This window comes from Paraburkholderia sp. SOS3 (assembly GCF_001922345.1).
Lineage (GTDB): Bacteria > Pseudomonadota > Gammaproteobacteria > Burkholderiales > Burkholderiaceae > Paraburkholderia.
Genome location: NZ_CP018811.1, coordinates 1657514 through 1888199 on the forward strand (window position 1 = coordinate 1657514; position 230686 = coordinate 1888199).

The following is a 230686-nucleotide window of genomic DNA, read 5'->3' on the forward strand; positions in this document are numbered from 1 at the left end:
CCGCATATGCTGCGGCTCGCATTCGGCAACGACCAGCGCATGCTGCTGCCCGCGGCCGCGCTCGGCGGCGGCGCCGCGGTGATGGGCGCGGACCTCGTCGCACGCACGGCGATCGCGCCCGCGCAATTGCCGGTCGGCGTGATCACCGCGCTCGCGGGCGTGCCAGTGTTCCTCTGGATGCTGTTGCACAGGCGGCGATGATGAAGACCGATTCGAACGCAGCGTTCGCCGCCTCGCTCCGCGCGCAGCATCTGACCTTGCGCACGGGCACGCGCACGCTCGTCGACGACTTCACGCATGTGTTTCATCCGGGCGAGATCTGGTGCATTGCCGGGCCGAACGGCGCGGGCAAGACGACCTTGATCGCGACGCTCGCGGGCCTCGTGCGCCCGGCTGCCGGCCATGTCGAAATCGACGGCACGCGCGTGGCCGACTGGCCATCCGCGCGTCTCGCGCAACGTCGCGCGTTGATGCCGCAAAGCGTGCACGACGCGTTTAGCGCGAGTGTGCTCGACATCGTGTTGCTGAACCGTTTTCCGCATCTGATCGGCTGGGGCTGGGAGCGCGCCGACGATCGCGCGGCCGCCCAGGCGGCGCTCGCGCTATTGGGCCTCGCGGACTTCGCGCGGCGCGACGTGCTGTCGCTGTCGGGCGGCGAGCGCCAGCGTGTGGCGCTGGCGGCCGTGCTGTGCCAGGATGCGCCGCTGCTGTTGCTCGACGAGCCGCTTGCGCATCTCGATCTGCATCATCAGATCGACTGTCTCGAAGCGCTCACCGCATGGACGCACGCGACGGGCGACGTGAAGCGTGAGGAGAAGCGCGAAGGGCAGCACGAAGATCAGCACGAATGGCAGCGCGCCGACCACGGCAACGACCACCGCGCGGCGCGCACGATCCTCTTCTCATGCCACGACCTCAATCTCGCCCGCCGCTTCGCGACGCACGCACTGCTGCTCGACGGCCGCGGCAGAATCGACGCCGGCCCCGCGCGCGACGTGCTGACGCCGGAACTCGCGAGTCGCGCGTTCGGCTATCCGCTCGCGCTGATCCGCGACGGGGACCACGAAGCGCTGGTTCCCGCGCTGCGGCCCTACACTGGAGCCCGCGCGATGCCGCCCATCACGCGCGCCGGCAACACACCGACTTCCCATTGACGATCCTCACCCGATTCCATCCATGAAACACGCGTATTTCCCGCCGTCCGTCGAAGCGCTCGATCAAACGATGCGTGCCGAACTGCAGCACATCATCGATACGAAGACGAAGCCGCCCGGCAGCCTCGGCCAGCTCGAAGCGCTCGCGCTGCAAATGGGCCTGATCCAGCGCACGGCGCGTCCGCGCATCGAACGTCCGGTGATGATCGTGTTCGCTGCCGATCACGGTGTCGCGGCAGAGGGCGTGAGCCCATATCCGCAGGAAGTCACCGCGCAGATGGTGCTGAATTTCCTTGCGGGCGGCGCGGCGATCAATGCGCTCGCCGCAGTCGCGGGCGTGACGCTCGAAGTCGTCAACGCGGGCGTGGCGACGCCGCTTCCGCCGGCGGCGCAATTCGTCGATATTCCGGTCGCACGCGGCACGCGCAATTTCGCCAACGAGCCGGCAATGACGCGTGACGAAGCACTGACCGCGCTGCAGGCCGGCGCGGCGCGCGTGCGGCATCACGCGTCGCTCGGCACGAACGTGATCGGCTTTGGCGAAATGGGGATCGCGAACACGTCGGCGGCTGCCTGCGTGATGAGCCGGCTCTGCGCGCTGCCGATCGATGCATGCGTCGGGCGCGGCACCGGTCTCGACGACGCGGGACTCGCGAAAAAGCGCGACGTGCTCGCCGCCGCGCTCGAACGTCATACGAACGCGCGCGAACCGCTCGATGTGCTCGCGACCTTCGGCGGCTTCGAGATCGCGATGATGGCGGGCGCTTACGTCGCGGCGGCGCAGGCGCGCATGACGATTCTCGTCGATGGCTTTATCGCCAGTGCTGCATTGCTCGTTGCGCTCGCGCTGGCGCCGGCCGTGCGCGACTACTGTGTGTTCGCGCACGCGTCGAACGAAACCGGGCATCGGCGCATGCTCGACCATCTGGGCGCGAAGCCGTTGCTCGCGCTCGACCTGCGCTTAGGCGAAGGGACCGGTGCGGCGCTTGCCGTGCCGCTCCTGCGCGCGGCCGCCGCCTTCATCAACGAGATGGCGAGTTTCGAATCGGCGGGTGTGGCGAATCGCGATGCGTGACCAGCCATACACCGGCGGCTCGCAAGAACGGTCGCAGGAGCGACGGCACGAACGGTCGCACGAATGCGTGCATGAGCGAACCCGCGAGCGGACCCGTCGATGCTCGCCCGGCATGCGCACGCGCACCGAATCGTACGAAGGCGAAAGTGCACGACGATGAATCCGCTCGCTGAACTGCGTTACTTTTTTACCGCGCTCGGTTACTTCACGCGCGTGCCGGTGCCGCGCTGGGTCGGCTACGAGCCGCACTATCTGAACGGCGCGGCGCGTTATTTCCCGCTGGTCGGCGTGATCGTCGGTGCGCTCGGCGCGCTCGTGTATCTCGCGGCGCTGCGTTTTTTTCCGCCGGGCATCGCCGTGCTGCTGTCGATGGCCGCGACGCTTTTCGTGACCGGCGCATTTCACGAGGACGGCCTTGCGGATTGCATCGATGCGTTCGGTGGTGCCTATTCGCGCGAAGATGTATTACGCATCATGCAAGACTCGCGCATCGGTGCTTTCGGCGCGATCGCACTGGTGGTTTCGCTCGCGCTGAAATGGCAGACGCTTGCGGTATTGCCGCCGTTGCGCGCAGCGTGGCTGATGCTTGCCGCGCATGCGGCAAGTCGCGCGTGTGCGATCAGCTACCTCGTCACGCTCGATTACGTGCGCGCCGAAGGCAAGGCAAAACCGGTCGCGCGGCCGATGACGCATGGCGCGTTTGCGTGTGCGCTGGCGTTAGGCGTGCCATGGATTTTCTGGCCCGACTGGCGCGAAGGTTGCTTGGTCGCCGCGGTGCTGTGCGCGCTGCGTATCGCGCTCGGCCGCTATTTCGTGCGGCGCATCGGCGGTTATACCGGCGATTGCCTCGGCTTCGCGCAGCAGGTCTTCGAACTGGCTATTTATCTGACGGGGGTCGCATGGATGTGGTCCTGATTCGTCACCCGGCTGTCAATGTCGATGCGGGTATCTGTTACGGAAACAGCGACGTGCCGCTCGCGGACGGCCCCGAGACGTCGGCCGAAGCGATCGCGGTGCGCCTCGCCACCTTGCAGGTGCCTGCGCCGCGCGTCGTGCTGACGAGTCCGCTCACGCGCTGCGCGACGGTTGCCGCGGCGCTGGCGGGCAACTTCGGCTGTACCGCGAGCAGCGACGACAGTCTGAAGGAGATGGACTTCGGTACGTGGGAGTTGCAGCGCTGGGACGATATCGATCGCGCGCTGATCGATGCGTGGGCTGCCGATTTCGAAGGCGCGCGCGTGCATGGCGGCGAGAGCGTCGCGCAGTTCGTCACGCGTGTGCGCAGCTGGTTCGACGTGTACGAGCAGACGCGCGAGCTGAGTCCCGCGTATGTGGTCACGCATGCGGGCGTGATGCGCGTGATCGCGGCGCTGACGTTGAGGCTGACGGTGGACGTGTGTCTGCAATGGGCGCTCGATGCGAGCGCCGTCGTGTGGTTGAGGCGTAACGACGAGACGATGAAGTGGGCGATCGTGCGGTGGAATGCGTGATCGACTATCGAGGTCTGCGCGAGCGCGCGATGTCGAGGTCTTCGCACAGTTGCGCCGCGCCTTGCGCAAGACGCGGCGTGGGGCGGTTGATCAGATCGCCGTCGATGGCAAAGAGGTTGTCGCGCGCCACCGCTGTGATCGCGGGCCATTGACGCCAGCTGTCGAGTTGCGGCAAGGCCGTATTCGATGCGGTTGCGCCCGGCGCCGCGGTGACGATCGCTTCGGGATTCGCGGCGAGCACGGCTTCGGTCGATACGGTCGGCACCAGCGGTTCGAGCTGCGCGAACACATTGCGTCCGCCGCATAGCGCGATCACGTCGCTGAGCAGGTGCGTGCCGTTCAGGGTCATGAGCGGGCGCTCCCACACTTCATAGAACACGCTGACCGGCGGCTTGCCCGCGTAGCGGGCGCGCAAGCGCGCGATGTTCTTCCGGTAATCGTTTGCGGCCTCGTTCGCCGCGGACGATGTGCCCAGCAGCTCGCCGAGCTTCGTCAACGTGGTTGCGACATCGTCGAGATGGCGCGGCTCGCTGAAAAAGAGCGGCACATGCAGCTCGCGCAGCTGTTCGATCTGCCGTTGCGCATTGCCGTGCCGCCACACGACGATCAGGTCGGGCCGCAGCGCGACGATGCGTTCGAGATCGAGCGCCGTGTTGTCGCCGACGCGCGGCAACTGCTTCGCTTCGGGCGGGTAATCGCTGTAGCTGACCGCGCCGACGATCGTTGCTGCGCCGCCTGCCGCGTAGAGAAGTTCGGTCGTGTGCGGGGCGAGGCTGATGACGCGTCGGGCGGGCGTCGTCAGCGTGACGGTGGCGCCGGTGTCGTCGGTAACGGTGATGGGCGCTGCGGCGGCGATCGCGGTGTGCGCGACCGCGACCGCGATAGACGCGATAGACGCGATGCGCGCGGCGCAGGTGGCGCGCGCCGCCAGCACGGCGCGAGAGCAAACGCTCGTGAACGCTGACCCGCGCGATGGCCGCACGCGCATGACTTTATCGCGACGCATGCGTATCGATCTCGCGCACACTTTGCGCTAGCGCGAGTTCGAGCCGCGTCCATCCGTCTTCCGTCGCGGGCAGCCCGACGCGTACGCTCGCCTGCTGCGCGAAGTAACGCGTCCAGATGCCGCGTTGCGCGAGCGCGCGATGCAACGCGTGCGCGCGAGTATCGGCGCTCCAGGCGAAAAGCGGCGTCGCATGCACGCTCAGACCTTGCGCATGCAACAGCGCGGCGAGTCGCGCGCCGTCCTCGGCGAGCCGCGCGCGCATTTCGCATTGCCACGCGGTATCCGCAAGCGCCGCCGCTACCGCATGACGCGCAGGCCCGTTCACGGTCCATGCACCGAGCGTTGCGCGCAGCGCGTCGAGCAGCGCGGGCGCCGCCAGCACGAATCCCGCGCGCGCACCGGCGAGGCCGAAGAACTTGCCCGGCGAGCGCAGCACGACGAGTCCCGGCCGCGCAGTGAACGAGGCGAGCGACGCCGACGGCGCGGGCATCGCATCGGCGAACGCTTCGTCGACGAGCAAGGTGCCGCCGCGTGCCGACAATTGCGCGTGCCACTCGAGCAGCGTGTTCGCGCTCGCGTAATCGGCGGTCGGATTATTCGGGTTCACGATCACCGCATGCGTGATTGCGTCGGGCGGCGCGGCGCGCGTCGCATCGAGCGGCGCGATTTCGTGTCCCGCGCGCGAGAAAGCCGGCGCGTACTCGCTGTAGGTCAGCGGCGCGATGCCGGCCGTCGCGCGCGGCAGCAACGCGGGCAGCGCGCGAATCGCCGCCTGGCTGCCTGCTACGGGCAGTACATGCGATGCGTCAGGCGCGCCATAGTAGCGCGCGGCCAGTGCGGCGAAGCCGTCGCCGTCGTCGGGCAGGCGGCGCCACGCGTCGGCCGGAACCGGCGGCACCGGATAGCCGTGCGGATTGATGCCCGTCGACAGATCGAGCCACGCCTCGTACGGAATGCCGTAGAGGCCCGCGGCTTCGTGCAGGTTGCCGCCATGGGTGATCGGGGAAGCGGGGGTGTCGGTCATGGAGTCGGTCAACATGTGCGGCGCGCTGGTGAGCATGTACGGCATGTACGGCATGGACGTATCGCTATGCCTGGAACGGCACGCTCGTCAGCGCGAGCACGATCAGCACGGCGAGCCACAGGATTTCCGTGCGCTCGACAAGCGCAAGCGCGGCATGCACGTGCGTGGCGCCCGGCGGTTCGCCCGCGCCCAACGTCGGCCGCCGCTCGACTTCGCCGTTATAGACGGCCGGCCCGCCGATCAGCACGTTGAGGCTCCCCGCGCCGGAGGCCATCACCGGGCCCGCGTTCGGGCTGTCCCAGCGCGGCGCCTGCTCGCGCCAGCAACGCCAGGCGGTGCGCGTATCGCCGAGCAGCGCGTAGCTCGCGGCAGTCAGACGCGCGGGCGCCCAGTTCAGCACATCGTCGATGCGTGCGGCGGCCCAGCCGAAGCGCAGATAACGCGGCGTGCGGTAGCCCCACATCGCATCGAGCGTATTCGCGAGACGAAACGCGAGCGCACCGGGGCCGCCGAACACCGCGAACCAGAAGAGCGCGCCGAACACGGCGTCGTTGCCGTTTTCGAGCGCCGATTCGACGGCGGCGCGCGCCAGCGCCGGTTCGTCCGCGTGTGCGGTGTCGCGCGACACGATCCGCGACGTCAGTTCGCGCGCCTCGTCGAGATCGCGCCGCCCGAGTGCCAGCGCGATCGGTGCGATATGCTCGCGCAGGCTGCGCGCGCCGAGCGCGAACCACAACAGCGCGACGTGCAGCACGCAGGCGAGCGTCAGCGGCAGAATCTCGACGAGCAGCCACGAGACCGCGACGGGCGGCACCACGGCCAGCATCCAGGCGGCGAGCCCCGCGGGGCGGCCGCGGCGGCCCGTGTTGTAGTGGGCTTCGAGCCGCATCGCGAGGCGGCCGAATGCTTCGAGTGGATGATGGCGGCGCGGCTCGCCCAACCAGCGGTCGACGATCATTGCGGCGGTCGCGCACGCGGCGATCAGAGGCATCGACAGCATCGTTCAACGGCCCTTTGCGTGCGGCGACGCTTCGTTCGGAACGGCGCCCTTCAGCGCCAACGGCAAACCCGCGACCATCAGCGTAACAGTCGACGCGCGTGCGGCGATGCGCTGATTGAGCCGGCCGAGTTCGTCTACATAGAGCCGTGTCGCCGCGCCAAGCGGTACGACGCCAAGCCCGATCTCGTTGCTGACGACGATCACTTTCGCTTGCGCGGCGGCCAACGCCGCATCGAGTGCGTCAAAACGCTGTGGATAGTCCGCGGCAGGCGCTGCGCCATCGGCGGGGCACAGAAGGTTGGCGAGCCACAGCGTCAGACAGTCGACGAGGATGCAGTGACCGGGCGCATCGGCGGCGCCGAGCGCGGCCGCAAGGTCGAGCGGCGCTTCGACGATGCGCCAGTGCGCGGGCCGCCGTGCGCGGTGCAGTTCGACGCGCGCGGCGAATTCGGCGTCGGCAACGCGTGCGGTGGCGATATAGGTGACGGGGCACGCGCTGTCGCTCGCGAGCCGTTCGGCGTGCGCGCTCTTGCCCGAGCGCGCGCCGCCGACGATAAAGGTGACGTCCGGTGAAATCATGCGCGTGATTGTACCGGCGCGATGCAATAATGCGGCCTTCGCCCTGTTTGTTTTCAGTGCGCGACGCGTCGCCGTCGCGCGCACTGCCTCCTGACCTTGTCGACCACCGCCACCACGCCATCCTGTTCATCCGGTCAGCCCGATCGGCCTGTCACGAAGCCGCCGCGCGGCACGCTGATGATTCAGGGCACCACCTCCGATGCGGGCAAGAGCACGCTCGTCGCGGGCCTGTGCCGGCTCGCGCGGCGCGCGGGCGTGCGCGTCGCGCCGTTCAAGCCGCAGAACATGGCGCTCAATAGCGCGGTGACGGTCGACGGCGGCGAGATCGGCCGCGCCCAGGCGCTGCAGGCGGTGGCGGCCGGCATCGACGCGCATACGGATCTGAATCCGGTGCTGCTGAAGCCGACGAGCGATCGCGGCGCGCAGGTCATCGTTCACGGCAAGGCGCGCATGAATCTCGATGCGCGCGCGTACCACGACTACAAGCCGGTTGCGTTCGAAGCGGTGCTCGAGTCGTACCGGCGCTTGCAGGCCGCGTACGACACGATCTTCGTCGAAGGCGCGGGCAGTCCGGCCGAAGTGAACCTGCGCGAGCGCGATATCGCGAACATGGGGTTTGCGCAGGCGGTCGATTGCCCGGTCGTGCTCGTCGCCGATATCGACCGCGGCGGCGTCTTCGCGCATCTGACCGGCACGCTCGCCTGCCTGTCCGCGAGCGAGCAGGCGCGCGTGCGCGGCTTCGTCATCAACCGGTTTCGCGGCGATCCGGGCTTGCTGAAGCCGGGCCTCGACTGGCTCGAGGCGCGTACCGGCAAGCCGGTGCTCGGCGTCGTGCCGTATCTGCATGGGCTCACGCTCGACGCGGAAGATATGCTGCCGCGCGAACTGCGCGCCGCAGCCGGCGCGGCCACCGGCAGTGCGGGCGACGCGGCGGCGGGCGACGTGCTGCGCGTCGTCGTGCCGGCGTTGCCGCATATCAGCAACCACACCGATTTCGACGCGCTGCGTGCGCACCCGCGCGTCGATTTCCATTACGTCAAAGCGGGCGTGCAGCCGCCTGCCGCGGATCTGATCATTCTGCCCGGCTCCAAGAACGTGCAGGGCGACCTCGCATTTCTGCGCGCGCACGGATGGGACGCGGTGCTGCAACGGCATCTGCGTTACGGCGGGCGCGTGATCGGCGTATGCGGCGGCATGCAGATGCTCGGGCGCGAGGTCGCGGACCCGCATGGCGTCGAAGGGCCGCCTGGCAGCGTGCCGGGCCTCGGCTGGCTCGACTTCTCGACGACGCTCACGCAGGAGAAGACGCTGAAGAACGTGACAGGCCGGCTCGCGCTGCCCGGCGCGCCGGAGCTGGCCGGCTACGAGATCCATATGGGCGAGACCGAGGGGCCGGCATTGGCGTCGCCGGCCGTATGGCTTGCGTCGGCGTCCGGCGGCGAGGGAATCGACGGCGGCAGCAGCGAACGGCCCGATGGCGCGTTGTCGGCGGACGGGCAGATTTTCGCGACTTACGTGCATGGGCTTTTCGACACGCCGGCGGCGTGCGCGGCGCTGCTCGGCTGGGCCGGTCTTGCCGATGCGCCGCCGCTCGACTATCCGGCGCTGCGCGAGGCGTCGCTCGATCGGCTCGCCGATACGCTCGCGGCCCATCTCGATCTGGAGCGGCTGTTCGGCGCGATCGGCTGACGGCGCCCGATTCGTTCCTGACAGGAAATAAACTAAGCGTCTATCGCCATTTTTCGCGCTCACAGGTTCGAATAAAGTCGGTTCCTTGCGATGACGCAGCGTGCGTTGTCGATCGTCCACACTTCGGAACAGGAACTGCCATGAACCGTCCAGCCGTCGCCGCACGCACCGCCAACCCCGAACTCGCCGCCTTGCTGCTACGCGTTGCGCTAGGCGTGCTTTACCTCGCGCACAGCCTGCAGAAAATTTTCATATTCACGCTGCCGGGCGCCGCGCAGTTTTTCGTATCGGTCGGCTTTCCGGGCTGGCTCGCTTACGTCACGACGTTCGTCGAACTGTTCGGCGGCATCGCGCTGCTGCTTGGCGTGCAGGTGCGCTGGGTCGCGCTCGTGCTGTTGCCGTTCATGCTCGGCGCACTGTCGGTGCACTTTCATAACGGCTGGGGCTTTGCGTCGCCGAACGGCGGATGGGAGTACCCGGCGTTCTGGGCCGTGGCGCTCGTCGTGCAGTCGCTGCTCGGCAATGGCCTGTTCGCGCTCGGCCAGGCACGCGCGGCGCACCTCGCGGGGCGCGCCGGAGCCTGATCCGATTGCGTCAGTACAGCACCATCTGCGTACACCGGAAAAGCGCGATCGTCTTGCCGTCGGGCCCATGGACGGTCGCGTCCCACACCTGCGTGGTGCGGCCCAGATGCACGGCTTGCGCGACCGTGCGGATCGTCCCTTCGGTCGCGGTGCCGAGGAAGTTGCTCTTGAGTTCGACCGTCGTGAAGCTTCGCGCGTCGGCCGGCAGATGCGCGAGGCAGGCGAGACCGCACGCCGTATCGGCCAGACCGATCACCGTCGCCGCATGCAGAAAGCCGTTCGGTGCGAGCAACTGCGGGCGCACCGTCAATTCCGCGCTGAGCCTGCCTTCTTCGATCGCGGTCGCCTGAAAGCCGATCAGCTCCGGCAGCGTGCCGGCCTGCAGTGCGCGCATCCATTCGAGGTCGCGCTCGGAGCGCATAGCCATCGTGATCTCCCGCAAAAAGGGAAGGCGATTGTCCAAATCGGCCGCCCGGGGCTTTCGAGCCTGGCGGATTTGCCGATATTATCAACGCCTGTGCCGGCCAGGTGGGCGCCCGTTCGGGCCGCCGCGCCACGCCGGCGAGGCCGTTTGAGATAATTCGACAATGACAGGGCCTTCTTCCCGGGAGTATTCATGACGGTAATCGTGGTGGCGAATCCTAAGGGTGGCGTCGGCAAAAGCACGCTCTCCACCAATCTGGCAGGCTATTTCGCGGCCGAGGGCGAGTGGGTCGCGCTCGCCGATCTCGACCGGCAGCAGTCCGCGCATGCGTGGCTCGACCTGCGGCCAGGCGGCCTGCCCGCGATCGAGACATGGCATGTCGATCCCGATTTGCCTGTGAAGCCGCCTAAGGGACTCGAGCGCGCCGTCATCGATACGCCGGCCGGCCTGCATGGCAACCGGCTCAACGTTGCGCTGAATCTTGCCGACAAGGTCATCGTGCCGTTGCAGCCGTCGATCTTCGATATTCTCGCGACACAGGAATTTCTCGAGCGTCTGGCAAAAGAAAAGGCTGTGCGCAAGGGGGCGATCGAAATCGGCGTGGTCGGCATGCGTGTCGATGCGCGGACCAAGTCGGCCGATCAGCTGCATCGATTCGTCGAGGGTTTGAATCTTCCGGTGCTCGGCTATCTGCGCGATACGCAGAACTATGTGCAGCTTGCGGCACACGGGCTCACGCTGTGGGATGTCGCGAAGAGCCGCGTCGAGAAGGATCTCGACCAGTGGGAGCCGATCCTCAAGTGGACCAACGGCAAGGCCTGAATCTGAACGTGAACGTGGACCTGACGCGCGGCCGCTTCAGGTCCAGCTTTGCGTCGGCACATGATCGCGGTTGCCCTTGATGCGGTTCTGCTCGTCGACGAACACGAGGTCTGGTTTCCACCCCGCCTGCAACTCCGCCTCGTCGATCATCGCGAATGCCGCGATGATGACGAGGTCGCCAAGCTGCGCGCGCCGCGCCGCCGAACCGTTCAGCGAAATCATGCCGCTGCCGCGCTCGCCCTTGATCGCATAGGTCGAAAAGCGCTCGCCGTTGTTGATGTTCCAGATGTCGATCCGCTCGTTCTCGACGATATTCGCGGCTTCGAGCAGGTTCTCGTCGATCGCGCACGAACCTTCGTAGTGCAGTTCGCAGTGCGTGACCGCGGCGCGATGGATCTTCGATTTGAGCATATGGCGTTGCATGGCGATTCCCTTGTTGCGCGAGCGCGACCGCAAACGGCGGCGCGCGTCAGATTTCGAGGTTATCGATCAGGCGCGTCGCGCCGAGCTTCGCGGCCGCGAGCACGACGAGCGGCGCTTCGCCTTCGTGCGCGGCGGGCGGCAGCAGGTTCGCGCGCTTGCGGATGGCGATGTAGTCGGGCTTCCAGCCACGCGCGGCAAGCGCGGCCGCCGCTTCGCGCTCGAGTGCGTCGAAGTCGCGCCGGCCGGCCGCGATCGCGTCGCGAATTCCGTTCAGCGTAGCTGCAAGGCGCGGCGCCTCGGCGCGCTCGGCCTGTTGCAGATAGCGGTTGCGCGAGCTCAGCGCGAGGCCGTCGGCGTCGCGCACGGTTTCCGCGGCGACGATATCGGTCGGCAGCGCGAATTGCTCGGTCATCGCGCGCACGATCATCAGTTGCTGGTAGTCCTTCTTGCCGAACACGGCGACGCGCGGCTGCACGCACGACATCAGCTTCATCACGACCGTGCAGACACCGGTGAAGAAGCCCGGCCGGAACTCGCCTTCGAGAATGTCGCCGAGATCGTGCGGCGGGTGGACGCGATATTCCTGCGGCTGCGGGTACATGTCCTGTTCGGTCGGCGCGAACAGCACGTAGACGTTTTCCTTCTGCAGCTTCTCGATGTCGTCCTGGAGCGTGCGCGGGTATTTGTCGAAGTCTTCATTCGGTCCGAACTGCAGACGGTTCACGAAGATGCTCGCGACGACCGGATCGCCGTGCTGGCGCGCAAGCCGCATCAGCGACAGATGACCTTCGTGCAGATTGCCCATGGTCGGCACGAACGCGGTGCGGTTCTGGCCGCGCAACTGGTCGCGCAATTCCTGGATCGAGCTGATGACTTTCATGGTCGGATAGCGGTTCTCACGCGGGGCGCGCGCTGCGCCGTGCCTGGCCGCAGTGTCTCCCATCGCGCATCGGCTGTGCCCGCGCCTGTTTCGAAGCAGAGGCGGCAGGGCTTGAAGCGCCGGATTGTAGAGGATTTGCAGGCGCGGCGCACCAACTGGAGGCGCGTGCGGGCAAGTGAACGATGCGCGGCGAAAGACAAGGATCAGGCGGGCAGGTATGCAAGCCGCACGTAAATCGGTGCGAACGGTTCGGCCTGCGTGATTTCGATCAGCGACTCGCGCGACAGCTCGAGCATCGCAATGAAGTTCACGACGACGACCGGCACGCCGCGCGACACGTCGAACAGCTCCGCGAACTCCATGAAGCGCGCATTCTGCAGCTTGCGCAGGATCACGCTCATATGTTCGCGCACCGACAGTTCTTCGCGCGAAATGCGGTGATGCTGGACGAGCTTCGCGCGCTTGATCACATCGGCCCACGCGGCGCGCAGATCGTCGGTGTTGACGTCCGGAAAGCGCGGCGTAATGCTCTGCTCGATGTAGACCTCGGCGCGCAGGAAGTCGCGGCCCAGTTGCGGCAGATGATCGAGCCGCTGGGCGGCGAGCTTCATCTGCTCGTACTCGAGCAGGCGCCGCACGAGTTCCGCACGCGGGTCTTCCGCTTCTTCGCCGGTATCGGCCTTCTTCACCGGCAGCAGCATCCGCGATTTGATCTCGATCAGCATCGCGGCCATCAGCAGATATTCGGAGGCGAGCTCGAGGTTCGACTTGCGCAACTGTTCGACGTAGCCGAGATACTGCGCGGTCACGTCGGCCATCGGAATGTCGAGCACGTTGAAGTTCTGCTTGCGGATCAGATACAGCAGCAGGTCGAGCGGGCCTTCGAAAGTCTCGAGAAAGACTTCGAGCGCGTCCGGCGGGATGTAGAGATCCTGCGGCAGCTTGAAGAGCGGTTCGCCGTACAGGCGTGCGAATGCGATGCCGTCCACGGTGTCGGGCGTCGAATCGGTCGCGGGCGCGGTCAGGGCGGCGTTGCCCGGTGCAATGGGACCGTGCATGGCAGCGGCATGCGCATGCGCCGCGGCGGGCTGTACAGCGGGCTGTGCAGCTGGCTGCAAAGCGGGCTGTGAAGCGACCGAAGCAGGCAACTGAGCCGACGGCTGATCGGGCAATTGTTCTGGCAAACGTTCTGGCAACTGAGCGCCGCCGGCCTCGTCGGCAGAAGACACGTTAGAAGTTCTGGTAGTAGACGTACGGCGTTTGCTTCACGCGTGCGGCTTGCTGCTCCGAGCGCTCGTCGAGGTCGATCGGCTGCTTGTCCCACAGCAGCGCGCGGCCGCGGCGCTGTTCGTCTTCGAGTTGCGGCTTCTGCTCTTTCAGCTGATTCAGGAATTGCGTGATGTCCGACTGATACATGGCTCGAAATCCATTGGAGAAAGGGACGCCGCGTGGGCGGCCGTTCGGGTAGGACGTAATTTTAACGCATGCGCGCGGGCTGTCGGCGATTCCGACAGTAAAGGCGCGTGCGCCGGTTCCGCTCGGGCGAAGCCGGCGCCGCATTCGTGGAACACGCTGGCGCCGATATTCGCGATACGCCGGCGGGAACATCGACGGAATATCGACGGAAACATCAACGGAACACCGGCCGGCGCAAGCGCGTCCAAGGCGGGCGCCCGTTGCCGGATCGTTGCCTGCGCCGGGCGTGCTCCGCGGTCGCCGCCCGCCCATTGCCGTGCGACCCTGAATTCGGGATGCGCGGCTGCGCCGATGTGGTCAAATAACGAGCTTCAGTCCCGCCGCGGACTGGCCCAAGCCAGAAACTGTCGAAATCAACAATTGCCGGAGGTCGTGTTTGGCGGGGTGGTCAATCGAACCGTCGCAATCGCGGCGCCGCGCCTCGCGGCCGCCGCCCGCCGCGCGGCCTTCGCGCGCATGGCTCGTTGTCGCGATCGTGGCCGTCCTGTTTCTGATGGCGGCCGGCGCGCCGGCCGCGCACGCGGCGAAAAAACGCGCGTCCTACGACGTCGACGTCGATGCGACGCCGCGCTCGCTGCGCAAGCTTCTCGAAGAGCACCTCGATCTGGCGCGCTTTGCAAAGCACGACGACATCAGCAGCGAGCAGTTCGATTTTCTCGTGACCGCCGCGCCGCAGCAGGTGCGCGATCTCGCGGCCACGCAAGGCTACTTCACGCCGGTCGTGCGCACGGACGTGCGTACCGTCGACGGCAGGCGCACGGTCGCCGTGCATGTCGATCCGGGTCCGCTCACGACCATTTCGTCGATCACGCTGTCGTTTCGCGGCCCGGTCGAAACCGAAGACCCTGCGCAGGAGAACGCGACCCGTTTTGCATTCTCGCTGCACGACGGCGACCCGTTCACGCAGTCGGGCTGGGACGGCGCGAAGAACGCGGCGTTGAAGGCGCTGCAGGCGCGCCGCTATCTCGGCGCGAAAATCTACCAGTCGCAAGCGCGCATCGATCCGCAGACCCACGACGCGAAACTGTCCGTGACCTTCGACAGCGGCCCGACCTTCACGCTCGGCAAGCTCGACGTCTCGGGCACACGCCGTTATCCGGAAAGCATCGTCGACAACGTGAATCCGATTTCGCCGGGCGAAATCTACGACGTGCAGCGCGTCACCGAACTGCAGCGCCAGCTGCAGAACACGCCGTACTACGCGAGCGTCGCGATCGACGTCGACAACGATCCCGCGAAGCCGCTCGACACGCCGATGCACGTGAAAGTGAGCGAATACCCGTACAACAGCGTGCGCGGCGGCGTCGGCTATGCGACCGACACGGGCGCGCACGTGCAGGGCTCGTACACGTATCTCGACACGTTCGGCGCCGCGTGGCCGTTCACGGTGTCGGGCCGGCTCGACCAGATCCAGCAGTACGGGCAGGTCCAGCTGTCGATGCAGCCGGGCAAGCGCGGCTGGACCAACAGCGCGCTCGCCTCCTATACGACAACCGACGTTTCCGACACGCGCATCTACAGCCTGCGTGCGGGTGTGCAGCGCGCGCGCACGTCGCAGTACATCGACTACAACTACTCGATCCTCTATTACCAGGACCGGCTGGACCAGAACGCGGCCGCGCCGACCACGGCGCGCGCGCTCGTGCCCGCGTGGTCGTGGACGCGCCGCAATACCGACGACCCGCTGTTTCCGCGCTCGGGCAATCTGATTCATGCGGAAGCGGGCTTCGCGGTGAAAGGCGTGCTTACCGATCAGACCTTTATCCGCGGCTATGCGCGCGGCCAGCAATACATTCCCGTCGGTCAGCGCGATCTCGTGCTGTTTCGCGCCGAACTCGGCGGCGTGTTCACGAGCGGGCCGTCGAGCGGCGTGCCGGCGTCGCTGCTGTTTCGCGCGGGCGGCTCGAACTCGGTGCGCGGTTATGGCTTTCAGAGTATCGGCAACAACGTCGGCGGCTCGGTGCTGCCGACCAAATACCTGATCACGGCCAGCTCCGAATACCAGCACTGGTTCAGCCACGACTGGGGCGCGGCCGTGTTCTTCGACATCGGCACGGCGACCGACAACTGGCACGAGAAGGAGTTTTTCCCCGGCGTCGGCTTCGGCGCGCGCTGGCGCAGCCCGGTCGGGCCGGTCAACGTCGACCTCGCCTATGGCATTCGCAATCACGACGTGCGTCCGTATCTGACGCTCGGCATTGCGTTCTGATCAACCTTGAATCCGACTGCACCCGACGCATGACCATGGACCGTATCGCTCACCTGTCATCGGATCGCCCGGGCGACGTGCCGCCCGGCGGGGCGGGTGGCGCGGGCGGGTACCGCGCTGCCGGCGGGCTCGGCGATGGGCCGGCAGGCGGTGCGCGCGGTCGTGACGGGGCAGGCGGTGCCGATGGGTCCGGCGGCTCCGGCGGTTCCAGCGGCGCCGATGGTTCCGGCGGTTCCGGCGGCGGCCCTGGCGGCGGCGCGGCCACGCCGCCGCCGAGGCGCCGCAGGCGCCTGTGGCGCGCGCTTCTGTGGGCGACGCTGGTACCGGCGCTGATCATCGCGCTGCTCGCCGGTGCGCTGTATGGCGTCGTCGTCACGGAGCGCGGCACGGCCTACGCGTGGCAGGCGGCGGTCAAGCTGCTCGGCGGCCGGCTCGCGGGCACGCTCGAGGGCGGCACGCTCGCAACGGGCGTGCGCCTTGCCCATGTGCAATGGCGCAGTCTCGATGGCAGCGGCACGGAGATCCGGGTCGACCGTGCGTCGGGCAAGTGGACGCTATCGGACCGTCCGTGGAAGTTCACCGTCGACTATCTGCATGTCGGCACGATCGACGCGCGCATCGCGCCGTCGACCGAGCCGTCGAAGCCGCTGACGCTGCCCGAAGACCTGCGCTTGCCGATGCGGCTCGAGGTGCGCGACCTCAGCGTCGACGAGCTGCTGCTGCACGACGGCGCGTCGACGAGCGAATACTCGGGTCTGCTGTTCCATGGGCGCAGCGACGGGCGGCACCACGAGGCGGTGGTCGAGCGCCTCGATACGCCGTTCGGCGCGGTGACCGCGCGGGCGAAACTCGATGGCGTGCGGCCGTTTGCGCTGACCGGCGAGGCCAGCTATGCGGGCAAGGTCAACGACGAAGCGGTGCAGGTGCAGGGGCATGTGTCGGGCACGCTCGAGACGCTCGTCGCCGAGCTCGATGCGAGCGGGATGAAGCTGAACGGTCACGCGCGCATCGAGGCGACGCCGTTCGCCGACGTGCCGCTGCGGCGCGCCACGCTGACCTTCGATCATGTGAACCCGCAGGCGTTTTCGCCGGGCGCGCCCGCGGCCGATCTCGCGGTGCGCGCGGATTTGCGGCCGGCCGGGGAGCAGGCGCCCGCAGGGTTCGACGGGCCGCAAGCGCCGGGCGGCGCGAGCGCAGCGGCGGCCAGCGAAACGGCCGCAACGGCCGGCGGCACGATTGCGCCCGCCAGTTCCGCACATGCGGCGAGCGCCGCGAACATGGCCAGCGCCGCGCCGCCCGCCAGCCCCGCGACGCGCCCGCGCGGCTTCGCGGTCACCGGCTCGGTGTCGATCGTCAATGCGAAACCGGGCTCGATCGACGCGCACCTGCTGCCGCTGATCGACGCAAACGCCGACGTGCGGCTCGACGCGCAGACGCAGCGCATCTCGAATCTGAACGTGCGGCTCGTCAGGAACGCGACGGTCACGGGCGACGGCTCGCTCGCCGGCAAGCGCGGCCGGCTCGATCTGAAGGTTGCGAAACTCGACCTGAACGCGCTCGTCGCGAGCGTGCGGCCGACACAGTTCGCCGGCCCGATCGCGATTCGTCTGAACGACGATATCCGCACCGTGACGCTCGATCTCGCCGATCCGCACGCGGCGCTGCGCGTGCAGGGCAAGGTCACGCTCGACCCCGCGCGCACGAGCTTCAACGACGTGCGGCTGACGTCGGGCAAAGGGCGCATCGATGTGTCCGGCGCGATCAAGAACGATGCGAGTTCGACGTACAACCTGAAGGCGGCGCTGACCGACTTCGATCCGCTTTCGCTGACGTCGCTGATGACGCCGAAGCCGGCGGCCAGGGCGCCGGCTTCGGGTAGAAGAGGCGCCGCTAACGCCGCTAATGCCGCTAACGCCGCCGCGCCCGGCAAACCCGCTACGGCGACCCAACCCGCTGCCTCGGCCCAACCCGCGTCCGCGCGAAAAATCGAAGCGCGCATCAACGGCACGATCGCGGCGACCGGCCTGCTCGCGCCGGCCTTCACGACCAAGGCCGAATTCAAGCTCGGCGACAGCATGTACGACAACCTGCCGATGACGGGCGGCGGCACGATCCAGCTGGCCGGCTCGCGCATTCTGCCGAGCCACGCGAGCTTGTCGGTGGCCGGCAATCAGGTCGACCTGCAAGGCAGTTTCGGCGGCCGCGGCGACCGGCTGCGCTTTCGCGTCGATGCGCCGCAGCTCGACCGGCTCGGCTTCGGCGTCGCGGGTCTCGTGCATGCCGACGGCGATCTGACGGGCACCTTCGCGCATCCGAACGTGACGCTCGATTACAAGGCCGACAGCGTGGTATTCGGCTCGAACCGCGTCGGCCACGCGCAAGGCCATGCCGAGTTGCGCGACGGCGCGAATGGCGCAATGGTATTCACGACCGACGCGCGCAATCTGAGCACCGCGGGAATCGAGCTGAAGACGCTCACGGCGCGCCTGAACGGCACGCGCGCCAACCATACGTTCGAGGCCGCGGCTGCCGGCACGTTGCGCGACCGGCCGCTCGATCTGACGCTTGCCGCAAACGGGCATCTGAGCGACGCGCGCGACGGCACGCACTGGGACGGTACGATCACGCGGCTGCAAAACCGCGGCACGCCCGCGCTGAATATGGAGTCGCCGCTCGCGGTCAGCACGGGCCCGCAGCGTCTTACGCTCGGCGCGACGCGCCTCACGCTCGAAGGCGCGCTGCTCGACCTGAAATCGCTGTCGTACGACCACGGGCGCGTACGCTCGGCCGGCACGCTGACCGGCATTTCGGTCGCGCGCCTGCAGCAGCTGCGCCAGGAGTTCACGGGCGCGGCGCCGCTTGCGAAAACCGACCTCGTCTTCGATGGCGACTGGGACTTCGCGCTCGGCGACACCTCGAGCGGCCATATTCAGCTGAAGCGCCGCAGCGGCGACGTGACGGTCGAAGTGGGGCGCGGCCTCGCGTCGCTCGGCGTCACCGATATTTCGTCGCGCGTCGATTTCGCGGCCGGCAACCGCGTGAACCTGACCGCGCACGCGCAGGCGAGCCGCCTCGGCGTGATCGACGCCGAGGCGCACACGGCGCTTGCGATGCGCGACGGCGCGCTGGCGCTCGACGAAAACGCGCCGCTGACCGGCAAGATCGACGCGAACGTGCCGTCGCTGAAAACGACGGGCGGCCTGTTCGGCCCGAGCTATCTGCTCGACGGCCATCTCGCGTTGCGCCTCGCGCTCGGCGGTACGGTAGCGAAGCCGAATCTGTCCGGCTCGCTGGTCGGCGACGGCCTGTCCGTGACTGCCGTGGACCTCGGCGTGCAGTTGAAGAACGGCGTCGTGCGCATCGGGCTGTCGGAGAATCTCGTCGAATTCCAGCAGGTCGAGTTTCACGGCGGCGACGGCACGCTGCGCGCGACGGGCCGCGTACGGCTCGATAACGCGGAGCCGGACCTGACCGCGAGCATCGTCGCCGATCATCTCGAACTGTTCGCGTCGCCGGAACGGCAACTGGTGCTGTCCGGCAGCGCGAGCGTCGCGAACGCGGGGCAGCAGGGCGGGCTGGCGATCAACGGCAAGTTCAATGTCGAGCATGCGCTGTTCGACATGCCGGAGCAGGGCGCGCCGAGCCTCGGCGACGACGTCGTGATCGTGCGGCCGGACGGCTCGGTGATCGGCGGCAAACCGCCCGAGGTCGGCACCGCGACGAGGCCGGTCGGCCCGTTCGCGCCGCGCGCGAATATCGACATCAATCTCGGCAACGACTTCCGCTTCCGCGGACAGGGCGCCGATGTCGGGCTGCGCGGCACGATCACCGCGCTGTCCGCGCCGAACATGCCGCTACGCGCGGTCGGCAACGTCCGCGTGACCGAAGGGTCGAGCTATACCGCGTTCGGCCGCAAGCTCACGATCGAGAACGGCTTTTTCACGTTCAACGGGCCGGTCGCGAACCCGGGCATCAATATTCTCGCGATGCGCCGCAATCAGGAGGTCGAGGCGGGCGTGCAGGTGACGGGCACGATCCAGTCGCCGGTCGCAAAGCTCGTCTCGGAGCCGAACGTGCCCGACAATGAGAAGCTTTCGTGGCTGCTGTTCGGTCACGGCACCGATCAGGGCAACAACCTCGGTCAGCAGAGCACGATGACCACCGCGCTCGCGCTGCTCGGCAGCGCGAGCGGCAAGCGCATCGCGCAGACTTTCGGACTCGACGAGTTTTCGATCGGACGCAGCGAAGTGGGTCTGACCGATCCGCAGGTCGTGATGGTATCGAAGGCGATCAACGAGCGTTTCGTGGTCGGTTACGAGCAGGGGCTGCAGTCGGCGAGCAACGCGATCAAGGCGACGCTGAACCTCACGCGCTACTGGTCGGTGGCCGCTTACGGCGGCACGTTCCAGGGCATGGATCTGCTTTATACGCGGCGGTTCGACCGCTGGCCCTGGTGAGCATGCCGCGCGGCCGTGCCGCATCGCAATGCGACCGCAACGCCGCCGAGCGTCAGCATCATCGCCACGGCTTCGCTCGCGCCGAACGGTTCTCCGAGCGCGCAAGCGGCCGCGACGATGCCCATGATCGGCACGAGCAGCATGCCGGTCGCGGCGACGTCCGCAGGCAGCCTGCGCAACGTGGCAAACCACGTCAGGTAGCACACGCCCATGGGCACGAGCGTCATGTAGACCATGACGGCCATGCCGTCCGGTTTCAGACTCGCGAAGCTCGGGTGTTCCAGCACGATGCCCGCCAGCACCAGCGGCACGCATCCCAATCCGACCTGCCACGCGACGAGCGCAATGGGCGGCACAGGCAACGGGTCGCGTGAATTGACGGTGCCCAACGCAAACAGCACGGCGGCGCCGAGCGCGCACGCAATGCCTTCGAGCTTGCCCGCATCGAAGGCGAGTCCGCGGCCGCCGAGCAGCACCACGAGGCCCGACATGCCCAGCACGATCGCGAGCAGCGACATGCGCGACGGCCGCCTGCCGAGCACCGGCCATGCCAGCAGCATCGACCAGATCGGCATCGTGTAGACGAGCAGCGCGCCTTCGCTGACGCTGAGCCATTTCATCGACAACGTCGACAGACCCATCCACGCGAGCACGTTCGTGCACGAAGCGAGCATGATGCGCGGCATCAGGGACCAGGGCACCCGCAGGCGCTCGCCGCACAGCGCGGCGACGATCGCGAGAATGACCGATGCCGTCACGCCGGCGACGCCGCGCGAAAAGAGCGGAGGCCATTCCCGCAGCAGGATTTTCATGGCGGGCCAGTTCAGCGCCCAGCCCAGTGCCGTGACGAACAGGAAGAAAGCGCCTGCGCCGAGCGTCGACAGGCGCTGGTGGGCCGCGTGATGCGCGGCATAGCCGTGACTCATCTAGAAACCCGCGATCGCCTTGAGTTCGAGGTAATCGCCGAGACCGAACTCCGCGTGTTCGCGGCCGTTACCCGACTGCTTGTAGCCGCCGAACGGCGCGTTCGCATCCCACGGTGCTTCGTTGATGTAGACGTTGCCCACGCGCAGCTTCGCGGCGACGCGCCGTGCCTTGTCCTGGTCGTTCGTCTGCACGTAGCCGGCGAGGCCATACGGACTGTCGTTGGCGATGGCGAGCGCGTGCGCTTCGTCGTCGAATGCCATGATCGACAGCACGGGCCCGAAGATTTCCTCGCGCGCGATGCGCATGTCGGGCGTGACGTCCGCGAACACGGTGGGACGCACGAAATAGCCTTTGTCGACGCCTTCGGGTCGGCCCGGGCCGCCGGCCGCGAGCGTCGCGCCCTGCGCGACGCCGCTTTCGATCAGCGCCTGGATATGCGCGTATTGCTTCGCGTTGACGACCGGTCCGAGTTCCGAATGCTCGTTTTCCGGCGGGCCGACGCGGATCGCATTGGCGGTTTGCGCGGCAATGCGCGCGGCGCGCGACATCAGCGCGCGAGGCACGAGCATGCGGGTAGGGGCGCTGCACGACTGCCCGCAGTTGAGATAGCTCGCGCGCACACCGAACGCGACGGCGCGATCGAAATCGGCATCGTCGAAAATAATGTTGGCCGATTTGCCGCCCAGTTCCTGATGCACGCGCTTGACGGTCTGCGCCGCGGCTTTCGCGACGGCGATTCCCGCGCGCGTCGAACCCGTGATCGACACCATATCGACGCGAGCATCGCGCGACAAGGCTTCGCCGACGATCGCGCCGTCGCCGTTGACGAGGTTGAACACGCCCGGGGGAAAGCCTGCGTCATCGATCATCTGCGCGAAGCGCAGCGCGCTGTACGGCGAAAATTCGCTGGGCTTGACGACCATCGTGCAGCCGGCGGCCAGGGCGGGCGCGACCTTGACGACGAGCTGGTTCATCGGCCAGTTCCACGGCGTGATCAGCGCGCACACGCCGATCGGCTCTTTCGCGAGCACGGTCGCGCCGCGCGTTTCGCTGAAGCTGAATTCGCGCAGCACGCGGATCGCGGTTTCGAGATGCGCGCGACCGAGCGCGATCTGCGCGCCGCGCGAGAACCCGCTCGCCACGCCCATCTCGGCGGTCATCAGTTCCGCCATCTCCTGCGCGCCGGCGTTGTATCGCTCGAGCAGGCGCGTGAGCAGGGCAAGGCGCGTCTCGCGCGAAGTGGCCGACCACGCGTCGAATGCGCGCTGCGCGGCATCGACGGCCGCGGCCGCGTCATCGGCGTTGCCCATCGCGAGCTGGCCGGTGACGGCCTCCGTCGCAGGGTTGACGATCGCGAAGGTATCCGTGCCGCGCGGCGCGACCCATCGGCCATCGATATAAAAGCGGTCAGTCCTTACCATCGGTTGTCTCCGTTCAATGGAAGTAGATGCCGCCGCAGACGTTGAGCGCCTGCCCGGTCACGAAAGCCGACTGCTCCGAAGCGAAGAAGAGCGCGGGTCCGACGATGTCTTCCGGCTTGCCGAGCCGCTTGAGCGCGGCGACGTCTTCCCAGTGCCGCACGGCCGCTTCGCTGCCGAGATTGTTGCGGCCCATTTCGGTGAGGATGATGCCGGGACAGATCGCATTGACGGTCACGCCGTCCATGCCCACTTCCTGCGCGAGCACGCGCGTGAGCGTGATGACGGCCGACTTGGTCGCGGCGTAGTGGCCCTGCGTCGCCACGCCCTGACGGCCGGCGATGGACGCGATGTTGATGACGCGCCCCGTCTTGCGCTCGCGCATGTGCGGCACGACGGCCTGGCACATCATGAGCACGCCCTTCACGTTGACGTCGAAGTGCGTGTCCCAGGTCTTTTCGTCGAGATCCTGCAGCAGCGAGGGCTTGAGCACGCCGGCATTGTTGATGAGCACGTCGATGCGGCCGGCCGCCGCGAGCGCGCGCTGCGTCACGTCGTCGATCTGCTTACGGTCGCTGACGTCGAGCGCGAACAGATGGGCCTTGCGTTCGCGCCGGCCGATCAGGTCGGCGGTCTTGCGCAGTTCGGCTTCGGTTTGCGGCAGATCGGTGACGACGATGTCGTAGCCGGCGTCGGCGAAGCCGAGCGCAAGCGCCTGTCCGATGCCGCGGCTCGCGCCGGTTACCAGTGCGACGGGGCGGGTCGAGTCCGTGTTTTGCATGTCGATGTTCTCCGCGATCAGAATTGGGCTGCAGTGAGAGGCGTGGGCTGTCTGGCCGGCAGCGTGCGCAGCGCCTCGACGGTGTCGTCGAACGATTTGAGCTTGCCTTGCGAGCCGAGTCCCATCGCAACCTTCGCCGCGACCGCCGACGCGAAGCGCGCGCATTCGCGCAAGTCCCAGCCCTTGGTCAGCCCGACGATGATGCCCGCCGTGAAGCTGTCGCCGCAGCCGGTCGTATCCGATACGGCGATGTCGAACGCAGGCAGCGTGAACGGCTCGCCATGCTCGGGCGCGACGTAGACGCCGTGCGCGCCCAGCGTCAGGATGCAGTTCTTCACGCCGCGCGCGCGGAAGAAGCGCGCAACCTCGGCGACATCGCCCGTGCCCGCCATTTCCGACGCTTCGTCGATGCTCGGCACGAAGTAGTCGAGATACGGCAGGCACGGCTCGACGAGTGCGATCGTCTCGGGCGTCGCCTGGATCAGATCGAAGGTCGTGATGCGGCCCAGCTCTCTCGCACGGCGCAGCAGCGCGACGGTCGGCTCGCCGTCGAACGCTTTCATGAGGCCGGTCCCGCCCACATGCACGATGCGCGCATCGAGCGCCGCGTCGAACTGCTCGGCGCGCACGGTGAAGGCGTTGGCGCTGCCCGGCACATGCAGCGCCGGGCGCTCGCCGTTCGGACGCACAGGCAGAATCGTCGCGGACGTTTGCACGTCGCTCGTGCGCGACACGAGTGCGCAGTCGACGCCATAGCCCTGCATCTTCGCGACGAGGAAATCGCCCATGTCGTCGGTGCCCACGGTCGTCACCGAACGCGTGCGGATACCGAGCATCGCGCAGGCGACCGATGTCGCGCCGGCCGTGCCCGCGACCGTCATGCAGATTTCCTCGATGTAGGCCGCGCGCCCGCCGGGCGGAATCGCCGTTACCGGACGTCCGAGCACGTCGAGCACGTGAAAGCCGATGCAGCTAACGTCGAATGTAGTCACGTGTGTTTTCCTTCATCAGTGAGAGCGGCCGCGCAGCGCGAAGCTGGCCGCGAGAACGACGAACACCAGCACGCCGATGCCGACCTGCTGCCAGTAGAAATTCCAGCCGACGAGCAGCAGCCCGTTTTTCATGGCCGCGAGCATCAGCACGCCGATCAGCGTGCCGGGAACGCTCGGGCGCCGCTCGGTGCTCAGCGTCGTGCCGATGAACGTCGCGCCGATCGCATCGAGCAGAAACGCGTTGCCCGACAGCGGCACATACGACTTCACCGTTGCCGAGAGCAGAATGCCGGCGATGCCCGCGAGCAGCGCGCCCGCGATATACACCCACGAAAGCTGCCTTGCGACGCGAATGCCCGAGTAGCGCGCGACGCCGGGCTGCACGCCGAGCGCGACGATCTGCCGGCCGAACACGGAGCGGTGCAGCAGCAGATAGACGGCGAGGGCGCACGCGAACAGCACGATGACCGGCGTCGGCACATGGAACAGCGCGGAGCGCGCGATGCTGTCGAACGCCGCGGCCGGCTGGCCTGTGATCAGATAGATCGGCTGGCCGCCGCCGGTGGCGAGCTGCTGCGTGCTCTGTCCGATGAAGAGCACGCCGAGGGTGGCGAGAAACGGGCTGATCCTGAGCCGCGTGATGAGGATCGCATTGAGCACGCCGACCAGCACGGCGACGCCGAGGCCCGCGGCGAGACTTGCCGCCACGCCGTGTCCCGCGCCGAGCAGCATGACGAAGATCATGCTGGCGAGGTCGACGGCCACGCCGACCGACAGATCGATACCGCCCGACGAGACGACGAGCGTGAGCCCGAGCGCGACGATCGCGAGCAGCACGACGTTGTTGACGAGCACGTTGAAAAGATTGGCCGGGCTCAGGAACGTGTCGGTGACGAGCGAGAAGACGAAGCAGATCAGCGCGAACACGACGATCAGGCTGTAGGTCGCGGCGAGCCTGCCGATCTGCGAGAAGTGGCGCGACGCGGCGCCGGTCTGTGCGGGCGTGGTGCTCATTGGGCGCTCTCCGGTTTGCGGGCGAACGACGTGGTCGCGACGACGAGCAGGATCAGCGTGCCTTGCACGCCGTTCACCCAGTAGCTCGATACGTTGAGCAGCTGGAAGCCGTTCGCGAGGCAGCCGATGAAAAGCACGGAGAGCAGCGTGCCGCCGATGGTCGGCACGAAGCGCCGCGAGAAGACCGTGCCGAGCAGTGCGGCGGCGAGCACCGAGAGCAGCATGTCGCCGGAGCCCGGCGTGCTCGAACTGAGGCGCGCGACCGTCAGGACCGCCGCGAGCGCCGCGCACAGGCCGCTGAACAGATACGTGAACGTCAGATAGCGGCCGACCGCGATGCCGGTCGAGCGCGCCGCTTCCGGATGTCCGCCCACGGCGTACAGGCGCAGGCCGAAGCCCGTGTGATGCACGAGCAGGATCATGGCGGCCGAGGCGAGCGCGAGCGTCCACGCGAGCGCCGAGATGCCGAGGAACGACGCCGAGCTGATGAACGTCATGAGCGGCGACGACACGCTGATCACGGTGTTCTGCGTGATCGTCAGTTCGGCGCCGGCCGCGATGTTCATCACGGCGAGCGTGGCGAGCAACGGCAGAATGCCCAGGCGCACGACCGCGACCGCGTTGAGCAGGCCGATCGCGATGCCGGTCGCGGCGACGGCCGGCAGGGCGAGCGCGTCCGAAACGCCGAGCGTGAGCAGCTTCGCGTAGACGGCGGCGCACACGCCCATGTTGGCCGCGATCGACAGGTCGATGCCGCCGTCGGTGACGTTCGAGCCGCCGCCGATGATGACGACGGACATGCCGAACGCCATCACGCCGAGGATGGCGGACTGCTCGACGATATTGACGAGATTGCCCGGGCTCGTGAAACCGGGCGCGCCGAACGCGAAATACAGCAGGATCGCGACGAAAGCGCCGACGGCGGCCAGGCGGATCGCCAGCGAGCCGATCGCCTTGCGCCGCCCACGCGCGGGCAGCGGCTGCTGCCCGGCGGCGACGTTTTCGAGCAAGGCGCGTTGGATGGCTGTCATACGGTGACTCCTTCGGCAAGTGATGCGCCCGACGAGGCGGCAAGCAACTGGTCGCTGTTCAGGCGCGCGCCGCTGAATTCGCCGACGAGCTCGCCGCGATAGATCACCAGCACGCGATCGCAGAAATCGGACAGCTCGAGCAGATCGGAAGACAGCATGAGGATCGCCGCGCCTTCGCTCGCGAGACGGTTCAGCAGCGTGTAGATCTCGACCTTGGCGGCGACGTCCACGGCCACCGTGGGCTCGTCGAGCACATAGACCTTGGACTGGCAACTGAGCCACTTCGCGATCGCAACCTTTTGCTGGTTGCCGCCCGACAGATGACGCACGAGCGTGTCGCCGCCCGGTGTCTTGATCGACAGCTCGCGGATGAAATCGCCGACCGCCGAGCGTTCGTCGCCGCCGCGCATGAAGCCGATGCGGCTGTAGCGCGCGAGGCTCGCGAGGCTCACGTTCTCGCGCACCGACAGGCCGAGCGCGACGCCATGCGCGCGCCGGTCCTCGGGCAGCATCGCGATGCCGTTGCTGACCGCGTCCATCGGCGAGCGAAGCGACACGCGTTTGCCGTCGACGCTGACGTTGCCGTGGTCGGCCTGACGCAGCCCGAACAGGCATTGCACGAGCTCCTTCGCGCCCGAGCCGAGCAGTCCGGTCAGCCCGACGATCTCGCCGCGACGCACGGCGAGGCTCACGTCGTGGAAGGCGCCGGCACGCGAGAGGCCGGCGACTTCGAGCACGGGCGGCCCTGGCGTGACCTCGCGCGCCGGGAACATGTCGCCGACGTCGCGCGCGATCATCATCGAGATGATGTCGTCCATCGGTGTGGTTTTCGGCGACACGACGCCGACGTCGGTGCCGTTGCGCATGACCGTGACGGCATCGCACAGCGACTCGATTTCCTGCATGTAGTGCGAGATGAAGATCACGGCGATGCCGTCGTCGCGCAGGCGGCGCAGCACGGCGAAGAGGCTGTCCACTTCCCTTCTGACGAGCGCGGCGGTCGGTTCGTCGAGCACGAGCACCTGCGCGCGCTGCGCGAGCGCGCGTGTGATCTGCACGATCTTCTGCTGGGCGGTGGTCAGGTCCTGGATCAGCAGGTTGCGCGGCAATTCGAGGTCGAAGTATTTTTTCAGCAGCGCGGCCGCTTCGCGTTCCATGCGCCGCTTGTCGACGAACGGTCCGATACGCGGTTCGTGCCGCAGGAACACCGCTTCGCCGACGGTCGCGGTCGGCACGAGCAGCCGGTCCTGGTGGATGAAGTGCACGCCGAGCGCTTCGACGCGCGCGGGCGTCAGGTGGTCGACGCGCTCGCCCATGATGCGGATCTCGCCGCTGTCGGGCACATTGATGCCGGCCAGCACCTTGATGATGGTCGACTTGCCCGCGCCGTTCTGCCCGACGAGCCCATGGATCGTGCCGCACGCCACCTCGAGGTTCGCGTCCGCGAGCGCCTGGACCGCGCCGAAGCGTTTGCTGATGCCCTTCATCGAGATCGCGATGCGCCGTTCATCGTTGCGCATGTTGCCTCCGTTGAAACGCGCCACTTCCGAAGCCGGGCGGGCAACGAACCCGCACCGGCCGCAAAGCGTCGCTGCGAAACACACTGATGGCAATGCCCGGGAGGGCCCGGGGCGTTACTTGCCGCTGACCTTTTCGGCCTGTTGCAGAATCGGGCCGGCGGTGGTCCCGGCGTTCTTCTTCGTCACGAGCACGGATGGCACGAACGTGAACGGCGGCACCTTCTCGCCGGACAGATAGGCCGCGACGTTCGCCGCCGACGTCTTGCCGATTTCATAAGGCTGCTGTGCGCCGACCGCGCCCGCCGGCGACTTCGGATCGGCAACCATCTTCACGACGTCGGGACTGCCGTCGATCGCATAGGTCTTGATCTCCGGGCGCTTCGCCGCCTGCACGGCTTGCGTCGCGCCGATCTGCGGCACGTCCCAGCACGACCAGATCGCGTTGATCGAGCCCGGCTTCGGGTATTTGGTCAGCATGTCGGAGACATTCGAATACGCGCTTTGCACCGTGTTCGGAATCACGTCGCGCAGTTCCGGCTCGACGATCTTGACGTCGGGGAAAGCGCTCAGCACGTACTTCATCTGGTCGTAGCGGATCTTGCATACCGGCACGCTATAGAAGCCGTTGAAGACGAGCACGTTGCCTTTGCCTCCCATGTCGGACACCATCTGCAGCGCGATGTCGGCGCCGAGGTCGTAGTTGTTTGACGTCGTGACGTTGAGCGAGTAGGGCGTTGCCGTGTCGATCGTGAAAAGCGGAATCTTTGCATCCCTGATTTTTCGCAGCCACGGGTCGAGCACCTTGATGTTGCCGAGAATCTCGATAATGGCGTCGGGTTTCTGCGCGATCAGCGTCTGCAGCTGGGAAACCTGCGTCTGGTCCTTGCGGCCCGCGTCGAGCGCGATCGGCGTGCCGCCGAGCCGCTTGATCTCGTCCTGCGCGCCGCGAAAAGCCATCAGATCCCAGTAGTGGTCCGTGCCGGTAATCGATACGCCGATCCGCTTGCCCTTGAGCGACGGCTCCGCGTGCACGGTTGGTGCGGCACACGCGAGTGCGGCGACAAGCGCCGCCGCTACCGGAAGAAGGCGCATCGCGCGAGGCATGGCGCGAGCGGGCGTCTGATTGTGCATGGTTGTCTCCTGAATGTTGGTTATTTCCGGCGTCCTGCATCGAGCTAGTCGCGGTGGCCGTAATGGCCCATGCGGGCGATCACGTTGTCGATTTCCGCGACCGACAGGAGCGGCGGCTCTTCTACCTGAAGGCACGTCAGATATTGACGCGCCAGCGTCTCGACTTCGACGGTGAGCCACATCGCCTTGTCGAGCGTCGTGCCCGTCGCGATCATTCCGTGATGCGCGAGCAGGCATGCCTTGCGGCCTTCGAGCGCGACGAGCGCATTGGCCGAGAGTTCTTCGGTGCCGAACGTTGCGTAGGGCGCGCAGCGGATGTCGCTGCCGCCGGCAACCGCAACCATGTAGTGGATCGGCGGAATCGGGCGTTCGAGAATCGACAGCGACGTGCAGTACGGCGGGTGCGTGTGCACCACGGCGTTGACGTCGGCGCGCGCGCGCAGGATGTCGAGGTGAAAGCGCCATTCGCTCGATGGCTGACGCTTGCCGTGCGCTTCGCCGTCCATGGTCATATAGACGATGTCGTCGGGCCGCATCGCGTCGTAAGGCATGCTCGTCGGCGTGACGAGCATGCCGTGTTCGTGACGCACGCTGATGTTGCCCGATGTGCCCTGGTTCACGCCGAGCGCATTCATGCGCCGGCACGCGTCGATGATCGATTGGCGCTGCTTGAGTTCGTGTTCGTTCATGTGCCGTTTCTCGCCGATTACCAGGACGTGTAGCCGCCATCGATCGGGACGATCGAGCCGGTCATGTAGGACGATGCGCTCGAGGCGAGAAACACCACCGCCGAGGCGATTTCGGCGGGCTCGCCGCAGCGGCCCATTGGCGTCATGTCCATCCATACGTCGAACAGTTCGGGCCGCGCGCGCATGGCAAGCGTCATTTCCGTGCCGATATAGCCGGGCGCAAGCGCGTTGACGCGGACGTGGTCTTTGGCCCATTCGGTCGCGAGCGCCTTCGTCAGCATGTGCACGGCCCCCTTGCTCGTCATGTACGACGCGGCGCTTTGCGGACGGTTGACGATAACGCCCGACATCGAGCCGAGATTGACGATGCTTCCCGCGCGCTGCGCGACCATGTGGCGCCCGAACGCGCGCGATACCCAGAAGGTGCCGTTCACGTTGATGTCCATGACCTGCCGCCATTCGTCGTCGGGCGTCTCGAACACGCTGTTCAGGCGCGCGATGCCGGCGCTGTTCACGAGCGTGTCGATGCGGCCTTCGCGTTCGACGATGTCGTCCGCGATGCGCCGCACCGCGTCGGCGTCGGTGACGTCGATGCGGTAGGTCGCGGCATCGATGCCTTCGTTGCGCAGCGTTTGCTGCGCACGTTCGAGCGCGGCGCTGTCGCGATCGAGCAGGATCGGCCGCGCGCCGCACTGCGCGAGCGCGCGCGCCGATTCATAGCCGATGCCGCTCGCGCCGCCGGTGACGACCGCCCGCGTGCCGGCAAGACCGAAGCGTTCAGGATAAGCAGGTGCCGTGGAAGCCATGCCTCTTCTCTATCTGTTGCACAACGTTAGTAACCCTTACTGACACGGTGCGGCCGGGCGCCGATAGAATGCCGCAGCCGGCGTGGCGTGCAGTGGAAGGGATCGGGGATGACGGCACCCGGTACTGGCAGGGCGCCGGCAGGACGTCTTAGCGCGCAGTAACGAAGCGCGACGAAAAACGGCGATACGGCGGGCAGTACGACGGGTAGCAGGACGAGAGGGCGCTGATACGCATGTTGTCTCCATGTCCGTCTTCGCCTTCAAAGGGCTTGACGTGGTAATTACCAGTTGGTTATAACCACAATCATCGTCAACGTCGGCTGCACTGTCAAGCTGAATTTCAGCGGACGCCGCAGTGCCGATGTGACATCGCCCGACTTCGCCGATAATCGGAACGCACGCCGACTCGACTCCTATGACAGACATCGCAGAGATAATCGACCTTCACGACCTGCTCGGGGGACCGGAGCAGTTCGACCGTTCCGGACCGCTACCGCTTTGGGTGCAGGTCAAGAACGTTCTTGAGACGGCCATCCGCAATCCGGGCGTGAGCCCTCGCGCACGCGTGCCGTCGGAGCAGAATCTTTGCGACCTTCTCGGCGTGTCGCGGCCCATCGTGCGGCTCGCGCTCGATTCGCTGGTCAAGGCCGGGCTCATCACCAAAGTGCCGAGGCAAGGCATATACGTTGCGCCGCGCAAGACGGACGTCGATTTCGCGTCGATGAACGAGAGCCTGTTCGCCGAGATCAGCCGGGGCCACCGGGTCACGACACGCATCCTGCATATGTCGCGCGAACGTCCGTCGCAGCGCGAGCGCGACATGCTCGCTTTGCCGCCTGGCGCCGATGTGCTACGGCTGTACCGGCTGTACTCGGTCGACGAAGTGCCGACCGCTTTGTCCTGGCTCACGCTCGCGGGTCACCGGGTACCTGGGCTCGAGTCGCTGATGGCGGACAATGTATCGGCTTACGGCGTGATGCGGGAGCGCTACGATCTGCAGATCGAATTTTCCGAGCGCTGGTTCGAAGCCGCGGTGCCCAGCGAGGAGCAAGCCGCATTGCTGCAGTTGTCGGCCGGCCAGCCCGTCCTGTCGATCGAGTCGGTCGGACGCACGCGCGATCACCAGCCGCTCGAATACTATCGCTGCCTCTATAGCACGGCCTTCAGCCGTATCCATGTGACTGCGCATGCGCGAGCGGAACCGCCGGGCGGAACCGCGTGACCGTGTAAAACGGCTCGCCGTCACGGCTCGCCGTCTGGCGAGCCGTTTCGTGTCTTGCTTCGTCTGCTTGCGTGCCTGCCTGCGGGCGCGTTATTTCACCCGCATGCCCGGCTTCGCGCCGCTATCGGGTTCGAGCACGTAGATACCGGGCTCGGCCTTTTCATCGGCCGCCGATGCCGCGAGCACCATCCCTTCCGAGAGCCCGAACTTCATCTTGCGCGGCGCGAGGTTCGCGACCATCACCGTGAGCTTGCCGACCAGCTGCTCCGGCTGATACGCGGACTTGATGCCCGAAAACACGTTGCGCGTCTTTTCCTCGCCGACGTCGAGCGTCAGCTGCAGCAGCTTGTCCGATCCCTCGACGGCCTTGCACTCGACGATCTTCGCGATGCGCAGATCGATCTTCGCGAAATCGTCGATCGAGATGATCGACGACTCGTCTTCCTTGCCGTTCGCGTCCACGCCGTTGGTGGTGCCCTTGGCGCCTTTGGCTTTTGCCGCCGCCGCTGCGCTATTCGGGTTGGCCGCTGCCGGCGCAGATGTGGTCGCCTGCAGCGACGAGCGGTTCGCTTCGAGCAGCGCGTCGACCTGCTTCGGATCGACACGCGTCATCAGATGCTTGTACGCATTGATCGGACGGTCCGACGACAGCGGCCGTTGCGCATCGGCCCACACGAGCGGCTCGATGCCGAGGAACGCCTCGGCCGCTTGCGCGACCTTCGGCAGCACGGGCTTCAACGCAAGCGACAGCAAACGGAACGCCTCGATGCTGACGGTACAGGTTTCGTGCAACGCGACCGCGTTGGCCGGGTCTTTCGCCTGATCCCACGGCTTCGCGGTATCGACGTAGCCGTTCACCGCGTCGGCGAGCTCCATCGTCTGGCGCAGCGCGCGGCCGTAATCGCGCGCCTCGTAATGCGCGGCGATTTGCGGCAGCGCGGCGCGCAGCGTGCCGAGCAGCGGATGATGCATCGCGCTGTCCTGCACGCGGCCATCGAAGCGCTTGAGCAGAAAGCCCGCCGCGCGGCTCGCGATATTCACGTACTTGCCGACGAGGTCGCTATTCACGCGCGCCTGGAAATCTTCGAGGTTCAGGTCGATGTCTTCCATCGTGCCGTTCAGCTTCGCGGCGAAGTAGTAGCGCAGCCATTCGGGGTTCATGCCCGCTTCGATATAGCTGTTCGCGGTAATGAACGTGCCGCGCGACTTCGACATCTTCGCGCCGTCGACGGTCAGAAAGCCGTGCGCGAATACGTTGGTCGGCGTGCGATGGCCGGAGAACTCGAGCATCGCGGGCCAGAACAGCGTATGGAAGTACAGGATGTCCTTGCCGATGAAGTGATACTGCTCGGCGCTCGAACCTTTGCGGATCCACGCGTCGAAGTCGATGCCGCGCTTGTCGCACAGGTTCTTGAAGCTCGCGTAATAGCCGACCGGCGCATCGAGCCACACATAGAAGTACTTGCCCGGCGCGTCGGGAATTTCGAAGCCGAAATACGGCGCGTCGCGTGAAATGTCCCAATCGGCGAGTTTCGCGTCGCCGGCCGCACCGAGCCATTCGCGCATCTTGTTCGTCGCTTCGGGCTGCGCGAGGCCGCCGACCCAGCCGCGCAGGAATTCCTCGCAGCGCGGGTCCGACAGGCGGAAGAAGTAGTGCGTCGACTTCCTGCGCACGGGCGTCGCACCCGAGACGACCGAGTACGGGTTGATCAGATCGGTCGGCGAATAGGTCGAGCCGCATACCTCGCAGCTGTCGCCGTACTGGTCCTTCGAGCCGCACTTCGGGCATTCGCCTTTGATGAAGCGGTCCGGCAGGAACATCTGCTTGACCGGGTCGTAGGCCTGCTCGATTTCGCGTGCGTCGATGAGCCCCGCGTCGCGCAGCGCCAGATAGACCGATTCCGACAGCACGCGGTTCTCTTCGGAGTCGGTCGTGTAGTAGTGGTCGAACGAAATGCCGAAGTGGTTGAAGTCGCGCGTGTGCTCGTTCCACACGCGCTCGATCAGCTGCCTGGGCGTGATGCCTTCCTGCTCGGCCTTCAGCATGATCGGCGTGCCGTGCGTGTCGTCGGCGCCGACGTAGTAGACCTCGTGCCCGTGCATGCGCAGCGCGCGGACCCAGATATCCGTCTGGATGTATTCGACCAGATGGCCGATGTGGATCTGGCCGTTTGCATACGGCAGCGCGGACGTGACGAGGATCTGGCGGCGGCCCGGCGGCGTGCCGGTGGGTTGGAGCCCGGCGGCGAGGTCGGTGGCGCTGCGGTCCACGGAGTGGCGATCGGTAGAGGCTGACATACGGAATTTACACGCGGATTGATAGGCAGAATTTTCTGGCCTGCGGCGAGGCAGGGCTGCCGAAGGAAGACGGACCAGCTTCGATTCAACCGATTTTACCAGCGTGTCGACACTCGACCGTGGTCGAGCATGGCCATTGCGATCGGAAAGCGTTGCCGAACAGCGTGCGCGAGACCGCGGTATGCCACGCGACACGGCTTTTGTTCCTGCCGCTGCGTTGGCAAGCGCACGGTGCAGCCCCGTACGCGACCGTACTGTTCTTATGCAATCTGCTTCTTTACGCGATTCGGTTCGCCGAAATCATCGATAACAAGCGAACCGGCATCGTGAGCGTCGGGCCGGTCGCGGGCGTCGCGCGCGCTGCGGGAGCGTGCATGACGCGCATAGAGGAGAGAGGAATGATGGCCAATGAGGCGCTCGATCACGAGCTGCTGGCGTCCGTCGACATGACGGACGTCGAGAACCTGTTCGCGTCGATCAATCGGCAGGGGTTCGGCGTCCTTCACAATGTCGTGCCCGATGTGGTGCTCGCACCGATGCGCGAATACATCACGGCCGAGCTCGCGAGGCGCGGCGGCCAGTATTTCGGCATGCGCGGTCACGACTGGATCGAGGAGAGCCCGCTCAACGCAGTCTTCAGCGCGCGCGGCTTCCGGACCGTGCTCGAGGGTCTTTATCATCGCGCGATGCACGAGGAGCCGCTAAGCAAGCGGATCCTGCCGGTGCTGCGCGTGCTGGCCGGAACGCACGGGCTGCGTCACGCCAACCTTTTTCACTACGACTCGTATGTGGTCACGGCGCTGGTGCCGGTGCTGATTCCGAACCGGCCTGACGAACCGCACGGCGACCTCGTGATGTATCCGAATATGCGCAACGTGCGCGGACCGGTCATGCTGAACATTCTCGAGAAGGCAATCGTGGAGAGCCCGCCTGCCTGCCGCTTCTGGCGCTCGCCCGCGGTGCAGCGCCGGCTTGGCGCGAAGCCGGTGCCGCTCGAGCCGGGCAACATCTATTTCTTCTGGGGAATGCGCTCGCTGCACGCGAACGAGGCCTGCCTGCCGACCAGCATCCGCAGCACCGCGCTTTTTCACTATGGCGACCCGCACGAGAACAGCATCCTGAAGCGGCTAAGCCAGGCGCGCGCACGCGCGAACCTCAGACGGCTCGCGAAATAGCGCCGCAAAGGAAGCTTTCATTGTGCTGAATGTGTTGCTTGTGCGGCCGTCCCGATAATTGGGCGGCGCGTCGCCGGCACTATGGGCCGATCCTCATGTTGGCGCCTCGCGCCTACGCGTTCGGAACGCGTTTTCCGGGTGCTCGGCGAGGCCCTGGCGGCGGGCCGCAGAGCGGCCATGGCACAGGCTCCCGGCGCACCGCACGCACCAAAAAAAACCGGGGCTAATGGGGCCCCGGAGCAACAACGACAAGAGGAGAATGGTGACGCGGCGGACGAACCGCACACGTACCGTTAATAAAGACAGCGGTCGAGCAGAAGAGTTCGAAAAATTTTCGTTCGCCTTAGACGAACCCTTCAGTCCCGCTTTTTCGGGTGGCGAAAACGCCTGCAGCCAAGGCTTCGCGGCGTTTCCGGCGGCGCAGTCTTTGCGACCGTCCCGGCCGCGGCCGCCTCGCCGCCCATCGTTCTCCGTCGTTGCTGCGCTGATTACTGCGGACGCGCCTGACCCGGCTGCGCCGTTGCGCGCAGATAGATCTCGACGCGGCGATTGGCCGCGCGGCCCGCTTCGGTGTTGTTGTCCGCGATCGGCTGGCTCGCGCCCATGCCCGTTGCCGACAGACGTTGCGGCGCGACGCCTTGCGAGGCGAGGTAGCTCGTCACGCTCTCCGCGCGGTTGACCGACAGCGTCTGGTTGTAAGCCGCCTGACCCGTGCTGTCCGTATGGCCGACCACCTGCGCGATCACTTCCGGGTTCTGGTTCAGCGTTTGCGCGACCTGCGCGAGCACCGGCTGGAACGACGGCTTGATCGCGTAGCTGTTCGTATCGAACGTGACCGAGCTCGGGATGTTCAGCTTGAGCGAACCGTCGGGCTGCTCGGTGATCTGCGTACCCGTGCCCTTCGTCGCACCGGAGAGCTTGTTGTGAATCTTTTCCCAGTTGTAGCCCGTGATGCCGCCGACCGCCGCGCCGACGCCGGCGCCGATCGCCGCGCCCTTGCCGCCGCCGAAGATCGCGCCGAGCGCGGCGCCCGTGCCCGCGCCGACGCCGGTGCCGACCGCCGTGTTGGTGCCTTGCTGCGTGGCACAGCCGGTGACGAGCGCGCCTGCGATGGCGATTACCGAGAGGCGGGTCATGATTTTCGCATTCATTTTCAGGTCCTTTCTTTGAGTCAAACAAGCCGGCTACAAGAGACGGCTGGCATACGGCAGCGGCGGAGCGCCTGTCGCGCGAGGCGGGAGGCAGGACTCGAAGTCCGCATCGCGACCCCTCATGCGCGCACCGACAACCAAAAAGGGTCTTCAGGCATGTGCCGACACCAGCCACTACAATGACGTTTGAAGCACCAGCGATTCGGCCCTTTTGCTGGTTGCGCGGCAAGCGTGCCTGCGAGACCGGTTTTACGCAATCCTGGATAACAATTTCTTTCAATTCCGGCCGCTGGCGAAATTTCGATTCCGCCGCGCGCCCAGCGTTCCCACGGAGACTCAATGAGTATCGATCGGGCCCAGGTGGATGCCGCCCTCGCGGTCGTCGCCGACCCCAACACGGGCCGGCCGTTCGCCGCCGCGAAGAATTTCAGGAACATCAAGGTCGATGGTGCCACGGTCAGTGTCGACGTGGTGCTCGGCTATCCGGCAAAGCGTCAGTTCGACGCGATCCGCGCGCTCGTCGCCGGCGCGCTCGCCGCGGTGTCGGGCGTCGCGCAGGCACACGTGCAGGTGTCGCAGGAGATTGCGGCGCATACCGTGCAGCGCGGCGTGAAGCTGTTGCCGAACGTGAAGAATATCGTGGCCGTCGCGTCGGGCAAGGGCGGCGTCGGCAAGAGCACGACCGCCGTCAATCTGGCGCTCGCGCTCGCAAGCGAAGGCGCTTCGGTCGGCATTCTGGACGCGGACATCTACGGCCCTTCGCTGCCGATGATGCTCGGCATCACGGGCCGGCCCGAATCGCCCGACGGCCAGTCGATGCACCCGCTGACCGGCTACGGCATGCAGGCGAACTCGATCGGCTTTCTGATCGAGCAGGACAACCCGATGGTGTGGCGCGGCCCGATGGCCACCTCGGCGCTCGAGCAACTGCTGCGTCAGACGAACTGGCGCGAACTCGATTACCTGATCGTCGACATGCCGCCGGGCACCGGCGACATCCAGCTCACGCTCTCGCAGCGCGTGCCGGTGACGGGCGCGGTGATCGTCACGACCCCGCAGGACATCGCGCTGCTCGACGCGAAGAAGGGCCTCAAGATGTTCGAGAAAGTGGGCATTCCGATTCTCGGCATCGTCGAAAACATGGCCGTGCATATCTGCTCGAACTGCGGCCACGAAGAACATGTCTTCGGCGCGGGCGGCGGCGAGCGCATGGCGAAGGAGTACGGCGTCGACGTGCTCGGCAGCCTGCCGCTCGATATCGCGATTCGCGAGCAGTCCGACTCGGGCAAGCCGCCCGTCGTGGCCGATCCGGACGGGCGCGTCGCGGAGATCTATCGCAGCATCGCGCGCAAGGTCGCCATCCATATCGCCGAGCGCGCGCGCGACATGTCGTCGAAGTTCCCGACGATCGTCGTGCAGAACACCTGAGCTTGCATCGGCGTCAGCGCGATGGCGTTTCCCGTTCATGCGCGGCGCGCGCGCATCGCGTGCCGCGCATGAACGGCCCGGATGCCTTGCAAGGCGTTTTGCAAGGCCGCTCGCGGTATCATGTCGACTTCATCAGGTCCGGCAAGACGGCTGCAGGGGCGGCCGGCGCTCGACAAGAGGATCGCATGAGAAAACGAATCGACGGCCGTGCGATGCAAGCCTTCATAGCGCTCATCGTCATGGCTGCCAGCGGCGTGCTGCTCGCCGGCTGCACGTCCTTCCTGCAACCGCAGGAGAAGCGGGCCGTTGCGCAACTGCTGCCGACGCTCGGCAACCAGGCGCGCGGCACCGTGACATTCATCGAGCGTTCGGACGGCGTCCAGGTCACGTACAACCTGGTCGGCCTGCCGCCTGGCAGCGACCACGCGCTGCAGGTGCACGAGCGCGGCGATTGCAACGCCGCCGACGGCTCGAGCGCGGGCGCCGTCTTCTCGCCGGCCGCCGAGCGCCTGAAGAGCGGCGCGCGCGTCGAGGGCGACCTCGGCAACATCCACGCCGACAGCACCGGCGTCGCAACGGGCTTCATCGTCGCGCCCGACGTCTCGCTCGACGGCGTGCGCTCGGTGCTGCAGCGCTCGGTGCTGCTGCACCACGATCCGACCGATCCGTACGCGTATCCGCAGCGCGGCCCCGGCCCCGCCATCGCCTGCGGATTGATCCGCACGCAGTAAGCGCGGCAGCCCGCTCCCTTCGCGTAAAATAAGCGCCTTTCGTCCGACCGCGGCCGCCGGCGCAGGCCTGTGCAGTCCGGCATCGAGCCGGGCGCGGGGCTTGCGGATGCCGGCACCGGCGCGGCGTTCATCCCGAGTCATACCCACCGTCACGTCAGCGTTCACCTTATGAGCATCAAGTCCGACAAGTGGATCCGGCGCATGGCCGCCGCACACAAGATGATCGAGCCGTTCGAGCCGTCGCAGATCCGTACGTCCGAAGATGGCCGCAAGATCGTCAGCTACGGCACGTCGAGCTACGGCTACGATATTCGCTGCGCAGACGAATTCAAGATTTTCACGAACATCAATTCGACGATCGTCGACCCGAAGAACTTCGACGAGAAGTCGTTTGTCGATTTCAAGGGCGACGTCTGCATCATCCCGCCGAACTCGTTCGCGCTCGCGCGCACGGTCGAGTACTTCCGCATTCCGCGCAGCGTGCTGACCGTGTGCCTCGGCAAGTCCACGTATGCGCGCTGCGGCATCATCGTCAACGTGACGCCGTTCGAGCCGGAGTGGGAAGGGCACGTGACGCTCGAGTTCTCGAATACGACACCTTTGCCTGCGAAAATCTACGCGAACGAAGGCGTCGCGCAGGTGCTGTTTTTCGAAAGCGACGAGGTTTGTGACGTGTCGTACGCGGATCGCGGCGGCAAATACCAGGGTCAGCACGGCGTCACGCTGCCGAAGACGTGACGCCGGCCGCCCGCCGAGGCGTTTGACTCAATTGCCATACGGGGACCGCTACCCGCCGAGCGTCAGGTAGCGGTCGTTCTTTTTGGAGAATCGCCCCATGAAGTTTCGTTTTCCCGTCGTCATCATCGACGAAGATTTCCGCTCCGAGAACATCTCGGGTTCCGGCATCCGGGCGCTTGCCGAAGCGATCGAGAAAGAAGGCGCGGAAGTGCTCGGGCTGACGAGCTATGGCGATCTGACGTCGTTTGCGCAGCAGTCGAGCCGCGCCTCGTGTTTCATCCTGTCGATCGACGACGACGAGCTGTTGCCGTACGTCGAAAACGCGGCCGACAGCGACGCGCCGGAACTCGCGCCCGCCATCATCGACCTGCGCGCGTTCGTCGCCGCGGTACGGCGCCGCAATGCCGATATCCCGATCTTCCTGTACGGCGAGACGCGCACCTCGCGCCACCTGCCGAACGACATCCTGCGCGAACTGCACGGCTTCATCCACATGTTCGAGGACACGCCGGAGTTCGTCGCGCGGCACATCATCCGCGAGGCGAAGGTCTATCTCGATTCGCTCGCGCCGCCGTTCTTCAAGGAGCTCGTGCAGTACGCCGAGGAAGGTTCGTATTCATGGCACTGCCCGGGCCACTCGGGCGGCGTGGCGTTCCTGAAGAATCCGCTTGGCCAGATGTTTCACCAGTTCTTCGGCGAGAACATGCTGCGCGCCGACGTCTGCAACGCGGTCGACGAACTCGGCCAGCTGCTCGACCACACGGGTCCGGTTGCCGCGTCGGAGCGCAACGCGGCGCGCATTTTCAGCGCGGACCATCTGTTCTTCGTGACCAATGGCACGTCGACGTCGAACAAGATCGTCTGGCACGCGACGGTCGCGCCGGGCGACATCGTGCTCGTCGACCGCAACTGCCACAAGTCGATCCTGCACGCGATCACGATGACGCACGCGATTCCGGTGTTTCTCACGCCGACGCGCAATCATTTCGGCATCATCGGGCCGATTCCGCGCGACGAGTTCAAGCCGGAGAACATTCGCAAGAAGATCGAAGCGAATCCGTTCGCGCGCGAGGCGCTCGCGAAGAACCCGAATCTCAAGCCGCGCATTCTGACCATCACGCAAAGCACGTACGACGGCGTGATCTATAACGTCGAGATGATCAAGGATCTGCTGGGCGACCTGCTCGACACGCTGCACTTCGACGAAGCGTGGCTGCCGCACGCCGAGTTCCACGCGTTCTATCAGGATATGCACGCGATCGGCGCGGGCCGGCCGCGCACGGGCGCGCTCGTGTTCGCGACGCACTCCACGCACAAGCTGCTCGCGGGCATTTCGCAGGCGTCGCAGATTCTCGTGCAGGACTCGGAGAACAGCACGTTCGACCGCCATCGCTTCAACGAGGCGTATCTGATGCATACGTCGACGAGCCCGCAGTACGCCATCATCGCGTCGTGCGACGTCGCCGCGGCGATGATGGAGCCGCCGGGCGGTCCGGCGCTCGTCGAGGAATCGATCGCCGAGGCGCTCGACTTCCGCCGCGCGATGCGCAAGGTCGACGACGAATTCGGCGCCGACTGGTTCTTCAAGGTCTGGGGTCCCGACGAACTCGCCGAAGAAGGCATCGGCTCGCGCGAAGACTGGATGCTGCGCCCGAACGATCATTGGCATGGCTTCGGCGCGCTCGCCGAAAACTTCAACATGCTCGATCCGATCAAGGCGACGATCATCACGCCGGGCCTGACGGTGGACGGCGAGTTCGGCGAAACCGGCATTCCGGCCGCGATCGTCACGAAGTATCTGGCCGAGCACGGGATCATCGTCGAGAAGACGGGGCTTTACTCGTTTTTCATCATGTTCACGATCGGCATCACGAAGGGCCGCTGGAACTCGATGGTCACCGAACTGCAGCAGTTCAAGGACGACTACGACAACAATCAGCCGCTGTGGCGCGTGCTGCCCGAATTCGTCGCGCAGCATCCGGCTTACGAGCGCATCGGCCTGCGCGATCTCTGCGAGCAGATCCACAGCGTCTACCGGGCGAACGACATCGCGCGCCTGACGACCGAGATGTACCTGTCGAACATGGAGCCGGCCATGAAGCCGTCCGACGCGTTCGCGAAGCTCGCGCATCGCGAGGTCGACCGGGTGCCGATCGACGAACTCGAAGGCCGCGTCACGTCGATCCTGCTCACGCCGTATCCGCCGGGTATTCCGCTGCTGATTCCGGGCGAGCGCTTCAATCGCACGATCGTCAGCTACCTGCAGTTCGCGCGCGAGTTCAACGAGCGTTTTCCGGGTTTCCATACCGATATCCACGGGCTCGTCGGCGAAGTGATCAACGGTCGCGTCGAATACTTTGTCGACTGCGTGCGCAACTGACGGCGGCAAGCGGATGGTGAAGGGTTCAACAGGTTGGGCGGGTCTGCAGGTCGTGCCGGCGGCCGTTCGCGCGCGGGTGGCGGGATCGGCGCGGGCGTCGGCGGCTGTGCTATGGGTGGCGGTGGTATGGGTGGCCGTGGTATCCATGGGCCTCGTTGCATGGCCATCGGCTGCGCGCGCCGAAGTGGCCGCGGCCGATCCGATCGATGCGGCGATGCGCACCTGCCTCGCGCGCGCGGATATGTCGTCGACGGCGGGGCAGTTGCAGTGCATGGATACGGCGCGGCTCGCGTGGCAGGCGTCGATCGAACAGTCGTTCCAGAAGCTGCTCGCGAAAGTGCCGCCCGCGCAGCGCAAGCGCTGGCAAGCGAGCGAAGACAGCTGGAAAGCGTGGCGCGAAGCGGAGATGCAAATGATCGCCGCCGTCACGGCGACGACGCGCGGGACGCGCTACCAGCTGTCCGAAGGCGATTTGCGTCTGCAGCCCGTGCGCGATCGCGCGCTTGCGTTGCGCAGCGTGGTGGCGAAGGCGGGGGCGCTCGACACGCCGCCGCGGCTGCGAGGCTGTCTCGGCGATCCGCAGTGCGTCCATGCGAGCGCCGACGTGAACCAGTACTACCGGCGCCTCGTGAACAAGATGCCGCGGCGCGCGTGGCCGGTGCTGTGGCGGGCGCAGCAGGCGTGGCTCGCTTATCGCGACGCGACCGCGCCGCTCGGCGATGCACGCCAGCGCATCGATCTGATCGGCGCGCGCGTGGCGACGCTGAAGAAGCTCGCGGAGACGGCGGGCAACGATTAAGTTACTTCAACGAGGTTATTTCGACGCCGCGCGTGCCGCCTTGGCTGCGGCGCGCACCTGGTCGGGCGCCGTGCCGCCCGGATGATTGCGGCTCGCGACCGACCCTTCGAGTGTCAGATACTCGAATACGTCGTCGCCGATCAGATGCGCGACGTTGGGCAGTTCGCGCTTCATTTCATCGAGCGTGAGATCCGCAAGATCGCAATTGCGATCGACGCAGATACGCACCGCATGCGCGACCGCTTCGTGCGCGTCGCGGAATGGCAGACCGCGCTTCACGAGGTAATCGGCGAGATCCGTCGCCGTCGAAAAGCCTTGCAGCGCGGCGGCGCGCATCGCCTGCGGCTTGACCGTGATGCCGGCCACCATCTCCGCGAAGATGCGCAGCGTGTCCGCCACCGTGTCGACGGTGTCGAACAGCGGTTCCTTGTCTTCCTGGTTGTCCTTGTTGTACGCGAGCGGCTGGCCTTTCATCAGCGTGAGCAACGCCATCAGATGGCCGTTCACGCGGCCCGTCTTGCCGCGCGCAAGTTCGGGTACATCGGGGTTCTTCTTCTGCGGCATGATCGACGAGCCGGTGCAGAAGCGGTCGGCGAGATCGATAAAGCCGACGCGCGGGCTCATCCACAGTACGAGTTCTTCGGAGAAGCGCGACACGTGCGTCATGACGAGCGCCGCGGCGGCCGTGAATTCGATCGCGAAGTCGCGGTCGGACACGGCGTCGAGCGAGTTCGCGCAGATGCCGTCGAAGCCGAGCGTCTTCGCGACCGCGTGGCGATCGATCGGATAGCTGGTGCCGGCGAGCGCCGCCGCGCCGAGCGGCAGGCGGTTCAGGCGCTTGCGCGCATCGAGCATGCGCTCGGCGTCGCGCGAAAACATTTCGACGTAAGCGAGCAGGTGATGCCCGAACGTGACGGGCTGCGCGACCTGCAGATGCGTGAAGCCCGGCATGATCGTTCCGGCGTTCTGTTCCGCGAGATCGACGAGCGCGCCGCGCAGGTCTTTCAGCAGGCCGCCGATGCGGTCGATTTCGCCGCGCAGCCACAGGCGGATATCCGTCGCGACCTGGTCGTTGCGCGAGCGGCCCGTATGCAGGCGCTTGCCCGCATCGCCGATCAGCGCCGTGAGGCGCGCCTCGATATTCAGATGCACGTCTTCGAGGTCGAGCTGCCATGCGAATTCGCCGCGCTCGATTTCACCCTTGATCTGCGCCATGCCGCGCTCGATCGCGGCGAGGTCGTCGGCGGAGATGATTTTCTGCGCGGCGAGCATCGATGCGTGCGCGAGCGACCCTTCGATATCGACCCACGCAAGGCGCTTGTCGAAGAAAACCGACGACGTGTAGCGTTTGACGAGCTCCGACATCGGCTCCGAGAAGCGAGCCGACCAGGCTTCGCCTTTTTTATGCAGTTGGGACGTCATGATGTGAGGACGCGAATGGCGATCAATGCGAGTGGAAGAACACGGACGGCGGCGCGCGTGAGGCTCGTGAGCGCCCGGGGTTTTCTGCTTGTGACGCAGAGTGGCGCCGGACCCGTTGCGGAAAACGCAGATTTTAGCATCGCGCGAGCAATGCCGGCCTCGTGCGGCGACGGCATGCATGGCCTGCCTCGCCGCGCCGCCATGCTCCAGCGGCTGGCCCAAACGATCAGCCTTCGCGCACGAGCACGACCAGCTTCAGATCTTCGCGATGCGCGGGCTTGAATGTGATCTGATCGTAGGCGACACGCCCATCGCGCGGATGCTCGAATTCGCGGCGGCCGCCTTCGCGCTCGCCGACGTCCTGCGACGCCCAGAAATGCGCGAACGCATCGCTTTTGCCGACCAGCGCATCGATCAGCGCGCGCGTCGGCGCGTCGTTCAGATGCCGGATCGAGTCCGCGCGGAACTCGGCGGCGAGGCGCCGCGCGCGCGACTCCCAATCGACGATCAGCGCATGTCCGACCGGCGACAGAAACGTGTAGCGCAGCAGGTTGCGGTCGTGAGCGTCGTCGAGCCAGCCGACGAACAGGTCCGCGGCCGGCGCATTCCACGCGATCGCATTCCACTGACGGTCGAGCACATACGCCGGCGATTGCACGAGCTGAACGGTCTTGAGCAGCATCGCCGGCACATCGGCGCCGCCCGTCTCGGGTTCGGCCGGGTCGCGCTGCGCGGCGAGCTCGAACAGATACGCGCGTTCGGCGCGCGAGAGCTGCAGCGCGACGGCGATACGCGCGAGCGCGTCGGCCGACGCCGATACGGGCCTGCCTTGCTCGATCCACGTGTACCAGGTCGGACTCACGCCGCACAGCTGCGCGACTTCCTCGCGGCGCAGCCCGGGCGTGCGGCGGCGCGGGCCCGGCGGCAAGCCGACCGCGAGCGGCGACAGCCGTTCGCGGTGCGCGCGAATGAAGTCGCCGAGCGCGCGGGCGGGGGTCGCGTCGAGCGGAGGCGCCGCGTCGCGCGTGGCGTCGTGCTCGGGGGCGTGTTTGGGTTCGTGCTCGGTGTCGGGTGCAGGGTCGTCGGACGGCAAAGTCATGGCGGGGAAGGCAGGTGTTGTCAATACCAGAATAGCCGCTTGCCTTGTACCGGTACAGGCGGCGCTCTATTGTAGCGATTCAGACCACGCGTGCACATGCACGAAGCACCCGGCGCGAAAAGCGCGGGACAAGGGAGCCCACATGAAACATCGAGACCAGGTCGCCGACGCGTTCGGTTCGACCGCCGCCGACTATCTGACGAGCACCGTTCATGCGACGGGCAAGGATCTGCAGACGCTCTCGAGACTCGTCGCGAAGCGGCCGGGCGGGGCCGTGCTCGACATGGGTTGCGGCGCGGGCCACGCGAGCTTTGCGGTGGCGCCGCACGCGGAGTCGGTGGTTGCCTATGACCTTGCGCGCCCGATGCTCGCGACCGTCGAGACGGCTGCGCTCGATCGTGGTCTGGCCAATATCCGGACGAAGCAGGGCGCCGCGGAAAACCTGCCGTTCGACGACGCTTCGTTCGACTGGGTGGTGAGCCGCTTCAGCGCGCATCACTGGCACGACGTGCGGCAGGCGCTCGCCGAAGTGCGCCGCGTGCTGAAGCCGGGCGGCGAGGCGCTCTTCATCGATATCGCGGGCGCCGATCATCCGCTCGTCGATACGCACTTGCAGGCGGTCGAGGTGTTGCGCGATGCGTCGCATATCCGCGATTACCGCGCCGACGAGTGGCTTGCCTTTTTCGAGCAAGCCGGGTTTGCGGCCAGGATAACGGAGCGCTGGCGGCTGCCGATCGAATTCGACGCATGGGTGTCGCGCATGCGCACGCCGCCGCAGCGCGTGAGTGCGATCCGCTCGCTGTGGGAGAGCGCGCCGGAAGAAGTCAGGGACTACTTCGCGGTGCAGGCCGATGGATCGTTCGAACTCGATACGCTCATGATCGAGGCGCATCGATGACGTGTAGCGGCGTGTAGCGACTTCTGGCGTTCATTCGCCCCTTGACGTGTCGCTTCGCAGTGCGGGGCGGGGGAGCGGCCGTACGCGTCTCATAGTACGCCTTCACCGGTTACTTGATCCGCTTCGTATCGGCCCGGTGGCCGAGCAGTGTCCTCTTCTCCTGCCGCACCTTTCCCGTAGGGAACGCGTAAATGAGTGAAAGCTCCTTGAAGCCGTCGTCGCAACGCTCGCCCGCGGCGCTCGATGCGAATACCGAGCGCATGATGCAAATGATCTATGGATTTGCGGTCAGTCAGCTCGTGCGCACGTTTGCCGAATTCGGTATTGCGGACCATCTCGCGAGCGGTCCGCTCAAAGCCGCCGATCTCGCGCGGCACATCGACGCCGACGAAGACACCACGCGCCGTTTGATGGAGGCAGCGGTGCCGCTCGAGCTCGTCACCGTCGATGCGGACTTCCGATATGCATCGACACCGCTGCTTCGCACGCTCGAAGAGGGCGCGCCGGGCTCGGTGCGCGGTCTTGCGCGACTGCTCGGCGGACACGCGGCCTGGCAGATCTGGGGGCGGCTCCCCGCGGCGATCCGGAGCGGCACCGCGCAGGACACCGCTGCGCTTGGCGAGAACTATTGGGAGCACGTCGGCCGGGCGCCTGCCGAACTTGCCGTGCTGATTCGTGCGATGACCGACATCTCGGAGTCGGTGGGCGAACAGATCGCGCAGACCATCGATACGTCGTCGATGGCGACCGTCGCCGATATCGGCGGCGGCTCGGGCGAACTGATCAGGCCGATGCTCAAGAAGAATCCGCATCTGAGCGGCATCGTGCTCGATACGCCGAGGTCGGTCGAGCAGTCGTCGCGGGACCCGGTCAATACCGCGTTGGCCTCGCGCCTGTCGTTTACCGGCGGGGACTTCTTCGAGGCCGTGCCTGCTGGATTCGACCTATACATGCTGAAGCACGTCCTGCACGACTGGGATGACGACCGATGCGTGGAGATCCTCGCCAATTGCGCGCGGGCGATGCGGCCGGACAGCCGGGTCGTGGTGATCGAGATGGTAGTCAAGCCGGACGGCAACGAGCCGCGCGTGATGCTGCAGGATCTGAATATGCTCGTCCATTTCGGCTCGCGCGAGCGAACCATGCACGATTTCGAGCGGTTGCTCGGCCGCGTGGGTCTCGTTGCGTCGGGGACCGCCGAGGTGGTTTCGCCGCTCGGCACCACTACGGTGATCGAAGCGAGAAAGCGGTAAGCCATTGTGCCGTCACGCCCGCCGCGTCCAATTCGCATACCGATGGAAAACAGAAGGGCACGCGGTGCATCCATGCCACCGCGTGCCCTCGCGACGCTAACCGCGCAAGCGCTACTTAACCGGTATTGCGCAAACCGGCCGCGATACCGTTGATCGTCAAATGAATCCCGCGCCGCAAGCGCGTGTTATCGTCGCCGGCGCGATGGCGCTTCAGCAACTCGACCTGCAGATGGTTCAGCGGATCGAGATACGGAAAGCGGTTCTTGATCGAACGCGCGAGCAGCGGGTTGTCGGCAAGGCGCTCCTTTCTGCCCGTGATTTCCGACAGTACGTTCGACGTGCGCTCCCATTCCGCGACGATGCGTTCGAACACGAGCTTGCGCAGCTTCTTGTCTTCGACGAGCTGCGCATAGCGCGACGCGACCGCGAGGTCGGTTTTCGCCAGCACCATGTCCATGTTCGACAGCAGGTTCGAAAAGAACGGCCAGGTCTTGTGCATCTGGCGCAGCAGCTGCACGCGGCGCGTGCGTTCGCTGTCGTTGGCCGATGCGTCGAGCCAGCCCGCGATCGCGCTGCCGAAGCCGTACCAGCCCGTCAGCAGCAGGCGGCATTGGCCCCACGAAAAGCCCCACGGAATCGCGCGCAGGTCTTCGATCTTGCGGTTCTTCGGATCCTGCAGCTTGCGCGACGCGGGACGGCTGCCGATATTGAGCTCGGCGATTTCGGTGATCGGCGTCGAGGCGAAGAAGTAGTCGACAAAGCCCGGCGTTTCGTAGACGAGCGCGCGGTACGCCTGCATCGCCGCATCGGAGAAGCTTTGCATCGTGTCCTCGAAGACGGACAGTTGCGCGGGCAACTGGGCCGGCGCATGGCCATGCGGTGCGAGCGATGCTTCGAGCGTGGCCGCGATCACGGTTTCGAGATTGCGCCGGCCGATTTCCGGATTGCCGAACTTGCTGGCGATCACTTCGCCCTGCTCGGTCAGGCGGATCTGGCCGTCGACGGTGCCGGGCGGCTGCGAGAGAATTGCCTGATAGGTCGGGCCGCCGCCGCGGCCGACCGTGCCGCCGCGGCCGTGGAACAGCCGCAGCGTGATGCCGCGTTCGTTGAAGAGCGACACGAGCGCGAGTTCCGCACGGTACAGCTCCCAGTTCGACGTGAGAAAGCCGCCGTCCTTGTTGCTGTCCGAGTAGCCGAGCATCACTTCCTGCTCGTTGCCCTGATGCTCGATGATCGCCTCGATGCCGGGCAGCGCCATCAGGTCGCGCATGATGTGCGGCGCGTTGCGCAGGTCGGGAATCGTTTCGAAGAGCGGAACCACCATCAGCCCTGCGCGCGCCGGCGCATGCGCGGCGCCCAACAGGCCTTGCAGCAGGCCGGTTTCTTTCTGCAGCAGCATCACTTCGACGAGGTCGCTGACCGTCTCGGTGTGCGAGATGATGTAGTTGCGCACCGCGCGGATGCCGAATTTTTCGCGCGTCACGCGCGCTTCCTCGAGCACGCCGAGTTCGCTTGCGACGAGGTCCGAATACTTGATATAGGGCGAGCGCAGCAGGCGCGGCTGCGCCAGTTCGGCGAGCAGCACCTCGAGCTTTTCCGCTTCGGACAGCGCCGCATAGTCTTCGACCACGCCTGCGCGCTGCAGCAGTTCGGCGATCACCGCCTCGTGCACGTCGGAACTCTGGCGCAGGTCGATCGACGCGAGATGGAAGCCGAACACTTCGGCCGCCCGCACGAGCGGCGACAGCCGCGGCGTCGCGAGCGATTCGCCGTGATGCTGCGCGAGCGATTCGATCAGCACGTCGAGGTCGCGCACGAATTCGTCGGCATCCGCGTACGGTTTTGCGTCGCGGCTGGCCTGGCGCATCGCGACGACGCCTTCGCCGAGACGTTCGCGCGCGGTGGCCGCCATCCGCGCGTAGACGCCGATCAGCGCGCGGCGGTACGGCTCGTCGACGCGGTGCGGCGAGCGGTCCGGCGACGCGTCGGCCAGGGCCTTCAACGCGTCGCTGCTGCCGGCGAGCAGATACGACACCGCGAGTTCGGCGCCGAGCTGGTGAATCTGCTCGAGGTAATGCTCGAAGATCACGGTTGCCTGGCGCGACATCGCGAGCGCGAGCGTTTCGGCCGTCACATTCGGATTGCCGTCGCGGTCGCCGCCGATCCAGCTGCCCATCTGGAAGAACGGCGGCAGACGCGACGCGAGCCCGTGCTCGGCGAGCGCCGCCTCGATGTCCGCATAGAGCGCGGGAATCTCGGCAAGGAACGTCGCGCGGTAATACGACAGCGCGTTCTCGATTTCGTCGGCGACGGTGAGGCGCGAGTCGCGCAGCATCCGCGTTTGCCACAGCGAGGTGACGCGCGCGCGCAGCAGGGCGTCGTTTTGCGCGTGCTCGCGCGCGGTCAGCGGCTGATCGCGCTCGGCAAGCAGGCGTGCGATGTCGTGCTGCGCGTCGAGAATGCTCTTGCGCTGCACTTCGGTCGGGTGCGCGGTCAGCACCGGCACGATCAGCGCGTCGTCGAAGAACTGCTGCACGACCGGCGTCGGCGCGGCGCCGGCCTTCTCGAGCCGCTCGAGCGCGTGCGCGACCGTGCCCGGCTGCGCCGACGAACCCGCCAGCTCGTGAATCCGGCGCCGCCGGTTGTGATGGCGGTCTTCCGCGATATTCGCGAGGTGCGAGAAAAAGCTGAAGGCGCGCACGACGCTGACGGTCTGCGCCGGATTCAGCGCGCGCAGCTTCTTGTCGAGCGTCTGCGCCGCGACGCTGTCGTCCTCGCGGCGAAAGCGCACGGCCGTCTGGCGGATCGTTTCGACGACGTCGAATACCGCATCGCCTTCCTGCTCGCGCACGACGTCGCCGAGCAGGCGGCCCAGATAGCGGATGTCTTCGAAAAGCGGCTGGTCTTTGTCTTCGCGCGTACGGCCGTCTTTTGGCGCGGCTGCGGCGAGCGCGGCGATGCCGCTGGCCGACGCGTTGGCGCGCGCTGTTTGCCGCGGCTTCGCCGCGCTTTTATCGACAGGCATGGCCGCCGGGCCGGCCGCGCCGTTGGCGGCCGGTTTGGCGTGCTTGCCTTTGCGCGCTTTGACGGCGAGGTTTTTCTGTACGGGCGCGGAGCGGGCGGCTTTCACGACCTTGGCGACCTTGGCGGTTTGAGCGGCCTTAGGGGCTTTAGGGGCTTTAGGGGCCTCAGCGGCCTTAGCGGCCTTCGGCGGCTTGACCGGCTTGACGGCTTTGTCCGCCTTCTCGATGCGCGCTGCCTGAGCGATGCGTTGGGTGCGGCTGGCGCTTACGCCGTCGGCGTTGCCATCGCCGTTGCCGTTGCCGGCGGCTTCTGCGGCCATGGTCGATTGCGCGAAGGCGCGAGCGGACGGTTCGAGGCCGCTTTCGAGCGATGCAGTATTGCGGCGCGCGCGGCGCGCCGATCCGGAAGACGTCACGATGGGTTTCCTTCGAAAGCCAGGGTCTAAAGGTCTAAAGAGAGGAACTGCCACTGCGGGTGCTGCATGGGCGCACTGCATGGTGTTGCCGCATCCGGTGACCGTCTGCGGCAATGCATCGCATCATCGCGCAGGCGGCTGATGGGCGCGCGAACGACCGTGCACGTGGATGGCCCGATTGCGTTGTCTCATTCTGATCGATGTGCGGGCCTCGCGCGATGCACCGGCGCGCCGTCTCCCGCTGTCTCCTTTTTCGTGTCTGCGTTGCCGCACAAGGCTGCGCGGCCCGGTGACCGCTCGCGGGAGAACCGCGGAGCCTGCGCTAAGCGCGTGCTAACATTGTTTTTTATCGATCCCGTCATTCACTTTGACTCAGCAATGAATCCCGAGACGCTCTCAGCGACTCCACCCAGCACGCTCGTGATCGCCTCGCGTGAAAGCCGCCTCGCGATGTGGCAGGCCGAGCATGTGCGGTGTGCGCTGCACAAATTATATCCATCCTGCGACGTCAAAATTCTCGGGCTTACTACACGCGGCGATCAGATCCTCGATCGCACGCTCTCGAAGGTCGGCGGCAAGGGCCTGTTCGTCAAGGAACTCGAGAACGCGCTCGCCGACGGACGCGCGGATCTCGCCGTGCATTCGCTCAAGGATGTACCGATGGAATTGCCGCCGGGCTTCGCGTTGAGCGCGATTCTCGAGCGCGAGGACGCGCGCGACGCGTTCGTATCGAACAGCCACGAAGCGCTTTCGACGTTGCCGCCGGGCAGCGTGGTCGGCACATCGAGCTTGCGGCGCGAGGCGAATCTGCGCGCGCGCTTTCCCGCACTCATTGTCAAGCCGTTGCGCGGCAACCTCGATACGCGACTCGCGAAGCTCGATCGCGGCGACTACGCAGCGATCATTCTCGCGGCGGCAGGCCTGAAACGTCTAGGCCTGTCGAACCGCATCCGCGCGCTGCTCGATCCGCTCGACAGTCTGCCGGCGGCGGGCCAGGGCGCGCTCGGCATCGAGATTCGCGCCGATCGGGCGGACCTCGCTGCATGGCTCGCACCGCTTCATCACGAACATACGGCGGCGGCGGTCGAAGCGGAGCGCATGGTGTCGCGCGCGCTGGGCGGCAGTTGCCAGGTGCCGCTCGCCGCGCATGCGACATGGCATGACGGCGCGTTGCATCTGCACGCGCTCGTCGCGACGCCGGACGGCCAGCGCGTGCTGCGCGCGCACGGCTCGTCGCCGGCGTCGACGCTCGAGCGTGCGATCGAACTGGGCCGCGAAGTCGCGAGCGAACTCGAAAGCCAGGGCGCGCTCGAGATCGTGCGCTCGCTCGGCAGCGCGGACGATTCCGCGTCCGGCGCGTGATGGCACGCGCGACAGGGCGCCTGACCGTCGTCCTCACACGGCCCGCGGGCCAGTCCGGCGCATTGGCCGCGCGGCTTGCCGCCGAAGGCGTCGAAACGGTCGATTTCCCGCTGATCGATATCGCGCCCGTCGCGGATACCGCGCCGCTCGACGCCGCGTTTGCCGCGCTTTCGAATTACGCGCTCGTGGTGTTCGTCTCCCCGAACGCGATCGACTGCGCCTTCGCGCGCTTCAACGCGATCTGGCCGCATGCATTGCCGATCGGCGTCGTCGGGCCGGGCAGCGTCGCGGCGCTCGCGCGGCACGGCGTCGTAGCGCCCGCGTATCGCGTGATCAGCCCGGCCGCAACCGGCGGCAGCGGCGGCAATCAAAATGGCGAAAGCGGCGCCGACAGCAGTGGCAACGCCAGCAGCAAAACCAGCGGCAAAAGCAGCGCGGACGGCAACGGCCGCGACGTCGACGGCGCGCGCTTCGATTCCGAAGGCCTCTATGCCGCGCTCGAATCGACGCTCGGCGCGAACGCGTTCGAGGGCAAGCGCGTCCTGATCGTGCGGGGCGACGGCGGCCGCGAATGGCTCGCGGACCGCTTGCGCGAGGCGGGCGCCGAAGTCGAGGCCGTGGCGGCCTACCGGCGCATCGTGCCCGAGCCGTCGGTGCGCACCTGGGAGCGCATTCATGCGCTGCTCGCAGGCGAGCCGCACGTATGGCTCGTCACGAGTTCCGAAGGCGTGCGCAATCTGGGCGAACTCGCGCGCGACCATCTGACCGTCGACGAAATCGCCCAACTGAAGCGCGCGCCGTTCGTCGCGCCCCATCCGCGCATTGCCGAAACCGCGCGGGCATTGGGTTTTGATAGCATTACGGTGTCCGGCGCCGGCGATGAACGTATCGCCCGCGCGTTGCTCGCCGCCGTCGCGCTTCCTGAAGTTCAACCGGTTCAGACCAACCCGGCTCAAGCACGCATGACTGATTCGACTTCATCCACGAACCCATCTTCGCCGTCGGCGGGCACGAAGTCCCTGCCGCCGAACGCGCCGTTTACGCCCTACGAGGCGCAACCGCCGCGCCGTCGCAGCGGCACCGGGCTGCTGTGGTTCGTCATTATCGTCGTGGTGCTCGCCGCGGCCGCGGGCGGCGTCGTGTTGAACCGCAAGCTGATCCGCCTCGATCAGGAATTGACGAAGCGCCAGCAGATCAACGACGCGCAAACGTCCGAACTGCGCGTGAAGACCGAACAGGCGCTTGCCACGGTGCGCGGCGTCGATACGCAGATGTCGCAGCTCGAAGGCAAGCTTGCCGATGCGCAGAACGCGCAGCAGGCGCTGCAGCAGCAATATGCGGATCTCGCGCGCAATCGCGACGACTGGACGATGGCCGAGGTCGGCCAGATGCTGTCGAGCGCGAGCGAGCAGCTGCAACTGACCGGCAACACGCAGCTCGCGCTGTTCGCGCTGCAAAGCGCCGACACGCGCCTCGCCGCATCGGACAATCCGCAGGCGCTCGCGGTGCGCAAGGCGATCGGTCAGGACATCGACAAGCTGAAGGCCGCGCCGTCCACCGATCTGACGGGGCTGGCGATCAAGCTCGATAACGCGATCGAAATGGTCGACAGCCTGCCGCTCGCCGGCGAAGCGCCGATCGCCCATGCGACGCCGCACGCATCCGCGCCTGCCGACACCGACAAGGTCGCCGCGGCAACCGGCGAGCCGCGCTGGAAAGTGTGGTGGCAAAGCGTCGTATCGGGTATCGGCCAGCAACTGGCGAGCCTCGTGCAGGTGCGCCGCATCGACAACGCCGACGCGCTGATGGTCGCGCCGGACCAGGGCTACTTCCTGCGCGAGAACCTGAAGCTGCGCCTGCTGTCGGCGCGCCTCGCGCTGCTCGCGCGCAACGAGACCACGCTGCGCTCGGATCTGCACGCGGCCGACGCGACGCTTGCCCATTACTTCGATGCGTCGTCGAAGAACACGCAGACCGTGCGCGGCCTCGTGAAGGACGTCGACGATGCGGCGGGCGCGGTCGAGGTGCCGAACCTCGACACGAGCCTGCAAGCCGTTCATCAATACCGCAGCCGGAGTTGACGATGGCGCTTCGAGGACTCCTGTGGCTCGCTTTCCTGTTCGCGATCGCGGTCGTGCTCGCGTTGGCCGGGCGTTTCGATACGGGGCAGGTGCTGATCGTCTACCCGCCGTACCGTGTCGACATCTCGCTGAACCTGTTCGTCGTCGCGCTCGTCGTCATGTTTATCGTGCTGTATGCGGCGACGCGCATTGTCCGCAATATCTGGCGCATGCCGCAGCGCGTGGCCGCGTATCGCGCGCGCTCGCGGATCGCAAAGGCGCATGCGGCGCTGCGCGATGCGATCGGCAATCTGTATGCGGGGCGTTTTTCGCGCGCGGAGAAGGCGGCGCGCGATTCGCTCGCGCATGACGAGAACACGGGCGCGGCCGGCCTGATCGCCGCCAACGCCGCGCACCGCATGCACGAGTACGCGCGCCGCGACGAGTGGCTCGCGAGGATCGATGCGCCCGACTGGCAGGACGCGCGCCTGATGGCCACCGCCGACATGCGCGCCGACGGCCGCGACGCGGACGGCGCGCTGGCCGCGCTGCTCGAGATGCAATCGCAGGGCGGGCGGCGCATCCACGCGCAGCAGATCGCGCTGCGCGCACAGCAGCAGTTGAAGAACTGGAGCGAAGTGCTGAAGCTCGTGAAGACGCTCGAAAAGCGCGAGGCGATTCACCCGGCCGTCGCGGTGCGGCTGCGGCAGCTCGCGGCCGAGAATCTGTTGCGCGACCGTCGCCACAATGCCGATGCGCTGCTCGAACTGTGGAGTGCGTTGTCGGCCACGGAACGGCATTCGCCGCGCCTCGCCGATCTGGCCGCCGAACTGCTGGTCGCGCTGAACCGTCCGCAGGAAGCGCGCAAGATCGTCGAAGAAGCGCTCGCGCAGAACTGGGACGCGCGGCTGTTGCGCCGCTATCCCGATACCGCGGGCGGCGACGCGCTGCCGCTCATTCAGAAAGCCGAAGCATGGCAGAAGGAACGTCCCGACGACGCCGATCTGTTGTTCGCGCTAGGCCGGCTGTGTCTGCATCAGCAGCTGTGGGGCAAGGCGCAGTCGTTCCTCGAAGCGGCGCTGAAGATGGCCGACAACGAGACATTGAAAATCCGCTCGCATCGCGCGCTTGCGCGGCTGCATGAACAACTCGGCGATTCGGCGAAGGCCAGCGAACACTATCGCGAAAGCGCGCTGGCGATGAACGTAACCTGAGCGAAAGAAGTGAGCGGGGCGGCAGCGAAGTCGCCGCTCGTATTGCGCCGAGTCGACGGAGTCGACGGTTGGCTGTCGACCGGACAGGAACCCGGTGGTCCGTCGCGACGGGCACCGGTTTTTTGCTATCGGTTCACGAGCCGCTTCGGCACGCCCACCGCGAGCAGCCCGCCAAGCAGCATGAACGCGGCAAGCAGATACATGCCCGTGGCATTCGAGGCCGTCGCCTCTTTGAGCCAGCCCACCGCATAAGGGCCGAGAAAGCCGGCGAGATTGCCGATCGAGTTGATCATCGCGATGCCGGCAGCGGCGCCCGTGCCGGCCAGAAACGCGGTCGGCAGGCTCCAGAACAGCGGCAGCGTGGTCAGAATGCCCATCGTCGCGAGCGTCAGCGAGATCATCGCGAGCAGCGTGTTTTGCGCCCAGAGAATCGACAGGACGAGTCCGAGCGCGCCGGCGAACGCCGGAATCGCGACGTGCCAGCGCCGCTCGCGCGTGCGGTCCGCGCTGCGCGACACGAGCACCATCGCGACGACCGCGGCCGCGAACGGAATGGCCGAGAGCAGGCCGATCGCGAACGGGTCGGTGACGCCGGTCGCCTTGATGATCGTCGGTAGCCAGAAGCTCACGCCATAGAGGCCGATCACGAACGAAAAATAGATGAGGCTCATCAGCCAGACGCGCGGGCTCGCGAGCACGGTGCCGATGGACGGGTCTTCCTTGGTCGCGTCCTCGGCGGCGATGTTGCGTTCGAGCAACTGACGTTCTTCGGCGCTCAGCCATTGCGCTTTACCGATGCGATCGTCGAGCATCACGAACACGACGATGCCGACCACGATCGACGGCAGTCCTTCGAGCAGGAACAGCCACTGCCAGCCATGCCAGCCGTTCAGCCCGTCGCACGCCTTCAGGATGAAGCCCGAGAGCGGGCCGCCGACCACGCCCGACAGCGCGATGGCGGTCATGAACCATGTCGTCATCCGGCCACGCCGATGCGCGGGGTACCAGTACGTCAGATAGAGGATGATGCCGGGGAAAAAGCCCGCTTCGGCGAGGCCGAGCAGAAAGCGCATCACATAAAACATCGTCGGCGTGGTGACGAACATCGTGAGCGCCGAAATGATGCCCCACGACACCATGATCCGCGCGATCCAGACGCGTGCGCCGACGCGGTGAAGAATGATGTTGCTCGGAATCTCGAAGACGAAATAGCCGAGAAAGAAAATGCCCGCGCCGAACCCATACACGGCGTCGCTCAGATTCAGGTCGGCCTGCATCTGCAGCTTCGCGAAGCCGACGTTGACGCGGTCGAGATAGGCGACCACATAGCAGAGCATCAGCAGCGGCGTGAGGCGCCACGCCACCTTCCGGTACGTCGCCTCCTCGAAGGTGGAGGGCGGCGTCCCCGCGCCCGACGGATGAAGCGGATTCGCTGGACTGGCCATCGTCGTCTCCTCGTGTCGTATCCCGGTTTTGCGTCCTTTCCTCGTGTCGCGTTCTCGTGTCGCCTCTACACGCAGCGCCCGCCGTCCACCTCGAGACACACGCCGGTGACGAATGCGGCCTCGTCCGACGCAAGGAAAACGCACGCGTTCGCGATGTCCTGCGGTGTCGAAAAGCGGCCAAGCGGAATCGTCGCGAGAAACTTGCGACGGTTTTCGGGCGTGTCTTCCATGCCCATGAAGTCGGGCAACAGCGCGGTTTCGCCGATCACCGGGTTCACGCAATTGACGCGAATGCGGTCCGCTCCGAGCTCGACCGCGAGCGACTTGCTCGCGACGATGACTGCGCCCTTGCTGCCGTTGTACCAGACAAGCCCGGGCCGCGGCCGCACGCCCGCGGTCGACGCGATATTGACGAACACGCCGCCGCCGCGCTCGCGGAAGTACGGCACGAATTCGCGCACGCTCCAGTAGATGCCTTTGACGTTGACCGCATAGACGCGGTCGAACTCCGCTTCGCTGACGTCGAGCACGGGCTTGTTGCGATGCGTGGTGCCCGCATTGTTGACGACGATCCCGACGCTGCCGAAGTCTTCGAGCGCGGCGTTGCGCAACCGATGCCAGTCCTCGCCGCGCGTGATGTCGCCGGTCACGGCGATGGCCTTGCCGCCCGCGAGCGCGATCTCGCTCGCGACGCGCTCGGCCGCGGCGCCGTTGATGTCGTTGACGACGACGTTCGCGCCTTCGCGCGCATAGGTCTTCGCGATGCCTTCGCCGAAGCCCGAGCCGCCGCCCGTGACGACGGCCGTTTTGCCTGTCAGTCGCATGATGTCTCCAATGTTGTTCGTTGTGCTGCGGGTTGCTGCGGGGTGCTGCTTCCGTGTTGTCTCCAGTGTCCCGGCGGGCGCATGCCAACGCGCGCGTGCTTATCCGTGCCGTATCGCGACCGTCTTCAGCACCGTGAATCCGTAAAGCGCCTCGAAGCCTTTCTCCCGTCCATGCCCCGAGTGCTTGACGCCGCCAAACGGCAACTCGACGCCGCCGCCTGCGCCGTAGTTGTTGATAAATACCTGCCCCGAGCGCACGCGCCGCGCGACGCGCAATTGCCGCGCGCCGTCGCGCGTCCAGATGCCGGCGACGAGCCCGTACCGCGTGCCGTTCGCGAGCGCGAGCGCCTCGTCTTCGTCGGCGAACGGCAGCACCGCGAGCACGGGGCCGAACACTTCCTCGCGCGCGAGCCGATGCCGGGGCGGCACGTCGCGCAGCAGGGTCGGCGCCTGATAGAAGCCGCTTTCGGGCGCCTCGGCGATCACATGGCCCTGCGCGGCCATCGGGATGCCGTCGTGCTGCGCATCGGACAGGTAATCCCAGACGCGCTGCTGCTGCTTCGCGCTGATCAGCGGCCCGCAGTCGAGATCCGCATGCGACGGCCCGACGCGCAGCGCATGGAACGCGGTCGCGAGCCGCTCGAGCAGCGGCTCGTAGGCGGCGCGCTCGATCAGCACGCGGCTGCCTGCCGAACAGGTTTGCCCGGCGTTCTGCACGATCGCGGACACGAGCACCGGCAGCGCGGCGTCGAAGTCCGCATCGGCGAACACGATTTGCGGCGATTTGCCGCCCAGTTCGAGCGTGACCGGCACATGGTTCCCGGCGGCCATCTGCGTGACGAGCTTGCCGGTTTCCGGCGAACCGGTGAACGAGATATGGTCGATGCCCGCGTGCAGGGCGAGCGCCGCGCCCGCTTCGTGGCCGTAGCCCGTCACGATATTGAGCGCACCCGCCGGCAGACCCGCTTCGGCGGCGAGCTCGGCGACGCGCAGCACCGACAGGCATGCGTCTTCGGCCGGCTTCACGACGCACGCGTTGCCCGCGGCGAGCGCCGCGCCGGCACTGCGGCCGAAAATCTGCATCGGGTAGTTCCACGGCACGATATGGCCTGTCACGCCGTGCGGCTCGCGGATCGTGAACACCGTGTAGCCGGCCTGGTACGGCAGCGTCTCGCCGTGCAGCTTGTCGGCGGCGCCCGCGTAGAACTCGAAGTAGCGGGCGAGCGCCGCGGCGTCGGCGCGCGCCTGGCGCAGCGGCTTGCCGGTGTCGCGCGCTTCGAGCTGCGCGAGCTCCTCGTGGCAGGTGCCGACGAGCATTGCGAGCCGATAGAGCAGGCGCCCGCGCTCGGCGGCGCTCAATGCGCCCCAGGCGCCCTCGAAGGCGCGCCGCGCGGCCGCGACGGCGGCGTCGATATCGGCTGCGTTGCCGCGCGCCAGACGCGCGAACGGCTGGCCGTCGGACGGATCGATGACGGCGATCGTGTCGCCGCCTGCTGCCGCGGTCCATTCGTTGCCGATGAAGTGTTTCGCTTCTTCCATGCATGCTCCTTGTTCGAAAGGGATGACTGGAGGGCCCGCGACGGTGCGTCGGAACGCGTTCCGGACAGCTTGCGTGCGGGCGCTCGAAGCGGCTGGCCGATGCAGGATGCGCATGCATTGCGCGCGGATGCGATGCAGACGCGATGCGAGAACGCGCAGCAGGCGCGTTGCAAACGCACCCGCAGGCACCAGGCACCAGCAGGCACATGCAGGCACCAGCAGGCCAGACGATACGGCGATTATCGCGCCGAATGCGCGCGGGCGGCACCGGGCGATTGGCTATAATGGCGCATTCCCGCAGCGATACGGGGCGGCAGCGGCTGCCGTTGTTTCCGGCCGCCGCAAGCGTCGTCGCATGGTCCGTGTCAATGTCCCCGTTTCATCATCATCAGAGAGCGCCATGAGCTTCAACACTGTCCCGCCCGGCAAGGATCTGCCGCAAGATTTCAACGTCATCATCGAAATTCCCGCGCAAAGCGAGCCGGTGAAGTACGAGGCCGACAAGGAACTGGGTCTGCTCGTCGTCGACCGCTTTATCGGCACCGGCATGCGCTATCCGGCCAATTACGGCTTCATTCCGCAGACGCTGTCGGGCGACGGCGACCCGGTCGACGTGCTCGTCGTCACGCCGTATCCGCTGCTGGCCGGCTCGGTCGTGCGCTGCCGCGCGCTCGGCATGCTGCAGATGACCGACGAATCGGGCGTCGACGCGAAGCTCGTCGCCGTGGCGCAAGACAAGATCTGCCCGATGACCGCGCATATGAAATCGATCGACGACGTGCCCGGCTATCTGAAAGATCAGATCAAGCACTTCTTCGAGAACTACAAGGCGCTCGAGAAGGGCAAGTGGGTCAAGGTCGAAGGGTGGGCGGGCATCGACGCCGCGCACAAGGAAATCACCGACGGCGTCGCGAACTACAAGAAGTCATAGCAAAAATGTCTGCGTGACCGTTTCCGGTCCGGTCAAAAAGCCGCGCGTGCTCGCCAGGGGCCGCGCGGTTTTTTTTTGCGACTGCGACGTGGCGCATCGCACGCCATCCGCCTCTTGAAATCGTCGCTGCCGCTTCTATCTTGAAATCGCTCAGGCAAGCCGCCCGCCTCCCGCGGGCAATCCGTTTCTACTTTGTTTGTCAGCGGCTTCGGCAAACGAACTGAGGCGCATGCCGGTTCGTCTCCTTGCCGCGAGAGGAGAAAGCGATCATGAGTGACCTTTACTTTGCCAGCGACCTGTTCGGAGAACTGGACCGTCTGCAGCGGCAGATGTCGAGCCTCTTCGGCGGTTTCCCTTCCAGTATCCGCAGCAGCCGTTCCGGTGCATTTCCGGGCATCAATATCGGCACGACCGACGATTCGATCGAGATCGTCGCGTTCGCGCCCGGCATCGATCCGGCCACGCTCGACATATCGATCGACAAGGGGCTTTTGACGATCTCGGGCGTGCGGGCGTCGCCCCAGCCGGACGCCGGCGACAACGTGCGGCGCTATGCGCAGGAGCGCTTTAGCGGCAACTTCCGGCGCGCCGTCGAATTGCCGCAGTATGCGGATCCGGACAAGGTGCAGGCGCGCTACGTCGACGGCTGCCTGCTGATCTCGGTCGGCAAGCGCGAAGCGTCGAAGCCGCGTGCGATTACCGTTCAATAACCAGCGAGGTGAAATCATGAGCGACACGAATCTGATTGCGCCGGGGCAAGGCGCTGAACAGGCTGCAGGCGGCGACGGTGCGGTGACCGGTGCGGTCGCGTCGGGGCGCGAGGACAAGGAGGCGCGCCGCATGACGATCACGCCGGCGGTCGATATCGTCGAAGACAACCGTGCAGTGACGCTGTGGGCGGACTTGCCGGGCGTATCGAAGGACAGGCTCGATATCCGCGTACACGACGGCAACCTCGTGATCGAGGCCGAGTCCTCGGTGCCGACGCCCGCGAACCTTCGTCTCACGCATGCGGAAGTGCGCGCGCCGTATTTCGCACGGCGCTTCACGGTCAGCGACGACTTCGATACGTCGAAGATCGAAGCGAACCTGAAGGACGGTGTGCTGAAGCTGACGATTCCGCGGCGCGACGAGGCGAAGCCGCGGCGTATCGAGGTGAGCGTCGGCTAGCCGATTGCGCAGCGCCGGCTTCGTGCGCTGCCGGTCGGGGCCGGTCAGGGCCGGTCGGCGCGAGCTATGCGTCCGCTTGCGCGTCGGCGTCCTCGGCGGACCGCGCGGGCAACACCGAGTCGAGTGTGCGCGCGCCGGCCGCCAAAGCGCGCTTGCCTGTCGGCGTCAAGCGTTTGACCCAGTATTCGGCACGCGATGCGCTAGCGCGGTCCGCGAGTTCGAACGACGCGAGTACACGCACGGGCTTGCGCGAACGCGTATAGCGCGCGCCCGTGCCGTTGCAGTGCTTGTCGAAGCGCGCGGCGACGTCGGTTGCAATGCCCGTGTAGACGCTGCCGTCGTCGCATTCGATCAGATAGAGAAACCACGGCGTCGTGCGCGTCATGCTGGCGTGCTAGCTCCTGAACGGATTGTGCTCGCGCAGTTCGTCGACGTACGCGTGAATGTGATTGGTCTCGTTGTCGAGAAAATGCGCGACCGCATCGGAAAATGCAGGGTGCGCGAGCCAATGTGCCGAGCGCGTGACGGTCGGCATGAAGCCGCGCGCCATCTTGTGCTCGCCCTGCGCGCCGCCTTCGAACACCGCGAGCTTCTGCTCGATGCAGAATTCGAGCGGCTGATAGTACGCCGTCTCGAAGTGCAGGCACGGCACGTGTTCGACCGCGCCCCAGTAGCGGCCGTAGAGCGTGCCGCCCGTGCCGTTCGCCGTCGCGTCGCGCTGGAACACGACGAGCGAACTCGCGATCGGCTTGCCGTCCGCTTCGGCGATCACCATCATCAGATTCTCGGGCATCGATTCGCCGATCGTGCGAAAGAAGTCGAGGTTCAGATAAGGGCTCGAGAAGTGCTCGCGGTACGTTTGCCGATAGCACTTGCTGAAGAAGCGCCAGTCCGCGTCCGAAATATCCTTGCCGACCCGGCGCCGCATCGTCACGCCCGCTTCGCGCACCTTGCGCCGCTCGGCGCGGATGTTTTTCCGCTTCTTCTGCTCGAGCGTCGACAGGAATTCGTCGAAGTCGCGGTAGCCGTCGTTGAGCCAGTGGAATTGCACGCCCTCACGCTGCATCATGCCGAGTTCGGTCAGCGCCTGCGCTTCGGCCCCGGTCGGAAACAGCACATGCAGCGACGACACGTCGGCCTGCTCGGCGAACGCGACGAGCGTGGCCGCGAGATGGCGCAGCGCGCGTGCGTCGGTGGCCATGAGGCGCGTGCCTTGCACCGGCGTGAACGGCACCGCGCACAACAGCTTCGGGTAGTACGCGAGGCCGTTGCGCTTGTAGGCGTCGGCCCATGCCCAGTCGAACACGTACTCGCCGTACGAGTGGCCTTTCAGGTAGACCGGCGCCGCGGCCGCGAGCCGGCCCGTGCGCGGGTCGGTCAGCGTCACGAATTGCGGCGCCCAGCCGGTGTCGGGCACCGCGCAGCGAGTGGCGTGGAGCGCGCTCAGAAACTCGTGACGCAAGAACGGCGTCGGCTGAGCCTGGCTTGCGAGCAGCGCATTCCATTCGGCGGCGTCCACTTCGGACGGCGACGCCAGAATGCCCGTGAGATAATCAAAACGTTCCTGATTCAATCTGAATGACCGTTCCCGATCCGATCTGGCGCGCCGCACACGCGCCGCGCCGTGTGTTTATCAAATGACGACTCGCATCGCTCTAGCCCAACTCAATGTCACCGTCGGCGATTTCGCCGGCAACGTCGCGAAGATCGTGGCCGCGGCCCGCGCCGCGCACAGCGATGGTGCGAAGCTGCTGATCGCACCCGAACTCGCGTTGTCCGGTTATCCGCCCGAAGACCTGCTGCTGCGGCCCGCGTTCTATGCGGCCAGCGCCGCGGCGCTCGCCGATCTTGCGCGCGAACTGCAACCTTTGGCGGGCCTCCACGTGGTGGTCGGCCATCCGTATCGCGATGTAGCGAACGGTCATGGTAATGCAAACGCGCCGATCGAGCGCGGGCTGCCGCCGGTCGATACCTACAATGCGGCGTCGCTGATCGTCGACGGCGCGGTGGTCGGCACCTATCTGAAGCAGGATCTGCCGAACACCGAAGTGTTCGACGAGAAGCGCTATTTCGCGTCCGATCCGCAGCCGTTCGTGTTCGAGCTCGACGGCGTGAAGTACGGCGTCGTGATCTGCGAGGACGTCTGGCACGCGTCGGCGGCGCAGCTCGCTAAAGCGGCCGGCGCGCAGGTGCTGCTCGTGCCGAACGGGTCGCCGTATCACATGAACAAGGAAGCGGTGCGCATCGATATCCTGCGCGCGCGGATTCGCGAGACCGGGCTGCCGATGGTCTATGTGAACATGGTCGGCGGGCAGGATGAACTCGTGTTCGACGGCGGCTCGTTCGTGCTCGATGCGCGTGGCGAAGTCGTCGCGAAGATGCCGCAATTCACCGAAGGCCATGCGATCGTCGAGTTCGACGGCGCGCAGCCGGTCGCGACGACGGTCGCGCCGGAGACTTCGATCGAAGCGCAGGTTTATGCGGCGCTCGTGCTCGGCGTGCGCGACTACATCAACAAGAACGGGTTTCCGGGGGCGATCATCGGCCTGTCGGGCGGCGTGGATTCCGCGCTCGTGCTGGCCGTCGCATGCGATGCGCTGGGACCCGAGCGCGTGCGCGCAGTGATGATGCCGTCGCGCTACACCGCCGACATTTCGACGACGGACGCGGCCGATATGGCGCGGCGCGTCGGCGTGCGCTACGACGAAATCGCGATCGCGCCGATGTTCGATGCCTTCCGCGCATCGCTTGCCGGCGAATTCGCGGGCCGCGCGGAAGACGCGACCGAGGAAAACATCCAGGCGCGTATTCGCGGCACGCTGCTGATGGCGCTGTCGAACAAGTTCGGCTCGCTCGTGCTCACTACCGGCAACAAGAGCGAGATGGCGGTCGGCTACTGCACGCTGTACGGCGATATGGCGGGCGGCTTCGCCGTGATCAAGGACATCGCGAAAACGCTGGTCTACCGGCTGTGCCACTACCGCAATGCCGCGCCGGCGTACGCGAAGCGGGACATCATTCCCGAGCGCATCCTGACGCGCGCGCCTTCTGCCGAGCTGCGCGACAACCAGACCGACCAGGACAGCCTGCCGCCGTACGACACGCTCGACGCGATCATGCGGATGTTCATGGAAGAAGACCGGTCGCTCGCGGAAATCGTCGCAGCGGGCTTTTCACCCGAAGACGTGAAGCGCGTGACGCGTTTGATCAAGATCAACGAATACAAGCGGCGTCAGGCGCCGATCGGCATTCGTGTCACGCATCGTGCGTTTGGCCGCGACTGGCGCTATCCGATCACATCGCGTTATACGGAGCCGCTCGCGTAAGACTGTTTCCTGCTTGTTCGAGCTTGTTCGCGCGAGCGGGAATGCGCGCCACCGCGCTGGCAATGTGTCCGGCGCGGCGTAGAATCAAAAGACAATCCGGCATCCTGTTATCTTCGAACCCACACGAGGCTCGCTATGAAACGCATCACCGCAATCATCAAACCGTTCAAACTCGACGAAGTGCGTGAGGCGCTCGCGGAAGTAGGGTTGACGGGGCTTACCGTCACGGAAGTAAAGGGTTTCGGACGCCAGAAAGGGCATACCGAGCTCTATCGTGGTGCCGAATATGTCGTCGACTTCCTGCCGAAGGTGAAAATCGAAGTGGTGGTCGCAAACGATCAGACCGATCAGGTTATCGATGCGATCATCGGCGCGGCGCGCACGGGCAAGATCGGCGACGGCAAGATCTTTGTCGCCGATGTCGAGCGCGTGATCCGCATTCGCACGGGCGAAGAGAACGAAGCGGCGGTTTAGGCCGGCTGGTCCGGCTGTGCCAGAACGGTGCACGCGCAATGCGTGTGCCGCGCAGTGCCCCGCGCAGTGCCCCGCGTAGTTTTCCGCGCAGTTCTTCGCGCAGTTCGTCGCACCCCAGATGTGAAACCAAAGAAAAAACGGTGCGATCCCCTTTCGGACATCGCACCGATACGCGCCTCTCGCAGCAGCGTGAAAACTGTTCTCTAGCTACATCTGTTGTACTCGCAACGTTCGATTAGAACGAGTGCTGGATACCTGCGTACACGCCCGACTGGCTGTGGCCGACGAGCGGGTTGTCCGTCGAAGTCGCGTTGCCGAAGTTGTTCGCGTTCAGGCCATAGTTGGCCGTCGAGCTGTTCTGGACGGTAGCGACCTGGATATCGAGCAGCGTGCGCTTCGACAGGTTGTACGAACCGCCAACCGTGTAGATCGTCGCATTGCCCGCGCCGTTGTTGCCGTTCACGTGGTACACCGCGGCGATCAGAGCAGCCGCCGGCGTGGCTTGCCACGTCACGCCACCCCATTCGTGGTCGAGCGTGGTCGGCTGGCCCGGCAGCACGTTCGTCATGCCCGACGAGCGGATGGCCTGATACGCGGCCTGGATCTTGAACTGGCCGAGGAACACGTTTACAGCGGCCGTGTACTCGCGCGAGTAGCCGTACACACCGTTGCCGTTGCCGTTGCCGCCAAGGTTGGTGCTGCCGTCGAGCGGGTCATACGCACCGCCGAGCATGCCGTTCGACGGGTTGCGGATTTCATCGTACATGCCGCGGACCTGGAACAGCGAAGACGTATAGGTGATCTGCGCGCCACCTTCACGGCCTTGCGCCGTCGTGCCATTACCGTTCCAGTTCGTCGCGTTCGACAGCGCGTATTGACCGTAGAAGTCAAAGCCCGCGATCTTCGGCGACTGGTACGAAATGTTGTTGCTCGATTGCGGCCAGTTGCGGCCACGCACCAGCGACGCCGACGACCAGTTCGACTGACCGAACGGGTCGAAGTCCCACACGCCGTTGGCGATGAAGAGTTCGCGGCCGAGGAGGAAGGTACCGAACTGGTTGCTTGCGACACCGACGGTTGCCCAGCGATTGAAGAGACCGCCGCCGCCAGGGCCTTGGCCCGTCATCGTGTTGAAGGAGCCTTCCAACTGGAACACGGCCTTGTAGCCGGCACCCAGGTCTTCAGCGCCCTTCAAACCCCAGAGGCTGGTACCCCAGTCGCCGCTTTCCGCGCGAAAGCGGTGCGTGCTGTTGGTTGCCTGGCCGGCGGCATTGGAGCCGGTCGGCACGCCCCACATGGCTTCGAGACCAGCGTCCAGACGCCCGTACAGCGTCACGCTGCTCTGTGCATGCGCAGCAACGCCGATGGACAGCAGCGATGCGGCGAGCAAAGCTTTCTTCATCTTCTCCTCCATACCCTGTCAAAAAGTAAAACCAGTACTGCGAGTGGTATCCGGACGCCAGCAGCGCCGGACAGGAAACCTTTATGCAGTAAGACATGGGCCTGAGTGGGGAAGCGATCGGTGTCTCCTGACGCGCAGCCTTGTTGCGGCTGTTCAAGCGCCGTTTCCGAGCTTCGCCGGCCGATGTCTCCTGTGTTTTGTCCTGTTCGTTTTTGAAGTGAAACTACTTTTAATGAACTTTGTTTTGCTACTTTGGTTACTAATTTAGCAAAAATACCCGGACGTGGGGAATAAATTCGAGGCTCGCGGTAGAGATGTCGCCAAATTGCAATACGAGTGTGACGGGGCGACGTCGAATCGAGCCCAAAAACGCGCTTAAATCCTTATCGATAAAGGGAATCACGGATTCGTAAGGGTGAGGTCAAGGATTGCCACTATTGACGTTGAAAATCGTCGGGAGTAAGCGGCTGCAGCGCATAAAACGTGCATATGTTGGGATGACGAAGCTTTGTGAGCCCCTCGCAGCGCGGCTTTCGGGCAATAAAAAAGGCGCGTAAGCGCCTTGTAATACTACTTCGACTACATGTGGGATCGCATGCAATCAGGATTTTATTTAAGGCTGCCTGCGAGAAACTGTTTAAGGCGCTCGCTCCTGGTATTCCCAAATACTTCGGACGGGTGGCCTTCTTCCTCGACGCGCCCCTGGTGCAGGAACATCACGTGATTCGACACGTTGCGCGCGAATGCCATTTCATGTGTGACGACGATCATCGTGCGGCCTTCTTCGGCGAGCGTCTGCATGACCTTCAGCACTTCGCCGACGAGCTCGGGATCGAGCGCCGAAGTCGGCTCGTCGAACAGCATGACGTCCGGGTGCATCGTCAGCGCGCGGGCGATCGCGACGCGCTGTTGCTGGCCGCCCGACAGGTGCGACGGATATTGCTTCTCGACGCGCGGCGCGAGGCCGACTTTCTCGAGGTACGTGCGTGCGCGGTCTTCGGCTTCCTTGCGCGACAGCCCGAGCACATGCAGCGGCGCTTCGACGATGTTCTCGAGCACCGTCATGTGAGTCCACAGGTTGAAGTGCTGGAACACCATGGAGAGGCGCGTGCGCATGCGCTGCAACTGCTTGTGGTCGACGACGCGCAACGCGCCCGCTTTGTCTTGCGCGGTACGGACCTCTTCGCCGTCGACGAAAATGCGGCCCGCGTTCGGCTGTTCGAGAAAATTGATGCAGCGGAGCATCGTGCTTTTGCCCGAACCGGACGAGCCGATCACGCTGATGACGTCGCCGCGTTTCGCCTTCAGCGTCACGCCCTTGAGCACTTCGTTATCGCCGTACTTCTTATGCAGGTTGTCGACGAAAAGCATGGGAGACAGGGTGTTCATCGGAATCCTTGGGGTCGGCTGCAGTGCGGTTGCAGCGCGGCCGTTATTTGCCCTGCGGGCGCAGATAGGCGAGCCAGCGTCGCTCGGCACGGCGGAACAGCCAGACGAGCGTGAACGAGATGCACAGGTAAAGAAGCGCCGCAATACCGAACGCATCGAACGAGCGGTACGTCGCCGAATTCACATCGCGTGCGATCTTCAGGATGTCGGGCACGGTCGCGGTGAAGGCGACGGTGGTCGCATGCAGCATCAGGATCACTTCGTTGCTGTAGTAGGGCAGCGCGCGGCGCAACGCCGACGGCAGGATCACGCGGCGATAGAGCGTGAATTGCGACATCCCGTAGGCACGCGCGGCTTCGATTTCGCCGTAGGGCGTCGCCTTGATCGCGCCGGCGAAAATCTCGGTGGTGTAGGCGCAGGTGTTCAGCGTGAAGGCGAGCAGGGTGCAGTTCATGCCCTCGCGGAAGAACGCGTTGGTGAGTTCGTTCGCGCGGATCACTTCGAGGCTGTAGAGGCCCGTGTAGCAAAGCAGCAGTTGCACATACAACGGCGTGCCGCGGAACACATACGTATAGAGCCACACCGCGCCCGCGAGCCACTTCTTCTTCGATACGCGCGCGACCGCGAGCGGCACAGACAGGCAGAAGCCGAGTCCGATCGACACGACGAGCAGCCACAGCGTGATCGCGACACCGGTAAAACGGTAGCCGTCGGTGTACAGATAGTTGCGCCAGTACTCCTGGATCAGCTCGATCATAGTTCCGCCTTTCGCACGCCGGTCGAGTAGCGTTTTTCGAGGTACATCAGCACGAAGTTCGAGACGGTGGTGATCACCAGATAGATCGCGCCGGCCAGCAGCGTGAAGAAGAAGAACCGCAGCGTACCCTTGCCGGCGTCCTGCGAGGCCTTGACGACGTCCGCGAGACCGATAATCGAGACAAGTGCCGTCGCCTTCACCATGACCTGCCAGTTGTTGCCGATGCCGGGCAATGCGAAGCGCATCATCTGCGGGAACATGACGCGCGTAAACACCTGCCAGCCGGTCATGCCGTACGCCGCGCCGGCCTCGAGCTGGCCGCGCGGCACCGCGAGGAACGCGCCGCGGAACGTCTCGGTGAAGTACGCGCCGTAGATGAAGCCAAGCACCGCGACGCCGGCGGCGAACGGATCGATGTCGATCTGATCCCAGCCGAGCGCGTCGGTCAGATTGTTGAGCCAGATCTGGATGCTGTAGAACAGCAGCAGCATCAGCACGAGGTCGGGCACGCCGCGAATCAGTGTCGTGTAGACCGTGCCGATGCCGTGCGACAGCCGGTTTCTCGACAGCTTCGCGGCCGCGCCGAGAAGCCCCAGCACGAATGCCAGCACGAGCGACAGCACGGCAAGCTTGACGGTCTGGAACGTGCCCGAAAGGATCAGCGGGCCGTAACCTTGCAGAAACATAGTGTGTCCTTAAGGGCCCTTGAGGGCGTTTGGTCGGGCGCTCATTTCGACGCTTCCCCGACTGTATTACCAAGCCCTTTGTCTGGCCCATTCGGGCCTGCCCCGAGCGAATGTGCGGCAGCCGACGCTCGCCTGTTCCCTTGCGGGGTTCTTCGTTTATCGGGTCGGCCGCAGATCGGTGTCGAAATACGGCCTGGCCGGGCGTGTCGACGCGTCTTCCTTGCGCGAGGCCGATACCGCGTGTTCGACCATCGTTTTCAGCGCTGCGTCGTTATGGTGCGGGTTTGCCGCAACGTCTTCGCCGAGCGTGCTGCGTTCGTTCGCCGTTGCGCCCGTCGCGAGGGCGGCGAATGCCGCGCACAATGCGAGCTTCTTCATGTTTCTCCTGTCGCCGATCGTCGATGATGGGCCTGTCCTTCATTGCCGTGCCGGCCGCCGCGGCATTCTTCTGCCCGTGAACGTCGCAGCGAACCTCGCAGCAAGCGTCGAATCAGCAGCGGTCCCGCAAGCGTCGGCGACGCTATTCTAGGCTGTCAAAAATGGCACGCCTCACGAGGTATCCGCGGTGTATCCACCGTGTTGCCCGCGCCGCCGCACTCGAAGTCTCGGCCCGGGAGGTCGCGCAAAAGGGCGGTATTTTACCCGAAGCGGCGCGTCGCGCCAGCCGGTCAAACGCTTAAGGACAAACAGGCGGTTTGCACGGTGCAATAGACGCGCAATGAAGTGCAATGGGAAGCGCTGCTGGAAGGAACAGGCAGAGGTCTCGCCCGACCGATCGGACAACGAAAAACGCGTCACGGCAAGGCAATGCCGTGACGCGTTTTCGATGCCGCGGCAGCGGCAACCGCCGCGGTACCGCGACTGCCACTTCGCCTTAAGACCTGGCGGCCGACGCAGGCGCGTCGCCGTGATGCTGCTGCCAGCGCTCGCGCATCTTTTCGTGGCGCTGTTCCATCTTCGCGAAGTGCTGCTTGAGCGCGGTGCTGACCGTGGTTTTCTGCTGGTCGTCGAGGCTGTTGTAGAAGTTCAGCCATGCAGCCGAAGTCTGCTCGCGCAGTTGCGCGTCCTGCTGCGCGATTTTTTCATGCGCGGCGTGCATCGCGTTCAGATCGAGAATCGGTTGTTGCTGCATCGACTTGAACTGATCGCGCATCTGCTTGTGGTTCGCGCGCATCGCTTCACGATTCTGTTTCATCGTGTCGAGCGCGCTTTGCCAGAGCTTTTGCTGGTCCGCGTTCAGGTTCAGTTGACCATGCAGCTTGTTGATCTCCTGCATGAAGTGGTTATGCCAGCCGCCGGGGCCGCCGTGGCCCATGCCGCCCATGCCCGAAGGCTGGGCCGCATACGCGGCGCCGATGCCGATCGAAAGCGAAGCAGCTGCGATAGCGAGAAAGCGAGAAGTGTTTTTGGACATTAAAGTGCTCCCAGGTGACATCCGACGAGCGGCCTTCACGACGTGTCGGGTCCGCATTCGGTAATGCACAGCGTAGAGGCGCCGCGCTCACGCCGTGTTACGCAGACGATTCGCGCTGTTACGCGACATTACTCGCGCCTTTCGTCGTAACACCCCGTAACCCTTTTCGGGGTCAGTAACAGCGGCCTGGCTCCGGGTGCGCGTTAAACTTCGATCCATGGCTACTCAAATCCTTGTCGTCGACGACGACGTCGAACTCCGCGATCTCCTGCGCGACTATCTGGCGCGCCAGGGCATCGAAGTCTCGGTGCTTCACGATGCCGGATCGCTGGAACGCCGGCTCGAACGCGAGCGTCCCGATCTGATCGTGCTCGACCTGATGATGCCGGGCGTCGACGGGCTCACGGCGCTGCGCAAGCTGCGCGCGTCGGGCGACGACATCCCGGTCATCATGCTCACTGCGCGCGCGGACGACGTGGACCGCATCGTCGGCCTCGAACTCGGCGCGGACGACTATCTCGGCAAGCCGTTCAATCCGCGCGAACTGCTCGCGCGCGTGCAGGCGGTGTTAAGGCGGCGGCGCACGATGCCGTCGGCGGCGGCGCCCGAACAGCGCGAGCCGTTTTCGTTCGGCCGCTTCACGCTCGATTTCCAGTCGCGCACGCTGAGTCTCGAGGGCAAGCCGCTCACGCTGTCGGGCAGCGAGTTCGCGCTACTGAAGATCTTCGTCAATCATCCAATGCGTACGCTCACGCGCGAACGCCTGCTCGAACTGCTGCATGGTCCCGAATACGATGGCACCGACCGCGGCATCGACGTTCAGGTGTGGCGCCTGCGCCGTATCCTCGAGACGGACCCGTCGGTGCCCCGTTTCATTCAGACGGTGCGCGGCCGCGGTTACGTTTTCGTGCCGGACGGCGAGCAACATGCGGCGTCCCATTGATTCGCTGTTCGGCAGGCTTGCGGTACTCGTCGTCGGGGTGCTGCTGCTGTCGCATTTCGCGTGGTACGCGTTGATCCGTCTCGAGCGCAGCAATCTGCAAACGCGCTATGCGGTCGAAGAAGCCGCGTTCCTCGTCGACGCCGTGCGTCAGCACGTCGCGCGCACGCCGGACCAGCCGCTGCCGTCGCGCGTGCGCCTCGTCGATCCGTCGAGCCCCGATGTGCCGCCCGACAACAAGTCGTTGCCGGTGCCGCTCGACCGCTTTGTCGAAGATGTGCGCGACCGCATGCCCGATTCGACGCAGGTGCGCATCGGCTTGCCGGGCAAGCCTCCTACGCTTTGGGTCAAGTCCGCGGCGGATCGCAGCTGGATCGTCGTTCCGGTACAGCCGTTGCGTCCGCCGAGGTCGCTCGACCGCATGGTGCTGTGGCTCACCGTGATCTTCTCGGCCGGCGTGATGGCCGCGCTGTTTGCCGCGTGGCAACTGCAGCAGCCGCTGCGTTCGCTTGCCCAGGCGGTCGCACGCTTCGGCCGCGGCCTGCCGGTGCCGCCCGTGCGCGAACGCGGGCCGCGCGAGTTGCGGCAGCTCACGCATGGCTTCAATCAGATGGTGCAGGAGGTCGCGCGCACCGAGAACGACCGCGCGGTCATGCTCGCCGGTGTCGCGCACGATCTGAAGACGCCGCTCGCGCGACTGCGCCTGCGCGCCGAGATGATGGAAGAGCCGAAGATGCGCGACGGAGTCGTGCGCGATGTCGACTCGATGACGCATATCGTCGATCAGTTCCTCGTGTTCGCGCACGATGGCGCGGACCGCAGCGAGCCTGTCGAAGTGGACGAGCAATGCGAACGCGTCGTGCGCAGTTATCGCGCGGTCGCGCCGGGTTCGAGCGCCGTGCAGACGGATCTGCGCGCGGGGCCGGGCTTTACGCTGCCGGCCGCGACGCTCGATCGTATCCTGTCCAACCTGCTCGACAACGCGCATGCGTATGGCGCGCCGCCGGTGCTCGTCGCGACGTCGCGCACGGCGGCCGGCTATGCGCTGTCGATCAGCGACAACGGCACCGGCATCGCCGCGCAAGACCTGATCAACGCCGCACGGCCATTCGTGCGGCTCGATCCGGCGCGCGGCGGCAACGGCCACAGCGGTCTGGGCCTCGCAATCGTCGAGCGGCTCGTGCGGCGCGCGGGCGGCACATGGGAAATCGGCAATCACGACGGACGCGGTTTGCGCGTGCTGATGACGTTCCCGCTCGAAGCCGTGTCGCGCGCAACGTCGGCGTCGGAAAGCGTCTGGTAGTGCGGGTAGGGTGGTGGATCGCGTCGCGAGCCGCGCTACCATTGCGGCGGCCGCGATGCGTGGCGTCTTATTCGGTGAAAAGCGTATTGAGCGCGGCGGCCGCTTCGCTATCGACGGTGTTCCACGTTACCGTCTCCGCTTCGAAAATGTAGTGCGTCGTGTATTTGCCGAGGCGCGCGAGAATTTCCTCCTGCAGGGTTTCAGGCGTGGCATCGAGCTTCAGATACCAGGCGGTCGACGACAGCCGCGTCTGAAATGCGCCATATTCGGCGAGTAGATGGTCGAACGCGTCAGCATCCTGATCGCGGCAGACGATCACCAGATTTCCCTTCATGCGAGCCTCCCGGGTAAGCGGCGGTAACTATTCGGTGACGACAGGCGAAGTAGCCAGCCGATAGCAGGCGGATGTCAGCAACGGCGGCGGTCGCCGCGTGCGCTCGCTATCTTCGGATGTAAGCCTTGGGCTGATGATACCGCGTCGCTTCCGCGCCGATAGCGGTTAGCGTACGTTGGCGCGTGGCGGCGCCCCGCGGCGTTTCCGCACGGGGCGGTAGAAGCACACGGCTTAAAGGGCGGTCGCCGGTGTGCGCGCGGGCGGCGCCGTATCGTCGGGCGGCACTGCTTCACTGCGATCGCGCCCGCCCGACTTCGCCGCATAGAGCGCGAGATCGGCGCGGCTCACGATGCGCTCCGGCGCATCTTCCGGCGACAGCTCGGTAATGCCGATGCTCACGCTCAAACCCGCGGTGGCCGGCAGCTTCGCGCATGGCGTGGCCTTCAGGCCGATGCGCAGCCGCTCGACGACGGCAAGCCCCGCGCTCAACGTGGTGGACGGCAGCAGAATGCCGAACTCCTCGCCGCCCAGACGCCCGATCGCATCGCTGCCGCGCAACGCAGTGCGGCAGGTGTCGACGAAATGTTCGAGTGCACGGTCGCCGGTCGCGTGACCGAAGCGGTCGTTGATCTGCTTGAAGTGATCGAGATCGGCGATCGCCATGCATAGCGGTTCGCCTGTCGCACGCGCGCGATCGATTTCGTGGCGCAGCAGGTCGAGGAAGTAGCGGCGCGACAGCGCGCCGGTCAGCGCGTCGTGGCGCGCTTCGGCCGACAGCAGCGTATTGGCCGCCTGCAGCTGCTCGGCGAGATCGCGCGTCGCGCGATGGTGGCGGCGCTCGCGCAGATACGACACGGTGATCACCCAGGCGAGCGATACGGTGCCCGCCAGCGTCAGGAACACGAGCATGTGGTCGCGCTTGTGATTGCGCAGCAGTTCGCTCCAGGCGCCGAGCGGATCGACCAGATGCGCGGAGAGCCCGGAGTTCAGCCCGCTGCGCGACTGATAGAGCGTCGGGGTGGCGTGACCCGGCATATCGAACAGCTGCGCGGCGACGTCGTCGGGCACCCAGGGCGCCGCGCGCCGCACCTGGCGCGCGACCGGCTGGATCTGCACGGCCCGAAACGTTTCTCGACGATACGTGCTGATCCGTTCGGCGGCCGACATCTGCGTGACGCGCGAATTCGGCATCGCTTCGCCTTCGAGTGTCGCGTTATGCGCCATGATGATCACACCATTTTCGTCGGTGACGAACGTGCCCGCGTGCGCGACCCAGTGGCGCAAGCGCGCGATGCCGACCTTCGCGACGATCGCGCCGACCAGCAGCCCGTCGTCGTAGACCGGCGCCGAGATGAAGATGCCCGGCTCGCCGCTCAGGCGCCCGACGCCATATGCTTCGCCGAACGCGCCGAGCAGCGCGTTCGTCAGGTAGCTGCGCGAACGCATGTCGAGTCCGATGAACGATTGCGGGCTTTGCGCATTGCTCGCCGCGACGCAAAGCCCGTTCGCATTGACGAGCCAGATGACGTCGAGTCCGGAAAAGCCCTGCGCGTCATGCAGAAAATTGTTGACTGCGGCAAGTTCGCGCGCGGCGAGCAGTTCGTTGCGATGCGCGGGTTGCGCGTCGATACCGGGCGCGGTGTAATTGCCCGCATGCGAGAGCGCCTGCTGGATCACGCCGAGTTCGGCCATGGTCGCGGGAATCGCGCGAGACATCGCGAGGTCGCTCGCGATCACCTCCGCCATGTTGTAGACGATCGACGACGACATCTGGCGCTGCTGACGCAACGCCGCGTCCAGTTCCTGCTGGACCATGCGATCGGCGACGAGGCCGGACAGAAACCAGCAAACGAGCGCGACCAGTACGAAACTGGCCGGCCCGACCGCCTGGCGCAAGGTTGTCCGTTTCATCGACCCTCTGATCCGTCTGAGTGTTTCATGCGGCAAGGTCATTCGCTGCGACGCGCCGGCACCGGGCCGCTTCCCTCGTCGTGTGCCGTGCGGCTCGCCGGATCCGGCCAGATCCGCGGGGCCGTGCGCCACCGGGCCGCTTCCCGATTTTAACCGCCACGCGGCGGCGTGCGAGTCCGTTATTTGTCGTCACGGCCCTCGCGCTTCGCCTTGCATGATCCTTATCGGCTTGCAGCCTTAGTTTCTGAATAGAGGATGCGCGCATGGTTGCACGCCGCTGTGGCTTGCGCGCGACGGTTTCGCGAAGTGCCGCGCGCCGCGTGCAGGCTAAGCCATGGCCATGGTTGTGCCGGTCATGCTGGTTGTAGTACTGTCGTGCCGTCCAAAATAGGGAAAGCTCGCGAGCCCTCGCCAGTCCGGGGCCGCGCCCGACGCCAACGACCACCGCGCTCACGCGTTTTGCCATGCCTGATTTCAGCTTTCCGGACCGATTCGCGCGCCGCTGTGCCGCGCCCGACTGCATGCCGCGAGGCACGACCCGAGGCATCACCCAAACCGCAATCCGCGCCGAGAGCGGCAAGGGGGCCTGATGGATCTCTTCAGCTTCAACCTCAATCGCACCGCCAACGCATCGGCGTGGCGCGTGTTGCCGAACCGCTGGGACTTCGTCGCGTTTCCGCTCATCATCTGCGCGATCGCGATGGCCGCGATCGGCTTTCACGAGACGATGGCGCCGATCTCGACGCTGAAGACGCAGGCCATCTCGCTCAATCCGGCACACCTTCCCGAATATGCGATGCGCACCACGCTACGCATGCTCGCCGCGATGGCCGCCTCGCTCGTGTTCACGCTCGTGTACGGCACGCTTGCCGCGAAAAGCCGGCGGGCGGGGCAGGTGCTCGTGCCGATCCTCGACATCCTGCAGTCGGTGCCGGTGCTCGGCTATATCTCGTTTACGGTGACGTTCTTCCTCGCGCTCGTGCCGTCGCGCGTGCTCGGCGCGGAACTGGCGGCGATCTTCGCGATCTTCACGAGCCAGGCGTGGAACATGACGTTCAGCTTCTACCAGTCGCTGCGCACGGTGCCGCGCGATCTGGACGAAGTCTCGCGCGGCTTTCACCTCACGTCATGGCAGCGCTTCTGGAAGCTCGAGGTGCCGTTCTCGATGCCGGGCCTCATCTGGAACATGATGATGTCGATGTCGGGCGGCTGGTTCTTCGTGGTCGCCTCGGAAGCGATTACGGTCGGCAACCATACGATTACCTTGCCGGGCATCGGCGCCTATCTCGCACAGGCGATCGCCGAGCAGAACCTGCACGCGATCGGCTGGGTGATCCTGACGATGACCATCGTCATCCTGCTTTACGACCAGCTGCTGTTCCGCCCGCTCGTCGCGTGGGCGGACAAATTCCGCATGGAGAACACGAGCTCGGGCAATGCGCCCGAGTCGTGGCTGCTCGACCTGATTCGCCGCACGCGCCTCATCCATCGGCTGCTCGTGCCGCTCGGCTGGTGTTTCGCACGCGCGGCGCGCATTCCGCTGCGGCTGTCGTCGGTCGGGCCGGTGCGTTTTCCGGCCGTGCAAAGCGGCACGACGCGGCGTATCGGCGATCTCGTCTGGTCGATCGTCGTGCTGCTGGTTACCGTGTACGTGCTGTATCGCGTGATCGCGTACGTGCGCACCGGCGTGACGCTCGACGAGATCGGCCATGTGCTCGTGCTCGGGCTCATTACGCTGTTGCGCGTGATCGTTTTGATCGCGATCGCGTCGGTGATCTGGGTGCCGCTTGGTGTGCTGATCGGCCTGCGTCCGAGGCTTGCGGAAAAAATCCAGCCGCTTGCGCAGTTTCTCGCCGCGTTTCCGGCGAACCTGCTGTTCCCGGTGTTCGTGATCGCGATCGTGCGCTGGCATCTGAACCCGGATATCTGGCTCTCGCCGCTGATCGTGCTCGGTACGCAGTGGTATATCCTGTTCAACGTGATCGCGGGGGCGAGCGCCTATCCGAACGACTACCGCGAGGCGGCGAAGAATTTCCGCATTCGCGGCTGGCAGTGGTGGCGCCAGGCAATGCTGCCGGGCGTGTTCCCGTACTACATCACGGGTGCGATCACGGCATCGGGCGGCGCGTGGAATGCGAGCATCGTCGCCGAGTTCGTCGAGTGGGGCCATACGCGCGTCGCGGCGCACGGCCTCGGCGCATACATTGCGCAGAACACCGAAGCTGGCGACTATCCGAAAATCATCCTGGGCATCGCGGTGATGTCCCTGTTCGTGACCCTGTTCAATCGACTGCTGTGGCGTCCGCTGTATGCGCACGCCGAATCGCGACTGCGGCTCGATTGATTGCAACTGAAGGCAAAACACGATGCAAAATCCTAAAGCCGCCGCCACGCCGATTCAGACGCCGCCGATGCCACCGCGCCTCGGCGACGAGATTCTGCGCGTCAAGGATGTCTGCCGCGGGTTCAACAAGACGCAGGGCGAGCTGCTCGTGCTCGACGACGCCAATTTGTCGCTGCGCGAAGGCGAGATCGTCGGTCTGCTGGGCCGCTCGGGTTCGGGCAAGTCGACGCTGTTGCGCATCATCGCGGGGCTCATCGAGCCGACCGACGGCGAAGTCACGTATATGGGCAAGCCGCTCGAGGGGCCGGCCGAGGGCGTCGCGATGGTGTTCCAGACGTTCGCGCTGTTTCCGTGGCTGACCGTGCTGCAGAACGTCGAGGCGGGGCTCGAGGCGCAGGGCGTGCCGGCGCGCGAACGGCGCGAGCGCGCGCTCGCGGCGATCGACCTGATCGGTCTGGACGGCTTCGAGAATGCGTATCCGCGCGAGCTGTCGGGCGGCATGCGCCAGCGCGTGGGGTTCGCGCGCGCGCTGGTGGTGGACCCGACGCTGCTGCTGATGGACGAGCCGTTCTCGGCGCTCGACGTGCTGACGGCCGAGACGCTGCGCACCGATCTGCTCGATCTGTGGACGCAGGGCCGCATGCCGATCAAGTCGGTGCTGATCGTCACGCACAACATCGAGGAAGCGGTGTTCATGTGCGACCGCATTCTGGTGCTGTCGTCGAACCCGGGGCGCGTGATTGCCGAGATCAAGGTGCCGTTCAAGCATCCGCGCAACCGTCTGGACCCGGCGTTCCGCAAGCTGGTGGACGACATCTACGCGAAGATGACCGCGCGCCAGACCGGCGAGACGACGCGCAAGGGGCTCGAGCTGCATAGCTGGCTGCCGCACGTATCGACGAACCTGATGGCGGGTCTGATCGAAACGCTGGCGGCCGCGCCGTATCACGGGCGCGCGGACATGCCGGAAATCGCGCGCTCGCTGCATCTCGAGGTGGACGACCTGTTTCCGATCGCCGAAGTGCTGCAGAACCTCGGTTTTGCCGACGTGCGCGAGGGCGACATCTTCCTCACGCCGCCGGCGCGCGTGTTCGCCGAGTTCGGCACGCAGGAGCGCAAGCTGATGTTCGCCGATCACCTGCTCAAGCACGTGCCGCTCGCGGCGCGGATCAAGAAGGTGCTCAACGAGCGGCCCGGTCACCGCGCGCCGCGCGTGCGCTTCGAGCAGGAGCTCGAAGATTTCCTCTCCGACAGCGCGGCCGAAGAGACGCTCGACGCGGTGATCAACTGGGGACGTTATGGCGAGATTTTTTCGTATAACGACCAGTCGGAGATTTTCAGCCTCGAAGACGTCGAGTCCTGACCGGCGCGGGAACCGCTACTGCAGGTTCCCCCACCGATCGACCGCGGGCTCGGCTGACGCCCATTTCCACCAGCGCTTGTCCTGCTGCATCTGACACGCGGCAGCCGTGTACCAGTGCTCGGGCGAATTCGCTTCGTCGCCGTCGGCGACCGAGAACGCGAACTCCTTGCAGTCCGCGAGCGCCGATGAGAACGCGCGCGTCACGCGGATTTGCCCGTGGCCGTTCTCGATCGGCAGCGTGTGCTTGACGTTCCACGGCCGTGTGTCACCGACCTTCATCGTGCCGACGAGTGCCGCGATCACGTTTTGCTGATCGCTGTGCATGACGCGGTAATAGCGATTGATCGATTCGGTAGTGACCGCCTGCACCGCGATGCCGACGCCGATGCCGATCGCCGGATTCGCGGTCACGATGCCGGTTGCCGTGCCCGCCGCCGCACCGCCTGCCGCGCCGAGCGACGTCGAACTGCAGCCGCTCACGAGCGCCCCGACGCTTGCGCATAGCGCGACGACCCACGCGGCGCGCAGCAGGTGCCTCGCCTTGCGCGCTTCATGCGTGACGCCGAGGGCTTGCGGACTGCCTGCGGCCGCGCTCATTGCAGCGCGCCCCAACGTTCGGTCGCGGGTTCGGCCGATGCCCACTGCCACGTGTTGCCGTCGCGGCAGATCGAAGCGACATAGAACGCGCTCGACGCGGGTTTGTCCTGCGTCGCCGCCTTGTCGACCGAAAAGACAATTTCCTTGCAATCGAGCGGACCGCTGCTGATGATGCGGCTCACGGTCACGCGCCCGTGTTCGTCCTCTTCGAGCGGCACCGAATGCGTGACGCTCCACGGCGCGACGCCGCCGACGTCGAGTGGCCCGGCAACCTGGGCAATGCCGTTCTGCGTATTGCGATGGATCACGCGCTCCGAATACTGGACGCCAGCGCGCGCCGCGGCGACGGCGCCGAGGCCGATGCCGGTTGCGACCGCCGCATTGTTGGTGACGGACCCGGCGATCGCCGCGCCGGCGATGCCGGCGCCCGCCGTTGCGCTTTCGGAGTAGAGAGACGAGCAGCCGCTCAGTGCGGTAATGGCCGCAACGACGACGAGCGCGGCCAGCAGCGCGCCCGGACGCGGCACACTCAAGGCGCCGGACATGGTGTTTTGCATTGCTTCTTTTTGCTCCTGCTCACCCGTCGCGCCTTGTGGAGGGGCGGCCGCTACGGGTCAGACCTCATGACTTGTTTGCAAAAAGGATTGTGCAGGATGCCTTTTGTAATTGGCATAGAAAAAATGCAAGTAATTGCAAAACCTGATGCGCGCGCCAAACGTTTCTGTTTAAGGCGCTCGCGCATTGTGGTTGCGCCGACCGACATGCTTGCCGGTTGGGCATGCGGTCGTGTCGTTTAGCCGCTAGCTGCTGTTGCTTTCCGGGCTTGCGTCTTCTTCGTCGCCGTACATGCTGAGGCGGTTATAGAGCGTCTTGAGACTGACGCCCAGCGCTTTTGCAGCGCGCCGCTTGTCGCCGCCGCAATACTTGAGCGTGCCGAGGATGATCTGCTTCTGCGCGTCCGCGAGCGGCGTGCCGATCCACACGCTCATCGAGTCGCCGAGCGTAACGGGCTTTTTCACGCGCGACATCAGATGCGGATGGGGTAGTTCGACCGACTTCTCCGCGAGAATGAACGCGCGATACACGGCGTTTTTGAGCTCGCGCACGTTGCCGGGCCACGACCAGGTACGCAGCGTTTCCATCGAGCGCTTGCTGAATACCTTGTTCGTGCCTTCCTGCTGGTTCAAGGCGGCGAGAAAGTGCTGCGCGAGCAGTTCGCGGTCGCCCTCGCGTTCGCGCAATGGCGGCGCGCGCAACGGAAAAACCGCGAGCCGGTACATCAGATCTTCGCGCAGTCCGTTTTCCTTGACGGCGACGGCCGGGTCGCGGTTGGTCGCGGCGATCACGCGCACGTCGCCGCGAATCAGCTCCGAGCCGCCGACCCGAAAGAACGTGCCGGTTTCGAGTGCGCGCAGCAGCTTGACCTGGCGCACGGGCGACATCTCGGTTACTTCGTCGAGAAACAGCGTGCCGCCGTTCGCGTGCTCGAAGTAGCCGATGCGGCCTTGCACGGCGCCTGTGAAGCTGCCTTTCTCGTGGCCGAACAGTTCGGCTTCGATAAGCTCGTCGGGAATCGCGCCGCAATTGACGGCGACGAATGCGGCGCCCTTGCGCGCGCTGTGTTCGTGAATCGTGCGGGCGATCAGCTCCTTGCCGGTGCCCGATTCGCCGATGATCAGCGCGGTCGCGTCGGTCGCGGCCACGCGTTCGATCTGCTCGTAAAGATCGAGCATGACGGGAGACGAGCCGTACAGCGTTCCATACGACTTCAGTCCCGCGACGCTTTCCGCGCCGCGCGGTTTCGCCTGTGACCTTGCGCTGCCGCCGGCCGTGTCGGCGGCGGGCGAGTCCAGATCGGTTGACGCCATAACCAGGGTGTCCTGTGCAAATGTTCGAGGATGTGATGGCGCGGGGGCGTGAGATGGCCGGGTCATCCGGGGACGTCGTCAGGAACTGCGCGCTGAATCGCGCGCTTTCGGATGCGACGTGCGCCGGATGCGATCCGCTATCTCGCAAAAGCCAATTTAACCACTGGCACGGCATACCCGGCAAGGCGCTTGCATTCGTCGCGCAGGCCCGCGTCGGGCGGAAAAAAGTTCGCGGCGGCCGATTGCAGGCGCGGCAGTCGGCAACATTGCCCGAAGTTCGCGAGCGCTTGGCGAGGGACGCCGTGTTGTGCTCGCCGATCGACACGCTTGTCGGGTATGACCGTTGCAAGCGTCCGTTCAACGACACAACGATCGACGCAAAGATCGGCAAGACATGACAAACGGAGAAACACGATGACAGCCACCACCGAACAGTTCGCGCTCGGCAAGCAGAAGATCGTCGAGGACCTGAACGTGTTGTTGACGGACTCGGAGGAAATGCTGCGGCTCGTGGCCCAATTGCCGGGCGAAGGCGTCGGCGCTTTGCGCGAACGGTTGCGCACGCATGTCGATACGCTGCAGGCGGCGCTCGCCGATGCGCAGGTCGCCGCGCAGCGCGGCTATCGAAGCGCGACGGTACAGACCGAGCGATATGTGCGTCAAAACCCCTGGCAGTCGCTTGGCATTGCCGCGGGGGTAGGCTTCGTGCTCGGCCTGCTGGTGGCGCGCTGAGGCGGCAGCGGTTTCGTTCATGGTTCATTTGCCCACGGTTCTCACAAGCAAGGAGGTCAACATGGCTCGACCCAGAATCGGCATCTTCAGCGCGCTCTTCGCGATCGGCGGCATGCTCGCCTGGCGTTGGGCGCAGAACCGCCGCGCCGCTCAAGCGGCGAGCGTGCGCGATCTGACGCGCTGGGAGGGCGAGGGCGGCTCGGTCTCGGCCGACCGTGACGCGTTACAGCCGGCGACCTTGCCGGGCGGCACGCACCCGCGTGTCGGTAACGGCGCCGATCACGGTGCGAGCGGTGGCGCCTGGCCGTTCCCGCGCAGTTGAGCTTCGCAGTTCAGCTTTGCAGTTGACCTTGCAGTGCGACCTGCGCGGCTGAGACGCGCAGTCGAGCCGTCCTGCCGATGCATTACCGGCCGCTCCGGCAAACCGGAGCGGCCGGTATCGTTTTATTGGGATATCGCCGTATAATAGGTAAATGAACAACAATGAACCGTTTTGATAGACCGGCGGACGGCAATTGTTGCAAGATTGCGCAAAGTTGGTAAATTTTTCATATGCGGCCGCCCGGAGCGGCCGTTTCACACCTAGCATGGCTATAGGCTCGCGACCTTGCGCGTTCGAGCTGACTACCACTCGTACTTTTAAGTTTCGGAAACGCGATGCCACACGCACTGATTGTCGATGACGATCCGGGTACCCGCGAGGCGCTAGCCGCGATCATCGCCGAAGACGGCCTGACGACCGCGACTGCCGGCGATTTGCGCGAGGCCCGTATTCAACTCGTCCGGCAGATGCCGGACGTCGTATTCACGGACTTGAAGCTGCCGGACGGCACGGGCGTCGACCTGTTCGAGGATCTCGATCCGCGTTCGGGCGTCGAGTTCATCGTGATCACGGGGCACGCGACCGTCGAGTCCGCCGTGAGCGCATTGAAGATGGGCGCGGCCGACTATCTGGTCAAGCCGATCAACATGCAGCGCGTGAAGGCGATTTTGAATCGCCTGCCGCGCGCGGGCGATCTCAAGGCCGAAATCGGCACGCTGCGCGGCGAGTTGCGCCGCATGGGCCGTTTCGGTCTGATGCTCGGCAATTCGCCGGTCATGCAGCAGGTGTACGACCAGATCAGCCGCGTGGCGCCGACGGCCGCGTCGGTCATGCTGGTCGGCGAATCGGGCACCGGCAAGGAAGTTGCCGCGCAGACGTTGCATCAGTTGAGCCTGCGCCGCAAGCATGCGTTTCTCGCCGTGAATTGCGGCGCGATTTCGCCGAACCTGATCGAGTCGGAAATGTTCGGTCACGAGCGCGGCTCGTTTACGGGCGCCGACCGTCAGCACAAAGGCTATTTCGAGCGCGCCAACGGCGGCACGCTGTTCCTCGATGAAATCACCGAAATGCCGATCGAGCTGCAGGTGAAGCTGCTGCGCGTGCTCGAAACCGGCATGTTCATGCGCGTGGGCACGACGAAGGAAATCGAGACGGACGTGCGGCTCATCGCCGCGACCAATCGCGACCCGGAGCAGGCGGTGCTCGAGGGCAAGCTGCGTCTCGATCTGTATCACCGCCTCAACGTGTTCCCGATCAGCCTGCCGCCGCTGCGCGAGCGCGGCAAGGACGTCGAACTGCTCGCCCAGTCGTTCCTCGACGAGCTCAACGAGCAGCACGGCACGCGCAAGCACTTTCCACCGGCGGTCAAGGAAATGCTGCTGTCGTATCCGTGGCCCGGCAACGTGCGCGAACTGAAGAACTACGTGCAACGGGCCCACATCATGTCGGGCACCGATTCCGACAGCACGGCGACGGTGCCGTTGCAGATCACGCTGTCGAAGTCGACGGCGGGCACGGCGATCACGATTCCGTTCGGCACGTCGCTCGCCGAAGCGGACCGTCAACTGATTCTCGCCACGCTCGACCAGTGCGGGGGCGTGAAGACGCGCGCCGCGGAAATTCTCGGCATCAGCCTGAAGACGCTTTACAACCGGCTTGTCGAATATGGCAACGATGCGGGCCGCGCTGACGATGGCGACGGCGCCGAAGAGCCGCAGGCGTTCGGCAAGGCTGGTGCTTGATCATCCGCATGCGCAGGTGCCTGCCGATATCCGCACGTATCGGCAGACATCGTGCAACCTCGACGGCACAGCCTTTGCAACGCCCCCGAAGCGACAAACGAAGACGCTAACGAGGAGGCCCCATGTCCGATCCGGAGCGCGACACCGTCGCTCTATCTGTTGCATCGGCATTGCGCGTGCGGCGAGCGTCGCAGGTGACGGACCGGCTGCATCGTCCCGAGCCGATCGAACCGCCCGCCCCCGACGAGCCCGATGAGGGCGACGAGGTGCCGCCCGACCCTGACCGCCTGCCCGGCGAGCCGCTTCCTCCGCCGATCGGCGATCCTCCGCCAAATTACGCGCCGCCGTAAGTTCATGAAGCGTCGGGTGCGCGCTGCGCAGCCCGCTATGAACGGCCGGATCGTCCTTGCACCGCGGCCTCGATCGTATTGATCCGACTTCTGGAATCGGCGAGGCGCCCAGCGTTGCATTTGCGCGACTTGATGTACTCGTTACAAAACCAACGAACTTTTTACCGGCAATTTACGTTACCGGGTTCTAGACTGTGGTGATGCCACCGCTCGGCGGCAAGCCTTCCCCTGGAGGCAATCGATCATGAGACACCCCGCATTGCGGCGCTCCGCGCGCCACTCGAAGCGCGAACCGCGCCCTGGCAGTGTTCCGGCCAGCCCGTCCGATGCACCGGATCCGGCTGCGCAGAATCGCGCCGCGCCCGATGCCCCGCCAGACGGGGATCACAACCAGGGCGGCACGCGTAAGGAAGGACTCGATTACCAGCGCGATCTCGGTTCCGAGCAGGACGCCTGAGCGCTCCGGTCGGTTAGCGAGCGAAGAAAAAAGCTTGCGGGCGCATGCGGCGCGCAGGATGTTTTTCGTTCGTCTGTCACATTTGCATACATTTTTTTGTTCGCGTTTGTCGCAATGCGGCATAATTTTTGCGTGCACTATTTCGGCGCACAGTCGCACGGAACGTCAACTGAATGAGGGGGAGCTGTATGAGCAGATTGATCGTAGTGTCGAACCGCGTCGCGCCGACGCAGGAAGGCCGGCCCGCAGCGGGCGGTCTTGCGATCGGCGTGCTGGATGCGCTGAAGGAAACGGGCGGTGTCTGGTTCGGCTGGAGCGGAGAGATCGCGGGCGAGCCGTCGCAGCCGGTGATCGAGAAGCAGGGCAACGTGACCTACGCGACCGTGGCCCTCACGAAGCGCGACTACGACCAGTACTACCGCGGTTTTTCCAACGCGACGCTGTGGCCGACCTTCCACTACCGCAACGACCTGTCGCGCTACGACCGGCAGGAATACGCGGGCTACCTGCGTGTGAACGCGTCGCTCGCGAAGCAGTTGAAGGAGATGCTGCGGCCCGACGACATCATCTGGGTGCACGACTATCACCTGCTGCCGTTCGCACGCTGCCTGCGCGAGATCGGGGTGAGGAACCCGATCGGTTTCTTCCTGCATATCCCGTTTCCGGTTCCGCAAGTGATGCTGACCGTGCCGCCGCACGAAGAGCTCGTGCGGGACATGTGCAGCTACGACGTGGTGGGTTTCCAGACCGAGGCCGACCGTCAGTCGTTCGTCGACTATATCGAACGCGGCCGCCACGGCAGCGCGAGCGAGGACGGCATCGTCCACGCGTATAACCGTTTCCTGAAGGTGGGTGCCTACCCGATCGGCATCTATCCGGACGCGATCGCGAAAGCGGCCGAGCAGTTCGGCGATCGCAAGGCGGTGAAGAGCCTGCGCGACGCGATGCGCAACCGCAAGCTGATCATGAGCGTCGACCGGCTCGACTATTCGAAGGGCCTCGTCGAGCGCTTCCAGGCGTTCGAGCGGCTGCTGCTCAACGCGCCCGGCTGGCATGGCCGCGTGTCGCTCGTGCAGATCGCCCCGCCGACGCGTTCGGACGTGCAGACCTATCAACGCATCCGTCAGAACCTCGAAGGCGAGGCGGGCCGCATCAACGGCCGGTTTGCGCAGCTCGACTGGACGCCGATCCAGTACCTGAACCGCAAGTACGAACGCAACCTGCTCATGGCGTTGTTCCGCCAGTCGCAGGTCGGCTACGTGACGCCGCTGCGCGATGGCATGAACCTCGTTGCCAAGGAATATGTCGCGTCGCAGGATCCGGCCGATCCGGGCGTGCTCGTGCTGTCGCAATTCGCAGGTGCCGCCGAGCAGTTGCCCGGTGCGCTCGTCGTCAATCCGTTCGATCTGTCGCAAATGGCCGAGGCGCTCGAGCGCGCGTTGTCGATGCCGCTCGCAGAACGGCAGGCGCGGCACGCGGACATGATGGCGCCGCTGCGCGAGAACAATCTCTCCGTCTGGCGCGATACATTCCTCGCGGATCTGCGGCACGTCGCGACCGCATCGTCGGTGACCGAAAAAGCGGTAAAGCGCGCTGACGTGACGGCTTGATGATGTTCTGACGTGGCGGCTGTCACGTCGACGCGTAGATCGGAACCTGAATCGCGCATCCGAACGGTGCGCGGGTAATCGACGGCAGCTGCGGCTGCCGTTTTTTATTGCGATCGCGTCAAACCACGCGCTTCGCGTTGCGCGTCATGGGGACGCGGCCGCGCCCGTTTGCGTCACGCGCAGCGAGCTGACGACGGCCGCGACCGCGGCAAAGCAGGCGGCGACATACAGCGCGACGACCGGCCCATGGTGCTGCACCACGCCGAAGATGAGCGCGACGAGCGCGGCGCCGAGGGTCTGCCCGGTCAGGCGCGCGGTGCCGAGCATGCCGCTTGCGCCGCCGCTGCGCGCGCGCGGCGCGGAGGAGAGGATCGTCCGGTTGTTCGGCGACTGGAAGATACCGAAGCCCGCGCCGCACAGCGCCATCCGCCACGCGATATCGAACGGCTGCGGGTGCGTGCCGATCGTCGCCGCGAGCAGCAGCAGGCCGCAGGTCAGCAACGCGAGCCCAATGCCGCCGAGCAGTCCCGCCGACATGCGATCGGACAGCATGCCCGAGACCGGCGCGGCGACGATGATGACGAGCGGCCACGGCGTCATCAGCAGGCCGGTCTGCACTTGCGACATGCCGAGCGCGTTCTGCATCAGGAACGGCAGCGAGACGAACGCCAGCATTTGCGCGGTGAACGAGCAGACCGACGTGCCGATCGACAGGGCGAACACCGGATTGCGCATCAGATCGACGGGTAAAAGCGGTGCGGACTGCGTCAATTGGCGCCGCACGAAGAAGTAGCCGATCACGAGCGCCGCGGCCAGTTCGGCCGCGACATACACGTAGGATTGCCCATGCCCGAGCCCGTCGACGGCGAAAATCAGCAGGCCGAATACGAACGCGTTCATGACGGCGCTCACGTAGTCGTACGGCGAGTCGTGACGCACGTTGCCGGGCAGCGCCTTGATGCCCATCACGAATGCGGCAATGCCGATCGGCACGTTGATCGCAAAGAGCCACTGCCACGATGCGACCGACAGAATGCCTGCCGCGACAGTCGGTCCGACCGCCGACGATACCGCAACGACCATCGCGTTGATCGAAATGCCGCGGCCGAGCGACGTCGGCGGATAGATCATCCGCACGAGCGCCGTGTTCACGCTCATGATGCCCGCGGCGCCGAAACCCTGAATCACGCGCGCGAGCGCGAGCGTCGGCAGCGAATCGGCCAGCGCACAGCCGAGCGACGCGATGGTGAACAGCACGAGCCCGCCCAGATAGACGCGCCGGTAGCCGATCCGGTCGCCGAGCGACGACAGCGGCAGCAGCGAAATCGTGACGGCGAGCTGATACGCATTGACGACCCAGATCGAACTGGCCGCGCTCGCATGCAGATAGCGCGCGATGGTCGGCAGCGCGACATTCGCGATCGCGCTGTCGATGACGGAGACCGAGATGCCGAACGCGACGACGAGGATCGCCCAATATCGTTGCGGCAAGGGCAAGCCCAGTTCGTTGTCTTGCGCTGCGGCTGCGCCGCGGGCGGCGGGATGGGACGAGGAAGTCGAAGAAGAGCTGCGGGAAGGTTGTGCGCGCATCGGCGGTGGTGGTGTAGCGATGGTTGTTTTTGCTTGATGGCCTCGCGGCCGCTCAAATCGTTGTCGATGGAATGGCAAGGCCGGCATGCGAGCCGGCCTTGCCGGTCGATGCAATGTGCCGGCGTTTTACGATGCCCTCCGCGAGTCCGGCGTGCGTCTTCGCAGAGGAGATGCTCCGGCTACTTCAATTCATACAGCCCCGTGTACGTCGTCGAGTCGAGCTCGTTCTGATGGATCAGCAGGCGCGCGACAGCGTTCGTCGTTTCCGGCGCGAGCGGCAACGGCGCCTTCAGCGCATATAGCCTGAAGATGAAGCGATGCGTCTTCTCGCCGCGCGGCGGCGCGACGCCGCCAAAACCGTGTGTGCCGTAGTCGTTGCGCAGTTGCACCGCGCCTTGCGGCAGCAGCGTGCCGTCCGCCTTGCCCGCGTTGCGCGGCAGGCCGCGCGCATCGATCGGAATATTGACGACCACCCAGTGCCAGAATCCGCTGCCCGTATGCGCGTCGGCATCGTAGACCGTCAGCGCGAGGCTTTGCGCGTCTTCGGGCGGGGCCTCCCACTGCAACGCGGGCGAGATGTTTTCGCCGTCGACGCCGAACGATTTGTCGTTGTACTCGGCCGCTTTCGGCAGAAAACCGTTCGCGGGAAAGTCGTCCGACCAGATTCGGAAATCAGCCATCGTATGCCTCTTTCATGTGAGTTCCGGGAGGGACGGGCTTGGCGGACAAGCTCCGGCTTGGCCAATCAGTTTAGCACCGCGCGCTTACACGCTTTGAGCGTGCGGCGTGGCCTCGCGCGGGTGCTCAGGCGCGTTCGTCGAGCGTTGCCGCGTCGCTTTGCAGCCAGTCGACGAGGCGTCGCAACACGCCGTCGAGATCCCGGTTCGCACCGCGCAATGCGCATTCCCAGACCGTTGCGACGCGCCAGCCGCGCTCGCGCAGTGCGGCCGTGACCTTCGCGTCGTTACTGCGGTTGCGGCCGATCTTCTCGCGCCAGAACTCGACGCGCGTTTGCGGCCATTTGAACAGATGGCAGTCGTGGCCGTGCCAGAAACATCCATGTACGAATACAACGGCGTGATAGCGCGGCAACACGATGTCGGGCCGGCCCGGCAGGTCGCGCGCATCGAGGCGAAAGCGAAAGCCGCGGCGGTGCAGGAGGCTGCGGATCAGAATCTCGGGTTTCGTGTTGCGGCCGCGTATGCCGGACATCATCCGGCTGCGCGTCGCCGCATCGACGATATCGACCATTCATGCCACCTGGGCGTGAACCCGCGAGCGGGGCGGCACGAGCGGCGCGGCGTTGTCGAGCGCGCCCGCCGTCGACGATACGGCGGGCGATGCGGCAGGCGATGCGACACCCTCAGCGGCGGGCGCCGCCGCGTGCAGGTGCGGCAGCATGATGCGCGCGACTTCGCGCATCACCGGCATCACGACGCTATTGCCGAACTGGCGGTACGCCTGCGTGTCGCTGACCGGAATGCGGAACGTGTCGGGAAAGCCCATCAGGCGCGCGCATTCGCGCGGCGTGAGCCGGCGGGGCCGGAGGCCGTGACCCTGATGCACGAGGATTTCGGAGCCGTCCTTGTGATAGCGCGCCGACAAGGTGCGCGTGACGCTGTCCGCGAATGCGAGGCCGAAGCCGAAACCATTGCCGGCCGCGCGGTGTTTTTCGGCGTAGCTTTGCAGATAGGACCAGAGTTTCGGGCTCAATGTGTACTTGGGTTGCACGGCACGCGCGCGCGCGTCGAAGAAGCGTTCGCCGTCCCACGGCAGCACCGGCTCGCTGCCGTCGGTGCGGTGCAGGATCGACGCGAGCCGCGGGCCTTCTTCGGGCAGGCGCAGGGCGTCCCACGAAAAAGACGTGGCGTCCCGAAAGCCGACGATGATGATCCGCTCGCGATGCTGCGGCGTGAAATGCTGGCCGTCGATCACGCGGTAGTGCACTTCGTAGCCGAGTTCGTCGCGCAGCGTCTGCACGATCACGTCGAAGGTGCGGCCCTTGTCGTGCGACAGCAGGTTCTTTACGTTTTCGAGCAGAAACGCGGCCGGGCGGCGCGCCGCGATGATGCGCGCGACGTCGAAAAAGAGCGTGCCCTGCGTCGTGCATTCGAAGCCGTGCGGACGGCCGAGCGCGTTTTTCTTGCTGACGCCCGCGATCGAGAACGGCTGGCACGGGAAGCCCGCGAGCAGCACGTCGTGCTCGGGCACCGCGTGTTCGGGGAACGATACGATGTCGCCGATCAGCGTGTGATCGGGCGCGCGCTTCGAGGCGGCCGCCGCGATGCGTTCGTCGAACTGCTCGAAGTTCTCGCGATAGGTCTTCTGCGAAAACGTATTCCACTCGCTCGTGAACACGCATGCGCCGCCGTGCGCCTCGAAGCCCATGCGGATGCCGCCGATGCCTGCGAAGAGATCGACAAAGCGAAAGCTCGACGCGCCGTCGCGCGCATGCCGATGAAGCGCGCCGGCCGTCGCCGGCGCCTGCAGCAGCGCCTGCAAGGTCGGCGCCATGCGCGCGGGGCAGGGCGTCTCGCCCTTTTCCCAGCGCCGCACCGTCTTGATGTCCTTGCCGACGTGCGCGGCGATTTCTCGTTGTGTAAAGCGGATGCGCGCCTGTTTCAACAGGTCAAGCGGTGAGGCCTGGGTCACAGGATGTCCTTGCTGGGTATTTTTGCGGACATTATGACCTATTGCGCGCCCCTATTTCGCCGGTGGCGCGTGCGCGCGACAGCGGTCATACGATTGCGTGCAGAGGCGAGCGCGGCTGTGCTAGCGAAACGTCTGCGCAATGCAAGTACGGGGTCGCGAAAAATTTCCGCTGGAGAACGAAATCAGGCGTGTCAGGTGAGTACGAGCGCAAGACTGCAAGACAACACCATCAGCATGAGGCCTGCGGCGAGGGCGATGTTGTAGGGGTAGGGCATGGCAGTCGGGCGGACCTAACGAGGGCGGTGAGGCAATGATAAAAGGTTGAAATACGTCTGGCGTAACCGACCTGTGCGCAAAGGTGGTCTTGCGCACACAGGCCGGCGGCGTTGCGTCGAGACGGTGCGATCGCGATGTGCGGCAAGCCGGGAAACGAAGATGTTTCATGCTTCGAAACATCGGCGCGCATTGCCTAGAATGGTGGATGGGGTGGACGTCGTCGGGATGGAGGATGCGATGAGCGAGTCGACATTGGCCTATCTGTTGGGGCCATCGGTGATGGTGATCGTCTGTGCCGCGCTGTGGATCGCCGCGCATCAGCATCACAAATCGTCGCATGGCGAGTCGCGCGCGCGGCGGTTGCGCTGGCTCGACACCTATCACGGGGATTGGCGTCATCGTCATTGATGCGCTCTCGCCGCTGTGGCTGGCGCTGCGGTGCGCCCGCCGGGCGGCCGGCCCGCACACAGGCGGGTGGCGTTCGCCCGCTGCCTGGCCGTGCGCGGGCGTGCGCTTCATGCGCTTCTTACGCTTCGAGCGCGTCGTTCAACGCCCGCATTTCTGCTTTCGCGTTTTAATCCCTTCGATTTGTCCTGTCCCGCGAAATAATGAATTGGCCTTTTAGGCGTTTACCCTAAAGCCCCGCGCTCCTAGACTGTTTTCAACGGTTGCACGCAACGACGCGCAACTCGAATGAAACCAATCTCGGAGGTGTGATCATGAAATCGCTCATCAAAGCTGTGGCGCTTGCCGCTGTCCTCGCCGTTCCCGCCGTGTCGTTTGCTCAATCGAATCAGCCGCTCACGCGCGCCGAAGTGCGCGGCCAACTGACGCAGCTGGAAAAGGTCGGCTACAACCCGTTCGATTCGAGCGACGCGCACTATCCGGCAGCGATCCAGCAGGCGGAATCGCGCGTCAGCGCGGCCAATCAAGCGGCCGACAACAGCGGCTACGGTTCCTCTACCGGCGGTACGTCCGAATCGGGCATGACGCGTTCCGAAGGCGCGCTGAGCAGCTACTCGCCGCCGATCTACATCTACCAGCATCACTAAGCCGGTTGCACTTCGGACGATGGACGCCGATTTTTTTCTCCGGGCGCATCGTCCGATCTGGCAAGCAGGACGTGCAACGGATCGGCCAGCGAGGTTTGGCCGATCCGTCGCGTCGAAATAGACGATAGAACCTCCATCGCCGGCTCCAACCGGCGATTTCGCCCAGCCCGCACCGCTGGGCATTTTTTCATCTGTTTTTCGTTGCATGCCTGGCGCGTCGAACATCGCGTGCTACGATTTCGTGCGCCCTGTCGCGGGCGTGCCGCCGTGTGCTTCGAGTCGGCCCACGCTCCGGCCCCGGTTCTGGTTCCGCCAGGCCGATTGACCGGCTGCTCATTTTTCGGCCTGACAGCATGCCCATCAACTATCTGCGCGGCTTGACCGCACCCGAACGAACCGACGCAACCAATCGGCGTCTCGGGCGCTCGCTCGCGTTCGTCGCGGGTGCGGCCAATGCCGGCGGATTTCTCGCAGTCGGGCAATACACGTCGCACATGTCGGGCATCGTTTCGTCGCTGGCCGATAACCTTGCGCTCGGCGATATTGCGCTTGTCGTGGCGGGGTTGAGCTCGCTCCTGTCGTTTATGGTCGGCGCGGCGACGTCAGCGGTGCTGATCAACTGGGGACGGCGGCGCCGGCTGCGCAGCGTCTACGCGACGCCGCTCGCCATCGAAGCGGCGTTACTGCTGTGCTTCGGCTTGCTTGGCTCGAACCTCGAGCATCATCGGCTGTTTTTCCTGCCGGTCACTGTGTGCCTGCTGTGCTTCGTGATGGGCCTGCAGAACGCCATGATCACGAAAATCTCGCGCGCCGAAATCCGGACCACGCATATGACGGGGCTCGTCACCGACATCGGCATCGAGCTGGGCAAGCTGTTTTACTGGAATGGCCGGCGTCCTGAAGCGGATGACGGCGTGGAGGGCGTAGTGCGTGCGGACCGGCAGAAGCTTGCCTTGCTAGGGTCGCTGCTCGCGTTCTTTCTGGCCGGCGGATTGGCGGGCGCGGCCGGTTTCAAGCATCTGGGGTTCGTGTCGACCTTGCCGCTCGCGGTCGTATTGCTCGCGCTCGCGGTTGTGCCCCTTATCGACGACATGCGCAGCGGCGCGCGCAAGATGCGTTTCTAGCGCGCGGATGTCGCTGCGAGGCGAGCCGATTACTCGCCTTCGTGCAGGTCGTTACCGGAAGCCCACAGCAAATCGATCAGAAAGCTTTCGATCACGGCATGCCATTCGGGCGTGCCTTCGGCAAAGTCTTCCGGATTGTGCTTGCCGCGCGCGCGACGAATCACTCTCACGGAGTTTTCGAGCGCGATCGCCTCGTCGTACCGGGACGTGCCTCGCTTGAGGGGGAGATGTTTTTCGGATTCCATGCTCCGGTTGTCGGCAGTGCGCGGCCCGAACTTTAGGGGCGTTTAGCGGTGTTTGGAGGCGCGCGCATGGCGGAAATGGGCCATCCCGCACCCGATTGTCACGTGAGCCGAAACAATGATTTCCTCCGATTAGGGTTTCCCCTAGCCTGCCGAATGCCTAGACTGGTTTCACACGGCGCTGATTCAAAACGCCGCTGCAAATGAAACCAATCTGGAGGTAATGAACATGAAATCGCTCATCAAGGCTGTTGCTATTGCTGCTGTGCTCGCCGTGCCGGCTGTGTCGTTTGCTCAATCGAACCAACCGGTGACGCGCGCGCAGGTTCGTGCAGACCTCGTGCAACTGGAAAAGGCCGGCTATAGCCCGTTCGACTCGAGCGACGCGCACTATCCGGCGGCCGTTCAGCGCGCTGAAGCGCGCGTGACGGCGGATGGTACCGGTTATGGTCCTGCCACGGCAGGCACGGCCGAATCGGGCGCACGCGGCCCCGTGTATAACCAGTTTCTGGGTTCGCCGTACGATCATTCGTAAGCAGTTGAGCGAGCAGTGAAGGCAGTGAAGGGGTAGTAGGGGTGTAAAGCTGTAAAGCGGTAAAGCGGTAAAGCGTTGATGCGGTAAAGCGCAGTACGCAGTAATCGCAATTGCAGTGAAAGTTCGCACTGGGGTAAGTCGCCCGTCATGCGAACGCGAACGAAGCCCGCACCGTGCAGACGGCGCGGGCTTTTTCGCATGTCGTGATGCTGTATCTAGGCAAGTACGGCGCGCAACGCAGGTATCGAAGTGCGCGTAATATCTGAGCCGTCTCTCCAAACAGGCTCAGGCCATCGACCATCGCATACCCGGGATGCCGCGATGAGAACACTCACTCTCGCCTTCGCATTGCTGATCTTGTTCGCATCGACTGCCGCGCGCGCCGACGTCGTCAAGGACAATCTGAACTACAGCATGACTGCCGCGACGCCGCGCAATGCCGCCGATGCCGATTGCGGCGCATGGACCGCGGCGCCGATCCGTTTCGGCGATGGGGAAACTACTTTCGATGTGGGCAGGCTTGCGCTTCTAATGGTCGCGAACGCGGCGGCGGTGCACTCGGGCGCGCATGCGTATGGTCCGAATCCTCATGCGTGTAACCGGCGGGCGCCGCAGGAAGGGCCATAGGCGTCGGCCGTTCATTCGCCGCATACGGCGGCCGGTGCCGAAGAGCCGGCTTGTGGCAAGGCGGCAAGGCAAGACACGGCACGAAGCCGCGTGATGGAGGCGACTTGTGCCGCTAACTGGTCCCCCTGACAGGAATCGAACCTGTATCTAGCGCTTAGGAGGCACTTGTTCTATCCATTGAACTACAGGGAGAGGACCGAGGATCGCCGAAAGTCCAACCTACAGACCTAACCGCGGACCTAACCGCGGACCCAACAACGCAACGGCAGGGGCCAGAGTATAACAAAGCTGTCCTGGCCTACGAATGACGCGCCACCACGAGCAGCACAAACGATGGCATAACGCGCCGCTCAGAACTCCACAACAGCGAATTCCGACTTGCTCACATCGCACAACGGGCAGCGCCAGTCTTCGGGAATATCGGCGAAGCGCGTGCCCGCCGCGATGCCGTCTTCCGGCAGTCCTTCTTCTTCGTTGTAGATCCAGCCGCAGATCAAACAAACCCAGCTTTTGTATTCGACAACTTCACTCACGACGCACTCACCCATCCGTTCGAAACGCTCGATTCGCGCGTTGTTCCTTTCCTCGACCGGAAACGCGCGGCGATCCACAATTTTACCGGAAATCGTCAGGACACTTCGTCGGCAAAGCGTCGCAATCGCGGATACGTCGCGACGCTGCGCGCGATCGCCAGAGTGCACCGGCGTATGCTTTGGCGCGCGGTCCTTACGCCAGCGTCCCGTCACGGACCGTCATTTCAAGGAGAAGACGATGTTCAGGAACAGATGGATGGGTACCGCGCTGTGCGTCGGTCTGCTGGTTGCATCGGGTGTTGCGCGGGCCAACGGCGTGTCGTTCGTCGAACCCAAAGACGGCGCGACGGTGAGCAACCCCGTGCACGTGAAATTCGCCGTCGACGGCATGAAAGTCGCGCCGGCAGGCACGATGACCGATGGCACCGGTCATCATCATTTGCTGATCGACGGGCAGCCCGTGCCGAAGGGCGCCGTGATTCCGGCCAACGACACATCGCTGCATTTCGGCAAAGGGCAGTCCGAAACCGAGATCACGCTGCCGCCGGGCGATCACACACTCACGCTGCAATTCGGCGATGGCGCGCATCGCTCGTACGGACCCGATTGGAGCCAGACCATTACGGTGCATGTGAAGTAGCGCGACCGGAACCGCGCAAGTGAAGTGACGCGAATGGCGACGCAAGGCGCCGACACCCTGGCGTCGCCTTGCGCCACCACGCGCGGTATCGCAACGCATTCGTCCCGCGTTCGGTCGCGCATCGAGGTGCGCATCCGATTGCGCATTTTGTCGCACGTTTGGCCGCATATCGACTCCCGCATCGGGTCGCGCATTTCGCCACACAGTTCACCACGCATTTCGCCACGCGGGTCAGCCTCGCACGCGGCTTCCCGGTCGGTCACGCGGCCACCGCGCAAGCCGCCCGGTACAATGAGCGTTTCGCCTCATCGCTGCCCGATCCTTTTCCCATGTCGCTTTACACCATCACCGGCGCGCAACTCGCGTTCGGTCACGTCGCGTTGCTCGATCACGCGGACTTTTCGCTCGAAGCCGGCGAGCGTGTCGGCCTGATCGGCCGCAATGGCGCGGGCAAGTCGTCATTGCTGAAAATCGTCGCGGACCTCGCGAAGCCCGACGACGGACTCGTCACGCGTCAACAGAACCTCGTCACGGTCTACGTGCCGCAGGAGCCTGAATTCGAAGCGGGCACGTCGGTGTTCGACGCGGTCGCGGGCGGGCTCGCGCATGCGCGCGAACTGCTCGACGAATACGACCGCGTCGCGCATGCGCTGGCGGAGGCGCCGGAAGGCGGCGAGCACGATGCCTTGCTCGCGCGCATGAACACCTTGCAATCGTCGCTCGACGCGGCCGATGCCTGGAACTGGCGCACGCGTGTGTCCACGACGCTCGCGCAGATCGGCCTCGACGGCGACGCGCAGGTCGACGCGCTGTCGGGCGGCATGCAAAAACGCGTCGCGCTTGCGCGCGCGCTCGTGCTGCAGCCGGACGTGCTGCTGCTCGACGAGCCGACGAACCACCTCGACTTCGACGGCATCCGCTGGCTCGAAGAGCTGTTGCTCTCGCAACGCGCGGGTCTGCTGTTCATCACGCACGACCGCGCGTTTCTCGACCGCATCGCGACGCGCATCGTCGAACTCGATCGCGGCCGGCTGCTGTCGTACCCGGGCAATTTCTCCGCGTATCAGACGCGTAAGGCGCAGCAGCTCGAAGTCGAGCGCGTCGAAAACGAGAAATTCGACAAGCTGCTCGCTCAGGAAGAAGTGTGGATCCGCAAGGGCGTCGAAGCGCGCCGCACGCGCAGCGTCGGCCGCATTGCGCGGCTCGTGCAGATGCGCAACGAGCGCGCCGAACGTCGCAACGTGCAGGGCAACGTGAAGCTCGACGTCGCGCAGGGCGAGAAGTCCGGCAAGATCGTCGCGGAGCTGACGGACGTGACGAAGCGCTTCGGCGCACGCACCGTGGTCGAGCGCTTTTCGGCCACGCTGATGCGCGGCGACAAGATCGGCCTCGTCGGTCCGAACGGGGCGGGCAAGACGACGCTGCTCAAGCTGATTCTCGGCGAGTTGCAGCCCGACGAGGGGCGTGTGCGCGTCGGCACGAATCTGCAGGTCGCGTACTTCGACCAGATGCGCGCGCAACTGGATCAGGAGAAAAGTCTTGCCGATACGATCAGCCCCGGCAGCGACTGGGTCGAGATCAACGGCGCGAAGAAGCATGTGATGAGCTACCTCGGCGATTTCCTGTTTGCGCCGGAGCGGGCGCGCTCGCCGGTGAAGTCGCTGTCGGGCGGCGAGCGCAACCGGCTGCTGCTCGCGCGGCTGTTCGCGCGTCCGGCGAACGTGCTGGTGCTCGACGAACCGACGAACGATCTCGACATTCCGACGCTCGAACTGCTCGAAGAACTGCTGACCGACTACGACGGCACCGTGCTGCTCGTGAGCCACGACCGGGCGTTTCTGGACAACGTGGTGACTTCGGTGATCGCGGCGGAGGGCGAAGGCAAGTGGCGCGAATATGTCGGGGGCTTCACCGACTGGCAGACGCAGCGCGAGCGCGCCGAACAGCTCGCGCAGCGCGACGCACCGAAGGAAGCGGCCAGGCAGACTGCGCCGAAAGAAAGCGCGGCGGGCCGCAATGCTCAACGGTCGGTGAAGCTGTCGTACAAGGAACAGCGCGAACTCGAGGCGCTGCCGGAACGGATCGCGGCGCTCGAGGGCGAGCAGAAAGCCATTGCCGCGCAACTCGAAGACGGGTCGATCTTCGCGAAAGACGCCCAGGAAGGCACGCGTCTCACGCAGCGTTACGCGGAAATCGATGAGGAACTGATGGTGGCGCTCGAGCGGTGGGATGAGCTGGAGAACAAGGGGAAGTAAAACGCTTCCCGGGGCGATCCGATTCGAGTCGTATAGCGCTGGATGCGTTCTATCGCTTGGCGCATAGGGTCAAGATAGTCGGCGAGCCGCAGATCGCTCTTTCTCTTCGCACAGGCACCGCTTCGCTGACCGATGAGCAAGTCGAGGTCGCCGTTTTCGTCGTCGTCGCCGGTGATGTCGGAACCGAATATGCGTGCGTTGGCCGCGTGGTGATCGGCAACGATCTTCCTGATTTCGGCGCGAGGGGCGCCCAACGCTTCGGACGGTCTCACGGCTGTGCTCCGGTATGAAACACGGGGAAGGAACTTCGTTATATTTCCCCCAAACGGCCAATCCTGCCCGATCCAAATTGCCGCGCGCATCGAAATCAGTACAATACCCGCGAATCCGCTGCCGGGCGCGGCGCGCCGCAGACGCCGCCCCGTCGGCGTTAGCGGGCGGTGCGGGCGCGCAGGCGCGTGGGCGGTCACACTGCCCGTGTATCGTGCAAACGTTCCATTCCGTTGTTTCGTTTCGCTTTTTTTGAAAATTCAACGCATTGTCCACGCAGATGTCCACAGGACTTGTGGACAACGATGAACCGACGGACCCGAGCAAGCCATGTCTACGAAGAAGTCAAACGCAAACGCTGCGTATAGCGAAGCGTCGATCAAGGTGCTGAAGGGGCTCGAGCCGGTCAAGCAGCGGCCCGGCATGTACACGCGCACCGAGAACCCGCTGCACATCATCCAGGAAGTCATCGACAATGCGTCCGACGAGGCGCTCGGCGGCTTCGGCAAGCAGATCACGGTCACGCTGCACGCCGACCAGTCGGTGTCGGTCGACGACGACGGCCGCGGCATTCCGTTCGGCCTGCACCCCGACGAACGCGTGCCCGTCGTCGAGATCGTCTTCACGCGCCTGCACGCGGGCGGCAAGTTCGACAAGGCCGCGGGCGGCGCCTATACGTTCTCGGGCGGTCTGCACGGCGTCGGCGTGTCGGTCACGAACGCGCTGTCCACGCGTCTGGACGTCACGGTCTGGCGCGACGGCAAGGTCGCCGAGCTCGGTTTTTCGAACGGCGACGTGGTCAAGCCGCTCAAAGTGCGCGCGGCCGAGCGCGGCGAAAAGAAGTCCGGCACGCGCGTCACGGTCACGCCGAACGCGAAGTACTTCGATTCGCCGAATCTGCCGGTCGGTGAACTGCAGCGGCTGCTGCGCTCGAAAGCGGTGCTGCTGCCGGGCGTCGAAGTCGTGCTCGTCAACGAAAAGACCGGCGAGCGGCAAAGCTGGAAGTACGAAGACGGCCTGCGCGGCTATCTGCTCGAAGGCATGGCCGGCAGCGATCTGCTGATTCCGCTGTTCGAAGGCGAACGCTACGCGGAAAGCTCGCGCTCGAACGAGGAGACGTTTGCCGAGGGCGAAGGCGCCGCGTGGGTCGTCGCGTGGAGCGAGGAAGGGCCGCTCACGCGCGAGTCGTACGTGAACCTGATCCCGACGCCGGCCGGCGGCACGCACGAGGCGGGTCTGCGCGACGGCCTGTTCCAGGCCGTGAAGAGCTTCGTCGAGTTGCACGGCCTGCAGCCGAAGGGCGTGAAGCTGCTCGCCGAAGACGTATTCGCGCGCGTATCGTTCGTGCTGTCGGCGAAAGTGCTCGATCCGCAGTTCCAAGGCCAGATCAAGGAACGCCTCAATAGCCGCGATGCGGTGAAGCTCGTGTCCTCGTTCGCGCGCCCGGCACTCGAACTGTGGCTGAACCAGCATGTCGAGCACGGCAGGAAGCTTGCCGATCTCGTCATCAAGCAGGCGCAAGCGCGTACGCGCGCGGGGCAGAAGGTCGAAAAGCGCAAGAGCTCGGGCGTCGCCGTGCTGCCCGGCAAGCTTACCGATTGCGAATCGACCGAAATCGAGCGCAACGAACTGTTCCTCGTCGAAGGCGATTCCGCCGGCGGCTCCGCGAAGATGGGCCGCGACAAGGAATTCCAGGCGATCCTGCCTTTGCGCGGCAAGGTGCTGAACACATGGGAAACCGAGCGCGATCGCCTGTTCGCGAACAACGAGGTGCACGACATCTCGGTCGCGATCGGCGTCGATCCGCACAACCCGGACGACACCGTCGACCTGTCGAATCTGCGCTACGGCAAGATCTGCATCCTGTCGGACGCGGACGTCGACGGCGCGCATATCCAGGTGCTGCTGCTCACGCTGTTCTTCAAGCACTTCCCGCAGCTGATCGAGCGCGGCAACGTGTTCGTCGCGCGGCCGCCGCTGTTTCGCGTCGATGCGCCGGCCCGCGGCAAGAAGCCCGCGCAGAAGCTCTACGCGCTCGACGACGGCGAGCTCGAAGCGATTCTCGACAAGCTGCGCAAGGACGGCGTGCGCGAATCGCAATGGACGATCAGCCGCTTCAAGGGCCTCGGCGAAATGAGCGCCGAGCAGCTGTGGGACACGACGATGAACCCGGACACGCGGCGCCTGTCGCCGATCGCGCTCGGCGAACTCGACTTCGAGAAGACCGTTGCGCGCATGACGATGCTGATGGGCAAGGGCGAAGCGGCGTCGCGGCGCAGCTGGCTCGAAGAGAAGGGCAACGAGGTCGAAGCGGATATCTAGGCCGAAACGCGGGCCGACACCCAGGCCGAATGAAAAGCAAGCCGCACCTCGAGCCGCAACACGGACACGGAACGTAGATGGAAGACAACACTCCCGATCTTTTCGAAGAGGCGCCGCCGCCCGGCGACCTGCTGACACTCGGCCATTACGCGGAGCAGGCGTACCTCGAATACGCGGTCAGCGTCGTCAAGGGCCGCGCGCTGCCCGACGTCAGCGACGGTCAGAAGCCCGTGCAGCGTCGCATCCTGTACGCCATGAGCGAGATGGGCCTCGCCGACAACGCCAAGCCCGTGAAATCGGCGCGCGTAGTCGGCGACGTGCTCGGCAAGTATCACCCGCACGGCGACCAGTCCGCCTACGACGCACTCGTGCGCCTCGCGCAGGATTTCTCGATGCGCTATCCGCTCATCGATGGCCAGGGCAACTTCGGCTCGCGCGATGGCGACGGTGCTGCGGCCATGCGCTACACCGAAGCGCGCCTGACGCCGATCGCGAAGCTGCTGCTCGACGAAATCGATCAGGGCACGGTCGATTTCATGCCGAACTACGATGGCTCGTTCGAAGAGCCGAAGCTGCTGCCCGCGCGTCTGCCGTTCGTGTTGCTGAACGGCGCATCGGGTATCGCGGTGGGCCTCGCGACCGAAATTCCGTCGCATAACCTGCGCGAGGTGGCGGCGGCCGCGGTCGCGATGATCCGTCATCCGAAGATCACGCAGGCGGAGCTCATGCAGCATCTGCCGGGGCCGGACTTCCCGGGCGGCGGCCAGATCATTTCGAGCGAAGCCGAGATCGCGGCGGCCTACGAAACGGGCCGCGGCAGCCTGAAGGTGCGTGCGCGCTGGAAGATCGAAGAGCTCGCGCGCGGCCAGTGGCAGCTCGTCATCAACGAATTGCCGCCGAACACGTCGTGCCAGAAGGTGCTCGAGGAAATCGAGGAGCAGACGAACCCGAAGATCAAGCTCGGCAAGAAGTCGCTGACGCCCGAGCAGCTGCAGACGAAGCAGACGTTGCTCGCGCTGCTCGACGCGGTGCGCGACGAATCGGGCAAGGACGCGCCGGTGCGCCTCGTGTTCGAGCCGAAGTCGAGCCGCATCGAGCAGACCGAGTTCGTCAATACGCTGCTTGCGCATACGAGCCTCGAATCGAACGCGCCGCTCAATCTCGTGATGGTCGGCGCCGACGGCCGGCCGCGCCAGAAGGGCATCGGCGAAATCCTCGGCGAGTGGGTCGGCTTTCGCTTCGCGACGGTTACGCGCCGCACGCAGTTCCGGCTCGCGAAGGTCGACGATCGCATCCATATTCTCGAAGGCCGGATGATCGTCTTCCTGAATCTGGACGAAGTGATCCGGATCATCCGCGAATCGGACGAGCCGAAGGCCGCGCTGATCTCGGCGTTCGAGCTGTCCGAACGCCAGGCCGACGACATTCTCGATATCCGGCTGCGTCAGTTGGCGCGCCTCGAAAAGATCAAGATCGAGAAGGAGCTCGAAGAACTGCGCGACGAGAAAGCGAAGCTCGAAGAGCTGCTCGGCAGCGAGAGCGCGATGAAGCGGCTGATCGTCAAGGAAATCGAAGCCGATGCGAAGCAGTACGGCGACGAGCGCCGCACGCTGATCCAGCAGGACAAGCGCGCGACGTTCGAAGCGCGCGTGGTCGACGAGCCGGTCACGGTCGTCGTGTCGCAGAAGGGCTGGGTGCGCGCGCTGAAGGGCCATGGGCTCGATCCGGCCGGCTTCACGTTCAAGGCCGGCGACAGTCTTTACGCGGCGTTCCAGTGCCGCACGCCCGACACGTTGATCGCGTGGGGCAGCAACGGCCGCGTCTACTCGGTCGCGGTCAGCCAGTTGCCGGGCGGCCGCGGCGACGGCGTGCCGGTCACGACGATGATCGAGCTCGAATCGGGCACGCACCTCATGCATTACTACGCGGCGACGGCCGACCAGGCGCTGCTGCTCGCGTCGAGCAACGGTTTCGGCTTTATCGCGAAGCTCGGCGATATGGTGAGCCGCGTGAAGGCTGGCAAGTCGTTCATGACGATCGACGAAGGCGCGGCGCCGCTCGTGCCGATGCCGATGGTGCCCGACGCGACGCAGGTCGCGTGTCTGTCGAGCACGGGGCGTATGCTCGTATTCGGTCTCGACGAGATGAAGACATTGTCGGGCGGCGGACGCGGCGTCACGCTGATGGGGCTCGACGCCAACGAAACGCTCGCGCAGGCACTCGCGATCGGCAAGGCGGGCGTCGTGCTGATGGGCACGGGCCGCGGCGGCAAGCCGGGCGAGGAAACGCTGTCCGGCAAGGCGCTCGCCGCGCATGTCGGCAAACGCGCACGCAAGGGGCACAAGCCCGATACGAAGCTCAAGGTGACGGGGTTGCGGCCCGCGCTCGAAGAAGGGCAGGGCTAGCGGCGCATCGCCATGCCTTAGCATCCTCGCAGCCAGCCAGAACATGCGGCGTGCAGCGCATTCCCCGGAGTGCGCTGCACGCCGCAGTTTTATTTAGCGTTATTTCGTGGCCCATGTCGTCCGATAAAAAGCCTCGTACGTTATTGAGCCAGTAAAGATGGACTGAACTGCGCGGCGCGTGGGCGGTCGAACGCGCAGTCCGGCCGCGACCCTTATCGACTCATCTGCGTCGACTCATCTGTGTCGACTCATCTGCGTCGACTCATCTGCGTCGATACCACTGCATCGATACCACACCGATACGACAGAGGAAAACGAATGACCAAAGCGATCGAAATCGCACTCTTTCTCCACCTGCTGGGCGTTGCCGTCTGGGTCGGCGGCATGGTGTTCGCGCATTTCTGCCTGCGGCCGGCCTTGGGCGACCTGTCGCCGCAATTGCGGCTGCCGCTGTGGGAGTCGGTATTCGGACGGTTCTTCAACTGGGTCGGCGTATCGGTGCTCGTTATTCTGGTCTCCGGCGGCTTTCTGCTGTCGCAGTACGGCGGCGCGCACGCGATGTGGCAACTGCATGCGATGGCGGGGCTCGGCATCGTGATGATGCTGATCTTCGGCCATATCCGTTTCGCCGTCTTTCCGCGCATCCGTCGCGCGGTGCAGGCGCAGAAGTGGCCCGACGGCGCGAATGCGGTCGCGACCGTGCGGCGGCTCGTCGTCGTGAATCTCGTGCTTGGTGTCGTGACGATCGGCTTTGCGGTGATGTCGCGCGGATTTTGAGGTGTTGGCCGCGGCGGGTAGCAGACCGGTGTCGCGCGTCGTGCGGTCCGGCCGTTACGACGGACGGACCGACGCGGCCGCTGCCTAGCCTAGCTGCGCGAGCAACAGACGCTTGGCGCTGCCGAGCAGCGAAGGCACGGGCTCCGCGCTGACGTTGGTCATGCAAAGCAGGCCATCGACGGTCGCTACCGAGATGTGTTGCGTCTGCGGCGCGCCGTGTACCGCGGCAGGCGTCACCCACTTGATGCGCAGGCGCCCCTCGCCGTACCGCGTCGGAATCGCAAGCCGCCCATAGTTGTCGATGCGCAGCGTCGGGGCGCGTTGGCGGTTGCCCATCACGAGCCGGTCCGGGTCGGCGCCGGCTGCGATCATCTCCAGCACCGGCGTCGAAAAGCCGCCCGCCGCTTCGACGGCCGTGCGCCGTATCGCGAGGCTTTGTTTGACGGCGCGTGCAAGATCCCAGAACGAAAGCGTCGTGGACGGTTCCAGCTCCGCGCTGCGCTGCGTCGGAAAAATCCCGAGATGCTCGCTTGCGCCGAGTAACGCGCGCGTGTCGAGCGAACTCGCACAGCGGATCGTATGGTCGCGCCATGAGCGCGACAGGGCCCGTCCGGCCAGCATCGCGGCGGCGCACAGCGCCGCATGCACGGACGCCTGTTCTTCGCGCGCGCGCCGTGTCATCAGCGATGTGACCGACGGTTCGAGCCAGATCTGCTGAAGCAACGGCTGCTCGTCGCTCGCGGCAAGCAACGGGGCGGACAGGGAACGACGGTCATCACGCGTATGACTATCCGTTTCGTCGTGTGATGAACCCGGCGGCGGGCCAAACGGCGCAGACTGCTCGCTCGTCGACAAACCCAGCAGTTCATCATGCGACGGCGCCATCGCGCGCGGACTGCCGAGCGCCTCGCCGGCCAGTGCGCGCATCAGATCGCGGATCAGCAAAATCAGCGAGCTACCGTCCAGTGCCGCATGATGGGCGCCCAGCACCAGCGTCGTGCGGTTGCGGCCGTAGAGGATCGACGCGCGCAGCAACGCATCGTCGGAACCGAAACGCGTGGCGAGTTCCGCCGATACGAGTTCAAAAAGACGGATGCCCGATTCGCTCGGCACCACCTGCAGCGCGAGCGGCGCATCGGGCATCAGCTCGAAACACGGGCGATAGCCGGGCCTTTGACGGATGCGCGAGGAGAGCACGGTGTGGCGCGCCTGGACCGTAGCGAGCGCCGCCGCCCATTGTTCGACCGTCGTGCGTCCTTCTACTTCCGCGGCGACGACAGTCGTGCGCGGCACGCGTTGCTGCAGCAGCCAGAAATACTCTTCGAATACGCCGAGCGTGCGCAGCGTTTTGCCGGGTCGGATCGACGCATGGTGGCGGGTGAGCGAATCGGTCATGAGCGGCCCTCGAACGTTCAGGCAAGTCCTTATTAGAACGTTCCTGGGCGCAACCTATTCCCGTCCGACTAATAGCGCGCTAATACGGCATCCCGCGCGCACCACCATAGGATGGTATCGCTTGGAATGCATGGCAACTCAGAAGTGAGCGATCGGCACGGATACGAGGCCTGTTCCCCGATCTGCCGCCGGCCCAGCTGTCAGACTGGCTGACCGCTCGTGCTCGGCGCGTCGCTCGTGTCGCCGTCGCTGCGCTCGCGCGGCAGCGCACGCGTGCGCAAGCCGCACACGCCGAACTTGTCGAGCAGCGCCGGAATGCCGTCGCTCGGCACGGGGCGCGAGAACAGGAAGCCTTGCGCTTCGATCTGCCCGAGCGCCGCGAGCCACGCGACCTGTTCCTCGGTCTCGGTGCCTTCGACGACGACGGTCAGCCCGAGCGAGCGCGCCAGATTGACGATCGCGGTCACCATCACGCAGACGCTGCGGTCGCCCGGAACGGCCTGGACGAACGAGCGGTCCACCTTCAGCGTATCGACCGAGAAGCGGTTCAGATACGACAGCGACGAATAGCCGGTGCCGAAATCGTCGAGCGCGATGCGCACGCCGAGCCGCTTCAGCGCGAAGATTTTCTCCGAGACGAGATCCGGAAATTCCATCATCGCGGTCTCGGTGATCTCGAGTTCGAGGCGTCGCGCGGGAATGCCGCTGTCTTCGATCGCGCGCGCAATCGTATCGAACAGATCGCCGCGCCAGAACTGCACGGCCGAAATATTGACCGCGAGCGACAGCGATTCGTAGCCTTGCGCCTGCCACTGCGCGAGCTGGCGGCAGGCCGTCTGGATGACGAAGTCGCCGATCGGCACGATCAGGCCCGTCGACTCCGCAACGGGAATGAACTCGTTCGCCGGAATCAGGCCATGTTGCGGATGGTTCCAGCGCACGAGCGCCTCGAAGCCCGTAATGCAGCGGCGCGTCAGGTCGATCTTGGGCTGGTACGCGAGAAACAGCTGCCCGTCGGCGAGCGCAATGCGCAGTTGCTGCTCCCACTTCATCAAATGGTCGGCGCGGTGCGAGAGCTGCGGCGAATAGAACTGATAGCAGTTCTTGCCCGCGTCCTTCGCGCTGTACATCGCGAGATCGGCTTTCTTCAACAGATCGATCTCGCTTTCGTTCGCAATCGAGTAGAGCGCGATGCCGATGCTCGCATGCAGCACGAAGCTGCTGCCGCGCACCTCGAACGGCGTCGCGAACACGTCCGACGCCGCCTCGGCGGCCGCGACCGCGCGTTCTTCGACATCGTCGCCTTTGACGATCACGACGAACTCGTCGCCGCCGATGCGCGACAGCGTGCCCACGCCGGCCACGGCATCGGCGAGGCGCGCCGCCGTCATTTGCAGGACGATGTCGCCGGCGTTGTGGCCGAGCGTGTCGTTGACGGTCTTGAAGTTGTCGAGGTCGATAAACAGAATGGCGAGCCGCCCGACGTTCGATGTCTGCGCAACTTCATGGTGAAGAATCTGCAGCGTGGAATAGCGGTTGCGCAAGCCGGTCAGCAGATCGTATTCGACGAGGTGCGTCATCTCGCGTTCGCGGCCAAGCAGCTTGCCGATCAGCCCTGTCGCGACCGCGAAGAAGCCGAGCATCGCGAGCGAGATGAAGCTCGCCATCAGCAGATAGACGTTGCGCGTGTGGTTGTAGTCGGCGAATTCTTCGGCCTGCGACAGACCGACGAGCACGCCTAACGGATAGCCGTCGATATGCCGGTACGACACGACGCGCGTGACGTTATCGATCGGGTCCACATAGGTGCCCGACACATGCTCGGAGGTCGGATAGGTGCCGCTCGCGGTGAACACGCCCGAGGCGCGGTCGTCGTTGCCGGTGCGGCGCGCGAGCACGGTGCCGTCGTCCGAGATCACCGCGATCACGCCGTCGCGGCCGATCGCCGCGTTGTTATAGAAGTCGGTGGTGAAGTAGCTCGGGTCTTCGGAGACCACGACCACGCCTGCGAACGAGCCGTCGGGATGGTTCAGACGCCGCGTCATCTGCAGCGTCCAGTGGCCGGAGACGCGGCCGAGCACCGGCTTGCTGATGTAAAGCTGGTCGTCGTTCTCGTGCTCGTGCACCTTGAAATGTTCGCGGTCCGACAGATCGATCGGGCGCGGGTTCGCTTCTGCGGTGTTGGCGATCAGTTTGCCGTGCTCGTCGATCAGCGACACCTGCACGAGCGTCTCGCTCTGCACGACGCCTTTCTCGACGGTGCTCGCGAGATCGAAGCGGGCCGGGGATTTTTCGAGTTCGAATTTGACGAAGCGCGTGATCTGGTCGACCTGGTGAATCGCCTTCACCGTATGCTGTTCGAGCGCAGCGGAAAGAATGCCTGCCGACGCCATCGCTTCCCGATAGGTCGATTCTTTCTCGACCGACAGCCGCGCGAAGATGACAGTCCATAGCAGCACGAGCACCAGCACGCCGAGCGCCGGGATCGCGAGCAGCGCGCGGCGGCGCGAGGCGGCCGGGTCAAGCCGGTGCCTGGCTTCGCGTACGCTGGAGTGATGGAGCTGATTCATCGAGAGTGGACCGCGACCCTATGGCTTATGACTGCGCTGCTTGCGACGCTTCAGGCAGTGTTTGTGTTCGTTCGACGACTGCGCTAACGGTAACCCGGCTGCATGGTAAGCGAAGTACCGGCATTTGATGCGCAATGCGGTCTGGCGTCGTGCGGAACCATCCGGTCGATCCGCGCCCGAGGTCATCGGTTAGGTTTTGATATTACTGAATGCCTCAGGATTAAGAAAGCGTTCACGCATCGGGTATACGCGTGCTTTTCAAAGGCCTTGTGGTGCGCTGCCGGTGCCGCGGCACGCCGCCCGAAGAGCCGCGCGCAGCGGGCGTTTCAGCAGGACCGGAGCAGACGCTCCGGTCGCGGTTCGCCGCATTTGCCAAGGGCTGGCCTTGCTTGAATAGGCACGGCCATTTCCACTAATCCGCTTTATGGTGCAACAAGCGCGATGCACGTTGCATGAAAAGAAAGGAAGCGCCATGTTTGCATAGCGATGCTATGCGAATTCGTTGTATTTGCAGCACTTCAATTTAAATTGATTTTTGCGGCGACTTCTTGCAAGTCGCGCCGCGTTGCGGTGTTCCCAGATGTTCTCGCGTATCAGCCGAGCCTGAACGTGCCATCGACGATGGTGACGGACGCGCCGCCGATCCATGTCTTGCCCGCTGCATCGTCGTAATGAACGGCGACGTCGCCGGCGCGGCCGAGCACCGTACCCTGGCGCACGGTGTAGCGCTCGCCCGGACGGCGCTGTTGTGTGGTTAGCAGGCATGCAAGCGCGGCGTTCGCGCTGCCCGTCACCGGGTCTTCGCCGAGGCCGAATGCGTCGCCGGTCATCAGGCAACGCACCTCGAACGTCGCGGGTCCGCCTGGCGGATGCGGACCATAAGCTGCAAGCCCATGCGCGCCGACCGAGTGCGCGATCCCGGCGAGTGCGTGCGCATCGGGTTCGAGCGCGAGACAGTCGCTTGCCGATGCGAGCCGCACGACGAGCCACGGCGCGCCGTTGTCGACGCCGCACGGCGCCGCGCCGAAGTCGATCGCGTCGCTGTGCAAGGCGGCCGAAAGCGCCGCGTACTGCGCGTCGGGCAACGGCGCGATGCGTGCCGGCGGCGCCGCAAAGGCCCATGCGCCGCCGCGATGCGATGGTGTCGATGGGTCCGCCGCAGCCGTTGCATCGGCTGCGCCAAGCGCCACGAGTTCGACGAGACCGACGCCGCATTGCTGAACCAGCCGTCCCGCCTGCTTCGGCCGATAACCGCTTTCGAGCAGTGCATGCGCGGTGCCGAGCGTCGGATGGCCCGCGAACGGCAACTCGCGGCCGGGCGTGAAGATGCGCACGCGATAGTCGGCGGCCGGGTCCGTCGGTTTGCACAGAAAGGTGGTTTCGGACAGATTCGTCCAGCGCGCGATGGCCTGCATCTGGTCGCTGCCGAGTTCGTCCGCATCGAATACGACCGCAAGCGGATTGCCTTTGAACGGTACCGAAGTGAAAACGTCGACTTGCTTGAAGCGGGCAGTGCGCGCGGTCATCGTGCTTCCTGGTGGCGGATGTCGAACAGCGGCGGGAGCCGATCGCGAGCGGCCGGCAGCATGCATGGCCGCGTCGCGCGTCGCTCGCGAAAGCGTGGATGCTCAGGCGAAGTTCACGCCACTTCGGCGATCAGTTCGATTTCGACGCATGCGCCGAGCGGAATCTGCGCGACGCCGAACGCCGAGCGCGCATGTTTGCCACGCTCGCCAAACACGTCGACGAAGAACTCGGAGGCGCCGTTCGTGACGAGATGCTGTTCGGTGAACGACAGCGTGGAGTTGACGAGGCTCATCACCTTGACGATGCGCGTGACGCGGTTGAGGTCGCCGACGTGCGCGTGGAGCGTCGCGAGCAGATCGATTGCGATCGAGCGGGCCGCTGCTTTGCCTTCTTCGGTGGAGAGGTTCTCGCCGAGCTTGCCGACCCACGGCTTGCCGTCCTTCTTCGCGATATGGCCCGACAGGTAGACGGTGTTGCCGCTTTGCGCGCTCATCACGTAGGCGGCGGCCGGGGCGCCGGCGGTCGGCAGTTCGATGCCGAGTTCCTTCAGTTTGTCGTAGACGTTTGCTTGAGCCATGGTCAGTCCTTTCGGCGAGTGTAAAACCTCAATGGTAGCGCCGTTGCGATCAGATGCGCGCGCGCACGAGCGTCGCAAGCCGCGCGATGCCGGCGTCGATCTTCTCGGGCGGCACGGTGACGAACGACAGGCGCAGCGTGTTGTGCTGTGCTTCATTCGCATAGAACGGCGCGCCGGGCACGAACGCGACGTTTTGCGCGATTGCTTCTTCGAGTAGTTTCATCGTGTCGATCGCGGGCGGCAGTTGCGCCCACACGAACATGCCGCCCTCGGGCCGGGTCCAGGTCACGCCTTCCGGCATGTAGCGCTCGAGCGCCGCGAGCATCGCCGCGCACTGATCGCGGTACAGCGCGCGGATGGTCGGCACGTGCGTATCGAGAAAGCCGTCCTTGACCACTTCATGCACGATGCGCTGCGTGAAGCTCGGCGTGTGCAGGTCGGTGGCCTGCTTCGCCTGCACGAGTTTGAAGTGCAATTCTTCGGGCGCGACGATGTAGCCGACGCGCAGGCCCGGTGCCAGCACCTTCGAGAACGAGCCGAGATGCACGATATGCTCGGGCGCCATCGACAGCATCGTCGGCAACGGCTCGCCGCGGTAGTCGAGCGCGCCGTACGGGTCGTCTTCGATCACCGGAAACGGCGCGCGCTGCGCGAACGCGGCGAGTTCGCGCCGGCGCTCGACGGCCATGCGCCGGCCCGTCGGGTTCTGGAAATTCGGCTGCGCGTAAAGCAGGCGCGCGCCCGCGGTCAGTTCCGCTGTGAGCGCGGCGGGGATCAGGCCGGACTCGTCGGTCGGCACCTGCACGTAGCGCGGCTCGTACAGCGAGAACGATTGCAGCGCGCCGAGATAGGTCGGCGTTTCGACGAGCACCGGGCTTTGCGGGCAGACCAGCACTTTGCCGAGCAGATCGAGCGCCTGTTGCGAGCCGGTCGTGATCAGCACCTGCGTCGGACGGATCTGCACGCTACCGTTTGCGCCGTGCGCCGAATGGCGCGCGGCGATCCATTCGCGCAGCGGCAGATACCCCTCGGTCGCGCTGTACTGAAGCGCGGCGCCCGGCGTATCGCGCAGAATGCGGTCCGAGGCCGCGCGCATCCGTTCCGCGGGAAAGGTGGAGGGGGCCGGCAGGCCGCCCGCGAACGAAATGACGTCGGGCCGTTCGGTTACCTTGAGAATTTCGCGGATGGCGGAACTCGTGAGCTTGCGCGCCCGTTCGGACAATTGCCACGAGCGGGTGCTCACGTTGGTCAGATCGCTTGGGTCCACGTTGGGGGTCCTCGTCTGCTTGTGGTGACGTCTTGCGTTGATGTCATGCTTGCTCGACTGCCGTTCAGCTTGTGCGAACCGCGCGCGGCGCCGTCTGCACCGTCGCACGGCGGCCGAGCATCACGGTGGCGATGACTGCTGCGGCAAAAATCCACGTCGACGGCGCGACGCTTTCGCCGAAAAACAGCGCCGAAAACGCCATCGTGAAGAAAATCTGCAGCAGTTGCACCTGGCCGACGCGCGCGATGCCGCCCATCGCGAGCCCCGCGTACCACGCGAAAAAGCCGAGGAACTGCGAAAAGAACGCCACATAGGCGAACGCGAGCCACGTCTTGAGCGCAACCGGCCCCGGGTGCAGCAGATGCTGCTGCCACGCGAGCCAGCCGACCGGCAGCGCAAGAAACGGCGCGGATACGACGAGCGCCCAGCAGATGACTTGCCAGCCGCCGATCTGTTTCGCGAGCCGCGCGCCTTCCGCGTAACCGAGCGCGCCGATGCCGACCGCGACGAGCATGAGCAGGTCGCCTGCCTGCGGTGCGCCGCCGCCCGCCTCGAACGCGAATGCGACGACGATCGCGCTGCCCGCGAGCGCGCACGACCAGAAGAGCTTCGACGGCCGTTCGTGCGAGAGCCACGCCGCGTAGATCGCGACGCACAACGGCTGCAAGCCGTTGACGACCGCACCGTGCGAGGCGGGCACGTACTTCATCGACCATGCGGAGAACACCGGAAACGCGATCACCACGCCGAGCGAGACGACGCAGAGGCTTTTCAGCTGGGCCCAGTTCGGCAGCCGTTCGCGGCGCCAGAGGAGCAGCGCGCCGGCAGGCACGGCGGCGACGAGCGCGCGGCCGAGCCCGTTCAGCAGCGGGTGCCATTCGGCCACGACGATGCGCGTCATCGGCAGCGTGAGGCTGAACACCACCACGCCGATCAGGCCGAGCAGCATGCCTTGGGATTCGCGCGAATTCATGGCTTCGACGGCTCCGTTATTTGAGTGTGCGCAGACCGCCCGGCGTCTCGAACTCGGCGACGAGCGCGGGTGCGCCGTCGGTTGCGGCGAGTTTGATCAGATGCGCGGCGCCGAGCCAGTCGAGGTGAGCCGCAATCAGATCGGCTTGCGGATGCACGGCGCTAAGCGTTCTCAATGCAATACCCGATTCGGGCAGGCGCTGCGTCGGATGTAATGCCGTGCTCCATTGGATCAGCGTCGGCACGATGCCGTCGCCGGCGTGCTGCCAGCTCGGGAATGCGCCGTCGTCGGGCACCGACAGGCCCCACGTGAAATCGCCGCGCGTCATCGGCACGACAGGCGCAATCCGCTCGGGGTATTGCGCCTGCCAGCGCGCGAGATCTTTCGGCCGCTCGACGCGCGCCACCCAGTGCGACAGATACGGGCCGCTGTCGAGCCGCGCGGCGAGCGCGGGGTCGTCGAGCGCGAAGAGGCGCGGGCGGGCCGCGCCGTCGGTGGGTTCGGGCGCGTCGGGATCGACCGCGATCACCTCGAGATAGACGCCGCCCCACAGGTTCAGCAGCCGGTTGCTCGTGCGCATCAGCGGATGCGAGCCGCCGCCGGACGGCGCGACGCCGAGCGTGTCGGCGACATATTGCGAACCTTCGTCGAGCGTGCGGGCCGAGACGACGAGATGATCGAGGCGAAGCGGGTGGACGGTCATGGCGGATCGAAAAAACAGTTGTGCAGCGGCGGGGCGGACGCAATGCGGCGCGAAGCTTCGCGCTGCCGCGGTAAAGGCTTCAAGCATACCCGCTCCGGCGTAGCGGCCCGGTGCTGCGCAGCCCGCAGATGCGACGTGCCGCACGCCCGCCTGCTGCCCGATGGCATGGCGCACGCGCGGCAGCAAGGTGTACGGTTACCCCGAAGTCTGTCGAATGTATCGTCTGCGACCTGCACAGTAACGGTACAATCGCACAGGTAGTCCTCGGTACAGTTGGAGTCAGCCATGTCCGTCCCGCTCGAACAGATTCCCGCTCCGCACGACGCGTCCGCGCTGACGCTCGTCGATCAGCTCGTCCAGTGGGCGCGCCGCCGTGTCGACGAACGCGTGTTCCGTCCCGGCATGCGCATGCCGTCCATTCGCAAGCTTGCGCTCGATAAGGGCGTGTCGCGCTTTACCGTCGTCGAGGCGTACGAGCGGCTCGTCGCGCAAGGCTATCTGGACTCGCGGCGCGGTTCGGGCTTTTACGTGCGCGAGCGCCTCGCCTCGCCGATGCCGGGCGAGCGGCGTCCGGCCAACGAGGCCGCGCCGGCGCCGAGCACGATCGACGTGGTCTGGCTGCTGCGCAATATGCTGCATACGTCGACGCAGCCCGAACGCGGGCCCGGGCTCGGCTATCTGCCGTCGCGCTGGCTCGACGGCGAGCTGATCGCGGGCGCGCTGCGCACGCTCGGCCGCCAGAGCGGCGCGCAGATGCTCGGCTTCGGCACGCCGCAAGGCTTCCTGCCGCTGCGTCAGCAATTGCAGACGCGCCTCGAGGAACTCGAAATCGGCGCGTCGCCGCAGAGCATCGTGCTCGTGTCCGGCATCACGCAAGGCGTCGATCTGCTGTCGCGACTCTATCTGCAGGCCGGCGACGCAGTCATCGTCGGCGATCCGGCCTGGTTCCAGATGTTCGGACGCATCGCTTCGCAAGGCGCGCATCTGGTCGGCATGCCGTACACGCCGGACGGCCCCGATCTCGATGCGCTCGAAACGCTCGTGCAGACGTGGCGCCCGAAAATGCTCGTGATCAACTCGGTGCTGCAGAACCCGACCGGCACGTCGCTGACGGCCGCGCAGGCGTTCCGCATCCTGAGGCTTGCCGAAGAGTACGACTTCATCGTCGTCGAAGACGACATCTACGGCGATCTGTGCCCGCCCGGCTATCCGGCCACACGCCTCGCGAGCCTCGATCAGTTGAAGCGCGTGATCTACATGGGCAGCTTTTCGAAGACGCTCGCCGCGAACCTGCGCGTCGGATTTATCGCGTGCGCGCCGGAAATCGCGCAGGCCGTCGCGGACCAGAAGATGCTCGTCAATATGACGACGCCCGAACTCAACGAGCGCGTGCTGTACAAAATCCTCACGGAAGGGCATTACCGGCGCCATGTCGAGCGGCTGCGCGCGCGGCTCGACACGGTGCGCGACAAGGCGTGCCGCATGCTCGAGAAGACCGGCATGCGGCACTTCCTGACGCCCGGCGCGGGCATGTTCGTGTGGACCGATACCGGCGTCGACGCCGATGCGCTCGCGGCCGCCGGCCACGAAGCCGGTTTTCTGCTGACGCCGGGCAGTCTTTTTTCGCCGCAGCAGTCGCCAACCACCTGGATGCGCTTTAATGTGGCGAACTGCGGCGACCCGGCGCTGCCCGCATTCCTCGGCGAGTATCTGGACAGCGTGATCCGGCGCGCGTCCTGACCCCCTTGAAATCATGCGCTGCGCCCCCAATTGGGCGGGCGAATTGGGCGGGCGATCAGCGCGATCCGGTTCCGCGCTTATCATGCACGGCGCGCTAGCAAGCGTGGGGCCGTGCGGCGCCACGCATCGCCGCCCCCTGATTTCGAATCCACCTGCAATAGAGAGGACGTCCGACCATGGCACAAGAGACCATGAGCTTTCAGGCGGAAGTGAAGCAACTTCTGCATCTGATGATCCATTCGCTGTACAGCAACAAGGAAATCTTTCTGCGCGAACTGATCTCGAATGCGTCCGACGCGGCCGACAAGCTGCGCTTCGAGGCCATCGCGGACAACGCGCTGTACGAAAACGACCCGAACCTGCGCATTCGCGTGTCTTACGACAAGGCCGCGCGCACCGTGACGATCGACGACAACGGCATCGGCATGAGCCGCGACGAAGCGATCGCGAATCTCGGCACGATCGCGCGCTCGGGCACGAAGGAATTCTTCGGTAAGCTGTCCGGCGACCAGCAGAAAGATGCGGCGCTGATCGGCCAGTTCGGCGTGGGCTTTTATTCGGGCTTTATCGTCGCGGACAGGATCACGGTCGAAACGCGTCGCGCCGGCCTGCCGGCGTCTGAAGGCGTGCGCTGGGAAAGCGCGGGCGAAGGCGACTTCGCGGTCGACACGATCGAGCGCGCACAGCGCGGCACGACCATTACGCTGCACCTGCGCGCCGATGAAGACGATCTGCTGTCGTCGTACCGCCTGAAGTCGATCATCCAGAAGTATTCGGACCACGTCGCACTGCCGATCCTGATGCGCAAAGAGGAATGGGACGCGGAAAAAAGCGAGATGGTCACGAAGGACGAAGACGAGACCGTCAATCAGGCGAGCGCATTGTGGACGCGCGCGAAGAACGACATTACCGACGAGCAGTACAAGCAGTTCTATCAGCATCTGTCGCACGACCATCAGGATCCGCTGACGTGGACGCATAACCGTGTGGAGGGCCGCAGCGAATACACGCAGCTGCTCTACGTGCCCGCGCATGCGCCGTTCGACCTGTGGAACCGCGAGCACCGCGGCGGTCTGAAGCTGTACGTGAAGCGCGTGTTCATCATGGACGACGCCGAGCAGTTGCTGCCCGCTTATCTTCGCTTCGTGAAGGGCGTGATCGATTCGAGCGATCTGCCGCTCAACGTATCGCGCGAACTGCTGCAGGAAAGCCGCGATGTAAAGGCGATCCGCGAGGGCGTGACCAAGCGCGCGCTGTCGATGCTCGAAGAACTGGCCAACCTCGAAACCGAAGCGGAAACCGACGCCGACAAGCAAAAATACGCGTCGTTCTGGAAGGAATTCGGGCAGGTGCTGAAGGAAGGCATCGGCGAAGACTTCACGAACAAGGACCGCATCGCGAAACTGCTGCGTTTCGCCTCGACGCAAAACGATACGGACGAGCAGAACGTGTCGCTGGCCGCCTATGTCGCGCGGATGAAGCCCGAGCAGTCGAAGATTTACTACGTGACCGCCGATACGTGGCAGGCCGCGAAGAACAGCCCGCATCTCGAGGTGTTCCGCAAGAAGGGCGTCGAAGTGCTGTTGCTGACGGACCGTGTCGACGAATGGATGCTGTCGTTCCTCAACGAATTCGACGGCAAGCCGCTCGCCAGCGTCGCGCGTGGCGACCTCGACCTCGGTGAACTCAACGACGAGGAAAAGCAGGCCCAGGAGAAGGTCGGCGAAGAACTGAAGCCGCTTGTCGAACGCATGAAGGAAGCGCTGAAGGACAAGGCAAAGGACGTACGCCTGACGTTCCGCCTCACCGATTCGCCGTCGTGCCTCGTGGCCGACGAAGGCGATATGAGCGGCTACCTGCAGCGTATGCTGAAGGCGGCGGGTCAGAAGGCGCCGACGATGCAGCCGATTCTCGAAGTGAACCCCGAGCACCCGCTTGTAAAGGGCTTGCATACCGATAGCGCGAACTTCGACGATTGGGCGCATCTGCTGTTCGACCAGGCGTTGCTGGCGGAAGGCGGCTCGCTCGACGATCCGGCGAGCTTCGTGAAGCGGACCAATGCGCTGCTGCTGACGCGCGCGGGGTAACATGCGGGCGATACAGTTGCGACGGATCGTGTCGCGCTGTTGATGACCGCCGCGGTTGATGACCGCGGTTCACGCTGTTGGTCTGATATTGAATGCGCTGCCGTGAAAGAACGGCAGCGCATTTTTTTCGCCTGTTGTCCTGTTTCGTTTCTTTTCGTTTCGCTGCCGCCTCCCAGCGAGTGCCTCGGGTTCTAACGTTCCGGCGCGCGCTCATGCATATTGCGAACCTGCGCGAGCACCGACCCCGCCAGTTCTTTCGCATGCTCGCATGCATGTGGATCGGCCAGCACCTTGCCCGCTATTTTTCCGATTGCCGCGCTTGTGTGCTTGAACGTGTGATGCTGTGAGAGGGCGGAACCCGCGAGTTCTTTCTCGATCGGCGATGCATTCAGTTTTGCGAGTACGACCGCGGCGAGATGCGCGATTCTCTCGGATGTTTCTTTCGAATTCTTAAGCAATTTATACTCCTTTGAGATTATTCTTGATCTAAAACGAGTGCATTCAATTGGCCGGAATGAAAGCCGATTAAGTATGGTTTACTAACTAAAAATTTTCAACGAAACTGTGTCGCTCGATGTTGATTGCCATGGCTATCTGGCTGGCGTCATTGCGCTGTAAATCGAGGTAAATCGTAAAGCGAAGTAAATCGAAGTGAGCTGAAGCAAGGGGTGTTGGATGTTGCAATCGGTATCGGTGCTCGCGGGCGGGCCTTTGCAGGCGATCTGGGCGGTGTTGCGCGAGCGGGGTTTCGATGCGGCCGAAGCGTTCGCGAACGGGTTGGTCGCAAACGGCGCATCGCCGCAGATCTACGCTGATCTATGCGCAAGCGCGGGGCAGTTCGAGCGCGCCTATCACAGCGCATCGGCTGCGCATCGGGACGCAGACCCGGGCGAGCGTTTCCTGCGGCTTGCGCTATTCGCCGATGCGATCGGCAATCGGGCCGCGGTGGCGGCGGCGTGCGAACAGGCAATCGGGATATTCGCGCCGGACCGGGCAATCGCATGGATCGCGTGGATAATCGACGAATGCGGCGCACCGCCAGCGGCCATTCATCTGTTGCGTGCTTACGAAAAGCGCGTGCCGAACGATGCGCGCGCGCCGTGGTGGCTCGCGCAGTTGCTGGCGGCGCATGACGAAAGCGCCGTCGAAGAACGCCGTGAAGCGTTGATGCGCGCTTATGCGCTCGATCCGGACTTGCACCCCGCGTTGGCATTGCACGTCGCGCTCGTCTTTCGCGCGATGCGCGACTGGGACGCGGTGATGCAGGTCGCGCGCCGTGGGCTGTCGCGCAATCCCGCCGATGCGGAACTCGCGTGGCAACTGAGCCACGCGCAATGGCAACTGGGCGACGCGCGTGCGGCCGAAGCGACGATGCGTGCGGTCGATGTCGCCGCGCCCGGCAAGGCGGCTGTGCTCGCCGCGGCCGGCACGTATCAGCTGGAGCAGGCGCGCTATCGCGACAGCGAAGCGACCTTGCATGCGGCGCTCGCGCTCGATGCTTCGTGTGTGGAGGCAGCCGTCGATCTCGCGGAGCTCGAATTGCGGCGCGACGACTGGGCCTCCGCATGGCCGCGCTACGAGGCGCGGCTCACGCGCGCGGACCGTGACGCGCGCAATATCGTCAAGGTGGTCGAGCGGCACTATCCACGCTGGCGCGGCGAAGCACTGAACGGCAAGACGCTGGTCGTGCACAGCGAGCAGGGCAACGGCGACGATATCCAGATGGTGCGCTTTCTGCCGTGGCTCGCCGCCCGCATACGCGACGAGGGCGGACGGCTCGTGCTGGCCTGCCGGCGCCCGTTGCAACCGTTGTTTGCAAGAATCGTCGAGCGCTGCATCGCGATCGAAGACGGCTTGCCTCGCGACGCGCACTACGCGCTGCCGATGATGAGCGTGCCGTTCGCGATCGGCTTGCAGCCCGAGCAGGTGGACGGCGCCGCGTACCTGCAAGCCGACGAGGAGCTGTGCACCGTATGGCGTCAGTTCGTGCGGGTCGAAGGGCAAGCGCATGCGCAACCGCAAGCTCAATCTCAATCTCAACGCCAACCGTCGGGCCAGCCGGTGCTGCATGCGGGGCTCGTATGGTCGGGTAGTCCGACGCACCGGCGCGATATGCAGCGTTCGATTCCACTCGAAGCATTGCTGCCGCTTCGTGCGCTCCGGCATGTGGTGTTTCATCCGTTGACGCCGGGCAAGGAAGCCGAAGCTGAAACGCTCGCGCAACTCGGCTTCCGCGTTTGTAATCTGACTGCGCGCTATCGACAGGGCTTCGATGCCGTCGCCGCGCATGTCGCCGCACTCGATGTGCTCGTGACGATCGACAGCGCGCCGCTGCATCTGGCCGGTGCGCTCGGGCGTCCGGTGCTCGCGATGCTCGACCATGTGTCGCACTGGTGCTGGGGTGTCGCCGAGTCGCAGCGCTGGTACCGGTCGGTCGAACTGTTCCGGCAGCCGTCTGCGGGAGAATGGGCGCCTGTCGTGGAGCGCGTCGCGCAGCGGCTCGCAGAAGGGCTCGACCAGGGCTTTGGTGAACGGCTCCGGCATGATCGATAGCACGGCCCGCGTCGCTGCGCGGGCCAGCCGCGCACCCTATAATGCGGCGCATGCCTACTCGTTTCGATCCTGCGGACGCGCACTGGCGTGTCGAACCGCTTCCCGGCTTTTCCCCCGACCAGAAAGACTGGCTGACGCGCGGCGGCTCCCTGACTGCGCACTTGCGCACGCTCGGCGCGGTCGTGGTGCGGGTGACGCGCGAAGCGGTATCGCTGCCGTGGGATGACGAGCATCGCGCGCTTGGCGTCGCACCGCGCGCGCCGGTGTGGGTGCGCGAAGTCGTGTTGTCGGTCGACGGCGTGCCGTTCGTTGCCGCGCATAGCATTGCGCCGGTCGCGGCGAGCACCGGCGTCTGGCAGACGATGCGGCGCTTGCGGACACGCCCGTTGGCCGAGTTGTTGTACAGCGATAGCAGCGTCGCGCGCTCGCCGCTGGTCAGCCGCCGTTTGACCGCGCGGCATCCGTTGTTCCGGCTTGCGTCGCGCGAGGTCGATGAGCTCGACGCGCGTTGTCCGCATGCGCTCGTGGCAAGGCGTTCGGTGTTCGAACGTTACGGCGCGCCGCTGATGGTCACCGAATGCATGTTGCCCGCGCTGTGGTCGCATCTCGCCGCGCGCGCAGGCATGCCGGCGGCGCAGCGTCGGCTGATCCCGCGTGAACATGGGCGTTCGCTCGAGCACACGGCGGCGCGCTCGCATCACGGCGCGGCGCATCCGGGGCGTGACGCAGATCGCCCTGTCCCGAGCGCAGCATCGCGAGCGCGAAAGTGCTGAAGCGCTGAAGCGAAGCGAGGACGTCATGACCCTCAAGCGGTGTTTTCCGCCCGTGGTGGACCAGAACACGAGAGTATTGATACTCGGCAGCCTGCCCGGAGAAGCGTCGCTCGCACACAGTCAGTACTACGCTCACAAACAGAACCGGTTCTGGACGCTGGTCGGCGAAGTCATCGGCGAAAACCTGCCTGCCATGGAGTACGCCGACCGTTTGCGCACGCTGCTCGATCACCGGATCGGTCTATGGGATGTGGTCGCGCAGGCGCGGCGCACCGGTAGCCTCGACAGCCAGATACGCGATCATGCGAGCAACGATCTCGTCGCGCTCGTCGAAACGCTGCCCGCGCTGGTCGCGATCGCGTTCAATGGCGGCACGGCGGCGAAGATCGGCGAGCGGGCGCTGGGCGGACTTGCGAGTCGATACCGGATACTGAGACTGCCGTCGACGAGCCCCGCGCATGCTTCGCTGCCGTATGCGGCCAAGCTTGTTCAGTGGCGCGAGATCCGCCCAATGCTATCCTTCGCTTCGCCTTGAATCCTGGCGCCTCGCGCGCACTCTTCATCAATGACGAAACTGATCAAACGCGCTTCGGCCGAAGCGCGCGCCTTCCGCCACCACGGCGACGACGCGCTCGCGTCGCGGCAAAAGTTGCACCGCAAGAACCGCCATCCGTCGCGCAACGAAGCGCGTCTCGACGACGCCCCGCAAATCGAAGCGCCGCGCAAGCCGCGTTTTGCTCCGGTCACGTTCTCGGAAGAGGGCGGCGTGCGCTACCTGCATTTCGGCACCGAGTGGGTGCAGGGCGCGATGCGTCTGCGCAAGCCCGATCACATCGAACTCGAATACGCGCAGCAGATGATGGCCTGGCTGCTGTTCCTCGAAACGCCGCGGCGCATCGTGCAGCTCGGCCTTGGCGCCGCATCGCTGACCAAGTTCGCGTATCGCTTCCTCAAGCGCGCAAAAGTCGAGGCGATCGAGCTGAACCCCGCGGTCGTCGTCGCCGCACGCACGATGTTCGAACTGCCGCCCGACGACGCGCGCCTGAGCGTTCGCGAAGCCGACGCCTGGGACTTCGTCAACGATCGCGCGAATCACGGCACGGTGGGCGTGATGCAAATCGACGTCTACGATGCGACCGCGCGCGGCCCCGTGCTCGATAGCGTGGCGTTCTATCGCGCGGCGCGCGCGTGTCTCGCGCAAGCGGGTGTCGCGACGATCAATCTGTTCGGCGATCATCCGAGCTTCGTGCGCAACATGAAGCGACTGAACGAAGCCTTCGACGGACGGGTCTTCGCATTACCCGAGGTGCATGACGGCAATCGCATCGCGATCGCCTTTTCAGGGCCGCCGCTGCATGTGTCGTTCACGGTGCTGCAGCAGCGCGCGAAGCTGATCGAAAAAGAACTCGGCCTGCCGGCGCGCCAGTGGCTCAAAGGCCTGCAAGCGTCGACGGGGCAGAACGGCGACGCGTTCACGATCTGAACGATCGAACGACCGCATACGCGGTTGCATGAGCGCTTGCATTGGCGTCTTGCATTGGCGTCTTGCATTGGCGGCTTGCATGAGCGCCAGCCGAAAGCTTCGGCGGCAAGCAACGGATATGACCGGCGAGGCGGCACGTCCGCTTCGGGTCCACCCGGCTTGACCGGTCATTCCACGCTCTTATACTCTTTCGAAGCTTCCCGGGGCGCACGGCCAGTCTTCCCGGGACGATCGCCTGTCGAACACAGGCCGCACGACAAATCAAAAGCAACCGCGTCGCATAAGACCGCAGTTGACCGCGCAGGCGGCAACCGGGTCGACTCGCTGCATAGACAAAGGGGGAGAGACGTCATGGCTCACGACGCCGACGCCAGAGCACACGACAAACAGAACGCCAGAGAAGATGCCGCGGGCAACGCCGACGGCGGCACGAGCACGAGAACCCGCTCCGGCGCCGGTCGATCCGGCAAGCACTGGCTATGGCTGCTGTTGCTGCCATGGATCGCGATGATCTGGGTGCCGTCCTATAACAAGGTCGAGCCGCAACTGTTCGAATTTCCGTTCTTCTACTGGTACCAGTTGTTGTGGGTGCTGATCAGCGCGGTCATCACGGCGCTCGTCTATTTCAAGACCAGATCGAAATCGTCGAAATCGGCAAATTCGTCGGCGTCGCGTCCGCAAGGGGGCGCACGATGAATGCGATCGCAACTTTCGTCTTCGTGCTGTTTTTCATCGGCGTGACGATTCTCGGTTTCGTCGCGGCCCACTGGCGCCGCGGCGATCTCGCGCATCTCGAAGAATGGGGCCTCGGCGGCCGCCGCTTCGGCACGGTCGTCACATGGTTTCTGCTCGGCGGCGATCTGTACACGGCCTATACGTTTATCGCCGTGCCGGCGCTCGTGTTCGGCGCCGGCGCGACCGGTTTCTTCGCACTGCCTTATACGATTCTCATCTATCCGTTCGCGTTCGTCGTGTTTCCGAAACTGTGGAGCATCGCGAAGCGCCACGGTTATGTGACGTCGGCCGACTTCGTCAGCGCGCGTTATGGCAGCCGCATGCTCGCGCTCGCCATCGCGGTCACCGGCATTATCGCGACGATGCCGTATATCGCGCTGCAGCTCGTCGGCATCGAAGTCGTGATCGGCGCGTTGGGCTTCGATACGACGGGCTTCGTCGGCGACCTGCCGCTCATCATCGCGTTCGCGATTCTCGCCGCCTATACGTACACGTCGGGGCTGCGCGCGCCGGCGATGATCGCAGTGGTCAAGGACGTGCTGATCTACATCACGATCGCCGCGGCGATTGTCTGGATTCCGCCGCAGCTGGGCGGCTTCGGACACATCTTCGCCGCGGTGCCGCCGGCCAAACTGCTGCTGAAGGCGCCCGACGTGTCGAGCCTCAATGGCTACAGCGCGTATGCGACGCTCGCGGTCGGTTCCGCGCTCGCGCTGTTCCTGTACCCGCACTCGGTCACCGCGATTCTGTCGTCGTCATCGGGCAATACGATCCGCCGCAACATGGCGATGCTGCCCGCGTATTCGCTCGTGCTGGGCCTGCTCGCGCTGCTCGGTTTCATGGCGCTCGCGGCCGGCGTGAAGGACATGCCCGAGTTCGCGCCGTACTTCAAGGCATTCGGCCCGAACTTCGCGGTGCCCGCGCTCTTTCTCCACTATTTTCCGTCGTGGTTCGTCGGCGTCGCGTTCGCGGCGGTCGGCATCGGCGCGCTGGTGCCGGCGGCGATCATGTCGATCGCGGCGGCCAACCTGTACACGCGCAATATCCACAAGGAGTTCGTCAACCGCAAGATGACGCACGAGCAGGAGACCAACATCGCGAAGATGGTCTCGCTGATCGTGAAGGTCGGCGCCGTTGCGTTCATTCTCGGTTTGCCGCTCACGTACGCGATCCAGCTCCAGCTGCTCGGCGGCATCTGGATCATCCAGACGCTGCCCGCCATCGTGCTCGGCCTCTATACGCGCATGCTCGACTACCGCGGCCTGTTGCTCGGCTGGGCGGTGGGCATCGCGACCGGCACCTGGATGGCGGTTTCGCTGAAGCTCGCGGGCTCGATCTACACGATCCATATCGGCGGTTACGCGATTCCAGGTTACGCGGCGGTGTGGTCGCTGGTCGTCAATCTCGTGGTCGCGGTGGTGGTTAGCGTGCTCGTGCGCGCGCTCGGCATGAAGGGCGCGGAGGACCGCACGCGGCCCGAAGATTATCTGGACCCGGTCGAAGGTTGACGCACCGGGAAGTGCCTCTGCTGTCATCGTCGGCGCGACGCACGAAAAAAGCCCCCGGCACTTGCCGCGGGCTTTTTTTCTGGCCGATGAGGAGGCCTTGATCATCCTGGCGTGCCGGTTTTTTTGCTCGCCAAGCTTTCTAAAACAAAACATCGATAAAACATCAAGCTTTCAATTTCATTGTTTTTCGCAATATTTCTCATAGTTTGAAGCATTTGCTAAAGAATTACCCTTATGCGCCGTAAATCTATGCATCGCATAAATTCAGATAAGGCCTCGGGGTTAGCACATGCATGTCTCGATCAAATCGCGTCTCGCTCTGGCGATGGCGCTGCTTTCCGTGCTGTTGCTCGTTATTGGTGCATTGGGTATCGCGGGGATGACGAACGCGAACGACGGGAATCGCGATACCTATAGCAACAAGCTGCCTGGCGCGACCGCGATCGGCGACGCGGAAATCGATCTGCAGCGCGAGCGCTCGGCGCTGTTCCGGGCGGCGCTCAATCCCGCCGCCGCGGACTTGCGCGGCATCATTACCCATTCGCGCGACTATCGCACCGAGGCGCGCACGGCGCTCGCCAACTATATGAAACTGCCGCGCTCGCCCGAAGAAGATCAGTTGGCGCGCGACATGATGGAACGGCGCACTGCGATGGACGCCGGGCTCGACGCATTCGGCGCCGCGCTGATCGGTGGCGACAGCTCGCAGATCATGAAGTCGGCGCTTTCGAATAACGATCTGTACGCCGCGTACCACAACGCGAGCGCGAAGCTGCGCGCCTATCAGTACGCCGCCGCCAAGCAGAATTTCGACGAGCAGGAGCACACGTTTGCGCTGTTTCGCGCGATTACGATCGTGTCGGTGGTGCTCGGACTATTGACCGCGACCGGCAGCTTCCTGAGCTTGCGTCGTGCCATTTCGAATCCGCTTGCCGACGCGCTATCGCATTTCGACGATATCGCGCAAGGCGACCTCACGCGCTCGATTCGCGTGAAGTCGCGCGACGAAATGGGTCAATTGCTGCAGGGTGTGGCGAACATGCAGGAGCGCCTGCTGCAGACCGTGCGTAACGTGCGCACCGGCAGCGAAGCGATCGCCACCGCGACGCGCCAGATGGCCGCGGGCAATGTGGACCTGTCCGCGCGTACCGAAGAGCAGGCCGCGTCGCTGCAAGAAACCGCGGCAAGCATGGAAGAGCTGACTTCGACGGTCAAGCACAACGCCGATAACGCGCAGCAGGCGAGCCAGCTTGCCGCCACCGCACGGCACGTGACCGTGGAGGGCAATGAAATCGTGAGCCAGGTCGTCGAGACGATGAACGGTATCGGCGACAGCTCCGGCAAGATCGCCGAGATCACCAGCATCATCGAAGGCATCGCGTTCCAGACCAATATTCTTGCGCTGAACGCGGCGGTCGAAGCCGCGCGGGCCGGCGAGAACGGCCGCGGCTTCGCCGTCGTCGCCGCGGAGGTGCGTTCGCTTGCGCAACGTTCGAGTTCGGCCGCCAAGGAGATCAAGGATCTGATCGGCACGTCGGTCGACCGCGTACGCGTGGGCACCGAACTCGTGGCGCGCGCGGGCAGCACGATGGAACAGATCAGTCAGTCGATCGAGCGCGTGCACGACATCGTCGGCGAGATTGCGGCGGCCTCCCAGGAGCAGAGCCGCGGCATCGAACAGGTCAACCAGGCCGTCTCGCAGATGGACCACGTCACGCAGCAGAACGCGGCGCTCGTGGAAGAGGCTGCTGCGGCGGCCGCTTCGCTCGAAGAGCAGGCGGGTCGTTTGCGTGCCGCCGTGATCAGCTTCAAGGTCGAGCAGGGTGGAGCCGCGGCGCTTCCGGCGCCGCGCGTGACGCGCCCGGCTGCGGGGACGCCGCCGCGTGCCACGGCGAGTGCGCCGGCAGCGCCGGCGGCGCGCGCAACGGCTTCAGCGCGTCCCGTACGCCGTGCGGCTCCGGCGGTCACCGCCGTTGCCGCCGAAGCCGAAATCGGAACAGCGGCGGCGGCCGCGCCCGCCGCCGCCGAGCCCGTCGCGAGCGGGTCCGCGCGCGACGATCAGGACTGGACCACGTTTTAACCACACCTGCAGCGCGCGGACAGCGGCGCGCTGCATTCACCAGGCCGCCGCCCAGCGCGCGTCCGACCGCCGCGATTCACCGAATCGCTTCCCGTGAACACGAACGCACCGGCGATATCCCGCTGCGTTTTCGCTGCCATTTGACGATCCACGCTACCCGATGAAAAACGACGACCAGCCGCGCAGAAAATTTCTGCGCCAGGTATTCACTATTCTTCCCGCCACAGCGATCGCACCGGTGATCGTGACGCAAGAAGGCTGCACGCCGTCACATGCGACGGACGGCGCCAGCGCAGCCGCGACGGTGCCCGGCGCCGCGTCGGCTGCCGCGAAATACACGCCGGCCTTTTTTACCGCGGCCGAATGGGCCTTCATCCACGCAGCCGTCGACGAACTGATTCCCGCCGACGACACGGGCGCCGGTGCGCTCGAAGCCGGCGTGCCTGAATTTATCGACCGCCAGATGGAAACGCCGTATGCGTATGGGCGGCTCTGGTACATGCACGGGCCGTTTCATCCGGAAGCCGTGCCCGAACTCGGCTATCAGCTGGGCCTCGTGCCGCGCGACGTGTACCGGCATGGCATCGAGGCGTGCAACGCGGCGTGCGTGCGCGATCACGGCAAGGTATTCGCCGAACTGCCGCGCGCGACGCGCGTCGAGGTGCTCGAACAGCTCGAGGGCGGCAAGCTGCATCTCGACGCCGTGCCGCCGAAGCTGTTCTTCAGCACGCTGCTGAAGAACACCAAGGAAGGCTATTTCGCCGACCCGATGTACGGCGGCAACAAGGGCATGTCCGGCTGGAAGATGATCGGTTTCCCGGGCGCCCGGGCGGACTTCGCGGATTGGGTCGAACAGCCGGGTGCGAAGTACCCGCTCGGCCCGGTATCGATTCTCGGGGAGCAGGCATAACGATGGCGATCAAAAAAGACAAAGTCGATGCGGTCATGGTCGGATTCGGCTGGACCGGCGCCATTATGGCGATGGAACTGGCCGATGCGGGGCTCAACGTGCTGGCGCTCGAGCGCGGCGAAATGCAGGACACGGCGAACACCGCGAAATATCCGAACATCGCGGACGAACTCGCGTACGCGGTGCGCGGCAAGCTGTATCAGGATCTGTCGAAAGAAACGCTGACATTCCGCCATTCGCCGGACGGCCTGGCCGTGCCGTATCGCCAGCATGGCGCGATGCTGTTCGGCAACGGCGTCGGCGGCGCGGGCTTTCACTGGAACGGCCTGACATGGCGCCCGCAGGCATCGGACCTGCAATTGCGCAGCCACTATGAGCAACGCTACGGCAAGTCGTTCATTCCGGACGGCATGACGATTCAGGATTTCGGCGTGACCTACGACGAACTCGAGCCGTATTTCACGCACTTCGAGGAAGTCGCCGGCATTTCGGGCAAGGCCGGCAATCTGAACGGCAATATCGTCGCGGGCGGCAATCGTCACGAGGCATGGCGCAGCAAGGAATATCCGACGCCGCCGCTGAAGGACATCTACGGCGCGCAGCTCTTTTCGCGCGCCGTGCGCGAACTCGGCTACGAGCCGTTCCCGATCCCGGCCGCGAACGTGTCGACGCCGTATACGAATCCGTATGGCGTGCGGCTCGGTCCGTGCAACCTGTGCGGATTCTGCGAGGACTTCGGCTGCTACATGTATTCGAAGTCGTCGCCGCAGACCACGATTCACCCCGCGCTGTTCCAGAAGAAGAACTTCGAGCTGCGCACGCGCTGCCAGGTACTGCGCGTCAATCGCGACGCGAGCGGCAAGGTCGCGACCGGCGTCACGTATATCGATGCGCAGGGGCGCGAGATCGAGCAGCCGGCCGACCTCGTCGTGCTCAGCGCGTTCCAGATGCACAACGTGCGGTTGCTGCTGCTTTCCGGCATCAGCCAGCCGTACGATCCGGCCACCGGCGAAGGCGTGGTCGGCCGCAACTTCGCGTATCAGATGAACGGCGGCGTGAACGCCTTCCTGCCCAAGGGCACGCAGCTCAATCCGTTCATCGGCGCGGGCGCGGCGGGCCAGGCGATCGACGACTTCAACGGCGACAACTTCGACCACGGGCCGCTTGGCTTTATCGGCGGCGCGAACGTGCGGCACATGCGCACCGGCGGACGCCCGATCGGTCAGGCGGGCGTGCCGAAGGGCACGAAGCCGTGGGGCAGCGCGTGGAAGGCCGCGGTACAGGACAGCTACCAGCGCATGCTCACGGTCGTCGCGCAGGGCTCGGTGATGTCGTATCGCGACACCTACCTGAGCCTCGATCCGACCTACAAGGATGCGTACGGGCAGCCGCTGTTGCGCGTGACGTTCGACTGGCACGACAACGAGCACAAGATGACCGAGTACACGGTGGGCCAGGCCGCCCGCATCGCGCGCGTGCTCAGCGATCACGTCGACGTGAACGTACGCAAGACCGGTACGCATTTCGACACGCGCGCCTATCAAAGCACGCATACGACCGGCGGCGCGGTGATGGGCGCCGATCCGAAGACGAGCGTGGTGAACCGCTATCTGCAGAACTGGGACGTGCACAACGTGTTCGTGGTCGGCGCGTCGGCGTTCCCGCAGAACTTCGGCTACAACCCGACCGGGCTCGTCGGCGCGCTCAGCTACTGGTCGGCGCGCGCGATCCGCGAACAGTATTTGAAGAACCCCGGCCCGATGGTGCAAGCATGAGAAACGCGCTCAGAAAAATCCGTTCCTGCGCGGCGCTCGCCGCCGCACTCTCGCTGTTTGCGGCGAGCGGCGTGTCAGCCGCAGCTGCGCCGAATGGCGCCGGCTTCGACGATGCGGCGCTCGTCAAGCGAGGCGAGTACCTCGCGCGAGCCGCCGACTGCGCCGCATGCCATACGGCGAAGGGCGGCAAACCGTTCGCGGGCGGACTGCCGCTGCAAACGCCGATCGGCACCGTCTACTCGACCAACATCACGCCGGATGCGCAGAGCGGCATCGGCGGCTACACGTACACGGACTTCGACAACGCGCTGCGGCACGGCAAGTCGAAGGCCGGCTATACGCTGTATCCGGCGATGCCGTATCCGTCGTACGCGCGCATCGAGCCCGACGACGTCAAGGCGCTGTACGCGTACTTCATGCATGGAGTGGCGGCCGTTCAGCAGCCGCGCACGCCGAACGGCATCCGCTGGCCGCTGTCGATGCGCTGGCCGCTCGCGCTGTGGCGCATCGCGTTCGCGCCCGAGGTCGCCGCCGGCGCGAGTCCGCAAGCCGCGGACAGCGAGACGGTGTCGCTCGAGCGTGGCCGATATCTGGTCGAAGGCCTTGGCCATTGCGGCGCCTGCCATACGTCGCGCGGCGCGCTGTTGCAGGAGAAGGCACTGACCGACAATGGCGGGCCGGCCTTCCTGCAAGGCGGCGTGGTCGAGCAGTGGTTCGCGAACAGTCTGCGCGACGATCGCGTGGACGGCCTCGGCGACTGGACCCGCAACGATATCGTCACGTTCCTCAAGGCCGGCCGCAATGCGCATTCGGCTGCGTTCGGCGGAATGCACGATGTCGTGCTCGACAGCACGCAGTACATGACCGATGCGGACCTGAACTCGATCGCGACGTATCTGCAGTCGCTTGCGCCGGCGCGCGAGCAGGCCGCGCTCGCATACTCCGACAAGGCGGCACTTGCGCTGCACGCCGGACATACCGACATGCGCGGCGCGCGGACCTTCCTCGACAACTGCGCGGCTTGCCATCGATCGGACGGCAAGGGCTACGACGGCGTATTCCCTCGGCTTGCGCTGAGCGCGACGGTCAACGCGCAGGATCCGACGTCGCTCGTGAGTCTCGTGCTGCACGGCGCCTCGATGCCGGGCACGCGCGAGGCGCCGACCGTGTTCACGATGCCCGCGTTCGGACAGCGGCTCGATGACCAGCAGGTCGCGGACGTCGTCACGTTCATCCGTGGCGCGTGGGGCAATCGGGCGCCGGCGGTCGATGCGGACGAGGTGCGGCAGATCCGCAAGAGCAGTCGATGAAGTGAAACGATGCGCGTTGCATTCGCGACGCGCCGCCTCGGCATCTGCAGTCGCCCGGCCGCGCCGTTGACGCGCGTGCCGGGCGATTTTCTTTTGGCGGGCGGCCCGGGTGCGGACGAGGTGCGCGATACTGCGCACAGCAAGCACCGCACAGCGCGCACTGACCTGCCCGCGAAACCTGAACTCGAAACGACCGCGAGGCGCCTATGGCTCTGGACGATTCGGAACACGCCGCCGGCGGCGCGGCCAGCACGTACGCCGCGCGCCGCCGCTCGCCCGTTGCGCGGCTGTTGCGCGCGGTGACCTCGCCGTACTACCGCTACCGGAACGCCAAGGTGCTGCACGGCATACGCGTCGGCGCCGCGATGCTCGTGTCGGTCGCGTTGATCCGCGCGCTCGACGTGCCGTACGGCATCTGGGCATCGATTACGGTGCTGATCGTGATCGGCGGTTTGCAGCACCACGGCAATATCCGGCGCAAGGCGCTCGAGCGGACCGTCGGCACACTGCTCGGCGCCGGGCTCGGGCTTGCGATGATCGTCCAGCACAGCCTGTTCGATTCGATCGTGGTGACGGCGCTCCTGATGGCGGTGGTGGCCGGTGTCTGCGGCGCGTTCGCGATCGGTTCGTACGGCTATATGGCGCTGCTGACGGCGATCACGATGTGCATCGTCGGCGGCTTCGGCGACAACCAGGTATCCGAAGGGCTCTGGCGCGCCGCCGACGTGGCGATCGGCACGGCGATTGCGCTCGCGTTCTCGTTTGCGTTGCCGCTGCACGCGACCTACACGTGGCGCTACCTGCTCTCCGACAATCTGCGCGACTGCGCGCGCATCTATACACGGATGGCGCATGGCGACTGGCTTTCCGCTGAAGAACAGAACGCAGTGTTTCTGCGCATGGCGCGCCGGCTCGTGCAACTGCGCGCGGTCATGCCGTGGGTGGCAAAGGAGATCGAAGTCGCGCCGGGGCGGCTCGATCAGATTCAGCAACTGCACCGCATGCTGTTGAGCGCGCTCGAAATCATGTCGAACGGCGTGTTGACGCGTGCCGACCCGGCGCTGCGAGCCGGCTTTGCCGGACAGTGCGGACGTGATGCGACCGTGGTGCGTTCGGTGCTGCTCGAACTGGCGCGCGCGCTGCGCTTTACGAATGTGCCGCACTTGCGCATGCCCGATGCGTTGCCGCCGGCGCTGCTGGACCCGGCCGCGGTCGCGAACGCCGCCGCCGGGTTGCAGGGGCCGTGCTGGCTCAACGAACGTGTGGCCGAGCAGGTCGAGCGACTGCGCGCGCTACTTGTCGAGACCGAGCCGGCGTGGAATATCGAGCGCCGCACGCGCATCGCGCATCGTCACGAACGCCAGCAGGGCTAAGCGTTGCAGCGGCGGCCTCGCGCGCGGCCCTTCGATCGTACGGCTGTCAATCAGCTCGTATAGCCCTTGTCGTGCGGAATCGTCACCATCCACATGATTCCAAAACGGTCGACGAGCATGCCGAAACCTTCGGTCCAGAAGGTCGGCTGCCACGGCATCATTACATTGCCGCCGTCGGCCAGTGCATTGAAGAGCTTTTCTCCCGATGCCTTGTCGTCGGCGGTCAACGACAGGCTGAAGCCGCTCGGCGCATCCTGTCCCGGCTCGCAGTTGCCGTCCGATCCCATCAGTTCGGTGGTGCCGATGCGGAACGTGCAATGCATGATCTTGTCTTCGTTGCCGGGCTTGATCGGGCGCTCGGGGTTCGGCGGCGCATCCTTGAAATAAGTGTGGAACAGCACTTCGGCGCCGAGCTTCTCGCGATAGAACTTGAGCGCCTCTTCGCAGCGGCCGTTAAAGAACAGGTAAGGCTGGACTAGCATCGTTGTCTCCCAGAAGTGGGCACGCCGGTTGGCGTGCCGGTTGCCATCGCGGTTGCCATCGCAGTGACGCTTGCGCTTGCCATGCCGGACGCAGCATGGCGTGCGCCTCATGGCGTGCGCCTGATCTCGCGCGTCTCATGTCGCGCGTTTCATCTCGCAGGCGGAACCTGCCTGCAAACGATTCTAGTCGGCGAGCCTGCCCACACTGTGAAAGTTTGTCGGCACGGCCGGCGGCGGTTCTGGAAGAGACGGAATACGTAGAAACGGAAACGGCGCGTGCGGCTCGAATGCCGCACGCGCCGTGATACGAGACGCGCAACCGATGCATCAAACGGACCGATCGAGCGATCTCCGCTAAGCGCTGCTAGAAAGAGCCGCCGAAAGCAGCGCCGCGGCGCCGCGCTGCTTGCGCGTACTCAACGCAGCGCTTCGACGAGCTTTTCGAGCTTGATCGCGTCGGCCGCGAATGTGCGAATGCCTTCGGCGAGCTTTTCGCTGGCCATCGCTTCGTCGTTGACGAGGAAGCGGAACGACGGCTCGTCGACGGGCACGCGCGCGATTTCCGTATTCTTGCTCGCATCGGGCGACAGCTTGCGCTCGACCTTGTCGGTGCTGTCGTGCAGCTTTTGCAGCAGATCGGGGCTGATCGTCAGCAGATCGCAGCCGGCCAGTTCGAGAATCTGGCTCGTCGTGCGGAAGCTCGCGCCCATCACTTCGGTCGGGTAACCGAACTTCTTGTAGTACGCGTAAATGCGGCGCACCGACTGTACGCCCGGGTCATTCGCGCCGCCGTCGCGTGCTTCGTCCCAGTTGCTGCCTGCGTTCTTCTTGTACCAGTCGTAAATTCGGCCGACGAATGGCGAGATCAGCTGCGCACCCGCTTCGGCAGCGGCGACGGCCTGTGCGAGCGAGAACAGCAGCGTCATGTTGCAGTGGATGCCTTCCTTCTGCAGCACTTCGGCCGCGCGGATGCCTTCCCACGTCGACGCTAGCTTGATCAGCACGCGCGAGCGGTCGATGCCGGCGTCCTTGTACAGCTTGATGATCTCGTGTGCCTTGTCGATCGACCCCTTCGTGTCGAACGACAGCCGTGCGTCGACTTCGGTCGAGACGCGGCCCGGCACGATCTTCAGAATCTCGGTGCCGAACGCGATCAGCAGATGGTCGATGATCGCGGACACCGGCTTCGACGAATGATCGCGCACGGTTTTTTCGAGCAGAGGCTTGTAGTCGTCCTTCTGCACGGCTTTCAGCACGAGCGATGGGTTAGTGGTCGCGTCTTGCGGCTTGTACTGCGCGAGTTGCTGGAAGTCGCCGGTATCGGCGACGACCTTCGTGAATTGCTTGAGCTGGTCGAGTGCAGTAGTCATATCGAGCCTTTGAGGCGCATGCGCGCCGTGGTCAGAAAATGATGACGCTGCCGGTGCCGGTTGATTCCGACTGGCCGGCGGCAGCCGGTCATCCCGCAGGGTCCCGCAATGCCCGGGGCGGTACGGTGTTCGATGTCGGCGCCCAATGGACGCCAAACCTCACACGGAACGCCGCCCGATCCCTTCATTCTATGGCGGAACGCCAAACAATGGTTCGACTGATCGTGCGGGCCGCGTGCAGCGGGCGTTCGATGGACCCTCGGTGCTCACCTGGCGGCCCACGAGCGGCCGCCGCACGTCACCGTTGGAGCGCATGGCGCGTGCCACGTCCTCACACCGGTTTCATCGCTTGCGCGCGTTCAGCACGATCTGCGTGAGCAGGCCCGCGACCAGTCCCCAGAACGCCGAACCGATCGACAGCAATGTAAGTCCCGACGCCGTCACCATGAACGTAACGAGCGCGGGCTCACGCTGCCTCGCGTCCTGCATCGCGTTTGTGAGGCCGCTCATGATCGAACCGAATAGCGCGAGCGCTGCCACCGACACGACGAGCGCCTTCGGCAGCGCCGCGAACAGCGCGGCGATCGTCGCGCCGAAGACACCGGCGATCAGGTAGAACACGCCGCACCAGAGTGCCGCGGTGTAGCGCTTCGTGCGGTCTTCGTGCGCCTCGCGGCCCGTGCAGATCGCGGCCGTGAGCGCCGCGAGATTGATGCCGTGCGAGCCGAACGGCGCGAGCACGAGCGATGCGAGGCCCGTGGTCGCGATCAGCGGCGACGACGGCGTCGTATAGCCATCCGCGCGCAATACCGCGATGCCCGGCACGTTTTGCGATGCCATCGCCACGACGAACAGCGGAATGCCGATGCTCACGATGGCGGACAGCGAAAATGCGGGCATCGTCAGCACGGGATGCGCGAGCGCGATGCGCAAGCGGCTGAAGTCGAGCAGGCCCAGGCCGCCCGCGACCAGGGTGCCGACCACGAGCGTGGTGACGATCGCATAGCGAGGCGCGATGCGCTTCATGACGAGGTATGCGAAGAACATCGCGAGCACGAGGGCGGTCTGATATTGCGCGGCGCGGAAAATTTCGATGCCGATTTCGAACAGAATGCCCGCGAGCAGCGCCGACGCGATGCCGGCGGGAATCTTTTTCATCAGCGCATCGAACCAGCCGGTCAATCCGACGGCGGTGAGCAGCAGCGCGCACGCGACAAATGCGCCGATGGCCTGCGCATAGGCGACATGCGGCAGCGACGCAATGAGCAGCGCGGCGCCAGGCGTCGACCACGCGATGACGATCGGCGCGCGATAGCGTAACGAGAGACCGATCGTGCAGAGCCCCATGCCGATCGACAGCGCCCAGAGCCACGACGAAATCTGCGCGTCGCTCAGATGCGCGGCCTGGCCGGCCTGGAACATCAGCACGAGCGAACTCGTGTAGCCGGTCATCATCGCGACGAAGCCCGCGACGAGCGCCGATAGGGACGTATCGGCGAACGGCTTCAGCGGTTTCAGCGGTGCAGGGGTTTCCGACGACAGGTCGGAAGACGAGGGTGTGCTCATGCGGAATACCGGCTGTCGTTGTTTTTTGTTGCGCGATTGATACGGATTCGCACAGAAATAGTGCGGCATTCTGCCGCATTTCGCAGCGTTTGTGACCCCGGGATAGTCCCGGACGGCTGCCTTGCGCCGGCTATCGCTACTTGCTCAGTACGCGCATCGCCGCTTCGAGCCCCGCGAGCGTAAGCGGGTACATCCGGTGCCCGAGCACTTCGCGAATCACCGACACCGACTGCCGGTACTCCCATAGCCCCTCCGGTTCCGGATTGAGCCACGCGAAGTGCGGGAAATGATCGGCGAGACGCCGCAGCCACACGGCACCCGCTTCGTGATTGTTGTACTCGACCGAACCGCCCGGCTGCAGCACTTCGTACGGACTCATCGTCGCATCGCCGACGAAGATCAGCTTGTAGTCGGCCGAAAACCTGTGCAGCACATCCCACGTCGGCGTGCGCTCGGTGTGGCGGCGGCGATTGTTCTTCCACAGGAAGTCGTACACGCAATTGTGAAAGTAGTAGAACTCGAGATGCTTGAATTCGGCCTTGGCGGCCGAAAAGAGCTCTTCCGTGCGTTTGATGTGGTCGTCCATCGAGCCGCCGACGTCGAGCAGCATCAGCACCTTCACGTTGTTGTGCCGCTGCGGCACCATCTTGAGGTCGAGCCAGCCGGCATTGGCCGCCGTGCTGCGGATCGTGTCGGGCAAATCGAGTTCTTCGGCCGCGCCTTCACGCGCGAAGCGGCGCAGCCGCCGCAGGGCGACCTTGATATTGCGTGTGCCGATTTCGACCTGATCGTCGTAGTCGCGATACGCGCGCGCTTCCCACACCTTGACCGCGCTGCGGTTGCCCGCCGTGTCGCCGCCGATGCGGATGCCTTCCGGGTTGTAGCCGCCGTTGCCGAACGGCGACGTGCCGCCCGTGCCGATCCATTTGCCGCCGCCTTCATGACGGCCTTTCTGCTCGTCGAAGACTTCCTTCAGGCGCTTCATCAGCTGGTCGAGGCCGCCGAGCGCCTCGATCTGCGCCTTTTCCTCGGGCGTCAGATCGCGTTTCATCTTTTTCGCGAGCCAGTCGTCGGGCAGATCGAGCGCGAGCGACGCGGTCTGTTCGATGCCCTTGAAGTACTCGCCGAACGCCTGGTCGAACTTGTCGAAGTACTGCTCGTCCTTCACGAGCGTCATGCGCGACAGGTAGTAGAACTCGTCGAGCGACGGCTCGATGACTTGCGCTTTCAGCGCTTCGAGCAGCGTCAGATACTCCTTCACCGAAACCGGCAGCTTCGCCGCGCGCAGCGAGTAGAAGAAGTCGATCAGCATGTCGGGTTCTCCGCGGCGGGTGCGCGCACGCTTACCGATTGTTGCGGTTCATGAACACGAGGCGCTCGAACAGCGCGACGTCCTGCTCGTTCTTCAGGAGCGCACCGGCGAGCGGCGGCACGATCTGCTTGTGATCGGTCGAACGCAGCGCCTCGGGCGGAATGTCTTCGGCGAGCAGCAGCTTGAGCCAGTCGAGCAGTTCGGATGTCGACGGCTTCTTCTTCAGGCCCGAGACGTTGCGCAGTTCGTAGAAGCTTTCGAGCGCCGCGCGCAGCAGTTCCTGCTTGATGCCGGGATAGTGGACCTCGACGATCTGCTGCATCGTCGCCGGATCGGGGAACTTGATGTAGTGGAAAAAGCAGCGGCGCAGGAACGCGTCCGGCAGTTCTTTTTCGTTGTTCGACGTGATGATGACGAGCGGCCGCTCCTTCGCCTTCACGAGTTCGCGCGTCTCGTACACGTAGAATTCCATGCGATCGAGTTCGCGCAGCAGATCGTTCGGAAACTCGATGTCGGCCTTGTCGATTTCGTCGATCAGCAACACCGTCTGGCGGTCCGCTTCGAACGACTGCCACAACACACCTTTCACGATGTAATTGCGAATATCCTTCACGCGCTCGTCGCCGAGCTGGGAATCGCGCAGACGCGAGACCGCGTCGTATTCGTAGAGGCCTTGCTGCGCTTTCGTGGTCGATTTGATGTGCCACTGCATAAGCGGCTTGCCGAGCGCGGCCGCGACTTCCTCGGCGAGCATCGTCTTGCCGGTGCCGGGTTCGCCCTTGATCAGAAGCGGGCGCTTCAGCGTCATCGCGGCGTTGACCGCGAGCTTGAGGTCGTCGGTGGCGACGTATTGCGAGGAGCCTTCGAAACGCATGACAGGACGCTCGTGCGGGGAAAATCCCAGTATAAGTCAGATGGGCTGGCGGCTTTGGCCATGCGGGCTTATCGTCTCGCGATGCCCGGGCGCGATGTGTCGCATGAATATGCGGCCGCGTTCGGGCAGGCATTGAGGGCGCACGCAGGCCACGCGCAAGCCTCGGGCCGCGCATGGCAGGCCGGCGCAGTCCCTGTCCGTCCGGTGGACGCCCGGCGCGGCGTCTTGGTACAATTGGGCCGATTTTTTTGGCCTGCGTGGCGATCGACAAAAAGCGGCGTGGGCCGCCGCTTTTTTGAGCGCCCGTTTTTTGAGGCCATGAGTCGGGGCTATATTCGGGGTCATGATTCGGGAGCTTGTATGTCGTGCACGGCGCGTTGTGCACTGCGTCGCGGGCGTACATCGGGGTTCGGTTCTGTGTCGTTGCGCTGCGCCCTCGATAAGTGTCTTCGTATTTGTGCCTTCGTTTTTTGCGCCATTTCCCCTCAAGCCAGGTTACAAGAGCTATGAAAAAATTCGTCGGCAAACACGTCGTGATCGCAGCGCTGGCGGGCATCGCGGGCCTCGCGGCCACTGCCCACGCAGCGGACGTCGTCGGCAACGCGAAAGCGGGCCAGGGCAAGGTCGCGATGTGCATCGGCTGCCACGGCATCCCCGACTACCGGACCGCTTACCCGGAGGTGTACCGGGTACCGATTCTCGGCGGCCAGAACGAACAGTATCTGCGCAACGCGCTGCATGCCTACAAGAAGGGCGACCGCCATTTCGACACGATGCGCGCCGTCGCGACCTCGCTCTCGGATCAGGACATCGCGGACATCGCGGCCTACTACGCGGCGCAAACCGCCACTTCGAAGAACAACCCCGACAAATGACCGGCCGCGCCTGCTTTACCAGCCGTTTGGGCACAGTCGCACGGTCATTCCGCTACGCGGGCCAGGAGAATTCATGAAGAAGCACCCACACCCCCTCCACACGATGTTCAAGATCGCATGCGCGTCGTTGGCGTTCGCGGGTTTCGTCGTCGCTTCGACTGCGGCGCAGGCGGCCGACGCGGACAACGGCAAGAACCTCGTGGCAAGCCATAACTGCGCGGCCTGCCACGGCGCGCAACTGAACAACCCGGTGAGCCCCGAGTATCCGAAACTCGCGGGGCAGCATGCCGACTACCTGTACTGGGCGATGCGCCAGTATCAGATGGGCACCGGCAATCCGCACCTCGGCCGCAACAACCCGATCATGCAGGCGCAGGTGCAGAGCCTGTCGCTGAACGACATGAAGGACATCGCCGCTTATATCGAATCGCTGAAGGGTAGTCTGGTCGAGAAGAAGTAAGCGTTGCGCCGGTGAGCCGGGGCTGCTAGCCGTGGCAGCGGCTTCGACTGCGATCAAATGAAAACACCCCGCTTTGGCGGGGTGTTTGTTTTTGGGGCGGCCGCCGCCAGCGCTTGCTGCGTTCGATCAATCGCGCGACGCGCGGCGCTCGATCCGCTGCAGGTACGCATCCGTATCGGGTGGCGTGTTCGTGCGCTGCGCTTCCCAGATCGTTTCGCCGAGACACTCCATGATTTCGTGCTGCGCGTCGTGCGTCGAGCCGAGTCGCGCGGCGAGCCGCTCGTGCGCCGCGCGAATGCCGGGCGGCTGGTCGATCGACAATTGCTCGCTGATCGCAAGGTGCATCGACAGATGCAGAAACGGATTCGTCTGGCCGCGCTCGGGCGAATAGTCGTGTGTGTTCGCTGCGTCGGGATCGCCCAGATCGGTGTGATATTCCGGGTGCTCGACGATCCAGTCCGCCGCGATCGATTCGAGCGGCGTGAGGATTTCGCCCGCGCGCTGCTTGCGCCAGGTGTCGGTGAAAAAACGTCGGACTTCTTCGCGGCTGGGAGTGAACATCGGCGGTGGTCAGAGCAAAAAGCAGGGTCGGCAAAGACAAATACACGACACGATACGGTCATGCGCGGGACGTTGCGACACAAGTATCGCGGTGCGGCGACATCGCGCGCAGGCGTTTATTTTACGCCGCGGCCCCAGAGCGCGCCGACGCTCGCGAACGCGTGCACAAAGCCGCGCACATCCGCCCAAAGCGATGATGCTCGTGCGCTTCAGAGATCGGGCGGCGGCGTTTTCGGCTTGAACTCGCAAAGCGGTTCGATCACGCAGTGCCAGCATTCGGGCCGGCGCGCCTTGCACACATAGCGGCCGTGCAGAATCAGCCAGTGATGCGCGTCGTGCCTGAACTCGGCCGGCGTGAATTTCTCGAGCGCGGCTTCGACGGCGCGCACGTCCTTGCCTGGCGCAAGACCGGTTCGATTCGCAACCCGAAAGATGTGCGTATCGACGGCGATCGTCGGATGACCGAACGCCGTGTTCAACACGACATTGGCCGTCTTGCGGCCGACGCCAGGCAGGCTTTCGAGCGCTTCGCGCTCGGCCGGTACTTCGCCGTCGTACTGGTCGATCAGGATCTTGCATGCCGCGATCACGTTCTTCGCCTTGGTGCGGTAGAGGCCGATCGTCCTGATGTAGTCGGCGACCCCCTCTTCGCCGAGCTTGACGATTTTCTGCGGCGTGTTCGCGACCGGAAACATCCTGCGCATCGCCTTGTTGACCGACACGTCCGTTGCTTGCGCCGACAACATCACGGCGATCAGCAGTTCGAACGGCGTCGTGTATTCGAGCTCCGTCGTCGGATGGGGATTCAGGCTTCGCAGCGTCTCGTAGATCGCTCGGCGTTTATTCGCGTTCATGCGGAAGGGGCGGCGTTTCTAGCGCTTCGGGTTCGAGTGGTCGGGAGCGGGGTTCGTGCCGTTATCGCGGCGTTCGCCGTCGCTGCGAGGTGCTTCGCCGTCCGATGCATTGTCGTTGCGCGGCGCACCGGTTTCATCCTCGATGCCGAGGCGCCGGCGGCGTGCTTCGGCTGCGTCGATCTGCGCCTGCACGTCGGCACTGACGTTCGCGGTGTTCTGCGGGCCTTGGCCCTTCGCCTGCATTTCCTCTTTCTTCTTTCGCGCACGCTCGAGCGCGGCTTCGATGACCGCGCGTTTTTTTGCGTTGGCGTCCGCGTTCGCGTCCGCCGCGGGCGATGCTGTGCCCGTCTCTCGCGGCGGCGCGCCTGCAGGTGTGGTGTGAACATCGGCTGGGGTGGCGCCGGCCGCATTGCCTGCTCCGCTGCTGGCAGTGCCGGCAGCCGCGCTTCCTGCCGCTGAGCGTCGCGCTGCCGCGCGCGCTTCGGCCGCCTCTCGTTCGCGATCGAGCCGCGCAAGCCGCCGGTGGTAACGCTCGCGCGCCGCGTCGGCCTGCGGCTGGCTCCATGCGTCCCAACCGGTCGCGTCGCCGGTTACCGGAATCATTGCGATGCAGTCGACGGGGCAGGGCGGCACGCATAGATCGCACCCGGTGCAGAGCTCGGCGACGATCGTATGCATCTGCTTTGCCGCGCCGACGATGGCATCGACGGGACACGCCTGCATGCACAGCGTGCAGCCGATGCACAGGTTTTCGTCGATAAAGGCGACGGGCCGCGGCCGTTCGATGCCGTTGTCCGGATTGAGCGGAATGACCGGTTTGCCGAGCAGCGCCGCGAGCCGCGCAATGCCCTGCACGCCGCCGGGCGGGCACTGGTTGTAGTTCGCGCTGCCGTCTGCGATGGCTTGCGCATACGGGCGGCAACCGTGGTAGCCGCACTTCGTGCATTGCGTCTGCGGGAGCAGATCTTCGATGCGGTCTGCGAGTGTTTTCGAATCAGTCACGGTGACGTGGTCGGGACTTGCTGCTGCGATTCATCGATGCTCCGCGGTGCGGTGACTGGCGGCATGCGCGTCGCGTGTGGTTTGGTTCGTTGTTTCCGTGCGACTCAATGCGATGCCGGCGTTGTGCGAGGTACTTCCGCCGCGCGCGGCTTATGCGACAAGGTTTTCGCCGAATTCGCATTATCGCCGATTTCCCCAGTTGCCATTACGAAAGCATGTGCCATAATCGAAGCGCTTTACGAATGACCGCAGGACGGTGTCTCCCACCAACCAGCCCGCGCAACGCCGCCATGCCGCTTCGACCAGGAAGCCCGGCCATGAAGCTGGCGGTGTGAATCGGAATACGCGGCTCACGAAGCACGTTGCCACCATGAATCAGCCGAAAATCAAAAGAGATCCTGAAGGCACCCGTCGCCGTATTCTGCTCGCGGCGGCCGAGGAGTTTGCGAATGGTGGGTTGTTCGGCGCACGCGTCGATCAGATTGCCCGCCGCGCGGAAACCAACGAACGCATGCTCTATTACTACTTCGGTAGCAAGGAGCAACTGTTCACCGCAGTACTCGAACACGCATTCAGCGCGCTCACCGAAGCCGAGCGCACGCTCGACCTCGCAGGCGTCGCGCCGGTCGAAGCGATCACGCGTCTCGCGCATTTCGTGTGGGACTACTATCGCGATCACCCGGAACTGCTGCGGCTCATCAACAACGAAAATCTGCACGAGGCGCGATATATGCGGAAGTCGACGCGTATTCGCGAGATGATCTCACCGATCGTCGCCACGCTCGGCGGCATTCTCGAGCGCGGTCAGCGTGCGGGGTTGTTTCGTACGAACGTCGACCCATTGCGTTTTTACGTGACGCTCTCCGGCATGGGGTACTACATCGTGTCGAACCGCTTCACGCTCGAAGCGACGCTCGCGCGCGACTTCAGTTCGGCTGCGGAACGCAGCGAGATGATCCAGATGAACACCGAAATTCTGCTCGCGTATCTGCTGCGACGTTGATCTCGCGTGCGCGCCGTTGCCGGCGAAGCGACGAGCAGAGCGCGCACTGCAGAGACAAAAACGGCGACGCCTCATGGAGGTGTCGCCGTTTTATCGTGTCGGTGCTCTGTTCGAGAACCCGTCAAGCCTCGGCGTGCTCGACCTCGGGCTTCTTTGCCTTGTTGTGCTCGAGGATAAAGTCGCGCAGTTGCGGGTAGATGATCGTGCGCCAGCGGCGGCCCGAGAAAATGCCGTAGTGGCCGCATTTCTCCGCAGTGAAATGCTGACGGTGCTTCGCCGCAATGCCCGTGCAGAGTTCGTGCGCGGCGTGCGTCTGCCCGCTGCCTGAAATGTCGTCGAGTTCGCCTTCGATCGTGAACAGGGCAGTGTGCTTGATGTCCTGCGGACGCACCCGTTCGCCGGCGACTTCCCACGTGCCTTCGGCAAGCCTGAATTCCTGGAACACGACCTGGATTGTCTGAAGATAGTATTCGGCGGCCATATCGAGCACCGCGTTGTATTCGTCGTAGAAACGGCGATGTGCTTCGGCATCTTCTTCGTCGCCGCGCAGCATGCTCTGATAAAAGTCCCAGTGCGATGCCGCGTGCCGCTCCGGATTCATCGCGACGAAGCCCGCATGCTGCAGGAAGCCCGGATAAACGCGGCGCCCGACGCCTGGATAGTTCGACGGCACGTTGTAGATCACGTTGGATTCGAACCAGTTGATCGAGTGCTGGGTGGCGAGCGAGTTGACCGAGGTCGGGCTCTTGCGTGCGTCGATCGGGCCGCCCATCATCGTCATCGTGCGCGGCGTGTCCTCGCCGCGGCTTGCCATCAGCGAGATCGCGGCAAGCACCGGCACGGTCGGCTGGCACACGGAAATGACGTGCAGGTTCTTCGCGCCGATATGGCGGATGAATTCCTGGATGTACGCGATGTAGTCGTCGAGATCGAACGGGCCGTCTTCGAATGGCACCATGCGCGCATCGATCCAGTCGGTGATGTACACCTTGTGGTCTTGCAGCAGTGTGCGCACCGTGTCGCGCAACAACGTGGCGTGGTGGCCGGACAGCGGCGCGCATACGAGCACGACCGGCTCGTCCTTCAGTTGCGCGACCGCGTCGCTATCGTCGGCGAAGCGCTTGAAGCGCAGCAGGCGGCAAAACGGCTTTTCGATGATCGTCTGTTCGACGATCGGAATGTTGTGGCCGACTTTGACAATCTGGTGAAGATTGAACTCGGGCTTTTCGTAGTCTTTGCCGAGCCGGTACAGCAGTTCGTAGCCTGCCGATAGCCGGGTCGCTCCCGGCACATACGCGAGCGGACTGGCCGGATTCGCGAACGACTTCGATGCTGCCTGAGCCCAGGCGGTAAGCGGACTCAAAAGTGCCCGCTGGAATTCGTGAAATTGATAGAGCATGGTTGCTCCAGCGTTATTGCGGTGCGCGCGGGGCTGCGCGAAAGCACGCGTAGCGTCGAGGCGGCCCGTACGGGTTGTTGAAATTGGAATTGTCGGCCGACAGACTCGTCGATGATATCCGTGCGCGCGAAATTGTGCAATGCAGCAACGGTGCGGCGCACCACAAAACGAATGTCATCAGAAGCATCATCCAATCATGCTACCGGCGACGCTTGCGCGCCGGTGTTCAAGGGACCGGCTGCCGATCCTTCCCCGTCGTGCGGCGGCTGGCCGGTTGCCTTTGCCATTTCCTGCTCGTGCTTCATCAGATTGAGGCCCGTATGCACGAGCGCGACATGCGAAAAGCCCTGCGGGAAATTCCCGACGAGCCGCCCGGCGGTCGGATCGTATTCCTCGGCAAGCAACCCGACGTCGTTGGCAAGCGACAGCAGGCGTTCGTACATGTCGCGCGCTTCTGCCACTCGCCCTTGCAGCGCAAGGTTGTCCACGAACCAGAATGAACACGCAAGGAACGTTCCTTCGCCCGGCGGCAAACCGTCGTCGACGCGGGTCGTACGATATCGCATCACAAATCCGTCGTGCATCAGATATTTCTCGATGGCGGCGACAGTTCCGGCGATGCGCGGATCGGACGGCGGCAGGAAACCGAGCAGAGGTAACAATAGCACGCTTGCATCAAGTTCGCTGCCCCCATAGATTTGAGTAAAGGCGTTGATGTCGGGGTTCCAGCTCTTCGCGCAGACGTCGGCATGGATGCGTGCGCGCATCTCGCGCCAACGGTCGAGCGGCGCAGGCAGGTCGAACGACTCGGCCGACTTGATCGCCCGGTCGTAGGCGACCCACGCCATGACCTTCGAGAACGTGAAGTGCTGGCGCCCGCCGCGCGTTTCCCAGATTCCTTCGTCAGGTTGTTCCCAGATCGTCTCGAGGTGCGCGAGCATCGCGCGCTGCACGTTCCACGCGGTCTCGTCGGCCTGCAAGCCGCCGACGCGCGCGAGATGCAGTGCATTCATGACTTCGCCGTACACGTCGAGCTGCAGCTGGCCGACCGCGTTATTGCCGATGCGCACCGGCTTCGCGCCCTGGTAGCCGGGCAGCCAGTCGAGTTCGAACTCGGGCAGGCGCCGCTCGCCGCCAAGACCGTACATGATCTGCACCTGCTCTGGCGCGCCCGCCATGACGCGGCCGAGCCAGGCGCGCCACGCGCGCGCTTCGTCGTAGTAGCCGCCGCGCATCATTGCGAGCAGCGTGATCGTCGCATCGCGCAACCACACGTAGCGGTAGTCCCAATTCCGCGTGCCGCCTAGCTGCTCGGGCAGCGACGTGGTCGGCGCCGCGACGATGCCGCCGGTCGGCTCGTACGCGAGCGCTTTCAGCGTGATCAGCGAGCGCTGGATCTCCTTCGCATAGCGGCCTTCGACCTTGCTGCGCGACGACCATTCGAGCCAGTGGTTTTCGGTGCGCGCGAGCGCGGTGAGCGGGTCGTGCGCGGGCGGGATGCGCAGATGCGACGCCGAATACGTGAGCGAGAACGGCACACGTTCGCCTTCGGACACCGTGAACTCGGCGACGGTGCGCATGTTCTCGCCCTTCAGTTCGACCGGCGTGCGTAACGCGACCGTATCGGGGCCGACGATCGCCTTGATGCCGCTGTCATGCTGGAGGCGGCTCACCCACGGAATCGAAAAGCCGTAGTCGAAGCGCAGCACGAGTTCCATCTGCATCTTCACGCTGCCGCGCTTGCCGACCACGATGCGGATCAGTTCCGACCAGCCGTTGCCAGGCGGCATGAAGTCGACGACGGTGACTGCGCCGTCCGCTGTTTCGTAGTCGGTCTCGAGAATCAGCGTTTCGCCGCGATAGCGCCGCCGCGTGGCTTTCGGGTTGTCGCCGCACGGCGCGATGAGCCAGCGGCCGTTGCTTTCGGTGCCGAGCAGCGCGGCAAAGCATGCGCAGGAATCGAAGCGCGGCCAGCAAAGCCAGTCGACCGATCCATCGCGGGAAATCAGCGCGGCCGTGTGGCCGTCGCCGACGAGTGCGTAGTCTTCAATGGGTGCGGGCATAGATGTCAAATTCGACGTGAAATCAGGCTCGATTCGATCAAGCGATCGGATTGAGCGATGAGTAAAAAATGCGCATCGCGCGAATGCGCCCGTTCATCAAACGCCGATCTTACCGGAGCGGCGCAGTGCGTATTGACTTAACGCAAGCGGGAGAAATTGAGTACTGGCAGGCCACATTTCGAATGCCTACAATCAGACTTCCCGGATATGTCATGTGAGCGGCGGCGTTGTTCCCGACATCGTCGCCGGTTCGCGCCCAAGGTGCAGTTTCGAGGACGAAAGCCATGCTGAACCCGTCGAAAACCGATTGCATCACCATTCTTTCCGCCGCCAGCGAATTGCCTGATGGCAAGCTGTTGTCTCTCGATTGCCGTTCACTCGGTCTGACTCGCAATGGAATGGAAACCGCCGCCGCGTTTCTGATCGAGCGTGCGTGTTTCAAACGATATAGCGAAACCGGTGGTCATTATGCCGTCGGCGGCCTGTCGCTGCAGGGTCGCCTGCGTCTGGACCAACTGGCAAACGGTTGAGCGAATTGCGCGGCGAGCGAAGTCGCCGCGTCAGCCGCATCCATTAGCGAATTCCTGTCGTAACAAACCATGCTCCCGCGCACGCGATGTGGTGCGCGGGCATCGTTTGCGCATCGATGGTTCGCATCGAATGCATGACCGGAAGGAGGTTCGAACGAGCGGGCCCGCACGCACCCGCTCAACGGACAGTCGCGCGTGCTCACTTCATGCCGAACAATCCGATTATGCCGATGATGATCAGATACAGCGCGACGATGTAGTTGAGCAGACGAGGCATGACCAGAATCAGAATGCCTGCGATCAGCGAGACGAGCGGTCCGAGACTGAGAGTGACGTTCATGAAGACTCCATTGTTTGAGTTAGCCTGATTGAGCCTCGAAAGGCTGCGACGCTTCTATACTTGCTTGCGCGTACAACCAACTGCACCGACTCGCTACACGGGCGGCGTGCGCCAACCTCTGCTGCCAGCCTGCAAGCGGACCGCCATGCGTCCGCATGCATGAGTTGCAGACCGGCGACACCGTAATAACCGGAGAATCGATGTCAGAGGAAACCGTCATGCATTGCTTCAACCGGGCCACGGCGCGCCGCGCGCCGCGCTCGCACCGACGCGGGCTTACGTTTTCGTTCCGGCTTCTGCCCGGTTTTTCCCGGCGGCATCCCGCTTCGACAGCCTCGATCATAAAAGGTCTTGCACTCATGGTCTCGATCATCGCCACGCCCGCGTCCGCACAGCGTACCGCCACACCGCCTGCCGACGGCGTCTACGATCTGCTCGTCGGCACCTACACGGGCCCGAAGAGCGAAGGCATCGACGTCTATCGCTTCGACACGAAGACCGGCGAGGCGTCGCGCGTGTCGTCCGCGCAGACCGTCAATCCGTCGTATCTCGTCGCCAGCCGCGACGGCCGCTTCGTCTACGCGGTCAACGAATTGCCCGGCGACAGCGGTCCGGCCACGACGCGCGGCGATATCAGCGCGTTCGGGTTCGACGCGAAACGGGGGCAATTAACGTTCCTGAACAAGGTATCGTCCGAGGGCAACGATCCGTGCTATCTGAGCATCTCGCCCGATGGCCGCTATCTGAGCGCAGCCAACTATTCCGTCGCGGCCGATCCGGGCGGCAGCTTCTCGATGTTTCCGCTCGCGGCCGACGGCAAGCTCGGCCAGGCGGTGCTGACGGTGCATCACGAAGGCAGCGGGCCGGTGAAAGGGCGGCAGGACAACGCACACGTGCATTCGACGGTGTTTTCGCCCGACGGACGGTATCTGTTCGCGCAGGATCTCGGCGCCGACAAGCTCTTTTCGTATCGATACACGCCCGACGGCAGCCGCGGGCTGCTAGGCCCGACCGAGCGCCGCTATGTCGACATGAAGGCGGGCACGGGCCCGCGTCACCTCGTGTTCGCGCCGGACGGCAAGCATGCCTATCTGACGAGCGAGCTTGCGGCGACAGTCAGCGTGTTCGACTATCACGACGGCAACCTGACACTCGTGCAGACCTTGTCGATGACGAAGCCCGGCTTCAAAGGGCAGGTCGGCGCGGCGGCGCTTCACCTGTCGCCCGATGCGCGCTTCCTTTACGCGAGCAATCGCGGCGATGCGAACGAGATCGTGATCTACGCAGTCGATCCGGCCAATGGGCATCTGCGCGAAGTCGGACGCCAGTCGAGTCTAGGCAAGGCGCCACGCGAGTTTTCGATCGACCCGACCGGGCACTGGCTGATTGTCGGTAACCAGAATAGCGACACCGCGTATGTGTTTCGCCGCGATGCACAGAGCGGACTGCTCGACGCGAACCCGACGCGCCTCGATATCGGCTCGCCCGTCGATTTCGTCTGGGTGTCGCCGTCTTGAACGCGCACAGGTCGGCTCGTCGTCGATGAGCGCGGCATACGCCGCGTCAAAAAGTGGTAAGCGCAATCGTCTTCGCCGTTGTGAAGTAATCGTCCTGGGACACGATGAGAACAACGTTCGCGACGGTCATGCTGGTGACGGCGGCGGCGCTGCAAACCGCGCCGCTGCCCGCGCACGCCGGTTGCGATTACTCGATCGACTGGGTCGCGCGCGCCTGTTCGCGCGTCTCGCGCGTTGCGCATGAAGGCACGTGGGATCTTTATCTGACCGGCTACGGCTGGCATATCGACGGCTATACGGAAGAGCACCGCCAGTCGCTGAACGCGTATTCGTGGGGCGGCGGCGCGGGCAAGCACTTCACGGACGAGAACGGTAACGACGACATCCTGTTCGCCTTCATCTTCCTCGATTCCCACGAGAACCCCGAGCCGATCGGCGGCTGGGCGCGTCAGTGGTACACGAAGCCGGTGCTCGGCGGATTGTCGGTCGGCGGTGGCTATTTCATCGGCTTCACGGCGCGCAACGATATCGCGCACTATCTGCCGGTTCCGCTCGCGTTGCCGATCGGCTCGTTGCGTTACCGGAACGCGTCGCTGATGGGCACGTTCATTCCGCGTATCCCGGGTCTCAACGAAGGAGACGTGGCCTTCTTCTGGGCGCGCTACGAGTTCTGATGCACGCGGCGCGCAGCGTTCTTGCCGCCTGCCGTATGCGTGCTTCGATGCCTGCTTTGAAGCCTGCTTCGAAGCCTAGTCGGGCGCGGGCCCCGGCGCCAGCACCTCGCGGCTACCGTTGATGCCCATCGACGAGACAAGCCCGGCCGCTTCCATCTGCTCGACGAGCCGCGCCGCGCGGTTATAGCCGATGCGCAATTGCCGCTGCACGGAGGAGATCGATGCGCGCCGCGTGCGCACGACGAAGGCGACCGCCTCGTCGTAGAGCGGATCGGCTTCCGCGTCGGGCGCGTCGCCGAACAGGTCTTGCGTCGCGCCGTCGGCGGCCGGTCCGTCGAGAATGCCTTCCTCGTACTGCGGCTCGCCGAACTGCTTCAGATGCTCGACGACGCGATGCACTTCTTCGTCGGCGACGAACGCGCCGTGCACGCGCTGCGGATAGCCTGTGCCCGGCGGCAGGAACAGCATGTCGCCCTGGCCCAGCAGCGACTCGGCGCCCATCTGGTCGAGAATCGTGCGCGAGTCGATTTTCGACGACACCTGAAACGCGACGCGCGTCGGAATGTTCGCCTTGATGAGGCCGGTGATCACATCGACCGACGGCCGCTGCGTCGCGAGAATCAGGTGGATACCGGCGGCGCGCGCCTTTTGCGCGAGGCGCGCGATCAGCTCTTCGATCTTCTTGCCGGCCACCATCATCAGGTCCGCGAGCTCGTCGATCACGACCACGATGAGCGGCAGCGGCGACAATGGCTCGGGATCGTCGGGCGTCAGCGAGAACGGATTGCCGATCTTTTTCTCATGTGCCTGCGCGTCGCGGATCTTCTGGTTGAAACCGGCGAGGTTGCGCACGCCCACGGCCGACATCAGCCGGTAGCGTTTTTCCATTTCGCCGACACACCAGTTGAGCGCGTTCGCCGCGAGCTTCATATCGGTGACGACGGGCGCGAGCAGATGCGGAATGCCTTCGTAGACGGACAGTTCGAGCATCTTCGGGTCGATCATGATGAGCCGCACGTCCTCGGGCGTCGCCTTGTAGAGCAGCGACACGATCATCGCGTTGATCGCGACCGATTTGCCCGAACCCGTTGTGCCCGCAACGAGCATATGCGGCGCTTTCGCGAGATCGGTGACGACGGGATGCCCGGTGATGTCCTTGCCCATCGCGAGCGTGAGCTTCGACGCGGAGTGCTGGTAGACATTCGCCTCGAGAATTTCCGAGAGACCGATCATCTGGCGCTTCGCATTCGGCAATTCGAGGCCCATGCAGGTTTTGCCCGGAATCGTCTCGACCACGCGGATCGACGTCAGGCCGAGTCCGCGCGACAGGTCCTTCATGAGGCCGACGATCTGGCTGCCGCGCACGCCGAGTGCCGGCTCGACCTCGAAACGCGTGATGACGGGGCCTGCCGATGCGCCGACGACGGTTACCGGCACCTTGAACTCCTGCAGCCGCTGCTCGATCAGCTGGCTCGTTTCGGCGAGCTTTTCATCGGAGATCGGCTCGACTTCGGTCGATGCGCGAGCGAGCAGGGCGAGGCTCGGCAACTCGATATGCGAGGCGGCGGGCGCGTGGAACTCGAAGCTCGTTGGCGCGTGGCCGCGCAGCGATGCGCGCGAGGCGTCGGGCGCGGTCGGGACCTCGGTGGCGGCGTTCGCGCTGGAGGGAGCCGCAGTGCTGCGGCTCGGCGACTCGGCTCTGGTGGTGTCCATAGGGGCGTTGCCGCTGGCGGCATCGTCGTCGAGCTGTTGTGCTGCTCCGTCGCGGTCAAGCGATGCGCCAGATGCGATGGGCGTCGCCGGATGCCCCGCCTGCGCGCCGGGGAATCGCACGACGTTCGAGAGCGCGGGCCCGGCGGGAGTCGCGGGCGATGCGTCTTCTGGTTGTGCAGCCGACGTGGACGCGGCTGTCTCTGCTGTCCTCTCGTCGTCGGACGATGCGGGGGCCGGCGTCGGATGCGGACTCACGATATGCAACTGCGGCCCGCCGTGGCGTGCCGCTTGCGCATCGAGCGCGACTGCCGCGGACGTCGACAGCGTGTGCGATGTCATCGACGAACCGGTGCGCAGCGCGGTCACGGTTTCTTCGATCGCCTCCCATGGAGCGAGCGTGGGCGGCGTGGCCGGGATTGGAGGTGCAGGGTAGGGCGTGTCGCCGGTACTCGACGGGTTCTCGATTGCGCTGGAAGCACCCGATGCAGCCGATGCAGCCGATGCAGCCGATGCAGCCGAGTCGCCCGTGGCGCTCGGGACACCCCCGATCTCGTCTAACCGACTCTCATCGCTTGCAGCCGGCAGCGTGGCCGGTGCGGACCCGCTCGACGCGGCGTTTGCGCCTGCCTCGCGCATCGGCTCGCTGGCGCGGGTTGGTGCGTCATGCCCCGTTCGCGGCTTTGAGTCGTCGGGCGTTGTGTCCATCGGGGCGACGTCGCTTGCAGCGACATCGCCTCGCGTCGCCTCATCGGTTCCCGCCGCTTTCGCGGGTTCCGCCTGGCTGCGCCGCGCGAGGCTCGCGCCCGCAAGCGTCGTCCAGCGCGCGGTATTTTCCTCGATGCTGCGCAGCGTTTCGCGCACGCCTGGCGCCGGGTCGACGCGTGGTTCAGTCGACGCCGGACGCTTGAAGCCCAAGGCGGGTGAGCGTGTCGACGACGCGACGGCGGAACTCGGCTGCGCAGGCGTCGACGCACCCGGTGCGCTCGCGCGACCCGTCTGCGGCGAAGCCGTCTGAGAAGACGACGAAGGGGATGAAGTGGACGGAGTAACGGAAGCAGGCCGCATCGGCGCGCGGTGCATTGGCGTTGTCGCGCTCGATCCCGCGGTTCCGGTCGGACTCGACGAAGCCGGCGCCGGCCGCTGCGTCGCCGTTTCGCGGGAGGGCGCGACCGTGCGATTTCCCGGCGCATTGCTGCCGCCACTGCCGGCAGTGTCGCGACCGGCAAGCGGCATCGACATTGCGGGTGTTCCGGTCGCGCTTGCCGCATTGGCGGGCGAAACACCGACACCGCCTGCTACCGAACCACGCGACGCGAATCCCGCGCTACCCGTAGCCGATGGCGTGCGATCGCGCGGCAAGCCGCCGTCGGACCCGCCACGTAGCCACCCGGCGGGCGCGACCGGTTCCGCGGGCGCCCATCCAGCACCGCTCTGCGCGCCCCGCGCGTTGACGTTCCCGCCAGCGCTGTTGGCGGACGAAGCATGGCTGTCGCGCGAGGCACCGGCCGCCCCTGTTAGCGACCCGGCGGCAGCGGCAGCTTTACCGCGCGTCGTTGCGGGCGGTTTCCAGACGGTCGGCCGCGTGTATCGTCCGTTCGTGCGTGGTGTGATCGCATTGACGCGAGGATCCACGCCTGCGTTGATCGCTGAGTTGATCCCCGAGTGGGCCCCCGTATTCGCGCCCGAGTGCATGCCCGAGCCGATCCCTGCGTTGCTGCGTGTTCCGGCATGCCGTGCCGCATGCGCCGCCGCCGATGCATCGTTATCGGCGCGCCGGCTGCGCCGTGCGGCGCCGCTTATGCGCGGCAGGCCGAGCCCGAAGGCCGCATCGGCCCATGCCAGCAGGCTCGACCAGCGAAACCCGAGCAGCCACGGCAAGCTCACCGCGAACAGCGCGCCCATCGCCAGCGGTGTGCCGACGTGTCCCAGCAGATGGCCCAACCCGTTCGCCAGCGCATGACCGGCGCCGTCCATGCCGGCGATATCGACGAACGACGCTTCGAGCGTGCAGCTCGCCACCATCACGCAGACGAAGCCGAGCCACAGCCGGATCGTGCCAGGACCGCGCAGGCCCGTGCCGCCAGGCAGCGCGGATTTCACGAGGCGCCAGATGAGAGGGAGCAACCAGACGGTCGACCCGCCGAACCAGCCGAAAACTGCCGTATGCATGCTAGACATCAACGAATGACGGACGCGCCGCAGCGCAACCCGTCGAGTTTAAACTGACGAAGCGCTTCGTTTGCGCGGCGTCATCGCGCATCGTCATTTTTCGCTGCGTGCGAACACGAGCGTGTCGCCGGATGCGGTGATCAACTGCAGTTCCTGCGGCGCACGCATCTGCACGCCGCTCTTGTCGACATGCGCAAGCGCGTCGAGATAGTCGCTTTCGAGTTTGCCGCCGGCGCTCGCGCAGGCCATGCGTGTGCCTGCAAGCGGCCCGAAGCTGAGCTTGCCGTCCCTCAGCATGTACGTGCCCGTATAGCGGTTGCAGCCGGAAAAACCGCTTGCGCGGCGCTGGCCGTTTGCGGTCGACAGCACCAGCGTGATTGGCGCATCGGCGGCTTTGTCGCCCTCGCCATGCGGCACGTCGCGCGTGGCGCCGTCCGCGCGCGTCCAGCTGGTCAGCTGCCAGCTCGTGTCGTCGAGCAATTGCGTGGCGGCCGGGTTGAACGGGTCGGGCGGCGGCGCGTCCGCATCGGTGTGCTGCGGCAGCGAGCACGCCGCGCAGAGTGCGGCGGCCGCGAGCAATGCGCCGACGCTGCGCATGCGTGCCGCGCGGCGGCTGCCGCGGTGCTCGCCATCGTTCGCGAGTGAGAGCGGCGCGGCAGCAGGCAAAGATGCAACGCGTCGCGCAGCGGACATGAGAACCATGGCGTCGTTCCTGTCGAAACTGGGAAAGGCGTAAGGGTAACGCACTACGCACCGCGCAAGCGAGTGCGAATCGCCTGTACGTACCAGTACGCCGATACGCCGACACGTACCGACACGCAACGCCGTTGCGCAACCGCAGCCGCATTCGTCGAAGCCCCCGCGCGGCGCGGACAGCGCGGCCGCGCATGTTAACATCGCCGCACCCCTTCGATCCACCCATTGCATTCGTTTGGAGTTTCCATGCAGACCGGCCAACGTATCGGCACACCGCTTTCTCCTTCGGCTACGCGCGTCATGCTGCTCGGCGCAGGCGAACTGGGCAAGGAGGTGATCATTGCGCTGCAGCGTCTGGGCGTCGAAGTGATCGCCGTCGACCGTTATCGCAATGCGCCGGGCCATCAGGTTGCGCATCGCGCGCATGTGATCGACATGACCGATCCCGCCGCCTTGCGCGCGCTCGTCGAGAAGGAAAGGCCGCACCTGATCGTGCCTGAGATCGAAGCGATCGCGACCGACGCGCTCGCCACGATCGAAACCGACGGCATTGCCGAAGTGATCCCCACCGCGCGCGCCACGCAGCTGACGATGAATCGCGAAGGCATCCGCCGTCTCGCGGCCGAAGCGCTTGGCCTGCCGACCTCGCCGTATGCGTTTGCCGACTCGCTCGACGAACTGAAGGCCGGCATCGCCAGGGTCGGCTATCCGTGCGTCGTGAAACCTGTGATGTCGTCGTCGGGCAAAGGGCAGTCGGTCGTGAAGAGCGCGGCCGATGTCGACGCGGCATGGCAATATGCGCTCGCCGGCGGGCGCGTGAATCATGGGCGCGTGATCGTCGAGGGTTTTATCGACTTCGACTACGAGATCACGCAGTTGACCGTGCGCGCGCTCGATCCGGCCAGCGGCGAAACGCGCACGTATTTCTGCGATCCGGTCGGCCATGTGCAGGTGGCCGGCGACTACGTCGAATCGTGGCAGCCGCAACCGATGAGCCCACGCGCGCTCGAACGCACGCGCGAAGTCGCGCATAAGGTCACCGAGGCACTGGGCGGCCGCGGCCTGTTCGGCGTCGAACTCTTCGTGCGCGGCGACGAAGTGTGGTTCTCGGAAGTGAGCCCGCGGCCGCACGATACGGGGCTCGTTACGCTCGCCTCGCAGCGGCTCTCGGAATTCGAACTGCATGCGCGCGCCATTCTCGGCCTGCCGGTCGACACGTCGCTGCGCGCGCCGGGCGCGTCGGCGGTGATCTACGGCGGGCTCGACGAAGCCGGCATCGCGTTCGAGGGCGTCGCGCAGGCGCTTGCGGTGCCCGGTGCGGACTTGCGGCTGTTCGGCAAGCCGGAGAGTTTCGTGAAGCGCCGCATGGGTGTCGCGGTCGCGACGGGTGCGGACGTCGAGGAGGCGCGCGCGCGGGCTAAAGAGGCCGCGGCGGCAGTGCGGCCGGTTTCGGCGAAGTAGTCTGCGCACGCGGTTGGCAAGTCTCGGCGCGACAGCGGCGAACGCGATCCGCTGGGCGGTCAGCTGCGGGGTCAACTGAAGGGTTAGCTACGGGGTCGACTGCGCCTTCTACTGCGCGGTCAACCGCATCGGCGCCATGTCTGAATATGCGGAGTGTTCGATGAATCAGCGGTTCGTTCCAGCAGCGGCGGTGCTTGCCGCTGTCTCGATCGCGTTGTCGGTGGCGCTTCCCACCGGTGCGGTCGCAGCCACCGGCAGCACGCCGCGCTTCGGCGACCTGCGTACGGAAAAACCGCGCACGCAGAAATATACGTGCGCCACCGGCCGTATTCTGCGCGTCACGTATCTGAGCGCGTCGAACGGCCAGAGCTTTGCGGTCGTGCCCGTGAACGGCAGGGACATGTTGTTCGTGAGCACGATATCGGGCTCCGGCGTGCGCTATCAGGCGGGCAGCTATACGTGGTGGACGAAAGGCCCGCGCGCGGACCTGTACGACTCGATGCAAGGAGGGCCGGATGCGCCGCCGATCCTCTCCGATTGCGTGACGATCGTGCGCTAGAGCTCACGTTGGCCGCGCGTGTCACGCAATTGTCGCGAGAGCGCGCCAGTCTTCTGGTTTTGGCCGGTCGGCGGCTATCGCATGCCCGTCACGCGTGCGGCAGCCGCCTAAAGCCCATCGGAGCCGCTTGCGTCGAAGTGCTACAATAGCGCCCTTTGCGGCGGGTATATGGGCCGCCCGACGCGGGACGCGGGCCGCGGTCCGATACGCCCTGTTCTATGCAGGTGGGGTAGCGGCGGGTCGCGCAGGGTAGTCGCCCCCGGGGAGCTTGGGCCGCCAGGTCTTGCCGATCGCCCGGCTTTGCGTTCGCCAGCTTTTGTGTTGATTACCCGGCGCGCCTGCGGCACATCGCGTGCTCAGCGTTCATCCTGATGCCGTCGGCGGCGCCGGCCGCTTCACCAGACAGTCAAACGGCGCGCAAGCTCGCCGCGTGCTTGCCCGGTGGCCATGTAGTGGCCATGCAGGCGGCCGCCGTCCAGATCACGCAGGCAGTACAAGGCTTCGCGCCGTCGCGCGTAGTCGCATTTTTACCGATAGCAGCCACCATGTCCGACACAGTTGTCACTCCTAGCACCGCGACCTTCGACCAGTTCGGCCTGTCGGCCGACATCCTGAAAGCCATCGCGGAGCAGGGCTACACGACGCCGACGCCGATCCAGGCGCAGGCGATTCCTGTCGTGCTGGGCGGCCGCGACGTCATGGGCGCCGCGCAGACCGGCACCGGCAAGACTGCCAGCTTCTCGCTGCCGATCATCCAGCGGCTCTTGCCGGCCGCAAGCACGAGCGCCTCGCCGGCGCGCCACCCGGTGCGCGCGCTGATCCTGACGCCGACGCGCGAACTGGCCGACCAGGTGGCCGCGAACGTGCAGGCATATGCGAAACACACGCCGCTGCGCAGCGCCGTTGTGTTCGGCGGCGTCGACATGAACCCGCAATCGGCGGAATTGCGGCGCGGCGTCGAAATCCTGATCGCGACGCCGGGGCGCCTGCTCGACCACGTGCAGCAAAAAACCGCGAATCTCGGCCAGGTGCAGATTCTCGTGCTCGACGAAGCGGACCGCATGCTCGATATGGGCTTTCTGCCCGACCTGCAGCGCATCCTGAACCTGCTGCCGAAAGAGCGTCAGACGCTGCTCTTTTCCGCGACGTTCTCGGGCGAAATCAAGAAGCTGGCGGCCACCTACCTGCGCAACCCGCAGACCATCGAAGTCGCGCGCAGCAACTCGACGGCGACCAACGTCACGCAGATCGTCTATGAAGTCGCGGAAGGCGACAAAACCGGCGCGGTCGTGCAACTGATACGCGAGCGCAGCCTCAAGCAGGTCATCGTGTTTTGCAACAGCAAGATCGGCGCGAGCCGGCTCGCGCGGCAACTCGAACGCGACGGCGTGGTCGCGACCGCGATTCACGGCGACCGTTCGCAAAGCGAGCGGATGCAGGCGCTCGACGCCTTCAAACGCGGCGAGATCGAAGCGCTCGTCGCCACCGATGTCGCGGCGCGCGGCCTCGATATTGCCGAATTGCCGGCCGTCATCAACTTCGATTTGCCGTTCAATGCGGAAGACTACGTGCACCGCATCGGCCGCACGGGGCGCGCGGGCGCATCGGGCGATGCGCTGTCGCTGTTCAGCGCGAACGAACGCAAGCAGTTGCAGGATATCGAGAAGCTCATCAAGCGGCCGCTCGAAGTCCAGCGGCTCGTCGTCGATGCGCCGGTGCGGCACCATCACGACGATCGCGGCGGCCGTCGCAGCCGCGACGAGCGCGATGACCGCGGCAGCCGGCGCCGTTCGGGCGGCGGCTTCGAGCGCGGCGCTTCGCATTCGCACCGTCAGCCGCCGATCGACGACTTCTTCCTGAAGCCGTACGAGCCGTCGCCGAGCGCGCTGTCCGCGGCATCGGCGAAGCGCGACGAGAACGACGGTGCGCCGCAAAAGCCGGCGTCGAAGCAGCCGCTCGCCGCGCTGCTAGGCGGCTTCGGCATGCCGCGCAAGCCTTCTTCGTCTTCCTGATCTTTCTTCCGGTCAGCCGGGCCGCGACGGCCCGGCGTCGCGTGTTCTCTCTTCTCTCTAGCCGCGCTTATCTCTTCGACGGCGTCACCACGACCGTACAGGTCGTGCCGGCCGACAGCAGCACGCCGTCGGGCACCGCATCGATCTTGATGCGCACGGGCACGCGCTGCGCGAGGCGCACCCAGTTGAAGGTCGGATTCACGTCGGCGAGCAGTTCGCGGCTTTCGGGGTTGTCGCGGTCGTAGATGCCGCGCGAGATGCTCTCGACGTGCCCGCGCAGCACACCGCCGCTCATCAGCCGCATTTCGGCCGCATCGCCAAGCCTCACGTGCGGCAGCTTCGTTTCCTCGAAGTAGCCGTAGACCCAGAACGAGTGGCTATCGACGATCGCAAGCTTCGCCGACCCTGCGATCGCATAGTCGCCGCGAAACACGTTGAGATTCGTCACGTAACCGTCGACGGGCGATATCACGCGCGTGCGCTCGAGATTGAGCTTCGCCGCATCGAGCGCCGCGACGGCCTGCTGATACTGCGCTTGCGCCGAATTGGCGGTATGCGTCGCGTTTTCGCGCGATTCCTTCGACACCACGAGACTATCGAGATCCGCGCGCCGTTTCGCATCGTCGCGGCGCATCTGCAGCTCGGCCTTGCGCGCGGCGACCGCCGCCTGCGCCTGCTCGACCGCGATCCGATAGTGCGACGGGTCGATCTGCATGAGCAGATCACCTTTCCTGACGAGCTGGTTGTCGCGCACCGGCAGCTCGACAACCGCGCCCGACACGTCGGGCGCGATATTGACCACTTCGGCGCGCACGCGGCCGTCGCGCGTCCACGGTTCGTCCATGTAATGGACCCACAGCGCGTGGCCGATCAGTATCGCGACGACGAAAATTGCCACAGTCGCGATAAACCCGAGAATGTTACGGATGGTCATGATTCGACTCTATCAACGATAAACCGCGAGACCGAGGCCGCCGCACACGCAGACGAGCAGGCTCGCGCGAAACAGCGACGGGTGCCAGACGACGCTGTACACGCCGATCTGCGCAAGCACCCGGTCGATCATCCATGTCAGCACCGCGCCGACCAGAAACAGCACGATGACGGCAGGCATGTACGCGTCGAGAATTGCAACCTCACGAGGCATGGCGAGCTCCTGGTGGCGGATGGCCGGCGCCGTTGCCGTTCAGTTCGGCAAGCGGCGATTGGGGGTCGAGCAGCGCGCTTCGAACGAAGTGCGCGTGGCTCAGAATGCGTTGCATCCGGTGGCGTTCTTCGCGTTCCGGCGCGACCCGCGCGAGCATCTGCTGGACCGCGTCGATCGCGGCGTCGGTCGAGCCAAGCGCAATATCGAGCCGTTTTGCGGTCGGCGTTTCGAACAGACGGCCGACGTCGTCGCGCATCGCACGAAGCTTCACGCGCCACGGTGCCATACGCGCATAGCGTGGTTCGCGCGGCAGTCTGTCGATCTCGACGCGCAAGTCGGTGATCGCGTTGCCCACTTCGAGCACGGCGAACAGCCAGCGCAGCGTGTCGCGCTTCACTTCGGGCTCGTCGGCTGCGAGCGCGTTGATCTGGAACATCAGGTCGCGTGCGCCGCTTTCGAAGCGCGTGCGCAGCCCGCGCACGTTGCCGCGGCAGCCGGCTACGACCTGGCGGCGCAGGTCGATCAGCAGGCGATTGCGCAGCCACGGCGTCGACGGCGGCAGCAGCACCGCGAACGCGACCGCGGTGACGAGCATCGAGAGCACGAGCGCGAGCGCATCGTTCATAAAACTCGTCGGCGCGTAGACCTCGAGGTTGTCGGGCCCGGCGAGGAAGCAGAAGAAGATGCAGTAGCCGACTCCGTAGCCGGCCAGTTTCGGGCGTGTCGTCATGAACACGCCGAGTGCGAGAAACGGCGTGAGCGCCGCGCACAACAGCGCAAAGCCGTCGATGTGCGGATAAATGCCGAAGGTGAGGATCAGCGCCATGAACGACGCCAGGGTCGTGCCGACCGCCATCTGCCAGGCCATGCGCGGCGGGTTCGGCGACGACGATGCAAGCGCGCAGATCGCGGCCGCATTGAGCGTGAGCGTCGTGCCGCTCGGCCAGGCGGTGGCGATCCAGAACGCGCCGAGCACGCACATCACGATCGCCGCGCGCACGCCCGAGATGCCGGCCGCGAGCGGATTCGTCTTTGGCTCGTAATGCTCGATCCAGCGTTCGCGCGCGTGCGTGGGCACCGCGAGCGACGCGTAGGTGGCCGTGTACGCGTGCAGGTCCTCGACGAAGCGGTAGAGCAGCTCGGAGGCGGTGTCGAAGTCGAGCAGCGGCTCGTCGGGATGCACGGCGAGTTCGGCGCGCGTCGCGCGAATGCGCTGCGGCAGTTCCGCCTTGTACGCTTCGAGCTGGTCGGCCGAATGGATTGCATCCGCGGCTGTGCGCACGGGCTCGCCGGACCGGCGGTGCAATAGCGGCGCGATTTCGCGGAAGTAGGGCTCGAGCGCGTCGATCGTCACCCACGCGCTTTGCATGTGCAGGCGGTTCATCAGCTGATGCAGCGCGTGAAAACGCGTCGACGCGGCCATGAATTCGGTATTGAGCCGCGCGAGGCGCCCACCGCGCATGCGCGATTCGGCACTTTCGAAAACGGCCATGCTGCGCATCGCTTCGAGGCCGACGATATCGGCAATGAAGCGCGCATTCGTTTCTTCGATCTGGGCGCGCTCGATGCGGCCGCCCAGCGCGTTGCCCACATAATCGACGAACGAGCTGAAGCGCGCGCGCACGGTCGTGCGCACCAGTTCGCCCGTGTGTTCGGGAAAGATAAGGGCGCTGACGGCGCCTGCACAGACGATGCCGAGCAGCACTTCCGAGACGCGCGTCAACGCCGACAGCAGCGCGCCGTCCGGGTGCTGCGAAGCAGGAATGCCGATCAGCGCGGCCGTGTAGCCGGCCAGCACGAAGCCGTACGAGCGGAAGTTGCGGTTGCGCGCGGCGCCGGCCGTGCAGATGCCGACCCATATCGCGGTCGACAGGATGAACAGTTCGGGCTGCTGCGGAAACAGGCCGAGCAGCGCGAGCATCACGACGAGGCCGACGAGCGTGCCGCAGATCCGGTAGAAGCTCTTCGCGAATACCGCGCCGCTTTGCGGCTGCATCACGATAAAGACGGTCGTCATCGCGGTGCGCGGCTGCGGCATCTCGAGCTTCATCGCGATGCCGATCGCGAGAAACGCCGCGGTCAGCGCCTTCAGGATGTAGATCCAGTTGCGGCCGTCGGTGCGGGCCCAGTCGGCGGCCGCCGCGTAGAGCGACGGCAGCAAGGCGCCTGGCGTGGAGGACGGACTGGTCATGGCGGGCGGCGCGGCGGTCAGGGCGCTTTCGCGTCCGTTTGATCGGGCGGCGCGGCGTCCTTCGCGCGCGCCGCCGCGGAATTTGCCGCGGAATTTGCCGCGGAACGTGCTCGGGTTGGCTTCGTCGCACCGGCGGCGTCGAGGGCGGCTGGCGCCGCAGCCGCGCGGCGCTTGTCCTTGTCACGTTCGCTCGCCGGCCAGGTCTCGGTTTCCGATGGTCCGTCGGCCGGCGCCGCGAGGCCGCCGCCGAGCGCGGCGACCAGCGTTGCGCGTGCGTTCAACCGGTCGGCCTCGACGCGCGCTACGCCTTCCTGCGCGTGCAGCTGTTGGGTTTGTGCGATCAGCACGTTCACATAGTCGGTCAGGCCGCGCCGGTAGCCTTCGCGCGAAAGCCGATAGTTTTTCGTCGCGATATCGACGGCACGCTGCGCTTCCTTCGCCTGTATTTCGAGCGAGCGGATCCGCACGACCTGATCGGAAATCTGCTTCAATGCGCTCACGATCGCCTGGTTGTACTGCTCGGCCGCGATGTCGTAGCCGGCCGATGCGGCGCCGAGCTGCGCGCGCAGACGCCCGCCGTCGAGAATCGGCAGCGATGCGGCCGGCCCGGCGGTCCACTGGCCGTTCTGCGCATGCAGAAACTGGAAGAGCGGCCCCATCGCGGCAAAGCCGCCGACCGACGCGAGCAGATCGATATTCGGATAAAAGTCCGCATGCGCGACGTCGATGCCGCGCGCCTGCGCCGCCACGGTCCAGCGCGCTGCGACGATATCGGGACGATGGCCGATCAGTTCCGCGGGCAGCGTCGACGGCAGGCCGGCGGGACCGTTCAGCGCGAGTTGCGGCCGCGTGATCGCGTCGCCCGCGCCCGGTCCCTTGCCGGCGAGCGCGGCAAGCTGGTTGCGGCCGAGCGCGATTTCCTCTTCGAGCGCATCGATGCGCCGTTCGGACTCGGGCAAGGGCGTTTCGGCCTGCGAGACTTCGAGCTGCGTGCCGAGGCCGCCCTTGAGCCGCCGGTTCGCAAGGTCCGCAACCTGTTGCTGTTGCGCGAGCGTGCTCTTTGCGATGTCGAGCAGCTCGTAGTTCATCGACATGTCGATATACGTGCGCACGACGTTCGCTTCGATTTCGAGTTGCGCGGCGCGTGCGTCGGCCGCGCTTGCATGCGCGAAGTCGAGCGCGGCTTCGGCGGCGTTCTTATCGCGGCCCCATATGTCGAGGTGATACGACAGACCCAGCACCCCGGTGTTGTTCCACGTGGTCTGGTCGGCGAGCGGGCCCGGGCCGTAATAGACGTTATCGGGCCAATGCTGCCGTTGGATGGACAGACTGCCGTTGACCTGTGGCGCGAGCGCGGCCGCATTGACCGCCGAGAGCGCCTGCGCGTTGCGCACGCGCGCCTGCGCAACGGCGAGCGTCGGATTGCCCGCCAGTGCCGCTTCTACCCAACTGTTCAGCTGAGGATCGCGGTAGGCGCGCCACCAGTCGGCGGCGGGCCATTGCGCATCGAGATCGGCGGCGCGAATCGCCGCGCCCGCATCGAGCGACATCGGGTCGTGGGCGTGCGCCTCGGGCGCCATGTTTCCAGGAGACGCGCAGCCGGCAATTGTTAGCGAGATCGCAAGAACCGCGAACGCGGCGATCCTATTTCTCACCGAAAACCGCACGATTTTCTCCCAAAATGACTATGAAACGCTGGTCGCCATTATATTTTTCATGCGATTACTGAATAACAGGCAAAGGTGTAACGCATCTTTACCGGATTTGCGATAATCGCCGTTACGGTATGTGCAACAATCGCCTCCAACGGTAGTCAAGGATCGACATGGATACGCTCCAGAACATGCGCGTCTTTTCCCGCGTCGTCGAGGCCGGCAGCTTCACCGCTGCCGCGCAGCATCTCAACACCACTACCGCGTATGCGTCGCGTGCTGTTTCGGACCTCGAAGCACATTTGCGCACGCGGCTGCTCAATCGCACCACGCGGCGAATCGCGCTCACGGAAGCCGGCGAGCGCTACCTGCAGCGGTGCGAGCAGATTCTCGCGTATGTGGATCAGGCCGAGGCGGAGGCGAGCGATGCGCATGCCCGTCCGTCAGGCAAGCTCAAGGTCCACGCGATGACGAGCTTTGGTCAGCACTACGTCGTGCCGGCGGTCGGCAAATACCAGGAGATCTATCCGGAAGTCCACGTCGAATTGACGCTCGCACAGCGTATGCCCGATCTGCTCGACGAAGGCTACGATGTCGCGCTCGTGCTCGCGCAGCACTTGCCCGATTCGGGACTCGTTTCGCAGCGCCTTGGCAGCGCATTCAGCATCACGTGCGCGTCGCCTGCGTATCTCGAACGCAACGGCATACCGCAAACGCCCGCGGATTTGCGTCACCACGTGTGCCTGCGTCTGCTCACGCCGATTTTCCCGACCGATGAATGGACCTTCGACGGTCCTAACGGACAGGAGACGGTTGCGCTCGGTTCGGCGTCATTCCAGGTGAACGTGGCGGAAGCGCAGGCGGTGGCCGTCCGCGAAGGCATGGGCATCGGGCTGTTGCCGATCTACTCGGCCATCGCCGGGTTGCGCAGCGGCGAGCTCGTGTGGGTCTTGCCCGAGTACACGTCGCAGGAAATGACGCTGTACGCGCTGTATGCGTCGCGCCAATACCTCGACGCGAAGATCCGCACATGGGTCGAGTATCTGCGCGACGGGTTGCCGGCGACGCTTGCCAACGATCACGCCGAATTGCGCAAGTTCGCCCGCACCTGATTCACGCCTCGTGCCTCGGGCATGCCGCGCTTTGGTACGACGTTACAGATGCCGTTGCATCGCAACACTTCCTTACTTCCCACGCGGACCGGTTTTGCTAACGTGGAGTCGACGCCGCTGCCGGCTCCCGCGGCGCCGCGGCGCCGCGGCGCAAGACGCCCTGCGCAACCCGTCCGCAACGAATGGCAAGAAGAGGAAAACATGGATACGCATCTGATGATCGGTGTCGCCGTTATTTTTGGGCTGATCGCGGTTGCCGCGTCGCGCGACCTGCTTCGACGCATGCGGCCGCAGCCGCGGCTCGTGCCGGCGAAAGCGTCATCGGCCGGCTCGTCGATGAAGCCTGCGCGCAGGGACGATGCGAGCAGTCTCTGATACACCTCTGCCCGCTCAGATTTCCACTACCTTCGTCCAGCTGAACTGCCCGTTTTCGAACCGGCGCGTGCGCATATCGAAGTAGCCGCGCGGATTGCAGACGACGCGCGTGCCGTGTTCGACGTAGTCGAAGGCGGTGTGCGTGTGGCCATGGACCCATAACGCGACGGGCTCGCGCACCAGTTCGCGCAGATCGTTGACGAAGCCCGCCGATACAAGGTCGTTCGCGTAGCGCGCCGCGAGGCTGCGCCGATGCGGCGCATGATGCGTGACGACAATGGTGTGGCCCGCGAACGGTTGCGCGAGTGCGTCGGTAAGCCATGCGCGTGCGCGCGCATGGAGCGCGAGCGAATCGGCGGGGGTGAACGGGCGAGGCCCGCTGCGGTTTCCTTCGGCGCTTCCCGCATCGCCCCACGCCACCTGGATGAGCCCGCGATAGTCGAGCATGGCGCGCTGCGCGGCCGCGATCGACGCGTCGCGTGTATCGGGCTGCGCGCCATACAGCTCGAAGTCGGTCCACAGCGTCGTGCCGAGCACACGCCAACGGCCGCCTGGATCGATCAGCGCGGCGTTATTGAGGAAGTGCACGTTGTCCACCGAATCTGCCGCGTCGTGCATGGCCGATTCGAGCGCACCGAACTCGCCGTCGTAGTACTCGTGATTGCCCGGCACATAGACGACCGGCACCGCGCCATCGAAGGTTTGCGCGGCCCAGCGCAGGCCTTGCGCGTGGTTGTGGATGTCGCCCGCAAGTACGACCAGATCGGCGTCGGCATGGGGAATCAGGTCGGGCTCGTCGTGCTCGAGATGCAGATCGGACAGCACGCGAATCTTCATCGCTACCTCCTATGCCGCAAGCGGGCGGCGTGTGTTCGTTCCATGCCGCGCGGCAGCGGCGTGGTCGTCGTCCGTGTAGCCTGGCACCTTCGCGAGCGGTGTTTCGCACGGCCCCCTTGGTTGCTTGCGCGTGCGCTACGCCGCTTTCTTCGCGCGCCGCGCGGCACGTTTGAACGGCGCGACGTAGACCAATGCACACGTGAAGAACAGTACCGCGAACAGCGCTTCGAGCCATGCCAGCGTCGCGCTCGGACCGCGATCGCTCATGCCGCGCACGATGCCTTCCATCAAATAGAGCAACACGAGCATCGACGCCCACTGCAACGTATAGAGACTGCGGCGCCAGACGCCGGGCAGCGCGAGCAACAGCGGCAACGCCTTCAACACGAGCGCCGAGCCGCCCGGACGCAACGGTGCGATGCGCCATTCCCAACCGACGCACAACGCGATCAGCAGCACGAGCGATGCGGCTGCGCCGTAAGCGGCCCACGCCGGTGCGCGTGGCGCCGAGGTCGGTGGGGCAGGCGGGTGTCGTGTATTCATCGGTACGGTGCGCTTCGGTGTTGCCTCGTCGCGAGGCGGCCTACGGACGGTCGGTCATCGACGCGGCGGTGCGTGCGATGCGTGCGCCGAGTGCGATCGCGAGCGCTTTCTCGTCGGCGGAAATGCCGTGCGCCGCGGAATCGGCGCGTGCGTGGTGGGAAGCGCCGTATGGCGAGCCGCCCGTTTGCGTCGTGTTCAGCAGGCTTTCGGTGTAGGGGATGCCGACGATCAGCATGCCGTGGTGCAGCAGCGGCAGCATCATCGATAGCAGGGTGGTTTCCTGTCCGCCGTGCAGGCTGCCCGTCGACGTGAACACGCATGCGGGCTTGCCGGCGAGCGCACCCGATAACCATTGCGGCGTCGTGCCGTCGAGAAAGTATTTGAGCGGCGCGGCCATATTGCCAAAGCGCGTCGGCGAGCCGAGCGCAAGGCCCGCGCATTCCTCGAGGTCGCGCAGCTCGGCATACGGCGGCCCTTCGCTGGGGATGTCGGGTGCCGTTGCCTCGCAAACGGTCGAAACCGCCGGGACGGTGCGCACACGCGCCTGCATGCCGGGCACGCTATCGATGCCTTGCGCGATTGCGAGCGCGAGTTCGCGCGTCGCGCCGTGCCGGCTGTAGTAAAGAACGAGAATGTCTTTCATAAGCCTGTTCCAGGTGAACGGGTATTATAGGGGCTGGGTCCAGCGCTCATGCCACGCACTCGCGTCATATTCGGGTCGTCGCTCGGCACGACGGCGTTCGGAGAGATCATGAAGTGGAAGGAGCTCGGTTTGCTGTCGCGCGTGTTGCCTCTCTTGTCCCGTCTGCGTGTCGACTTCGATACGATCAAACGCCTCGCGCAATTCGCCGCGCAGCGCAGCGGCGAAGACCGTATTCCTCAGGTGGCCGGCAGCCTTACCTTCACCACGATGCTTTCGCTCGTGCCGCTTGCGACGGTTGCGTTCGCGCTCTTCACCGCGTTTCCGATTTTCGCGTCGTTCCAGACTTCGCTGCAGAGCTTTCTTGCCGATCACCTGATGCCGGCGCAGTTCAATAACCAGATCTTCAAGTATCTGAACCAGTTCGCATCGAAGGCGAAAGGCCTGACGACGATCGGCATGATCGTGCTGCTCGTCACGTCGGTGATGACGATGATGACGGTCGAATCCGCGTTCAACGTGATCTGGCGCGTGCGCAAGGCGCGGCCGTTCGCGCAGCGCGTGCTCGTCTACTGGGCGATCCTGACCCTCGGGCCGCTGCTGATCGGCGTCAGTCTTTCGATTTCGTCGTATCTGTTCACGCGGTCGATGGCGTACACGGCCACGCAGCACATTCCGTCGCTGATCGAATGGGCGCTGACAGGCGCTGCGTTGCCGCTGACGGTGCTCGCATTCACGCTGATGTACATGTATCTGCCGAACTGCCGCGTTGAATGGCGCGACGCGGCGGTGGGCGGCTTGTGCGCGGCGATCGCATTCGAGTTGGCCAAGCGCGGCTTCGGCTTCTATATTCGCCGCATACCGAGCTATACGGCCGTGTACGGCGCATTCGCGGTGGTGCCGCTGTTCCTGCTATGGATGTACCTGAGCTGGTTCATCACGCTGGCTGGGGCAATGATCGCGTCGGCATTGCCTGCGATTCGCATCGGGCAGTTTCACCGGCCTTATTTCGCCGGCGGCGATCTGCTCTATGCGCTCGAACTGCTCGCGACCCTGAGCGCTGCGCGCGACACCGGCTCGCGCGGCTATACGGTGGCCGAACTCGCGCGCCTGCTTCGCCGCGACATGGACACGACCGTGCGCCTGCTGCAGCAACTCGAGACGATCGGCTGGATCGTGCCGCTCGACGAGAACGGCTTGCAGCCGCATCACGTGCTGCTCGCGAATCCGAATCAGATCACCGTGCGGCAGCTCTACGACCTGTTCGTGATCGATCGCGATGAGCTTGCGTATCAGGCCAATCTCGATTCGACGCATGTTCACGGTGCGATGCTGCTGGCCGCGCTCGAGAACGACAAGCTCGATGTCACGCTCGCTGAGCTGGTCGCGGCACGCGCGGACGAACGCTCAACACAGTTGGCCGACGGAGCTGCTCGCGCGGCCTCGGCGATGTCTCAGAGGGTTGCATGAGCGGGTTGCATGAGCGGGTTGCCTGAGCAGGTTGCCTGAGCAGGTTGCATGAGCGGGCTACACGAGCGGGCTGCACGAGCGGCCGCGCTTACAACGAAATCTTCCCTGTGCAGATGTCTCTGAACATCACCCAGTCGCCCATCAGGCTGTAGATCGGATGGCGGAATGTGGCGGGCCGGTTCTTTTCGAAGAAGAAATGCCCGGCCCATGCAAACCCATATCCACATATGACCGCCGCCGGCAGCCACATCCAGTCGGCCGACGCGAGCGCCATTGCGAGGCAGCCGATCACGCCGAGCGAGCCGAGAAAGTGCAGACGCCGCGACGTGAGATTGCGATGCTCTTCAAGGTAATACGGATAGAACTCGGCGAAGCTCGCGAAGTGCGGTTCGTGTTGCGTGGAATGCGGGTCCATCGTCAGCTCCCGTGCGTTGCCGCTTGCAGGATGGATTCATTTTGCTGCGTTCCATTTGCGCGTGCAACCTGGCCATTCGGCCAATGGTGCGCAACCGCTCAGGCGGGTACGCTGGCAGGTGACGTCAAGGCGAACGTAAAAAGTGCATCGAGCGTCGCGTCGGGCTGTTCGGCCATCAGCGCGTGTCCGGCGTCGAGCGTGACGATGTCGAACGGCACCTGCGATTGGCGCAACGCATCGGCCAGTGCACGCGTTGCGCGCGGCGGCGTCATCAGGTCGCGTTTGCCCACAATCATCCGTACCGGGCAGCGCACGCGAGCGGCGCGATCGAGGCCGTCGGCATAGGCGTTGCACGCGCTGAAGTCGGTATGAAAAAGACGAGGTTCGCCGGTCGCCGCAACGCGCTCCATCAGGCGCTGGTTCATGCCGTGCAGCCAGAAGCCCGGCGCGGGGCATGACGGCTTGGCGGAGATCGTCGAATGCGACCATTGGTTGACCATGTCGATCGCTTCGGTTTCGCGCTCGCGCGCCGCGGCGAGCAGCGTATCGGAAACGGTCATCGGAGCGGCGGTGGCGAGAAGCGCAAGATGCGTCGCGCGTGCCGCGTAACGCGCCGCGAAGTCGAGCGCGACGAGCGAGCCCATGCTGTGTCCCGCGACAAACGCGCGTGCGATGCCGGTTGCGTCGAGCAGTGCCGCGAGCCAGTCGGCGAGTTCGCCGATGCTGGCGAGCGCCGGGCCCGCGCTACGGCAGTGCCCGGGCAGGTCGAGTGCGAGCACGCCAAAGCCGTGATGCGCGAAGTAGCGCGTTTGCAGCGCCCAGACGCTGTGGTCGTGTTCCGCGCCGTGGATAAAAACAGCCGTCGGCAGCGCGGGATCGAAGGGTTTGCCGCCTGTGTACGCGTAGGCCGCTTTGCCGTTCACATCGACGATCATGGGCATTCCTTGCGCGTGGTACCGGGTTGCGCAGCGGAGGACGTCGAGGCGGTGGCCTGCTGCGGCTGGCGTTCCTTTGTGCCGACGCCCGCGCCGGCGGCCTTTTGTACCGCTTTCAGGGCCCGTTTGAGATCGTCGATCAGGTCGTCCGGGTCTTCGAGGCCGACCGACAGGCGCACCGTGCCCTCGGCGATGCCGGCGGCCGCGAGCGCGGCGGTGTCCATTCGAAAGTGTGTCGTGGAGGCGGGGTGAATCACGAGCGAGCGCGCATCGCCGACGTTCGCGAGATGCGAAAACAGCGTGAGCGCCTCGATGAACCGGCGACCGGCCGCGCGGTCGCCTCGCAGGTTGAAGCTGAACACGGCGCCGGCGCCGCGCGGAAGCAGACGCTTCGCGAGCGCATGATCCGGATGCGATGGCAACTCGGGGTAGGCGACCGATTCGACAGCCGGATGCGCGGCGAGAAAGTCGACCACCTTGCGCGTGTTCGCGACGTGGCGCTCCATGCGCAGCGGCAAGGTTTCGATGCCCTGCAGCAATTGCCAGGCGGCTTGCGGATGCAGGCATGCGCCGAAATCGCGCAGCCCCTCGCGCCGCGCGCGCAGCAGGAACGGCGCGACGGTGCTTTCTTCGGCGAACACCATGCCGTGAAAGCCCGCATACGGCTCGGTGAACTCGGGAAAGCGGCCCGATGCGGCGAAATCGAAGGTGCCGCCGTCCACGAGCACGCCGCCGATCGTCGTGCCGTGGCCGCCGAGGAATTTGGTCGCCGAGTGGTAGACGAAGTCGGCGCCGTGCTCGAACGGCTTGATCAGATACGGCGTCGTGAACGTCGAATCGACGAGCAGCGGGATGCGCTGCGTACCCGCGATTTGCGCAAGCGCCGCGATATCGAGCACCTCGAGCCCCGGGTTGCCGAGCGTCTCGCCGAACAGCAGCCGGGTAGCCGGCCGCATGGCCGCGCGCCAGCCATCGAGGTCGCCGGGCCTGACGAAGGTCGTTTCGATGCCGAAGCGCGGCAGCGTGTAGCTGAGCAGATTGTGCGACCCGCCGTACAGCGCGCTCGACGCGACGATATGCGACCCCGCGCCCATCAGCGTCGCGATGGCAAGGTGCAGGGCGGCCTGTCCGCTCGCGGTACCGATCGCCCCCGCGCCGTTCTCGAGCGCCGCGACGCGTTCCTCGAATACGGCAACGGTCGGGTTCGAGATCCGCGAGTACACGTGGCCCGCGCGCTCCATGTTGAAGAGCGCGGCCGCATGGTCGGTATCGCGAAACGTGAATGACGTGGTCTGATAGATCGGTGTCGCCCGCGCGCCGGTGGCGGGATCCGGGGCCGCGCCGGCATGCAGCGCGAGCGTATCGAAACGGTTGGCTGGCATTGGAACGGCAGGGCGTGAAGCCGCGCGGAGGTGGGAGTGTGATCATCGTATCACCGGCCTGGATTGGCCTGGTCGGGCAGGACAGGCATGGGTTCGCCGCCTGGGTCCATCGCTTGCCGGAACGGCCTGTGGCTGGACAGCTCACGCTCAGCTCACCCTTGCCGCGCCGTTCTTCGCTGCTTTCCTTTTAAGGGTCTTTCCGATAGCATCAAAAATAATGCCATCCAAGCCTATCCGCGCATCATCAGGAGACGAATCATGCGAGTCAGCGACATCCTCAAAGTAAAGGGAAACACCTTGTTCACGGTGACTCCCGACACCCCCCTCACCGACGCGATCGATACGATGGCCGGACACGATATCGGCTCGCTCGTCGTGATGGAGTACGGCGATCTGGTCGGCATGCTGACCTTCCGCGAAATCATCCTCACGCTGTCGCGCAACGGCGGCAGCGTCGGCACCACGACGATCCGCAAGATCATGGACGACCATCCGCTCACCTGCACCCCGGAAACGGACGTCAACGAGGTGCGGCGCATGATGCTCGAGCATCACGTGCGCTATCTGCCGGTCATGGAAAGCCGCGCGCTGATGGGCGTGATCTCGTTCTACGACGTCGCGAAGGCAGTCGTCGAAGAGCAGGGTTTCGAGAACCGTATGCTGAAGGCCTATATCCGCGACTGGCCGGAAGAGCGGGAACCGGCACAGTAAGCGTCGGGCCGGCCACGCCACCTGTCGCCAGCTTTTAGCCGGTTTCACGTTACTGCCCCGGCGCTTTGGTGTAGGGTACGGGTTATCCCGATGTTGCCGCGCCATGCTGCCGCAATGTGGTGCTGCGACTGTGCTGATACAGGGTGGCTGACGATGCATCGGAGCGCGCGCGAAAGCGTGCGCTTTTTTGTGTCTGCTCGCTACAGCTGGTTTGCTGTGCCCGTCTGCTGCGTCCGTCTGCTTGTTGGCCTGCTGCGCTCGTTCTCCGTGCTTGCCGCGGCGCCTGCCGACTGTGTCGACGCCACGCACTCTGTCATAACCCGCTGGCAGTCTGGTAGGGCGTTGTCTACCTTACATTGTGCCTTCCGGCTTCCACCGATACTCCGCATTTCGCATCCGATGAGCGATCGACCGCTATCCGCCGCCCGCCGTGCCGTCCGCGAAGGTCACGCGCACGAATCGCAGTTCCGTCTGCTGCGCGAGCGGCGTTTTGCGCCGTTCTTCTGGACGCAGTTCCTCGGCGCGATGAACGACAATGTGTTCAAGATCGGCTTTACGTCGCTCGTCACCTATCAGGCAGCGCGTTTTTCAGGCGTCAATGCCGATACGGCCGCGTTCCTGATCTCCGCAATCTTTATCCTGCCGTTCGTGCTGTTTTCCGCGACCTCCGGCCAGATCGCCGACAAGTACGACAAGGCGATGCTGACGCGTTTCGTCAAGACTTTCGAGATCGGCGTGATGCTCGTGGGCGGCGCGGGCTTCTGGTTGCATGGCGCGCCGCTGCTGTACCTGTGCACATTCATGATGGGCGTGCATTCGACGCTATTCGGTCCGGTCAAGTATGCGTATCTGCCGCAGCATCTGGAGAAGCCGGAACTCGTCGGCGGCAACGGGCTCGTCGAAATGGGCACCTTCGTCGCGATTCTGCTCGGCACGATCGTCGGCGGCGCAGCGGCGGGACTTGCCGCGCACAGCGAAGCGATTCTCGCGGGCGGCTGTCTTGCGATCGCGGTGGCCGGACGCATCGTATCGGGCTTCGTGCCCGCATCGCAGCCCGCGCAACCGGGTCTCGAGATCAACTGGAATCCCGTTAGCGAAACGTGGCGCAATCTGAAGCTCGCACGCGAACACCGGACGGTGTTTTTGAGCCTGCTCGGCATTTCGTGGCTGTGGTTCGTCGGGGCGACGTTTCTGTCATCGTTTTTCCGTTTCGCGAAAGATGTGCTTTCCGCGAACCCCGACGTGGTGACCGTGCTGCTCGCGACGTTCTCGGTCGGCATCGGCATCGGTTCGCTGATGTGCGAGCGGCTGTCCAAGCGCCGCATCGAGGTCGGGCTCGTGCCGCTCGGTTCGATCGGCATGAGCGTGTTCGCGATCGACCTGTTTTTTGCGAGCCACACGCTGCCGCGCGCGCCGCATCTGTTGTCGGTCGCCGAGTTTCTCGCGATGCCGGTGCACTGGCGCGTGCTCGCCGATCTGTTCCTGCTCGCGATGTTCGGCGGCTTCTATAGCGTGCCGCTCTATGCGCTGATTCAGGCGCGCAGCGTGCCGAGCCATCGCGCGCGCATCATCGCGGCGAACAACATTCTGAACTCGCTGTTCATGATCGTGTCGGCGCTGATGGCCGTTGCACTGACGTCGGCGGGCGTCGGCATTCCGGGGCTTTTCCTCGTCACAGCGCTGCTTAACGTCGTTGTCGCGATCTATATCTATTCGCTCGTGCCCGAGTTCTTGCTGCGCTTCGTCGCGTGGCTGCTCGTGCATACGTTTTACCGGATCCGCCTCGTGAATGCGGAGCGTATTCCCGAAGACGGCGCCGCAGTGCTGGTCTGCAATCACGTCAGCTATGTCGACGCGATCGTGATCATGGCCGAAAGCCCGCGGCCGATCCGCTTCGTGATGGATCACCGGATTTTTCGCACGCCGTTCGTCGGCTGGCTGTTCCGGCACGCGAAGGCGATTCCGATTGCGCCCGCGCAAGAAGACGCCGCGTTACTCGAGCGCGCTTACGACGCGTGCGCGCAGGCGCTGAAAGACGGCGACCTCGTCTGCATTTTTCCCGAGGGCAAGCTCACGCGAACCGGCGATATCAATCCGTTCCGCCGCGGCGTGACGGAGATCCTGCGCCGTACGCCGGCGCCGGTCCTGCCGATGGCGCTGCGCGGGTTGTGGGGCAGCGTGTTTTCACGCGGCAGCGATTCGCAATGGCCGCGCCCGGTGCACAAGGGCGTGATGAGCCGGCTCACGCTTGCAGTCGGCGAGCCGCTCGACCCCGGGCATGTCACGCCCGAAAGATTGCAGCAGATCGTTGCGGACCTGCGAGGCGCGCGCAAGTAGCGAGACCAACAAGCAGGGCGAAGAAGCGGATCGCAAGGGGCGGGCGTCGACGCGGCCTGACGGCCGCCGCAGCGCAAACCGCCGGCGTGCGAGGAAGCGATTCGCCGCCCGGTCCGCGCTCGCGACGTGGAACCGGGCGTGCCCCGGGCTGGCATAATATCGGTTTTCCCGCTCTACTTTGGACGACGCTCATGTCCGGCAACACGTTCGGTACGCTCTTCACCGTCACGACCTTCGGCGAATCGCATGGTCCTGCCATCGGTTGTGTGATCGACGGCTGCCCGCCCGGCATGGCGCTCGCCGAAGCCGACATCCAGCTCGAACTCGATCGGCGCAAGCCCGGCACGTCGCGCCACGTCACGCAGCGTCAGGAAGACGACAAGGTCGAGATCCTGTCCGGCGTCTTCGAAGGGCAGACCACCGGCGCGCCGATCGCGCTCCTGATCCGCAACACCGATCAGCGCAGCAAGGACTACGGCAACATCGCCGAAACCTTCCGTCCCGGGCACGCCGATTACACCTACTGGCAGAAGTACGGCATTCGCGACCATCGCGGCGGCGGCCGTTCGTCGGCACGGCTGACCGCGCCGACCGTCGCGGCCGGTGCCGTCGCGAAGAAGTGGCTGCGCGAGCATCTGGGCACCGAGATTCGCGGATACATGTCGGCGCTCGGCGAGATCGACGTGCCGTTCGTCGATTGGGCCCATGTGCGAGAGAATCCGTTCTTCGCGGCGAACGCGGATGTCGTGCCGCAACTCGAAGCATATATGGACGCGCTGCGCAAAGAGGGCGATTCGATCGGCGCGCGCATCGACGTCGTTGCGTCCGGCGTGCCGGTCGGCCTTGGCGAGCCGCTGTTCGACCGGCTCGACGCCGATATCGCACACGCGATGATGGGCATCAACGCGGTGAAGGGCGTCGAGATCGGCGCGGGCTTCGCGAGCGTCGCGCAGCGCGGCTCCGTGCATGGCGACGAGCTGACGCCCGAAGGGTTCGTCGGCAATCATGCGGGCGGCGTGCTCGGCGGTATTTCGACGGGGCAGGACATCACGGTCTCGATCGCGATCAAGCCGACGTCGAGCATCCGCACGCCGCGCCGTTCGATCGACAAGGCCGGGGTGCCGGCTATCGTCGAGACGTTCGGCCGGCATGATCCGTGTGTCGGCATTCGCGCGACGCCGATCGCCGAGGCGATGCTCGCGCTGGTGCTGATCGATCACGCGCTGCGGCATCGCGCGCAATGCGGCGACGTAGTGGTCGCGACGCCGAAGATCGCACCGAAGGCGCCCTGACGCGAGCAATCGCGATCGCGATCAGGTTCGCATGCAGGGTGGCGATTCGGCGTTGTCGACCCGGCGTTGTCTGTAGGCCGTCGGATCGAGAACGCAAGGTAATTTCAGCTTTACCCGTCCGTGGAGCAAGACGATGACAGCCTCCACATCTTCCGGCGCCGATCCTCTGGCGCAACTTCACGCGCGCGCGATGGCGCCGAACGCGGTGGCCGCCGACTGGCTCGCATACGCAGACGCGCTTGCCGCTCAGGCCGGCCGCGATACCCACCGCTTACGCGAGGCTTTGAGCGCATTGGTGCGCGCATGGCGCCTCGACGCCTCGAGCGACGCCACGTTGCTGCAGAAAATCGCGCAGACCGCGTTTGTCGTGCGCGACTGGCCGCTCGTCGAGTCCGCAACCGAACTGCTGCTTGCACGCGACGCCGCCGATGCGAATGCGCTCGTCTGGCGCGCGGCGGCCGTGCAGCAACGCGACGATTTCGACGAAGCACAGCGCTTGCTGCTCGACGCGGCACGCGTCGTGCCGAATAACCCGGTCGTGCTGCACAAGCTCGCGTTGTGCATCAAGGAGCAGGGCCGCTTTGCCGAAGCCGAAGCGCTGTTGCGCCGTGTGCTCGAACTGTCGCCCGACAATCCGCACGCGCAATTCGACCTCGCGGAACTCGAAATTCGCGCGGGGCGCTTCGCGCAAGCATGGCCGCACTATGAAGCGCGTCTCGCTTTCGACGATGGCATCGCCAACGCGCAACAGGCGCTGGCCGCGATCAGTCCGCACTGGCGCGGCGAGCCGCTCGCGGGCAAGTCGCTCGTCGTGTATGGCGAGCAGGGGCATGGCGATTGCCTGTGGGCGGCGCGCTTTCTGCCGCTGCTCGCGCAACGCGCGCGGGACCAGGGCGGCCGCGTGATATTCGGCCATGACGGGCCGTTGCGGTCGCTGTTCGAACGCATGCTGCCGGAGGACGTCAGGCTCGAAACGAATCTCGACACGCATCCCGATTTCCACTGTGGCTTGATGAGCTTGCCGTTGTATCTCGGCGTTCACGATGCCGCCGGGTGGTCGCAACCGTATCTGAGCGCCGACCCGGCGCGCGTCGAAGCATGGCGATCCCATGTCGTTGCGCACGCAACGAACGGTCAGCGCAACGATCTGCAAAATCGCCCATGCCGCGTCGGTATCGTCTGGAACGGCAACCCCGCGCATGTGCGCGATGCGCGTCGCTCGGTGCCTGCCGAGCAGCTCGAGGCGCTGCTTGCGGTGCCCGGTGTCACGTGGTTCGCGTTGTCGCCGGGCCGCGAAGCGACCGTTGCGCAATGGCGCGCACACGGCGTGAACATCGTCGATCCGACCGCGAATTTCGGTGCCGGCTTCGACGACGTCGCCGCGCTGATGATGAATCTCGAGCTCGTCGTGACGATCGACAGCGGCCCCGCGCATCTGGCCGGGGCGCTCGGCGTGCCGACCTGCCTGATGATCGATCACGTGTCGGCGTGGTTCTGGGGCAACGAGACGCAACGCACGCTCTGGTACGGCTCGATCGAGCTCTACCGTCAACCGTCGGTAGGTGCGTGGGCGCCCGTGATCGAACGGGTCAAAGCGAAAGTCCAAGCGCTAGCCGCTGCAGGCGCCGGCGCCTAGCGATCGAGCGCCGGGCGCGGCATCGCAGCCGCAACCGCGCATTACATGTTCGGATAGTTCGGCCCGCCGCCGCCTTCCGGCGTGACCCACACGATATTCTGCGTCGGGTCCTTGATATCGCAGGTTTTGCAGTGCACGCAGTTCTGCGCATTGATGACGAGGCGCTCGTTGCCGTCGTCGCCCTTGACGAACTCGTAGACCGCGGCGGGGCAGTAGCGGCCCTCCGGCCCTGCATACGTCCTGAAGTTGACGTTGACCGGCACCGAGGGATCTTTGAGCGTCAGGTGCGGCGGCTGGTTTTCCTCGTGATTCGTATTCGAGATGAACACCGAGGAGAGCCGGTCGAAGGTCAGCTTGCCGTCGGGCTTCGGATAATCGATCGGCTTGCACTCGGACGCGGGCTTCAGCATTTCGTGGTCCCAATGCTGATGATGCAACGTCCACGGCACATTGCCGCCGAACACCTTCTGCTCGATGCCGACCATCAGCGTGCCCAGATAAAGTCCTTTGCTCATCCACTGCTTGAAATTGCGCGCGCGATGCAGTTCGGTGTGCAGCCACGATTGCCTGAACGCCTCTGGATACGCGGCCAGTTCGTCGGCTTGACGGCCCGCCTGCAGCGCGTCGAATGCGGCGTCGGCGGCCATCATGCCGGACTTGATCGCCGCATGGCTGCCCTTGATGCGCGACGCGTTCAGAAAGCCCGCATCGTCGCCGACCAGCGCGCCGCCCGGAAACACGAGCTTCGGCAGCGACAGCAGCCCGCCCGCGGTGATCGCCCGTGCGCCGTACGACACGCGTTTGCCGCCTTCGAGGAATGCGCGAATCGACGGATGCGTCTTGTAGCGCTGGAATTCCTCGAACGGCGACAAATACGGATTCGTATAGCCGAGCCCGACGACGAAGCCGACCATCACCTGGTTGTTGTCGATGTGATAGAGGAATGAGCCGCCGTACGTTTCGGTATCGAGCGGCCACCCGGCGGTGTGGATCACGAGGCCGGGCTTGTGTTTCGCCGGGTCGATTTCCCACAGTTCCTTGATGCCGATTCCGTACACCTGCGGGTCGGCGCCGTCGCGCAGCCTGAATGTGTCCTGCAACTGGCGCCCGAGGTGTCCGCGCGCGCCTTCGCAGAAGAGCGTGTATTTCGCGTGCAGCTCCATGCCGAGCTGGAAATTTTCAGTCGGCTCGCCGTCCTTGCCGATGCCCATGTTGCCCGTTACGACACCTTTGACCGCGCCATCGTCGCCGTATAGCACCTCGGCTGCCGGAAAGCCCGGGAAGATTTCGACGCCGAGCGCTTCGGCCTGTTGTCCGAGCCAACGCGTGACGTTCGCCAGACTGATCACATAATTGCCGTGATTCCTGAAGTTGTCGGGCAGCGCCCAGTTCGGCACCGAGGTCGCTTTGGTTTCGGAAAGGAACAGGAAGCGGTCTTCGGTCACTTCGACGGTAAGCGGTGCGCCTTTTTCCTTCCAGTCCGGAATCAGCTCCGACATGGCGCGCGGGTCCATCACCGCGCCGGACAGGATATGAGCCCCGATCTCCGAACCCTTTTCGAGCACGCAGACGCCGATCTCGGCGCCTTTCTCCTGCGCGCGCTGCTTGAGACGGATTGCCGCCGCAAGCCCGGCCGGCCCGCCGCCGACGATCACGACGTCGTATTCCATCGACTCGCGCGGACCGTATTGCTCGATGAGACTTGCGGGGGTCATTGAAACTCCTCTTACCGTTAGAATGCTTTTTTCGGGATCGTATTGTGGGCGAACGGTTCCGACGCTGCAACCGAATGCACTCTTATTAGCACGATCGTACTATTATTCAGGAAAACCACAATGGGCCGTTCGATCAATCTGGAAGGCAAGGTCGCGCTGATCACCGGCGCGTCCACTGGGCTTGGCAAGCGGTTCGCACAAGTGCTGTCGCAGGCCGGTGCGAAAGTCGTGCTGGCGAGCCGCCGCGTCGAGCGCCTGAAGGAATTGCGCGCCGAAATCGAGGCGTCGGGCGGCGCGGCGCATGTCGTCTCGCTCGACGTCACCGACTATCAAAGCATCAAGGCCGCGGTCGCGCATGCGGAAACCGAGGCTGGCACCATCGATATTCTCGTCAACAATTCGGGCGTCTCGACCACGCAACGTCTGGCGGAAGTGACGCCGGCGGACTTCGAATATGTGTTCGATACGAACACGCGCGGCGCGTTTTTCGTCGCGCAGGAAGTCGCGAAGCGGATGATCATGCGCGGCGCGGGCAGCGGCGGCAAGCCGCCTTATCGCATCATCAATATCGCGTCGATGGCGGGCTTGCGCGTGATCCCGCAAATCGGCCTGTACGCGATGAGCAAAGCGGCGGTCGTCCATATGACGAAAGCCATGGCGCAGGAGTGGGGCCGGCACGGCATCAATGTCAATGCGATCTGCCCCGGCTATATCGAGACCGAGATGAACCATCATCACTGGTCGACCGAGCAGGGCCAGAAGCTGATTTCGATGCTGCCGCGCCATCGTGTCGGCAAGCCCGAAGACCTCGACGGCCTGCTGCTGATGCTTGCCGCCGACGAATCGCAGTTCATCAACGGCGCGGTGATTTCCGCAGACGACGGTTTCGGCCTGTCGTAAGCCTTTTCGTTTCGGCGCCGTCGCGTACCTCGCGCAGCCGCGATGATCGGAAAGTCGCGGTTGCGTCCGCTTTATCCGGAAGATTTCGATGAACGATTACCACGCAGTATTCGAAATGTCGCTGCCGATCCGTTGGGGCGACATGGACGCATTCGGCCATGTGAACAACACCGTCTATTTTCGCTACATGGAGCAGCTGCGGGTGAGCTGGCTCGAGCATGTCGGTCTGTCGCCGGCGCTCGGCGACGCTGAAGGGCCGGTTATCGTCAACGCGACGATGGAGTTCCTCAAACAGCTGCAGTACCCGGGCGATGTGATCGGGAAGATGTCGGTCGGCAAGCCGGGGCGCAGCAGCTTCGATACGGGTTTCGTGCTCACGCGTGCCGACGATCCGCATACCGTCTATGCGCGCGGCGGCGCACGCTGCGTGTGGGTCGACTACAAGGCGGGCAAGTCCATGCCGATGCCCGACAAGCTGCGCGCCGCGATCGAGAATGCGCCGCTCGTCCAGGCGGCGGCCTGACTGGGCGGTCCCGCCGCACCGGTCAGCGCGCGCGTCGCATCGCGTTCAATGTCCGAGTAACCGCTGCAGCAGTTCGGTCGCGTTGCCCGTGTCGTATTTGCGCATGAGCCGTGCGCGGTACACATCGACGGTGCGCGAACTGATCTCGAGAATCCTGCCGATCTGCTTGCTGGTCTTGCCGGTCACGAGCTGCGCGGCGATTTCGCGCTCGCGCGGCGTCAGTTCGACGGCGACGCGCCGCGTCGCGCTCAGATCCTCGAAGGTCCACACGCCCGCCGCATGCGGTTCGGCACGCTCGAGCGAGCGGCCCGTCACGTGACACCAGAACAGCTCGCCGTTCGCGCGCTTCATGATGCGGTCGTCGGCATAACTGCCTTGTGCGGTCATGATGGGCGGAATGCGCTCGCCGATCCGCTCGAATTCATCGGCCGACGGGTACAAGACCTGGAACGACTGGCCGATCAGCGCCTCGCGCCTGCAGCCGAAAATCGACGCGAGCGCGTCGTTGCAGTCTTCGATAATCCGCGCGCGCGACAGCACGAGGCCGATCGGCGCGAGGTGAAACGCGGTTTGGTAATCCAGGGCGGGCATGAATGCGGTGCGAATACTTATGTATTTTTGCGTATTGTGCCGCAATGCTCGCGCGTCGTACCCTTTCGGCACGACAACGGAAGTCGCGTCGGCGCGCGGTGTGCGATTTGCAGGGCGGTTCGGCTCGGCTGCACGCGGATGCCCGGCCGGTTTGTACTCCGCTTGCCGCCAGTGACTAGAATGACGTCTCGGGCGCCGCCCGATGCGCGTCGATCGGATCGCCGATCGCGGGTTGCCGAAGTTGCGTCAGCTTTGCGGCGCACGCAGCGAAACGCGTCGGCCGATTCTGAATTTCCATTCAAGGAAGGGACATATTGATGAACAAGGTCTATCCGAGCGCAGCCGAAGCGCTCAAGGACATCGTCAAGGACGGGCAGACGTTTGCCGTCGGCGGTTTCGGCCTGTGCGGCATCCCCGAGGCACTGATCGCCGCGCTGCGCGACTCGGGCGTGAAGGGCATCACGTGCATCAGTAACAACGCGGGCGTCGACGGCTTCGGCCTCGGCCTGCTGCTCGAAACGCGCCAGATCCGGAAAATGATCTCGTCGTATGTCGGTGAAAACAAGGAGTTCGAGCGCCAGTTCCTCGCCGGCGAACTCGAGCTCGAATTCACGCCGCAAGGCACGCTCGCCGAGAAGCTGCGCGCGGGCGGCGCCGGCATCCCGGCGTTCTTCACGAATACCGGTTTCGGCACCGTGATCGCGGAAGGCAAGGAAACCCGCCAGTTCGGCGAGAACCACTACGTGCTCGAACACTCGCTGACCGCCGACGTCGGGCTCGTCAAGGCGTGGAAAGCCGACAAGTCGGGCAACCTCGTCTATCGCCGCACTGCGCGCAACTTCAATCCGATGTGCGCGATGGCGGGACGCATCACGGTCGCGGAGGTCGAAGAGATCGTCGAAACCGGCGAGCTCGATCCGGACGCGATCCATACGCCGGGCATCTTCGTGCAGCGGCTCGTGCTCAATGCGCATCCGGAAAAACGCATCGAACAACGTGTGACCCGCGCGAAAGGAGAGTAACCATGGCCTGGAATCGTGACGAAATGGCCGCGCGTGCGGCGAAAGAATTGCAGGACGGCTTCTACGTGAATCTCGGCATCGGTTTGCCGACGCTGGTTGCGAATCACGTGCCCGCCGGCATCGAAGTGTGGCTGCAATCGGAAAACGGCCTGCTCGGCATCGGCCCGTTTCCGACCGACGACGAAGTCGATGCGGACATGATCAACGCCGGCAAGCAGACGGTGACGACCATGCCCGGTTCGTCGATTTTCTCGTCGGCGGACTCGTTCGCGATGATTCGCGGCGGTCATATCAATCTCGCGATCCTCGGTGCGATGCAGATCAGCAAGACCGGCGATCTCGCGAACTGGATGATCCCGGGCAAGATGATCAAGGGCATGGGCGGCGCGATGGATCTGGTGGCGGGCGTGAAGCGCGTCATCGTGCTGATGGAACATGTCGCGAAGGGCGACCAGCACAAGATTCTCGAACAATGCACGCTGCCGCTGACGGGCGTCGGCGTGGTCGACCGGATCATCACCGATCTCGGCGTGATCGACGTGACCGAGAACGGGTTGAAACTCGTCGAACTGGCGCCGGGCGTCGGCGTCGACGAGATCAAGGCGAAGACCGGCGCGCCGCTCGACGTGAGCGCCGTGCACTGAGCGGATCGATCGTCGAATCGATCGCATGCGGAAAGCAGAAGCGGGTGTGGCGGAAGTCACGCCCGCTTTGTTTTTTGGCGTCGCCTTTGCCCCGGTGCGGAGCGCGGGCGCCGCGTGGTGCTGCGTGGATGCCGTGAGCGCGCCCGGCGTGACAATGCTGTCGAGAATGAAGCGACTACAATCGACGCAAGCCGTTCAGACTTTTCGTCCGAAGGAGGAGATCGCGATGACCGACGTGCGTCCTGATGTGTCCACCGCTTTGTCCAGTTCCACTGCAGCCGGCACGGCGAGCCGCCTGTCGCCGCGCCAGCGCTACGTGCAGTGTCTGAGTCCCGCCGGCTTGCATCGCGTCGCATACACGGAATGGGGCGATCCGCATAACCCGCGCGTGATCGTCTGCGTGCATGGGCTCACGCGCAGCGGACGCGACTTCGACCGCTTTGCCGCGGCGATGTCGGCAACGCACCGCGTCGTGTGCCCGGATGTGGTGGGCCGCGGGCTGTCGTCATGGCTCGAGAACCCGAATTTCTATGCAGTGCCGCAGTACGCGGCAGATATGGTCACGCTGATTGCGCGACTCGAAGTGGAGACGGTCGACTGGTTCGGCACATCGATGGGCGGCCTGATCGGCATGGCGCTCGCGGGCCTGAAAGATTCGCCGATCCACAAGTTGCTCCTGAACGACGTCGGTCCGCATATCGAACCCAATGCATTGACGCGCATCGCCGGCTATCTGGGCAAGCCGACACGCTTCGCGACGCAGCAGGAAGGCATCGAACATGCAGCGTTGCTGGCCGAATCGTTCGGGCCGCTTACGGCCGACGAGTGGCGCGAAATCAATACGCCGCTGCTGCACGAGCGCGACGGCGCATGGCAATTCCGCTACGACCCGCGTATCGCGCAGCCGTTTGCGGCCATGACGCCCGAGATGGCAGCCGCGGGCGAGGCCGCGCTATGGAAATCGTTCGCTTCGATCGAAGGGCCGGTGCTCGTCGTGCGTGGAGCCCAATCGGACCTGCTGTCACACGAGACGGTCGCGAGGATGGTCGAGGTCGGGCGCAATGTGTCGAGCGTCGAAATCGACGGCGTCGGGCATGCGCCGGCGTTTCTCGCGCCCGGTCAGATCGCGATCGCGCGCCGTTTCTTCACGGGCGAGTCCGTCGACGCGTCATAATAGAGGGTGGTTCCGCGCGAGGCGTGCCACGCAGTCGCGTAGCGCATTGCATCGGCATCGCATTCCGTATTGCGCCTATCGTGCGTATTGTGCGGAGTGCGTCTGGCTGTACGGGTTGTCCTCGCCGTTTGCGGCCATCATCACCATTCAACCATCAGGGATTCTCATGGCAGTCATTCGTCATCACGTCGGCAAGCGCCTGTCGGAAATCGCCGTGCATAACGGCACTGTGTATCTGGCCGGCCAGATCGCCGAAGACACCGATCAGGACATCGGCGGCCAGACGCGCGAGGTGCTCGGTCACGTCGACCGTCTGCTCGCCGAAGCGAACAGCGACAAATCGCATCTGCTGTCGGTGCAGATTTTCATTACCGACATGGCGCAATTCGCCGGCATGAACGCGGTGTGGGACGAATGGGTCGCGCAAGGCGCGACGCCGCCGCGCGCGACCGTCGAAGCGAGGCTCGCGAACCCGAAGTGCCTCGTTGAAATCGTCGTGGTGGCTGCGCAGCGCAGCTGACACCCGTTGCTCGACAGTCGCTGAGGCGGGTGGGTGTGGCGGGCGGGTGTGGCGGTTGTCGGCCGTCGCTGATCGGGCCATCGCCAGCGTTGCGGTTGGCAATGCGCTTTTAGACACACGTGCAGCCGCACCTGCAACCCCACTTGCCACACTTGCCTCAGTTGCCTGCTTTTCCCGCCCGACGCATGCCGCGGGCTGTTGCATCATGAATACCGAAACCTCGACCTCCGCTTCCGCTTCCCTGCCATCGTTCGACGACGCGCTCGCGTTCGTGCGCGAGCATGCGGGCGACGTGCGGCTGTCGACGGGAGAATCGCTCGCCGATCACGCGGCGGGCACGGCCGCGATCATGTGCACGCTCAACGTCGATCCGCCGGCGGTGCTGGCCGCGGCGCTGTTCGGCCTGACACCGCATCTCGAAGATCCGGAGCGCGTGATCGCCGCGAAATTCGGCGATGAAGTCGCGCGGCTCGTCACCGACGTGCGCAAGCTGCTGCGTCTGGGCACGGTGAGCTTGCGCGCCGCCGCGCAGAGCGCGCAGCCCGATACCGGCGGCCGCGAAGCCCAGGCCGCGCGCCGCGCGCAGGTCGAAGCGCTGCGCAAGATGCTGCTCGCGTTCGCGCAGGACATTCGCGTCGTGCTGATCCGCCTCGCGTCGCGCCTGCAATCGCTGCGCTACTACGCGGCCGCGAAACTCGCGCCGCCGCCGGACGTGGCGCGCGAAACGCTCGACGTATACGCGCCGCTCGCGAATCGCCTCGGCATCTGGCAACTGAAGTGGGAGCTCGAAGATCTCGCGTTCCGCTTCGAGGAACCGGTCACCTACAAGCGCATCGCGAAGCTGCTCGACGAGAAGCGCGCCGAACGCGAAACCTATATTGCCGAAGCGATCGCGAGGCTCGAGCGCGAGCTCGCGGCGGCGCATATCCGCGCCGAGGTCAGCGGGCGGCCGAAACACATCTACAGCATCTGGCGCAAGATGCGCGGCAAGGACCTCGATTTCTCCGAGCTCTACGACGTTCGCGCGTTCCGTGTGATCGTGCCGGACATCAAGGATTGCTACACCGTGCTCGGTATCGTGCACAACCTGTGGCAGCCGGTGCCAAGAGAGTTCGACGACTACATTTCGCGGCCGAAGCCGAACGGCTACAAGTCGCTGCATACGGTCGTGATCGGCGACGACGGTCGCGCGTTCGAAGTGCAGATCCGTACGCAGGAGATGCATCAGTTCGCCGAGTACGGCGTGGCCGCGCACTGGCGCTACAAGGAAGCGGGCGCGCGCGGCTACGGCGGACAGTTCAGCGCGAGCGGATCGTACGACGAGAAGATCGCCTGGCTGCGGCAACTGCTCGCGTGGAAAGACGATGTGTCGGAGCGCGAGCAGGGCGAGGACGCAAGTGGCGCACGCGACGATGAACACGATGGCGAAAGCGACGACCGCGACGACCGCGATCCCGCCGGCGCGGGCGGCGCGGGCGGCGCGCGCGACGAAGCGGGCGCGGCGCGCCAGCCGTGGCGTCATTTGCGCGACGCGACGTTCGATGACGATCACATCTACACGCTCACGCCGCAAGCGCGCGTGATTCCGTTGCCGCACGGTTCGACACCGCTCGATTTCGCGTATCACCTGCATAGCGACCTTGGGCATCGCTGCCGCGGCGCGCGCGTCGACGGCGCGATGGTGCCGCTCAACACCTCTCTGCAAAACGGACAGACTGTTGAAATCGTCGCGGTGAAGGAGGGCGGTCCATCGCGCGACTGGCTGAACCCGCAGCTCGGCTATTTGCGCAGCAGCCGCGCGCGGCAGAAGGTGCGCGCATGGTTCAACGCCGTCGATTCTCAGGAAAACGTCGCCAACGGGCGCACGCTCGTCGAAAAGACGTTGCAGCGCGAAGGCAAGACGTCCGTCAATCTCGACCAGCTTGCCGCGAAGCTCGGCTTCAAGGCGCCGGAAGAACTGTATGCGGCGGTCGGCAAGGAAGAGTTCAGCCTGCGCCTCATCGAGCAGGCGTTGAACGATGCGCCGCCTGCCGAGCCCGAAGTCGAAGCGCCCGAGCAGTTCGAAAAGCGCAGCAGCGGCGCGAGCGTCGCGCACGGTGCGTCGACGGGCGTGCTCGTGGTCGGCGTCGATGCGCTGCTCACGCAACTCGCGCGCTGCTGCCGTCCCGCGCCGCCCGACGACATCGCAGGCTTCATCACGCGCGGTAAGGGCATGTCGGTTCATCGCAGCGACTGCCCGACGTTTTTGCGCATGGCGGCGCGCACGCCGGAACGCGTACTGCAGACCACGTGGTCCGCGGATGTGATGAGCGGCCGTGGTCAGTCCGTGTATCCGGTCGATCTCGCAATCGAAGCGACTGACCGGCAGGGCTTGCTGCGCGACATTTCCGAAGTGTTCGCGCGCGAGAAAATGAACGTGATCGGCGTGAAGACGCAATCGCGCCGTAACGCGGCTTACATGCTGTTCACAGTCGAGGTGTCGAGTGCCTCGCAGATTCAACGCGCGTGCACGCTGCTGGGCGAAGTGACGGGCGTGGTGCGCGCTGCGCGCAAGGGTTGAAGCGCGCGTTGGGCGCGCTCGGGTATGTTTATCTCTGCGCGTTTTTCGCGCCATGTCTTCTCAGTTTCCAAGCCGTTTTCACTCACGCAAGAATGACCTGAATTTTTGATGTCGACGCATAAAAATACTTGCCAACACTCTGAGTGCTCCATATAATCTCGTCTTCTTCAGGCTCGTAGCTCAGCTGGTTAGAGCACCACCTTGACATGGTGGGGGTCGTTGGTTCGAGTCCAATCGAGCCTACCAACGAAAATCGAAGTATCGGTGAATTGCAGTGCGGTTTTGCAGTCATCGGTGCTTCATCAATCCGCAAGAGGCGCGAACAAAATTTGCGCCAATATAGCGAGCATGGTTATGACACCGCGAACGTTTACCGAAACCACTTCGGAGCGACGCTAGTCGAGGACCCTGTTCGCCTTATCGCCCTTGCGATTTGCTGGAAAGTGAATGCGGCCCCTCGAAAGCGGGGCCGCATTTTTTTTATCGCGGTTTTTGTCACGGTCGTTTTTAAACGAGTTGTTGCTGCCGCCGCCGGCCGGTCGGCAGCACGGAGAAAACAATGGTCTCGATACGTCTGCCAGATGGTTCAGTTCGACAGTACGATCACCCCGTGACGGTCGCCGAGGTCGCGGCCTCGATCGGTCCTGGTCTTGCGAAGGCCGCGCTCGGTGGCAAGCTCGACGGCGAACTCGTCGATACGTCCGCGCTGATCGACCATGATGCGTCGCTCGCCATCGTCACGGAGAAAGACGCGGATGGCCTCGACATCATCCGTCATTCGACGGCGCATTTGCTTGCGTACGCGGTCAAGGATCTGTTCCCCGACGCGCAAGTGACGATCGGGCCGGTCATCGACAACGGGTTCTACTACGACTTTTCGTATAGCCGTCCATTTACGCCTGAAGATCTTCAGAAGATCGAGCAGCGTATGCAGGAACTCGCGAGGAAAGACGAGCCCGTGTCGCGGCGTGTCGTGTCGCGCGATGAGGCAGTCGAGTACTTCAAGAGCATTGGCGAGAAGTACAAGGCCGAGATCATCGAATCGATTCCCGCAAGCGAAGAGATCAAGTTGTATTCGCATGGCGGCTTCACGGATCTGTGCCGCGGCCCGCACGTGCCGTCCACGGGCAAGCTCAAGGTCTTCAAGCTCATGAAGCTCGCAGGCGCGTACTGGCGCGGCGATGCGAAGAACGAGCAATTACAGCGTATTTACGGCACGGCCTGGACGAAGAAGGAAGACCAGGACGCGTATCTGCACATGCTCGAAGAAGCGGAAAAGCGCGACCATCGCAAGCTCGGCAAGCAACTCGATCTGTTCCACATGCAGGACGAGTCGCCGGGCATGGTGTTCTGGCATCCGCGCGGCTGGACGCTGTGGCAGCAGGTCGAGCAATACATGCGCCGCCGTGTGAACGACGCCGGTTACCTCGAGATCAAGACGCCGATGATCATGGACCGGTCGCTGTGGGAAGCATCGGGCCACTGGCAGAACTACCGCGAAAACATGTTCACGACGGAATCGGAGAAACGCGACTACGCGATCAAGCCGATGAACTGTCCTGGTCATGTGCAGGTGTTCAATCACGGCCTGCGTTCGTACCGCGATCTGCCGCTGCGTTTCGCGGAATTCGGTTCGTGCCATCGAAATGAGGCATCGGGCGCGCTGCACGGGTTGATGCGTGTGCGCGGCTTCGTGCAGGACGATGCCCATATTTTTTGCACGGAAGACCAGTTCATCAGCGAATCGATCGCGTTCAACACGCTCGCGATGAGCGTCTACAAGGATTTCGGCTTCGATCAGGTCGACATCAAGCTGTCGCTGCGCCCGGACGCGCGCGCCGGTACGGACGAAACGTGGGACCGCGCGGAAGAGGGCTTGCGCGAGGCGCTGCGCGCGTGCGATGTGCAATGGGAAGAGTTGCCCGGCGAAGGCGCGTTTTACGGTCCGAAGGTCGAGTACCACATCAAGGATGCGCTCGGCCGGTCGTGGCAGTGCGGCACGCTGCAGCTCGATATGGTGTTGCCGGAGCGGCTTGGCGCCGAATTCGTCGCCGAAGACAACAGCCGCCGGCGGCCCATCATGCTGCATCGTGCAATCGTCGGATCAATGGAGCGTTTTCTCGGAATTCTGATCGAGCACCATGCCGGTGCGATGCCCGCATGGCTCGCACCTTTGCAAGTCGTGGTGATGAATATCGCTGAAAGTCAGGCTGAATATGCGAAAAATCTTGCCCATTCGTTGCAAAAACAAGGGGTTAGAGTCGAGGCCGATTTGCGCAACGAGAAAATAAGCTATAAAATACGCGAGCACACGCTGCAAAAGGTCCCGTATCTGCTGGTCGTCGGCGACAAAGAGCGTGATGCGCAAACGGTAGCCGTGCGTGCCCGTGGCGGTGTCGATCTGGGTGTGATGCCAGTCGATGCCTTCAGCGAGCGTCTGCGTCAGGAAGTGCAGACGTTCCAATAACCACCTGGCAGCGCGGCTCGTTTTTTTCAATTTTTAGAGGAAACGTAACATCGCTACTGATAAGTCGTCGCATCGCATCAACGGTGAAATCTCTGCACCCGAGGTGCGCCTGGTCGGAGTCAATAACGAACCGCTTGGCATCGTCAAACTTGCTGACGCGTTCCGTATGTCGGAGCAGCAGGACGTAGATCTGGTCGAAATCGCGCCGCAAGCCGTTCCGCCGGTTTGCCGGCTGATGGACTACGGCAAGTTCAAGTACCAGGAAGCGAAGAAGCAACACGAAGCCAAGCTGAAGCAGAAGGTTATCCAGGTCAAGGAAGTCAAATTCCGCCCGGGTACCGATGATGGCGATTACAACGTCAAGCTCCGCAATCTCGTTCGCTTCCTCGAAGACGGCGACAAGACGAAAATCACGTTGCGTTTCCGTGGCCGCGAAATGGCTCACCAGGAAATCGGTATGCGCATGCTTGAGCGCCTGCGCACCGACCTCGACGAAGTCGGTCAGGTCGAGCAGATGCCGAAGATGGAAGGGCGCCAGATGATCATGGTGCTGGCCCCGAAGAAAAAGAAGTAAGCTCACGCGTCGTTTGATGCGTGGCGGGACCGGCGGGTGAGGCGTGCTCATGTCGCTCCCGCAGTCAGGCCGCGGTTGAGTCGGCGGCTAATCGCAGCGGTTGGAATCGAACGGCGCTTCGTCGTGGTTGGAGCGCGGCGAGGCGCGGCAAAGTTTCGGAACGGCGCCCGCACTGTGCAGTGACGCGGGCGTTTTGTCTGAAAAGCAGTGGCCGCACCGTCATGGCGGCGGCTGTCTGCATACCAAGTGGACTGGGTTTCGAAGGGCGGGTGAAGGGCCGTCAAGGCCAACCGCACACCCATATCCATCAAATAATGGAGTTGTTCGCATGCCTAAGATGAAGACGAAGAAGAGCGCTGCAAAGCGCTTCAAGGTGCGTCCGGGCGGGACCGTCAAGCGCGGTCAAGCTTTCAAACGCCACATCCTGACCAAGAAGACCACGAAGAACAAGCGTCATTTGCGCGGTTCCGCGGCTGTCCATGAGACCAACATGGACTCCGTGCGCGCAATGCTGCCGTTCGCGTAACCCTTAACCGATACTCATAGGAGCGAAACATGCCTCGAGTCAAACGTGGGGTTACCGCACGGGCCCGTCACAAGAAAGTCATCAAGCTGGCCAAGGGTTACCGCGGCCGTCGCAACAACGTCTACCGCATCGCCAAGCAGGCGGTAATGCGTGCAGGTCAGTACGCGTACCGCGATCGCCGCAACAAGAAGCGTGTGTTCCGCGCGTTGTGGATCACGCGTATCAACGCGGCGGTGCGCCAGCATGACATGACGTACAGCGTGTTCATCAACGGCCTGAAGAAGGCATCGATCGAGCTCGACCGCAAGGTGCTGGCCGACATGGCTGTGTTCGACAAGGCTGCTTTTGCCGCGATCGTTCAGCAGGTGAAAGCCGCCGTTGCAGCCTGATCGTGCCTGTGCACCGTTCGGTGCACCACCGGCGTCGGAAGCAGGCGCCGGGTAAAGGAAGGTTCGTCGCAGGTCGTTGCAGCGACCGGTTGGCCTGATGTGGGCCTCCGGTCATGCTGCAACAAAAACGGGGCTCCTCACCGAGCCCCTTTTTTGTTGGTCGAGCCGAATTGCTTCATTTGAACACTGACGTTGAAAAGATGGGATCAATGGACCTGGATCAAATCGTTGCCGATGCGCAAAGCGCTTTCGAACGCGCCACCGACGTCACCACGCTCGAAAACGAAAAAGCGCGTTTTCTCGGCAAATCGGGCGCGCTCACCGAACTGCTCAAGGGGCTGGGCAAGCTCGAGCCCGAAGCGCGCAAAACGGAAGGCGCGCGCATCAACGTCGCGAAACAGCAGGTCGAAGCGGCGCTCACTGCACGCCGTCAGGCGCTTGCCGATGCGCTTCTGAACCAGCGTCTCGCGGCCGAGGCGATCGACGTGACGCTGCCGGGCCGCGGTCTTGCCGCGGGCAGCCTGCACCCCGTGATGCAGACATGGGAGCGCGTCGAGCAGATTTTCGGCTCCATCGGCTTCGACGTCGCCGACGGCCCGGAGATCGAAACCGACTGGTTCAACTTCACCGCATTGAACAGCCCCGAGAACCATCCGGCGCGTTCGATGCAAGACACGTTTTACGTCGACGGCAAAGATGCCGACGGCCGTCCGCTGTTGTTGCGCACGCATACGAGCCCGATGCAGGTTCGCTACGCGCGCACGCATACGCCGCCGATCAAGGTGATCGTGCCGGGCCGCACCTATCGCGTCGACAGCGATGCGACGCATTCGCCGATGTTCAACCAGGTCGAAGGCCTGTGGATCGAAGAGAACATCAGCTTTGCGGATCTGAAGGGCGTGTATAGCGATTTCCTCAAGAAATTCTTCGAGCGCGACGATATTCAGGTGCGCTTTCGCCCGTCGTACTTCCCGTTCACCGAGCCGTCTGCCGAAATCGACATGATGTTCGAGAACGGCAAGAACGCGGGTCGCTGGCTTGAGATCTCAGGCTCGGGCCAGGTTCACCCGACGGTCGTGCGCAACATGGGCCTCGATCCGGAGCGCTACATCGGCTTTGCTTTCGGCAGCGGCCTCGAGCGTCTGACGATGCTGCGCTACGGTGTGCAGGATCTGCGTCTCTTCTTCGAAGGCGATCTGCGCTTTTTGCGACAGTTCGCATGATGTTGCCGTGCGGCCCGCTGCGGCCGGCGCACGCCGGCGCAGCGAGCCGCACGCCGTGTCGTTGTCGCGGCGCGAGCGCATGAGATGCATCGTCGGAGCATCCGCCCGCGCTCGCCGGACGTTGACTCAACCCGTATAGAACGTACAGAACCATGCAATTTCCGGAATCCTGGCTCAGAACCTTCGTCGATCCGCAACTGACGACCGAGCAGCTGTCTCATGCGCTGACGATGGCCGGCCTCGAAGTCGAAGATCTGCGCCCGGTGGCACCGCCGACGTCGAAGATCGTGGTCGGCCGCGTGCTCGAGGTGGTCAAGCACCCGGATGCGGACAAGCTCAACGTCTGCCAGGTCGATGCGGGCACGGGCGCGACGCTCAACATCGTGTGCGGCGCGCCGAATGTCGCGCCGGGCATCAAGGTGCCGGTCGCGCTGGTCGGCGCGCAACTTCCGCCGGCCGAAGAGGGCGGCGCGCCGTTCGCGATCAAGCTGTCCAGGCTGCGCGGCGTCGAGAGCCAGGGCATGCTGTGTTCCGCACGCGAGCTGAAGCTTTCGGAAGATCACAGCGGCCTCTTGATCCTGCCCGAAGACACGCCGATCGGTGAGGACATCCGCCGCGCACTGAAGCTCGACGATACGATTTTCGAAGTCAAACTGACGCCGAATAAGGCGGACTGTCTGTCGGTATTCGGCATCGCGCGCGAAACGGCTGCGATTACCGGCGCGCCGCTCAAACCGGTCGAGATCAAGCCGGCGCCCGTCGCGCTGAACGAAACGCTGCCGGTGAAAATTTCCGCGCCCGATCTGTGCGGCCGTTTTTCCGGTCGCGTGATCCGCGGCGTGAATGCGCGCGCGAAGTCGCCGCAATGGATGGTCGAACGCCTCGAGCGTTCGGGCCAGCGCAGCATTTCGGCGCTCGTCGATATTTCGAACTACGTGATGCTCGAACTCGGCCGTCCGTCGCACGTGTTCGATCTCGACAAGATCCACGGGTCGATGGACGTGCGCTGGGGCAAACGCGGCGAATCGTTGAAGCTGCTCAATGGCAATACGGTCGAAGTCGACGAGACGGTCGGCGTGATTGCCGACGATCGCCATATCGAAAGTCTCGCGGGCATCATGGGCGGCGACAGTACGTCGGTTACGCTCGATACGACGAACATCTATCTCGAAGCGGCGTTCTGGTGGCCCGATAGCATCCGCGGCCGCTCGCGCCGCTACAACTTTTCGACCGATGCCGGGCATCGTTTCGAGCGCGGCGTCGATTACTCGACGACGGTCGAGCACATCGAACGGATCACGCAGCTGATTCTCGACATCTGCGGCGGGCAAGCGGGACCGATCGACGATCAGACCGTCAATGTGCCGAAGCGCGCGCCCGTGAAAATGCGCGTCGCGCGTGCTCAACGGATTATCGGCGTCGCGATCGGCGCCGACGAGATCGCGGACATCTTCATGCGCCTCGGCCTCGACTACCAGCGCGACGGCGAGACGTTCTCGGTCATGCCGCCGCCGTATCGCTTCGATATCGAAATCGAGGAAGATCTGATCGAGGAAGTCGCGCGCATCTACGGCTTCGAAAAGATTCCCGCGCGCCCGCCCGTTGCGAAGAGCGAAATGCGCGCAACCAACGAAACGCGCCGTTCGATTCATGCGCTGCGTCACGCGCTTGCCGCGCGCGATTACGCGGAGACGGTCAACTTCAGTTTCGTCGACGCCGAATGGGAACACGATTTCGCGGGCAACCGCAATCCGGTGCGGCTCGTCAATCCGATCGCGAGCCAGCTTTCGGTGATGCGTACCACGCTCTTCGGCAGCCTCATCAACGTGCTGCGCCACAACCTGAATCGCCGCGCGGATCGCATCCGCGTGTTCGAAGCCGGTCGCGTATTTCTGCACGACCCGAAGATCGCCGCGGGCGAGATGACGGTGGAAGGCTTCGCGCAGCCGAAGATGCTCGGCGCGCTCGCGTACGGGCCGGTGCTCGAAGAGCAGTGGGGCGCCGCGACACGCGCAGTCGACTTCTTCGATGTGAAGGGCGACGTCGAAGCGCTGTTGAGTCCCGCGCTTGCGTCGGCCGCGCGGTTCGTGAAGGCGGAGCACCCGGCGCTGCATCCGGGCCGCAGCGCGCGCATCGAGCTCGATGGACGCGCGGTCGGCTGGATCGGCGAATTGCATCCGCGCTGGATGCAGAAGTACGACTTGCCGCATGCGCCGATTCTGTTCGAGATCGAAGCGGAAGCGTTGATGCGACGCGAATTGCCGAACCCGACCGAAGTGTCGAAATTCCCGCCCGTGCGACGCGATATCGCGGTTGTCGTCGACCAGAAAATCGAGGTTCAGGCGCTGCTCGACGAACTGCAAAAGGCCCTGTCCGAGGACGCCTGCAAGACCGTTCAGAGGGTTGCGCTTTTTGATGAATTTCGTCCAAAATCAAGTACTTCCGGTGGGCTGGCAGCCCATGAGAAAAGCCTTGCGTTCCGTGTGACCTTGCAAGATACTGGGGGAACCCTTCAGGACGAAACGGTCGATCTGGCCATTCAGACCCTGGTGGATCGTCTGGCTCGAGCATATGGCGCACGGTTGCGCGGATAACCTGCGGGACGCGGGTTATTGCGGGGGTTCCCGATTCAGTCGCGATTCGGTCCCGCTTTTTCCTGCTTTTTCCCGCTTGGTTTTCGCCTGTTTCCGCACTCTCCGTTTCAGCTTGCGCGCCATTTGACAGATATGAATGAAATGAACTCGAGTGATTTCGAAGCCCTTCTTACGGCGCAGCGTAGCGCCATGATTCGCGATATTCCGACATCATCTGCCGGCGCGTCGGCTGAAACACCGACGCTGACGAAGGCCGAACTTGCCGAGTTGCTGTTCGACAATGTCGGGCTCAACAAGCGCGAAGCGAAGGACATGGTCGAAGCGTTCTTCGAAGTGATTCGCGACGCGCTCGAAGGCGGCGACAGTGTGAAGCTGTCGGGCTTCGGCAATTTTCAGTTGCGTGACAAGCCGCAGCGTCCCGGGCGCAATCCGAAGACCGGCGAGGCAATTCCGATTGCCGCGCGCCGCGTCGTCACGTTTCATGCAAGCCAGAAGCTGAAGGCGATCGTTGAAAACGGCGCCGAGGCAAGCCTCACGCGCTGATCGATAGCTGATCGATAATAATCGAGACGCGCGCGTTCCTGCGCAACCCACCACGACGGCTAACTGACGATGACAGCGACGATCGAAAAAGTCGTCTTGCCTCCGATTCCCGCCAAGCGCTATTTCACGATTGGCGAAGTGAGCGAACTCTGCGGCGTGAAGCCGCATGTGTTGCGCTACTGGGAGCAGGAGTTCACGCAGTTGCGGCCGGTCAAGCGGCGCGGCAATCGTCGGTACTACCAGCATCATGAAGTACTGCTGATTCGTCGGATTCGCGAGTTGCTCTACGAGCAGGGCTTCACGATCAACGGCGCGCGCAATCGTCTGGATTCGCATGGCGGCGCGCAGCGCGAAGCGGATGAGCGCGAAGAGGCTGAAGCACCCGTCGTTACGCAGTCGATGGCGACTGTCGACGTCGATCAGTTGCGCAAGGAGTTGCTGCACGTGATCGATCTGCTCGGGCATTGAATTGCATCCCGATGGTGTCGCAATGCCATCTCGGTGTTGCTTCGATGTTGCTTTGATATGGATAGGCAAACAAAAACCCGCGACAGCTTTTTGGCTGACGCGGGTTTTTTTGTCTGGTCGGGGCGAGAGGATTTGAACCTCCGACCACCTGCACCCCATGCAGGTACGCTACCAGGCTGCGCTACGCCCCGAAAGCTGGCAAGTATAACAGACACGAGCCGCGGTGAGCATCACTTGCGTGCGTCAAATTGATTCTTTGAACGTGAGTGCCGCATGCCGGTCGCGATCTTGAGCAATGCTGTCAAGCTCGGCCAAGTTCAGACTCTCGTGCGAAAGCATCGGTGAATCGCGACTGCCGCCTCATCGATCATCGACCATCGAACACCTCGTTTCGACGGCCCCTCGACCTTGGCGTAAACACCGAGCCCGAGCGCTTTTCGCACCATCTTTTCGACGCCTGATATATCATATATCAGCTCTGTCCCTGTTCAGGTTCCCCATGCTCGATCCGTCGTTGCTAGGCCGTCTGTCGTTCACGCACGCCGAGCCGTCCAAAGGCCCGCTGCCACCGGGGCGTCACCGCCTTGGCCTTGCCGAAGATCGCGACGCCGTACTCTTCGTGCCCGACGGTCTGAGCGAAAGCAGCGCCCCCGTCCCGCTCTTTATCATGTTCCACGGCGCGGGCGGCTTCCCGGAGAAAGTGCTGCCCTTCATCGAGCCACATGCGCAGCAACACCGCTTTCTCGTGCTCGCACCGCATTCGACCTATCCGACCTGGGACATCGTAATCGGCGGCAATGGCCCCGACCTCGAACGGCTGCATCAGGCGCTGACCGAAGTCACTTCGCGCTATCGCGTCGACCGTCGCCATCTGGCCTTCGCGGGATTTTCCGATGGCGCAAGCTACGCACTGTCGATCGGTATCACGAACGGCGATATCGCGAGCCACGTGATTGCGTTTTCGGGCGGCTTCTTCTCGATCTTCATCCAGGAAGGCGCACCGAAAGTGTTGATCGCGCACGGCCTCGAAGACGAGCAGTTGCCGATTGCCTCGAGCGGCCGTGCGAATGCGGCGAAGCTCAAGGCCGCGGGCTACGACGTGCAATACATCGAGTTCAACGGACTGCATGCGATTCAGCCGCCGGTCGTCGAGCGCGCGGTAGCGTTCTTTCTGCAGCAGCGCACGGCATGACAAATAGCGATCGCGAGCGTGCACCACGGCGCACAAGCGCTCATATGCGCTCATAAGCGCGCACGAACTCGCGGTCGGGAGACACACGAATGGACTTTGAAATACCGGAATCGTTGATTCACCCGCTGCTCGGCCTGATCGGAACCGGTTCGCCGCTTGCGAGGCAGCTCGAGGCGCACTGTATCTGTCACGGCAACATGATCGTCTCGAGCAAGCTCTTCGATGCGCAGTCGCTGAACTCGCTGTACACGCTGAGCAAGATGCAGGACGATCGCGGGCTCATGTTTCAGATGCTTGCGCTCGACGGCATCTACAACGCGCCGCACGCGCGCGTGATTCCATCGCTCGATCAGCTCGTGCCGGGCCTCATCGCGTATCTGTCGCGCGATGCGATCGACGGGTGGCTCTATCGACGCAACAAGGACGGCACGCTGTTGCCCTGGCTCGTGCATCGCATGCGCTACGTCGAGCCGGAGCAGGGCAACCCGTATGTCGTCGTCGACATGGTCGCGAATACGATGCAGTCGGCCAATTCGGAGCAGACCGACTACAGCAAGCGTCGCTCCGGGATGACGACGTCGTTGATGCTGAACCGCAGCGACATCGTCGACCGCACGATTCCCGAGCTGCTCGCCGAGTTCGGCTTTTACAAGGAGTGCGCGGAGTTTCGGCGCGAATACGAACAGCACGCGCAGCGTTTCCTGCAATACCAGCGCCGCTTCGGCAAGCAGTTTCTCGTGACGAAGGCGGTGTTTGCGATCGATGCGAAGGGAACGCCCGAGCTCGCACGGATTGTCGACGGCGTGACAGCGAAGTGCGTCAACGATGAAGAGCGGCTCGAACGCCGCTTCGAGATGACCTGCGACCCGAGTTTCTGGCGCAATGCCGGCATCGAAACGGGCTTCGACAGAATTCCGCTGCATTGCTACGTTCATCTGTTCCATCTCGAATGGCACAAGAACGTCTGGGCGCATGTACAGCATCTGACCGAGTATCGCTACCAGCCCGAACTGCGCGACAAGCTCGTATTGCCCGGCGACCACCGCGATCTGATCGACATCCTCACGTCGGACCTCGACCTGCTCGTGCAGGATTTCGTCTCGGGCAAGTCGGGCGGCACGACCATTCTGTGCCAGGGTGCGCCGGGTCTCGGCAAGACGCTGACCGCCGAGATCTATTCGGAAGTCGTGGGCAAGCCGCTCTACCGCGTGCATTCGGGGCAGCTCGGCACGACGGCCGCGTCGGTCGGCGCGGCCCTGACCGGCGTGCTGCGCCGCGCGATGCGCTGGGACGCGATCCTGCTGCTCGACGAAGCCGACGTCTATATCCGCCGCCGCGACAACGATCTCGAGCACAACGCGATCGTCGCCGAGTTCCTGCGCACGCTCGAGTACTTCAACGGCCTCATGTTCATGACGACCAACCGCATCGGCGACGTCGACGATGCGATCCTGTCGCGCTGCATCGCGACAATCCACTATGAAATACCGTCGAAAGCCGACGCGACGCTGCTGTGGAAACTGCTGGCCGAGCAGTTCGGCGCCGATCTCGATGACGCGCTGATCGAAGAACTGACGGTTCGCTACCCGAAGGCCAGCGGTCGCGACATCAAGGAACTGCTGAAGCTCGCGACGCGCTACTGCAAGGCGAGGCAACTTCCGATCAGCGAAGATGTGTTTCGCCTGTGCGCGCTGTTCCGCGGACACCCATAACCGCGCATCACGCTCGCGTGCGGCGCGCGCCGCCCAACCCGCGCGCGCCGCTCGACCCACGCATTGCCCGCCGTCCTGCACACAAACGCATCGAATGGGACAATCCGCGAGGCCGTCGACGAGGCGGCTTTCGACCGTCTGACATCGATGTCAAATACCCCACAGGAACGGAGACACACGCATGCGTTTTGCACGCCATTTGTTTGTATTCGCAACCATCGCCGGCCTGGCCGGTGCCGTACAGGCGCAGATGCCGCAGCCGGCCGGCGGCCAGACCGGCAGCTATGCGGAAGGCGATCTGCCGCTCGAGAGCGGGCAGTCGATCGACGACTTCTCGATCTCATACGAAACCTACGGCACGCTCAACGCGGACAAATCGAACGCGATTCTGATGGTGACGGCGATCAGCGGCACGCACCATCGTCTCGACTATCTGATCGGGCCGGGCAAGGCGCTCGACACGAACCGCTACTTCATCATCACGACCGATGCGATCGGCAACGGCCTCACCACGTCGCCGTCGAACAGCGTGAAGCAACCGGGCATGGCGTTTCCGCGCTTCGCGATCCGCGACATGGTCGAGTCGCAGTACCGGCTCGTCACCGGCAAGTTCGGCATTACGCATCTGTTCGCGGTGATCGGCGCGTCGATGGGCGGTATGCAGACGCTGCAGTGGGGCGTGAGCCACCCCGACATGATGGATGCGCTCGTGCCGATCGTGCCGCTCGGCCGCACGCCGCCGTGGACGAAGACGGTGCTCGAATTGACGCGCGAGGAAATCATGAGCGACCCCGCGTGGGACAACGGCCATTACCGTCAGGGAACGGAGCCCGAACAGGGGATGCGGCTCTGGGCCGGTACGCTTGCGCTGATCACGCGCACGCCGGAACTGATGAAGAACACCGTGCCCGACGGCGACGCCACACAGAACGAAGCCGCGCAGTGGTTACGCAAGACTGAAGACAGCGCCTGGAAAAACTTCGATGCGCGCAACTGGATCTACCAGACCTGGGCCTACGATGCGCACGACCTCGGCACGACGCCGGGCTTCAACGGCGACTACCATCAGGCGCTGCGCTCGATCCGCGCGCGCATGCTGGTGCTGGCGGGCGTCGGCGATCTGCTGAATCCGGAGCCGGAGGCGCTCGAAGTCGCACGCTACGTGCACGGTGCACAATTCGAATCGATCGAGCCGCGCTGGCCGTCCGGTCATTTTTCGGCGGCCGGCGTCACGCAACCGGAGGTCGATTTCCAGAACCGCGAAATCGGCGCTTTCCTGACCAAAGTCGCGGCACAAAAGCATCCCGGCTGAGCGTGCGATAGCCGCGGTATTCATTCTGAATTAGAGGAGCGACTCTTCAGGATTCACGAATGCTTGCCGATAACAGACTATGGTGGGAAGTACGCTGGACACTGCAGCGAGCCGCGATGTTGCACGCTGCAGTGCATCGGCATGTATCGTGTGCACGAGCGACTTTTCGCATGATCGTGGCTGAACGACCACGCGAGCTGGCTCTGCTTGATATCTGTCGAAGAGGCGTCCGCTGACCGACGGTCCGCCCGCATGGCCGTTGTCGAGCGTCCGCAGAATCACGCTATCTGACCGATTTCCTGCGCCGGAGGCCCAGTGATACGGCAAGTCCTAGCTAGCCTGCTTCCAGGCCTGCTTCCACGGCTGCTTCCAGGCCTGCGAATCAGTCTGCAATTCGGCGTGCTGCTCGCGCTTGGCATCGGCGACGCAAGCGCCGCTGGCGGTCCCGACTGCACGCGACCCTTTACGCTCGCACTGCACGACCATGGGCTGCTTTATTCGCCCGATACCGATTCGGGCATCGACAAGGATTTTGCCGACGAACTCGCGCGCCGCAGCGGCTGCGAGATCCGCGTGAGCCTGATGTCGCGCGCACGCATCTGGAAGCTCATCGAATCGGGCGCGCTCGATTTCAGTCTGTCCGGCATCACGAACGAAGAGCGCAACCAGTACGCATCGTTCGCGTGGTACTTCAGCGACAAGTATTATCTTCTCGTGCGCAAGGACGCCGGCATTCACGCACTGTCCGACTTCGAGCGCGGCGACCGTTTCCAGCTCGGCGTGATCCGCAGCTTTCGCTATAGCGACTCGGCCAATCATCTCGTCGACACGCTGAGCGCCGAAAACCGTGTTAGCCTGGCGGGTGGGCTCGAGCCGCTCTATCAGGCGCTGATCCTGAAGCGCATACAGGGCATGATTATCGAGCCGTTCGACTATCCGGCGATCGACGAAAAGAAAATCCGCGACGTGACGACCATCATCGAATTCAACGATCCGGCAGTGCCTCACGGCCTCATCATGTCGAAGAAGGCGCTGTCGGCAAAGCAACGCGAAAAATGGCGCGCGCTCGTCGACGCGATGCGCGCCGACGGCACCGTGCGGCGGATTTTCCGCAAATACTTCAAACCCGACCTGGCGGACTCCATGGTCGATTTCCAGATGCCGCCGCCGTGAACCGGGCGCGCCTCATCCTGATTCCGCTCGTCATCCTGTGCTCCGCGTTGATCTTGACGTGGGCAGTATGGGACCACGAGCGCCATGCTTCGCAGCACGAACTGCGTTCGCAGTTCACGTACGCGCTCGGCGACGCCGTGAGCCGCATCGAACAGCGCATGGCGTCGTACGAGCAGATGCTGCGTGGCGTGCAGGGTCTTTTCATCGCGACCAATACGCTCGATCGCGCGCGCTTTCGCGATTACGTCAGTGCGGTCAACACCGATGCGAATCTCGCCGGCATGCAGGCGATCGGGCTGATCCAATGGGTGCCGCAAGCCGATCTGGCGGCCCATCTGACGCTGATGCACAATGCCGCCGGCGCCGACTATGCGATCGCACCCGAAGGCCGGCGCGACAGTTATGCGCCGATCATCGAGCGTCTGCCGTTTATCGACAGGCAGCACACCGTGATCGGCTTCGACTCATGGGCAAGCGCGGTGCGCCGCGATGCGATGGAGAAGGCGCGCGATTCGGGGCTCGCGACGATCTCGGGCAAGGTCACGCTGGCAGCCGATCGCGACAAGCAGAACCAGCCCGGTTTCGTCATGTATCTGCCCGTCTATCGGCAAGGCCAGCCGCTCGACACGGTCGCCGAGCGCCGCGCGCATCTGCTTGGCTGGGTCTACGCGTCGTTCCGCATGCACGACGTGGTGGCGAGCCTGTACGGCGAGGAGCCGCCCGGCCTGTCGCTTGCGATCTACGACGGCGTCGAACCGTCGGCCGCGACGCTGCTGTACCGCTCGTCGGATCAAGAGGCGCGCCACGTGCCGTCGGACCTCTCGGCGCACGAGTATCTGGTCGTCGACGGGCACGACTGGACGCTTTCGCTTGCCGCGCAGGACCGCTTCGTGGCCCGCTTCGGCCGCAATGCCGAATGGCTCATCTCGGGCACGGGCGGAGGCCTCTCGGTGCTGCTCGCGCTGCTTGCATGGTTCATGGTGACGGGCCGCAGCCGTGCGATGCGGCTCGCCTCGACGATGACGCGCGAATTGCGCGAAAGCGAAGAGAAGTTCCGGGCGATCGCGGACTGCACGGTGAACCTCGAAGTATGGTGGGGCCCGGACGGCAAGCCGCGCTGGATCAACCCGTCGGTGCTCGAATACACGGGCTATAGCGTCGACGAATGCATGGCGATGCACGACTTCGCCGGCACGCTGATTCATCCGGACGACATGCCGCGCGTCGCACCCGAATTGTTGAAAGGGCGTCAGGGGTTGCGCGGCGGCGACCTCGAATTTCGTTGCGTCCGCAAGGATGGTGCGCTGATCTGGCTATCGGCCTCTTGGGTGCCGATCTACGATGCCAAGGGCCTGCTTACCGGTTTTCGCATGAGCGGCCGCGACATTACCGAGCGCAAGCGGTTCGAAGAAGAGTTGCGCATCGCGGCGGTCGCGTTCGAATCGCTCGAAGGGATGATGGTGACCGACGCCGACGGCACGATCCTGCGCGTGAACTCGGCCTTCACGGAATGCACGGGCTACGCCGTCGAGGAAGTGGTCGGGCGCACGCCGCGCATGCTGCAGTCGGGGCGGCACGACAAGGCGTTCTATCGCGAGATGTGGGACACGATTCATCGCGACGGCGGCTGGCAGGGCGAGATCTGGGACCGCCGCAAGAACGGCGAGATCTACCCGAAATGGCTGACGATCACTGCGGTGACCGGCGAGAACGGCGCGGTCACGCATTACATCGGCACGCATCACGACATCACCGAGCGCAAGATCGCCGAAGAGCGGATCAAGGAACTGGCGTTCTTCGATGCGCTGACGCGGCTGCCGAACCGCCGGCTGCTGTGGGACCGCTTGCGGCAGGCGATCGCGGTCAGCGCGCAGACCGGCACGTGCGGCGCGCTGCTCTTTCTCGATCTCGACAACTTCAAGACGCTCAACGATACGCTCGGCCACGACAAGGGCGATCTGCTGCTGCAGCAGGTCGCGGCGCGTCTGTCGGGCTGCGCACGCGAAGGCGACACGGTCGCGCGCGTCGGCGGCGACGAATTCGTCATCGTGCTCGGCAGTCTGAGCGCCTCGCGCGACGAGGCCGCGAGTCAGACCGAAGCGATCGGCGAATCGATACTCTCGGTGCTCGCAGGCGCCTGTCAGCTCGAAGGCGTCGACTACCGCACGAGTGCGAGCATCGGCGCGACCGTGTTCCAGGGGCACGAGGCGTCGATCGACGAACTGCTGAAGCAGGCCGACCTCGCCATGTACAAATGCAAGGAACGCGGCCGCAATGCGATGTGCTTCTTCGACCCGGCGATGCAGACGGTCGTGGTCGAACGCGCAGCGCTCGAGGCGGCGCTGCGGCGCGCGATCGACGAAGACCAGTTCCTCGTCCACTACCAGGCGCAGGTTAGCGACGGCGACCGCGTGACCGGCGCCGAAGCGCTCGTGCGCTGGCAACATCCGGAGCGCGGCATTGTCGCGCCGGCCGATTTCATTCCGCTGGCCGAAGAGACAGGACTTATTCTGGCGCTTGGCGACAAGGTGCTCGAAACCGCCTGCCTGCAGCTCGCGCAGTGGGCCACGCAGCCGGGCATGGCGCATCTGACGGTCGCGGTCAACGTCAGCGCCCAGCAGTTCCGCGAACCGCGCTTCGTGGAACGAGTGCTCGACGTGCTCGAGCGCACCGGTGCCAATCCGCGCCGCCTCAAGCTCGAACTGACCGAGAGCGTGCTCGTCGACAACGTGCAGGACATCATCGAGAAGATGGCCGCATTGAAGGCCGAAGGCGTGGTGTTCTCGCTCGACGACTTCGGCATCGGCTATTCGTCGCTGTCGTATCTGAAGCGTTTGCCGCTCGATCAGCTGAAGATCGACCGGTCGTTTGTGCGCGACATTCTCGTCGATTCGAACGACGCCGTGATCGCGCGCACGATCGTCGCGCTCGCGCAGAGCCTCGGTCTCGGGGTGATCGCCGAAGGCGTCGAAACCGAAGCGCAACGTGATTTTCTCGCGGGCGCCGGGTGTCATGCGTATCAGGGGTATTACTTCTGCCGGCCGCTGCCGGTTGAAGGGTTCGAGGCGTTCGCGGGCAGTTTCGCCGCGCAGCCGATGGCGTGACGGGGAAGGGCGGCGATCGTCTGCCGCCCTTCCGGACTACGGCCCCGCTCGGGTCGCGTGCCGGTTCCGTGTCAGCACGCGCAAATCACCACTGCGCATCACACTGCGCATCATTGCGCCGCGTTCGCCAACGACGGATCGATATACGCATTCACATCCTGCGGCTGTTTGTAGACCGCATTGCGCACGTTGAATTTGTCCGCGTTCGCGCTCGATCCGTAGATCGAATCGAGGCCGTCGCCCTTGACGAACGCCTTCTTCGCCGCCGCCGCATCGAGCAGATGCGTGCCCTTCAGCAAGGGCAGATACTGCGCCGGCGTGAGGCCGACGCGCGCCGACATGATCTTCACTGCGTCGGCCTGCGTTTTCGGGTCGTTCACGTAGGCCACGCACCGGTACCAGACCTTGAGCACTTTGGCCCAGTCCGCCTTGCGCGATGCGAGGCTTGCCGGATTGACGGTGATCGCGTCGTAGATGAGCCCCGGCGCATCGGCCGACGTGAAGATCGGACGCGAGCCCGGCACGCGTTTCAATGCTTCGCCGGCACTCGGTTGCCATGCGCCGATCGCCGCGATGTCCTGTGACGACGCAAGCACTTGCGGCAATTCGTTGGTCTTCGCGTTGACGAGCGTCACGTCCGACTCTTTCATGCCGTGCTTCGCAAGCGCCGTATCGAGCAGCAGGTGATCGACGAGTCCGACCTCGACGCCGACCTTCTTGCCTTTCAAGGCTTCGACCGTTTTCGCCGACGGCTTCGCGACGAGCATGTCGTTGCCGCTCGAATAGTCGGTCAGCAGGATCATCACGTTCTTCGCACCGCTTGCCCCGGTCACGAGCGCGTCGCCATTCGTCGCGCCGACGCCGTCGAGCTTGCCCGCCGAGAATGCATCGAGCGACGCCGAGTAATCGAACCACTCGAAATCGACGTCGACGTTTTCCTGCTTGAACCAGCCCTTGTCGATCGCGACCTGGAACAGCACCCACCCCGGCCAGTCGCTGTAACCGATTTTGAGCGGCGCGGCCGCCTGCGCCGACGCCGACGTCAGGCCGACGGCAAATGCCGCGGCCGCTCCGGCAAGGCCGCGCCGCAGCGTACGGGACGCAAGAAGTTGAGCGCGTGCGTATTCGAATGCTTTCATTGTGTGCTCCAGGAGACCGGGTGAAGTGTTATCGAAATGAATCGCGCAAGCGGCGCACACGAGCTTCGGTGTGCGTGCCGGCGTCATGACCGGTTTCCTGCTGTGCATGGGACCGGCCACGGAGAGGCACGACGGCGGCCGTTATCGTCGCCATCGCGGATCTCCCGGGCTTTTGTCCCGCCGTGTAGTGCGGCCTGCGAAGCATCGACTGCGGATTTCGCTTCGCGGGCGCACCGGGCTGCTCTCGGACCAGACGTTCGCGTGACGAACCGGAACCCTAGCATCCCTAAGATGCGACGGTGCCGCACCTCTCGGGTGTTGCGCGAAGCCAGAAGCATGCCAGGCGATATCCGCATTCGCGCATGCGCTTCGGCCGCCGAAAGGATGTCGCGACGCATTGCTTACGAGCGATCGAGCGTCGAGAAGCGCTGATGGACAAATGCAAGGAACTGTTCGAGCCGCTCCTCGATCGCCGCGGCTAGCCGCACATGCTTGATGCGGCGATCATGCGCAGCGCTCGTTTCGCTGAGCCAGCCCGCATCGATCAGTTGCTGCACATAACGGACCGCTGTCCGGCGGCTTACGCCCGGCATGAAATCGTAAAGCGCGGTCTTGGCGAACTGCTCGTGCGGGTCGGCCCACATCTGACAGAACAGATCGCTGTAGTTGAGGTCGGCGAGTCCCAACTCGCCGAATTGCGCGGACCACTCGAAGTCCATGTCGAGGATGGCACGCGCGATGGCCTGCGCTTTGTTCCGGGCTATTTTCTTTTTCATCGATTCACCAGCACAAGGAGACGTGCACGGTTTACGTGCGAACAGGCCCGCGAAACGGGCGCGCCGTCGCGGCACGCGCCGCCGCCGCGAATGTTTTTTGACGCGTCGTGTTTAACATGTAGTATTGCATGCAATTTTGCATATAAAAAGGACGGCGATGCGTTTCGCGCTATTCAAGACGTTCTGGGGATTCGCCGGAGGCCCGCGCGAGGCCGGCGCACTCGTGAGAGCGGCGAAGTTCGACGGCATCGAGGCGCAGGTGCCGGCCGGCGAAGCCAGGCGCGACGACTTCGCGCGCGCGTTGGCCGACGAGCGGCTCGACTTCATCGCGGAAATCACCACCGCCGGCAGCTACGTACCCGAGCGCAGCGCGACGCCTGACGATCATCTGCGCGATCTCGAGGCGAAGCTGATCTGGGCAAAGCCCTTGCGGCCGCGCTTTTGCAATGTGATCGCAGGCTGCGATGCGTGGTCCGCGCCGATGCAAATCGATTTCTTCGCACGCGCGCTCGAACTCGAAGCAAGGCACGGCGTGATCTGCAGCTTCGAAACCCACCGCGGCCGCTCGTTCTTCAATCCGTGGATCACGCGCGATGTCGTGCGCGCGGTGCCGCAACTGAAGCTGACTTGCGACTTCAGTCACTGGGCGGTGGTCTGCGAAAGGCTGCTCGATAGCGAGTGGGACACGCTCGTCGAACTCGCTCCGCATGCGCATCACGTGCATGGGCGCGTCGGTTATCCGCAAGGTCCGCAGGTGCCGCATCCGGCCGCGCCCGAGTACGCGGACTGCCTCGCGTCGCATCGCCGTATCTGGGAGTTGCTGTGGAATGCGCAGCTTGCCGGCGGCTACACGGAAACCACCATGACGCCCGAATTCGGCCCCGACCGCTATCTGCATACGCTGCCGTTTACGGACGCGCCGGTCGCCGATCTCTGGGAAATCAACACATGGATGGGCCGCGAGGAACAACGTCATTTCGCGGCATTTCTCGCACAACGCAACGCATACCCGACAACACGGTGATCACGATGACGCGCACCCATACCGGTTTCGGCGTCTTGCCGATAGTCGACGTCGGCGGTCTGTATAGCGAGGACGAGGGCGAGCGGCTTGCCACGGCCCGCTCGCTCGATCGCGCGGCCCGCGACGCGGGCTTCTTCTACGTGACGAACCATCGGGTCGGCCGCGCGTTGCAGACCGCGCTCGTCGAACACGCGCAGCGTTTCTTCGCGGCGCCGCACGCGTGGAAGATGCGCTACTACATCGGTCAGTCGAGCGCGCATCGCGGTTACGTGCCCGAGGGCGAGGAGGTGTTTGCCGGAGGCAAGCGCGACAGGAAAGAAGCGTTCGACACGGGCCGCGATCTTCCGCTCGACGACCCCGACGTGAAGTCCGGCACGCCGATGCTCGGTCCGAACGTGTGGCCCGATCAAGCGGGCTTTCGCGAAGCGATCAGCGGGTACTACGATGCGGCTTTCGATCTGGGGCGACGTATTTTTCGCGGCTTCGCGCTCGCGCTCGGCTTGCCGCAGACGCACTTCGACGCGTATCTGCACAAGCCGCCGAGCCAGTTGCGGCTCGTTCATTACCCGTTCGACGCGTCGGCCGAGGACGCGCCCGGCATCGGCGCGCATACCGACTACGAATGCTTCACGATCCTGCTGCCGACCGCGCCGGGCCTCGAGGTCATGAACGGCGACGGCCGGTGGATCGACGCGCCGCCGATCGAAGACGCGTTTATCGTCAACATCGGCGACATGCTCGAGGTATGGACCGGTGGCACGTACGTCGCAACCTCGCACCGCGTGCGCAAGGTGACCCAGGAGCGCTACTCGTTTCCGCTGTTTTTCGCCTGCGACTACCATACCGTGGTTGCGCCGCTGCCGCAGTTCGCTACCTCGGACGTGCGCGCGAAGTATCCGCCTCTGGCGGCAGGCGACCATCTGTTTGCACAGACCGCGCAGAGCTTCACGTATCTGAAGCAGCGTGTCGAGCGCGGCGAACTGACATTGCCCGACGGTTCCATGAAATTGTCGAGCTTCGGACAGGAAGCGCGTAATGCGGCACTGTAGCGGCGGCGCAGTAGCGACGCAGCGCGCGGGTGCTTACCGCGGCGTCGCGCGTTTCTTTTGCATCTCGATGAAGCGCACCGAAAAGAGCGTATAGAGGGCGCGGCGAACGGAAATCAGAAGCGGCATGGCGGGCGGGTGGAAGTGGGCGTGTGTCTTCGTTAGAGCAACGGCTATGCCATTTTCCGAGCTGCGCTAAAGCCCGCGTCGAGTAACGATGCGTCAATGACCTGCTGCGACGCGCGGACCACGCGCGCCCGAAGATGGCGCGCACGAGCTTTTGATTGGTGCGCGAGCGCCCCGCGTCAGGGCGAGCCGTGCGCCATCGCGCACTGTCGCGCACTGTCGGGAACACAAGGGGGCCACGCACGCGCGCAGCGGCCCGATACCGTCGCGATCATGCGCGTGCTCATTTCACGACAGCCAGGTCAGCCGTTGGCACGGTACTCGCTTAAACGCACGGCGAGAGGTGCGAAGCAATTTGCATCATCTTCAGGATCGCTAGGGTTCCGGTCATGCGGCACGCGCCGCACGATGCCTGGTCCGAGAGCAATCCGGTCTTGCCGCCCACCTTGTACGAAGGCGCCGGCGAGGCTCCACGGAGGGACAAAAGCCCGGGAGGTCGCGATGTCGTTCGTCGCTCCTCTCACGCCTATCCCTCTCGCTTCAAAGGAGCCTCCATGCCGTCGAATCCCCCCGTCGACCTCGCACCGGTCCCGCATCCGCTGTGGGAAACCGTGATCCCTGCCGGCACGCACTGGTCCGGCGTCCTGCGCCGCGGCCTCGCGCTGCGCATCGTCGACACCGAAGGCGGCGCGAATCTCGCGGCCGTGTTCCATCGTCAGGAAGATCCGCTCGAGCGCTACAACATGGCCGATACGCTGAAGGCGCAACACACGGCGCACCTGACGCGCGGCCACGTGCTGTATTCCGATATGGGCCGCGTGCTCGCATCGATCACCGCCGATACGCTCGGCTGGCACGATCCGATCGGCGGCGTGGGCGACGCCCGCCTGTTCGCGCAGAAATACGGTGTCGCGCGCTACCAGCAGCATCGCAACGCGATGATCCGCAACGGTCGCGACAGCCTGCTGCTCGAACTTGCGAAGTACGGGCTCGGCACACGCGACCTCGTCGCGAACGTCAATTTCTTCAGCAAGCTCGCGACTGGCGACGACGGCTCCCTGAGTTTCGTCGCGAATCATTCGCGCGCCGGCGATGCGGTCGATCTGCGTTTCGAAATGAACACACTGGTTGCGTTTTCGAGCGCGCCGCATCCGCTCGATCCGGCGCCCGAGTATCGGCCCAAAGCGGTGAAGCTGATCGCCTACCGCGCGTATCCGGGCGATGCCGTCGTGCCGTCCGACGACGCGTGCCGCGCGCACTGCGCGGAAAACGAGCGGGGCTTTACCAACACCGAACGACTTTTCGTATAAGGAGCGCCGCCATGAACATCATCGAAAGCACACTCGATACGCGCGACGCGCTCTACGATTTCACGCTGCCGGCCGGCGAGCCGTGGCTGCACGAAGTGAAGCGCGGGCAGATCTTCCGGATTCTCGACCTCGAAGGCAATCAGGCCGTCGATACGCTGTTCTACAGCAGCGCCGATCCGCTCGAACGCTACAGCGCGCAGGACACGATACGCAAGCAGCTGAACCTTTATCTCGGCGCGGGCAGCGTGCTGATGTCGAACCTCGGCAACCCGATGCTGACGATCGTCGCCGACACTTGCGGCCGGCACGATACGCTCGGCGGCGCATGCGCGGCCGAAAGCAACACCGTGCGCTATGCGCTCGACAAGCGCCATATGCACAACTGCCGCGACACCTTCCTGCATGCGATCACGCATTGCACGTGCGGCGCCGGCGCGCATCTGACGAAGCGCGACATCGTCGGCAACATCAACTTCTTCATGAACGTGCCGGTCACGCCGCTTGGGCAACTGACCTTCGAAGACGGTATTTCGGCGCCCGGCAAATATGTCGAAATGCGTGCGGAGATGGACGTGACGGTGCTGATCTCGAACTGTCCGCAATTGAACAACCCGTGCAACGGCTATAACCCGACGCCCGTGAGGCTCTCGATCTGGGAGGCGCAATGAGTGAGGCGTTGCGCTTCTCGAAGGTGCTCGTCGCGAATCGCGGCGAAATCGCGTGCCGCGTGATTCGCACGCTCAGGCGTCTGAATATCGCGTCGGTCGCCGTGTACTCGGAAGCGGACCGCCACGCGATGCATGTGATGCTGGCCGACGAAGCGGTCTGCATCGGGCCGGCCGCGGCGGCCGCCAGTTATCTGAATGTGGACGCGATACTCGACGCGGCACGCGCAACGGGCGCGCAAGCGGTGCATCCGGGCTACGGATTCCTGTCCGAAAACGCCGCGTTTGCGCAGGCGTGCGAGGACGCGGGCATCCGCTTTATCGGTCCGCGCGCGGAACAGATGCGCGCATTCGGTCTCAAGCATACGGCACGCGAACTCGCGCGATCGAACGACGTGGCGCTGCTGCCGGGCACCGGCCTGCTGCCCGATGTCGCCACGGCGCTCGCCGAAGCCGCCTCGATCGGCTACCCGGTGATGTTGAAAAGCACGGCGGGCGGCGGCGGCATCGGCATGTCGCTGTGCCGCAGCGCGCAGGAGCTCGAAGCGGCGTTCGCATCGGTGGTGCGTCTGGGCGAGGCGAACTTCGCGAATGCGGGTGTGTATGTCGAGAAGTTCGTCGAACACGCGCGCCATATCGAAGTGCAGATTTTCGGCGACGGCCGCGGCAAGGTGATTGCACTGGGCGAGCGCGACTGCTCGGTGCAGCGGCGCAACCAGAAGGTAATCGAGGAGACGCCCGCGCCGGGACTCGCCGCCGGCGAGCGCGCCACGCTGCATGAAAGCGCGGTGCGGCTCGCGCAAGCGGTCAGCTACGAGTCGGCGGGCACCGTCGAGTTCGTGTTCGACGCGCATGCACGCCGCTTCTATTTTCTCGAAGTCAATACGCGGCTGCAGGTCGAGCATTGCGTGACCGAAGAAGTGACCGGTGTCGACCTGGTCGAGTGGATGATCCGTCAGGCCGAGGGCGCATTGCCCGCGCTCGCGTCGATTGCGCCCGCTGCGAGCGGCGCGAGCATTCAGGTACGCCTTTATGCAGAGGATCCGCACAAGCAGTTCCAGCCCAGTGCGGGGACGCTGACCCATGTCGAGTTTGCGAAAGACGCGCGCGTCGATACGTGGGTCGATGCAGGCACCGAAGTCAGCGCGTTCTACGATCCGCTGCTCGCGAAGCTGATCGTCAGAGGCGCGACGCGCGAGGCCGCGCTCGCCGCGCTTCGCGACGCGCTCGAAAACACGCAGCTCTACGGTATCGAGACGAACCTCGACTATCTGCGCGCGGTTGTCGGTTCCGACACATTCGCGCGCGGCGCGCAAACCACCGCGTTCCTGTCGCGCTTCATGTTCGCCCCGCATACGATCGACGTGCTCGACGGCGGCGTGCAGACGACGGTCCAGCAATTGCCGGGCCGGCTCGGCTACTGGGATATCGGCGTGCCGCCGTCAGGTCCGATGGACGACCGGTCGTTTTCGCTCGCGAACGAATTGCTCGGCAATGCGCCCGACGCGGCCGGCCTCGAATTCACGATGGTCGGCGCGACGCTGCGCTTCAATACGGCGGCGCTTTTCGTACTCGGCGGCGCGACGCTTGCCGCGACGCTCGACGGCGCGCCGGCGCCGTTCTGGCGCGTGCTGCGCGCGGCGCCCGGCGCCGTGCTGAAGCTCGGCGGCGTGACCGGCGCCGGCGTGCGTGCGTGTCTGGCGATCAAAGGCGGGCTGCAGGTGCCCGATTATCTCGGCAGCAAGGCGACCTTCACGCTCGGCCAGTTCGGCGGGCATGCGGGCCGAGCATTGCGCAAGGGCGACGTGCTGCACCTGGCCAGCGATGCAGGCGAGGGCGAGCACGGTGCGGCACTCGACACCGCACGGATGCCTGCGCTGACCCACGACTGGACGCTGCGCGTGCTGAACGGTCCGCATGGCGCGCCCGATTTCTTCACGCCCGACGACATCGCGATGCTGTACGGCACGAGCTGGACAGTGCACTACAACTCGAGCCGCACGGGCGTGCGGCTCATCGGTCCCGCGCCGAAATGGGCGCGCCGCGACGGCGGCGAAGCGGGCCTGCATCCGTCGAACATTCACGACAACGCCTACGCGATCGGCGCGGTCGATTTCACCGGCGATATGCCGGTGATCCTCGGACCGGACGGCCCGAGCCTCGGCGGCTTCGTTTGCCCGGTCACGGTGATTGCCGACGAGTTATGGAAGCTCGGGCAGTTGCGGCCCGGCGATACGGTGCGCTTTGCGCCGGCTGAGCAGTCGAGCGCATTGCCCGCATCGCAAGTATCGCCCGGGTCGCACGTATCGCACGCTTCGACGGCTGCGGTTCACGATAACGCCTGCGTGCTTCATCGCGACGCGACGGCAGGCGACGGCATCGGCGTCGTCTACCGGCAGTCGGGCGATCGCAATCTGCTGATCGAATATGGCCCGCTCGTGCTCGACCTGAACCTGCGTTTTCGCGTGCATGCGTTGATGCACTGGCTCGACGAGCACCGCCTGCCCGGTATCGTCGATCTGACGCCGGGCATCCGCTCGCTGCAGGTGCACTTCGAGCCGCGCGTGCTGTCGCGCGCGCGGTTGCTCGAGCACGTGCAGCGCGCCGAATCGGCATTGCCCGCGATCGACGGCATGCGCGTGCCGAACCGCATCGTCCATTTGCCGCTGTCGTGGGACGACCCGTCGACGCGCATCGCGATCGAGCGCTATATGCAGTCGGTGCGCCCCGATGCGCCGTGGTGCCCGAGCAATATCGAGTTCATTCGCCGCATCAACGGGCTCGCGAGTATCGACGACGTGAAGCGCATCGTGTTCGACGCACGCTATCTCGTGATGGGTCTCGGCGACGTCTATCTCGGCGCGCCGGTCGCGACGCCGCTCGATCCGCGCCATCGGCTCGTCACGACGAAGTACAACCCCGCGCGCACGTGGACGCCCGAGAACGCGGTCGGTATCGGCGGTGCGTATCTGTGCGTGTACGGTATGGAAGGCCCGGGCGGCTATCAGTTCGTCGGGCGCACCGTGCAGATGTGGAACCGCTATCGGACCACGCGCGAGTTCGCGGCGGGCAAGCCGTGGCTGCTGCGCTTCTTCGACGAGATCCGCTTCTACGAGGTCAGCGAAGCGGAACTGACCGAACTGCGCGCCGATTTCGTCGCCGGGCGCGCGAGCCTGAAAATCGAAGAATCCACGTTCGATCTCGGCGCCTACAACCGCTTCCTGCGCGACGAGGCTCAATCGATCGCCGCCTTCAAGAGCTCGCAGCAGGCGGCCTTCGAGGCCGAGCGCGAGCGTTGGCGCGCAGCGGGCACCGCCGAATATGTCGGCGAGCCGGGCGGCGGCGAGGCGCAAGGCGGGCACGGTGCAAGCGGAGCGGGCGGCGCGGCGAGTGCCGCCGACGTGCTCGCCGACGGCGTGCGCGGCATCGTCGCCGACGTGTCGGGCAGCGTCTGGAAACTGCTCGTCAGTGCGGGCGAGCGCGTTACGGCGGGGCAGGTCGTGGCGATCGTGGAGTCGATGAAAATGGAAGTGTCGGTGCAAGCGTCCGACGACGGCGTGATCGAGACGATCGATTGCGCGGAAGGCGCGGCGGTTGTCGCCGGCCAGCGGCTGATGACGGTAAAGAGTGCCGTCGCGGCCGATGCTATCGAGGAGGTCGTGTGCAAGTAACCACGCAATCCGCTGTACCGCAAGCATTGCCGACCGTTGCGTCGCTGCAGGCGAGCTATCGTGCGCGCACGCTGACGCCGGCGCAGCTCGTCGATATGATCGCCGCGCGCACGGCCGGCGACGATCCGCATCGCGTCTGGATCCGCCCGCTCACGCGCGACGAAATGATGCGCTACGCCGAAGCGCTGGCGGACAAGGATCCGGCTTCGCTGCCGCTGTACGGCATTCCGTTCGCCATCAAGGACAACATCGATCTGGCCGGTGTGCCGACCACGGCGGGCTGCCCGGCCTTCGCGTACACGCCGCACAAGAGTGCGGCGGTCGTCGAGCGGCTGATCGCGGCCGGTGCGATTCCGGTCGGCAAGACCAACCTCGACCAGTTCGCGACCGGTTTGTCGGGACAACGCTCGCCGCACGGCGCCTGCCGCAATGCGCTCGATTCGCGCTATGCGTCGGGCGGTTCGAGTTCCGGCTCCGCAGTGGCGGTGGCGCTCGGGCTCGCGGCGTTTTCGCTCGGCACCGATACGGCCGGCTCGGGCCGCGTGCCGGCGGCGTTTCATGGGCTCGTCGGTTTGAAGCCGACGAAGGGCGTGCTGAGCACGCTCGGTGTCGTGCCCGCCTGCAAGTCGCTCGATTGCGTGTCGATCTTTGCGCATACGGCGCAAGACGCGCAGCAGGTATTCGACGTGGCGCGCGGCACGGCGGATGGCGACCCGTATGCGCGTGCGTGGACGCCGCCGTCGCCGAAGCCGGCTGCGTCGCGCGATGGCACGACGACGCTTCGCGGTGTGCGCTTCGGTGTGCCGCGCGCGGCGCAGCTCGAATTCTTCGGCGACGCGTCGTATGCGCACGCGTTCGAAGCGGCACTCGCGCGTTTGCGCGAGGCCGGCGCGCAGGTCGTCGAGATCGACTTCGAACCGTTTCTCGACGCCGCGCGTCTGCTCTACGAAGGCCCGTTCGTCGCCGAGCGGCTTGCCGCCATCAAGCCGTTCTTCGAGCAGCACGCGGACGCGTTGCATCCGGTGATTCGCACGATCGTCGGCGGCGCGGCGAAGTGGAGCGCCGCGGATCTGTTCGCCGCGCAGGACAGGCTCGCCGAACTGCGCTTGCGAGCCGACACGGTATGGCAACGGATCGACGCGATCTTCATGCCGACGTCCGCGACGACGGCAACCGTCGACGAACTCGAAGCGGACCCGATTCGCGTCAATTCGCGCTTCGGCTATTACACGAACTTCGTGAATCTGCTCGATCTGTCCGCACTCGCGGTGCCGGCCGGTGTCTGCACGGTCGGCGCACACAGCGGGTTGCCGTTCGGCGTGACGTTCGTCGGACGTGCGCACGAGGACGCGCAGTTGCTGCGGCTTGCCTATGCATGGCTCGGCGAAGAAGTCGAGACACCGCGGCCGGCATCGTCCGCGGTGTCGTCTTCCGACTCGATCCGCGTCGCCGTGGTCGGCGCGCATTTGCGCGGCGAGCCGCTCAATACGCAACTGACCGAACGCGGCGCGCGCCTGATCGAGGCGACGGCCACCGCGCCCACCTACCGGCTCTACGCGCTGCCCGCCGCGGCAAGCGGCGGCGTCGCGAAGCCGGGTCTCGTTCGCGTACGCGACGATGGTGCGTCGATCGCGCTCGAGGTGTGGGAGATGCCGCTTGCCGCGTACGGCAGTTTCGTCGCGCTCATACCGGCGCCGCTTGGCATCGGCACGCTGACGCTCGCCGACGGCAGCGCCGTGCAAGGCTTCGTGTGCGAGACGAGCGCGCTCGACGGCGCCGATGACATCACGGCGTTCGGCGGCTGGCGCGCGTACCGCGCAAGTCTTGCCGCACGATGAACACGTTCCGCGCCACGCGCGCGGTCCTTCCTCGCTCGACGCCGTCTCGACGATCGAGCACCGCAAGGAGAATCGGATGACAGCCGATGCACAGGTTGCCGCGCATGGCAATGCGAGCGCTGTTGCAAGCGCCCATGCAAACGCCGGCGAAAACGCCGCTGCAACCCCGCTTGCGACTTCTGTTGCGCCGCCGCTCACGAGGCCGCGCGCGAGACCACGCTCGGGGACCGACTGGTTCGCGGTGCGCCGCGAACTGTCGACCAAAAGCCGCTGGACGCTCGGCATCGGCTCGTTCGTGCTGCCGCTTCTGGTCTGGTGCATCGTCAGCTATGTGCCGTTCGTCTGGCATCCGCAAATGCTGATCGAGAACCCCGGCAGCGTCGATTATTTTCAGCCGGGCATGCGCATCGACAAGGCGACCTTCAACGACGAACTGCAAACCGCGCGCGCGAAACATGCGGCGCTGCCGACCGGCATCGCAGTGAATCCGGTCTACCTGCCGGCACCGCATGAGGTGCTGCGCGCGTTCTATACGGCCTTTACGACGCCGCCCGCCTCGCGCGATGCCCCGTGGCTGCATGAAAGCCTGTGGCACAGCATCCAGGTGATTTTCTGGGGTTTCGTGATTTCATCGGCGATCGGCGTGCCGCTTGGCATCGTGTGCGGCACGTATAGCGCGCTCGCGCGGCTGCAGGAGCCGTTTATCGAGTTCTTCCGCTATCTGCCGGCGCCCGCGTTCGGCGCGCTGATGGTCGCGGTGCTCGGCATCTATGACGGGCCGAAAATCGCGATCATCGTGATCGGCACGTTCTTCCAGCAGGTGCTGATCGTCGCGAACACGACGCGCAAGCTCGACTACGCGCTCTTCGAAGCCGCGATGACGCTCGGCACGAAGAAGCTCAAGCTGCTCACGCATGTGGTGATTCCGGGCATCCTGCCGGACCTGTATCGCGATCAGCGCATTCTGCTCGGCTGGGCGTGGACCTATCTGATCGTCGCGGAACTCGTCGGCACGAGTTCGGGCATCACGTGGTACATCACGCAGCAGGCGCGCTACGAACACTTCGACAACGTGTACGCGGCGATCATGATGATCGGCATCATCGGCCTCGGCTCGGATCTCGTGCTCGCGTATTTCGGCCGCAAACTGTTTCCGTGGGACCGCACGCTCAAGGCGTAAATACGCGAATCGAGCCCTGCCGGAGCGTGCACGAACAGGCGCGCACGGCTCGATTCGATCCGCCTCGCAAGCAGTCCGTCCCCATGCCTAGCCACAGGAATTCGTCATGTTGAATCCGCAACCGGTTCCGTCCTATCTGTTGCAGTCCGACGCGGTGCGCGCGCGTTTCGACCGTCTCAAAGCGCGCGACGTGATTCTCGACGTGCGCAATCTCGGCAAGTGTTTCCCGACCTCGCACGGCGAACACGTCGCGCTCGATGACATCAGCTTCCAGACGCACCGACGCGAGTTCGTCTGCGTGATCGGGCCGTCGGGCTGCGGCAAGTCGACGCTGATCCGCATTCTCGCAGGGCTCGAGCGGCAAACGAGCGGTGACGTGCTGATCGACGGCAAACCCGTCGACGGGCCCGGTGCCGACCGCGGGATGGTGTTTCAGGGCTACACGCTGTTCCCGTGGCTCACGGTCAAGAAGAACGTGATGTTCGGCCTGAAGATGAACGGTCTCGGCCGTACCCAGGCCGAGCGCGAGGCACTGCAGTGGCTCGATCTCGTCGGCCTCGCGAAATTCGCCGACGTCTATCCGCATCAGTTGTCGGGCGGCATGAAACAGCGCGTCGCGATTGCGCGCGCACTCGCGAACCGGCCGCGCATCCTGCTGATGGACGAGCCGTTCGGCGCGCTCGATGCGCAAACGCGCGCGAAGATGCAAGCGCATCTGCTCGACATCTGGCGCAATATCGACGTGACGGTGCTGTTCATCACGCACGATCTCGACGAAGCGATCTTTCTCGCGGACCGCATTCTCGTGCTGAAGGCGAACCCCGGCGAAGTGCAGGAACTGATCGAAGTGCCGGTGCCGAGGCCGCGCGAGCTTGCGCAGTCCACTTCCGCCGAATTCATCGCAACGAGGGCGCGGCTCGAAGCGCTGATCCATCCGCCGATCGCTGAGAGCGACGCGGAAGACGACGGCGTGAAGCCGCATATGGTCCGGATGACCGATATATCGGACAACGTCGAATGACAGCCGGCGATCGTTAGTCTTCAATCGGTACTTCGAAGCGTGTCCGGCAACCCGGACATTCGACCGGCATATATTCGTCCTGCGCCGCATGCAGGACGAGCGGCTGCTCTTCTCCCGCCAGAAAACAGACCGGGCACGGAAACGCTTCGTGCGACCTCAGCCGGTGCCAGCGGTCGACGTAGCGCTCGATGTCGGGCGGCGGCGCGCCGATCGACTCGAGATGGTCAAGCAGGACGTGAAACAGAGCAGGGTTCTGCATGGATGGTCTCCGGTCCCTTTTGCCGGTTGTGCGGCGGATCGCCCTCTCATCATGATAGGCAGGCGCGCGCATGCCGTGCCTCCTGCGCGCTTCGTCCACGCGTGGTCCGCGCCGCGATCGCCGCGGCGTCGCAAAACGCCGACGAAAGCGTCTGCCGATGACCGGTGTCCGATAAATCCCCATTATCTGGCGGCAAAAACCCATGTTGCATTCGGGATCGTCAGGGGTGCGCTTTAAGGTTCGGTTAAGAGTTCGCTTCTACATTGATACGCGCCGCGCAAGACGCGGGCGCGATGCCCGCCCTTGGCGACCGCTTTCGTGAACTACCGGGGGGTGGTGAACGAAGACCATCGTCGACTCTGCGTCGACTGCCGAAAGGTAAAGATGGCGGCGGTACCGGCTGCTATCCGGCTTGCAACGGGCCGGCAGCGACCTTCAGAACCCGGCCTGCCGCCGGGTTTTTTCTTTGGCTGCGCGTGCGGCATCTTCCGCTTTTTAGTGCATCGGTTCCCGGCCGCGAACACAAAAGACTGTATATATATACAATACGCTGACTCGCGAACTTCTATTCACGGACAGCAAATTGGCCTCTCATGGAACGATCCGCATCCGCGGAGCCCGCCAGCACAACCTCAAAAACGTCGACCTCGACCTGCGCACCGGCGAAATGACGGTAGTGACCGGCCCGTCCGGGTCGGGCAAGTCGAGCCTCGTCTTCGACACGCTGTACGCCGAAGGCCAGCGCCGCTACGTCGAAACTTTCAGCGCCTACGCACGCCAGTTTCTGGACCGGATGGACCGGCCGCAGGTCGACCGCGTCGACGGCGTGCCGCCGGCCATCGCGATCGATCAGACCAATCCCGTGCGCAGTTCGCGTTCGACGGTCGGCACGATGACCGAGCTGAACGATCACCTGAAGCTGCTGTACGCGCGCGCGGCCGAGCTGTTCGACCGCAAGACGGCGCAGCAGGTGCGGCACGACACGCCGGAAACGATCTACGCGGAGCTCGCCGCGCGCACCGCAGGCGGCGATCCGCGCGTCGTCGTCACGTTCCCGGTCGAACTGCCGGAAAGCGCGAGCGAGACGGAAGTCGAGCAGTGGCTGTCCGCGAGCGGCTACACGCGCGTGCAGGCGCAGCGCGAGGTCGAGTCGCCGACCGGGCCGCGCAAGGTGCTCGACGTCGTCGCGGACCGCTTCCGCCTGCATCAGGTGGACAAGGCGCGCGTCGTCGAGGCAGTCGAAGCGTCGCTCAAGCGCGGCGGCGGGCGCGTCAATGTCTATGTGCTGAATGAAGCGAACGAGGCGCACGGCGACGCGGCTGCGGCGCCGGCGCCGCAAATCTGGCGCTTCTCCACGGGCCTGCACAACCCCGATAGCGATCTGCGCTACGCCGACCCGCAGCCGGCGCTGTTCTCGTTCAACTCCGCGTACGGCGCGTGCGATACCTGTCGCGGCTTTGGCCGCGTGATCGGCGTCGATCTCGGCCTCGTGATTCCCGACGAACGCAAAACGCTGCGCGGCGGTGCGGTCAAACCGATGCAGACGCCCGCATGGAAAGAGTGCCAGGACGATCTGATGCGCTACGCGGCGAAGGCGAATATCCGCCGCGACACGCGCTGGTCCGAACTGACCGATGCCGAGCGCGACTGGGTCATCAACGGCTCGCCGGACTGGGACGGCGAGTGGCAGCGCCAGTGGTACGGCGTCAAACGCTTTTTCGGGTACCTCGAATCGAAGGCGTACAAGATGCACATTCGCGTGCTGCTGTCGAAATACCGCAGCTACACGCCGTGCGAGACCTGCGGCGGCGCGCGTCTGAAACTCGAATCGCTTTTGTGGCGCCTCGGCACGAAGCCGAACGCGGACGCCGTGCTCGACCCGGCGCGGCGCTTCATGCCGCGCGGCGCCGACTGGACGCGCGCGCAGCTCGAGGCGCTGCCGGGTCTCACAGTGCACGACCTGATGCTGCTGCCGATCGAACGTATCCGCCGTTTCTTCGACGAAATCACCTTGCCGAGCGCATTGCTCGACGACGCCTTGAAGCTGCTGCTCGCCGAAGTGCGTACGCGCCTCAAGTATCTGTGCGACGTCGGCCTCGGCTATCTGACGCTCGACCGGCAAAGCCGCACGCTGTCGGGCGGCGAAGTGCAGCGCATCAACCTGACCACGGCGCTCGGCACGTCGCTCACGAAAACCTTGTTCGTGCTCGACGAGCCGAGCATCGGCCTGCATCCGCGCGACCTTAATCGCATCGTCGAAGCGATGCAGCGTTTGCGCGACGCGGGCAATACGCTCGTCGTCGTCGAGCATGATCCGTCGGTGATGCTCGCGGCGGACCGCCTGATCGACATGGGCCCGGGGCCCGGCGAGCGCGGCGGCTCGATTATTTTCGACGGCGCGCCGCAGGCCATCCGCTCGGCCGGCACGCTGACCGGCGAGTATCTCGGCGGCCGCAAGCACGTCGCCGATGCGGCGCACTGGTCGCGCCGGCCCGTCGATGCGGGCACGCCGCGCATCGTGCTCGAAGGTGCGCGCGAACACAACTTGCGCGACGTCGATGTGGAAATACCGCTGCAGCGGCTCGTCTGCGTGACGGGCGTCTCCGGCTCCGGCAAGTCGACGCTCGTGCAGGACGTGCTGTATCCGGCGCTGGCGCGCCATCTCGGCAAGGCGACCGAAACGCCGGGCGCGCATCGTTCGTTGTCGGGCGTGGAAAGTATCAGCGACGCGGTATTCGTCGACCAGTCGCCGATCGGCAAGACCACGCGTTCGAATCCGGCCAGCTACGTCGGCGCGTTCGACGAGATCCGCAAGCTGTTCGCGAAGGCGCCGCTCGCGGCGCAGCGCGGCTATGGCGCGGGCGTGTTCAGCTTCAACTCGGGCGACGGCCGATGCCCGACCTGCGGCGGCTCGGGTTTCGAACATATCGAAATGCAGTTCCTCAGCGACGTCTACTTGCGTTGCCCCGACTGCGACGGACGGCGCTACCGGCCCGAGATTCTCGAAGTGAAGATCGAGCGCGGCGCACGCGCGCTGAGCGTGGCCGACGTGCTCGAACTGACGGTCAACGAAGCAGTCGGGTTCTTTGCCGGCGACGCCGAAGTCCTGCGCGTGTTGCAGCCGATCGTCGACGTCGGTCTCGAATACGTGAAGCTCGGCCAGCCGGTGCCGACCTTGTCGGGCGGCGAAGCGCAGCGCCTGAAGCTCGCGGGCTTTCTCGCGGAAACCGCGCAGGCGGCCGGTGCGCGCAACAAAAAGGAAGCGCGCGCGAGCCGCCTTTTCATGTTCGACGAACCGACCACGGGCCTGCATTTCGACGACATCGCCAAGCTGATGCGCGCGTTCGCCAGGCTGCTCGCGGGCGGCCATTCGCTGATCGTGATCGAGCACAACCTCGATGTGATCCGCGCGGCCGACTGGCTGATCGATCTCGGCCCCGAAGGCGGCGACGGCGGCGGTCTCGTGCTGTGTGCGGGCACGCCGGAAGACGTCAAGCAATGCGCGGGTTCGCATACGGGCGCTGCGCTCGTGCAATACGACGAGGCGATGGGTCGTGCGATCGAGCCGGCCGAAGCGGCAAGCGAGGGCGTGCCGCTGCAGGCGACGCTGGCGGCGGCGCGCGCGCGGCGAGCGGTCGAGGGCGAAGACGTCGTGCGCATCGTCAACGCGCGCGAGCACAACCTGAAGGCGCTCGACGTCGATATTCCGCACGGGCGCTTCAACGTGATCACGGGCGTGTCGGGCTCCGGCAAATCGACGCTCGCGTTCGACATCCTGTTCCACGAAGGTCAGCGCCGTTATCTCGAATCGCTGAACGCGTACGCGCGTTCGATCGTGCAACCGGCAGGACGTCCTGAAGTCGATGCCGTGTACGGCATTCCGCCGACCGTCGCGATCGAGCAACGGCTCTCGCGCGGCGGCCGCAAGAGTACCGTGGCGACCACGTCGGAGGTGTGGCACTTCCTGCGCCTGCTGTATGTGAAGCTCGGCTTGCAGCATTGCATTCACGACGGCACGCCTGTCACGTCGCAAAGCATCGAGTCGATCGCCGCGCAGCTGCTGCGCGATCACAAGGGGCAGCACGTCGGCATGCTGGCGCCGCTCGTCGTGAACCGCAAGGGCGTCTATACGGACCTCGCGAAATGGGCGAAGGCGCGCGGCAACACGCATCTGCGCGTCGACGGCGAATTCGTGCCGGTCGACCCGTGGCCGAAGCTCGACCGCTTCCGCGAACATACGATCGAGCTGCCGGTCGGCGACCTCGTCGTATCGGCCGATCACGAAGCGGAACTGCGGCGTCTGCTCGAACAGACGCTCGAAGCGGGCAAGGGCGTGATGCATCTGCTTGCGCCGCTCGACGGATTGCAGCGCGCGATGAGCCAGGGCGGCAAAGGCGGCAATGGCGGCACCGCGAAGATCGGCGAGGTCAAGGTGCTGTCGACGCGGCGCGCCTGCCCCGTGTGCGGCACCAGTTACCCCGAGCTCGACCCGCGCATGTTCTCGTACAACAGCAAGCATGGCTGGTGCACGACCTGCGTCGGCACGGGGCTCGCCCTGACGCGCGAGCAGCGCGCCGCGTACGACGACACGGTGCTCGTCGACGACAACCGCGGCCGCGAGCAAACGCTGCCGTCCGATGAGCAGGAACCCGAAGGCGTCGGCGACGAGCCGTGCCCGGATTGCCGCGGCACGCGGCTGAACCCGACCGCGCGCGCGGTGACGTTCGACACGCAGCCGATCGTCGACGTCGCGCAATGGACCGTGTCGGATACGCGCAGGTGGATCGACGGGCTGCGGCTCGAGGGCCGCGAGGCGGAGATCGCGCGCGACGTCGTGAGCGAGATCGCGAGCCGGCTGCAATTTCTCGAGGAAGTCGGGCTGGGCTACCTGAGCCTCGATCGTGCGGCGCCGAGCCTGTCGGGCGGCGAAGCACAGCGCATTCGCCTTGCGGCGCAACTGGGCAGCAATCTGCAGGGTGTCTGCTACGTGCTCGACGAGCCGACCATCGGCTTGCATCCGCGCGACAACCAGATCCTGCTGAACGCGCTGCGCAAGCTCGGCGACAAGGGCAATACGCTCGTCGTCGTCGAACACGACGAAGATACGATCCGGCGCGCCGATCACATCATCGATATCGGTCCGGGCGCGGGCAAGCGCGGCGGTACGCTGGTGGCCCAAGGGGGCGTGAGCGATCTGTCGGCGCAGTCCGATTCGCTGACCGGCCGGTTTCTTGCACAGCCGATTCCGCATCCGTTGCAGGTGCGGCGCCCCGTGGCCGCGCCGGCTGCAGCATCGGGCAAGCGCGCGGCAACCGCTGCCGTGCCCGAGCAGTGGCTCACCGTGCATGGCGGCAAGCTGCACAACCTGCGCGGCGTGACCGTCGGCATTCCGCTCGGACGCCTCGTCGCGATAACGGGCGTGAGCGGCTCCGGCAAATCGACGCTCGCGCGCGACGTGCTGATGACGAATCTGCTCGACGCGGTTGGCCGCTCGGTGCTGTCGTCGCCGGCGACGCGGCGCGCGCGCAAGGCCGCGCAGGCCGACGAGCCGCAGACGAAGCGGCGCTCGAGCGTGCTCGCGCGCAGCGCGCCGCGTCCTGCGCTGAACGTCGCGCACGCGTGGCAGGGCTGCGAGTCGATCACCGGCTGGGAAGCGATCGACCGTGTGCTCGAAGTCGATCAGACGCCGATCGGCAAAACGCCGCGTTCGTGCCCGGCCACCTATATCGGCGTGTGGGACACGATCCGGCGGCTGTTTGCCGATACGCTCGAGGCGCGCGCGCGTGGCTACACCGCATCGCGCTTTTCGTTCAATACCGGCGACGGGCGTTGCCCGGCCTGCGAAGGGCAGGGCGTGCGCACGATCGGCATGAGCTTCCTGCCCGACGTCAAGGTGCCGTGCGACGTCTGCCACGGCCAGCGCTTCAATCCCGAGACGCTGGCCGTGACCTGGCGCGGCAAGAACATCGGCGACGTGCTGACGATGGAGATCGACGAAGCAGTCGAATTCTTCGCATCGATGTCGAACATCGCGCATCCGCTGCAGTTGATGAAGGACGTCGGGCTCGGCTATCTGACGCTCGGCCAGCCGTCGCCGACGCTATCGGGCGGCGAGGCGCAGCGTATCAAGCTCGTCACCGAACTCTCGAAGGTGCGCGACGACGTCACGCGGCGCGGGCAGAAGGCGCCGCATACGCTGTATGTGCTCGACGAGCCGACGGTCGGCCTGCATATGGCCGACGTCGCGAAGCTGATCCGCGTGCTGCACCGGCTCGCGGACGGCGGTCATAGCGTCGTCGTGATCGAGCACGATCTCGACGTGATCGCCGAAGCGGACTGGATCATCGACCTCGGTCCGGAAGGCGGCGTCGGCGGTGGCACGATCGTCGCGGCGACCGATCCGGAAGGGCTCGTCAAGGTGCGTGCGAGCCACACCGGGCAGGCGCTCGCGCCGGTGCTCGCGCGCGGCAGCGCGGCGCTGCAGGATGCGGTCGAAACGGGCAAGGTTGGGGCGGCGTGACGACGGCGCGAGGCTGGCGTGACGCTGCCGTGCTGTGGCGTGAGCGATTTGCCGGCCGCCGCTTCCATCGCGCTTCTATTCGCCGCGGCGCGCGGTTGGCGGCGCGGCATGGCATGGCCTGGCATGCCGATGCGCGCGTAGTCATATTCACGCGGCGCGCCTGATCTCAATCGACGTTGAAATGCACGCGGATGTCCTGCGTGCTTTCGATGGCCTGGCCGTCTTTCATCGCGGGGAAGAAGCGCCACTTTTTCAAGGCATCGAGCAGCAGCTGATTGAGCCGCGGATTGTGCGTCGGCTTGATCAGTTCGACGTCGACCGAGCCATCGCGATGAACTGAAAAGCGCGCGGTCGCGACGGCTTGAAACGCGTCCTCGCGCAGATCGTCGGGCAAGGACGGCAACGGTTGCAGAATCGCGTGCGCGGGACCGTTGCCCGTGCTCGTCGATGCCCGATCGCTCGATGAATCTGCTCTAGCTGTTGCGGCTGACTTCGCCGGGCCATTCGGCTGCAGCGTGTTCGACGATGCAGATGCCACTGGGGCCGTAGCGGCCGGCTGCGCAGGGTTTGCGGTAGCCGTGGCCGTCGTCGGCGGCGGCGCCACAGGCTGCGCACGCTCATTGCCTTCGACGAGCGACGGTGTAGCGACCGGCGCTGCGGCGGGGCGCGACACATTGCGCGATGGCGCGGCAGTCGCGGGCGCAGGCGCGATACGGTGACGCGTCGATTGCGCAGGTTTTGTCGTGGCGGCCGGCGCAGCGGGCGCGGGCGTTGTGCGTGCCGCCGTTTCAGGCATGTGCGTGCCCGACTGCGGTGACGTCCGATGCGGCTCATCGGGCGGCAAGCGCACGAGCCGCACATCGAGCACGGCCGGCTGCTTCGTTGTATTCGCTTTGTCGTCGGCGTTCCATAGCCCGTGCACGAACCCGGCGGAAAATCCGATCCAGATCGAGACGGCCGCGAGCACGCAGACGAGCGCACGCGGCCCACGCGCATCGAGCATCGTATGCACGCGATCGCGTTTATCGGTTACGCCCGCGGCCGCTACCTTACTGGTCACGCTGAACAGCCACGAGGAAATGTTCAGCGCCGCCTTCGCGCGCGTGCAGCATCGCCTGCACGACGATCCCGTTTGCGGCCGCCTGATCCGCCGCGATCACTACGTCGCCGCGCGGGCCGGCGAGTCGCCGGATCGTGGCCGCGACTTGATCGAGCGATACACGTTGACGGTTGATTTCGATGTGGCCGTCGCGCGCAATCGCGAGCGTCAGCGGCTGTTCGGTCGCGAGCGCTTCGGCATGCCCTTGCGGCAGCGTCAGGCGGATCGCGTCGAGTCGCTGCATCGATAGCGATGTCAACATGAAGGTCGCGAGCAGAAAAAACATCACGTCGATCATCGGGATGATCTCGATGCGCCCGCGCTTCGCGGTGCGTGAACGACGCAGTCTCATGGCTTCGCGCCGATCGGTCTGGACGCGCCGATCCTGACGGCCGCGGCGCCCGAGATTGTGGAGGCGGACGCGGCCGACGCGGCAGCGGACGTGGAGGAAGCCTCCTCGCGCGCGAGCCTGATATCGGCGAGCCACGCGCTCGTGAAGGTCTCGAGCTCCTCGACGAGCCGGTCGATGCGCCGCGAAAAGTAGTTGAACGCGAACAGCGCAACGAGCGCGATCACGAGCCCGAGCGCGGTCGCAACGAGCGCCTGCGCGACGCCGCCGGTCACGCCGGTTGGATTGACGAGCCCGTTGCCGCCGATCAGCCGGAATGCGTGCATCATGCCGACGATTGTCCCCAGCAGACCGACGAGCGGCGCCGCCGTGACGATCGTCTCGAGCACCCACAGACCACGCGAGATGTCGCGTTGCACGTCGAGCGCGAGCGCGCTCGCGCGTTCCTCGATCCACCAGGCGGGCTTCGTGAACTCGGCGACGAGCGGCGTCAGCAGCCGGCGCAGCGCGTGTTGCGGCGCGAGCGTGGCGATCAGCGCGCTGATATCGCCGCCGTACGACGCGATATCGGGCACGCGCGCGAATCGCCAGAACACATACAGCCGGTCGAGGATGATAAAAAGCGCGACGAGCGCAAGCAGCGTGAGCGGGTAGATGATCCACCCCGCGACGCGCGCTGCTTCCACGATACCTGTCCAGTCTTGCATCGAACCTTCCTCGAGAATCTGACGCGGTTTAGAAATACTTCGTGATACCCGCATAGAACGCGCGATACGGGCCGAATTGCGGCGCACCGACGCCGATCCCGGAACCGTCGCGCAGCTCATAGACGCGGCCGAACGCGTTCACGACCGAGCCGCGTACGTCGACCTTGCCGACCAGCGGTGCATTGATGTGCTCGATCACGCCGAGATTGACCTGCGCATAGAGCGGCAGTTTGTCGGTATTCGCGAATCCCGAGCGCAGGCCGCTGCCGACCGTGCCGTCCGCGGTGAACGTGGTCGTGTGCCACGTGTACGAGCCGCCGAACGACGCGGTCACGCGCTGATCGTGATCGAGGAATACGAAGTGATTCGAGATGAACGCGAGTTCGTCGGCGCCGAAGTTGAACTGCGCGGAGTCGATGTTCTTGCCTTGCGCGCGGCTATACGCGACGTTCAGGTAAGCCGCAATGTTCTCGTGCTTGTAGTTCGCGGTGAATTCGATGCCGTAGACGCGCCCATACTGATAGTTGAACGGCGCGAAGATCAGCGCGGTGCCGAACTGCCCCTCGTCGAGCAGGTTGTGCGCCTTCTTGTAGTACGCATCGAGCCCGACCGTCACGTCCGAGCCCAGACGCTGCGTGACGCCGATGTCGTAATAGTCGTCGCGCTCGGGCTGCACGGGGTCGTTTTGCGTGACCTCGGGCGCGTTGGTCGTGCCGGCGAAGCGGCCGATCGTGCCGCTCGACACCAGTTCGAACGACGGCGGCGTGAAGTAGCGCGCGTAACCGGCGTGCAGTGTCGTCGCCGGTGTCAGCTGATAGACGGCGCCGATGCGCGGACTGAGCTGATGCGCGCTGACGAACTCGTTCATGCCGTCGTAGCGCAGGCCGTAGTTCAGGGTCAGCTTCGGGGTGATCTTCCACTCGTCCTGCAGATACGCGCTATACAGATAACCGGTCTTGCTGCTCGAATCCTGCAGCGTGACCGGCACGTCCGATGCCTGATTGCCGTCCGCGTCGGTCGGAAACACCGACACCGTATCGCTGAACTGCGCATGTTCCTGCTGCAACTGCAGGCCGCCGCGCAGCGTGTGTGTGCTATTGAGCCGCCATGTCGTGTCGGCTTGCAGCGTGTTGGCGGTGTCGTTGTGGAAGTCGTTCGACGCGACGCCGTTGAAAATCAGATCGCCAACGGGATCGGGATTGAACTGCGTGCGCGTGTAGCGCGTGGACAGCGCGACCTGATAGTCGAAGTCGCCGCCGTTCGTGCCTTGCAGCGCGACGACCGCATAATTGTTCAGTTCCGACTGGGTTTCGTTCAGATTCGCCGAGTTGAAGGTCGGCGTGCCGGCCAGCGTGAACATCTGGGGCAGCCCCGGCGTGTTCGGAATCTCGAACTGATTGGCCGCGGTACCGAGCATCACGGAGACGCGCGTCAACGGATTGATCAGGTACGACATGTAGCCGAACGCGTCGCCCTGGCGGGTGTGGTCGTGAATCGGCGACGGACTCGCGGTCGGTGCCTCGATGCCGAGGTTGTTCACGCCGAGCGAGCCCGTAAAGAAATAGCTGAAGTCGCCCTTGCTGCCATACACGTCGGCGCTCGTGCGCAGCGTCTGATGGCTGCCGCCGAACACGTCGATCGAACCGCCGTCGCCGGTGTCGCCGTTCTTCGTATGGATGTCGACGATGCCGGCCGTGCGGTCGCCGTATTGGGCAGGCAGCGCGCCGGTCAGCAGATTGACCTGATCGATGATGCGCGTGTCGAGCGATTGACCGAAGCCGCTGATCGGCTCCGGAATCTGGATGCCGTTGATCCGGTATTGCAGGTCGGCGTGATCGCCGCGCACGTGCACCTGGCCGAACGAATCGTTGGCGACGCCGGGCGCCTGCAGCAGCACCTGGTTCAGCGGCGTGTTTTCGCCGAGCGGCATCGCCTGAATATCGGCGTTCGTGATGCGGTAAATGCTGCTGCCGGTTTCGGGCAAGAGCCCATTGCGTGCCTGGTCGAGGCGCTTCGCGTAGACATTGACGTCGAGCGTGTCGTCCTTCTTCAGCTTGAGTGCTAGCGGCGCGGCGGTTCCACCTGTCGTGTCGGCGAGCTTCGTCGTCGCCTCGAAGCCCGTCGCCGTGACGGCGATGGCGTATGCGCCTGGTGCTACGTCGTTCAGCTCGAAATGGCCGTTGGCATCGGTATGGGCATGGCCGGCGTCGCTGCCGCTCGAGGTTTTCAAGCTCACCTGTGCGTTGGCGATCGGTTTGCCGTTCGCGTCTTCGACCGAACCGCTCACGGTGGTGGCCGCGCGCGCAGCGCCGTTCGTGGCCGCGCCGGCCGCCCATGTCTGATTGCCTGCAAGCGCCGCAAACAGCAACACGGCCGCCTGCGCAATGTGTGTGCGAGATTTCATACCGGACAAGTAGTTTGAGTTGTTGATCTTTTTTTAAGGACTCCGCCCCGGGCGCCTGGCCCTTTAGCCTGTGGTCTTCAGGCGGCGGACTCCGTCGATGCGCGCCATCCATCGTGGCCGATGCCCCGGCTCACGCGTCATTCATCGAAGCGCAGCGTGCGAATGATATAACATAACATTTCACGGCGGCATTAAATATTTATGGGAAGCTGCGCGAGACAGGCGTGATGCAGCGGAGTGGATGAGGGTGTGTTGACGGCGCAGTGCGACGCATGCAACGCTTGAACAAAATCATGACCCACTCGCCGAACAGGAGACGCTCGATGGCCGATCTATCCGCTTTTCCGATTACAACCCGGTGGCCTGCACGGCATCCCGACCGGATCCAGCTGTATTCGTTGCCGACGCCAAATGGCGTGAAGGTCTCGATCATGCTCGAGGAGACCGGCTTGCCGTATGAGCCGCATCGCGTGAGCTTCGACACCGGCGACCAGAAGTCTCCCGAGTTTCGATCGGTCAATCCGAATGCAAAGATTCCGGCCATCATCGACCCGAACGGTCCGCAAGGCGAGCCGCTCGCGTTGTTCGAGTCGGGCGCGATCCTCGTCTATCTCGCGGACAAGAGCGGTCAGTTGATGCCGCAAAAGCCCGCGGGCCGCTACGAAACCATTCAGTGGCTGATGTTCCAGATGGGAGGCATTGGGCCGATGTTCGGACAAGTCGGGTTCTTCAATAAGTTCGCCGGTAAGGACTACGAGGACAAGCGGCCGCGCGACCGGTATGTCGCCGAAGCGAGGCGGCTGCTCGATGTGCTCAACGATCGGCTCGCGGGCCGCGAGTGGGTCATGGGCGACATGTTGACGATCGCCGACATCGCCGTTTTTCCATGGGTGCGCAATCTGACCGGTTTCTACGAAGCAGGCGAACTGGTCGGCATTACGGACTTCCCTCATGTCACGCGTGCGCTCGATGCGTTCGTTGCGCGTCCCGCCGTTGCCCGCGGTTTGAATATTCCGCAGCCGGTTTGAATCACAGCTTCGACGCCCGCGCGTGGCCGCCCGGTCATGCGCTTACTCCCGCATGTGCCTTCGCAGGATCGAGGCGAACAGCCGGCGATATCGCCACACACTGGCCGAACGGCATATTGCGGCGGACCCTGAAGATCGAAGATGATAGACCGCAGTTGCACAGGCGGTCGCCTGCTTTCCTGCCTGTCTAAACCTGTTAGTTAGTTACCCGTATCGATCTCGGAATTGCCGCGTGATCGCTGTGACTGCCTGTCCGCTTTTCTTGTCGGATCGCATCTGAAAAGCGTCGCAGTGAGACATCGTTTGTTGTATAGCGGCACGGAGTGAACCTGCCTCACTCTGCACTATTGTAAATCGTTAGTTTACAGTCTATAGTGATGTCGGTGCGGGGATGTGACAACGCCGTGAGGCAGGCGCGGTCCCGGAAGTCGAAGATGATCCAATCATTCAAGCACAAAGGCCTCGAGCGTTTTTTTCGGACGGGTTGCGAAAAGGGTATTCAGTCGTCTCATGCAGCAAAGTTAAGCCGTCAGCTGGGCGTGTTGAACAACGCAAAATTGCCGGCGGACATGAACCAGTTCGGCTGGGGTTTGCATGCGTTGCAGGGTAAGCGGAAAGACTGCTGGTCGGTTCAGGTCAACGGTAACTGGCGTTTGACGTTCGAATTCGAAGAGGGTCACGCAGAACTCGTCAATTACGAGGATTATCACTGACGTGTACGTGTTTTCCTCTATTGGTTGCTTTGTCTGGAAGAGCGTTTCATCGGTTTTTTCTGAAGAGGTTTCTATGGCCAAGATGTTTAATCCTCCGCATCCCGGCACGATCCTGCGCGAAGATGTGTTGCCGGCGCTGCAGTTGAGCGTGACGGAGGCTGCAAGCCAGCTCGGCGTATCGCGCGTGATGCTGTCGCGCGTCTTGCATGAGCGCGCCAGTGTGACGCCGGAGATGGCGTTGCGTATCGAAGCATGGCTCGGCGTCGATCGTGGCGGCCGTGCCGACTTGTGGCTCGCTTTGCAGTCCGACTACGATCTGTGGCAAGCGCGCAAGCATGCACCGAAGAAGGTCAAGCCGGCGCCGATGCCCGAGCCCGTCGATGCCGCTGCGTGACGTGCAGCCGATGCGCATGCCATGCCGCAGTAGCGAATGCACGCGGCGTGGCGCGGTTGTTATGCCGGTAGCAATGCGGATCGCGTCAGCGCCTCGTTGCAGATACGAACGTGGCAATTGCGTCGTCAAGCGCCTGTGTTGCTTCGACATGGGGCGAATGCCCGCAGTTGTTTAGCTTGACGAGCCGCGTGTGCGGTACCTCATCGGCGATTCCGTCGATTTGCGCCATCGTGGCGTAGTGATCGTCGCAGCCTTGCACGGCGAGCAACGGGCATTGAATCGCATGCAGCTGACTAACGATGTTCCATGTGCGGAACGTTGGGCTCAACCAGATATCGCTCCAGCCGTAAAACGCCGAGTCGACGTCGGCATGGTAGCGGGCGAGCTTGTCGCGCAGATCTTTTTGCTCGTAGGCGATCCTCGTCTGCGCCACCTCCGCGACCGACACATCCTCGACGAAAATATGCGGTGCAATGGTCACTGCTCCCGCGAGCGCGTCCGGAAATGCGCTCGCATAGAGCAGCGCAATCGACGCGCCGTCGCTGTGGCCAATGATCCACATCCGCTCGCGCTCGTGCGCGACGACGTTCAGCGCGTCGAGCAACGCCGGCAAGACGTCGTGTGCTTGCGTCGACAGGTAGTTGAACGGAAGTGTCGTGCCGTGCGGGCGAGGCGTCGAACGCCCGTAGCCGGGCCGTGAGTAGAGCAGGCCGCGCATGCCGAGACGATCGCACAGCGACTGCGGCCAGTCTTTCCACATCGAGACCGAACCGAGCCCTTCGTGCAGAAACACAGCGAGCGGCGCTTCGCGCAGATGCGGGTTCAGCCACCGGTACTCGAGTGTCAGCGCGGTTCGTCCGGCGCTTGCGGCGAGTGCCGTCAATGCGCTGTCGGATTCTGACGGGTAGCTGCGCGCGGCGGCGGTGGAAGCGGGGTTCGGCGGGCTATGCATCGCGTCGGAGTCCTTGGCGGACGGCGGTTTTCGGGTTCCCGGCAGCGTGACTTACGTATCGCGGCATTGCGCCGGGCTTGTTTTCGACGGCGTGCGACGCGGTTTGCCCCGTAGAGGTGCGCATTGCCAAATGCACGGTTTCAGTCTAGCTTATTCCGCCACCGCATATAGTTAAAGCGCGAAATGCGTTGCTGAAATATAAGTCGTTTGCTACAGTCCGCGCACTCTGCGGC

The 230686-nt window shown here is 64.9% G+C and carries 197 protein-coding genes, 3 tRNA genes and 2 riboswitches (1 of these 202 only partly in view); of the genes, 110 read left to right on the forward strand and 90 right to left on the reverse strand.

What is annotated here, in order from left to right:
* From BTO02_RS07635 to cobC, 5 genes are all read left to right on the forward strand, one after another.
* On the forward strand, window positions 1-201 hold the 3' portion of the coding sequence (locus tag BTO02_RS07635) for a FecCD family ABC transporter permease (protein ID WP_075158677.1). It extends 813 nt beyond the left edge of the window; only the last 201 of its 1014 coding nucleotides appear in the window; the start codon falls outside the window, past its left edge; the stop codon is at window positions 199-201.
* Window positions 201-1154, forward strand: coding sequence for an ABC transporter ATP-binding protein (locus tag BTO02_RS07640; RefSeq protein WP_075158678.1), 954 nt, complete (start codon window positions 201-203; stop codon window positions 1152-1154). Before BTO02_RS07635 ends, BTO02_RS07640 begins: the two co-directional genes overlap by 1 nt.
* Window positions 1155-1176: 22 nt before the next feature.
* Window positions 1177-2229, forward strand: a complete 1053-nt coding sequence (gene cobT, locus BTO02_RS07645; protein WP_075156534.1) for a nicotinate-nucleotide--dimethylbenzimidazole phosphoribosyltransferase — start codon at window positions 1177-1179, stop codon at window positions 2227-2229.
* 156 nt (window positions 2230-2385) lie between these two features.
* The gene (locus BTO02_RS07650) at window positions 2386-3144 is read left to right on the forward strand and encodes an adenosylcobinamide-GDP ribazoletransferase (RefSeq protein ID WP_075156535.1); all 759 of its coding nucleotides are present in this window, start codon (window positions 2386-2388) and stop codon (window positions 3142-3144) included.
* The gene (cobC, locus tag BTO02_RS07655) at window positions 3129-3719 is read left to right on the forward strand and encodes an alpha-ribazole phosphatase (protein ID WP_075156536.1); all 591 of its coding nucleotides are present in this window, start codon (window positions 3129-3131) and stop codon (window positions 3717-3719) included. The genes BTO02_RS07650 and cobC overlap by 16 nt, the downstream gene beginning before the upstream one ends.
* A gap of 4 nt (window positions 3720-3723) precedes the next feature.
* Here the strand turns inward: cobC and BTO02_RS07660 are convergent, their stop codons facing one another.
* The 4 genes from BTO02_RS07660 to cobU are packed head-to-tail and all read right to left on the reverse strand — an operon-like array spanning window position 3724 to window position 7328.
* The gene (locus BTO02_RS07660) at window positions 3724-4707 is read right to left on the reverse strand and encodes a cobalamin-binding protein (RefSeq protein ID WP_083615222.1); all 984 of its coding nucleotides are present in this window, start codon (window positions 4705-4707) and stop codon (window positions 3724-3726) included.
* A 4-nt stretch (window positions 4708-4711) separates the two neighbouring features.
* A complete protein-coding gene (gene cobD, locus BTO02_RS07665) occupies window positions 4712-5764 on the reverse strand; it encodes a threonine-phosphate decarboxylase CobD (RefSeq protein WP_075158680.1) in 1053 nt (350 codons plus the stop codon).
* A 49-nt stretch (window positions 5765-5813) separates the two neighbouring features.
* Window positions 5814-6749 (reverse strand): adenosylcobinamide-phosphate synthase CbiB, encoded by a 936-nt coding sequence (cbiB, locus tag BTO02_RS07670; protein WP_075156537.1) that lies wholly within the window; start codon window positions 6747-6749, stop codon window positions 5814-5816.
* Between the two features lie 3 nt (window positions 6750-6752).
* Window positions 6753-7328: a bifunctional adenosylcobinamide kinase/adenosylcobinamide-phosphate guanylyltransferase gene (cobU, locus tag BTO02_RS07675; protein ID WP_075156538.1), complete on the reverse strand. Its 576-nt coding sequence runs from the start codon at window positions 7326-7328 to the stop codon at window positions 6753-6755.
* 177 nt (window positions 7329-7505) lie between these two features.
* Here cobU and BTO02_RS07680 point away from each other — a divergent pair, with 177 nt between their 5' ends.
* Both BTO02_RS07680 and BTO02_RS07685 read left to right on the forward strand, forming a co-directional pair.
* Window positions 7506-9017, forward strand: a complete 1512-nt coding sequence (locus tag BTO02_RS07680) for a cobyric acid synthase (protein WP_075156539.1) — start codon at window positions 7506-7508, stop codon at window positions 9015-9017.
* 140 nt (window positions 9018-9157) lie between these two features.
* Window positions 9158-9601, forward strand: coding sequence for a DoxX family protein (locus BTO02_RS07685; protein ID WP_075156540.1), 444 nt, complete (start codon window positions 9158-9160; stop codon window positions 9599-9601).
* Window positions 9602-9611: 10 nt separating this feature from the next.
* Here BTO02_RS07685 and BTO02_RS07690 read toward each other — a convergent pair whose 3' ends face one another.
* A complete protein-coding gene (locus tag BTO02_RS07690; RefSeq protein WP_075156541.1) occupies window positions 9612-10028 on the reverse strand; it encodes a PaaI family thioesterase in 417 nt (138 codons plus the stop codon).
* 189 nt (window positions 10029-10217) lie between these two features.
* On the opposite strand from BTO02_RS07690, the gene BTO02_RS07695 reads away from it, so the two are divergent.
* On the forward strand, window positions 10218-10847 hold the full coding sequence (locus tag BTO02_RS07695; protein WP_075156542.1) for a ParA family protein: 630 nt from the start codon (window positions 10218-10220) through the stop codon (window positions 10845-10847).
* 36 nt (window positions 10848-10883) lie between these two features.
* Here BTO02_RS07695 and panD read toward each other — a convergent pair whose 3' ends face one another.
* The 4 genes from panD to BTO02_RS07715 form a co-directional block, all read right to left on the reverse strand.
* A complete protein-coding gene (gene panD / locus BTO02_RS07700) occupies window positions 10884-11270 on the reverse strand; it encodes an aspartate 1-decarboxylase (RefSeq protein WP_075156543.1) in 387 nt (128 codons plus the stop codon).
* Window positions 11271-11316: 46 nt separating this feature from the next.
* Window positions 11317-12150, reverse strand: a complete 834-nt coding sequence (panC, locus tag BTO02_RS07705; protein ID WP_075156544.1) for a pantoate--beta-alanine ligase — start codon at window positions 12148-12150, stop codon at window positions 11317-11319.
* Window positions 12151-12353: 203 nt separating this feature from the next.
* Complete coding sequence (locus tag BTO02_RS07710) at window positions 12354-13208, reverse strand: segregation and condensation protein A (RefSeq protein ID WP_075158681.1); 855 nt, start codon at window positions 13206-13208, stop codon at window positions 12354-12356.
* 172 nt (window positions 13209-13380) lie between these two features.
* Window positions 13381-13566, reverse strand: coding sequence for a DUF3460 family protein (locus BTO02_RS07715; protein WP_075156545.1), 186 nt, complete (start codon window positions 13564-13566; stop codon window positions 13381-13383).
* Window positions 13567-14119: 553 nt separating this feature from the next.
* Between BTO02_RS07715 and BTO02_RS07725 the strand changes: the two genes are divergently transcribed.
* Both BTO02_RS07725 and BTO02_RS07730 read left to right on the forward strand, forming a co-directional pair.
* Window positions 14120-15835, forward strand: coding sequence for an autotransporter assembly complex protein TamA (locus BTO02_RS07725; protein ID WP_156883886.1), 1716 nt, complete (start codon window positions 14120-14122; stop codon window positions 15833-15835).
* A 29-nt stretch (window positions 15836-15864) separates the two neighbouring features.
* Window positions 15865-20292, forward strand: a complete 4428-nt coding sequence (locus BTO02_RS07730) for a translocation/assembly module TamB domain-containing protein (protein WP_442953439.1) — start codon at window positions 15865-15867, stop codon at window positions 20290-20292.
* Here the strand turns inward: BTO02_RS07730 and BTO02_RS07735 are convergent.
* From BTO02_RS07735 to BTO02_RS07780, 10 genes are all read right to left on the reverse strand, one after another.
* Window positions 20259-21218 carry a DMT family transporter gene (locus tag BTO02_RS07735; RefSeq protein ID WP_083615033.1) on the reverse strand — a complete coding sequence of 320 codons (960 nt, stop codon included), beginning with the start codon at window positions 21216-21218 and terminating at the stop codon, window positions 20259-20261. The genes BTO02_RS07730 and BTO02_RS07735 overlap by 34 nt on opposite strands.
* Window positions 21219-22640 (reverse strand): aldehyde dehydrogenase family protein, encoded by a 1422-nt coding sequence (locus BTO02_RS07740; RefSeq protein WP_075156548.1) that lies wholly within the window; start codon window positions 22638-22640, stop codon window positions 21219-21221.
* A 13-nt stretch (window positions 22641-22653) separates the two neighbouring features.
* On the reverse strand, window positions 22654-23418 hold the full coding sequence (locus BTO02_RS07745; RefSeq protein ID WP_075156549.1) for an SDR family NAD(P)-dependent oxidoreductase: 765 nt from the start codon (window positions 23416-23418) through the stop codon (window positions 22654-22656).
* Window positions 23419-23435: 17 nt separating this feature from the next.
* Window positions 23436-24410 (reverse strand): carbohydrate kinase family protein, encoded by a 975-nt coding sequence (locus tag BTO02_RS07750; RefSeq protein ID WP_075156550.1) that lies wholly within the window; start codon window positions 24408-24410, stop codon window positions 23436-23438.
* Between the two features lie 15 nt (window positions 24411-24425).
* A complete protein-coding gene (locus tag BTO02_RS07755; RefSeq protein WP_083615034.1) occupies window positions 24426-25424 on the reverse strand; it encodes an ABC transporter permease in 999 nt (332 codons plus the stop codon).
* Window positions 25421-26455: an ABC transporter permease gene (locus BTO02_RS07760; RefSeq protein WP_083615035.1), complete on the reverse strand. Its 1035-nt coding sequence runs from the start codon at window positions 26453-26455 to the stop codon at window positions 25421-25423. The genes BTO02_RS07755 and BTO02_RS07760 overlap by 4 nt, the downstream gene beginning before the upstream one ends.
* Window positions 26452-27975: a sugar ABC transporter ATP-binding protein gene (locus BTO02_RS07765; RefSeq protein ID WP_075158685.1), complete on the reverse strand. Its 1524-nt coding sequence runs from the start codon at window positions 27973-27975 to the stop codon at window positions 26452-26454. Before BTO02_RS07765 ends, BTO02_RS07760 begins: the two co-directional genes overlap by 4 nt.
* Before the next feature lie 114 nt (window positions 27976-28089).
* A complete protein-coding gene (locus tag BTO02_RS07770; protein ID WP_232243483.1) occupies window positions 28090-29106 on the reverse strand; it encodes a sugar ABC transporter substrate-binding protein in 1017 nt (338 codons plus the stop codon).
* Between the two features lie 44 nt (window positions 29107-29150).
* Complete coding sequence (locus tag BTO02_RS07775) at window positions 29151-29795, reverse strand: L-fuculose-phosphate aldolase (RefSeq protein ID WP_075156551.1); 645 nt, start codon at window positions 29793-29795, stop codon at window positions 29151-29153.
* Window positions 29796-29812: 17 nt separating this feature from the next.
* Complete coding sequence (locus tag BTO02_RS07780) at window positions 29813-30601, reverse strand: SDR family NAD(P)-dependent oxidoreductase (RefSeq protein ID WP_075156552.1); 789 nt, start codon at window positions 30599-30601, stop codon at window positions 29813-29815.
* 415 nt (window positions 30602-31016) lie between these two features.
* On the opposite strand from BTO02_RS07780, the gene BTO02_RS07785 reads away from it, so the two are divergent.
* Window positions 31017-31823: a GntR family transcriptional regulator gene (locus tag BTO02_RS07785; protein WP_075156553.1), complete on the forward strand. Its 807-nt coding sequence runs from the start codon at window positions 31017-31019 to the stop codon at window positions 31821-31823.
* A 90-nt stretch (window positions 31824-31913) separates the two neighbouring features.
* Here the strand turns inward: BTO02_RS07785 and metG are convergent, their stop codons facing one another.
* Entirely contained in the window at window positions 31914-34094 is a 2181-nt protein-coding gene (gene metG / locus BTO02_RS07790; RefSeq protein WP_232243484.1) for a methionine--tRNA ligase, read from the reverse strand.
* Window positions 34095-34519: 425 nt separating this feature from the next.
* Here metG and BTO02_RS07795 point away from each other — a divergent pair, with 425 nt between their 5' ends.
* Window positions 34520-35296 (forward strand): hypothetical protein, encoded by a 777-nt coding sequence (locus BTO02_RS07795; protein WP_156883778.1) that lies wholly within the window; start codon window positions 34520-34522, stop codon window positions 35294-35296.
* A gap of 488 nt (window positions 35297-35784) precedes the next feature.
* Here the strand turns inward: BTO02_RS07795 and BTO02_RS07800 are convergent, their stop codons facing one another.
* On the reverse strand, window positions 35785-36447 hold the full coding sequence (locus tag BTO02_RS07800) for an OmpA family protein (RefSeq protein WP_075156555.1): 663 nt from the start codon (window positions 36445-36447) through the stop codon (window positions 35785-35787).
* 339 nt (window positions 36448-36786) lie between these two features.
* Between BTO02_RS07800 and apbC the strand changes: the two genes are divergently transcribed.
* From apbC to BTO02_RS07825, 5 genes are all read left to right on the forward strand, one after another.
* Entirely contained in the window at window positions 36787-37875 is a 1089-nt protein-coding gene (apbC, locus tag BTO02_RS07805; protein WP_075156556.1) for an iron-sulfur cluster carrier protein ApbC, read from the forward strand.
* A 185-nt stretch (window positions 37876-38060) separates the two neighbouring features.
* Complete coding sequence (locus BTO02_RS07810) at window positions 38061-38606, forward strand: superoxide dismutase family protein (protein ID WP_075158688.1); 546 nt, start codon at window positions 38061-38063, stop codon at window positions 38604-38606.
* A gap of 168 nt (window positions 38607-38774) precedes the next feature.
* Complete coding sequence (dcd, locus tag BTO02_RS07815; RefSeq protein WP_075158689.1) at window positions 38775-39344, forward strand: dCTP deaminase; 570 nt, start codon at window positions 38775-38777, stop codon at window positions 39342-39344.
* A gap of 97 nt (window positions 39345-39441) precedes the next feature.
* Window positions 39442-41724 (forward strand): arginine/lysine/ornithine decarboxylase, encoded by a 2283-nt coding sequence (locus BTO02_RS07820; protein WP_075156557.1) that lies wholly within the window; start codon window positions 39442-39444, stop codon window positions 41722-41724.
* A 13-nt stretch (window positions 41725-41737) separates the two neighbouring features.
* Entirely contained in the window at window positions 41738-42523 is a 786-nt protein-coding gene (locus tag BTO02_RS07825) for a lysozyme inhibitor LprI family protein (RefSeq protein ID WP_083615037.1), read from the forward strand.
* A gap of 15 nt (window positions 42524-42538) precedes the next feature.
* Here BTO02_RS07825 and argH read toward each other — a convergent pair whose 3' ends face one another.
* Both argH and BTO02_RS07835 read right to left on the reverse strand, forming a co-directional pair.
* Window positions 42539-43945 carry an argininosuccinate lyase gene (gene argH, locus BTO02_RS07830; protein WP_075156558.1) on the reverse strand — a complete coding sequence of 469 codons (1407 nt, stop codon included), beginning with the start codon at window positions 43943-43945 and terminating at the stop codon, window positions 42539-42541.
* Between the two features lie 226 nt (window positions 43946-44171).
* Window positions 44172-45044 carry a helix-turn-helix transcriptional regulator gene (locus tag BTO02_RS07835; RefSeq protein ID WP_083615038.1) on the reverse strand — a complete coding sequence of 291 codons (873 nt, stop codon included), beginning with the start codon at window positions 45042-45044 and terminating at the stop codon, window positions 44172-44174.
* 142 nt (window positions 45045-45186) lie between these two features.
* On the opposite strand from BTO02_RS07835, the gene BTO02_RS07840 reads away from it, so the two are divergent.
* Together BTO02_RS07840 and BTO02_RS07845 are read left to right on the forward strand one after the other, a co-directional pair.
* Window positions 45187-45942 (forward strand): class I SAM-dependent methyltransferase, encoded by a 756-nt coding sequence (locus BTO02_RS07840; RefSeq protein ID WP_075156559.1) that lies wholly within the window; start codon window positions 45187-45189, stop codon window positions 45940-45942.
* A gap of 191 nt (window positions 45943-46133) precedes the next feature.
* A complete protein-coding gene (locus tag BTO02_RS07845; protein ID WP_083615039.1) occupies window positions 46134-47195 on the forward strand; it encodes a methyltransferase in 1062 nt (353 codons plus the stop codon).
* Between the two features lie 115 nt (window positions 47196-47310).
* Here BTO02_RS07845 and ppc read toward each other — a convergent pair whose 3' ends face one another.
* A complete protein-coding gene (gene ppc / locus BTO02_RS07850; RefSeq protein WP_075156561.1) occupies window positions 47311-50634 on the reverse strand; it encodes a phosphoenolpyruvate carboxylase in 3324 nt (1107 codons plus the stop codon).
* Between the two features lie 378 nt (window positions 50635-51012).
* On the opposite strand from ppc, the gene hemC reads away from it, so the two are divergent.
* From hemC to BTO02_RS07865, 3 genes are read left to right on the forward strand one after another with little or no spacing between them, the layout of a single operon-like run.
* Window positions 51013-51996 (forward strand): hydroxymethylbilane synthase, encoded by a 984-nt coding sequence (gene hemC / locus BTO02_RS07855; protein ID WP_075156562.1) that lies wholly within the window; start codon window positions 51013-51015, stop codon window positions 51994-51996.
* Entirely contained in the window at window positions 51996-54077 is a 2082-nt protein-coding gene (hemDX, locus tag BTO02_RS07860; RefSeq protein WP_075156563.1) for a fused uroporphyrinogen-III synthase HemD/membrane protein HemX, read from the forward strand. Before hemC ends, hemDX begins: the two co-directional genes overlap by 1 nt.
* A gap of 2 nt (window positions 54078-54079) precedes the next feature.
* Complete coding sequence (locus tag BTO02_RS07865; RefSeq protein WP_075156564.1) at window positions 54080-55270, forward strand: heme biosynthesis protein HemY; 1191 nt, start codon at window positions 54080-54082, stop codon at window positions 55268-55270.
* A gap of 125 nt (window positions 55271-55395) precedes the next feature.
* Here BTO02_RS07865 and BTO02_RS07870 read toward each other — a convergent pair whose 3' ends face one another.
* From BTO02_RS07870 to BTO02_RS07880, 3 genes are all read right to left on the reverse strand, one after another.
* Window positions 55396-56715, reverse strand: coding sequence for an MFS transporter (locus BTO02_RS07870; RefSeq protein WP_075156565.1), 1320 nt, complete (start codon window positions 56713-56715; stop codon window positions 55396-55398).
* Window positions 56716-56780: 65 nt separating this feature from the next.
* The gene (locus BTO02_RS07875; RefSeq protein WP_075156566.1) at window positions 56781-57539 is read right to left on the reverse strand and encodes an SDR family oxidoreductase; all 759 of its coding nucleotides are present in this window, start codon (window positions 57537-57539) and stop codon (window positions 56781-56783) included.
* A gap of 99 nt (window positions 57540-57638) precedes the next feature.
* Entirely contained in the window at window positions 57639-59078 is a 1440-nt protein-coding gene (locus BTO02_RS07880) for an aldehyde dehydrogenase family protein (RefSeq protein ID WP_075156567.1), read from the reverse strand.
* Window positions 59079-59478: 400 nt separating this feature from the next.
* On the opposite strand from BTO02_RS07880, the gene ppa reads away from it, so the two are divergent.
* The 3 genes from ppa (at window position 59479) to BTO02_RS07895 (ending at window position 61179) form a co-directional block, all read left to right on the forward strand.
* Entirely contained in the window at window positions 59479-60009 is a 531-nt protein-coding gene (gene ppa / locus BTO02_RS07885; RefSeq protein ID WP_075156568.1) for an inorganic diphosphatase, read from the forward strand.
* 269 nt (window positions 60010-60278) lie between these two features.
* Entirely contained in the window at window positions 60279-60719 is a 441-nt protein-coding gene (locus BTO02_RS07890) for an Hsp20/alpha crystallin family protein (RefSeq protein ID WP_075156569.1), read from the forward strand.
* A 16-nt stretch (window positions 60720-60735) separates the two neighbouring features.
* A complete protein-coding gene (locus tag BTO02_RS07895; protein ID WP_083615040.1) occupies window positions 60736-61179 on the forward strand; it encodes an Hsp20/alpha crystallin family protein in 444 nt (147 codons plus the stop codon).
* 64 nt (window positions 61180-61243) lie between these two features.
* On the opposite strand, the gene BTO02_RS07900 is transcribed toward BTO02_RS07895, so the two are convergent.
* Both BTO02_RS07900 and BTO02_RS07905 read right to left on the reverse strand, forming a co-directional pair.
* Window positions 61244-61564: a GIY-YIG nuclease family protein gene (locus tag BTO02_RS07900; protein WP_075156570.1), complete on the reverse strand. Its 321-nt coding sequence runs from the start codon at window positions 61562-61564 to the stop codon at window positions 61244-61246.
* A gap of 9 nt (window positions 61565-61573) precedes the next feature.
* A complete protein-coding gene (locus BTO02_RS07905) occupies window positions 61574-62752 on the reverse strand; it encodes a GNAT family N-acetyltransferase (RefSeq protein ID WP_075156571.1) in 1179 nt (392 codons plus the stop codon).
* A gap of 64 nt (window positions 62753-62816) precedes the next feature.
* On the opposite strand from BTO02_RS07905, the gene BTO02_RS07910 reads away from it, so the two are divergent.
* Together BTO02_RS07910 and glnK are read left to right on the forward strand one after the other, a co-directional pair.
* Window positions 62817-64505 (forward strand): NAD+ synthase, encoded by a 1689-nt coding sequence (locus tag BTO02_RS07910; RefSeq protein WP_075156572.1) that lies wholly within the window; start codon window positions 62817-62819, stop codon window positions 64503-64505.
* Window positions 64506-64640: 135 nt separating this feature from the next.
* The gene (gene glnK, locus BTO02_RS07915; protein ID WP_008342452.1) at window positions 64641-64979 is read left to right on the forward strand and encodes a P-II family nitrogen regulator; all 339 of its coding nucleotides are present in this window, start codon (window positions 64641-64643) and stop codon (window positions 64977-64979) included.
* A 235-nt stretch (window positions 64980-65214) separates the two neighbouring features.
* On the opposite strand, the gene BTO02_RS07920 is transcribed toward glnK, so the two are convergent.
* The 6 genes from BTO02_RS07920 to BTO02_RS07945 all read right to left on the reverse strand — a co-directional run bounded on the left by BTO02_RS07920 (window position 65215) and on the right by BTO02_RS07945 (window position 70627).
* Window positions 65215-66381: a porin gene (locus BTO02_RS07920; RefSeq protein WP_075158692.1), complete on the reverse strand. Its 1167-nt coding sequence runs from the start codon at window positions 66379-66381 to the stop codon at window positions 65215-65217.
* 609 nt (window positions 66382-66990) lie between these two features.
* On the reverse strand, window positions 66991-67770 hold the full coding sequence (locus BTO02_RS07925) for an ABC transporter ATP-binding protein (protein ID WP_075156573.1): 780 nt from the start codon (window positions 67768-67770) through the stop codon (window positions 66991-66993).
* 43 nt (window positions 67771-67813) lie between these two features.
* Complete coding sequence (locus BTO02_RS07930; RefSeq protein WP_075156574.1) at window positions 67814-68527, reverse strand: ABC transporter permease; 714 nt, start codon at window positions 68525-68527, stop codon at window positions 67814-67816.
* Entirely contained in the window at window positions 68524-69213 is a 690-nt protein-coding gene (locus BTO02_RS07935; protein WP_075156575.1) for an ABC transporter permease, read from the reverse strand. The genes BTO02_RS07930 and BTO02_RS07935 overlap by 4 nt, the downstream gene beginning before the upstream one ends.
* Window positions 69214-69369: 156 nt before the next feature.
* Window positions 69370-69591 (reverse strand): hypothetical protein, encoded by a 222-nt coding sequence (locus BTO02_RS07940; RefSeq protein ID WP_075156576.1) that lies wholly within the window; start codon window positions 69589-69591, stop codon window positions 69370-69372.
* Between the two features lie 496 nt (window positions 69592-70087).
* The gene (locus BTO02_RS07945) at window positions 70088-70627 is read right to left on the reverse strand and encodes a periplasmic heavy metal sensor (RefSeq protein WP_075156577.1); all 540 of its coding nucleotides are present in this window, start codon (window positions 70625-70627) and stop codon (window positions 70088-70090) included.
* Between the two features lie 217 nt (window positions 70628-70844).
* Between BTO02_RS07945 and BTO02_RS07950 the strand changes: the two genes are divergently transcribed.
* Both BTO02_RS07950 and BTO02_RS07955 read left to right on the forward strand, forming a co-directional pair.
* Window positions 70845-71570, forward strand: coding sequence for a response regulator (locus BTO02_RS07950; RefSeq protein ID WP_075156578.1), 726 nt, complete (start codon window positions 70845-70847; stop codon window positions 71568-71570).
* On the forward strand, window positions 71554-72870 hold the full coding sequence (locus tag BTO02_RS07955) for an ATP-binding protein (RefSeq protein ID WP_075156579.1): 1317 nt from the start codon (window positions 71554-71556) through the stop codon (window positions 72868-72870). Before BTO02_RS07950 ends, BTO02_RS07955 begins: the two co-directional genes overlap by 17 nt.
* A gap of 67 nt (window positions 72871-72937) precedes the next feature.
* Here BTO02_RS07955 and BTO02_RS07960 read toward each other — a convergent pair whose 3' ends face one another.
* Both BTO02_RS07960 and BTO02_RS07965 read right to left on the reverse strand, forming a co-directional pair.
* A complete protein-coding gene (locus BTO02_RS07960) occupies window positions 72938-73204 on the reverse strand; it encodes a double-stranded DNA-specific endonuclease (protein WP_075156580.1) in 267 nt (88 codons plus the stop codon).
* 231 nt (window positions 73205-73435) lie between these two features.
* Entirely contained in the window at window positions 73436-75115 is a 1680-nt protein-coding gene (locus BTO02_RS07965; protein ID WP_075156581.1) for a sensor domain-containing diguanylate cyclase, read from the reverse strand.
* A gap of 589 nt (window positions 75116-75704) precedes the next feature.
* On the opposite strand from BTO02_RS07965, the gene BTO02_RS07970 reads away from it, so the two are divergent.
* Window positions 75705-77459 (forward strand): ABC transporter permease, encoded by a 1755-nt coding sequence (locus BTO02_RS07970; protein WP_075156582.1) that lies wholly within the window; start codon window positions 75705-75707, stop codon window positions 77457-77459.
* Between the two features lie 22 nt (window positions 77460-77481).
* Window positions 77482-78822: an ABC transporter ATP-binding protein gene (locus BTO02_RS07975; RefSeq protein WP_075156583.1), complete on the forward strand. Its 1341-nt coding sequence runs from the start codon at window positions 77482-77484 to the stop codon at window positions 78820-78822.
* A gap of 15 nt (window positions 78823-78837) precedes the next feature.
* Here BTO02_RS07975 and BTO02_RS07980 read toward each other — a convergent pair whose 3' ends face one another.
* The 3 genes from BTO02_RS07980 to BTO02_RS07990 all read right to left on the reverse strand — a co-directional run bounded on the left by BTO02_RS07980 (window position 78838) and on the right by BTO02_RS07990 (window position 81287).
* Window positions 78838-79419 carry a hypothetical protein gene (locus BTO02_RS07980; protein ID WP_075156584.1) on the reverse strand — a complete coding sequence of 194 codons (582 nt, stop codon included), beginning with the start codon at window positions 79417-79419 and terminating at the stop codon, window positions 78838-78840.
* The gene (locus BTO02_RS07985; RefSeq protein WP_075158693.1) at window positions 79416-79964 is read right to left on the reverse strand and encodes a hypothetical protein; all 549 of its coding nucleotides are present in this window, start codon (window positions 79962-79964) and stop codon (window positions 79416-79418) included. The genes BTO02_RS07980 and BTO02_RS07985 overlap by 4 nt, the downstream gene beginning before the upstream one ends.
* 255 nt (window positions 79965-80219) lie before the next feature.
* Window positions 80220-81287, reverse strand: a complete 1068-nt coding sequence (locus BTO02_RS07990; protein ID WP_075156585.1) for a sigma-54 interaction domain-containing protein — start codon at window positions 81285-81287, stop codon at window positions 80220-80222.
* 20 nt (window positions 81288-81307) lie between these two features.
* Between BTO02_RS07990 and BTO02_RS07995 the strand changes: the two genes are divergently transcribed.
* The 7 genes from BTO02_RS07995 to otsA all read left to right on the forward strand — a co-directional run bounded on the left by BTO02_RS07995 (window position 81308) and on the right by otsA (window position 86500).
* A complete protein-coding gene (locus BTO02_RS07995) occupies window positions 81308-81685 on the forward strand; it encodes a hypothetical protein (RefSeq protein ID WP_156883779.1) in 378 nt (125 codons plus the stop codon).
* A gap of 16 nt (window positions 81686-81701) precedes the next feature.
* Entirely contained in the window at window positions 81702-82019 is a 318-nt protein-coding gene (locus BTO02_RS08000) for a DUF883 family protein (protein ID WP_075156587.1), read from the forward strand.
* Between the two features lie 61 nt (window positions 82020-82080).
* Window positions 82081-82341, forward strand: a complete 261-nt coding sequence (locus BTO02_RS08005; RefSeq protein WP_075158694.1) for a hypothetical protein — start codon at window positions 82081-82083, stop codon at window positions 82339-82341.
* A gap of 335 nt (window positions 82342-82676) precedes the next feature.
* Window positions 82677-84083 (forward strand): sigma-54-dependent transcriptional regulator, encoded by a 1407-nt coding sequence (locus BTO02_RS08010; RefSeq protein WP_075156588.1) that lies wholly within the window; start codon window positions 82677-82679, stop codon window positions 84081-84083.
* Window positions 84084-84205: 122 nt separating this feature from the next.
* Window positions 84206-84433 (forward strand): hypothetical protein, encoded by a 228-nt coding sequence (locus BTO02_RS08015; protein WP_198039266.1) that lies wholly within the window; start codon window positions 84206-84208, stop codon window positions 84431-84433.
* Between the two features lie 244 nt (window positions 84434-84677).
* Window positions 84678-84890: a hypothetical protein gene (locus BTO02_RS08020; protein ID WP_075156589.1), complete on the forward strand. Its 213-nt coding sequence runs from the start codon at window positions 84678-84680 to the stop codon at window positions 84888-84890.
* Between the two features lie 188 nt (window positions 84891-85078).
* Window positions 85079-86500 (forward strand): alpha,alpha-trehalose-phosphate synthase (UDP-forming), encoded by a 1422-nt coding sequence (otsA, locus tag BTO02_RS08025; protein ID WP_075156590.1) that lies wholly within the window; start codon window positions 85079-85081, stop codon window positions 86498-86500.
* A 144-nt stretch (window positions 86501-86644) separates the two neighbouring features.
* Here otsA and BTO02_RS08030 read toward each other — a convergent pair whose 3' ends face one another.
* The 4 genes from BTO02_RS08030 to dcm all read right to left on the reverse strand — a co-directional run bounded on the left by BTO02_RS08030 (window position 86645) and on the right by dcm (window position 90742).
* On the reverse strand, window positions 86645-88090 hold the full coding sequence (locus BTO02_RS08030; RefSeq protein WP_075156591.1) for an MFS transporter: 1446 nt from the start codon (window positions 88088-88090) through the stop codon (window positions 86645-86647).
* Window positions 88091-88269: 179 nt separating this feature from the next.
* Complete coding sequence (locus BTO02_RS08035) at window positions 88270-88770, reverse strand: YbhB/YbcL family Raf kinase inhibitor-like protein (protein WP_075156592.1); 501 nt, start codon at window positions 88768-88770, stop codon at window positions 88270-88272.
* A 124-nt stretch (window positions 88771-88894) separates the two neighbouring features.
* Window positions 88895-89341: a very short patch repair endonuclease gene (locus BTO02_RS08040; RefSeq protein WP_075156593.1), complete on the reverse strand. Its 447-nt coding sequence runs from the start codon at window positions 89339-89341 to the stop codon at window positions 88895-88897.
* Window positions 89342-90742: a DNA (cytosine-5-)-methyltransferase gene (dcm, locus tag BTO02_RS08045; protein WP_083615041.1), complete on the reverse strand. Its 1401-nt coding sequence runs from the start codon at window positions 90740-90742 to the stop codon at window positions 89342-89344.
* 513 nt (window positions 90743-91255) lie between these two features.
* On the opposite strand from dcm, the gene BTO02_RS34730 reads away from it, so the two are divergent.
* The 3 genes from BTO02_RS34730 to BTO02_RS08060 all read left to right on the forward strand — a co-directional run bounded on the left by BTO02_RS34730 (window position 91256) and on the right by BTO02_RS08060 (window position 93194).
* On the forward strand, window positions 91256-91426 hold the full coding sequence (locus BTO02_RS34730; protein WP_198039212.1) for a hypothetical protein: 171 nt from the start codon (window positions 91256-91258) through the stop codon (window positions 91424-91426).
* Between the two features lie 311 nt (window positions 91427-91737).
* A complete protein-coding gene (locus BTO02_RS08055) occupies window positions 91738-92070 on the forward strand; it encodes a DUF4148 domain-containing protein (RefSeq protein ID WP_075158696.1) in 333 nt (110 codons plus the stop codon).
* A 353-nt stretch (window positions 92071-92423) separates the two neighbouring features.
* Window positions 92424-93194 (forward strand): YoaK family protein, encoded by a 771-nt coding sequence (locus tag BTO02_RS08060; protein WP_075156595.1) that lies wholly within the window; start codon window positions 92424-92426, stop codon window positions 93192-93194.
* Between the two features lie 29 nt (window positions 93195-93223).
* Here the strand turns inward: BTO02_RS08060 and BTO02_RS08065 are convergent, their stop codons facing one another.
* On the reverse strand, window positions 93224-93439 hold the full coding sequence (locus BTO02_RS08065) for a hypothetical protein (protein WP_075156596.1): 216 nt from the start codon (window positions 93437-93439) through the stop codon (window positions 93224-93226).
* 226 nt (window positions 93440-93665) lie between these two features.
* Here BTO02_RS08065 and BTO02_RS08070 point away from each other — a divergent pair, with 226 nt between their 5' ends.
* Together BTO02_RS08070 and BTO02_RS08075 are read left to right on the forward strand one after the other, a co-directional pair.
* Window positions 93666-93971, forward strand: coding sequence for a DUF4148 domain-containing protein (locus BTO02_RS08070; protein WP_075158697.1), 306 nt, complete (start codon window positions 93666-93668; stop codon window positions 93969-93971).
* A gap of 321 nt (window positions 93972-94292) precedes the next feature.
* Entirely contained in the window at window positions 94293-94598 is a 306-nt protein-coding gene (locus BTO02_RS08075) for a hypothetical protein (protein ID WP_075156597.1), read from the forward strand.
* Window positions 94599-94715: 117 nt separating this feature from the next.
* Here the strand turns inward: BTO02_RS08075 and BTO02_RS08080 are convergent.
* Both BTO02_RS08080 and BTO02_RS08085 read right to left on the reverse strand, forming a co-directional pair.
* A tRNA-Arg gene (locus BTO02_RS08080) sits at window positions 94716-94790 on the reverse strand.
* 158 nt (window positions 94791-94948) lie between these two features.
* A complete protein-coding gene (locus BTO02_RS08085) occupies window positions 94949-95146 on the reverse strand; it encodes a rubredoxin (protein ID WP_075158698.1) in 198 nt (65 codons plus the stop codon).
* Window positions 95147-95369: 223 nt separating this feature from the next.
* Between BTO02_RS08085 and BTO02_RS08090 the strand changes: the two genes are divergently transcribed.
* Together BTO02_RS08090 and BTO02_RS08095 are read left to right on the forward strand one after the other, a co-directional pair.
* Window positions 95370-95771, forward strand: coding sequence for a DUF4399 domain-containing protein (locus BTO02_RS08090; RefSeq protein ID WP_075156598.1), 402 nt, complete (start codon window positions 95370-95372; stop codon window positions 95769-95771).
* Between the two features lie 329 nt (window positions 95772-96100).
* Entirely contained in the window at window positions 96101-98026 is a 1926-nt protein-coding gene (locus tag BTO02_RS08095) for an ATP-binding cassette domain-containing protein (RefSeq protein WP_075158699.1), read from the forward strand.
* Here BTO02_RS08095 and BTO02_RS34200 read toward each other — a convergent pair.
* Window positions 97954-98298, reverse strand: coding sequence for a hypothetical protein (locus tag BTO02_RS34200; protein ID WP_156883781.1), 345 nt, complete (start codon window positions 98296-98298; stop codon window positions 97954-97956). The two genes, BTO02_RS08095 and BTO02_RS34200, sit on opposite strands and share 73 nt — an antisense overlap.
* Before the next feature lie 328 nt (window positions 98299-98626).
* On the opposite strand from BTO02_RS34200, the gene BTO02_RS08100 reads away from it, so the two are divergent.
* The 3 genes from BTO02_RS08100 (at window position 98627) to BTO02_RS08110 (ending at window position 103800) form a co-directional block, all read left to right on the forward strand.
* The gene (locus BTO02_RS08100; RefSeq protein ID WP_075156599.1) at window positions 98627-100618 is read left to right on the forward strand and encodes a DNA topoisomerase IV subunit B; all 1992 of its coding nucleotides are present in this window, start codon (window positions 98627-98629) and stop codon (window positions 100616-100618) included.
* Between the two features lie 77 nt (window positions 100619-100695).
* The gene (gene parC / locus BTO02_RS08105) at window positions 100696-103023 is read left to right on the forward strand and encodes a DNA topoisomerase IV subunit A (RefSeq protein ID WP_075156600.1); all 2328 of its coding nucleotides are present in this window, start codon (window positions 100696-100698) and stop codon (window positions 103021-103023) included.
* Window positions 103024-103341: 318 nt separating this feature from the next.
* On the forward strand, window positions 103342-103800 hold the full coding sequence (locus BTO02_RS08110; protein ID WP_075156601.1) for a CopD family protein: 459 nt from the start codon (window positions 103342-103344) through the stop codon (window positions 103798-103800).
* An 84-nt stretch (window positions 103801-103884) separates the two neighbouring features.
* Here BTO02_RS08110 and BTO02_RS08115 read toward each other — a convergent pair whose 3' ends face one another.
* From BTO02_RS08115 to BTO02_RS08145, 7 genes are all read right to left on the reverse strand, one after another.
* Window positions 103885-105195 carry a hypothetical protein gene (locus BTO02_RS08115; RefSeq protein WP_075156602.1) on the reverse strand — a complete coding sequence of 437 codons (1311 nt, stop codon included), beginning with the start codon at window positions 105193-105195 and terminating at the stop codon, window positions 103885-103887.
* 200 nt (window positions 105196-105395) lie between these two features.
* Window positions 105396-107765: a bifunctional diguanylate cyclase/phosphodiesterase gene (locus tag BTO02_RS08120; RefSeq protein ID WP_075156603.1), complete on the reverse strand. Its 2370-nt coding sequence runs from the start codon at window positions 107763-107765 to the stop codon at window positions 105396-105398.
* Between the two features lie 593 nt (window positions 107766-108358).
* Window positions 108359-109291, reverse strand: a complete 933-nt coding sequence (locus BTO02_RS08125; RefSeq protein ID WP_075156604.1) for a PhzF family phenazine biosynthesis protein — start codon at window positions 109289-109291, stop codon at window positions 108359-108361.
* Window positions 109292-109404: 113 nt separating this feature from the next.
* A complete protein-coding gene (locus BTO02_RS08130) occupies window positions 109405-109869 on the reverse strand; it encodes a RidA family protein (RefSeq protein ID WP_075156605.1) in 465 nt (154 codons plus the stop codon).
* Window positions 109870-109918: 49 nt separating this feature from the next.
* Window positions 109919-111136: an aminotransferase-like domain-containing protein gene (locus tag BTO02_RS08135; RefSeq protein ID WP_075156606.1), complete on the reverse strand. Its 1218-nt coding sequence runs from the start codon at window positions 111134-111136 to the stop codon at window positions 109919-109921.
* A gap of 64 nt (window positions 111137-111200) precedes the next feature.
* Window positions 111201-112109, reverse strand: coding sequence for a DMT family transporter (locus tag BTO02_RS08140; protein ID WP_075156607.1), 909 nt, complete (start codon window positions 112107-112109; stop codon window positions 111201-111203).
* 16 nt (window positions 112110-112125) lie between these two features.
* Entirely contained in the window at window positions 112126-112812 is a 687-nt protein-coding gene (locus BTO02_RS08145; protein WP_075158700.1) for a VOC family protein, read from the reverse strand.
* Window positions 112813-113097: 285 nt separating this feature from the next.
* On the opposite strand from BTO02_RS08145, the gene BTO02_RS08150 reads away from it, so the two are divergent.
* Together BTO02_RS08150 and htpG are read left to right on the forward strand one after the other, a co-directional pair.
* Complete coding sequence (locus BTO02_RS08150) at window positions 113098-114552, forward strand: aminotransferase-like domain-containing protein (protein WP_075156608.1); 1455 nt, start codon at window positions 113098-113100, stop codon at window positions 114550-114552.
* 176 nt (window positions 114553-114728) lie between these two features.
* A complete protein-coding gene (gene htpG / locus BTO02_RS08155) occupies window positions 114729-116639 on the forward strand; it encodes a molecular chaperone HtpG (protein ID WP_075156609.1) in 1911 nt (636 codons plus the stop codon).
* A 191-nt stretch (window positions 116640-116830) separates the two neighbouring features.
* Here htpG and BTO02_RS08160 read toward each other — a convergent pair whose 3' ends face one another.
* Window positions 116831-117097, reverse strand: a complete 267-nt coding sequence (locus BTO02_RS08160; protein WP_075156610.1) for a hypothetical protein — start codon at window positions 117095-117097, stop codon at window positions 116831-116833.
* A 217-nt stretch (window positions 117098-117314) separates the two neighbouring features.
* On the opposite strand from BTO02_RS08160, the gene BTO02_RS08165 reads away from it, so the two are divergent.
* The 11 genes from BTO02_RS08165 (at window position 117315) to BTO02_RS08215 (ending at window position 131139) form a co-directional block, all read left to right on the forward strand.
* Window positions 117315-119192, forward strand: a complete 1878-nt coding sequence (locus tag BTO02_RS08165) for a glycosyltransferase family 9 protein (protein WP_075156611.1) — start codon at window positions 117315-117317, stop codon at window positions 119190-119192.
* Between the two features lie 50 nt (window positions 119193-119242).
* On the forward strand, window positions 119243-119965 hold the full coding sequence (locus tag BTO02_RS08170) for a chorismate--pyruvate lyase family protein (RefSeq protein WP_075158701.1): 723 nt from the start codon (window positions 119243-119245) through the stop codon (window positions 119963-119965).
* 25 nt (window positions 119966-119990) lie between these two features.
* Window positions 119991-120500 (forward strand): DNA-deoxyinosine glycosylase, encoded by a 510-nt coding sequence (locus BTO02_RS08175; protein WP_075158702.1) that lies wholly within the window; start codon window positions 119991-119993, stop codon window positions 120498-120500.
* Between the two features lie 30 nt (window positions 120501-120530).
* Window positions 120531-121448 (forward strand): spermidine synthase, encoded by a 918-nt coding sequence (locus tag BTO02_RS08180; RefSeq protein ID WP_075156612.1) that lies wholly within the window; start codon window positions 120531-120533, stop codon window positions 121446-121448.
* A 483-nt stretch (window positions 121449-121931) separates the two neighbouring features.
* On the forward strand, window positions 121932-122144 hold the full coding sequence (locus BTO02_RS34205; protein WP_075158703.1) for a DUF3311 domain-containing protein: 213 nt from the start codon (window positions 121932-121934) through the stop codon (window positions 122142-122144).
* On the forward strand, window positions 122141-123691 hold the full coding sequence (mctP, locus tag BTO02_RS08190) for a monocarboxylate uptake permease MctP (RefSeq protein WP_075156613.1): 1551 nt from the start codon (window positions 122141-122143) through the stop codon (window positions 123689-123691). The genes BTO02_RS34205 and mctP overlap by 4 nt, the downstream gene beginning before the upstream one ends.
* Window positions 123692-123980: 289 nt before the next feature.
* Entirely contained in the window at window positions 123981-125771 is a 1791-nt protein-coding gene (locus BTO02_RS08195; protein ID WP_075156614.1) for a methyl-accepting chemotaxis protein, read from the forward strand.
* A 160-nt stretch (window positions 125772-125931) separates the two neighbouring features.
* On the forward strand, window positions 125932-126681 hold the full coding sequence (locus BTO02_RS08200) for a gluconate 2-dehydrogenase subunit 3 family protein (protein ID WP_075156615.1): 750 nt from the start codon (window positions 125932-125934) through the stop codon (window positions 126679-126681).
* 2 nt (window positions 126682-126683) lie between these two features.
* On the forward strand, window positions 126684-128456 hold the full coding sequence (locus BTO02_RS08205; RefSeq protein ID WP_075156616.1) for a GMC family oxidoreductase: 1773 nt from the start codon (window positions 126684-126686) through the stop codon (window positions 128454-128456).
* Window positions 128453-129766, forward strand: coding sequence for a cytochrome c (locus BTO02_RS08210; RefSeq protein ID WP_075156617.1), 1314 nt, complete (start codon window positions 128453-128455; stop codon window positions 129764-129766). Before BTO02_RS08205 ends, BTO02_RS08210 begins: the two co-directional genes overlap by 4 nt.
* Before the next feature lie 206 nt (window positions 129767-129972).
* Window positions 129973-131139, forward strand: a complete 1167-nt coding sequence (locus BTO02_RS08215) for an FUSC family protein (RefSeq protein WP_075156618.1) — start codon at window positions 129973-129975, stop codon at window positions 131137-131139.
* 50 nt (window positions 131140-131189) lie between these two features.
* Here the strand turns inward: BTO02_RS08215 and BTO02_RS08220 are convergent, their stop codons facing one another.
* The 5 genes from BTO02_RS08220 to BTO02_RS08240 form a co-directional block, all read right to left on the reverse strand.
* Window positions 131190-131621: a VOC family protein gene (locus tag BTO02_RS08220; protein ID WP_075158704.1), complete on the reverse strand. Its 432-nt coding sequence runs from the start codon at window positions 131619-131621 to the stop codon at window positions 131190-131192.
* Between the two features lie 416 nt (window positions 131622-132037).
* The gene (gene tal / locus BTO02_RS08225) at window positions 132038-132991 is read right to left on the reverse strand and encodes a transaldolase (RefSeq protein WP_075156619.1); all 954 of its coding nucleotides are present in this window, start codon (window positions 132989-132991) and stop codon (window positions 132038-132040) included.
* Between the two features lie 342 nt (window positions 132992-133333).
* Window positions 133334-134446: a benzoate/H(+) symporter BenE family transporter gene (locus BTO02_RS08230; RefSeq protein ID WP_232243518.1), complete on the reverse strand. Its 1113-nt coding sequence runs from the start codon at window positions 134444-134446 to the stop codon at window positions 133334-133336.
* A gap of 247 nt (window positions 134447-134693) precedes the next feature.
* On the reverse strand, window positions 134694-135869 hold the full coding sequence (locus tag BTO02_RS08235) for a vWA domain-containing protein (protein WP_075156620.1): 1176 nt from the start codon (window positions 135867-135869) through the stop codon (window positions 134694-134696).
* Window positions 135870-135900: 31 nt separating this feature from the next.
* Entirely contained in the window at window positions 135901-136743 is an 843-nt protein-coding gene (locus BTO02_RS08240; RefSeq protein WP_075156621.1) for an AAA family ATPase, read from the reverse strand.
* A 506-nt stretch (window positions 136744-137249) separates the two neighbouring features.
* On the opposite strand from BTO02_RS08240, the gene BTO02_RS08245 reads away from it, so the two are divergent.
* Window positions 137250-137618 carry a c-type cytochrome gene (locus tag BTO02_RS08245; protein WP_075156622.1) on the forward strand — a complete coding sequence of 123 codons (369 nt, stop codon included), beginning with the start codon at window positions 137250-137252 and terminating at the stop codon, window positions 137616-137618.
* A gap of 73 nt (window positions 137619-137691) precedes the next feature.
* Entirely contained in the window at window positions 137692-138078 is a 387-nt protein-coding gene (locus tag BTO02_RS08250) for a c-type cytochrome (protein ID WP_075156623.1), read from the forward strand.
* Between the two features lie 126 nt (window positions 138079-138204).
* Here BTO02_RS08250 and BTO02_RS08255 read toward each other — a convergent pair whose 3' ends face one another.
* The 3 genes from BTO02_RS08255 to rsxB all read right to left on the reverse strand — a co-directional run bounded on the left by BTO02_RS08255 (window position 138205) and on the right by rsxB (window position 140525).
* Entirely contained in the window at window positions 138205-138639 is a 435-nt protein-coding gene (locus BTO02_RS08255; RefSeq protein ID WP_075156624.1) for a DUF1841 family protein, read from the reverse strand.
* A 209-nt stretch (window positions 138640-138848) separates the two neighbouring features.
* Window positions 138849-139493: an endonuclease III gene (gene nth, locus BTO02_RS08260; RefSeq protein ID WP_075156625.1), complete on the reverse strand. Its 645-nt coding sequence runs from the start codon at window positions 139491-139493 to the stop codon at window positions 138849-138851.
* 18 nt (window positions 139494-139511) lie between these two features.
* Complete coding sequence (gene rsxB / locus BTO02_RS08265; protein WP_232243520.1) at window positions 139512-140525, reverse strand: electron transport complex subunit RsxB; 1014 nt, start codon at window positions 140523-140525, stop codon at window positions 139512-139514.
* 340 nt (window positions 140526-140865) lie between these two features.
* Here rsxB and BTO02_RS08270 point away from each other — a divergent pair, with 340 nt between their 5' ends.
* The gene (locus BTO02_RS08270; protein WP_075158706.1) at window positions 140866-141498 is read left to right on the forward strand and encodes a TetR/AcrR family transcriptional regulator; all 633 of its coding nucleotides are present in this window, start codon (window positions 140866-140868) and stop codon (window positions 141496-141498) included.
* A gap of 121 nt (window positions 141499-141619) precedes the next feature.
* Here BTO02_RS08270 and BTO02_RS08275 read toward each other — a convergent pair whose 3' ends face one another.
* Both BTO02_RS08275 and BTO02_RS08280 read right to left on the reverse strand, forming a co-directional pair.
* A complete protein-coding gene (locus BTO02_RS08275; RefSeq protein ID WP_075156626.1) occupies window positions 141620-142897 on the reverse strand; it encodes a polyhydroxyalkanoate depolymerase in 1278 nt (425 codons plus the stop codon).
* Window positions 142898-143091: 194 nt separating this feature from the next.
* Window positions 143092-144960 carry a glycoside hydrolase family 15 protein gene (locus BTO02_RS08280; RefSeq protein ID WP_075156627.1) on the reverse strand — a complete coding sequence of 623 codons (1869 nt, stop codon included), beginning with the start codon at window positions 144958-144960 and terminating at the stop codon, window positions 143092-143094.
* 284 nt (window positions 144961-145244) lie between these two features.
* Here BTO02_RS08280 and BTO02_RS08285 point away from each other — a divergent pair, with 284 nt between their 5' ends.
* Complete coding sequence (locus BTO02_RS08285; protein WP_075156628.1) at window positions 145245-145490, forward strand: hypothetical protein; 246 nt, start codon at window positions 145245-145247, stop codon at window positions 145488-145490.
* A gap of 199 nt (window positions 145491-145689) precedes the next feature.
* On the opposite strand, the gene BTO02_RS08290 is transcribed toward BTO02_RS08285, so the two are convergent.
* Complete coding sequence (locus BTO02_RS08290; protein ID WP_075156629.1) at window positions 145690-145830, reverse strand: DUF3096 domain-containing protein; 141 nt, start codon at window positions 145828-145830, stop codon at window positions 145690-145692.
* Window positions 145831-146189: 359 nt separating this feature from the next.
* On the opposite strand from BTO02_RS08290, the gene BTO02_RS08295 reads away from it, so the two are divergent.
* Together BTO02_RS08295 and BTO02_RS08300 are read left to right on the forward strand one after the other, a co-directional pair.
* On the forward strand, window positions 146190-147347 hold the full coding sequence (locus BTO02_RS08295) for a lactonase family protein (protein WP_075156630.1): 1158 nt from the start codon (window positions 146190-146192) through the stop codon (window positions 147345-147347).
* Between the two features lie 104 nt (window positions 147348-147451).
* Window positions 147452-148021 carry an antimicrobial peptide resistance and lipid A acylation PagP gene (locus BTO02_RS08300; RefSeq protein WP_083615044.1) on the forward strand — a complete coding sequence of 190 codons (570 nt, stop codon included), beginning with the start codon at window positions 147452-147454 and terminating at the stop codon, window positions 148019-148021.
* 75 nt (window positions 148022-148096) lie between these two features.
* Here the strand turns inward: BTO02_RS08300 and BTO02_RS08305 are convergent, their stop codons facing one another.
* A complete protein-coding gene (locus BTO02_RS08305) occupies window positions 148097-151903 on the reverse strand; it encodes a DNA translocase FtsK (RefSeq protein WP_075156631.1) in 3807 nt (1268 codons plus the stop codon).
* A gap of 93 nt (window positions 151904-151996) precedes the next feature.
* Window positions 151997-152500 (reverse strand): META domain-containing protein, encoded by a 504-nt coding sequence (locus BTO02_RS08310; RefSeq protein WP_075158708.1) that lies wholly within the window; start codon window positions 152498-152500, stop codon window positions 151997-151999.
* 345 nt (window positions 152501-152845) lie between these two features.
* Here BTO02_RS08310 and purT point away from each other — a divergent pair, with 345 nt between their 5' ends.
* The 3 genes from purT to BTO02_RS08325 all read left to right on the forward strand — a co-directional run bounded on the left by purT (window position 152846) and on the right by BTO02_RS08325 (window position 156631).
* A complete protein-coding gene (purT, locus tag BTO02_RS08315) occupies window positions 152846-154060 on the forward strand; it encodes a formate-dependent phosphoribosylglycinamide formyltransferase (protein ID WP_075156632.1) in 1215 nt (404 codons plus the stop codon).
* Window positions 154061-154220: 160 nt separating this feature from the next.
* The gene (locus BTO02_RS08320; protein WP_075156633.1) at window positions 154221-154619 is read left to right on the forward strand and encodes an MliC family protein; all 399 of its coding nucleotides are present in this window, start codon (window positions 154221-154223) and stop codon (window positions 154617-154619) included.
* A 545-nt stretch (window positions 154620-155164) separates the two neighbouring features.
* Entirely contained in the window at window positions 155165-156631 is a 1467-nt protein-coding gene (locus tag BTO02_RS08325; protein WP_075158709.1) for a DEAD/DEAH box helicase, read from the forward strand.
* Between the two features lie 67 nt (window positions 156632-156698).
* On the opposite strand, the gene BTO02_RS08330 is transcribed toward BTO02_RS08325, so the two are convergent.
* Genes BTO02_RS08330 through BTO02_RS08345 form a run of 4 tightly spaced genes read right to left on the reverse strand, consistent with a single transcriptional unit; the run spans window position 156699 to window position 161624 of the window.
* Window positions 156699-157565, reverse strand: a complete 867-nt coding sequence (locus tag BTO02_RS08330; protein ID WP_075156634.1) for an efflux RND transporter periplasmic adaptor subunit — start codon at window positions 157563-157565, stop codon at window positions 156699-156701.
* A 12-nt stretch (window positions 157566-157577) separates the two neighbouring features.
* Entirely contained in the window at window positions 157578-157778 is a 201-nt protein-coding gene (locus BTO02_RS08335; RefSeq protein WP_075156635.1) for a DUF1656 domain-containing protein, read from the reverse strand.
* A complete protein-coding gene (locus BTO02_RS08340) occupies window positions 157768-159969 on the reverse strand; it encodes an FUSC family protein (RefSeq protein WP_075156636.1) in 2202 nt (733 codons plus the stop codon). The genes BTO02_RS08335 and BTO02_RS08340 overlap by 11 nt, the downstream gene beginning before the upstream one ends.
* 17 nt (window positions 159970-159986) lie before the next feature.
* A complete protein-coding gene (locus BTO02_RS08345; RefSeq protein WP_442953440.1) occupies window positions 159987-161624 on the reverse strand; it encodes an efflux transporter outer membrane subunit in 1638 nt (545 codons plus the stop codon).
* 170 nt (window positions 161625-161794) lie between these two features.
* On the opposite strand from BTO02_RS08345, the gene BTO02_RS08350 reads away from it, so the two are divergent.
* Together BTO02_RS08350 and BTO02_RS34735 are read left to right on the forward strand one after the other, a co-directional pair.
* Window positions 161795-162733, forward strand: a complete 939-nt coding sequence (locus BTO02_RS08350; protein WP_075156638.1) for a LysR family transcriptional regulator — start codon at window positions 161795-161797, stop codon at window positions 162731-162733.
* Between the two features lie 201 nt (window positions 162734-162934).
* Window positions 162935-163108 carry a hypothetical protein gene (locus tag BTO02_RS34735; protein WP_198039213.1) on the forward strand — a complete coding sequence of 58 codons (174 nt, stop codon included), beginning with the start codon at window positions 162935-162937 and terminating at the stop codon, window positions 163106-163108.
* A gap of 15 nt (window positions 163109-163123) precedes the next feature.
* Here BTO02_RS34735 and BTO02_RS08360 read toward each other — a convergent pair whose 3' ends face one another.
* From BTO02_RS08360 to wrbA, 3 genes are all read right to left on the reverse strand, one after another.
* On the reverse strand, window positions 163124-163945 hold the full coding sequence (locus tag BTO02_RS08360; protein WP_075156640.1) for a metallophosphoesterase: 822 nt from the start codon (window positions 163943-163945) through the stop codon (window positions 163124-163126).
* A 135-nt stretch (window positions 163946-164080) separates the two neighbouring features.
* Entirely contained in the window at window positions 164081-164488 is a 408-nt protein-coding gene (locus tag BTO02_RS08365; protein ID WP_075156641.1) for a DUF2069 domain-containing protein, read from the reverse strand.
* A 40-nt stretch (window positions 164489-164528) separates the two neighbouring features.
* Window positions 164529-165131: an NAD(P)H:quinone oxidoreductase gene (gene wrbA, locus BTO02_RS08370; RefSeq protein WP_075156642.1), complete on the reverse strand. Its 603-nt coding sequence runs from the start codon at window positions 165129-165131 to the stop codon at window positions 164529-164531.
* A gap of 108 nt (window positions 165132-165239) precedes the next feature.
* Between wrbA and BTO02_RS08375 the strand changes: the two genes are divergently transcribed.
* Entirely contained in the window at window positions 165240-166598 is a 1359-nt protein-coding gene (locus BTO02_RS08375) for a YihY family inner membrane protein (RefSeq protein WP_198039214.1), read from the forward strand.
* Between the two features lie 88 nt (window positions 166599-166686).
* Here BTO02_RS08375 and BTO02_RS08380 read toward each other — a convergent pair whose 3' ends face one another.
* The 3 genes from BTO02_RS08380 to BTO02_RS08390 form a co-directional block, all read right to left on the reverse strand.
* Complete coding sequence (locus BTO02_RS08380; protein WP_075156643.1) at window positions 166687-167013, reverse strand: Mpo1-like protein; 327 nt, start codon at window positions 167011-167013, stop codon at window positions 166687-166689.
* Window positions 167014-167111: 98 nt separating this feature from the next.
* Window positions 167112-167948 (reverse strand): alpha/beta fold hydrolase, encoded by an 837-nt coding sequence (locus tag BTO02_RS08385; RefSeq protein ID WP_075156644.1) that lies wholly within the window; start codon window positions 167946-167948, stop codon window positions 167112-167114.
* Window positions 167945-169330, reverse strand: coding sequence for an O-acetylhomoserine aminocarboxypropyltransferase (locus BTO02_RS08390; protein ID WP_075156645.1), 1386 nt, complete (start codon window positions 169328-169330; stop codon window positions 167945-167947). The genes BTO02_RS08385 and BTO02_RS08390 overlap by 4 nt, the downstream gene beginning before the upstream one ends.
* A gap of 258 nt (window positions 169331-169588) precedes the next feature.
* Between BTO02_RS08390 and BTO02_RS08395 the strand changes: the two genes are divergently transcribed.
* The 4 genes from BTO02_RS08395 (at window position 169589) to BTO02_RS08410 (ending at window position 175306) form a co-directional block, all read left to right on the forward strand.
* Window positions 169589-170041 carry a CBS domain-containing protein gene (locus BTO02_RS08395; protein ID WP_075156646.1) on the forward strand — a complete coding sequence of 151 codons (453 nt, stop codon included), beginning with the start codon at window positions 169589-169591 and terminating at the stop codon, window positions 170039-170041.
* A gap of 399 nt (window positions 170042-170440) precedes the next feature.
* Entirely contained in the window at window positions 170441-172378 is a 1938-nt protein-coding gene (locus BTO02_RS08400; protein WP_075156647.1) for an MFS transporter, read from the forward strand.
* Between the two features lie 191 nt (window positions 172379-172569).
* Window positions 172570-173670, forward strand: coding sequence for a chorismate synthase (aroC, locus tag BTO02_RS08405; RefSeq protein ID WP_075156648.1), 1101 nt, complete (start codon window positions 172570-172572; stop codon window positions 173668-173670).
* A 133-nt stretch (window positions 173671-173803) separates the two neighbouring features.
* Window positions 173804-175306, forward strand: coding sequence for a tetratricopeptide repeat protein (locus BTO02_RS08410; protein ID WP_075156649.1), 1503 nt, complete (start codon window positions 173804-173806; stop codon window positions 175304-175306).
* 41 nt (window positions 175307-175347) lie between these two features.
* Here the strand turns inward: BTO02_RS08410 and BTO02_RS08415 are convergent, their stop codons facing one another.
* On the reverse strand, window positions 175348-177021 hold the full coding sequence (locus tag BTO02_RS08415) for an electron transfer flavoprotein-ubiquinone oxidoreductase (RefSeq protein ID WP_075156650.1): 1674 nt from the start codon (window positions 177019-177021) through the stop codon (window positions 175348-175350).
* A 120-nt stretch (window positions 177022-177141) separates the two neighbouring features.
* Here BTO02_RS08415 and BTO02_RS08420 point away from each other — a divergent pair, with 120 nt between their 5' ends.
* Both BTO02_RS08420 and BTO02_RS08425 read left to right on the forward strand, forming a co-directional pair.
* Window positions 177142-177921 (forward strand): SDR family oxidoreductase, encoded by a 780-nt coding sequence (locus tag BTO02_RS08420; protein ID WP_075156651.1) that lies wholly within the window; start codon window positions 177142-177144, stop codon window positions 177919-177921.
* 88 nt (window positions 177922-178009) lie between these two features.
* Window positions 178010-178444: an acyl-CoA thioesterase gene (locus BTO02_RS08425; RefSeq protein WP_075156652.1), complete on the forward strand. Its 435-nt coding sequence runs from the start codon at window positions 178010-178012 to the stop codon at window positions 178442-178444.
* Between the two features lie 45 nt (window positions 178445-178489).
* Here the strand turns inward: BTO02_RS08425 and BTO02_RS08430 are convergent, their stop codons facing one another.
* On the reverse strand, window positions 178490-179035 hold the full coding sequence (locus BTO02_RS08430; RefSeq protein WP_075156653.1) for a LuxR C-terminal-related transcriptional regulator: 546 nt from the start codon (window positions 179033-179035) through the stop codon (window positions 178490-178492).
* Between the two features lie 317 nt (window positions 179036-179352).
* Between BTO02_RS08430 and BTO02_RS08435 the strand changes: the two genes are divergently transcribed.
* From BTO02_RS08435 to BTO02_RS08510, 14 genes are all read left to right on the forward strand, one after another.
* Window positions 179353-180057, forward strand: a complete 705-nt coding sequence (locus BTO02_RS08435; RefSeq protein WP_075156654.1) for a CoA transferase subunit A — start codon at window positions 179353-179355, stop codon at window positions 180055-180057.
* A gap of 2 nt (window positions 180058-180059) precedes the next feature.
* The gene (locus BTO02_RS08440; protein ID WP_075156655.1) at window positions 180060-180701 is read left to right on the forward strand and encodes a CoA transferase subunit B; all 642 of its coding nucleotides are present in this window, start codon (window positions 180060-180062) and stop codon (window positions 180699-180701) included.
* Between the two features lie 226 nt (window positions 180702-180927).
* Window positions 180928-181875 (forward strand): alpha/beta fold hydrolase, encoded by a 948-nt coding sequence (locus BTO02_RS08445; RefSeq protein ID WP_075158711.1) that lies wholly within the window; start codon window positions 180928-180930, stop codon window positions 181873-181875.
* Window positions 181876-182041: 166 nt separating this feature from the next.
* Window positions 182042-182395 (forward strand): RidA family protein, encoded by a 354-nt coding sequence (locus BTO02_RS08450; protein WP_075156656.1) that lies wholly within the window; start codon window positions 182042-182044, stop codon window positions 182393-182395.
* 205 nt (window positions 182396-182600) lie between these two features.
* Window positions 182601-184955: a RelA/SpoT family protein gene (locus BTO02_RS33830; RefSeq protein WP_232243486.1), complete on the forward strand. Its 2355-nt coding sequence runs from the start codon at window positions 182601-182603 to the stop codon at window positions 184953-184955.
* Window positions 184956-185124: 169 nt separating this feature from the next.
* Window positions 185125-185201 (forward strand) — tRNA-Val (locus tag BTO02_RS08465).
* 313 nt (window positions 185202-185514) lie between these two features.
* Window positions 185515-187422 (forward strand): threonine--tRNA ligase, encoded by a 1908-nt coding sequence (thrS, locus tag BTO02_RS08475; protein ID WP_075156658.1) that lies wholly within the window; start codon window positions 185515-185517, stop codon window positions 187420-187422.
* 49 nt (window positions 187423-187471) lie between these two features.
* Window positions 187472-187996, forward strand: a complete 525-nt coding sequence (gene infC / locus BTO02_RS08480) for a translation initiation factor IF-3 (protein ID WP_075156659.1) — start codon at window positions 187472-187474, stop codon at window positions 187994-187996.
* Window positions 187997-188324: 328 nt separating this feature from the next.
* The gene (gene rpmI / locus BTO02_RS08485; protein ID WP_075156660.1) at window positions 188325-188522 is read left to right on the forward strand and encodes a 50S ribosomal protein L35; all 198 of its coding nucleotides are present in this window, start codon (window positions 188325-188327) and stop codon (window positions 188520-188522) included.
* Window positions 188523-188551: 29 nt separating this feature from the next.
* The gene (rplT, locus tag BTO02_RS08490; RefSeq protein WP_075156661.1) at window positions 188552-188911 is read left to right on the forward strand and encodes a 50S ribosomal protein L20; all 360 of its coding nucleotides are present in this window, start codon (window positions 188552-188554) and stop codon (window positions 188909-188911) included.
* 209 nt (window positions 188912-189120) lie between these two features.
* Window positions 189121-190134: a phenylalanine--tRNA ligase subunit alpha gene (gene pheS, locus BTO02_RS08495; protein WP_075156662.1), complete on the forward strand. Its 1014-nt coding sequence runs from the start codon at window positions 189121-189123 to the stop codon at window positions 190132-190134.
* A gap of 152 nt (window positions 190135-190286) precedes the next feature.
* The gene (gene pheT / locus BTO02_RS08500) at window positions 190287-192728 is read left to right on the forward strand and encodes a phenylalanine--tRNA ligase subunit beta (protein ID WP_075156663.1); all 2442 of its coding nucleotides are present in this window, start codon (window positions 190287-190289) and stop codon (window positions 192726-192728) included.
* A 132-nt stretch (window positions 192729-192860) separates the two neighbouring features.
* Complete coding sequence (locus BTO02_RS08505) at window positions 192861-193271, forward strand: integration host factor subunit alpha (RefSeq protein ID WP_075156664.1); 411 nt, start codon at window positions 192861-192863, stop codon at window positions 193269-193271.
* Window positions 193272-193340: 69 nt separating this feature from the next.
* Complete coding sequence (locus BTO02_RS08510) at window positions 193341-193739, forward strand: MerR family transcriptional regulator (RefSeq protein WP_075156665.1); 399 nt, start codon at window positions 193341-193343, stop codon at window positions 193737-193739.
* 114 nt (window positions 193740-193853) lie between these two features.
* Here the strand turns inward: BTO02_RS08510 and BTO02_RS08515 are convergent.
* Window positions 193854-193930: transfer RNA gene (locus BTO02_RS08515), tRNA-Pro, on the reverse strand.
* Between the two features lie 308 nt (window positions 193931-194238).
* On the opposite strand from BTO02_RS08515, the gene BTO02_RS08520 reads away from it, so the two are divergent.
* From BTO02_RS08520 to BTO02_RS08540, 5 genes are all read left to right on the forward strand, one after another.
* Window positions 194239-194931 carry an alpha/beta hydrolase gene (locus tag BTO02_RS08520; RefSeq protein ID WP_075156666.1) on the forward strand — a complete coding sequence of 231 codons (693 nt, stop codon included), beginning with the start codon at window positions 194239-194241 and terminating at the stop codon, window positions 194929-194931.
* Window positions 194932-195020: 89 nt separating this feature from the next.
* Complete coding sequence (locus BTO02_RS08525; RefSeq protein WP_075156667.1) at window positions 195021-196643, forward strand: AAA family ATPase; 1623 nt, start codon at window positions 195021-195023, stop codon at window positions 196641-196643.
* A 181-nt stretch (window positions 196644-196824) separates the two neighbouring features.
* Window positions 196825-197955, forward strand: a complete 1131-nt coding sequence (locus BTO02_RS08530) for an alpha/beta fold hydrolase (RefSeq protein ID WP_075156668.1) — start codon at window positions 196825-196827, stop codon at window positions 197953-197955.
* 375 nt (window positions 197956-198330) lie between these two features.
* Entirely contained in the window at window positions 198331-199128 is a 798-nt protein-coding gene (locus BTO02_RS08535) for a transporter substrate-binding domain-containing protein (RefSeq protein WP_156883889.1), read from the forward strand.
* Entirely contained in the window at window positions 199125-202232 is a 3108-nt protein-coding gene (locus BTO02_RS08540) for a bifunctional diguanylate cyclase/phosphodiesterase (protein ID WP_075156669.1), read from the forward strand. The genes BTO02_RS08535 and BTO02_RS08540 overlap by 4 nt, the downstream gene beginning before the upstream one ends.
* A 110-nt stretch (window positions 202233-202342) precedes the next feature.
* Here BTO02_RS08540 and BTO02_RS08545 read toward each other — a convergent pair whose 3' ends face one another.
* Entirely contained in the window at window positions 202343-203371 is a 1029-nt protein-coding gene (locus tag BTO02_RS08545; protein ID WP_075156670.1) for an ABC transporter substrate-binding protein, read from the reverse strand.
* Between the two features lie 159 nt (window positions 203372-203530).
* Window positions 203531-203663: riboswitch (guanidine-I (ykkC/yxkD leader) on the reverse strand.
* Window positions 203664-203772: 109 nt separating this feature from the next.
* Window positions 203773-204147: a MarR family transcriptional regulator gene (locus tag BTO02_RS08550; RefSeq protein ID WP_075156671.1), complete on the reverse strand. Its 375-nt coding sequence runs from the start codon at window positions 204145-204147 to the stop codon at window positions 203773-203775.
* Between the two features lie 157 nt (window positions 204148-204304).
* Here BTO02_RS08550 and BTO02_RS08555 point away from each other — a divergent pair, with 157 nt between their 5' ends.
* The 8 genes from BTO02_RS08555 to BTO02_RS08590 all read left to right on the forward strand — a co-directional run bounded on the left by BTO02_RS08555 (window position 204305) and on the right by BTO02_RS08590 (window position 216028).
* Window positions 204305-205171: a sugar phosphate isomerase/epimerase family protein gene (locus BTO02_RS08555; RefSeq protein ID WP_075156672.1), complete on the forward strand. Its 867-nt coding sequence runs from the start codon at window positions 204305-204307 to the stop codon at window positions 205169-205171.
* A 5-nt stretch (window positions 205172-205176) separates the two neighbouring features.
* On the forward strand, window positions 205177-206220 hold the full coding sequence (locus BTO02_RS08560; RefSeq protein ID WP_075158713.1) for an isopenicillin N synthase family dioxygenase: 1044 nt from the start codon (window positions 205177-205179) through the stop codon (window positions 206218-206220).
* Window positions 206221-206707: 487 nt separating this feature from the next.
* Window positions 206708-206840, forward strand: a riboswitch (guanidine-I (ykkC/yxkD leader).
* 57 nt (window positions 206841-206897) lie between these two features.
* The gene (locus BTO02_RS08565; protein WP_075156673.1) at window positions 206898-207653 is read left to right on the forward strand and encodes an urea amidolyase associated protein UAAP1; all 756 of its coding nucleotides are present in this window, start codon (window positions 206898-206900) and stop codon (window positions 207651-207653) included.
* Window positions 207654-207664: 11 nt separating this feature from the next.
* Complete coding sequence (locus tag BTO02_RS08570; protein WP_075156674.1) at window positions 207665-208321, forward strand: urea amidolyase associated protein UAAP2; 657 nt, start codon at window positions 207665-207667, stop codon at window positions 208319-208321.
* 8 nt (window positions 208322-208329) lie between these two features.
* A complete protein-coding gene (gene uca, locus BTO02_RS08575) occupies window positions 208330-211989 on the forward strand; it encodes an urea carboxylase (protein WP_075158714.1) in 3660 nt (1219 codons plus the stop codon).
* Window positions 211980-213827: an allophanate hydrolase gene (atzF, locus tag BTO02_RS08580; RefSeq protein ID WP_075156675.1), complete on the forward strand. Its 1848-nt coding sequence runs from the start codon at window positions 211980-211982 to the stop codon at window positions 213825-213827. Before uca ends, atzF begins: the two co-directional genes overlap by 10 nt.
* A 76-nt stretch (window positions 213828-213903) precedes the next feature.
* Window positions 213904-215007 (forward strand): ABC transporter permease, encoded by a 1104-nt coding sequence (locus tag BTO02_RS08585; protein ID WP_083615226.1) that lies wholly within the window; start codon window positions 213904-213906, stop codon window positions 215005-215007.
* Window positions 215008-215113: 106 nt separating this feature from the next.
* Window positions 215114-216028 carry an ABC transporter ATP-binding protein gene (locus BTO02_RS08590; RefSeq protein ID WP_075156676.1) on the forward strand — a complete coding sequence of 305 codons (915 nt, stop codon included), beginning with the start codon at window positions 215114-215116 and terminating at the stop codon, window positions 216026-216028.
* Window positions 216029-216041: 13 nt separating this feature from the next.
* On the opposite strand, the gene BTO02_RS08595 is transcribed toward BTO02_RS08590, so the two are convergent.
* On the reverse strand, window positions 216042-216287 hold the full coding sequence (locus BTO02_RS08595; RefSeq protein ID WP_075156677.1) for a hypothetical protein: 246 nt from the start codon (window positions 216285-216287) through the stop codon (window positions 216042-216044).
* A 583-nt stretch (window positions 216288-216870) separates the two neighbouring features.
* On the opposite strand from BTO02_RS08595, the gene uvrA reads away from it, so the two are divergent.
* Window positions 216871-222807 (forward strand): excinuclease ABC subunit UvrA, encoded by a 5937-nt coding sequence (gene uvrA / locus BTO02_RS08600; protein ID WP_075156678.1) that lies wholly within the window; start codon window positions 216871-216873, stop codon window positions 222805-222807.
* A gap of 166 nt (window positions 222808-222973) precedes the next feature.
* On the opposite strand, the gene BTO02_RS08605 is transcribed toward uvrA, so the two are convergent.
* The 4 genes from BTO02_RS08605 to BTO02_RS08620 are packed head-to-tail and all read right to left on the reverse strand — an operon-like array spanning window position 222974 to window position 227366.
* Entirely contained in the window at window positions 222974-223867 is an 894-nt protein-coding gene (locus tag BTO02_RS08605; RefSeq protein ID WP_075156679.1) for an energy transducer TonB, read from the reverse strand.
* Window positions 223857-224258, reverse strand: coding sequence for an ExbD/TolR family protein (locus BTO02_RS08610; RefSeq protein ID WP_075156680.1), 402 nt, complete (start codon window positions 224256-224258; stop codon window positions 223857-223859). Before BTO02_RS08610 ends, BTO02_RS08605 begins: the two co-directional genes overlap by 11 nt.
* Window positions 224255-224962 carry a MotA/TolQ/ExbB proton channel family protein gene (locus BTO02_RS08615; RefSeq protein ID WP_075156681.1) on the reverse strand — a complete coding sequence of 236 codons (708 nt, stop codon included), beginning with the start codon at window positions 224960-224962 and terminating at the stop codon, window positions 224255-224257. Before BTO02_RS08615 ends, BTO02_RS08610 begins: the two co-directional genes overlap by 4 nt.
* Window positions 224963-224990: 28 nt before the next feature.
* Window positions 224991-227366: a TonB-dependent receptor gene (locus BTO02_RS08620; protein ID WP_075156682.1), complete on the reverse strand. Its 2376-nt coding sequence runs from the start codon at window positions 227364-227366 to the stop codon at window positions 224991-224993.
* A 323-nt stretch (window positions 227367-227689) separates the two neighbouring features.
* Here BTO02_RS08620 and BTO02_RS08625 point away from each other — a divergent pair, with 323 nt between their 5' ends.
* From BTO02_RS08625 to BTO02_RS08635, 3 genes are all read left to right on the forward strand, one after another.
* Window positions 227690-228394 (forward strand): glutathione S-transferase N-terminal domain-containing protein, encoded by a 705-nt coding sequence (locus BTO02_RS08625; protein WP_075156683.1) that lies wholly within the window; start codon window positions 227690-227692, stop codon window positions 228392-228394.
* A gap of 434 nt (window positions 228395-228828) precedes the next feature.
* Entirely contained in the window at window positions 228829-229107 is a 279-nt protein-coding gene (locus tag BTO02_RS08630; RefSeq protein ID WP_075158716.1) for a type II toxin-antitoxin system RelE/ParE family toxin, read from the forward strand.
* Window positions 229108-229180: 73 nt separating this feature from the next.
* Window positions 229181-229501 carry a HigA family addiction module antitoxin gene (locus BTO02_RS08635; protein WP_075156684.1) on the forward strand — a complete coding sequence of 107 codons (321 nt, stop codon included), beginning with the start codon at window positions 229181-229183 and terminating at the stop codon, window positions 229499-229501.
* An 85-nt stretch (window positions 229502-229586) separates the two neighbouring features.
* Here the strand turns inward: BTO02_RS08635 and BTO02_RS08640 are convergent, their stop codons facing one another.
* Complete coding sequence (locus BTO02_RS08640) at window positions 229587-230453, reverse strand: alpha/beta fold hydrolase (RefSeq protein WP_075156685.1); 867 nt, start codon at window positions 230451-230453, stop codon at window positions 229587-229589.
* Window positions 230454-230686 lie beyond the last annotated feature (233 nt).

Excerpts from the sequence above, each read along its gene's own strand:
- BTO02_RS07640 (WP_075158678.1), top strand. The coding sequence starts at position 201 with ATGAAGACCGATTCGAACGCAGCGTTCGCCGCCTCGCTCCGCGCGCAG.
- cobT (WP_075156534.1), top strand. The coding sequence starts at position 1,177 with ATGAAACACGCGTATTTCCCGCCGTCCGTCGAAGCGCTCGATCAAACG.
- BTO02_RS07650 (WP_075156535.1), top strand. The coding sequence starts at position 2,386 with ATGAATCCGCTCGCTGAACTGCGTTACTTTTTTACCGCGCTCGGTTAC.
- cobC (WP_075156536.1), top strand. The coding sequence starts at position 3,129 with ATGGATGTGGTCCTGATTCGTCACCCGGCTGTCAATGTCGATGCGGGT.
- BTO02_RS07660 (WP_083615222.1), bottom strand. The coding sequence starts at position 4,707 with ATGCGCGTGCGGCCATCGCGCGGGTCAGCGTTCACGAGCGTTTGCTCT.
- cobD (WP_075158680.1), bottom strand. The coding sequence starts at position 5,764 with ATGTTGACCGACTCCATGACCGACACCCCCGCTTCCCCGATCACCCAT.
- cbiB (WP_075156537.1), bottom strand. The coding sequence starts at position 6,749 with ATGCTGTCGATGCCTCTGATCGCCGCGTGCGCGACCGCCGCAATGATC.
- cobU (WP_075156538.1), bottom strand. The coding sequence starts at position 7,328 with ATGATTTCACCGGACGTCACCTTTATCGTCGGCGGCGCGCGCTCGGGC.
- BTO02_RS07680 (WP_075156539.1), top strand. The coding sequence starts at position 7,506 with ATGATTCAGGGCACCACCTCCGATGCGGGCAAGAGCACGCTCGTCGCG.
- BTO02_RS07685 (WP_075156540.1), top strand. The coding sequence starts at position 9,158 with ATGAACCGTCCAGCCGTCGCCGCACGCACCGCCAACCCCGAACTCGCC.
- BTO02_RS07690 (WP_075156541.1), bottom strand. The coding sequence starts at position 10,028 with ATGGCTATGCGCTCCGAGCGCGACCTCGAATGGATGCGCGCACTGCAG.
- BTO02_RS07695 (WP_075156542.1), top strand. The coding sequence starts at position 10,218 with ATGACGGTAATCGTGGTGGCGAATCCTAAGGGTGGCGTCGGCAAAAGC.
- panD (WP_075156543.1), bottom strand. The coding sequence starts at position 11,270 with ATGCAACGCCATATGCTCAAATCGAAGATCCATCGCGCCGCGGTCACG.
- panC (WP_075156544.1), bottom strand. The coding sequence starts at position 12,150 with ATGAAAGTCATCAGCTCGATCCAGGAATTGCGCGACCAGTTGCGCGGC.
- BTO02_RS07710 (WP_075158681.1), bottom strand. The coding sequence starts at position 13,208 with ATGCACGGTCCCATTGCACCGGGCAACGCCGCCCTGACCGCGCCCGCG.
- BTO02_RS07715 (WP_075156545.1), bottom strand. The coding sequence starts at position 13,566 with ATGTATCAGTCGGACATCACGCAATTCCTGAATCAGCTGAAAGAGCAG.
- BTO02_RS07725 (WP_156883886.1), top strand. The coding sequence starts at position 14,120 with ATGGCGGCCGGCGCGCCGGCCGCGCACGCGGCGAAAAAACGCGCGTCC.
- BTO02_RS07730 (WP_442953439.1), top strand. The coding sequence starts at position 15,865 with ATGACCATGGACCGTATCGCTCACCTGTCATCGGATCGCCCGGGCGAC.
- BTO02_RS07735 (WP_083615033.1), bottom strand. The coding sequence starts at position 21,218 with ATGAGTCACGGCTATGCCGCGCATCACGCGGCCCACCAGCGCCTGTCG.
- BTO02_RS07740 (WP_075156548.1), bottom strand. The coding sequence starts at position 22,640 with ATGGTAAGGACTGACCGCTTTTATATCGATGGCCGATGGGTCGCGCCG.
- BTO02_RS07745 (WP_075156549.1), bottom strand. The coding sequence starts at position 23,418 with ATGCAAAACACGGACTCGACCCGCCCCGTCGCACTGGTAACCGGCGCG.
- BTO02_RS07755 (WP_083615034.1), bottom strand. The coding sequence starts at position 25,424 with ATGAGCACCACGCCCGCACAGACCGGCGCCGCGTCGCGCCACTTCTCG.
- BTO02_RS07760 (WP_083615035.1), bottom strand. The coding sequence starts at position 26,455 with ATGACAGCCATCCAACGCGCCTTGCTCGAAAACGTCGCCGCCGGGCAG.
- BTO02_RS07765 (WP_075158685.1), bottom strand. The coding sequence starts at position 27,975 with ATGCGCAACGATGAACGGCGCATCGCGATCTCGATGAAGGGCATCAGC.
- BTO02_RS07770 (WP_232243483.1), bottom strand. The coding sequence starts at position 29,106 with ATGCACAATCAGACGCCCGCTCGCGCCATGCCTCGCGCGATGCGCCTT.
- BTO02_RS07775 (WP_075156551.1), bottom strand. The coding sequence starts at position 29,795 with ATGAACGAACACGAACTCAAGCAGCGCCAATCGATCATCGACGCGTGC.
- BTO02_RS07780 (WP_075156552.1), bottom strand. The coding sequence starts at position 30,601 with ATGGCTTCCACGGCACCTGCTTATCCTGAACGCTTCGGTCTTGCCGGC.
- BTO02_RS07785 (WP_075156553.1), top strand. The coding sequence starts at position 31,017 with ATGACAGACATCGCAGAGATAATCGACCTTCACGACCTGCTCGGGGGA.
- BTO02_RS07795 (WP_156883778.1), top strand. The coding sequence starts at position 34,520 with ATGATGGCCAATGAGGCGCTCGATCACGAGCTGCTGGCGTCCGTCGAC.
- BTO02_RS07800 (WP_075156555.1), bottom strand. The coding sequence starts at position 36,447 with ATGAATGCGAAAATCATGACCCGCCTCTCGGTAATCGCCATCGCAGGC.
- apbC (WP_075156556.1), top strand. The coding sequence starts at position 36,787 with ATGAGTATCGATCGGGCCCAGGTGGATGCCGCCCTCGCGGTCGTCGCC.
- BTO02_RS07810 (WP_075158688.1), top strand. The coding sequence starts at position 38,061 with ATGAGAAAACGAATCGACGGCCGTGCGATGCAAGCCTTCATAGCGCTC.
- dcd (WP_075158689.1), top strand. The coding sequence starts at position 38,775 with ATGAGCATCAAGTCCGACAAGTGGATCCGGCGCATGGCCGCCGCACAC.
- BTO02_RS07820 (WP_075156557.1), top strand. The coding sequence starts at position 39,442 with ATGAAGTTTCGTTTTCCCGTCGTCATCATCGACGAAGATTTCCGCTCC.
- BTO02_RS07825 (WP_083615037.1), top strand. The coding sequence starts at position 41,738 with ATGGTGAAGGGTTCAACAGGTTGGGCGGGTCTGCAGGTCGTGCCGGCG.
- argH (WP_075156558.1), bottom strand. The coding sequence starts at position 43,945 with ATGACGTCCCAACTGCATAAAAAAGGCGAAGCCTGGTCGGCTCGCTTC.
- BTO02_RS07835 (WP_083615038.1), bottom strand. The coding sequence starts at position 45,044 with ATGACTTTGCCGTCCGACGACCCTGCACCCGACACCGAGCACGAACCC.
- BTO02_RS07840 (WP_075156559.1), top strand. The coding sequence starts at position 45,187 with ATGAAACATCGAGACCAGGTCGCCGACGCGTTCGGTTCGACCGCCGCC.
- BTO02_RS07845 (WP_083615039.1), top strand. The coding sequence starts at position 46,134 with ATGAGTGAAAGCTCCTTGAAGCCGTCGTCGCAACGCTCGCCCGCGGCG.
- hemC (WP_075156562.1), top strand. The coding sequence starts at position 51,013 with ATGAATCCCGAGACGCTCTCAGCGACTCCACCCAGCACGCTCGTGATC.
- hemDX (WP_075156563.1), top strand. The coding sequence starts at position 51,996 with ATGGCACGCGCGACAGGGCGCCTGACCGTCGTCCTCACACGGCCCGCG.
- BTO02_RS07865 (WP_075156564.1), top strand. The coding sequence starts at position 54,080 with ATGGCGCTTCGAGGACTCCTGTGGCTCGCTTTCCTGTTCGCGATCGCG.
- BTO02_RS07870 (WP_075156565.1), bottom strand. The coding sequence starts at position 56,715 with ATGGCCAGTCCAGCGAATCCGCTTCATCCGTCGGGCGCGGGGACGCCG.
- BTO02_RS07875 (WP_075156566.1), bottom strand. The coding sequence starts at position 57,539 with ATGCGACTGACAGGCAAAACGGCCGTCGTCACGGGCGGCGGCTCGGGC.
- BTO02_RS07880 (WP_075156567.1), bottom strand. The coding sequence starts at position 59,078 with ATGGAAGAAGCGAAACACTTCATCGGCAACGAATGGACCGCGGCAGCA.
- ppa (WP_075156568.1), top strand. The coding sequence starts at position 59,479 with ATGAGCTTCAACACTGTCCCGCCCGGCAAGGATCTGCCGCAAGATTTC.
- BTO02_RS07890 (WP_075156569.1), top strand. The coding sequence starts at position 60,279 with ATGAGTGACCTTTACTTTGCCAGCGACCTGTTCGGAGAACTGGACCGT.
- BTO02_RS07895 (WP_083615040.1), top strand. The coding sequence starts at position 60,736 with ATGAGCGACACGAATCTGATTGCGCCGGGGCAAGGCGCTGAACAGGCT.
- BTO02_RS07900 (WP_075156570.1), bottom strand. The coding sequence starts at position 61,564 with ATGACGCGCACGACGCCGTGGTTTCTCTATCTGATCGAATGCGACGAC.
- BTO02_RS07910 (WP_075156572.1), top strand. The coding sequence starts at position 62,817 with ATGACGACTCGCATCGCTCTAGCCCAACTCAATGTCACCGTCGGCGAT.
- glnK (WP_008342452.1), top strand. The coding sequence starts at position 64,641 with ATGAAACGCATCACCGCAATCATCAAACCGTTCAAACTCGACGAAGTG.
- BTO02_RS07920 (WP_075158692.1), bottom strand. The coding sequence starts at position 66,381 with ATGAAGAAAGCTTTGCTCGCCGCATCGCTGCTGTCCATCGGCGTTGCT.
- BTO02_RS07925 (WP_075156573.1), bottom strand. The coding sequence starts at position 67,770 with ATGAACACCCTGTCTCCCATGCTTTTCGTCGACAACCTGCATAAGAAG.
- BTO02_RS07930 (WP_075156574.1), bottom strand. The coding sequence starts at position 68,527 with ATGATCGAGCTGATCCAGGAGTACTGGCGCAACTATCTGTACACCGAC.
- BTO02_RS07935 (WP_075156575.1), bottom strand. The coding sequence starts at position 69,213 with ATGTTTCTGCAAGGTTACGGCCCGCTGATCCTTTCGGGCACGTTCCAG.
- BTO02_RS07940 (WP_075156576.1), bottom strand. The coding sequence starts at position 69,591 with ATGAAGAAGCTCGCATTGTGCGCGGCATTCGCCGCCCTCGCGACGGGC.
- BTO02_RS07945 (WP_075156577.1), bottom strand. The coding sequence starts at position 70,627 with ATGTCCAAAAACACTTCTCGCTTTCTCGCTATCGCAGCTGCTTCGCTT.
- BTO02_RS07950 (WP_075156578.1), top strand. The coding sequence starts at position 70,845 with ATGGCTACTCAAATCCTTGTCGTCGACGACGACGTCGAACTCCGCGAT.
- BTO02_RS07955 (WP_075156579.1), top strand. The coding sequence starts at position 71,554 with ATGCGGCGTCCCATTGATTCGCTGTTCGGCAGGCTTGCGGTACTCGTC.
- BTO02_RS07960 (WP_075156580.1), bottom strand. The coding sequence starts at position 73,204 with ATGAAGGGAAATCTGGTGATCGTCTGCCGCGATCAGGATGCTGACGCG.
- BTO02_RS07965 (WP_075156581.1), bottom strand. The coding sequence starts at position 75,115 with ATGAAACGGACAACCTTGCGCCAGGCGGTCGGGCCGGCCAGTTTCGTA.
- BTO02_RS07970 (WP_075156582.1), top strand. The coding sequence starts at position 75,705 with ATGGATCTCTTCAGCTTCAACCTCAATCGCACCGCCAACGCATCGGCG.
- BTO02_RS07975 (WP_075156583.1), top strand. The coding sequence starts at position 77,482 with ATGCAAAATCCTAAAGCCGCCGCCACGCCGATTCAGACGCCGCCGATG.
- BTO02_RS07980 (WP_075156584.1), bottom strand. The coding sequence starts at position 79,419 with ATGAGCGCGGCCGCAGGCAGTCCGCAAGCCCTCGGCGTCACGCATGAA.
- BTO02_RS07985 (WP_075158693.1), bottom strand. The coding sequence starts at position 79,964 with ATGTCCGGCGCCTTGAGTGTGCCGCGTCCGGGCGCGCTGCTGGCCGCG.
- BTO02_RS07990 (WP_075156585.1), bottom strand. The coding sequence starts at position 81,287 with ATGGCGTCAACCGATCTGGACTCGCCCGCCGCCGACACGGCCGGCGGC.
- BTO02_RS07995 (WP_156883779.1), top strand. The coding sequence starts at position 81,308 with ATGTTCGAGGATGTGATGGCGCGGGGGCGTGAGATGGCCGGGTCATCC.
- BTO02_RS08000 (WP_075156587.1), top strand. The coding sequence starts at position 81,702 with ATGACAGCCACCACCGAACAGTTCGCGCTCGGCAAGCAGAAGATCGTC.
- BTO02_RS08005 (WP_075158694.1), top strand. The coding sequence starts at position 82,081 with ATGGCTCGACCCAGAATCGGCATCTTCAGCGCGCTCTTCGCGATCGGC.
- BTO02_RS08010 (WP_075156588.1), top strand. The coding sequence starts at position 82,677 with ATGCCACACGCACTGATTGTCGATGACGATCCGGGTACCCGCGAGGCG.
- BTO02_RS08015 (WP_198039266.1), top strand. The coding sequence starts at position 84,206 with ATGTCCGATCCGGAGCGCGACACCGTCGCTCTATCTGTTGCATCGGCA.
- BTO02_RS08020 (WP_075156589.1), top strand. The coding sequence starts at position 84,678 with ATGAGACACCCCGCATTGCGGCGCTCCGCGCGCCACTCGAAGCGCGAA.
- otsA (WP_075156590.1), top strand. The coding sequence starts at position 85,079 with ATGAGCAGATTGATCGTAGTGTCGAACCGCGTCGCGCCGACGCAGGAA.
- BTO02_RS08030 (WP_075156591.1), bottom strand. The coding sequence starts at position 88,090 with ATGCGCGCACAACCTTCCCGCAGCTCTTCTTCGACTTCCTCGTCCCAT.
- BTO02_RS08035 (WP_075156592.1), bottom strand. The coding sequence starts at position 88,770 with ATGGCTGATTTCCGAATCTGGTCGGACGACTTTCCCGCGAACGGTTTT.
- BTO02_RS08040 (WP_075156593.1), bottom strand. The coding sequence starts at position 89,341 with ATGGTCGATATCGTCGATGCGGCGACGCGCAGCCGGATGATGTCCGGC.
- BTO02_RS34730 (WP_198039212.1), top strand. The coding sequence starts at position 91,256 with ATGAGCGAGTCGACATTGGCCTATCTGTTGGGGCCATCGGTGATGGTG.
- BTO02_RS08055 (WP_075158696.1), top strand. The coding sequence starts at position 91,738 with ATGAAATCGCTCATCAAAGCTGTGGCGCTTGCCGCTGTCCTCGCCGTT.
- BTO02_RS08060 (WP_075156595.1), top strand. The coding sequence starts at position 92,424 with ATGCCCATCAACTATCTGCGCGGCTTGACCGCACCCGAACGAACCGAC.
- BTO02_RS08065 (WP_075156596.1), bottom strand. The coding sequence starts at position 93,439 with ATGGAATCCGAAAAACATCTCCCCCTCAAGCGAGGCACGTCCCGGTAC.
- BTO02_RS08070 (WP_075158697.1), top strand. The coding sequence starts at position 93,666 with ATGAAATCGCTCATCAAGGCTGTTGCTATTGCTGCTGTGCTCGCCGTG.
- BTO02_RS08075 (WP_075156597.1), top strand. The coding sequence starts at position 94,293 with ATGAGAACACTCACTCTCGCCTTCGCATTGCTGATCTTGTTCGCATCG.
- BTO02_RS08085 (WP_075158698.1), bottom strand. The coding sequence starts at position 95,146 with ATGGGTGAGTGCGTCGTGAGTGAAGTTGTCGAATACAAAAGCTGGGTT.
- BTO02_RS08090 (WP_075156598.1), top strand. The coding sequence starts at position 95,370 with ATGTTCAGGAACAGATGGATGGGTACCGCGCTGTGCGTCGGTCTGCTG.
- BTO02_RS08095 (WP_075158699.1), top strand. The coding sequence starts at position 96,101 with ATGTCGCTTTACACCATCACCGGCGCGCAACTCGCGTTCGGTCACGTC.
- BTO02_RS08100 (WP_075156599.1), top strand. The coding sequence starts at position 98,627 with ATGTCTACGAAGAAGTCAAACGCAAACGCTGCGTATAGCGAAGCGTCG.
- parC (WP_075156600.1), top strand. The coding sequence starts at position 100,696 with ATGGAAGACAACACTCCCGATCTTTTCGAAGAGGCGCCGCCGCCCGGC.
- BTO02_RS08110 (WP_075156601.1), top strand. The coding sequence starts at position 103,342 with ATGACCAAAGCGATCGAAATCGCACTCTTTCTCCACCTGCTGGGCGTT.
- BTO02_RS08115 (WP_075156602.1), bottom strand. The coding sequence starts at position 105,195 with ATGACCGATTCGCTCACCCGCCACCATGCGTCGATCCGACCCGGCAAA.
- BTO02_RS08120 (WP_075156603.1), bottom strand. The coding sequence starts at position 107,765 with ATGAATCAGCTCCATCACTCCAGCGTACGCGAAGCCAGGCACCGGCTT.
- BTO02_RS08125 (WP_075156604.1), bottom strand. The coding sequence starts at position 109,291 with ATGACCGCGCGCACTGCCCGCTTCAAGCAAGTCGACGTTTTCACTTCG.
- BTO02_RS08130 (WP_075156605.1), bottom strand. The coding sequence starts at position 109,869 with ATGGCTCAAGCAAACGTCTACGACAAACTGAAGGAACTCGGCATCGAA.
- BTO02_RS08140 (WP_075156607.1), bottom strand. The coding sequence starts at position 112,109 with ATGAATTCGCGCGAATCCCAAGGCATGCTGCTCGGCCTGATCGGCGTG.
- BTO02_RS08145 (WP_075158700.1), bottom strand. The coding sequence starts at position 112,812 with ATGACCGTCCACCCGCTTCGCCTCGATCATCTCGTCGTCTCGGCCCGC.
- BTO02_RS08150 (WP_075156608.1), top strand. The coding sequence starts at position 113,098 with ATGTCCGTCCCGCTCGAACAGATTCCCGCTCCGCACGACGCGTCCGCG.
- htpG (WP_075156609.1), top strand. The coding sequence starts at position 114,729 with ATGGCACAAGAGACCATGAGCTTTCAGGCGGAAGTGAAGCAACTTCTG.
- BTO02_RS08165 (WP_075156611.1), top strand. The coding sequence starts at position 117,315 with ATGTTGCAATCGGTATCGGTGCTCGCGGGCGGGCCTTTGCAGGCGATC.
- BTO02_RS08170 (WP_075158701.1), top strand. The coding sequence starts at position 119,243 with ATGCCTACTCGTTTCGATCCTGCGGACGCGCACTGGCGTGTCGAACCG.
- BTO02_RS08175 (WP_075158702.1), top strand. The coding sequence starts at position 119,991 with ATGACCCTCAAGCGGTGTTTTCCGCCCGTGGTGGACCAGAACACGAGA.
- BTO02_RS08180 (WP_075156612.1), top strand. The coding sequence starts at position 120,531 with ATGACGAAACTGATCAAACGCGCTTCGGCCGAAGCGCGCGCCTTCCGC.
- mctP (WP_075156613.1), top strand. The coding sequence starts at position 122,141 with ATGAATGCGATCGCAACTTTCGTCTTCGTGCTGTTTTTCATCGGCGTG.
- BTO02_RS08195 (WP_075156614.1), top strand. The coding sequence starts at position 123,981 with ATGCATGTCTCGATCAAATCGCGTCTCGCTCTGGCGATGGCGCTGCTT.
- BTO02_RS08200 (WP_075156615.1), top strand. The coding sequence starts at position 125,932 with ATGAAAAACGACGACCAGCCGCGCAGAAAATTTCTGCGCCAGGTATTC.
- BTO02_RS08205 (WP_075156616.1), top strand. The coding sequence starts at position 126,684 with ATGGCGATCAAAAAAGACAAAGTCGATGCGGTCATGGTCGGATTCGGC.
- BTO02_RS08210 (WP_075156617.1), top strand. The coding sequence starts at position 128,453 with ATGAGAAACGCGCTCAGAAAAATCCGTTCCTGCGCGGCGCTCGCCGCC.
- BTO02_RS08215 (WP_075156618.1), top strand. The coding sequence starts at position 129,973 with ATGGCTCTGGACGATTCGGAACACGCCGCCGGCGGCGCGGCCAGCACG.
- BTO02_RS08220 (WP_075158704.1), bottom strand. The coding sequence starts at position 131,621 with ATGCTAGTCCAGCCTTACCTGTTCTTTAACGGCCGCTGCGAAGAGGCG.
- tal (WP_075156619.1), bottom strand. The coding sequence starts at position 132,991 with ATGACTACTGCACTCGACCAGCTCAAGCAATTCACGAAGGTCGTCGCC.
- BTO02_RS08230 (WP_232243518.1), bottom strand. The coding sequence starts at position 134,446 with ATGATGACCGGCTACACGAGTTCGCTCGTGCTGATGTTCCAGGCCGGC.
- BTO02_RS08235 (WP_075156620.1), bottom strand. The coding sequence starts at position 135,869 with ATGCTGATCGACTTCTTCTACTCGCTGCGCGCGGCGAAGCTGCCGGTT.
- BTO02_RS08240 (WP_075156621.1), bottom strand. The coding sequence starts at position 136,743 with ATGCGTTTCGAAGGCTCCTCGCAATACGTCGCCACCGACGACCTCAAG.
- BTO02_RS08245 (WP_075156622.1), top strand. The coding sequence starts at position 137,250 with ATGAAAAAATTCGTCGGCAAACACGTCGTGATCGCAGCGCTGGCGGGC.
- BTO02_RS08250 (WP_075156623.1), top strand. The coding sequence starts at position 137,692 with ATGAAGAAGCACCCACACCCCCTCCACACGATGTTCAAGATCGCATGC.
- BTO02_RS08255 (WP_075156624.1), bottom strand. The coding sequence starts at position 138,639 with ATGTTCACTCCCAGCCGCGAAGAAGTCCGACGTTTTTTCACCGACACC.
- nth (WP_075156625.1), bottom strand. The coding sequence starts at position 139,493 with ATGAACGCGAATAAACGCCGAGCGATCTACGAGACGCTGCGAAGCCTG.
- BTO02_RS08270 (WP_075158706.1), top strand. The coding sequence starts at position 140,866 with ATGAATCAGCCGAAAATCAAAAGAGATCCTGAAGGCACCCGTCGCCGT.
- BTO02_RS08275 (WP_075156626.1), bottom strand. The coding sequence starts at position 142,897 with ATGCTCTATCAATTTCACGAATTCCAGCGGGCACTTTTGAGTCCGCTT.
- BTO02_RS08280 (WP_075156627.1), bottom strand. The coding sequence starts at position 144,960 with ATGCCCGCACCCATTGAAGACTACGCACTCGTCGGCGACGGCCACACG.
- BTO02_RS08285 (WP_075156628.1), top strand. The coding sequence starts at position 145,245 with ATGCTGAACCCGTCGAAAACCGATTGCATCACCATTCTTTCCGCCGCC.
- BTO02_RS08290 (WP_075156629.1), bottom strand. The coding sequence starts at position 145,830 with ATGAACGTCACTCTCAGTCTCGGACCGCTCGTCTCGCTGATCGCAGGC.
- BTO02_RS08295 (WP_075156630.1), top strand. The coding sequence starts at position 146,190 with ATGGTCTCGATCATCGCCACGCCCGCGTCCGCACAGCGTACCGCCACA.
- BTO02_RS08300 (WP_083615044.1), top strand. The coding sequence starts at position 147,452 with ATGAGAACAACGTTCGCGACGGTCATGCTGGTGACGGCGGCGGCGCTG.
- BTO02_RS08305 (WP_075156631.1), bottom strand. The coding sequence starts at position 151,903 with ATGCATACGGCAGTTTTCGGCTGGTTCGGCGGGTCGACCGTCTGGTTG.
- BTO02_RS08310 (WP_075158708.1), bottom strand. The coding sequence starts at position 152,500 with ATGCGCAGCGTCGGCGCATTGCTCGCGGCCGCCGCACTCTGCGCGGCG.
- purT (WP_075156632.1), top strand. The coding sequence starts at position 152,846 with ATGCAGACCGGCCAACGTATCGGCACACCGCTTTCTCCTTCGGCTACG.
- BTO02_RS08320 (WP_075156633.1), top strand. The coding sequence starts at position 154,221 with ATGAATCAGCGGTTCGTTCCAGCAGCGGCGGTGCTTGCCGCTGTCTCG.
- BTO02_RS08325 (WP_075158709.1), top strand. The coding sequence starts at position 155,165 with ATGTCCGACACAGTTGTCACTCCTAGCACCGCGACCTTCGACCAGTTC.
- BTO02_RS08330 (WP_075156634.1), bottom strand. The coding sequence starts at position 157,565 with ATGACCATCCGTAACATTCTCGGGTTTATCGCGACTGTGGCAATTTTC.
- BTO02_RS08335 (WP_075156635.1), bottom strand. The coding sequence starts at position 157,778 with ATGCCTCGTGAGGTTGCAATTCTCGACGCGTACATGCCTGCCGTCATC.
- BTO02_RS08340 (WP_075156636.1), bottom strand. The coding sequence starts at position 159,969 with ATGACCAGTCCGTCCTCCACGCCAGGCGCCTTGCTGCCGTCGCTCTAC.
- BTO02_RS08350 (WP_075156638.1), top strand. The coding sequence starts at position 161,795 with ATGGATACGCTCCAGAACATGCGCGTCTTTTCCCGCGTCGTCGAGGCC.
- BTO02_RS34735 (WP_198039213.1), top strand. The coding sequence starts at position 162,935 with ATGGATACGCATCTGATGATCGGTGTCGCCGTTATTTTTGGGCTGATC.
- BTO02_RS08360 (WP_075156640.1), bottom strand. The coding sequence starts at position 163,945 with ATGAAGATTCGCGTGCTGTCCGATCTGCATCTCGAGCACGACGAGCCC.
- BTO02_RS08365 (WP_075156641.1), bottom strand. The coding sequence starts at position 164,488 with ATGAATACACGACACCCGCCTGCCCCACCGACCTCGGCGCCACGCGCA.
- wrbA (WP_075156642.1), bottom strand. The coding sequence starts at position 165,131 with ATGAAAGACATTCTCGTTCTTTACTACAGCCGGCACGGCGCGACGCGC.
- BTO02_RS08375 (WP_198039214.1), top strand. The coding sequence starts at position 165,240 with ATGAAGTGGAAGGAGCTCGGTTTGCTGTCGCGCGTGTTGCCTCTCTTG.
- BTO02_RS08380 (WP_075156643.1), bottom strand. The coding sequence starts at position 167,013 with ATGGACCCGCATTCCACGCAACACGAACCGCACTTCGCGAGCTTCGCC.
- BTO02_RS08385 (WP_075156644.1), bottom strand. The coding sequence starts at position 167,948 with ATGATCGTCGATGTGAACGGCAAAGCGGCCTACGCGTACACAGGCGGC.
- BTO02_RS08390 (WP_075156645.1), bottom strand. The coding sequence starts at position 169,330 with ATGCCAGCCAACCGTTTCGATACGCTCGCGCTGCATGCCGGCGCGGCC.
- BTO02_RS08395 (WP_075156646.1), top strand. The coding sequence starts at position 169,589 with ATGCGAGTCAGCGACATCCTCAAAGTAAAGGGAAACACCTTGTTCACG.
- BTO02_RS08400 (WP_075156647.1), top strand. The coding sequence starts at position 170,441 with ATGAGCGATCGACCGCTATCCGCCGCCCGCCGTGCCGTCCGCGAAGGT.
- aroC (WP_075156648.1), top strand. The coding sequence starts at position 172,570 with ATGTCCGGCAACACGTTCGGTACGCTCTTCACCGTCACGACCTTCGGC.
- BTO02_RS08410 (WP_075156649.1), top strand. The coding sequence starts at position 173,804 with ATGACAGCCTCCACATCTTCCGGCGCCGATCCTCTGGCGCAACTTCAC.
- BTO02_RS08415 (WP_075156650.1), bottom strand. The coding sequence starts at position 177,021 with ATGACCCCCGCAAGTCTCATCGAGCAATACGGTCCGCGCGAGTCGATG.
- BTO02_RS08420 (WP_075156651.1), top strand. The coding sequence starts at position 177,142 with ATGGGCCGTTCGATCAATCTGGAAGGCAAGGTCGCGCTGATCACCGGC.
- BTO02_RS08425 (WP_075156652.1), top strand. The coding sequence starts at position 178,010 with ATGAACGATTACCACGCAGTATTCGAAATGTCGCTGCCGATCCGTTGG.
- BTO02_RS08430 (WP_075156653.1), bottom strand. The coding sequence starts at position 179,035 with ATGCCCGCCCTGGATTACCAAACCGCGTTTCACCTCGCGCCGATCGGC.
- BTO02_RS08435 (WP_075156654.1), top strand. The coding sequence starts at position 179,353 with ATGAACAAGGTCTATCCGAGCGCAGCCGAAGCGCTCAAGGACATCGTC.
- BTO02_RS08440 (WP_075156655.1), top strand. The coding sequence starts at position 180,060 with ATGGCCTGGAATCGTGACGAAATGGCCGCGCGTGCGGCGAAAGAATTG.
- BTO02_RS08445 (WP_075158711.1), top strand. The coding sequence starts at position 180,928 with ATGACCGACGTGCGTCCTGATGTGTCCACCGCTTTGTCCAGTTCCACT.
- BTO02_RS08450 (WP_075156656.1), top strand. The coding sequence starts at position 182,042 with ATGGCAGTCATTCGTCATCACGTCGGCAAGCGCCTGTCGGAAATCGCC.
- BTO02_RS33830 (WP_232243486.1), top strand. The coding sequence starts at position 182,601 with ATGAATACCGAAACCTCGACCTCCGCTTCCGCTTCCCTGCCATCGTTC.
- thrS (WP_075156658.1), top strand. The coding sequence starts at position 185,515 with ATGGTCTCGATACGTCTGCCAGATGGTTCAGTTCGACAGTACGATCAC.
- rpmI (WP_075156660.1), top strand. The coding sequence starts at position 188,325 with ATGCCTAAGATGAAGACGAAGAAGAGCGCTGCAAAGCGCTTCAAGGTG.
- rplT (WP_075156661.1), top strand. The coding sequence starts at position 188,552 with ATGCCTCGAGTCAAACGTGGGGTTACCGCACGGGCCCGTCACAAGAAA.
- pheS (WP_075156662.1), top strand. The coding sequence starts at position 189,121 with ATGGACCTGGATCAAATCGTTGCCGATGCGCAAAGCGCTTTCGAACGC.
- pheT (WP_075156663.1), top strand. The coding sequence starts at position 190,287 with ATGCAATTTCCGGAATCCTGGCTCAGAACCTTCGTCGATCCGCAACTG.
- BTO02_RS08505 (WP_075156664.1), top strand. The coding sequence starts at position 192,861 with ATGAATGAAATGAACTCGAGTGATTTCGAAGCCCTTCTTACGGCGCAG.
- BTO02_RS08510 (WP_075156665.1), top strand. The coding sequence starts at position 193,341 with ATGACAGCGACGATCGAAAAAGTCGTCTTGCCTCCGATTCCCGCCAAG.
- BTO02_RS08520 (WP_075156666.1), top strand. The coding sequence starts at position 194,239 with ATGCTCGATCCGTCGTTGCTAGGCCGTCTGTCGTTCACGCACGCCGAG.
- BTO02_RS08525 (WP_075156667.1), top strand. The coding sequence starts at position 195,021 with ATGGACTTTGAAATACCGGAATCGTTGATTCACCCGCTGCTCGGCCTG.
- BTO02_RS08530 (WP_075156668.1), top strand. The coding sequence starts at position 196,825 with ATGCGTTTTGCACGCCATTTGTTTGTATTCGCAACCATCGCCGGCCTG.
- BTO02_RS08545 (WP_075156670.1), bottom strand. The coding sequence starts at position 203,371 with ATGAAAGCATTCGAATACGCACGCGCTCAACTTCTTGCGTCCCGTACG.
- BTO02_RS08550 (WP_075156671.1), bottom strand. The coding sequence starts at position 204,147 with ATGAAAAAGAAAATAGCCCGGAACAAAGCGCAGGCCATCGCGCGTGCC.
- BTO02_RS08555 (WP_075156672.1), top strand. The coding sequence starts at position 204,305 with ATGCGTTTCGCGCTATTCAAGACGTTCTGGGGATTCGCCGGAGGCCCG.
- BTO02_RS08560 (WP_075158713.1), top strand. The coding sequence starts at position 205,177 with ATGACGCGCACCCATACCGGTTTCGGCGTCTTGCCGATAGTCGACGTC.
- BTO02_RS08565 (WP_075156673.1), top strand. The coding sequence starts at position 206,898 with ATGCCGTCGAATCCCCCCGTCGACCTCGCACCGGTCCCGCATCCGCTG.
- BTO02_RS08570 (WP_075156674.1), top strand. The coding sequence starts at position 207,665 with ATGAACATCATCGAAAGCACACTCGATACGCGCGACGCGCTCTACGAT.
- BTO02_RS08585 (WP_083615226.1), top strand. The coding sequence starts at position 213,904 with ATGACAGCCGATGCACAGGTTGCCGCGCATGGCAATGCGAGCGCTGTT.
- BTO02_RS08590 (WP_075156676.1), top strand. The coding sequence starts at position 215,114 with ATGTTGAATCCGCAACCGGTTCCGTCCTATCTGTTGCAGTCCGACGCG.
- BTO02_RS08595 (WP_075156677.1), bottom strand. The coding sequence starts at position 216,287 with ATGCAGAACCCTGCTCTGTTTCACGTCCTGCTTGACCATCTCGAGTCG.
- BTO02_RS08610 (WP_075156680.1), bottom strand. The coding sequence starts at position 224,258 with ATGAGACTGCGTCGTTCACGCACCGCGAAGCGCGGGCGCATCGAGATC.
- BTO02_RS08615 (WP_075156681.1), bottom strand. The coding sequence starts at position 224,962 with ATGCAAGACTGGACAGGTATCGTGGAAGCAGCGCGCGTCGCGGGGTGG.
- BTO02_RS08620 (WP_075156682.1), bottom strand. The coding sequence starts at position 227,366 with ATGAAATCTCGCACACACATTGCGCAGGCGGCCGTGTTGCTGTTTGCG.
- BTO02_RS08625 (WP_075156683.1), top strand. The coding sequence starts at position 227,690 with ATGGCCGATCTATCCGCTTTTCCGATTACAACCCGGTGGCCTGCACGG.
- BTO02_RS08630 (WP_075158716.1), top strand. The coding sequence starts at position 228,829 with ATGATCCAATCATTCAAGCACAAAGGCCTCGAGCGTTTTTTTCGGACG.
- BTO02_RS08635 (WP_075156684.1), top strand. The coding sequence starts at position 229,181 with ATGGCCAAGATGTTTAATCCTCCGCATCCCGGCACGATCCTGCGCGAA.
- BTO02_RS08640 (WP_075156685.1), bottom strand. The coding sequence starts at position 230,453 with ATGCATAGCCCGCCGAACCCCGCTTCCACCGCCGCCGCGCGCAGCTAC.